Origin of the sequence: Pedobacter riviphilus (genome assembly GCF_014692875.1) — a bacterium.
GTDB classification, from domain to species: Bacteria; Bacteroidota; Bacteroidia; order Sphingobacteriales; family Sphingobacteriaceae; genus Pedobacter; species Pedobacter riviphilus.
In genome coordinates, this window is the sequence record NZ_CP061171.1 from 4,323,707 (window position 1) to 4,554,392 (window position 230,686).

The window sequence follows — 230,686 nt, forward strand, 5'->3', positions numbered from 1 at the left end:
CTACAAATATTTCAATCCAGAGAACTGGTACGGAGATGAATCTAATGCAAAACTTTATGCTAATCCCTTCATCGAAACGATAAATGACTATCCCAAAAAATATGTAACCGCTAAAGCATCAATTACCAAAAAGGCTTTTGCAGCAGAAATGCTCCGTTTGCAAAAGTTATCCATTAGTGATAAAAAGAATGCAGCACTTTATTATTATAAAATGGCCAATGCGGTTTATCAAACAGGTTATTTTGGCAACAGCTGGTTCCTGATCAGCTACGATTGGTCATCGTACGACAATAGCAGCCCAGCAAAATATGTATATGATGGTGACTATAAAAAAGCACAAACAGCAAAAGCCTGGTATTTAAAAGCCAGAGCATTAAGTACCAATGCCGACTTTAAGGCAAAATGTACTTTTATGCTGGCTAAATGTTTGCAGAAACAGATCATCATGAATGCTAACCCACTATCATTTTATTATTACGATAAAAAAGATGTGAAATGGAGAAACTTCATCAAGGCCAATTACAACAATCCTTATCTTAAAGAATTAAGGTTTAGCTATGCCAAAACACCTTTTTATGCCGTTGCAGCGGGTGAATGTAGTTATCTAGGAGATTTTATTAAGCCAAAAGTACAAAACTAGTTATTCGTGACCATTAAGGAATTAAGGTAGTTAAGAAAAGCCTAATGAAGCCCTTAATGTCTTTAATTCCTTAATGGTCTAATCATATAAAATCGTCATCTCCCTTTGGAATATATCGCTTAACTATTTATTTAGATAGATTTTTTCGACTTCGCTACGCTCGACGAACTTATCGTATTGAGTTAACCTTTTTATCCCAACTTACTTGGCTATTTTCCCTAAACCCTAAACCTACCACCTAATCAGCGCACTGGCCCAGGTAAAGCCAGATCCGAATGCGGCGAGGCAAACCAGATCGCCGTCTTTAATTTTGCCCGCCTCCCAAGCTTCACATAAAGCAATAGGAACAGAAGCGGCCGTAGTATTGCCATATTTTTGGATATTATTAAAAACCTGGTCATCATTTAGTCCCAACAATTGTTGCACATACTGGCTGATACGCAAATTGGCCTGATGTGGCACCAGCATATCAATATCTTTCTCGGTTAAATTATTTGCAGCTAAAGCTTCTTTAATTACTTCAGGAAATTTTACAACTGCCTTTTTAAAAACTGCGGGTCCATCCATATATGGCAAAGCTGCGCCACTTTCTAAAATTTCGGGTGTCATAAACAAGCCACCCAATTCCTGCTCAGGATAGGCTGGTTTATCTTTCAACCACTTATTGGCATGAGAACCCGGATAGTACATGGCCAGAATTTCGGCATCGGCGCCATCGCTATGTAAATGTGTACTTAAAATCCCTTTCCCGGGTTCATCCGTAGGCTGCAATACAACAGCACCGGCGCCATCGCCAAAAATGACCGATACATTACGGCTGCGGGTTTCAAAATCCATCGCGAAAGAATGTTTCTCGCTCCCCACTACCAGTACATTTTTATACATGCCTGTTTTTACAAACTGATCGGCCACAGAAAGTGCGTATACAAAACCAGAACATTGGTTGCGAATATCTAAAGCACCAATTTCACCCATGCCCATTTCTCGCTGTAGCAATACACCACATCCAGGGAAATAATAATCAGGGCTGAGCGTGGCAAAAACAATAAAATCGACATCCTTAGCGGTAATCCCTGCCCTCTCTATCGCAATTTTAGCGGCCTCGATACCCATTGTAGTGGTAGTTTCTTCGTTCCGGTCGGCAAAACGGCGTTCCTTAATACCAGTGCGCTCCTGAATCCATGCATCGTTGGTATCCATAAAACGGCTTAAATCATCATTGGTATATATATTTTTCGGAACGTAGTAACCTATTCCGGCTATTTTAGACTGGTGCATACTCGCTGTTTATTATAATTTGGTTAAACAAAGTTAGTTAATTAAAAAAAGATATGGGCGGTGCAATTTGAGACATAGAGATTTCATCGCAATATCCTAAAATCTAATATCTCTGGTTTAATAGGTCAAATCTTCTAAATTATTGTTTATTTTTGCACCATGTCTACAGAAACCAAAGAAGAGACCTTTACGCTCGAAGAAATTTTAACTTCCTTAAAAACCGTACATCGCCTTATTTTGTGGAATGATGATATCAATACTTTCGATCATGTAATATACTGCATGATGAAATATCTGGATTATAACGAATCGCAGGCTGAAAAAATTGCCTGGAAAGTACATAATGATGGAAAATGCCCTGTTTTAGAAGGATCATTTACCGAGATGGAAGTTTACCGCAAAATTTTACAGCAGGAAGGATTAACTGTTTCTGTTGATTAAACCAGAGCAGTTTTTATTTTGTCGTAACGTCATGCTGAATTCATTTCAGCATCTATTTAAGAAGACCCTGAAATAAATTACCTTTAGTGAGCTCGCTTAAGGCTCGGTTTACTGCGTAGTTTTCCGCTGTACTACAGGTCAGGGTGACGACTGCCTAAAATGAACTATAAGATTATAACTCCAAGCCTTTTAAAAGTTCATTTAACCCGGCTTGCGTGGTCTGCGTTTTATCTTTAGCGTACCAGCCATGAAGTTTTTCTGCCAAAATTGGCATATCAGTAATTTCTTTTCTCCACTCTTTTAAAAGCTCCTGCAAAATTTGTGGTCTTGGCCCCCAGGTTCCTAAAACTTGGTCTGCTGATTCATTTAACACAATTAAAACCGGAATAGCCCTTCCGCCATTGGTTAAATGCGCATCAATTAATGGTAGATTTTTATCTCTAAGTACAAATTTCAGATCAATTTTACCTAGTGAAGCCGTTGCGATTTTATTGAATATTGGAACAATCTGTGCAGCATCGCCACACCAGCCTTCGGTAATCACTAAAAACTTATAATTTTCCTTAAGATGACCAATGGTTGAAGTCAACTCATCATTTAAGCTGATCGTCTTATCCACGCGATTCATCCTTTGCACATTCATTTTAGTATAGTGCAAATCGTAAGTTACGTCACCAGTAGCCTTTCCCTCTAACAGAAGTTGATCAATCAATGCACGATAGGTTTGATAATCCATTCCTTGTTCGCTGAAAATTTCGCTGTAATTAACCATGATGTTTAAAATTATGTCGCAAAGGAAAGGAGAAATTAGCTTAAAATAATCATGATTTTGCAAGAAAAAGCATGCGTACGATTGCGCAGATTTTGATATTGCGTGGCTTTACGGCCAATAACAAATTGGCAAATTCACCAATCTATCACCCTAAAACTTGCATTGTTTCCCGTTAATTAAACCCGATTGGAATGTAAAGCCCGTAAACGAGGTACGAGTGCGGACTTGGAATGAAAAGCGGGGCTAAAGGAACCGAAGACAACAGAAACCTGCTTTCCATATCTAGAAATTAAGTACAAGCCCAAATGGAATATTAGCTAAGCTCCCATTAACTTACTCACATGCTGTGTTAAAGCCACAAAATCTGCAACAGTTAGCTGCTCGGCACGCTTCTCAAAATAAATATGATCGTCCATTTTATCTTTAGGCATCACCGCAGAAACAGCATTACGCAAAGTTTTTCTCCGCTGGTTAAAACCTGCCTTAACCACCCGCCAAAATAATTTTTCATCGCAATCTAAAGTTTCCACTTCATTTCTGGTTAAACGGATCACTGCTGAGTGCACTTTTGGTGGTGGGTTAAATGTACCCGGTTTAACCGTAAACAGGTATTCAATTTTATAATAGGCCTGAAGAAACACACTCAAAATACCATACTCTTTGTTACCTGCTGGGGCTGCGCAACGTTGGGCAACTTCTTTCTGAAACATACCCACCATTTCTACAACCTTGTGGCGGTTATCTAAAATCTTAAATAAAATCTGTGATGAGATATTGTATGGAAAATTACCAATAATGGCAAATTGTCCTGGAAAAATGGCGTCGAAATCGAGTTTTAAAAAATCGCCATTAATTAACCGATCGCCAAGCTGCGGGTATTTTTCATTTAAAAAATGGAAAGACTCAGTATCAATATCGACAAGATAAGTTTCTAAGTCTTTGCGCTGCAGCAAAAAATCAGATAAGATTCCCATCCCTGGCCCTACCTCTAAAACCTGATTATATTTATCGGTATTCACCAAAGCCTCAACAATGCGGTTAGCTATGCCTTTATCGGTTAAAAAATGTTGCCCTAAATGTTTTTTCGCTTTTACTAAACTCATAACCCCAAACCCCTAACTGGGGCTTTTAAAAATTAAAATTGTTAGCAAAGATAGGCTTATTATTTCTTTGCAAATCACTTTCAATACTTTGCGGTTTCATTTTTTTTAAAGGGTTTAAACGAAAATCAGTAATTTGCGCTAAAATTTTCAGGTAATTATGAGCAATAAACTTAAAATTGGCATCAGTATAGGCGACGTAAACGGCATAGGTTTAGAGGTAATTATTAAAACATTATCTAATCCTGCCATTTTAAATTATTGCACTCCAATTGTTTATGGCCATACCAAGGTTTCATCTTTTCATAGAAAAGCGAATAACCTGGGCGATTTCAGTTTTAATGTAGTTAGCCATGCTAACCAGGCACAGCCCAAAAAGGCAAACATGATCAATTGCTGGGAAGAAGATGTAAAAATCGAATTGGGTCAGGTTACGGCAACGGGAGGAAAGTATGCTCTTTTATCACTAGAGCGTGCAACAGCCGATCTGGTAAACGGCGATATCGACGCCCTGGTTACTGCTCCGATTAACAAACATAACATTCAATCAGAAACCTTTGCTTTTCCTGGTCATACCGAGTATCTACAGGAAAAAAGTGGAAGTAAAGATGTACTGATGTTTTTGATCAGCGAAAATTTACGCGTAGGTGTTGTAACAGGTCACATTCCTGTGAAAGACGTTCCAACGGCGATTACCAAAGAAAAAATTACCAGCAAATTAAAACTGATTAACGAAAGTTTAAAAAAAGACTTTTGGATCGAAAAACCAAAAATTGCTGTTCTAGGCTTAAACCCACACGCTAGCGATAATGGTTTATTAGGCACCGAAGAGGCTGAAATTATTACGCCTGCTATCCAAGAGGCCTACGATAAAGGTATCATTTGCTTTGGCCCATACCCTGCTGATGGCTTTTTCGGCAACGGCAGTTACAAACAATTCGATGCAGTTTTGGCGATGTACCACGACCAGGGTTTGATTCCTTTTAAAACTTTAGCTTTCCATAATGGCGTAAACTATACAGCTGGCTTAAACTTCGTTCGCACTTCTCCCGATCATGGCACAGGTTACGATATTGCGGGTAAAGATTTAGCTGATCCGACTTCATTTACCGAAGCTTTGTTTTCGGCCATCCACATTGTAAAAAACCGCCGTGAGCAAGAAGAAATGCTGGGCAACCAATTGCGTTCAGGCGGAAAAGTGGTTGAAACGCAGTTTGATATCAAGGATGATGCTTCTTAGGAGAGCAGAAAGACTAAAGCTGAAAGACCAAAGGTGTATTAAACTTAGATGTATTTAGGTGTCTTAGGTAGTCGATTTTTTTTTTGCAAAGCAAGGCCTGTTTTTCATCGGTTCCGAAAGCCCTGCTTTCCCTACAAGCCCAATGAAGAATTGGGGCTTTTCGTCCAATCAGGTTTATTTTAGTTAAAATTGTGCACCAAACTAAAAATGAACAGCACTAAAAAAACCAGTTACATATTACCTATAATTGTCATTGCGCAGTTTCTTTGTACATCACTGTGGTTTGCAGGCAATGCCGTATTACCCGATATTGTTAAAAACTTCCCGGCCGAAACCAACTTATTGGCCAACCTTACCAGCATGGTGCAGTTTGGCTTTATCAGCGGCACTTTAGTTTTCGCCTTTTTTGCCATTTCTGATATTTTTTCACCCTCGAAAGTGTTCTTTATCTGTGGCATTGCAGCTGCGTTGTTTAATCTGGGCATCTGTTTACAGTTACCCGATGTCCGTTTATTGTTGCTTTTTCGTTTTTTAACTGGTTTTATGCTGGCTGGAATCTATCCTGTTGGCATGAAAATAGCCTCCGACTACTTTAAAGATGGATTAGGGAAATCCTTAGGTTTTTTAGTTGGCGCTTTGGTTTTTGGCACCGCATTTCCTCATTTATTAAAAAACTTTACTACAGATTTCGCCTGGCAATATGTAATTTTTGGCACATCTGCTTTATCGCTGACCGGTGCGTTTGCTATTTTGTTGCTGGTTCCAAACGGTCCATTTAGAACTGCAGGGCAAAAATTCAATTTCCGTTCTTGTTTTAATGGCTTCAAAAATCCGCATTTTCGATCTGCCGCTTTCGGTTATTTCGGGCACATGTGGGAACTTTATACTTTTTGGGCCTTTCTGCCCGGAATGTTATTGCTTTTTAACAACAAACACCCAAACTCAACTTTAAATATCCCATTATTTTCGTTTTTGGTTATTGCATCAGGCGGAATATCGTGTATGATCGGCGGGCTGTTATCGCAAAGATTGGGTGCAAAAAGAATAGCAACTATCGCATTAGCCATTTCAGGTTCATGCTGCCTGTTCTCTCCTATTTTTCTCTTCAGCGGTTCAACTTACCTCTTTCTTATTTTTTTATTTTGCTGGGGTTTATCCGGCACAGCCGATTCGCCTTTGTTTTCTTCTTTGATTGCCAAAAATGCACCCGAAAGTTTAAGGGGAACATCATTAACACTGGTAAATTGCATCGGTTTTGCCATCACCATTATCAGTATTCAGGTGATTAATCTGTTAGCTAAAGAAATGAATTCGCATTATCTTTATATGGTATTAGCTATTGGTCCGGTTTTGGGATTATGGGCCTTGGTTGACAAAAAAACAGATTAGGCCAGATTTTTCAAAATCTCTTATATTGCAAAAGCTTTGAGCAAAAACAGTATTAGATTATGGAAAATAAATTATCACCGATCATAAAACCCGAGGAATTAACCTGGCTAAACCAGGACGAAGAAATTGTAATTATCGATGCGAGCGCTGGCTCAAAAGCCAGGTATGATGAGCGGCATTTAGCGGGTGCGCTTTTCGCAGATGTAAATAACGATTTAGCCAACATAGGCGATTTTGCCATTGGCGGGAGGCATCCTTTACCTACTTTCGAGCAATTTTCAATTGTTTTACAGAAATTCGGTATCACAAAAGACAGCCATGCACTTATTTACGACGATAAAAATGGTGGTAACGCAGCTGCAAGGTTTTGGTGGATGTTGAAAGCCATTGGTCATGAAAAAGTACAGGTAATTGATGGAGGTTTTCAGGCGGCTGTTAAAGCAGGCTTCCCAACTACAGATAAAGTGGGAATTCCAAAATCTGTTGAAAAATACGAAATTACTGCATGGAACTTGCCATTATCTGACATCAATGAAGTAGAAAAAGTTGCCAAAACCGACGATTACATTGTGATTGATGTACGCGATGCCAACCGTTTTGCTGGCCTCACCGAGCCTATCGATTTAATTGCAGGGCATATTCCAGGAGCGGCAAACATCCCCTATACCGAAAATTTAGATGCTACGGGCGCTTTCTTGGCCCCAGAAATATTAAAAGAAAAATATGCTGAGGCCTTGGCACATGTTAAACCCGAAAATGTAATTGTACATTGTGGCTCGGGCATTACCGCCTGCCATACCTTATTGGCTATGGATTATGCTGGCCTACCTATTCCAAAACTTTATGTAGGCTCATGGAGCGAATGGAGTAGGAATAACAAAGAAATGGTATTGGCCGATTCATAATTTTCGTTAGTCGAGATTTGAAATCTCGACTCGATGGACAGTGGATTTACAATCCACATAATGAGTAAAAATCCTTTATTCTAAGTCGGGATTACAAATCCCGACTAACAAGAAAACTAAAAGGTCTTGCAGTATTTCAATTAACATTCTGAAAACCTGTCCGATTAACATCAACAATTTTTAAAAAACATTTTTAATCTAATTATTTTATCCCTACATTTGCAGGCTAAAATTTTACAGTACTTTGAACCCACTAAAACAATTTTCATTACCGTTTACCGGATTAAAATTGGGAACTCATCAGTTTGATTATGAGCTTGATGATCGCTTTTTTAACGCATTTGAGTATTCGTTAATTAAAAGCGGGAATTTAAAAGTAGACCTGGAACTTGAGAAACAAGAGACCATGTTGCTTTTAAAATTCAAAGTTATAGGTACAGTTAATTTAGATTGCGATAAATGTTTATCTGAGTTTCCGCTACCTATAAATCTTTATGAAAGGCAGATTGTAAAATTTGCTGAAGATGAACTGGAGAGCGATGATGAAGAAATTATTTCGCTAAGCCGTAAAGACACCGAGATTGATATATCTGGTCCTTTATACGAAATGATTAACGTAGCGGTACCTTATATCAAAAACTGCGAGCAGGCAGATAAAGATTGCGATCAGGAGATGATTGACCGTTTAAATCAGTTATCGATCGAAAAGCAGGCTGAAGAAAATGAACAAACAAGCGACCCACGTTGGGAAGCCCTTAATAAGTTAAAAAAATAATTAGATTATACACCAATGGCACATCCAAAACGGAAAATCTCGAAACAGAGAAAAAATAAAAGAAGAACACACTATAAAGCTGTTACTCCTTCTTTAGCAACATGCTCGGCAACAGGTGCTATTCACGTACCTCACCGTGCTTACAACGTTGATGGTAACTTATACTACAACGGCAAACTGGTTATCGAAAATACTCAGATAGGGTAATTTTCTTAAAAAATTGTTTGTGTTTTCAGCGGCTTTAGTCATACCTTAGTCAACTGAAAAATTCAGGATTACACCTGACTTAACACAAACAGATTTTTTCTATGAAAATAGGCCTCGACATAATGGGCGGAGACTATGCTCCCAAAGCAATTGTTTTGGGAGCAATAGCTGCTCATCAATCGCTTAACGCTGGAGAGCATTTAGTTCTTATTGGCGATACCGAACAGATTAAACCCATTCTTGCAGAAGAAGGTTTTAATCCAGATCATTTTGAATACGTTCATACTGATGAAGTAATTGGTATGGGCGAACATCCCACTAAAGCAATCGTTCAGAAACCAAATTCGAGCATAGCAGTTGGTTTCAACCTTTTAAAAGAAGGTAAAATCGATTCTTTCGCAAGTGCTGGTAACTCTGGGGCCATGTTGGTTGGCGCAGTCTTTAGCGTTAAAACCATCCCGGGCATTATCCGCCCTTGTTTATGTACAATTCTTCCAAAAATTAAAGGCGGTACTGGCTTACTGTTAGATGTAGGTGCAAATGCCGACTGTAAACCTGATATTTTATTACAATTTGGCGTTTTAGGCAGTTTATCTGCAAAAAATCTTTTGCAGATAAACGATCCGAAAGTTGCCCTGATGAATATTGGCGAGGAAGATGAGAAAGGAAATATGCTAAGCATGGCTACTTTCCCGTTAATGAAAGAAACCAGCCTCTTCAACTTTGTTGGAAATGTGGAAGGAAGAGATTTGTTTAACGATAAAGCTGATGTAATTGTGTGTGATGGTTTTACCGGAAATGTAATGCTAAAATTAGCAGAATCGTTTTACGTGCTTACCATCAAAAAGGGACTTAAAGATGAGTTCTTCGATCGTTTTAATTACGAACAATACGGCGGAAGTCCGGTTCTAGGTGTTAACGCCCCTGTTGTTATCGGGCATGGAATTTCTAGTCCGCTGGCTGTTAAAAATATGGTTCTACAATCCAGAGAAATGATCACTACGGGATTGGTAGAAAAAATTAGAATGGCATTTAAATAATTTATTAAAATTCTTAAAATGAGTAAAATTCACGCTGCTATTACAGCAGTAAATGGTTACGTTCCCGACTATGTGCTTACAAACGCAGAGTTAGAAACCATGGTTGATACTTCGGATGAATGGATTACCAGCAGAACGGGAATTAAAGAACGTAGAATTTTAAAGGGTGAAGGTTTAGGTACTTCTGATATGGCTGTTCATGCTGTAAACGGTTTACTTAAAAAGAGAGGAATTGATGCAAAAGAAATTGAACTGATTATCTTTTGCACCACTACACCAGATTTCACTTTCCCTGCAACTGCAAACGTTTTAGCCGATAAAATTGGCGCTACAAATGCCTGGGGTTACGATTTACAGGCCGCTTGTTCGGGCTTTATTTTCGGACTTTCTACTGGAGCATCATTCATTGAATCAGGAAGGCATAAAAAAGTTTTAGTGGTTGGTGGCGATAAAATGTCGTCGATTATCAACTACGAAGACCGTACAACCTGTATCATTTTTGGTGATGGTTGTGGCTGTGCCTTATTAGAGCCAAATGAAGAAGGTTTTGGTATTCAGGATTCTATCTTAAGAACAGATGGTTCAGGTAGAGATTTCTTAGGAATGAAAGCCGGAGGTTCAGTTAAACCTGCAACCCACGAAACCATTGATGCCAGAGAGCATTTTGCGCACCAAGAGGGGCCAACGGTATTTAAATTTGCCGTAACCAATATGGCAGATGTTGCTGCCGAAATTATGGAACGCAACAGCTTAACAGCTGATGATGTTGCATGGTTGGTTCCACACCAGGCTAACAAACGCATCATCGATGCCACAGCAAACCGCATGGGGGTTACAACCGATAAGGTAATGATCAACATTGAACGTTACGGAAATACAACCAACGGAACCATTCCTTTATGTTTATGGGAGTGGGAAAGCAGGTTGAAAAAAGGCGATAACATCGTTTTAGCTGCATTCGGTGGCGGTTTTACCTGGGGTTCGGTATACCTTAAATGGGCTTACGACTCTGAATAATTGAGTTGAGCGCCTGGAGTTGGGAGTTAATCAGTTGTGCAATAAAACATCATAGCCATTAACTATCAACCATTAAACCATCAACCTTAAGCGGTTGCAAAGAAAAATAAAACAAAAAAAGTATAACTTAGTTAATTCAATAAACACTATTTTTTACATAAAAGCCTAAAAAATGGATATCAAACAAATACAGGAACTGATTAAATTTGTTTCTCGTTCTGGAGTAAATGAAGTTGCTATTGAGCAAGAAAATTTCAAAATCACGATCAAAACAAACCAAGCACCAACAGTTGTGCATGCTACAGTACCTCAAGCTCCGCTTGTACAGGCTGCTGCCCCTGTTGCCACAGCTCCTACTGCTCCAAATGCAGCAACACCTGCTGTACCAGTTGCAGAAGACACTTCAAAATACATTACTATTAAATCGCCAATGATCGGTACTTTCTATCGTTCAGCTAGTCCAGAAAAACCAATGTTTGTTAATGTTGGCGATGAGATCAGTACAGGTAAAGTAGTTTGTATTATTGAGGCAATGAAACTTTTCAACGAGATTGAAAGTGAAGTTTCAGGCCGTATCGTTAAAATATTGGTTGATAATGCATCACCTGTAGAATACGATCAACCGTTATTTTTAGTAGAACCTATTTAAAGATTGACGTCACCCTGACCTGTAGCGCAGCGAAAAGCTACGAAGTAAATTTATTTCAGGGTCTTCTTTTTAAATGGATGCTGAAATGAATTCAGCATGACGATTATTTTAGAACAGAGACGAAACGTAAAAAATTATGTTTAAAAAAATACTAATTGCCAACAGGGGTGAAATCGCTTTGCGTATTATCCGTACCTGTAAGGAAATGGGCATCAAAACGGTTGCTGTTTACTCTACTGCAGATCGCGAGAGTTTACACGTACGTTTTGCTGATGAGGCTGTTTGTATTGGCCCCCGCCTAGTAAAGATTCTTATTTAAATATCCCAAATATTATCTCGGCTGCAGAATTAACTAACGCCGATGCCATACACCCAGGTTATGGTTTCTTATCAGAAAATGCTAAGTTTTCTAACATTTGCCGTGAGTATAACATCAAATTTATTGGTGCTACCCCAGAGCAGATTAATGGCATGGGCGATAAAGCTTCTGCAAAAGAGACCATGAAAATTGCCGGTGTTCCAACCATCCCAGGATCTGAAGGCTTGCTTACCAGCGTTAAAGAAGGTATTGCAATTGCCAATGAAATGGGCTACCCGGTTATCTTAAAAGCTACTGCCGGCGGCGGTGGCCGTGGTATGCGTGTGGTTTGGAAAGATGAAGATTTCGAAAATGCCTGGGACAGTGCACGTCAGGAATCTGGTGCAGCATTTGGTAACGATGGTTTATATTTAGAAAAATACATTGAAGATCCACGTCACATTGAAATCCAGATTATCGGAGATCAGTTTGGCAAAGCCTGCCACTTATCAGAACGCGATTGTTCAATCCAGCGCCGTCACCAGAAATTGGTAGAAGAATCTCCTTCTCCTTTCATGACTGACGAACTCCGCCAGAGAATGGGTGAAGCAGCAATTAAAGGAGCAATGGCTGTAAATTATGAAGGAGCAGGTACAATCGAATTTTTGGTTGATAAACACCGTAACTTCTACTTTATGGAAATGAACACCCGTATCCAGGTAGAGCACCCAGTTACCGAAGAGGTGATTAATTTCGATTTAATTAAAGAACAGATTAAAGTGGCTGCCGGAATTCCGATTTCAGGTAAAAACTATACCCCTGAAATGCACGCTATTGAGTGCCGTATCAACGCAGAAGATCCGGCAAATAACTTCCGTCCTTCTCCAGGTAAAATCACGAATTTCCATTCGCCAGGTGGCCATGGTGTTCGTGTTGATACGCACGTTTATGCTGGTTATTCAATTCCTTCGAATTATGATTCGATGATTGCAAAATTAATCTGCGTGGCCCAAACCCGCGAAGAGGCCATTTGTACCATGGAGCGTGCGCTTAGCGAATTTGTAATTGAAGGGATTAAAACGACCATTCCTTTTCATTTACAGTTGATGAAAGATCCTAACTTCAGGGCAGGTAATTTCACTACGAAATTTATGGAAACATTTGAATTTTCGGAATAATATAAACTATTTCTATATTTAACACGTAAATACCATTCTATTCAAATAGAATGGTATTTTTGTTTTCAACATGAGCGACACTAAAAAAACTTCACTTACAAAAGCTATCGGGCAAAGGAGCACCACTTTAGAGGCAGAAATGTCTTTTTTCGATCACCTGGATGTTCTCCGTAAACATTTAATCAGAGCCGTAATTGCCATTGCCGTTTTTACGGGTATCGCTTTTTACTTCAATGAAGAGATTCTTGATAAAATAATTTTTGGCCCGAAAAAACCAGATTTCTGGACATATCGCATGATGTGTAAGCTGGTAGAACACTTCCCGTCATTAGGCAAGGATATGTGTATCACCAAAATTAATGGCGAAATTATCAATACTGAGATGGCTGGTCAATTTAACCTTCAGTTAAATGTTTGTGTAATGTGCGGTATTGTGGTTGGCTTTCCTTATTTATTGTGGGAAATCTGGCGTTTTATTAAACCGGCATTACATGAAAACGAACGTAAATCGGCCAGTGGTTTTGTATTCTTCGCATCGGTACTTTTCATTATTGGTATCTTTTTCGGATACTTTGTGGTATGCCCGCTATCAGTTAACTTTTTAACAGGTTATACGGTAAGTGCCGAAATTAAAAATACATTCACAGTTGATTCGTATCTGTCATCTGTTGCAACTTTAACTTTAGGCACAGGGATTATCTTCGAACTTCCAGTTATTATTTTCATTTTGTCTAAACTTGGGTTGATGACACCAAAACTGATGAGATCGAGCAGAAGGTATGCCGCAGTTATTATCTTAATCATTGCCGCTATCGTTACGCCAACACCTGATATTATGACAATGCTAATTGTAGCTACGCCATTGTTCTTGCTTTATGAGCTGAGTATTTTTGTATCAGCCTACATAGAAAAAAAGAAGAAAAAGGCTGATGCTGCTTTCTACGCTAACTAACAAAAACATTACGAATAGATTTTATAATTCTCTATAAATTTGACAATGTCTGATACAAAAATTAAAATTGCTATTGGAGCGGATCACGCTGGGTTTGAATACAAAGAAATATTAAAAGATTTTTTACAGAATTACGAAGTAAAAGATTTTGGTACTTACTCAGAAAATTCTGTTGATTACCCAGATTTCGCCCATCCGGTTGCTACTGCTGTAGAAAATGGAGAATTTACCTATGGGATTTTACTTTGCGGATCGGCAAACGGTGTAGCCATCACCGCGAACAAACATCAGCACATCAGAGCAGGTTTATGTTGGGAGAATGAAGTTGCTTCTTTAGTCCGCAAGCACAACAACGCAAACGTTTTGTGTATACCTGCCAGATTTGTTTCGGAAGAACTGGCTAAAGAGATTACCACAACTTTTTTAACTACTGAATTTGAGGGTGGTCGTCACCAAAACAGAGTTGAAAAGATTTCGTGTTAACAAGAAACTTAACTAACTATTATCATAATGAACAAAAAGTTTTTAACCCTTGGCTTGGTATCGCTTGTTACCGCAAGTTGCTTCAGCCAAATTAAGCCGCTTAAACCTAATCCTGATGCGATAAGGTTTAGCAAGGCCATTAACTCAGAGAACGCTTACAAACATCTTTCTGTTTTAGCTTCTGATGAATATGAAGGCCGCGAAACAGGTACAAAAGGTGCCTGGATGGCTGCTGATTATATCCGTGATTATTTTCAATCGCTGGGATTAAAAGCACCGGTAAATGGTAGCTATTTCCAAAAAATAGATTTAATCAATTATACTGTTAACGAAAGTGTACTTACGATTAATGGACAGCCAAAACAAGTTAATAAGGATTTTCTAATTCCAATCACCTCGGTTGGTCCTAATGGCTTTATATTTAATACAGATGAAATCGTTTTTGCAGGTTATGGAATTAACAGGGAGGATTATAATGATTTTGAAGGTCTGAATCTTGAAGGAAAGGTTGTAATGATCTTTTCGGCCTCACCGCTTACCGCTGGCACCGAAAAACCAACTCCCCGTAGCCTAGCCATGGCAAGGCAGAAAAAAATATCATATCTGGCACAGAATAAAGCAAAAGCAGTGATCTTAATCGACACGGATTTCGATAAATTGGCTGATTATTCTAAAACTACTGCAATAACCGGTAGGTTAATGCTAAAAAACAAAGAAACCGAAATTGCTTTGCAGAAACAGAATCCATTTAATGTTATCACCATTTCTGAGGCAACAGCTAATGATATTTTTAAGGCTGCAGGTACGTCTGTACAGGATATAGCAAAAAAAATATTAGAAAGTAAAAAACCGGCTTCTCAAACAATAAATATTTCACTATCGGCAAGTTCACGTAAAAAAGAAAATGAAGTGCGTGGGGAGAATGTCCTGGGTTTCTTAGAAGGATCTGATCCAAAATTAAAGAAAGAGATTCTAATCATTACAGGTCACTATGACCACATTGGTATCACTCCGGATGCTGTAGGTACAGATAAAATAAACAACGGTGCAGATGATGATGGATCGGGCACCACTGGTGTTTTACTAATGGCAAAAGCATTTGTAAATGCAAAAAAAGCTGGAAAAGGCCCCAAAAGGAGCATTTTATTTATGACCGTAGTTGGTGAAGAAAAAGGACTTTTTGGATCTGAGTGGTACTCAGAGCACCCGGTTTTCCCTGTTGAAAATACCATTGCAGATTTAAATACCGATATGATCGGCCGTACAGGTGAAGAGTATCTGGGCAAACCCGATTCGGCCAATTACATCTATTCGGTTGGTTCGAATATGTTAAGTAGCGAATTGGGCAAATTAAGCGAACAGGTAAATGCAACCTATACCAAAATGAAGCTTGATTATAAATACGATGATCCAAAAGATCCGGAACGGATATATTACCGGTCTGACCACTATAATTTCGCTAAACTAGGTATTCCGATCATCTTCTACTATGATGGCATGTTACAGCAGGACTACCACAGACCTGGTGATGAAGTAAGCAAAATTAACTTTCCACTTTTATCCAAAAGGGCAAAATTAACCTACTTTACCGCATGGGAACTGGCTAACAGACCTAAACGTCCAGCAGTGGATATGGATGGAAAAGGTAATCTGAAAAAATAATTTCCATAGTTTATTTTTTTTACTACATTGTTCTTATCATTTTAACCTTTTAAAATCTTTAAAATTTATGAAAAAACTTAGTAGAAATGAAATGAAAGTTGTTAATGGGGGGTTGCTGCTGTTGCTTATGAATGCTGTGTGTACACAGATACAGAAACAGGAGGTTTTTACAGACGTTGTGGTCTTACTGAACAAGCAGCGCAAGATCTTGTGGATGATGGTGGTGCCGATCCTAATATGAATTCATATTATGAATGTGGTGGGACATATCATTTTCCAGGGGAGTGGTAATAAATTTAAAAATTATGTCCCGGGTCAATCTCGGGACTTTTTTATGCACATTACTTTTGGTGCCTACATAAATTCCTATCTTTGGTTTTTAACGAAGTAGCGCCAAACTAAAAGTAGCTATTCTTCGTTACCCCTATAATAATATTGCCATTGATGAAAACTGCCGAGGAATTTTTAGAGAAATCTGATGAGAAAGCTTTCGATTTACCGCACCGCAAAACCATAAATTATAATATTGGTAAATACAATGCAGCTGTTGAACGGGGTTTATCAAAATTCGAAAATTTAGAGGCATCCAAAAAAAAGGCACACGTAATTAAATGGCGTGTAATGGAAAACCTTGATAAATTCTTACCGGAGTTTGAATCAAATTTCCAACGTCGGGGCGGTAAGGTAATCTGGGCCAATAATGCTGAAGAAGCCCAACAGGAAATTCTCAACATCATCAAAAGAAACAACGGCAAAACAGTTATCAAATCAAAATCGATGACCACCGAGGAAATCCACTTAAACGATTTTCTGGAAAAAAACGATATCGAATCTTTAGAAAGTGATTTGGGCGAATATATCGTTCAATTGCTTGGTCAGGCTCCATACCATATTGTTACTCCCGCCATGCACTTAAGTGCAACAGATATTGCACAGTTATTTCACGATAAATTTGGCACACCTATCGATGCCACTCCCCCTCAGCTGGTGCAAAAAGCAAGGGAATTACTCCGCGATAAATACTTAAATGCTGATATCGGTATTAGCGGTGGCAATTTTTTAATAGCCGATACCGGAAGTATTGCCTTGACGGAGAATGAAGGTAATGCGCGTTTAAGTACCACTTTCCCAAAAATCCATATTGCCATAGTAGGCATCGAAAAGGTAATTCCTTCTATAGCAGACCTTGATCTTTTCTGGCCTTTACTGGCATCACATGGAACCGGTCAGAACTTAACGGTTTACAATACCATTTTAAGTGGTCCACGCCAACCTAATGAAACAGACGGGCCAGAAGAAATGTATGTGATTTTGCTGGATAATGGCCGAACCAATTTATTGGCACAAAAAGATCAAAGACAAGGCTTGTATTGCATCCGTTGCGGTGCGTGTTTAAATGCTTGTCCGGTTTATAAAAATATCGGTGGTCACACTTATAACACAACCTATAGCGGGCCTATCGGTTCGGTAATCACCCCTCATTTAAAGGGCATGGAAGAATTTAAACATTTAAGTTATGCTTCTAGTCTTTGCGGTAAATGTTCTGAGGTATGCCCGGTAAAAATCGACATCCACAAAATGCTCCTGCTAAACCGAAGGGATGCCGCCTCAGGGCATGAAAACGGCAAAAAAGAGGAAATTGGTTGGAGCATGTTTAGCAGAATGATGCAAAAACGCAAGTGGATGGATTTCTTTGGTGGGAAATTTAAAAATTTTATGCTTAGCACTTTCTTTAAAAAGAGTTGGGGCAAATACCGCGAAATGCCAAAAGTTGCCGATAAATCTTTTGCTAAACAATGGGAAGAATTGAAAAAAAATAAGGAGTCTTAAATCAGGACTCATTAGTCAAAATAACCAGATATGCAATTTAACAGAGGAGATAAAGACAACGAGTTCCTACTGAACTTATATAGAAGATTGCTTTACCCTCGGATGGTTGAAGAAAAAATGCTCAAGCTTTTGCGCCAGGGCAGAATTGGCAAGTGGTTTTCGGGTATTGGCCAAGAAGCAATAGCGGTTGGCAGCACCCTAGCCATGCAAAGCGATGAGTACATTTTACCCATGCACCGTAATTTGGGCGTTTTTACTTCACGCGATATTCCTTTAAAAAAACTAATGGCCCAATGGCAAGGCAAAATTACCGGCTTCACCAAAGGCCGCGACCGCTCTTTTCATTTCGGCACACAAGAATATAAAATTATTGGGATGATATCCCACCTTGGCCCCCAAATGGCCTTAGCCGATGGTATCGCACTGGCAGATGTTTTACGCAATCAGCCTCACGCTACTTTGGTTTATACCGGAGAAGGGGCAACCAGCGAAGGCGATTTTCATGAGGCAGTAAATGTTGCCGCAGTTTGGAACCTTCCCGTTATTTTTCTGATCGAAAATAATGGATATGGCCTGTCTACTCCAAAATCAGAACAGTTTAGGTGCAAAAACCTGGTGGATAAAGCCATTGGTTATGGCGTAGAAGGCATTCAGATAGATGGAAATAATATTCTGGAAGTTTATAATACCATTAATCAACTGGCCATGGAAATCCGGAAAGATCCAAGGCCTGTTTTAGTAGAGTGCTTAACTTTCAGAATGCGCGGACATGAAGAAGCATCTGGTACCAAATATGTCCCACAAGAACTTTTTGATGAATGGGGCAAGAAAGATCCGTTGAGTAATTACGAAACCTATTTAATTGAGCAGGGTGTTTTAACATCGGATTCAATTATCGACATCAAAATCCAGGTTAAAAGAGATATTGAGCTGGAAGTTGAAGAAGCTTTTAACGAGGATGAGCCTATTGCTAATGCCAATCAGGAAGAGGTCGACATGTATTTCCCTTACACACAACAGGTTATCCAGCCTAATCCATCTTCTATTGAAAAAAGATATCTGGATGCGATAACCGATGGTTTGGATCTGGCTATGCAGAAATACCCTAATCTGGTTTTAATGGGACAGGACATTGCCGATTATGGTGGGGCTTTCAAAATTACAGATGGTTTTACTGCTAAATATGGAAAAGACAGAGTGCGTAATACCCCTATTTGCGAATCAGCCATCGTAGGTGCAGGTTTGGGTCTATCCATAAATGGTTATAAAGCAGTTGTAGAAATGCAATTTGCCGATTTTGTGACTGTAGGCTTTAATCAGATCGTGAATAATCTGGCCAAAACGCATTATCGTTGGGGCGAAAAGGCCGATGTAGTGGTACGCATGCCCACAGGTGCCGGAACAGGTGCTGGGCCATTTCACTCACAGAGCAATGAGGCCTGGTTTACCAAAACACCAGGATTGAAAGTTGTTTACCCTGCTTTCCCCGAAGATGCAAAAGGTTTGCTATTGGCAGCGATTGAAGATCCAAACCCAGTGCTTTACTTTGAACATAAATACCTCTATAGAAGTTTAATTGCTCCAGTTCCTGATGGCTATTATACTACAGAGATTGGTAAAGCAGTTAAGCTTGCCGAAGGAAATAAATTCGCAATCATTACCTATGGGCTAGGTGTACATTGGGCTTTAGATTACTTAAAACAGTATCCTGAAAGCGGTGCTACATTAATTGATCTACGTACATTACAGCCCTGGGATAAAGAAGCTGTATGGGCCGCTGTTAAAGCAACCGGAAGAGTTTTAATTTTGCACGAAGACACCTTAACAAATGGTTTTGGTGCTGAATTATCGGCCTGGATCGGAGAACATTGTTTCTCTTACCTCGATGCACCAGTAATGCGCTGTGCGAGCTTAGATACTGCAATTCCTATGAGCAAAGTACTAGAAGAAGATTTTTTAGCTAAAGCAAGATTAGCAGAAACGATTAATAAATTATTGAAATATTGAGAGCGGTTTAGAACGCAATCGTCATGTTGAATTTATTTCAGCATCTTTAAAAAACAAAAAATACATGGGCACTTTCAAAGTCAAAGGGAATATCATCAACATCACCAAGCGAAATATTTTTTTTGGCGAAGTAGCAGTTGAAGGTGGAAAAATAAAATCAATCACCAAAATTTCTGAACAGAAAGAAGGTGCTCATTTTATCTCACCAGGCTTTATCGATAGCCACGTGCACATCGAAAGCAGTATGCTAATCCCAAGTGAATTTGCGCGATTGGCGGTTGTTCATGGAACAGTATCAACCATTAGTGACCCACACGAAATTGCCAATGTTTGTGGAATGGAAGGCGTAGAGTTTATGATTGAAAATGGCAATACCGTGCCTTTTAAATTTAACTTCGGTGCACCTAGTTGTGTTCCAGCTACCATTTTTGAGACGGCTGGAGCTGAATTGGATCATGATGATGTAAAGTCACTTCTAGAACGTTCGGAAATAAAATATCTGAGCGAAATGATGAATTTCCCTGGTGTGCTTTACAAAGATGAAGAAGTTTTAAAAAAGATCGCGGCTGCACACCACCTAGGTAAACCTGTTGATGGACATGCCCCGGGTTTACGTGGCGACGCTGTTCAACAATATATCAACGCCGGAATTTCTACCGATCATGAATGTTTTACCGCCGAAGAAGCATTGGATAAATTACAGCGCGGTATGAAAATACTAATCCGCGAAGGAAGTGCAGCCAAAAATTTTGAGGCGTTGATTGATCTACTAAACGATTGGCCGGAAATGATGATGTTCTGTAGCGACGATAAACATCCGGACAGTTTAGTCGAAAATCATATTAATCAACTCTGTACAAGAGCAGTAGAAAAGGGAATTGATATTTTTAATGTATTGCAGGCAGCCTGTATCAATCCTATTCTTCACTACAAATTAGATGTTGGCTCACTCCAGATCAATGATGATGCAGATTTTATTATAATAGAAGATTTAAAAACATTCAAGGTTAAACAAACCTATATCAATGGCTTATTGCTAGCCGAAAATGGAAAAACAGTTGGCAATTGGGTAAAACATGTAGAAGATCGCGAATCGGTAAACCATTTCGATTGCAGCTTGAAAAAGGAAGAAGATTTTATTTATCCATTTACCGGACAAAAAGAAATTCCAGTTATTGAAGCATTAGACGGGCAATTGATTACCAACAAAATATCTGCTAAACCGAAAGTTTTAAATCAAAATGTCATTAGTGATCTGGAGAATGATGTTTTGAAAATGGTGGTCGTAAACCGCTATCACGATGCGCCTATTGCAATATCATTCGTAAAAAAACTTTGGCTTAAAACAGGGTGCCATAGCCTCAAGTGTTGCACACGATAGTCATAATATTTATTGCGGTTGGAGCCGATGATAAAAAGCATCTGCGAAGCTGTAAATTTAGTGATCAAAGAAACCGGAGGTGTGGTGGCACTGGGAAATGGGAAAGAAGAAGTTTTGGCTTTACCAGTTGCCGGGTTAATGAGCAATCAAAATGGCTACAAAGTGGCAGAAAGTTATACTTCAATAGATCAGTTTGCGAAAGATTTAGGCTCTACTTTGCTTGCCCCTTTTATGACGCTTTCTTTTATGGCCTTATTGGTAATTCCACATTTAAAGCTTAGCGATAAAGGTTTATTTGATGGGGATGAGTTTAAGTTTGTGTAAGGCGTTCGTCACCCTGACCTGTAGCGCAGCGAAAAGCTACGAAGTAAATTTATTTCAGGGTCTTATTTGTTAACCAAAAGATGCTGACCATCAAGTAGCTACAAGGCAATTGAAAAACACTATTTCCACTTGTACAACAAGTTCAGCTGGACGGTCGCGAAAAAATTATTCCACTACAAAAACCTCGGCCAAAGGGTTAAACAGGTAAACCCGTTTGTCATCTAAACAAATACATCGGTACCGCTTCCTAATCCGTTCGCCTTTGGTAAAACGCCTGCCATCTTTAATTTTAAAAGTGGTATTAATCGGCAATTGCTCTAAATGCAAGGTCTCAGATTTATTGTTGTCGTATTTTTTTAAAGCACGTGATAAATGCAGGTCAGAACAACTGGATGCCGCAGGATTCGACATATAATTATCAATTGCTTTGTGGATATCGGCTGGAAAGATATTCATATCAAAAAAGGGAATCATCATCCGCTGGAAGTTCTTTTTCCATTCTGTTCCATGCGGTTTTACTTTATTCTTGAAATCGTTCCAGGTGAGCAAATGCGCAAACTCATGTACTGTGGTAACCAGAAAAGCATAATGATTGAGATTGAAATTCACCGAAATACGATGGCCTTTGCCTTGATAAGGATGGCGGTAATCGCCCAGTTTTGTAGAACGGGTTTTGGCTATCTTAAATTCACATTGAAAATAATCAATCCACTTTGCAATTAACGGTGCCGCTGGTTCGGGCATGTACTGTGCTAAAACTTTAACCTTTTCCATTTAACCGCAAAGTTCGCAAAGTTTTCCGCAATGAAACAAAGAAAAATTATAAGCCATTCACTACACGTTTTAATCCATCCTTTAACCTAATTACGTTAAAATTCATCAAAAGACCTAATTTGTAATTACCTAACTTCATATAAGTTAATGTTTGAGCCAAATGAATCTCGTTAAATGCTTCTATACTTTTCAATTCTAAAACCAATTTGTGTTCTACTAAAATATCAATTCGATATCCACAGTCTAGTTTTACCTCATCGAAAATTAAAGGCATTATCTTTTCCTTTTCAACAAATAATCCTGCCTTGAGAATTTTATAATACAGACATTCTTTATAGGCGCTTTCCAACAGACCAGGACCTAAAGCACTATGAACTTCTATTGCTAATCCGATTACAATTCTTGATAATTCATTCTCATCCATGTCCTTGAGTTTGCTTTTGCGCCCTTTGCGTTTTTGTCCTTAGCGATCTTTGCGGTTAAACCTAAGGTTATTCCTCTGATGGAAACAACGATGCCAGCACGAGCTTGATCTCACCGAAAGAATAATCTTTACCTAAAAATTCCCTTATCGTAGCCATCGATTTTGTTTTTTGGCTCTCCACCGCATCGCTGATGTTTCTGATTTTATTGGCCTTTACCAGTTTGGTCACATCCAATTGTTGCGTAGAAACGTAATAAGCCAAATGCCCCTCAATGGTACCGGCAGAAAAGCCACGTTCCTTTGCAATTTCGTCGATGGTTTTCCCTTGCTCATAAAGCTCGAAGCTCACTAACTTGGTATCAATCTTTGGCTCTTTTTTCTTTTTCTCTGCTGCAGATTTTACTTTGAGCGTTTCTCCTTTTAACTGGATCGCTTTTTGGAGCTGATTGTTTCTTTCTACCGTATTCAACAGTGCATCCGTATCGGCTTTGCTAAACTCTTTACCTTCGATAAGCGCTTGCAACAATGCTTTGCTTTTATGCATTTTTTTTAGTTGCTCATATACCAAAATTTCGAGTTCCAACAGTTCTGTAACGTAGGTTTTAATTTGTTTTTCTTCTTTTATCACTTCAATTTGAGCCAGAAAACGGTCTGAAATCTCTTTTACCAGCGGATTAAAATATTTTAAGGCAGCCTCTACCCTTTTCGATACATTAAATAAAGTGTGTTCAGTTTGCTGTGCAAACAGGTTTTTCAGCTGATTTACAAATGTATCGGCCGTAGCCGTTATTTTTTGAAAGTCGGTATAAATGGTATCGGTCCAATCTTCATGCCTTTGCTTGGCCGATTTTTCACTTTTATCAAATGTCTGACGGTGTTCTTTTAAGTAATAGCGGATCAGATTCAGATCGAATGCCGCAAGCAAATAGCTGCGGATAAAAGTATAACTCTCTATACTGATCTGCTCGTTGAGTACCTCTGAGGGCTGTTTTGTTTTAGAGAAATAATGCACATTCTGATCCTGTTGCAAACCACTATCGCGTAGGTGAGAAGTCAAAACCAAACCCTTTAACGAACGTAAGCGCGATAAGGCTACATAGGCCTGACCAGGCGCAAAGGCATCCCCGACATCAATAATGGCCTTATCAAAGGTTAAACCCTGACTTTTATGTACGGTTATTGCCCAGGCCAGTTTTATGGGGTATTGAATAAACGAACCAGCTACATTTTCCTTAATCTCATTGGTCGCTTCATCCAGTTTATACTTAACGTTCTCCCAGGTATAACGAGAAATCTCAATAACTGTCCTATCCTCAGGAAGTTCAATTTCGATTATATCTTTCTCAATATGGTGCACTACCCCTATTTTGCCATTGTAATACCTTTTCTCGGCAGTCATATCATTTTTAATGAACATGACCTGTGCGCCAACCTTTAACTCTAAACTTTTATCATTCGGGTAAGCATATTCATTAAATTCGCCTTGAATTTTTGCCTCAAAAAAGTAAGATTTGGTCTTTAACTGGGCCAACCTTTCGCGGTTTATACTATCGGCCTTATTGTTGTGTGTAGTTAAAGTGATGTAATTTTCATCGGCCGCAGGTTTAAAATCCTGTTTGAAATGCTGTCTGAGTAATGCTGTATCTTCTGCGGTGATTTTATTGTTCCGCAGGTTATTGAGCAGATCAATAAAAACAGTGTCATCCTGACGATAAATTTTATCCAGTTCGATATAAACCGGTGGATTATCCTGCAATGCTAGTGCATCGAAGAAATAAATGCTTTTATAAAATTTGGCCATAATGCGCCATTCATCATTTTTTACTACTGGCGGCAATTGGTGCAGATCGCCGATAAACAAGAGTTGTACTCCTCCAAAAGGAACATTTCTGTTCCGGCGGACATACCGCAAAGCAAAATCGATCGCATCGAGCATATCTGCGCGCAGCATACTTACCTCATCAATCACCAATAACTCTAATTCCTGCAACATGCGGCGTTTATTGCCCTGCATGTTTAAATGTTTTACTAAAGTTTTAGGCGTATTAAAGTTGAAGTTGATATTTTCATTGATCAAGCTTCCGGCTGCATCTGGGAAGAAAGCCCCAAAAGGGAGCTGAAAAAGCGAGTGAATGGTTACCCCAGCTGCATTGATTGCAGCAATACCTGTTGGTGCTACAATTAAGGCTTTTTATGCGTAAGTTTAATCAGTTTCCGTAAAAAGGTTGTTTTACCCGTACCTGCTTTTCCGGTCAAAAAAACATGTTTTGAGGTATAATTAACAAATTTAGCCGCAATTTCTGCAGGCATAGAAGTTTCTTCTAAAGTGGGCATCGGCAGTAAAATTTTAGTTTACAATAAACGGAGGGATGAATAAAGCTAAACATTTTAGCACAAAAATAAACAATGATCGGGGAGAAATTTTAAATTTTATTGGATAATTTTCGGTTTAAGCCCTGTTTAGCCGATAAAGTTTTTAATCAACGGAAATAAAACCCTCAATAGAATGACTAAAGAAGCAACCTAAACCTGACACGAATGGCAGCCTCCATCCCGATTTACATCGGGATTCAATCGGGACTATAGTGTATGACAGGGCTGCAATAACAAAAGAACTATTGCCACTGCTTTTCAAAAACAATAAACATGCAACCTATTTTCAATTAAACAATTAACCTATTCAAACTTTAAGCAAATTCCTTATCTTTGCGGCCTGATGAAACAACAATATTCAAATCTTATCGCTGTTAAATTCCTTTAACAAGGTTTCATCATCTTTTATATCCAAAATTTTATTATGCTTAACCCTGAAATAGAAAAACGTAAAACCTTTGCCATTATTAGTCACCCAGATGCGGGCAAAACCACACTGACAGAAAAATTTCTGCTTTTTGGTGGTGCTATTAATACTGCTGGTGCGGTAAAAAGGAACAAAGCGAACCAAAGTAATACCTCCGATTTTATGGAAATCGAAAAGCAGCGGGGTATCTCAGTTGCAACTTCGGTAATGGGTTTCGAATACAGTGGCAAACGCATCAATATTCTGGATACGCCTGGTCACAAGGATTTTGCTGAAGATACTTACAGAACTTTATCGGCGGTGGATAGTGTTATTTTGGTGGTAGACTGTGTAAAGGGTGTAGAGGAACAGACTGAGAAACTAATGTCGGTTTGCCGTATGCGTAATACACCAGTAATTATCTTCATTAACAAAATGGACCGTGAAGGTAAAGAGGCTTACGATTTATTGGATGAAATTGAAGAGAAACTAAACATCAGCCTTTGTCCACTTTCGTGGCCTATCGGCCAGGGGCATACCTTTAAAGGCGTGTATAGCATTTACAACAAACATTTAAATTTATTTAATTCTGATAAAACCAAAGTAACCGATTCGGTTGTCGCAGCGAGTGATTTAAATGATCCTTCTTTATTAAATTACCTTAAAGAAAACGAAATCAATACGTTGAAAGATGATGTTGAATTGGTTGACGGTATTTATGGTAAAATTGATAAGGATTTATATACCGATGGTTTGGTTGCACCTGTATTTTTTGGCAGTGCGATTAATAATTTCGGGATCAAGGAGCTTTTGGATACCTTTATCGATATCGCACCAAGTCCGAAACACCGGGAAGCTGAAGAGCGTGATGTACTGGTTGAAGAGAAAAATTTCAGTGGTTTTGTATTTAAGATCCACGCTAACTTAGATCCTAAACACCGTGATAGGATTGCCTTTTTAAGGATCTGTTCTGGCAAGTTTGAACGCAATAAATTCTATTACCATACCCGCCAGGATAAGAAACTGAAATTCTCTAACCCGATGGATTTTATGGCGAACGAAAAAAGTATTGTTGAGGAGGCCTGGCCAGGCGATGTGGTAGGTTTATATGATAGTGGCAACTTTAAAATCGGCGATACTTTAACCGAAGGTGAAAAACTGCAGTTCAAAGGAATTCCTAGTTTCTCTCCCTCTATTTTTAAAGAGGTTGAAAATATGGACCCAATGCGTACCAAACAATTGGAAAAAGGTATTGAACAGTTAACCGATGAAGGTGTTGCACAGTTATTCGTAATGCAACCTGGAAACAGGAAAGTAATCGGTGCGGTTGGTGAGCTCCAGTTCGAGGTAATCAATTTCAGGTTAGAGCACGAATATGGTGCAAAATGCCGTTTTCGTACCTTAAGTTATACCCGTTCGAGCTGGGTAACTTCTACGGACAGAAAGAAATTGGATGAATTTGTGAAACGTAAGCAACAGCACATCGGTTTCGATAAAGAAGCCAATCCAGTTTATTTGGCTGATAGTGAATATATGATTAATTTAACCAAACAGGATTATCCAGATATCGAATTCCATAAAACCAGCGAATTTAAAAGTTAACTTTTGAATAATTGAGTGATTGAATGAGAGAATGTTGGCAACAGCGCTAATAAATTCATTAATTCAATCACTCAAATTCGATCATTTTCGTTTACTCATATCCCAAACTTTTAGGCTATTTAAAACCGCTTTACCTCCTGTGGAAAAGGCAGCTAAGCCTGTGGCTTTTTCATCAGGAAAAATCATGCTGGTAATTACCTTTTCTCCTTCATTCGCGAAAACTTCAAGCGATGATTTATCAATCAGAATCTGAATTTTCAATTTAGAACCCACAGCATTCAACTTAGCAGTTTGAATAATATTCTTATCGTTCTTCACACCTTTTTCTGAGCGCGAGCAATCTACATACAGCTCATTTTTATCGGCCAGGTATCCCACTTCAATTTCTTTGATCACCTTTCCTTCGCCGTCTTTTAATTGTACTAATTTGATACCTGCACTTTTCGAATTACTTAAATCAAATTCGGCTTCAATCCAATTTGCATTGCTAATATCATCCAGTTTCAGTTCACCATCAACAAGCAGATGCTGTTTGGAAACTACCCGGTTTTGGGCAATTTTTTTTAGGTTACCTGCAATAACCGAACTCGGCTGTTGAAACAACCTTACACCATCAGGCGTAGTTTTTAAAGCTAAATCTCTGGGGATAGACATCTGTCCTTTCCATGGGAAGGTTTCTTTACCACCCGGCTGCAACCAACCCAAAAGAATGCGTTTATCGTTTGGTGCATTGTTCCATGGAATCGCGGCATAAAACGAATCGCCATCATCTACCAGCAAAGTTAACTGGCCATCATTGTCATTCTTAAAAGTTTTACCATCAAAATTGCCTACAAAATATTGCATGGTTGGCCCTTTTGGCCCAAATAACGAAATCATTAGTACCCATTTCGTGTTATCCCTATTTCCATCCACTGCCAGTGGAATCATAAAAGGGCATTCCCAGCCACTACCCTGATTACCTTGTTTACCGAAATCACTCAGCATGGTCCAATCTTTCAAGTTTTTTGAGCCATAAAACCTTACCTGATGTTCATCAACCATTGCGACAGTCATAATCCATTGCTGAGACGCTTCATGCCACCATACATTAGGATCTCTGAAATCTTTTTTGTTTAAATCGATAATGGGATTTTTAGCATAATTGGTAAAAGTTAGCCCACCATCATTACTATAGGCCATGTATTGAGATTCATTCCGTTGTTTGGGTAGATCTGCGGTATAAAAAGCTACAACGGGTGCCTGTCCTTTCCCCAATCCACTTACATTATATTTATCCAGTACAGCCGAACCTGAAAAAATCATGGTGGTGGTATCATTTGTAATTTTTTCCGGAATAGCAACCGGAAGATGCTTCCAGTTTATCAGATCTTTACTGGTGGCATGGCCCCAGCTCATGTGCCCCCATTTATTTTCGAACGGATTGTACTGATAATAAAGATGATATTCCCCATTCAGATAAATTAACCCGTTTGGATCGTTTAACCAATTTGATGGTGCAGTGAAATGATAATTTGGCCTCCATTGAGGCGTAGGCTGTTGAGCGAAAGCACTTATCGAACAGCACATTAGAAAAGCTAGGATATATTTGGTCTTGAACATAATTAAATTCAAATTACACATAAGAATTCAATTACTAAAACGTTTAACTAGTTTCTTGAGGACTTTATAAAAACTTTTTCTTCATCAGCGCTTTCGTATTGCTCATAAGTTTGGGCCAATCTCTTTTTGATTTTAGCGATCAACAATCGTGGCGATAGCACTTTAACGCATTCTCCAAAACCTAAAATTTCGCGCTCCAGTTCGTAATTTAATACCACATCAATCCTGAAAACGGTCGTTTTATCATTTTTCGCTAGTATAATCTGCGAGGTATGCAAAGGTTTGGTAATCACGTAAGGTGCATGGTCGTTGGTAAATTCGAGGATTACTTTTTGTGCACGGTCCCGCTCATTTTTTGTTACACCGATCAGATCTTCGTAATAACGGTCAAAATCTACTCCCTGGTAAGCAAAAAATTCTTCGTTGGGCAGCTCCTGAAATTCGACGATCCTATCTAAGGCTAAATTTAATATTCCAGGTCGCTTTTTTGCCTTACAGATCAAAAACCAACGGTTTCTATATTCTTTTAGGAGATATGGATAATAAATCCCCTGTTGCGACTGCTGTGCTTTAAAAGATTTATATTCGATCAAGAGCGATTGTTTATTTAAAACTGCCTGGTATAAAGGAGGAATACATTCCAACCCCTTAACGAGCTTATTACTTTCCAATTGGATATTATTGCCACTCTGCTTGGTCGATTTATAGAGGTTGTTCTCCAAACGGGCAATCATATCGCTCATCTCGTCGAAATAATTGAAGGCATTAAACTGTTTCAGTACACCTACAATTTCTTTCATCTTATCTACATCTGCATTATTGATTGGTGCTTTGGTTATACTGAAACTAGAATCTTCGTAGGCATAAAAGCGTTTATCCTTCACCACAATTGGTGCATTGTAACCCAGCTTGTCACTCCGCATTAATTGAATATCTGCCTGAATGGTTCGCTTGCTTACACCTGTTGTAATCCCTTCCAGTTCGTAAAGGGTTTCTGATACCTTTTCAATAAGATCTTCCAATGTCCATTTTCGGAAACGGTTTTTCAAACAATCGTCGATGGTTTTATACCTGATGAGCGCTAATTTATTTACGGCCATTTTAGAGCAGTTTTAGGTTTCTGTTAAAAATCTAGTGATTTCGTTAATCTAAATATACGAAAGTGCTTCACATCTACGCAACACAATTGCGCAGATCACGATAAAAAGAAACATTTTACGGGAAAAATAAAATTTATTTATCTAATTATCAGAAACTTAAATATAAACATAAAGAATATTTTTATCTACGCAAATCAGCCGCGCAGTGGTAGTGGCATCTTTGTAATGTCGCCAGTCGATAAAGTTCTTTGATAAATATTAATAACAACAATCTGATTGATAAGAAACAGTTTTACTGTTCTAAATGATACGCGCTCTCGTTTATGCTGCTCCAGTTTTAACAGGATCAGCATTCACTATCATGAAACCCCTGTTCGGGATACGCCGGAAAGGGTTACGTTAGTAGTGGTTATCATAATCAGATTGATATAAAGAAATCCCGAAAGGGATGGCAATACTAAATAAAAGTTATCCAATGTTGTGGGTTTCAGAATAGCCCCAAAGTATTCGGGCAAATTGCTTGGAATATACTGATAAGGATTATGATAGACTGTCTAAACACGTTGTGTGTCGTGGGTTCGAATCCCACTTCCGATATATCGGAATAACTCAGGGGTTAGAGTAACAACCACCAATGCAGGTTCGAATCCTGCTTCCAAATATCACTTGGAATAGCAAAATGGTAATGCAATGGACTTAGGATCCATCTTAAAAGAAGGGCAACTTTTCAAACCGCTCACCAGAATCAGCGTTGTGCAACTGCATTTGGCTTCAGGATTTTTCGGAATCCAGCAAGCAAATCTGTGTTTTGCTCAGTAAGGATCAGTGCAGCAGGAAAAGATTTAAAAATCAAATGAGTTAAACCGAAAGGCAAATTGCTTCATGAGCTTAAGCCTGAGTAGAAAAACAAAGTTTCATTTTTAAACAAACTTGACAAACTTTTACTTCCGCAGAAAACAGATAAATGTTCTTCCGCAACGCTTTTAAAAGAATAAAATAAATTAACAATACTCATTTAAGTCTTCCCTTTTAGGGGAGGATTTAGGTGGGGCTAACTCCAGAAAACATGAAAAGAGTAACAATTAACACCAATTATGTTGGATTGGTGTTTAAAAAAGGAAAATTAAAAAACGTTTTAACAGCTGGAACTTACTGGTTGGGTTTCGGTGAAGACATGACTTTGTACGATATGGCAAAAGAGTACTATTACACGGTTGCCGAATTAGATATCTTGTTGGAAAATACAGATTTTGTGAATTTGATTCACTTGGTAAGTGTTGCCGACAACGAATTGGCTTTGGTTTATCAAAACAAAAATTTCAAGAACGTTTTAACAGCCGGCAGACACGCCATCTGGAAAGGTTTATCAGAATATAACTTTGTTAATGTAGATATTAAAAACATTAATATTGACGAAGCAATTGATAAAAACTTATTGGAAAAAGCGCCCTTATTGAATTACATCAGGGCTTATAAAGTAGAATCGTTCGAAAAAGCTTTATTGTTTATCGATGGTAAATTTGAAAACGTATTGGAAGCCGGAAACTATATTTACTGGAAAAACAGTACTACTGTTCAAGTTTTAAAAACCGATATGAGACAATTGAATATGGAGATTATCGGTCAAGAAATCTTAACAAAAGATAAAGCACAATTGAGGGTAAACTTCAGCATTCAATATAAAGTTGATGACATCATCAAAGCGTTATTGGAGAACAAAGAATTTGAAAAACAATTGTACATCACCATGCAATTGGCATTAAGAGAATGCATTGGCTTAATGACTTTTGACGAATTGATGGAAAGCAAGGAAAAAATTGCTGAAATGGTAATGGCCATCACCTTGGATAAGGTTGAAAATTTGGGCGTAAAATTAACCAACTGCGGTGTTAAAGACATCGTTTTACCAGGTGATGTTAAGGAAATTATGAATCAGGTTTTAATCGCTGAAAAAAGAGCACAAGCCAATATCATTACCAGGAGAGAAGAAACTGCATCGACCAGAAGTTTGTTGAATACGGCCAAATTGATGGAAGACAACGCTATGTTGTATAAGTTGAAAGAGATGGAGTATGTAGAGAAAATTGCAGAAAAAATCAACAACATCAGCTTATCGGGCAGTGGACAAATTGTGGATCAATTGAAACAAATCTTCGTAAAATAAATTAAATTTAGAAACCCCTCGGCCAGGTGAGTATTACCTGCCGAGGATTGAACAAGAAATAAAATGCACAACAACATAACAGGTAATAACCTAATCGAAATAGGCTATTCCGAAGGGAAAATAGTAGGTCTGGCTTTGGATATCCTGAAAACAAACTTTGCAGATACGGAAGAAAAAGAATTATTGGTCTTATTTAAAAAAGTAAAAGAATATCCAGAAAGTTTTTTGGATGACGAGGTATTAAGTGTATTGGCAAAAGCCGTGATTGAGGAAGCCAATCCAAAATCAGACGGAACCATTGAACTGATTAATAACGCGAAAGAGTATTCAATTTTCGGTGTCGATTATATTGAAGAAGGTGCCAGAAATCAAATGGATATCGCAATGAAGCTACCGGTTTCGGTAGCCGGGGCATTAATGCCCGATGCGCACCAAGGATATGGTTTGCCGATTGGCGGTGTTTTAGCGACCAAAAATGCAATTATCCCTTACGGTGTAGGTGTAGATATCGGTTGCCGAATGGCTTTAAGCATTTTCGATATCCCAGAGAAACATTATTTCGGGAAAGATGCAATGTATAAACGAGAGTTGATTGCTTTTACCAAATTTGGTGCAGGTCAAAACTTCAAAGGCAATGAAAAAGCAGACCATGATGTGCTAGAAAACGAGGCTTTCTACTCCACATCTTTTCTTAAAAATTTACACGGAAAGGCCTGGGCACAATTGGGTACTTCGGGCGGTGGTAACCACTTTGTAGAATGGGGGATTATTGATTTTGCCGAACGCGACGAGGTTTTAAATATCGATAAAGGCCGTTATGTGGCTTTGTTAACCCACTCAGGTTCGCGTGGCTTAGGTGCTACCATTGCCGGTCATTACACCAAACTGGCTAAAGAGATCTGTAAGCTGCCTAAAGAAGCCGCAAACCTGGCTTATTTAGACCTTAATACAGCAGAAGGACAAGAATATTGGATTGCCATGAATTTAGCCGGCGATTATGCTTCTGCTTGTCATGAGGTGATCCATACAAGGTTGACTAAAGCCATCGGTGCAAAAGTTTTAGCCAAGGTAGAAAACCATCATAATTTTGCCTGGAAAGAAATACTTGATGGTGAAGAAGTAATTGTTCACCGAAAAGGCGCTACACCTGCAGGTAAGGGCGTGATGGGAATTATCCCAGGAAGTATGACTGCTCCAGGATTTTTGGTGAGAGGAAAAGGTGAAACCAGTGCAATCAATTCGGCTTCGCATGGAGCGGGTAGACAAATGAGCAGGACCAAAGCGATTCAATCGATCACTAAATCGGAGATGAAAGCGATTTTGAAAGACCACAACGTCACCTTAATTGGTGCGGGTTTAGACGAAGCCCCAATGGCTTATAAAGACATCCATAAAGTAATGTCCGCGCAAACCGAACTGGTTGACGTGGTGGCTAAATTTGAACCTAAAATGGTGCGAATGGCCGATGATGGAAGCCGCGAAGACTAGTCCTAAGTCGAAAGTCTATAACAGAATCGTCACCCTGAATTTATTTCAGGGTCTATCTTACAAGAAAGATGCTGATCCCGAAGCTTCGGGACAACATGACGATCGAGCGGACAATGGATCAAAGTGCTTCCTATTTAAAACAAAAAACCTCTTCAAAATTAACTGAAGAGGTTCTCTTTATATTTATAAATCTATTTCAACTTACTCAATGCCACTTTAATCCTTGGTAACATATCTTTAATATCTTGCAGTGTACAAGCACCAACCGATGCCCTGAACCAAGGCATGCTATCTTCATTTCCGAAAGCAGAGAATGGTACTAATGCTGCTCCTGCTTCTTTGATCAAGTAGAAATTTACATCTGCACTGTCTTTTAAAAGCTGCCCATCTTCAGTAGTTTTACCGATATAATCGATTTTAATGGTTAAATAAATGGCCCCATAGGCTCAACGGCATCAACATTAAAACCTTCGTTCTTTAATTCGTGAAAACCGTTATAAAGCGCATTTAAACTATCCTGGATCTGCGCTTTGAAGCTGGCTAAGAAAGTATCAACCTGTGTTTTATCGTTAAAATAATTAGACATAGCCACTTGCTCGGCTTTTGGCGCCCAAGCCCCCATGTGGCCAACCAGTGCTTTCATTCTATTGATAATATCTTCAGGACCGAAACCCCATCCTACACGCACGCCGGTTGCCGCCAGACATTTCGAACTGCCATCCACAAAAATAGTAAAGGGTCTCATCGCTGGACGTAAAGAAACTGGATTTACGTGCTCCTTACCAAAAGTTAAAAGCGAATAAATCTGATCGTACATCATGTACAATGGTTTTTCATCTGCACCACGAGAGGCATTTTCTTCTAAAACCGCATCACAGATTTCAGCTAAGGAATCAGCATCGAACATCGTTCCGGTTGGGTTTAATGGCGAACATAAAGCCAATAAAGTTGCCCCTTTTAAATGCGGTTTTAATTGCGCTGCCGTTGGCATAAAATTATGCGCGGCATCGGTTTCTACCGCAATTGTTTTTGCAGATGTTAAATGAGAGTAGTGGTTGTTGTTCCAGGATGGAGCGGGGAAAACCACGGTATCTCCTGGATCGATCAACGCCAGGTAAGTAGCATAAATTAACGGACGTGAACCACCAGAAACTAAAATGCTGTTGGTGTTGTATTCCAACCCAAATCTATCCTTTAATAATTCAGAAACCGTTTCTCTTAAAGGCAAAACACCATCAGCAGGTGGATAATTGGTTTGATTGGCATTGTACGCCTCCACAATTCCAGCTTTTAATTCGGTTGGGATTGGGTAAATGTTTGCGTCAAAATCGCCTATGGTTAAGTTAGCAATCGAAGCACCTTTACGCTTCATTTCGTTAACTTCGTTACCGATTTTTATAATTTCTGAGCCAATTAATGAATTGGCTAATATTGAAACTTTCATATTATGCTATTAAATCTTCTATTGCTTTATTCACTTTTCCGAAACCAAACTGAGATAAAACATTGTGCATTGCTGCAGAAATTTGCTCGTTACAAAGGTTGCCGATGCTTCCTTCGTGTGTATGATGTATTTGGCCAGACGGTGCAAAAGTACCATTTTCTATCTGTTCGCCAACAATTTTATAAGCCTCTCTAAATGGAACACCTTGAAGTGCTAAATCGTTCACAACCTCAACGCTAAACAGATAATCATATTTTTTATCTTTCAGAATATCATCTTTTATGGTAATGTTCTGAAACATAAAAGTGGCGATCTCCAAACATTCGTTTAATGATGTGATTGCCGGGAAAAGGTTTTCTTTTAACAATTGTAAATCGCGGTGGTAACCTGACGGTAAATTGGTAATCATCATGGCAATTTCGTTTGGTAAAGCCTGAATTTTATTGCAGCGAGAACGGATCAGCTCGAAAACATCAGGGTTTTTTTTGTGTGGCATAATACTCGAACCTGTAGTCAGTTCTGCCGGAAAACTGATAAATCCAAAATTCTGATTAATAAACAAGCAAACATCCATCGCCATTTTAGCTAAAGTTGCAGCAACTGCGCTCATGGCCTGCGCCAAAATTCTTTCTGTTTTACCACGCCCCATCTGCGCATAAACCACATTATGGTTTAAGCTTTCAAAACCCAATAATTCAGTCGTTAAAGTTCTGTTTAAGGGGAACGATGAACCATAACCAGCGGCAGAACCTAATGGGTTTTTATTGCAGATTTTCCATGCAGCCAGCATCAGCTCCATATCATCTGCCAGGCTTTCGGCATAGGCGCCAAACCATAAACCAAAAGACGATGGCATGGCAATCTGCAAATGCGTATAACCTGGCATTAATTTATCTTTATGCTTATTGCTCAGGTCAATTAGCTGATTAAACAAAGTTGAGGTTTGGCCAACCATATCTTCTATGCAGGCCCTGAAAAACAATTTTAAATCAACCAACACCTGATCGTTACGCGACCGGCCACTATGGATTTTCTTACCCGCTTCGCCAATGCGCTGGGTAAGCAACCACTCTACCTGCGAGTGCACGTCTTCTACACTATCTTCGATGGTGAAATTTCCGGCTTCAATTTCGGAGTAAATATTTTTCAATTCTTGCTGAACCGTTTTCAGTTCTTCAGCTGTTAGCAAATTAATGGTCTCTAACATTTGGGTATGTGCCAAAGAGCCCAATACATCAAATTTCGCCATCTGCAGATCCAGTTCACGGTCTTTACCAACTGTGAAACGCTCTACAAACTGATTTACATCTATATTTTTTTGCCAGATTTTCATGCTTATGATTGCTCTATTTTATACCTGCACAAAGGCAGTCGAAATACCCGCAAAAGTACAATAAATAGATTAGAAATCAGGAATGAGATTGATCTGTAATGCACATTTAAAGGTCAATAAACTCAATTTTATGTGGCCTCTCCTAATTCTTGGTTTAAAAGCTTATTTTCGTATAAACTTAAACTTATTATGAAATCCCTAAAACTGTTCTCCACCGTTTTTTTCATGCTTGTTATACATCAGCTACAGGCACAGGAAAAACCAGCATTAGGCTGGAAAGATGTTTCTAAATGGACTTTTAACAGACCTGCTACTTTATCGCCTAACGGTGAATGGATTGCCCTAGCCAGCGGACCGGTTGAGGGAGATCTAAAGATGACGATTAGAAAAACCAATGATACTTTAAGCCGCAATTACCCAATTGGAGCAACGGCCAATAGCATCTCATTTTCAAACGATTCAAAATTTGCTGCTTTTAAAGTTACACTTAAGGATAGCGAAGCTAAAGCGGCAAAGAAAACAAACAAACCAGTTTATGATAAACTCTTGCTGGTTTCATTGAGTGATAATAAACAGACGGCTTTCGAAAAGGTAAAAAGTTTTAGCTTTTCTGAGAAATCACCTGAGTGGATTGCCATCCAGTTTGCGCCTGCAGAAAATGCTTCGAAAGAGAAAGATGCACCGAAGGGTACCGACGTACTGCTTTATAACCTTATCTCAAAAAAAAGTTACAACCTTGGTAATGTTTCAGAATTTGCCTTCAACAAAACAGGAAGCCAGTTTGCTTATGTTATCGATGCTGCCGGGCAAAATGGAAACGGTATTTTTTTACGTGATATGAAAACAGGCATTACCACAGCGCTTGATAATGATAAAGCCGTTTATCAAAAACTTGGGTGGAATGAACAGGGAACTGCATTTGCCTTGCTTAAAGCTAATAAAAACGATAAATACAAAGATGATGTATACAGCATGCTTGGTTTTAACAAAATCAATGGAGATTTAACAAACAAGGTAATATATAATGGTATTGACGACAAAATATTCCCGGCTAATATGGGTATCAACACCAACGCCACTCCATTCTGGTCTGACGATCAAACGGTTTTGTTCCTTGGCGTTAATACATTGACCAAAAAAGAAGAAAAGAAAGAGGAAAAAAAGGAAGATAAGAAATCAGACACTTTAGCTAAGGCCAAACCAGAAGTTAAGAAAGATGATATCGAGAAACCTGATATGATTATCTGGAATTGGCAGGATAAGAGACTACAGTCAGCACAACAAACGCAAGAAATGCGTGATAAAAACTTTAGTTATCTAAGTGCTTACCGTATTGCGGATAAAAAATTCATCCAACTTGCAGATAGCAACATGCGCTCAGTTAGTGTAAACCCAAAAAGTTTATACGCGATTGGCTACGATAATTCAAAGTATGAGCTGATGGGAAATTTAGATGGGCAAAGTTATGTGGACGTTTATCTGATCAATCTTAAAACCTTTGGCAAGAAATTACTATTTGAAAAAATGTATGCCTCTAACGGAGGAAGACTTGTGGTTGCCCCAAACGGAACTTTAGCCAGTTATTATGTTGACGGTGTATTTTATAGTATTAATTTAGAAAACGGAAAAACAGCGAACCTTACGGGCAAGATTAAATCTTCTTTTGTTGATGAACTAGATGACCATAACGTAATAAAACCCGCAACGCAAAATTTGGGCTGGTCGGCCGATTCTAAGTACGCATTAATTAAAGACAATTACGATTTATGGAAAATCTCTGCTGACGGAAATAGTGCTACTGCATTATCTGATAATTGGAAAAGCAAAAAAACCGAAGTAGCCACCCGTTTCCGCGTTGATGCTGATGAGAAAGGTGTTGATTTAAGCAAAGACCAGTATTTTGCGGTATTTAACACCAAAAACAAGAAAAACGGTATCGGGATTTTACCTGCAGGTAAATCTAAGATCAACATTTTATTCCTAGACGACAATGCTTACCAAAGTTTTGCAAAAGCAGAACAAGCTAAAATTTTTACTTATACCAAAAGTAATTTTCAGCAATCTCCAGATTATTATGTAAGTACAACTGGTAATTTAAGTGCTGCCAAGAAAGTAACCACAAATACTCCAGATCAGGCTAAATATGCATGGTCTTCTGGTGTTAAGTTGATCGACTATGTAAGTGCAAATGGCGATAGCCTGCAAGCGGCCATTTATTTACCGGCCAATTATGTTCCCGGAAAAGCTTATCCTACTATTACATACATTTATGAAAGGTTAACTGATGACCTGAATACCTATACCATGCCTACGTTTCCTGGCGGAGGTTTCAACAAAGCGATGTACACCAGTAATGGATACGCTGTTTTAATGCCAGATATTAAATACAAGTTGAATGATCCGGGCATGTCGGCCGTTGCCTGTGTAGTGCCTGCGGTAAAGGCAGCAATTGCTACCGGAATTGTTGACGAAAAAAATGTGGCCATACATGGTCACTCCTGGGGAGGTTACCAAACTTCATTTTTAATTACCCAAACCAATATTTTTAAAGCTGCCGCAGCTGGAGCACCTTTAACCAACATGATCAGCATGTATAGCCTAATTTACTGGAATAGCGGTGGCACCAACCAGGCTATTTTCGAAGCCAGTCAAGGCAGGTTAACGCCTGGTTACTGGGATAACTGGGATGCTTTCGCCCGCAATTCTCCGGTGTATCACATCAAAAAAGTACAAACACCGCTATTGCTTTTACACAATGATAAAGATGGAGCTGTAGATTTTACTCAAGGCATTGAATATTACAATGGTTTAAGAAGGTTGAACAAACCTGTGGTGATGATTACCTATCGTGGAGAAAACCATGGTATTGCAAAAATGCCAAACCGTAAAGATTATGCCGTACGGATGATGGAATACTTTGACTATATGCTTAAAGGGAAACCTGCTCCTGAATGGTGGAGCAAAGGGGTAAACCGATTAGATATGGAAAAACACTTAGAGGCGAGGGCCTTTGATGGAGGCGAAGAGAATTAACTATTTTGAGAAAGCCTCAGATCTAATGGATCTGAGGCTTTCTTACTATTTACCGTTGATTACCGGTTTTAACATATTAACATATCCTTCAACACCCTCAGCTACTTCTCTAACATATAAAAATTCATCGGCCATGTGCGAACGGCCAGAAAAACCCGGACCACATTTTACCGATGGAATATCTAATAGTGCCTGATCAGAAGTAGTAGGAGAGCCATAAGTAGTTTTTCCAAGGGCAACACCAGCCTGAACAACCGGGTGGTTTTTATCAATCGATGATGGTTTTAAACGGATAGAGCGTGGGGTAACATCACAATCAACATTTGCCCTGATAATCTCTAAAACCTCTTCGTTGGTGTAGGCATCTGTTACACGAACATCAACCGTAAAAGTACAATTTGCCGGAACCACATTGTGCTGCGAACCCGCATTGATGATGGTAACCGTCATTTTTAATGGGCCGAAAACCTCCGATACTTTAGGGAACTGATAATTTCTAAACCACTCAATATCTTTTAGGGCTTTGTAAATGGCATTCTCTCCCTCTTCACGGGCAGCATGACCGGCTTTTCCATGAGACACACAATCTAATACCAACAAGCCTCGTTCAGCAATAGCTAAATTCATTTCTGTAGGCTCGCCAACGATACCAAACTCCAGTTCGCCCAAATCTGGAAGAACCAATTCTAAGCCATTATTGCCCGAAATTTCTTCCTCGGCAGTTGCTGCCAAACAGATATTGTATTTTAAATCTTCCTGCTCGTAATAATATAAAAACGTTCCGATCAGCGAAACTAAACAACCACCGGCATCGTTACTGCCCAAACCAAACAGTTTATCACCTTCAATTGCTGCATCATAAGGGTCGCGCGTATAACCAGAATTTGGCTTAACCGTGTCGTGGTGCGAGTTTAGCAACAAGGTTGGCTTATTAGCATCAAAATGTTTGTTGTAAGCCCAAACGTTGTTCATTTTACGCTGGTTCTTAATCCCTCTCTCTTCCAAAAACTGGGCAATTAAATTCGCAGTTCTGTCTTCTTTTTTACTAAAAGACTGGATACGGATTAACTGCCGCAATAAATCCAGACTTTCTTTTTGTATATTTTCTAGTAACATAGTATCAAGTAATTAGTAGTAAGTATCAAGAATAAACACATCTTTAAACTTTCTACTTTTTATTTTGCTTTCGGCTTATTCTTTTGATGCCGTAATTAAGACCTTAAGCCTTACACCTCTAGCCCTCTTTAGTATATAAATTTCCGGCTTTTAAGGCCGAAAGTTTAATACCTTTTATCAGCGATGAGCTAAAACCGTTATGCTCCATTTCATTTAAGCCAGCAATAGTGCAACCTTTCGGCGAAGTTACCTTATCTATCTCTGATTCTGGGTGTGTTCCGTGTAATAAAAGCAAATCGGCCGCTCCTTTAGCCGTTTGAACAGCCATTTTTAAAGCTTCATCAGCATGAAAACCGATTTCTACCCCACCTTGCGAGGCTGCCCTTATTGCCCTCAGGAAAAATGCAATACCACAAGCACAAAGTGCTGTTGCAGAAGTCATTAAATCTTCATTTATTTTCACAACAGACCCTACGGTTTCGAACATTTTGGTTACATCAGCAATGTTTTCTGCTGATGCGTTATCGCTGGCTATGCAGGTCATAGATTGACCAATGGCGATTGCCGTATTTGGCATTACACGAACCACTTCAACTTTATCACCTAACTTTTCTCTAACAGCAGCACAACTCACACCCGAAATTACCGAAATAACCAGATGTTTAGCCTGAACGATTGAAGTTTGGATTTCGTCTAAAACAGTATTTAATTGTTGGGGCAGAACGCCCAAAATTACAATATCAGCATCAGCTACAGCCTGTTTATTGTTATTGCTAATGTTAAAACCAACTTCAGCAAAAGATTTTAAGTGGTCGGTGTTTCTACGGGTAAGCGTAATGTCGGCAGCTTGGGCAAAGTTGGCTTTCACCAAACCTTTGGCTAAAGATAAACCGATATTTCCACTACCAATGATAGCTATTTTTTTTGACATGATTCCTAATTTTCCTTCCTGCGGCTTGATTACACAGATTATTTGATTACAGATTTATATTTTTTTCTACGGTTTTTGAAAAGCAATTTCAGTAATTCTATTGATATTTCAGTCCCGCTATCCATTACAAGTCCCGATGAAAAATCGGGAGCTTTTCATTACTATCAGGTTTAGTTTGCAAAAGCAGTGGTTAATCGGTTTCTTTTTCCCCTCTAAATGCCTACAAAATCTACATTCAGAAAGCTAACACAAGAAAGAATTACAAATGTAAATCGATGCTTTTGTATCTTGGTGGTTAAAATTTTTAGTGCTGAGTTTATGTACATCGCCAAAACTTTCTTCAACCATTCTGCCTTCTACCTCATTTCAACATCTTTGTTCCAAAAGTTCCCTCAGCAAGTTCAGCCAACTCATCGGCTTTACCGATATACACCGCTGATACTCCCTTTTTAATCGCTTCAAAGGCATTATGCAATTTGGGGATCATTCCACCTTGTACTGTTCCATCTGCTTTTAAATCTTCAAATTCATCCGCTTTGATTTCTCTTACCACAGAACCATCATCGTTCACATCTTTAAGTACCCCCTTTTTCTCAAAGCAATATACCAAACGTGTTTCGTATAAAGCCGACATCGCCACCGCAACTGAAGAAGCGATAGTATCGGCATTGGTATTGAGTAACTGCGAATTCCCATCGTGGGTAATAGCACAAAATACCGGAACCAAGCCTGCCTTCAGCAAGCTGTCTAAAGTATTTGAAGACACAGAGTTTTCATCTAAATCGCCAACATAACCATAATCGATTACCGCACCCGCCAACGGTCCGGGAGCAGCGCCGTATGTTACCGTTTTTAGCGGACGCTTTGTTGCTTTGATCACATTTCCATCTGCACCGCTCAAACCTATGGCATTGCTGCCTTTTGCCTGTAGTTGTGCAACCATATTTTTATTGATCAAACCTGCATAAACCATGGTTACAATCCGCAGGGTTTCGATATCGGTAATCCGTCGGCCTTCAATCATTTTAGCCTCAATACCTAGCGATTCGCCCAATTCGGTTGCAATTTTACCCCCCCATGAACCAGTATCTTATCTCCGGGCAAAGCCGTAAAATCCAATAAAAACTGATGTAGGTTTTCTGAATTATCGATTACGTTTCCGCCGATTTTTATGATAGTAAGTTGTTTCATAATCTATTTTAATAGTTAACCACTGATGTGCACAGATAAACACAGATTAGAAATGTAAAAAGCATCTGTGTTCATCCTTTTTATCTGTAGCTATGGGGTAACAGTTGTCATTTTAGTTCTTCCAACATCGCTTTAATTACCGCTTGTGCGGCCCATAAACGGTTTCCGGCTTCGTGAATAACCAATGAATTTGGTCCATCCAAAATCTCAGATGATAATTCCAGATCGCGGCGTACAGGCAAGCAATGCATAACTTTAGCATCGTTTGTAAATTTTAATTTCTCATTATTCATCATCCAGCCGTCAGGATAAGTTAATACTTTTCCGTACTCTTTATAACTACTCCAGTTCTTCACATACACATAATCGGCACCGGCTAAAGCTTCTTCCAAATTATACTGAATATCGGCATTAGGTGTAAAATCTTCCGAAAGTTCGTAACCTTCTGGCTGAGCGATTGTAAAATCGATCATACCTTCTGCCTGAGCTTTGCACATCCACTCTGCAAAAGAATTCGGCACAGCTTGAGGTAATGCCTTAACATGAGGTGCCCAGGCTAAAACTACTTTTGGCTTGCGGCCATCTGGTTTCTTTGTCCAGGTTTCATGAATGGTAATAATATCGGCAAAGCTTTGTAAAGGGTGACGTGTTGCACTCTCTAAACTTACTACCGGTACAGCACAATATTTCACAAACTTATTGAAAAAATCTTCGCTATAATCTTCCTCACGGTTATTCAGTTTTGGGAAAGAACGCAGGCCTAAAATATCGCAATATTGCCCCATTACAGCTGCAGCCTCACGGATATGTTCAACGGTCGAACCATTCATTACTACGCCATCCTGAGTTTCTAAAGCCCAACCTTCTTTATCCATATTCATCACCATTACGTTCATACCCAAATTTAAGGCCGCTTTTTGCGTACTTAACCGGGTACGTAAGCTCGGATTCATAAAAACCAGCCCCAAGGTTTTGTTTTTACCTAAATCCTGGTGTGCATAAGGATTTGCCTTTAATGCAAGTGCATCATTTACAAATTGTTTGATGCTTGGAACATCGTGTACGGAAGTGAAAAGTTTCATTTTTTAATCTAAATTAATTTATCCCGATCCGTCACCCTGAACTTATTTCAAGGCCTCAAGCAGGAGATACTGAAATAAATTCAGCATGATGATCGACCTATTACACAATATCTATTTTACTAATTTACCAAAAGCTGCCAAAAACTCATCAGCATGTACTTTCGTTAAATTTAATGCTGGCAATAAACGGATTACATTCGGTTTTGCCTCGCCGGTAAAAATATGGTGTGTAAACAATAATTCTTTTTTAACATGTGCCAGCTCGGCAGGTAGCTCAATACCAATCATTAACCCACGACCACGCACTTCTACTACCTGGTCAAATTTCTTCAGTTCGGCTATCAAGTAATTTCCAACTTCTTCGGCATTTTTGATGAGGTTATCTTTTTCCATTACTTCCAAAACAGCTAAAGCCGCAGCACAAGCTAAATGGTTACCACCGAAAGTTGTACCCAACTCTCCATGCCAAGGTTTAAATTTGGGTGCAATAGAGATTCCAGCTACCGGAAATCCATTACCCATTCCTTTTGCCATGCTGTACACATCTGCTTCAACACCTGAATAGTCGTGCGAGTAAAACGACCCTGTACGCCCGTAACCACATTGTACACTATCGGCAATGTAAACGGCATTATATTCATCGCAAAGTGAGCGGATTTTCTGCAAGAAACTTTTCGACGCTTCTTTAATCCCGCCAACACCTTGGATACCTTCAATAATAACAGCCGAAATTTCATTGCCTTGTGCTTTAAAAGTTTCTTCTAAAGCAACCTCGTTATTAAAAGGCAAAAAGATTACATTTTCGGTCTGATTAACCGGCGCTACAATTTTAGGGTTATCAGTTACGGCAACAGCCAAAGACGTACGTCCGTGGAAAGCACCCGTAAAAGCAATTACCTTTTTTCTTCCGTTATAAAACGAAGCTAACTTTAAAGCATTTTCATTTGCCTCAGCTCCAGAATTACACAAAAATAATTGGAAATCTTTTTTGCCAGAAACTTCACCAAGTTTCGCTGCAAGCTGAACCTGTAAAGGAATTTTAACTGAATTAGAGTAAAAGCCAACTTTATTTAATTGATCGGTTAAACGGTTTACATAATGTGGATTAGTATGCCCGATTGAAATTACAGCATGACCGCCATATAAATCTAAATATTGTTGTCCGTTAGCAGCCCAAACATTGCTGCCTGCCGCTTTTGTTATTTCTATATCGTTAAGTGGGTAAACGTCGAATAAGTTCATTTTGAATAAGTTTAAAGACTAAAGACCAAAGACCAAAGCTTCCTGTAACATTTCATATAGCAGCAAGCCCAATCCGATAGTATTTAATCTTGGTTATTGTCGAAGGTGTTTAATTAAGCCAATTAACATTGCTTTAACTTCACCGGCCATTTTATAAATTTCTAAATATTTGCTTTCTTCTAGATATTCTAAATCCTTCGCTAGAAAACAAGCATATTCCATTTCTTGTACTGAGCCCAACGCATTATCGAGAAACTGGGCAAAATCTTTTTCGGTCCGCCGTCCTGCTCCCTCAACAATATTTAGTGGGACAGAATATGCCGCTCTTTTAACCTGACTTTGCAAATCGTATTTCTCATGAGGAGGAAAAGCAGGCAAAATAACTTTATACACATGTAAAACCATTAGATGTGATTTTTTCCAAACTTCTAATTTTTGATAGTCTCTCATTTTCTAAGCTTAAAGGTAAAAGCAAAAAGACTAAAGCTAATTGCAAATTTAAATTATCACTTACTTTTTACTAGTACCGTCCTTACTTTAGTCTTTGGTCTTTCAGCTTTGGTCTTAATTAAAAATTAGCGGCTTTTAAGCGCAAACCCGCTGTTTCATCCAAGCCGAACATTAAATTCATATTCTGAACCGCTTGTCCGCTGGCACCTTTTAACAGGTTATCAATGATACTGATGATAAATAATTTACCACCATGTTTTTCTATATGTACCAGTGCCTTATTTGTGTTCACAACCTGTTTTAAATCGATGTTTTTCCGACTTACATGCGTAAAAGGATGAGCACTGTAATATGCTTCGTAGATGTTTTGTGCTTCTTCCAAACTTAAATCACTTTCCAGGTACATGGCTGCTAAAATACCTCTGGTAAATGCCCCGCGTTGTGGGATAAAACTTAAAGCTTCGGAAAGCGAAGGCTGCAATTGCAACAAACTCTCGCTAATCTCGTTCAGATGCTGGTGTTCAAATGCTTTATAAATAGAAAGGTTATTATTTCTCCAACTGAAATGAGAAGTAGCAGATAAACCCTGTCCTGCACCTGTTGACCCCGTAGTTGCATTAATATGAACCTCATTCTTGATCAAGCCTTTAGCGGCCAATGGCAACAAGCCCAATTGAATACAAGTTGCGAAACAACCAGGGTTAGCAATATTTTTAGCCGATTTAATTTTATCACGGTTTAACTCAGGGAGTCCGTAAACGAATTCTCGCTTCTCGAATGTAGATTTTTCATGCAACCTGAAATCCTGAGACAAATCGATGATTTTAATGTTATCGCTAATCGGATTAGCAGCTAAAAACTTTTTCGCATCACCATGGCCAACACACAAAAACAATACATCGATATCTTGAGAAATATCACTCACGAATTTTAAATCAGTATCACCAATCAGATCGGTGTGTACATCAGAAATTAAGTTTCCAGCGTTACTTGTGCTATTTACGAAAGCAATTTCAACATTTGGGTGGTTAATCAAAATACGTAGCATTTCGCCTCCGGTATAACCTGCGCCGCCAATTATTCCTGCTTTAATTTTCATATTTAAAAAGGTTTAGGATTTGAGGCCTAAGGGCTTAAGGTTTAAATGCTAATGCAGCCTTAAACCTTAAACCATCTGTCATCTGCCTTTGAGACTATGCCTCGTTATTTACTTTATGCCAGATCATTACCTGGTTACCGAATATTTTAGAGAACCCTTTAACGTCCTCTCCGCTCCAGGCATTGTTCATTTCGCCGTAACTACCAAATTTATTGCTCATTAAATCGTGGTCAGATTCAATTCCGATAATCTGGAAACGGTAGGGCAATAGTTCTACAAACACTTTGCCGCTCACAAATTTTTGTGTATCAGTTAAAAAAGCCTCAATATTCCGCATAATTGGATCGTGGAACTGACCTTCGTGTAACCAATTACCATAGAAAGATGAAAGTTGTTCTTTCCAGCTTAACTGCCATTTGGTTAAGGTGTGTTTTTCCAAAGTATGGTGTGCCTTGATAATGATAATGGGACCAGCAGCCTCAAAACCTACACGGCCTTTAATACCAATAATGGTATCACCCACGTGGATATCTCTACCAATACCGAAAGGTTGAGCAATTGCCTGTAATTTTTGGATTGCCCTAACAGGTGCTAATTTTTCACCATCAATAGCAACCAGTTCGCCTTTTTCGAAGGTTAATTCTACCTTACGCGATTCTGTTTCCGAAACCTGTGTAGGCCAGGCGCTTTCTGGCAAGGTTTCGTGAGAAGTTAAAGTTTCCTTTCCACCTACTGAAGTTCCCCATAAACCTTTGTTGATCGAATATCTTGCTTTTTCGGCACTATACTCAATACCATGACCTGCCAAATATTCGATTTCTGCCTCGCGTGATAATTTTAAATCTCTAATTGGCGTAATGATTTCAACTTCTGGGATAAGGATATTGAAGATCATATCGAAACGTACCTGATCGTTACCTGCACCGGTACTTCCATGAGCTACATAGTCTGCACCAATTTTTTTCACATAGTTAGCAATAGCAGTTGCCTGACTAACACGTTCTGCACTTACCGATAGTGGATAAGTAGCATTTTTTAATACGTTACCAAAAACCAGGTACTTAATGCATCCTTCATAGTAACTTTCAGTTTCATCTACAACAGCATGCGATTTTACACCTAAAGCATATGCTCTTTTCTCGATTTCCTGTAATTCTTCATCAGAAAAACCACCAGTATTTACAATTACTGAGTGAACTTCCAATCCACGGTCTTGTGCCAGGTAAATACAACAAAATGAGGTATCTAAGCCTCCGCTAAATGCTAAAACAACTTTTTTCATGCTATTTAAATAAAAAGGTAAATAAAAATAAAAGGGCTTTTAAGCCATTTTTTGGTTTAGGTTTAACAACTAAACGCTGTTTAATGCGCATAAAACGCTCGTATAATTTGGGTTTCTTTTGCAGTTCTTCGGCAAATTGCTTGGCTACTTCGTGTTTTTTTTCAGCCGGATCGTAAAGCATAGCCGTACACATACAGTTTTTGCGTTCCTTCATTTTTAAAATTTCGAAGTTTACGCAGCTCTGGCAGCCTTTCCAAAATTCTTCATCCTGGGTAAGTTCGCTGTAAGTTACAGGCTCATAGCCTAGGTCTGAATTTATTTTCATCACCGCTAAGCCAGTTGTTAAACCAAAAATTTTTGCCTTGGGGTACAACCTTCTCGATAAACCGAAAATTTCATTCTTAATGGCTTTTGCCAATCCCGCTTTGCGGTATTTGGGGCTTACTACCAAACCACTATTGGCCACAAACTGTCCGTGGCTCCAGGTTTCTATATAGCAAAATCCTGCCCAAGAGCCATCCTTATGGAAAGCAATAACCGATTTGCCCTCTTGCATTTTATTAGAAATATATTCTGGTGAACGCTTGGCAATGCCTGTTCCACGAGCTTTTGCCGATTCTGCCATTTCGGTTACTATTTCTTCTGCAAATACACGATGTTCAGGAAGTGCAACCTGCACTATAAATTCGTTAATATCCATTCGTTTTCTAACGAAAAATTATAAGTATTCTTGTTAATTGGGTTTTTAGAGAGGATCAATTCCTCGTTACGTTTAGTGCGGGTACTAAATACGTGGAGTGAAATTTTGCCGGCTTGTGGGATAATAAAATACGGGTTGAAAATGATTAATAAACAAACCTTTCCCAGACACATTTTGTGCTGTGGAAATTGAAAGTTTATATAAAATTTGTTTAATCATTTCTTGCGTATTAAAACGGCTTTAACTCTATTGAGGTGCAAAGGTTTAAATAAAAATCGAGTTACACAATAATATCTCGTTTTTTTTATGTTAAGCTTTTCATTTTATTGGATTAACCTGACTTAAACAAGTATTATAGGCTACTTATAAATTTAAAAAATTTTGAGTATTGTACATATTGGCTATAGGTTCTATTGACAATTTTAACATTGTTAAAAAAAGGAGGTAAACTTTAACACCTGCTTAACATCATTTAACATCCTGCAATACTGCTTAAACCCAATATTTGTATGTCTGTAGCGAATGCGATCTGACTACCGTTTTATGGGTACCCCTTAAATATTAAATCAAATTTTAACCGTATGAAGAATTTTACGTCATTTCATTTCAAATCGATCACTTTATTTGCTCTAATTGCTTTTACAGCATTCACTTCATGTAAAAAAACCGAAACTACTGATCCTAATATATCTTATTTAAGAGTAATCAATACATCACCTTCTTTGGCTACTTACAACGCTTACTTTAATGGCAACATGGTTAATTCGGCCGCCTTACCATTTGGGGGCTCTGCTGCTTATCTTTCTTCTACCTCGGGCACTTACAGTTTAAAATTTACGACAGCCAGCAGTACAGAGAGTTTGTTAACCAAAACCATTACTTTAAATACAAGTACCTATTATTCTGTTTATTTAATTAATAAGCCGGCTGCATTAGATATTTATACCATTAGTGATGATCTTTCAATTCCGTCAACCGATAAAGCCTACATCCGTTTTATCAATTTATCGCCTGATGCTCCTGCTTTAGACCTGGCAAAAACCGGTTCAACTTCCATACTAGCTACCAATAAGGCCTATAAGAACGCGAGTAGCTTCATTGCTGTAGATGCAGGGACCTATACATTGGATGCAAAAGAAACTTCATCAGGAACAGTTAAGGCTACCTCCGCCAGCACCAGTTTTACAGCGGGTTATCATTATGACATTATTTGTGGCGGTTTGGTAACACCTGCAAATGAAACTGAACGCCCATTAAGTTTACAGGTTATATTGATCAAATAAAAAGAAGCTTTTGTGCTAGCCCTTTATAAAAAACGGCAATTTTCAATATGAAAATTGCCGTTTTTGCTTTGTATTAAAAAAAGAAAGTATCTTCCTGTTAAGGAAATGGCATTCTTTTCTATTTTTTTGTCACATCAGGGAATTTTATCTGGATTACATAAGTTCCCTCAAGCTTCAATTGCCATGACCATCTTGGGTTTACAGAAAAACCTGGTGATGTCGGAAAGCCATCTATTGACTTAATAAAGGTACTCGGTATTCTGTAATACATTAAGAAACCCCAATCGGTAGTTGGTGTAACATATCTTGTTAAAGGAAACGGTGCTACCTCAAAATCGCAGATCATAGCGGTATCGGTCTGAATCACCGGGTTAAATTTTGCATAATTTTCAAAAATTGGCCTATCTCCCCTTGCTATAATTTCTCCTGCTTTAGGATTAAAAACCTTACCGTTTTTATCAACCATCTTTAAAATGGCCCTCGCACCATTGTTAGATATTTTGGTACAGGTAATGATTGGGTTTTTCATTGGGGTTACTGCACCCGTAACATCATTAAATCCGTTGGCAACATTATCTGTAATAACGAATAAGTCTTCAATGCTTGGATCTACAACGTTGATCGTAGCCAGTTTCGGAAAAAGCTTTGTGCCGGTACGATTCGTCATTTCCACATCAAAAACGTATCTGCCCAATGGTAAATTGGCTGATGCCTTGTTAAAGGTAAGTTGACCGCTGTTCTCGTTAAAATACATGGGTAATCTCTTCACCAATTCTCTTTTTTTATCCAGTTGCTCACGCGTAACATCTGTTTCTGGATCAAAATTCATCCCTGTTTTAAACACTAAAATTTCGTATTCTTTTGAAAATTCTGCAGGCGCCGGAGAACCATCTTCTTTTCGCAAGTTTAACATTTTAAAGGTATAAGGCGGGGTAGATCCATCGGCATTAATCCTATCTGATTGAACAATGATTAAGCCCCTTTTCGCAAAAATATCATTATCTTTATAGCGAATGGCGTTACTTTGAAAACCATTCTCAATTTTCGAGCAGGCATAAATACTAATCAAAAATAGTATGCCCAAAATATATTTAATTTTCATGATTGAAATATTTATGGTTTAATTCCCTAAAGATTGTCCATTAAAGAATAATCGATGATTTCCGTTTAAAACATGAACAATTCCAGTTCTCGTAATAATACCTGAGGTTTGCACGTCTACTGCTTTATCTTTCTGATCAGCTGGTATCGCATTTACATCAGGTTCTTTATCATCGCGTGTACCAATCACTTTGGTATAGGTAACATAATCTACATAATTTAGGTATTGAGTATACTCGTAAGACCGACGGAACTTTATCAAATATTGAACATTTGGAATGGGACCCAATAAGCTGTTGTAAAGTTTACCGCTCAATGTAATCTGATCCCTGTTTATCTTACCTACAAATAGATAGGTTTTCAACGAATCACTAAGCTCTTGGGCAGGAATATCTTTAATTCCGAAGTCAAAATTTTCGTCCCCAGTCTGTAAACTTTTCTGGTATTTTTTAGCTTTTACATAATCAGCTATACCATAATTAGTAGTTGCAAATAAGGTAACGTCTCCATTTACAACATCTTTTAAACCAGCTTTATCAATCACCTTCACCAACGAATCAAAATTCCTGTTGGATTTTAAGTAATCGTATGTGGTCATATCTACATAGGGGTTACTCGCCCCCCATCTCTCTTATAGTCATCTTTTTTACATGCAGATAAGGCCAGTAAAACTATTGCTATATATATTAGAATGTTATTTTTCATGTTTTTTTAATCTAAGGATTAATTTATTTACACTTTACCCAACCAATAGGTAGTTTGTTTTAAGAGCGGATTGTTCCTAAACAAGGCAGGATCTACTGGCCAATAAAAACCTTCTTTTCTGAACCTACTTTCAGGAAGCCAGTCTACAATAAATCCATACCTTCGGGTTCTCAATAAATCGTAAAACAGGTGCCCTTCCAAAAACATTTCTTTTCCCCGCTCTATTATATACTCATCCATTACTTCATCTACTGTTAAACCAGCATCTACCAAAATAGGCTCAGGATCGTTTCTTTTCCTAAATGTATTAATAATAGTAGTTGCGGTAGCCGCATCTCCTTTATATAATGCAATTTCGGCCTTTAACAACCTCATATCGCCTAAACGGAATATAATGATGTTGTTGCTCAGATAAGGATTTAATTTTTGCCCTGGGTTTCGATAGGTTACATTACTGTATTTTATGCACATCGGTTTTTGCGGCGTGGTTAAATCAAAGCCTTTTTTGTATCTGATATCCGTAGTGCTTTCAAAATGATCATTCAAATACCTCGGCACTACAAAGTATCTTGGGTTATTGCCATTACCTTTAATGTAAGATTCATTTAAGAAAGATGCACCTACTGAACTACTTGAGCCTTCTAGTGTATTTTCACTTACATTAATCTCAAAAATACCTTCAGAAGAACGCCCAATAAAAGTATTTTTATAATTAGCCGTATCGGTTAAGGTATAACCTCCTTTATTGATCAATGTATTGATTGTAGTATCGGCATTATTTACATCAACCAGATTTGGCGCATCTGTTGCCACATTGGCCATGGTAGCCCTCCATAAAAATAAATGGGCTAAAAGTGCATAAACAGACCCTTTATTTGCCGTTACTTTTGCATCGCCGGTATTGGCATATGTCCAGCCTAATAAATTAATGGCTTTGTGGCAATCATCTTCAATGAGTTTCATCACTTCCATTTTTGGGGTTCGGGTAGCTGAGGTGCATTGATCGGATCTTCATAGGCTTCGGTAACAACGGGCACATCACCCCATACCCGTACCATCATAAAGTAACTCAAAGCTCTTAAAAAATAAGCCTGTCCTAGCGTGTTTTTTCTAAATTCAATAGGATCATCCTCCGTAGATAGCTGGGAATCAGTCATATTTCCCACTTTTTGCAATATAAGATTAGACATGGCGATGCTTTTATAATAAAGCGTATAGTTTGCCAACGTATTTAAGTTGTACTGAAAGGTAAAATCACCATTTTGTATTCCTTCCAACCCATCGCCTGTGTACTGGATGGTAAAGTAGTTTTTAGCAATAGCATCTCCGTACATATAATATCGGTTGCTTTTATTGGTAATGGCAGCACGAAATAAGGCATAGTTACCTGCCATGGCACTTCTTACATCTTTTGAATTTCGCCAAAATGTTTGTTCGTAAGGCGCATCCTTTGGTTCTTCATAAAGTAGTTTTTTACAGGCACTGGTTGTTACTACAATGATTATACTACTTAATATGCTGAGTTTTGTAATTATATTTTTCATTATTAATGATATTAAAATTGAACTTGTACACCTAGCGTATATTTTCTAGGAATAGGATAACCTGTTCCATTATACTCACCATATCCATTTACATTTTCCGCATCTGGCAATTTTTTTGATTGTTGGAACATCCATACGTTATCAGCAATCGCATATAATTTCAACTGGCTTAAACCTAATTTTTTAACGACCCGAGGACTAAAATCATAACCCAGACTGATGCTTCTGATCCTTGCATAGCCACCTTTTTCGAGGAAAAAGGTTTGAGCACTTGTGTAATAATAACGATAAGTACCTAAATCGAATTTTGCGTATTCAGCCTGGTCACCAGGATTCCTCCAGATGTTGAGGCGGTCTAAATCCGGTGTAGAAAAACTGGCAAAATTATATACGGCATTAGCATCCTGAGAATTTGCAAAACGGTCTGAATCAAATAGATTTAGCACATCACGTTTGAAAGTGAAGGATACAAAAATTCCTAAAGAGAAATTTTTGTAAGAAAAGTTATTGATAAAACCACCAGTAAAACGTGGGTTGGGATCGCCAATTGGCGCTTTATCCGGATTGATGCCATCATTAAATATATCTACGAAATAATCTCCATCCAAATCTGCCAAATAAAAATCACCTGGATTAAATGTACCATTACTGTTTCTATATCTTTCTCCTGTGTAAGGATTCTGAGGAATATCTGCTGAAGTAGAAAATACACCTTTTGTACGGTATAAATAAAAAGCATTGATCGGACTACCTACAGAAAGCACATGGGTTTTATCAAATCGATCTCCACTTAAAATAATGTCACGGCCACCGTTCGGTAAACTCATGATCTGGTTTTTATTGTAGGAAATATTAAAAGAGCTAGACCATTTGAATTCCTTGCGGATAGGATTTGCTGTTAAAGTCAATTCCATACCCGCATTACGTACTGAAAAAGCATTGGTATAGGCATTGTCATAACCTGAAGTAACCGGCAAATCAACATTGAAAAGTTTTTGTTTTACTTCTTTATTATACGCATCGAACGAAATGGCATATTTACCGTTTTCAATTTCAATATCGGCACCAATATTCCATTGTGTAGATTTCTCCCAGCTTAAATCCTTTTGGGCCACACCATTTACAAAATTAGGCGTGATAGCGGTAACACCGTTGTAAGAAGTAGCTCCCGTAATACCGTAGAGCACACCGTTAGCAGAGCCATTCCCCTCAAATCCGCCATTATTAACCAGGTATTTGTTGTATTGTACATAAGCATTTCTTTTATCTTCGTTACCTGTAGCTCCATAACTTCCTCTAATTTTAATTAGCGTAAAAGGATTATTGGATATATTTTTCATAAAGTTTTCTTCCGAAAGAATCCAGCCAGCTGAAATAGAAGGGAATACCCCATATTTATTATTTTCACCAAAACCAGATGAACCATCCGTTCGTATTGTTCCGGATAAAAGGTATTTGCCATCATAATCATAGTTAAAACGACCATAATAAGCTACAAGTCCGTGTGCTATGTAATTTGAATAGGCAAAAATATTCTCCTGTTTAAAACCGGTAACAGTCTGAATATTATCTGATGCACCACCATAACCAGAAGCCTGGGTAGTTTGAAACAAACTATACTCAATGTCCTGACCGGCTACCGCACTAAAAGAATGTTTTTTGATAGAACCATTATAAGCGAGGTAGTTCGATGTTCTTAAGCCCATAGCACTTGAAGAGAAACTGGAAGAGCTGTTGCCAAAGCCGTTGTTCAGCAAATCACTCATACTCACATCCCTTCGGGTATTATCGCTAGTGTACGAAGATTGTGAATTTAAGGTAAAATGTTTATTAAATTCATAGGATAAATTAAGGTTTCCGCCAAACTGGTTCACCACATTCCGGTTTAGGTTTTCACCATCTTTACTTACAAAATAATCCAATTTTTCAGGAGATATATTCAATAGCGAGGAAGGTAAATTTCCAGAACCAATTTTGGTAGGCTTGGAAGGATCATTCGGGTCTTCATTTCCTCTACCCCTACTAGAACTTGAATAATAAAATATGGGATTAATCATCAATTTTTTATTCATTGCTCTTGAGGTGAGGTTTAAACGTGTGGTGTAACGTTTATAGCCTGTTCCTTTTACAATACCGTCTTCATCATAATAACCTCCACTAAAGCGATAAGTTGTTCCATTATCACTACCGCCGGTTATACTCAAGTTATTATCGTTTATTTTACCCGTCTGAAAAAATAGATCCTGCCAATCGGTATGACCATTGAACGCTGGATTTAAGCTATCTGTGAGTATATAAGGCAACTGTACACGCTGACTATAATCAAGCTGCCGTTGAAGCACTTCCATTTTTTGCCTACGTTCTGTGGTACCCATGGTAGCCTGCCTTAAGTTAGGACGCTGTACCATACCGTAATAGGAGTTAAAGCTTACTTTCGTATCACCACCAGTACCTTTCTTTGTTACAATTAAGATCACGCCATTAGCCGCTCTTGAACCATAAATGGCAGCTGCCGAAGCATCTTTTAATACATCGATAGATTCAATATCATTCGGATTGAGTCCGGCCATGTAATTGGTCCCTGTACCAGTTCCTGGCGGAACATACTCATCGGATGATTGAGGAACACCATCTACAACATAAAGCGGTGATCTAATTACGTTAACCTGATCATAACTTGTACTACCTGTAGAGTTACCCCTTACGGATACTGTAGGTGCTACACCTGGCTGGCCAGTAAAGTTTTGAACGTTTACTCCAGATAAACGACCTTGCAACAACTGATCAAAACTTGCCGCAGGTAAGTTAGCCAGTTCTTTACCTGAAATACTGGAAATCGCAGCTGTATTTTTCTTTCTGGTAATTTTTTGATAACCGATAGTAACCACCTCATCCAGTGTATTATTATCCTCTTCCAAAGAAAAGTTTAATGTGCCGCTTGCTGAAACCGTTTTCTCCGCAGAACGATAGCCCACTATTCTGGCCACAATAATTGCATCTTCTTTTTGAACTGTTAAGCTGAATTTTCCGTCGGCGTTTGTAGCGGTACCATTCTTAGTACCTTTTTCGATAATCGAAACCCCTGGTATGGGTTTGTTAGTTTCATCTACAACTGTTCCCTTAATGGTTTTCTGGGCAAAAGCCAGCCAGGGAATCAGTAAATAAAAGAATGTAGCCGTTAAAAATTTCACATAGGAATGTCTTGTAGAATTTTTTTCCATTGATGATTAGTTAGTTAGGTTTGATTTTGAACTAAAGTATCAACTTTTTTACCTGCCATTTAACTGCTTTTTAGCTAAATGAAACCATATTTTAACCGAAAAATTTAACATTATTTAACATTTGCCACTTCGACACCTAACTTTTAAAAGCCAGAACATGTCACTATTGCGCGCAAATGGCACTTTTAGTACAAATAAGTCATATTTTGCATCATTTTTTTGAACAGATCAAGCTCATTAATCAGCGAATAGATTTTTATAAGAAAAATCAGGGAAATCTAGTTATGGCAGCAGCTAAAACGTTAAACTAATCTTTTAGTACATTAGCAAATCTTAAATTAAAAATTTCGATAAATAAGCATTATTTCAGTCTATTTAGAATAATTCAAAATAATTTGGATAATACAATTCTGTAACGTTATTTTGCATCTGTTTAGAATTAATCCAAATAAAAATACAATAATGTTTAAAACCAGACTTTTTATTTTAACAACACTCCTGTCTTTTATAGGTTTATTTTCCTTTGCCCAACAGTTTTCAATCATAAGCGGTACAGTAACCACCTCTGATGGTAAACCAGCCGCATACATTTCGGTGGGTTTAAAAGGAAAAGGCTTAGGAAATGTAACCAACGAAAAGGGTGTTTTCGAAATCCAAAGAATTAAACCAGGCGCTTATATCTTAAGGGTGTCAGCCGTTGGTATTCAAAATATAGAAAAACCAGTAGTTATTTCAGCTGGCGAAAACAAAACTGTGGATTTTGTAATCAACCAAAATTCAAATCAGCTCAACGAAGTAAATATTAACCAGGGTGTAAATAAATATATTGCTAAGAAAAGTGAATTTGTTTCGAAAATGCCACTTAACAACTTAGAAAATCCACAGGTATATACTACAATTACAAAAGAAACAATGGCAGACCAGTTGGTGTTTTCGGTTGATGATGCTGCCCGTAATGCTACTGGTGTTCAAAAAATGTGGGAAGCAACCTCTCGTGGAGGTGATGGTGGTGCTTATTACGCATCAAGAGGTTTTATTGTACAGGCTAAACTGAGAAACGGAATTGCCGGTAACGTAACTGGCCGTAACGATGCTGCAAACTTAGAAAATGTAGAGTTTATTAAAGGCCCATCTGCTACCTTGTTCGGTAGTACATTAACCTCCTATGGTGGCTTAATTAACCGCATAACCAAAAAACCTTTTGAAGGAATAGGAGGCGCTGTAAGCTTTTCGACGGGTAGCTACGATTTTAACCGGGTGAGTACTGATTTCAATCTTCCTGTTGATAAAGACAACCACATTTACGCCCGATTAAATACTTCTTACAATTACAAAGGTTCTTTCCAGGAGAATGTTTACGATAAAGGTTTCTTCATTGCCCCTAGCTTATCATATAAAGTAAACGATAAATTAGACTTTGTTTTCGATGCCGAAATTTCCAATGGAAATAGTACGCTAAAACCTTTCGTTTTCTTCTATTTCCCTGTAAAAGACCTTGGTTTTGATAGGGCCGATCAGTCTGGAATAGCTTACGACAAATCATTTACCGGAGATGCTATGAAACAGAAATACAATAGCTCAAATTTCTCCGGACAGGCTAATTACAAGTTTAACGATAATTGGTCATCACATACCAGCTTTTCAAGCAACTATAGTTTCTCTAACGGCCGTGGTACTTATTTGTTCTTAGTTCCAAACAACTATCCTCCATTGGGTAATCCAACGGCTGCACCAGGTGCCGATTTGATATCAAGAGCAGATCAATCAACCGATAATAGTAAAATCTTTACCTACGAAGTACAACAAAATTTTAACGGGGCATTTAATTTAGGCTCAATTAAGAACAGAATGGTTTTAGGATTAGATTATTTACGCCAGAACTCAGATCAACTGTTTTATTCGATCGATACTTTTGATCTGACCAAAAAAGACGGAACCGGTGCCAACTACAATAATTTTACCGAAGCCAATTTAGCGGCATTTTATGCAGCACTTCCTAGTGTTCCTAAATATCCATATAACTTCAAAACCAATACATACAGTGCTTATGTTTCTGATGTAATTAACTTAACAGACAGATTAATTGCCTTAGCCGCTTTAAGAGTAGACAGGTTTGATAACAAAGGCAATTCTGACCGTGCAGGTTCAGCTCCAAAAGGTGCTTACAAACAAACTGTTTTCTCACCAAAATTCGGCTTGGTATTTCAGCCAATTAAAGATCAGCTATCATTATTTGCCAACTACCAGAATGGCTTTAATAACATTAATGGTATAGATTATAAAGGTGATCCTTTTAAAGCAGAACAGGCGAACCAAATTGAGGGTGGTGTTAAAACCAACATCCTTAACGGCAAGCTAACAGGATCTATATCATATTACTACATTAAGGTTAAGGATATTGTTAGGGGTTATAATCAAGATGCGAGCAATCCTAATGCACGAATCCAGGATGGTAATAAAATTAGCAAGGGTATCGAAGCCGAAATCGTGGCAAATCCTGCTAAAGGTTTAAATATCATTGCAGGTTTCGCTTATAACGATAACCGCATGGTAAATGCTTCGCCTGATGTAGAAGGAAGAAGAGATGCTTATTCAGCAGCACCCTACTCTGCAAACTTATGGATCAGCTATAAATTTATTGATGGTTCACTTAAAGGTTTTGGTTTAGGTGCAGGTGGTAATTATGCCAGCGACAATAAAATTGTAAATAGTGTTAGCCAAGGCGTATTTATATTACCTGCTTATGAGGTTTTCAATGCCTCTGTATTTTACGATCATTCAAGATTCAGGATTGGAGTAAAAGCTGACAACTTTACCAATCAAAAATACTGGACTGGTTATAGCACCATGAACCCTCAGGACCTGAGAACCTTTACTGGAAGTGTTACTTATAAATTTTAATTAAATCAATCAGGGGAAGCTGGGTCAGATCAGTCTCTCCTGGTTTTAAACTTCAACCCAGAAACATGAAAACTAAAATTTCATTACTATTTTTCTTTCTAGTCTTTAGCATTTCGAGTGTATTTGCACATGCTTTATGGATAGAAACAGCCTCAACAGGCAAAAAAGGACAAGCACAGGAAGTAAAAATTTTCTTCGGCGAATACGAAAGCAACGAACCCGACTCTGCTGCCAAGTGGTTTAGCAACTTAAAGGATTTTAAATTGATCTTAACTGCTCCAAATGGTACAACAAAGGTTTTAACAAGTACACCAGACATACATTTCTTTAAAGCTAATTTTACACCAGCTGAGGGAGGTTTTTACAGATTATCTATTGTTCATGAAGTTGCAGCAATTTACGAGCACGCAAAAATCGAATATTATACGTATGCTAATGTTTTTGTAACCGATGGTGAGGTTATTGGAGATGGACCAAAATATTCGCCACTATTCCCGGCAAATGCTTTATTTACGGTGCATTTAGATTCGGCACCTGAGTTCGGCAAATTGGCTTCGCCAGAATTTGTATTTCATAAATCAGCATTTGCAAATCAAAGCGTAAGTATTATCGATCCCGGCCGAAAAAAACAGGAGCTTAAAACAGATGAATCAGGGAAATGTAACTTTAAGGTCGAAAAAAATGGGCAGATATTTTATAGAAGCTTTTAAAGAAGATAAAACACCGGGAAAATTAAACGGAAAAAACTACGATAAAGTTTGGCATTTAGTAACCTACACTACTGAAGTTAAATAATCGAAAATTTATAAAATTTAAAGCCAATTAGCTCTTTTAAGGCTAATTGGTTCTTTTATTCATACAGCTTGCTAATGGCACCAACAAAACCATCAATAAAATCAAAAAATAAAAAATCGCGCCTGCGACGGATCAGTGACTGGCTGCACCTATGGTTGGGCATCGCATCAGGGTTAATCGTATTTATGTTGGGCATTACAGGATGCATTTATGTTTTTCAAAAAGAAATTACCCAGTTCATTCACCGTAAGGAGATTTTTATCGAAGTTCCATCAAACCCTAAAACCCTACCATTAAGCGTATTACAAGCCAATGCAGAAAAAGCACTGGGAAATAAAAAGAAAATCAATTTTATATCTGCTTATAACGCACCGGAAAGGGCATGGGAACTTGGTGTTTTTAAACCGGGCAACCCAAAAGCATTCTGGTATTTCGATTCTATAGATTATTATGATGTTGTGCTGATTAATCCTTATACGGGAAAAGTAACTTTGGTTGCCGATTATAAATATGAGTTTTTTGGTGTAGTTAAAATGATCCATTGGAGTTTACTGATCAATCACCCTATTGGTCAACAGATTATCGGATGGTCTACCTTCATTTTTGTGTTCCTGCTCATTTCGGGCATGGTGATGTGGTGGCCTAAAAACCTCAAAAAATCGAACTTCGATAAGAGTTTTAAAGTAAAATGGAAGGCCAAATTTAAACGCATTAATTACGACTTGCACAATGTACTGGGCTTTTATGCAATGTTAATCTGCTTAATGTTGGCTTTAACGGGCTTAGTTTGGGCATTCCAATGGTTCCAGGCAACAGTTTATGTAGTGTCGTCGGGAACCACAACACGCCCAAAAATGGTAGAAGTTAAATCAGATTCAACCAAAACCATTGCTTCAATTCCTTTTGATATTGCTTTTGAGCAAGCAAAAAAAATATTTAAAAATGAAGATCGCATTGCCATGTCGCCCGCGGGAGGCGGTACAGCAACCATTTATGCCACAGGATACCGAGGCAAAGAAACGTTTTGGAATTACGACGTACTTCAGTTCGATCAGTATTCGGGCAAGTTATTACATCGCACAAACCACTCAGAAAAAAACGGTGGTGAAACTGTAATTGGCATGAACTACGATATCCATGTGGGCGCCATTTTAGGATTAACCGGAAAAATTATAGCTTTTTTTGCCAGTTTAATTGCAGCAAGCTTACCCATAACCGGATTTATTATCTGGTGGGGAAAGAGAAAAAAGAAAAAAAAAACCGCGGTGGCGGAAAACTAAGCACCCTCTAATTGATCATAAAAATGAAATTTTTAAACCTAATTTTAGTATTAACCGGTATGATTACCCTTAATGCTAATGCACAAACAAAAGTTGATTCGCCGGAAGAAAAACTGGAAAAGGATAGAAAGGCAATAAAATCTTTAGCTGGTTTTTATGAAGTTAATTTTAACTACGGGGAAGTTACCGCTCCGGATCCAAACTACAAATTCAGTAAACCTTATGAAAGCCATGGTAACGAATGGGCAGAGATTATTGTAGATGAACCAAAAAGAATTGTAATTCAACACATGCTGGCCATTAACGATACCACGGTTATCAAACACTGGCGCCAAGACTGGACTTATGAAGATACCGACATGATGCTTTACACCGAAGGGAATGCATGGAAAAAAGGTAATTTAACACCAGCCGATGTAAAAGGAAAATGGACGCAAAAAGTTTATCAGGTTGACGATAGTCCACGTTATCAAGGCTACGGAACCTGGAGCCACGTTGGTGGTCACGATTCTTGGTCGAGCGAAACCGACTCGCCATTGCCAAGAAGGGAATCTACTGTGCGTAAAGATTACAATGTATTAAACCGTGGCAGCAGAATTACCATTACTAAAAATGGTTGGATGTTTGAGCAAGACAATAAAAAAATTGTGCGTTCTGCTAGTGGCGATAAACTTTTAGCTGTTGAAAAAGGTTATGAAGAATTTACGAAAATAGATCCTAAAACTTTTGCATATGCGCAAAAATGGTGGGCCAGCCAACATACTTATTGGGCAGATGTACGTAGCGTTTGGGCTGATATTATTGGTTCGCAAAACACATTCAAAGTACAAACTATGGCAAATGGCAAATTGCTTTACGAAACACTTTTTAACCTGGGCGATCAATCTATTACAGAAAAATGGACAGCAAGCCAGAACAAAGAAAAAATTAAAACAGCTTTACAGCCTTATTTAGTAAAGTAAAACAATTGTTTTTATAGTGAATGGTTGATGGTTAATGGCGATGGTCCGTTAATTGTCAACCATTTTTATGTTAAACGATGCCCTATCACTTGAGTGTGTAGGTAATATTATTATGAAATCAAAGTCTGGCGCACTTCGGCTGCTAAAGTCCTGCTATCGCTGCAAGTCCTCACTCGTGCCTCGTTCCGGGCTTTACGCTTTATCAGGTTTATTTAACTTGGGTCTGTAGTTCTTTGGATTAAAGACCAAACGTAATGTTAGTCGAGATTTGCAATTTCGGCTTGATGAATTGTGGATTTGTAATCCACCTAAGAGATTAAAAATCCTTAACTCCAATATCGGGATTACAAATCCCGACCAACAACTACATTATTTTACTAAATTTCGGGATGAAAAAATTTGGCTTCATCATCTTTTTATTTTTGGCTGTTAGCAGTTTCGCTCAGGATTCTACTTATACCAGAAATATAATAAATACCCTTACCTCAAAAGAATTTTGGGGCAGAGGTTATACCAAAGATGGGATGAAAAAATCTGCAGCTTACCTGGCAACTGCCTATCAAAAAATTGGTTTGTTACCAATGGGTACTGCATATAAACAGGCTTTTAACTTCCCTGTAAATACTTTTCCAGGAAAAATGCGGGTAGCCATTAATGGCCAAAAACTCATTCCTGGTAAAGATTTCATAGTGAACAATGAAAGTCCAGGTATTAAACAAACGGCAGGTTTAACACCAATTGATAGCCTTAACTATCACGCTTCATCATCGTTACAAGTTTTATTAAAAGATAAATTAACCTGGTCTGTAGCTACTGACGTTGGAGATGTAACCACCATTCAGCTCAATAAAAAGAGCTTTCGCGCAATACCGAAAGAAATCAGCGTTGATATCGAAAACAAATTTATCCCCGATTTCCAGGCTGCCAATATTTGCGGTCTGGTTAAAGGAACTAAATACCCTGATTCACTTTTAGTCATTACCGCGCATTACGATCATTTAGGCGGTATGGGTGCTGACACCTATTTCCCTGGTGCAAACGACAACGCAGCTGGTGTAGCCACTTTATTGAGTCTTGCCAAATATTATGCTGCCAATCCCCAGCCCTACCCCATTGGCTTTATCTGTTTTGCTGGCGAAGAAGCCGGATTATTGGGATCGAGATTTTTTGTAGAAAACCCTTTAATTCCCTTAAGTAAAATAAAATTTCTAATCAATTTAGATTTAGTTGGCACGGGCGAAGCCGGGATGACGGTTGTTAATGCATCTGTTTACCCTAAAGCATTTGCTTTGCTCAACGCAATCAACAACCAAAATCATTATATCTCGAAAATAAACTCCAGAGGTAAAGCAGCCAACAGCGATCACTATTTCTTTACCGAAAAAGGTGTTCCGGCGTTCTTCATTTATACCCAAGGAGGCCCATCTGCCTATCATGATATATTCGATAAACCTGAAACATTACCACTTACCGAGTATAAAGACCTGTTTAAACTGATCGTCGGATTTAACCAAAAACTGATGGAATAAGTTCATTTCTATGACGAAAGCCTTAAATCACGATGCAAACCGTTAATTCTCAATTTCTCCGATTGGGATAATATAATAAGGCGTTGGGATAATTAAATATAGCAGCCAATTGTGTATGCTCATCTTTGAATCACCAAAACGAAAACAAGATTCATTATGAAAGCTGTACAAAAACTTAGTCTCGCATTATTAATGTTAATGGTATTTGCCATTAAATCTAATGCCCAGAACCAAATCGAAATTGTTATAGTAGGCTCTGCCCACAACAATTCTAAATCGACACAAAACTTCCAGGCGATCATTGATAAACTTAAAAACTTTAAGCCCGATATGGTTTTTGGCGAATACCTGCCCCAGGGCGATTACGCTAAACTAGAAGAAAGCAACTGGGCAAAAGAATTGTTCAAAAAAGAACGCGATTATCTGGAAAAATTAAATCCTGAATCACCTAAAAATATTAATGCACAAATTAAAAAAGATCAAAAAGCGCTCGCAAAATTCGCCTATTACCATAAAACGAGGATGGATTTAGCCGTTAATTATGCAAAAAACTGGGATAGAGGAAATGCTGATTACCAAATTTTTGTACTTGAAAATTATATGAAACAGAGCTTCGGCAAAGAAGAACAAGTAATCTACACTAAGATGTTCGGTGGTATAGATTCGTTAAAAAAGATAGGTTTTTATAGGCCAGGAAGCGAATATGTTAAAATCTATTTTCCATTGATTTATCAGTTAAAACAAGATCGAATTTACAACATGGATTGCCAAACCTATGATAAACCGTGGAGCATAGCCTGGGCAAAAACAGATTCTTTATACAAAATTTTAATCAACAAAGCGAAAGCCGATAGCACCTCGCAGGAAGCAGCTACCGTTAAAGCCATAGAAAAATATTGGGCTTACAATGAAGATGAAGCGAAGGTTTTCAATGCCGATCCTTATGCTGGTATGAATACCGTAAAATATGGCGTTCTAGATGAAGCCTGGAACTTTTATGGCGGCCCTCATTTTTATGGTTATGCGGGTTTCCCTACTGAAACGGTAAAAGAGATGATTGCACAGTGGACCTTAAGAAACGAGGGTATGTGTAAAAACATCGTCGAGCAGGCAAAGGCGAAAAAAGCAAAAAGGGTTTTGGTTGGTGTTGGTGCGTCACACCGCAAATGGATGGAAGAAATTTTAGCCAAAAACCCAGCAGTTAAAATCATCAATTATAACGATTTGCACTAAACTAATGATATGCGCTTTCTCAGCCCCATTGCATAAGCTTGGGGCTTTTTCATTTTAGCCCTATGTAATTTTTTCGTTTACTATTTGCAAAAACACCTTAAGGCGATTACTTTTACCTAAAAGATTAGTTGTTTTCAGCTAGGTGCAACGTTTAATCAGCTTGTACGTCTATTAAAGAACTAAGCCAGGTTTTTAGTCTGTCACATTTTTTATACCGTTCGTCACATTTATCTATACTATAAAAACAGAGCACCTAATTTTAGTTTGCTTATTTAAAATATACATGAAGAAACTCTTACTTTCAATCGGCCTTAGCTTAGCTATTTTTAATTTATTTGCACAAAAAAACGGGAGCATTACCGGAATTTTAGCCGATAGTGCCAATCACAAGACCACTTTAAATTATTCAACAGTTTCAGTATACAAAGTTGGCGATAGTATATTAAGCAGTTATAAATTATCGGATGACAAAGGCGTTTTTAAAATCAATGGCTTAACCATAGGTGTAAAATACCGCTTAGTGGTAACCGCATGGCAATATGGAACATACCGAAAAGAGGTAGAACTAACGACAGCCAATCCTGCATTAAATTTGGGCACTCTTTATCTTTCTGTTAAGGCAAATAACCTAAGTGAAGTTGTAATTTCAGGAGAAAGACCACCCGTAATTGTACGGAAAGATACCATCGAATTTAATGCAGAATCTTTTAAAACCTTGCCATCAGCTGTAGTAGAAGATCTGCTAAAAAAACTTCCGGGCGTTGCCATTGCAGCCGATGGTTCTATACAGGTTAATGGCAAAACAGTTAGTAAAATTTTAGTAGACGGAAAAGAGTTTTTTGGTGGTGATCAGCAGATTGCGACTAAAAACCTGCCGGCTAATATTATAGACAAGGTGCAGGTGGTTGATGATAAACAGGCCAAAAGGCGTGATCCGGATTTAACGGCAGCAGAAATACCCCAAATTATCAATTTAAAACTAAAAAAAGCGATTAAAAAAGGAGCTTTTGGTAAATTATATGCTGGCGGAGGTTTAAAAGACCTCTATCAGGCAGGTGGATTAATGAACTTCTTTAGAGACACCACACAGGTAAGTATATTAGCTTACGGCAACAATATCAACCAGCCAGGCTTTAACCCCAATGATGTGCAACGTATAGGTGGCTTTAACAGAAGCGGTGTAAACTCTATGATGATGACCTCCGGAGGTTATTTCGAGTTCAATGGCATTAGTTTTGGAGGAAGTTATAATGGTGTTCAGACTTCATCCGGAGGCGGTTTTAATTTTAACACTTTAACCAAAAAAGGAATCAAAATTAATACCCAATATTTCTTTGGCCGATCTGATAATCTTCTGGAGAAACTCACCAACACCAACCAAACACTGGGTACCGACAGGCTGATTACCAACGCCAATGAAAACACCAATTCTCTTATTCTAAAACACAATATCGGTGGAAAATTAGACTGGCAAATCGATTCCTTAACGCAACTGACCATCGAACCGGCAATCGTGCTCAGCTCCAACAATTCAGTAAGCAAAGTTTCTTCAAGCAATAATAATGCGAATAATCAGCTCATCAACACACTCGAAAGTTTGAATGACCTGAATACTTCGAGCAACCAATATCAGTTAAGAGCCGATTTTAGTAAGGATTTTAAAAAGGCAGGAAGATCTTTCAATATTGGTACCGATATTTCTGCAACCCCGAATCCTGTTATCAATTACAACAGGAGCACCAGTGTTTTTTATATCACACCATCTACTTCAGAGATCGACCAGTTAAGGAACAATACCATTGATAACTTTAGGTCTTACCTCTATAGCAACTATACCGAACCAATCAGCAAAAAACTGAATTTTAAAGCAGATATAAGCGGCAACCTCATCAATAACGAAAACGCATTAAGCACTTTTTACCGCAATCCGGCTAACCAGCTATACGATATTGTAATTCCGAATTTGTCGCAAACAGTTAAACAGGCTGGCTTCAAAACCAACACAAATATCAGCCTTGGGTACAAAGTAACAAAAGATCTCTACCTTCAACCAGGATTGGTGCACAACTACATTTCGTTAAACAACCGCTTTACCAATAGCGCTAGCATCGATCAGCGTTATAACTTCGTATGGCCAACATTTCAATTGAAATACAAAATATTCCGTTTTAACTATTCTGCCAGATTTACAGAGCCTAATGTAAGTTATCTTCAGCCAGTGGCCGACAATACCAATGCATTTTACATCAGAAATGGAAACCCAAATCTACTGCCAGCCCGAATGCAGAGCTTAAGCATGAATATGTACAAATATGACCCTAAAAGCCTGATCAATTACAACTTATATGGTTACGGTAATTTCACAAAAAATGGCATTGTTAATTCAATTACCATAAAAGACGGCGTACAAACGGTTAATCCTGTTAACAAAAGCGGTATATATAATTTTAGTGGCGGGGCCAATATTTCGAAAGATTTCAAAAAAGATAAAACAAGTTTAAAAGTGGGTTTAGGTTTCTGGGCCAATTTTGATCATAGTCCTGTTATTGTGAACAACATTGAGAGTAATGCTAATGTATTTTATGTAGGACCAAATGGAAGTGTGAGGTTAAACCTGAACGATAAGGTTGAGATTAACCAGTCGTATTCGGTAAACCTAAACAGAAGTAGATACGATGATAGTTTTTACACCAATATCAGCTACAATACCCACAGAAGTACATCTGAACTGATTATCCGTTATCCTAAAAAACTGGTTTTCGAAACCAGCTATTCTTTAACCATTAATGACCAAAAAATTGCGGGATATAACAACAATATCAAATTCTGGAATGCCGCCCTTACATACCTATTCATGAAAAACGACAGGGCGCAATTAAAGTTCTCTGTTAATGATATTTTGCAGAGTAATGTACGTAGGAACATCGAGATTACGGGTAACCGCGTTATTGATACACAGAGTAATAACCTCGGTAGATATGGTATGCTTACCCTTACTTATAATATCCAAAACTTTGGACAAAAAGTTGGCGGCCGACAAACGTTTTTTAATTTTTAAAGTGCGCTGTCGTCCTGAACGTTAAACTCCAAGGCCTGTGTCTCCGTAGGCCTCTGCAAAAATTCTTCTTTTCAAACTTTTTATAAGGGTCTGTGGAGACACAGACCATAGAATACTTCATTAAAACATCTCCGCCAGCAACTCATAAGATTTTATCCGATCTTCAAAATGTTCGGTAATAGTAACCGCCATTAGTTCATCCACATCATAATCAGCAGCCAGTTTGGAAAGCCGCTCTTTTATTACTGTTGGCGTGCCATAAATCATCCGCGGTTTATTGGCCTTAATCCGTTCCTGCTCTGCAGCGTTATAACTGATGTCTTTAATATCGTTCCAACCTACAGAAGTTAAGCCACCGCCCTTTTCAAGCTGGAGAAAACGATAAGCCATTAAAGCTTCCTGTTGTTTTACCTTTTCTTCATCTTCTGAGCAGAAAACAAAAAGCGCCACGTTTTCGACTGGTTTTGCCAAATCAACCGAAGGTTTGAAATGTTCCCGGTAGTATTGAACAGCCTGTGGGCCTCCATGCGGATTAATAAAATGTGCAAAAGAAAAGCCCATTCCAAAGTGGGCCGAAAATAGGGCACTTTGTCCGCTGCTGCTTAAAAGCCATTGTTGAGGAACGGTTTCTGCAATGGGAATGGCTTTTATTTTGGCCTGGATACCTCCATCAGAGGTATCATGCAAGTAATGTTGCAGCTCGCGCAGTTGTTCTACAAAATCCTGCTCACTCCAATTGTTTGAGGGGTTAAGCATCGAAGCCGTAATGCGGTCGGTACCAGGTGCCCGGCCCATCCCCAGATCGATCCGGTTAGGATGCATCACTTCCAGCAAACGAAAACTTTCTGCAACTTTTAATGCACTATGGTTAGGCAGCATAATACCACCAGAACCAATCCTTAATGTTTTGGTATGATTGGCCAAATGGGCAATTAAGATCTCGGGCGTTGAACCCGCTAAACTGGTGGTATTGTGATGTTCTGAAACCCAAAAACGGTGGTACCCTAACCTTTCGGTTTCTTGTGCAAGAATAGTGGTTTCTTCAATGGCACGACGGGCAGTAACACCCTTGCGAACCGGTGATTGATCTAAGACACTTAGCTTTATTTTTGTATTGCTCATAATTCGTATATAACAAATGTATGAGCCAACTAATTTAAAATATGGGCATGAAAAGCTTTATGACTTTAAGATTATTGCGCTAAAGTCAATTTGACCAAATACTGATCTTCGCCATCATCAAAAATCAATTCAGCATCCCATCCCGTTTCTTTCGCAACCTGTTTAATGGTTTCTTCATCTATATAAATCCAATTAAACCAGTTGCCTTTTTCGCCTTTATATTCGTACTGGTAAGATACCTCTCCATAATATTTATTTAACGGTTTAGGTAGATCTTCATATAAATAAGCAATATCAGAAGAATCGAAAATCACTTGTCCGTTAGGATTGATGAGCTCTTTTAATTTGATCAGAAAATCTTTGAACCCGGGCAAAGTTCCTGTTAAACCTATACCGTTCATGAGCATAATAATGGTATCAAATTTCTCCTGATAGGTAAAAATATCCTGTATGAATGCTTTTTTTACACCACGATCTTTCATGATATTCACCGCTGCTTCCGAAATATCAATAGCCGTAACATCGATATTAAAGGCCTGTAAAAGTAAAGCATGGCTTCCAACACCGGCACCAATGTCCAATACCCTGCCATTGCACATGTGTAATGCCTGAAGCTCTAGAACGGGCATATCTTCATCATCCCTGAAAAAGAATTCTAAAGGCATTTCTTCAGGCTCTCCGTACGAATTGTGTAACCAAAGCGTATCAGCCTCACCTGTTCTGTAAATATCAGTTAACGCTTTACCAAAAACATCCATGTGGCAAAGATAGGGAGGAAAGCTGAAAGACTAAAGCTTAAAGAAAATGAGCAATAAAAAAACACCATAACAACAAATAAGTTATAAGTTAGTCAACAATTTTACTCCAACTCAAATACCTGATGGTATTCAGGAATAGCAACATGTTCAAAGCCTGCATCTTTCAATTTGCTGGCAAAATGTTGTTGTACTTCGTATTCTCCATGTACTAAAAACAGCTGTTTAACTTTAGTAGGATCCTGGCCCGATAAAAAATGTAATAAATCTTCGTAATCGCCATGTGCACTCATCGATTTTATCGATTGTACTTCAGCTTTAACTTCATATTCGTCACGGAAAATCTCAACTACTTTTTGTCCGGCAATTAACTTGCCACCAAGCGAATTTGGTTCACAGTAACCCACCATTAAAATCGTATTTTTGGGATTACCGATATTATTACGGATATGATGCTTTACCCGGCCAGCCTCTGCCATACCTGATGCAGAAATAATTACACAAGGCCTTGGATCGGCATTTAAAGCTTTCGATTCTTCTACACTTTCAATAAAACGCAGGCCTTTAAAAGCAAATACATCATGATCAATTTTTAAAGTTTCCTTAACGCCATTATTATATACTTCAGGGTGGTTTTTAAGAATTTGGGTTGCTTTCGAAGATAAAGGACTATCTACGTAATATGGAACATCAGGCAATTTACCCTTTAGTTCAAGCCCATTTAACGCATAAAGTAATTCCTGAGTACGGCCAACGGCAAAAGCTGGAATAATTACTTTGCCTTTTTTAATTTTGCAGGTATTGTTAATGATCTCAAAAAGCATGTTTTCTATCGGATCGAGGTCTTTATGTAATGAATCGCCATAGGTTGATTCCATTAAAATATAATCGGCCTGTTCAAACTGTTGCGGACTTTTCAAAAGCAGGTCGCCATAACGGCCAACATCGCCAGAAAAGGTAATCCGCGTAGATTTTCCATCTTCTGTAATGGTAAGATGTACCGCAGCACTGCCTAAAATATGCCCTGCATCAGTAAACTTTAACCGAATTCCCGCCTCAATCTCGAAATCCTCTTCATAATCTACTATCTTCATCTGGCTCACCGTTTTGGTAACATCTTCTTCTGTATAAAGTGCTTCTTCCATTTCTTCGCCATGACGGAGGTGACGGTTGGCATATTCAGCATCCTGCATCTGGATTTTGGCAGAATCCATCATTAAAATGCGGGCCAGATCCATAGTTGCCGAAGTACAAAAAATCTCACCTTTAAATCCTTCAGCAACCAATTTAGGCAATAAGCCACAATGGTCTATATGTGCGTGTGATAAAACCATGTAAGTAACTTTTTTGGCATCGAAACCAAAAAAGTCATTTAATTTATCCGTAATGCGGCCCATCCCCTGGAATAAACCACAATCTAATAAAATCTGAGTACCGTTTTTTAAGATAATAAGGTGCTTACTCCCCGTAACCGTACGGGCGGCACCATGAAAAGCAATGTTCATCAAGATGGTGGTTAGAATATATATAGCATAAAAATGCCGGATATTTCCGGCACTTCCAATTCTTTACGCATTTATTTCTGCTATTTTATCTTTTACCTTATCGGCTACACCGCTCGCTTTATCGGCCAAACCTGCCAATTTACCTTTTGAGGTATCTAAAATATCAGCTAACCAGTCTGATACTTTACCTTTTAAATCGTTACCAGAATCTGAAGATAATGCCAACGCGATTGTTGCGCCAAGTGCAGCTCCAGCTAATACGCCTACAATAATTTTTGTCTCTTTTTTCATGTTCTTAGTGATTTACTTATTAAACATATTTAACCCACAGGTGTTTTTATTTTTTTCATCTCGCAAAAACCAAACCACAATGAAGCGTATATTTTTTATAGCCCTAGATAATACCATTTATTTTACCAATGTAACGTCAGGTTTCCTAAAACAGCAAACCTCAAAAGTAAAGATGTTGGGCCTTGTTAATGATTTTGAAGCCGTATATGTTGTAGATGTTTCGACGGCCAACAAAAAGGAAGCTTTTAAACTGTTGATTGATAAATACGCCTTAAACACGGATGATATTCCAATTATAGGTGATGATGCAGAATCGGAAATTAAATTTGGCCTAGAACTAGTAATAGCTATTTTTTTACTGGATCCCGAAAACCTGCATCCAAATGCCGAAAGCACTTTTAGTGGAACTGATTTAAGCAAGCTTCATGCGGCGGCGGGACAATAATCTAAACCATATTTTTCTTGTTGTGTCGCCCTGGGCGTAGTCGAAGAGCAAACCGATGAGATCAAGTGGATACCAGGACTGTTGCCTCCGAAGCAATACTGAATGTTCATTTTAGGTAAAGATTATAAACCATTAGGAGAGGAGTTTCCTGCAGCTATTTTAGTTCCCTCCTGTTTTCCGTTTTATCCCGATGAAGGATCACTGTTGTCCGGAGAAAATATTTTATAATTTTTAACCGGACAGCCAAATTAACTAAGAATTTTAAAAATCATCAAAATAAGAGTGCTTAACTTTTAAGAACGTTATAAAAACAGCTTTTTCAGCTTTAATTCAAGGATTTTATGGGTAAACTGGAGTTTAACCGGACAACAGTGATGAAGGATCGGGATGTTCACTCCAATCAGGTCTAGGTGGCTTGTTAAGTGGTGCTATGTTTGGCTAGGTATTTAGCTGCACAGTTCTTTGTTTCTAAACCCAGTAGTAGCGGTGGAGGTAGTAATTCTTTTGCCATCCCTTGCTCCCTATGCAAAATTAGATACTTTTGCAAACTTTGTTTTTGTTCTAGATCAATATGGATTATCTAAGTTATAAGCTTAAATTAATTTATTCCCGTTATCTCATCATTGCGATAGGCTCAATTGTCGGTTTTTCATTATTAAATATATGCTTCTTTCAAACACAGCTTATACCCATTGAAGACTTTTTTTACGAGTTTTTAATACCCATGCTCCTACCTATACTCCCATTAATTTTTTGGTTGAGACCACGACTAAAACTTTTAAGACTAGAAAGGAAAAATGGAAAAGATTTATTTGATTTTTACCTAATGGCTGCATGGTTTGCCATCATATGCCCTTCTATTTTTGCTCAAAAATATATAACGAGCGCAGTGGGCCAACTCACCACATTAAAAACAATTAGTAGCATAGATCAAAGACACCTCACCAAGTTTTATAAGGTTCACAAGCTGTATCTGGATAAGAAACATTGTGCTGTACAGGTTGAAGCAAAAGTGACTGGTAAACACAACGAAAATTTAAACTTTACAGTTTATGCTGCTATTCCAATTTACAATGAAGCAACACCACCATTATGGGGTTCTTCATCAATAACAAGATCACCTCAAGACAAAGTAAAATCATCAAACACAACCCACCTGGATTATATACGACCAAAAGTATGGCTGGGATGGCAAAAAACAAAGAGAATAAGTAATAAACTAACAAAGGAAGCAAAAGATTCTATTTACAGAATATTTATTGAGGATTCATATCAGAGTTTCCTCCGTGAAAAAATTTACGATTTTGATTATATACAGAAAATAGGCATCAGCCAGGATTATAAAAATTTCAAAAAAGGTATTGCCAGAGCTGATCCCGGTTCGCCTGCAAATCCAATTTTATTAATACCAAAATACACTCCATTTGAAAAAAAGGGTAGCCATCAATTATTTTTGACACTTCTATCATTTTTTATTGGCTCAACAATCTGGTTAATAATGTTAATCCTTCCAAGATTAAAAAAAAACAAATTGCCAACGTCTATTGGCATTATTTAAAAACATAGGCAATATAAAACGCATAAAAAGTCCCGATTTTCATCGGGACTTTTTCAATTTATCCTCTACCACCTCTTGAAGGTCTTCCACTTTCACCGCCACCTCTTTGTTGTGGCGCTTCCGATCTTCTTTGTTCTTGTCTCTGCTGCTGTTCCTGAGCTCTTTGTTGTTGAGCTTGAGCATCACGTTGTGCCCTTTCTTGCTGTTGTTGTTGGGCTTGTTGCGCACGTTGCTGTTGCATTTGCTCATTGCGCTGTTGTTGCATCTGTGCATTACGTTGAGCCCTTTCTTGTTGCTGAGCCTGAGCCTGTTGTGCACGTTGTTGCTGCATTTGCTCATTGCGTTGTTGTTGCATCTGTGCATCGCGCTGAGCCCTTTCTTGTTGTTGAGCCTGAGCCTGTTGTGCACGCTGCTGTTGCATCTGCTCATTACGTTGTTGCTGTACCTGAGCATCGCGTTGTGTGCGTTGTTGTTGCAATTGCTCGTTACGCTGTGCTCTTTGTTGCTCCATTTGGGCTGCACGTTGTTGCTGATCTATCTGACCACGTTGTTGTGTCTGCATATCGCGCTGTGCACGTTGCTGATCTTGACTCATACGGTCTTGTTGCATACGTTGTTGCCTCATCTGCTCAAAACGTTGCTGATCTTGACCACGATTTACGTTTTCTTGTCCGTTTCTTCCGTCAACTCCGTTGGCATTGCCACGGCTCGCACGTCCATTAGCATCTCTGTTATAAACTTCTCCCCTGTTACCAGACTGATTATTATCTCTGCTTATGGTACCGTTATTCCTATCAGGTTGTGCATTACGGTTATCTCCTCTCGATCCAAAACGGTTATCGTTGTTACTACCGTCTCTTTGATCGCGATTGGTATAACCTTCATTCCTTCCACCTCTGCTAATACCGGCATTACCTTGTTCAAATCTTCTTGGCGCCGCATTACGGTTATCTACTGAATTACGTTCAGGCCTTGGTCTGTAGATAGAAACTTCTCTACCACCAACCCTGCTTGCGCCAGGTCTTGAACTTTGGGCATAACGATAAACAGTTACGTCTCTATTGGTTGCACGTCTGATATCTTCAACCCTTGGCCCACCATAATATGTTCTTCTATTATAAACGTAAGTATTATTGATGATGGTGGTGTTTCGGATATATACATTGTTGCGACCATAATCGTACCTTGGGAAGGTATTGATATAAATATTACGCTGTGGAATAAAGTTCCAGCAAAATTCTGGTACCACATAACGGCGGCCAAAACTTAAATTGATACTAATGCTTGGCGCCATTGGTGCCCATCCGTAGTAACCGTCACCGCTTCTCCAATCTACCCATGCTGGTCCCCAATTGGTATCTGGCAACCAGATCCATTGCCTGTAACTGTTAATTACCCAACGGCCGTAGTGGAAAGGTGCCCAGCCCCAATCGTAATTGGAAACCCAAGTATTACCGTATTCGGTCATTGCCCAACGTCCATTTGTATAATATGGGCGAAATTCGCTTTGATCTACATCAGGGCGCCAAACATATCCATATTGTGGGTCTTGTATCCAGGTGCCATAAGGCGAAAGTTCATCGTAAAAAGTCTGTAAAGAAATATTGCCAGTGCTGTAACCATCATCCTGGTAATCATTTTGGTAGTCTTGTGCCCTGACAAGGGTTGTGGTTCCGGCAAGGAGCGCAAATAGCCCCAGCACAAGTGCCGTAGATTTCAGTGTTTTCATTTGTGTGTTTATTTTAATAACCTAATCTGTATGTATCAATTAGAGAACCAAAATTATCGAGGGTTTAATATGCAAGCATAGTTTTTGCATTTTCCCTCAAATATTGCCATACAAGGCATATTTAACTAATATTTAACGTTTTAAGCCAAGTTTAATTGTGCAGAAAATAAGTCAGTCAGAAATAAAATTTGCTACACCTTTGCTTACAAAAGAGATTATATTGCCAGTTCTATCAACTTTAGAACTTAAATTCTATTTATTGTGAGTATTTTTGTAACATGCAAAAAGGCACTTTATACCTTATTCCCGTACCATTGGCTGAAGAGGTAGCACACAAAACTTTTACCCCTTATTTGGTTGATACCATTAACCAGATTGATACCTACATTGTAGAAAATAGTAAAACAGCCCGTCGCTTTTTAAAAGAGGCAGGTTTAAAAACACCGCAGAAAGATTTAATTGTGCACGATTATGGTAAACATAACCGGACAGATTTGGGTCAGTTTTTTGTTGAGCTTGCTGCCGGAAAAGACGTAGGCTTAATGAGCGAAGCTGGTTGCCCTGGTATTGCCGATCCTGGTGCAGATATTGTTGCCGAAGCACATAAACGTGGTATTAAAGTAGTGCCACTGGTAGGGCCAAGCTCGATTTTACTGGCCCTTATGGCCTCAGGTTTTAACGGACAGAGTTTCGCTTTTTGGGGTTATTTACCAATAGATAAAGAACAACGTACCAAGCGGATTAAAGATTTAGATTTATCGGCAAGCCGTTACAAACAAACACAGATATTTATCGAAACACCTTTTCGCAATAACCAGCTTTTTGAAGAAGTGCTAAAAAGCTGCAAGCCCAATACACAGGTTTGCGTAGCCAGCAACCTCACCGCAGAGGATGAATTTATTAAAACCCAAAGCGTTTACAATTGGCGCAAAGAAGAAATAGACCTGCATAAGCAACCAACTATATTTTTGTTGTACTAGGTTTACTTAGTCGAGCGTCATTCCCTCGAAGGAGGAATCTTAAAGCTTATTGCATTACGATTATTCATAAGCTTTCTTCTCTTCAAAGGCATTCATGAGCACTACGTGGTTCCCAATCAAGTTGGGAATGACGGACTACGCCATGAGAAATATTAGAATTTCAAAAAATCAAAACATATCCAATCCCACATTGGTTGTTATTATAGCGCTCTGCAATTTATTCACTAAATCTTTGCGTTATGAAAAATACGATCACACCAAAAAACAATCCAACGGTTCAAGGTAGTTCAATAGCCGATCGGGCTAACCACGATGTTAAAACGGATAAAAAAATTCAGGGAATAACCAATGGTGGCGGCCAACGGTCAGATCAAACTTCCAACAAGGACAATCAAAGAAAATACGACAATAAAAAATAATAGTAGGTAGCCTAATATACCAAAACGGCTTGTCGGAAGATCCATATTGAATAAGATTTTCCAACAAGCCATTATTTAACGAATGGTATTTTATTTTGCCATTACATTATAGAAATTATAATCCGTCATAGGAGCACCTGTTATTCCTAAATTATGGCAAATGGTAATGATCTGGCCACGGTGGTAGGTGCTGTGGTTAAAAACATGTAACACATATTCAAAATTCTGAAAATCTGAAGTAAACCAAGGACTTTGAATTTCAGTTTTCTCGTTAAATCTATCTTCACTGATTGCAGTAATATAAACGGCTAAGTTTTCTGACTGTTTCAACAGCGCATGAAAAATATCATTCAAGCTTCCATATTCGCGAAATTCGAATTCGGTTTTAGTGAGAATTGAATACCAATACTCCTGTGCCTGTAAAATATGGGCGAGCGTTAACTTTACACTTTTAAAACTTGATAATACTTCCTGCTCCAATAATTCTTCCGGATGATTTTTTAACCAATTTACCAAGGTTAAATTTGCCCAGAAATTATAGTTAGCATAATTTTTCATTAAATACACAAGGGAAGTTTCTTCCATTGTTTCTGCGAATAATTGTTCCTGTACCATGTCTTTTTGTTTTAGTTAAACAAAGTAAATACAAGCCACTGACAACCCTATGGCAGTGTAAAATCAGAACAGAAATTATTTTTTTATCAGACTTAATATTTGATATTACTATGATTTAAAATTTATTTATCGCAGCAAAAACACATAACAATTTCTATATATCTAAAATATTACCTATAAAAACAGATTGTTCGTGTAAATTTTTAAATACAATAACAGCTTTAAACAGCCACACTAAATGCCAGTTAAGTTTTCGTGTAAAATTCGCGGCTTGCTTAAAATTCATGTAACACGTTCTGTTACATTTGTTTCATCAGCTCTTAAGGATTAACTAACCTCTTTACCAATGAAAAAAAACCTAAAAAAAATCGCAATCGTAGCGATGGTTGCAGTTGCAGTTGTAATTGCTGCATGTAAAAAAAACCAAGAAACATCAACAACAGAACCACAAGAAACTGTAAAAAATGCCGATAAGGTTTTACAGCACATTAAAAATCTAGGATTCCCCGAATCGAGTATTGTAGATAATGGAAACGAATATATCGTTGAAGAAGATATTATATTTCCTAAAAACATGGTAATTACGACTAATGGCGCTGGGCCAAAAACAGAGCAGTATTATACCGGAAGTATTGTAAACAGCACTAATAAGCTAAATATCAGAGTTTTTGTAGACCCATCTATGACTTCAATGAGCAGCGAAATTAATAATGCCATTGCACAATGGAATGGTGTATCTGGTTCTACACTACGCCTTAATATTGTAACCTCGGCACCTTATGACATCCTGATCAAAGATGAAAATTTAGGTTCGGGTGTTTGTGGCCAGGGGCAGTTCCCATCGGGCGGAAGCGCAGGTGCTTTAATCAAAATCAATAAAAGTTACATTGCGGGTAATTCATTTGCTCAACGTGCCAGAACCATTTGTCATGAATTTGGTCACTGCATCTCATTCAGACATACCAACTGGGCAGCCCAAGGCGAGTCAACTGCAACAAATGTTCCTGGTGTTACCGGAACAGATTCCCAGTCGCTCATGAACGGTGGCCAATGCGGCTCGGGTGCAACCGTATTATCTCAAAAAGATAAAGACGCAACCGCTGTTTTATATTAACCCCAAAATAATCAATTAACCTAAACTAAATCCTTAAACCTGCTGAAGATGAGCTCGGGTACCTAAGCGGTACCTGAGCTTATTCTTTAGCTAAAGCAATGATGTCTTTGCCCTCCAAAATCCGCCTTTCACCATTATGGCTCAAGGTATTGATCATCGCCTGTGCCAGTTCGGCCATGGTACAGAAACCACTTGGGTAAATAGCCCTTCCAATAGGAAATAACCAATTGATATAAGCATAAAATTTATGAGCGTATTTCTGTCCTAGCAACGGTTTAATAAAACCCGGGCGAAAATTAAACACCTGAGCGAAAGGTAATCTCATCAGATCGTTTTCAGTTTTCCCCTTTACCTGGGCCCATTTTAAACGGCCATTTTCATTCGTTCCACCTCCAGAAACATAACAAAAAGTCATATCAGCATTCAGCTTGCTTAACGTTTCGGCAACATGCATGGTTAGGGTATAAGTCATTTTATAATAAGTATCGGCATCAACACCTACTGAGGTAATTCCCAAACAAAAAAAACAGGCATTGTAACCCGAAAGCTGATTTTCAATCTGCGAAAAATCGAAAAAATCGGGATGGATGATCTCCTTAAGCTTTGGATGGCTATAACCACACGGTTTGCGGTTAATCACTAAAACAGTATCAATCTTAGGGCTGTTTAGGCATTGCATTAATACCCCTTCACCTACCATTCCTGTAGCACCTGTGATGATAACATTATTCTGACCTTTGGTTTTTCCCATAATATGATTTGCTTAATTAACAAAAGCTTGAAAAAAGGTGCTTTGTTTTATCGATAGGTAATATAAATAAAAAAGAGGCTGTTTCATAAATATAGAATTGTCATCCTGAGCCTGTCGAAGGACCTGTTTAAATATCTCGAAAGGCGTTTCGACAAGCTCAACGTGACAAATTCTAATAGAATTACAAATATGATACAGCCTCTTAAAGTTATTTTGTATTAGCTTTCATTTGATAATCTTTAGGTGGCTCTGCTCCTAAAAGATGTTGTACAAAGTAATCCCAACGGCGACGCGTCATATAAGGTGAGTAATCACCATAACCGTGTGCACTATTTGGAAAAATCACCAGATCGAAAGATTTGTTTGCTTTTTCTAATGCCTCAACTACTAATAATGTATTGTAAGGTGGTACATTGTCGTCCATCATACCATGTACCAACATCAGTTTTCCTTTTAGGTTTTTGGCGTAGTTTTGGTTGGCCTGTGCTTCGTAATCCGAATTTTCTACCAAGCCATTATAACGTTCGCCCCAATCGTCCTCATAGTTTCTGTTGTCGTGATTACCTGATTCAGAAATTCCTACTTTAAAGAAATCCGGATAGCGGAACATGGCCGCAGCAGTGGCAAAGCCTCCGCCTGAGTGTCCCCAGATACCTACTTTAGTTGTATCAATAGGATAATTGGCAGAAAGCTGTCTGATGGCTGCAATCTGATCAGGCAAGGTATTCTCGGCCATATTGCCATAGCTCATATCATGGAAGCTTTTAGAGCGGTCGGGATTACTGGTTCCTTCTATTACGACTACAATAAAGCCCAGCTCGGCTAAAGCCTGATTATCTCCACGTGAAGCCGCAAAAGACCAACTGCCTACACTACCACCCTGAGGGCCCGGATAAATATAATCGATAACCGGATATTTCTGCCCGGCATCCATTTTGGTTGGTGTAAAAACCAGTCCATAGATATCTGTTTTACCATCTTTGGCCTTAACAGTAACCGGAATAGGTGCTTTCCAACCTGCGGCGGCCAACCTCGATACATCTGTTTTCTCTAAGGTATTGATTAGTTTACCGTTGATACTTCTTAAAACGGTAACGCCAGGTACATCAGGCTGCGAGTAACTATCTACAAAATATTCGAAAGATGGAGAAAATACGACCTGGTGATTACCAGCTTCTGGCGTTAAAAGGGTTAAATTTTTCCCATCGAAACCAATTTTATACAGGTAACTGAAATAAGGATTACCTTTTTCGCGACCGTTAGCCATGAAATAAAGCGTACGTGTTTTTTCGTCTACTTTAACCAAACGTGAAACCACAAAATCGCCTTTGGTAATCTGGTTTTTTAGTTTGCCGTTGCTTGAATCATATAAATACAGATGTCCCCAGTTATCCCTTTCAGAATACCAGATAATTTCATTAGAGGCAGGAAGATAACGCCAGTTGATAGCGCCCTGGCCAGATTCGTACTGTGTTTTTACGGTTTCTTCGAAAACTTCGCGAACAGCACCTGTTGTGGCATTGGCAATGCGGAATTTTTCATTTTTATGATCGCGGGAAGTAGACAGAAATGCTACTTCAGTGCCATCGGCTTTCCAATCGATATCATCAAAGGTACCACTGCTCGAAATATCATCGCTTAAGGTAGCGCGGTGTTGATCTGCAGGAATGTTAAGCGAAATTATCTTTGGATTTTCAACATCAATAATTACCCTTCTGATGGTCGCGATCTGTTTATCACCAGGCAAAGGATATTTCCAGGCTTTTAACGTTGGGGCTCCAACATTAGTAGTTACCAGGTACATATCTTTCGAATTACGCTGATCTTGCTGAAAAGTGGCTATCTTTTTCGAATCAGGCGACCAGCGCAAAATTGGTCCATCACTATGTTTCCATCCCGCATTATCGGTAGCATAACCATAATCTTTAATACCGTCAGTAGTTAGTTGGGTTAATTTCCCTGTAGCTACATCTTTAACAAAGAGGTTATAATCTTTGATTAAAATGGCTTTTTTTCTATCGGGAGATAAAACTTCATTGCGGCCAGCCCCACCACGTGATGGTGTTGCACTGCTTTTATAATCGGTAGTTAGCGTTTTGGTTTTCTTTACCGGATCTACCAAAAAAGTTTGTTCAGCACCATTCGCTTTAGTAGTATACCAAAATTTATCACCTTCAAGCCAGTTAGGTTGCACAGTGGAATGGTCGATGTACTTCGCTGTATTGTAGCTCATAAAACTTTCCGCTCTTTCGTAATCTTTAACGGTTAAAGCTTTCTGCTGAGCATTTGCTGTAATGGCCAAAGTACAAGCCATTACGGTAAGCCAATATCTATTCATCATGTTAGTTAATCTTGCGCTAAAAATAAGACTGTTTTAGGAAATGATGGGTATCAATCTTGATATAAATTCATGCGACGTATCCTTTATTAACTACAAAGGGCATATAGGGAAGGCATAGAGTGCACAAATTTGTGGGCTATTTATTTACAACTTAACTTCTGACATCGGGCTTTTGACTATATAACATTTTTATTATCTTTATCTCAAACAATAGATATGAACAAAAAGAGCATTATTTCGCCACCAAAATTTTAATAAATAGTGTAGTTGTATGCAATAGTCAAGCTGTCGGGTTATTTTATTGGCAGTTGATATTGCGTTTATTTATTAATTTTTAATTCTTGTCCTTTTCAGGACGGCAGATAACTCTTTATGAAAAAATCATATTTGGTATTACACTTTGCTGTAATACTTGCAGGCTTTACCGGCATATTCGGTAAGCTTATATCCCTCAATGAAGGTCTTTTAGTTTGGTACAGGGTCCTTTTCTCCGCAATTATTTTATGGTTGGTTTTAAAACTATTTAAGGTAAAAACCGACATTAAACTAAACGAGAAATTTAACATTTCAAAAATAGGGATGTTTATTACGGTGCACTGGGTGTTTTTCTATGCCAGCATTAAGTATTCGAATATCTCAGTCGGAGTGGTATGCTACTGTTTAACCAGCTTTTTCACGGCAATTTTTGCGCCCCTTATTAACCGATATCGGTTTAATCTGTCAGAAATATTGTTAAGCTTGCTTACCTTGTTCGGCATCGCTTTGATTTTCCACTTCGATTCGTCCTATCAGCTGGGCATTGGTTTAGGTGTAATCTCTTCTGCTTTTGCCGCACTTCATACCATTTATAACGAAAGATTGGTAAAAATTTACGACAGTAGGCTTATCAACTATTATCAGATGTTTGGCGGAACAGTAGGCTTGGGCATTTTACTTCCTATGTATCTACATTTCTTTCCTGTCGAAACCATAATCCCAAGCATGAAAGATACAGGCTACCTCATTTTACTGGCCTCTTTTTGTACTGTTGGCCTGTATGTCTTGTTTGCCGAATCTTTAAAGCGTATTTCTGCTTTTACGGTAAACCTCAGCTTTAACCTGGAACCTGTTTATGCAATAATACTTGCCTTTATGTTTTTTAACGAGGGTAAAGAATTGAACCTGTCATTTTATATCGGTTTGGCTTTCGTAATGACTTCAGTCATTTTACAAACAGTGATTTCGATGAGGAAATAAATTGAGATTATCAATGCAAATAGGCCGTTATATATGATGGCCTATTTGTTTAATTTTTTAATATTTCCACATACCCATCCGTTCCGTTCAACCTAATACGCTGCCCGTCTTTAATCAGTTTGGTGGCATTTTCTACACCAACCACAGCTGGCAGGCCATATTCTCTTGCAATTACAGCACCATGCGTCATTAATCCACCAACTTCTGTAATCAGACCTTTTATTGAAACGAACAATGGAGTCCAGCTGGGATCTGTAAATGGGGTGACCAGTATATCTCCATCTTCCAGGTCAGCATCTTCCATGTTTAGGATTACCCGTGCCCGCCCCTCAATCATTCCTGAAGAGACCGCTAAACCTACAATGGCCTCTGCCGGAAGGTTCTTGCGATTGTACTTACCCATAATAACTTCGCCATCAGAGGTAATTACCCGTGGAGGCGTAAGTTTCTCGTATTTGCTGTGCTCTTCTTTTCGCTCAACAATAAGCTGGTAATCAATTTGATGCATGCGTACCGCTTCACGAAGTTCTTCAAAAGTGAGGTAATAGCTATCTTCCTTTTCATGAAAAACATGAGCATCTACGAGTTTTTCGACTTCTTTTAGTAAAGCCTGCTTATAAACAAAAAAGCGGTTAACAATACCGTATTTTGGATATTCACGATAACCGGCAAAATTTCGGAGCAAACTGATCATTTGTTTTGTTTCCAGGGCTTTTTGTTCACCATCTGGTAAATGAGTCAATCTACCTAATAATTCATTTTCCTTTTTTAAAGCTTCCTGTTTCCCCTGCTCAAATTTCCGCTTACCAGCATTGGGCTCAAAGTTTTTGATATTGCTGAGGATTAAGGGAATTAATATGGATGGTTTTTCGCGCCAGCGTGTGTTCGTAATATCAATTTCTCCCGCACACCGCATTCCGTATTTTTCGAGATATGCATAGATTGCATTCCGGGTTTCCTTTCCACCATCAAATTGAATCAGATCATCTAAAAAATCATTCTTTTTTGTCTCTTGTAAATAATTAATTAGCTCTGGATAAGGACGGATTACATCTGCAACATCCAATAGTGCCAAGCCCATTTCTGAAGTAATATTGTTGGGTGCCGACTGAGACAGTGTGTCAGCTGGATTTTTTTCACCCAACCATTCTTCCATCTTTTCATTGATCCAGGATGAAGCATTCATTGCGGCGATAATCACCCCCATATGTTGAGAATCAAATATCATCTTCTTTGATTGCTCGATGTCTTCCAGGATAAAATCAAATAGATCCTGTCCTGATTTCGTTTGGATATTTTGTTTTAATGTTTCTACTGATGCCGCATTAGTTTTAATCAGACCAGCAACGATAGCAGGGTCGTTTCCTATTTGCGCTAAAATATCGGCAGCCGACAGGCCCTTAGTACTCTTGACCAGCACGGGTCCTTTTCCATCATCTGGTAGTTGTTTTATAAAGTCTCCTCTTTCTGTGATGGTAATCAATGCATCTTTGATGAGCGGATCATGTTGCCCCATCGCATCTAATAGATTCTCCCTCCCAGCTGGGGTAGACAAACTATCTGTTACATCAACAAACAACCTCGCTCCGGCACTAAACATTGGTCTGGCAGCTCTTAACTGCCACAATGATAACCCTAGTGGTTTCATGGCATCAGTCATCATTTGTTGATGGCCTACAGATATATACACATGATTTTCAGTATCGTTTGTTTCTGGAATGGGATATAAAGTAGTAATTGGCCTACTTTGAACGATATAAAAGATATCGTCGAGCAAACACCATTCAATATCCTGGGGACTACCAAAATGTGCTTCGATCTTCCGCCCCAACTGCTCAAGCTGCAAAATCTGTTCATCGGTAAGCACTTGCTTATTTTGCTCTTCCGCTGAAAGTGCATGAGATTTTGTACCACCATCCTTTAAGGCATAAATAGCCAGCTTCTTGGTTAATATTTTTTTATTGATAATACGCCCATTGCTCACCTGATAATTATCGGCATTTACCAGGCCCGAAACCAGTGCTTCACCCAGCCCAAAGCTGGCATCAATGGATAACATTTTCCGATTCCCGGAAACCGGGTCAGCAGTAAACAAAATCCCCGCCGCTTGCGGAAAGACCATTTGCTGCACCACTACACACAATTGCACCTTACGGTGATCGAAACCGTTTTGAATACGATAAATTACCGCCCTATCGGTAAATAATGATGCCCAGCACTTGCTGATATGTTTTTGGACAGCTGCTTCTCCGATAACGTTCAGGTAGGTGTCCTGCTGACCGGCAAAAGATGCTGATGGAAGGTCTTCAGCGGTAGCACTAGACCGCACAGCAAAGGCTTCATATCTGTGAAAATTGGCAAGATGCTTTCCGATCTCTTGGGCAATATCATCCGGAATGGATATGTTTTCAATAAGTGTCCTGATTTTGGCGCTGGTTTTACTAACGGCATGCAGATCTGCTGCTTTAAGCTGGCTTAATTCGTCCAACAAATCGTTAAACTGCTTATTGTTTGCCGTTATTTTTTCATAGGCCCTGGTTGTAATGCAAAAGCCATCGGGCACTTTTATCCCTTCAATTTTGGATAGCTCACCAAGGTTGGCGCCTTTGCCGCCTGCTTCTAAAATTTCAGACCTGCCGATTTCGTAAAAACCAATTACATAATTACCCATATTCTTACTGTTTTAATTTGGTAGAAATTTTGCACCTTTTAATCACATTTTTAAGGAACAAGCTCAAAAATATAGGCTATAACACATGAAAACAACGTTTTTTAACTATATTTTTCCAAGCGCAATAATGGTGCAAGTATTGGCGTTATCCTTACAGCAAAGCGACAATAATTAAGGTAAAATTACCTGGATTTTCTCTCAAATAAGGCGCTTTAGCTTCCCCCCTTTCAAAAAAAACAGCTGTCATTTAGACTACAAGCAAACTCAATTTGGCTACATCAGCATCTGCGCTTTGCCGCAACTTTGTATTGTTAATTTAAAACAATAGAAAATGCAAAAGACAATTTTTATTACAGGAGCTTCTACAGGTTTGGGAAATGCTGCTGCCAAATTATTTCAGCGCAAAGGTTGGAATGTAATTGCTACCATGCGCAACCCTGAAAAAGATACAGAATTAAGTGCATTAAGCAACGTTACCGTACTTCCTTTGGATGTGACCAACCTTGCTCAGATTCAATCAACTACAAAAAAAGCAATTGAACAAGGTGTAGATGTAGTATTTAACAATGCTGGTTATGGTTTAATTGGGCCATTAGAAGCACTGAGCGACGAACAGATCGTAAAACAGCTTAACACAAATCTGTTAGGTGTAATCCGTGTTACGCAGGCATTCATCCCTTATTTCAGAGCAAAGAAAGAAGGTTTGTTTATCGCAACAACTTCTATCGGCGGATTAATCGCTTTCCCGCTAGGCTCAACCTATCATGCTACAAAATGGGCATTGGAAGGCTGGAGCGAAAGCATGGCTTTTGAGCTGAACACTTTTGGTGTAAACATCAAAACCGTATCGCCAGGAGGAATTGCAACAGATTTTTCGGGCCGTTCTTTAGAACTGGCAAGCAACGAAGATTATGATCCGATGGTACAATCAATGATGGCAGGTTTTGGTTCAATGATGGAAACGGCTTCTTCTCCTGAGCAAATTGCTGCAGTTGTATACGAAGCGGCTACAGATGGCAAAAACAAACTGCGTTATGTAGCTGGTGAAGATGCCAAGGCCTTATATGCACAGCGACTGGCACAGGGTGATGAAGCTTTCAGAGCCGATTTTGCCAAGGTATTTTTAGGTAATTAATTACCGAGGGCAATGCAAACCCAATATTTTGTGTTGCCCTAATATTTGTACTTTTATATTATGGAAAAGAAAGCCCCTTTACGCATTTCAACAATCTCTGAAATACATGCGTTGCTGCAGGTTCCTAGACCCACGCATCCGTTGATCAGTTTGGTCGATAATTCGCTGATGGCCACCAATACAGAAATGTTAGACCGTCCGTTTTTTTTCAACTTTTATAAGATTTCCTATAAATATTCAACAACAGGCCGAATGGGCTATGGGCAGGGTTATTACGACTTTAACGAGGGCGGTATGATGTTTACCTCACCAAACCAGTTGATTTATGCAGATAATGAAGCTAAATATTATGGGGCTACACTTCTGTTCCACCCCGACCTCATCCGGAACTATCCGCTAGGATCGACCATAAAGAAATATGGTTTCTTCTCTTACGAAACCAATGAAGCGTTATTTCTGTCAGACAAGGAGAAGAAAATAATTTTAGGACTATTCGATAATATTAATGAAGAACTGAACACTTCTATAGATGAAATTAGCCAGGATGTGCTGGTGTCTTACATCGAAGTGTTGCTCAATTATAGCAACCGTTTTTACAAACGTCAGTTTATTACCAGAAAGGTGGTAAATAATGATGTATTAACTAAAATAGAACACTTATTGGAGAATTATTTTACTGATGAAAAATCTTTGGTTAGCGGATTGCCAACAGTTGAATACCTAGCCGCAGAGGCAAACCTTTCGCCACGTTATTTAAGCGATATGCTCAGGGCTTTGACTGGACAGAATACCCAGCAACTTATTCACGAAAAGTTAGTTGAAAAAGCAAAAGAAAAACTTTCGACGACTGAATTATCAGTAAGTGAAATTGCCTACCAGCTGGGTTTTGAGCATCCACAATCATTTAGTAAGTTCTTTAAAACAAAAACGCATTTATCTCCCTTGGAGTTTAGGCATTCTTTTAATTAGAACTTGGGATAGATCTAAAGCGGAGAGGGCGGGATTCGAACCCGCGGTACCTTGCAGTACACACGCTTTCCAAGCGTGCTCGATCGACCACTCTGACACCTCTCCGGTTATATGATTTTATTTTGTTTCAAATAAATGTAGCCATTTACAGACTTATAATATTGTTCTCTTCTAAAAGCTTCACTTCTTGAATTAAATTCTTCAAAAAAGTGAATGATGAAAGGGCGCCTAGCTTTCGTCGATTTTACATCTCCCCTATTATGCTTGATTAATCTTATTTCCAGGTTTTCAATACTCCCATAATAGTACTTCCCATCTTTCTCGCTTTTCAAAATATAACTATAAAACATAATTATCTTTTATTGCACAAAGATTAATTTATTAGTCACTACTTTCCAAGCGTGCTCGATCAACACTCCCCATAGGGGTCCTTCGGACTGACACCTCTCCGTGCTGGATTGCAAAAGTATATTTTTTATTGATAAAAAAAATGCTCCCGATCAAAATCAGGAGCATTTTATAAATATGATATCAGAAATTAATCTATAACCGTAATTTTTAACATATTGGTTTTACCTTTTGCTTCTATTGGGATAGCGGCAGTATTGATAATGATATCACCTTGTTTAACCAGTTTCTTGCTTTTTAAGAACTCGTTTACCTCAATGATAGTGTTATCTGTACTTTCCCACTTATCGTAATAGAAACCTCTTACACCCCAAAGTAAACTTACTGCATTTAATAATGCCCTGTTGCTGGTAAAAATAAAGGTTAAAGCTTCCGGACGGTGACTTGAGATTTCGAAAGCAGTGTAACCGCTTAAAGTCATCGATACAATACCTACGGCGTTAGTTTGTTTCGCTAAGAAACAAGCTGAATCGCAAATCGCATCACTTAAGAAAGATGGCGATTTTGGTTTTAAAAACTTATCAGGATTGAAAGGATAATTGTTCTGCTCAATGTTCTGGATAATTTTTTGCATGGTTTCGATTACAATGAGTGGAAATTCTCCAACTGAAGTTTCGCCGCTTAACATCACTGCATCAGCACCATCTAAAACAGAGTTGGCCACATCATTTACCTCTGCACGTGTTGGGCGAGGGGTAGTGATCATGCTCTCTAACATTTGTGTAGCTACAATTACAGGTTTAGAAGCTGCTCTACATTTAGCAACAATCATTTTCTGTAACAATGGAACCTCTTCCATCGGACATTCAACACCCAAATCGCCACGGGCAACCATAATACCATCTGTTGCAGCAATAATTTCGTCGATGTTCGCAATAGCCTCTGGTTTTTCTATTTTAGCAATTACACGTGCTGTTTTACCACGCTCAGCAATAATCTTTTTAAGTTCGATAATATCTTCTGCCTTACGCACAAAAGATAAACCGATCCATTCTACATCGTTTTCTAAAACAAATTCTAAGTTTTCGCGGTCTTCTGGTGTTAATGAAGGAATAGAAACTTTAGTATTTGGAAGGTTTACACCTTTTCTTGAAGTTAAAATACCACCGTGAACAACCTCACAAACTACTTCATCTTTTAAATTGGTAGAAATCACTTTCATCTGAAGCTTTCCATCATCCAAAAGAATAATTTCGCCAGCCTGAACATCCTGAGGGAAGTTTTGGTAAGTAATGTAAATACGTTCTTCGTTACCAATGCATTCGGTAGTTGTAATTACGGTAGTTTTACCATTGATCAGGTTAATGCCACCTTCTTTCACTAAACCGATACGGATTTTAGGACCTTGTAAATCGGCAAGGATACCTACATTATAATCGTATTTCTGGTTTAAATCGCGGATGGTATCCAAAACCGCCTGGTGATCTGCTTGTGATCCGTGTGAAAAATTTAACCGGCAAACATCTAAACCTGCGTTAAACATACTATATAATACATCTGGTTTTGCTGATGCAGGCCCAAGCGTGGCAACAATTTTAGTTCTCGAATGAAAAGGTTTCATTTAATTAATTGATTTTAGCAATGCAGTTTAAGAAAGCATTAATTATTATCTAAAATAATCAAACTGCATTAAAATTTATATATTTTGTTTTTTTGTTCTTTGTTTGTAACCGTCAAATATAGTGTATTTAATACACCAAGTATATAATTTTTATATTACCAAATTCTCACGGCTCTTTAACTTGGTCGGATCTATCTTTGCAGCCACCTGTATATCAGGCAGTTTATTTAAACCATTGATTAAATAATCCAAATCTTCCTTATCAATAAATTCTTTAATAATAATAAAAAAATCTACTTTGTTCATCTCCGGAATTAGAAAACCATCGCTGCTTTTATTGCAAATTAAGTAGTATTCTACCTCACCTTGCTCTACAAAAAAGTAATATTTGGAGAAAGACCAGGCTGGTTCGTCGATATTAAAAAATATTTCATGGTCTTCTATTTTTTCAAATTGTGTATTTAGCCGGGTATTAATTTTGTGGCAAAGTACATAGTCTTTTAAGGGTGCTGTGATCGCAATTAGTATAAAATCAAGGTCTAAGGTAAGTTTTAGGTAAGTCTTATTCAAAGCGAAATAAATTATTTACAGAACGAAATTAAAAAACTAATTCTATATTCGCTGTGTTATTGAGATACCAAAATTACGTATCGAAATAAAAACATTTGAAAATTGTAAGAATTTATTTTTCTTTGCACAGAATTATTTAACCATTAAATTATAAAATTATGTCTGATATTGCTTCAAGAGTTAAGGCTATTATCGTAGAAAAACTAGGTGTTGACGAAAGCGAAGTTACGCCAGAGGCTTCATTCACCAACGATTTAGGTGCAGATTCTTTAGATACCGTAGAATTGATTATGGAATTTGAAAAAGAATTCAATGTAGCTATTCCTGATGATCAGGCTGAAACCATCGGTACAGTTGGCCAAGCGATTGCTTATTTGGAAAAAAACGTTAAATAGAATTACGCTTTTTCAGTATAAATGGAATTAAAAAGAGTAGTAGTAACAGGGTTGGGTGCGCTCACTCCTATAGGCAATAATGTTCCTGATTTTTGGGAAGGATTGACTAACGGGGTGAGTGGCGCTGCTCCTATTAAGGGTTTTGACACTGAAAAGTTCAAGACCAAATTCGCATGCGAGGTTAAAAATTTTAATCCTGAAGACTTTTTGGAGAAAAAAGAAGCCCGCAAGCTAGATCCGTTTGTACAATATGCTCTTGTAGCAACAGATGAGGCTGTTAAGGATGGTGGTTTTGATTTTGAAAAATTAGATACCAACCGGATCGGAGTAATCTGGGGTGCGGGCATAGGTGGATTGAAAACTTTCCTGGATGAAATTTCTAATTTCGCTAAAGGAGATGGTACACCAAGATACAATCCATTTTTTATCCCTAAAATGATCGTGGATATCGCTCCAGGGCATATCTCTATCAGATACGGCCTGCGTGGGCCAAATTTTGCAACTGTTTCGGCATGTGCTTCTTCAACAAACGCCATGATTGATGCATTTAACTATATCCGTTTGGGTATGGCTGATGTAATTATTAGTGGCGGTTCAGAAGCCATCATCAATGAGGCAGGTATGGGTGGTTTTAATGCCATGCATGCATTATCAACACGTAACGAAGATCCGGCAACAGCATCACGTCCTTTTGATAAGGATCGCGATGGCTTCGTAGCTGGAGAAGGTGCAGGGACAATTATTTTAGAAGAACTCGAACATGCAAAAGCAAGAGGTGCAAAAATTTATGCAGAGCTTGTGGGCGGTGGAATGAGTGCCGATGCCAATCACATCACGGCACCGCATCCAGAAGGTTTGGGCGCTAGAATGGTAATGACCAACGCACTTAAAGATGCTGGTTTAACAACTGCTGATATAGATTATATCAATGTACACGGTACTTCTACACCACTCGGTGATATTAGCGAAACCAAAGCCATTGGTACATTATTTGGTGAAGATGCTTATCGATTAAACATCAGCTCAACCAAATCGATGACTGGCCACCTTTTGGGTGCTGCCGGAGCTATTGAGGCTATTGCAGCAATTCTTTCTGTTAAAAATGATATTGTTCCTCCAACAATCAATCACTTTACTGATGATCCAGCATTTGACCCTAAATTGAATTTTACTTTTAACAAGGCGCAAAAACGTACTGTTAGAGCCGCTTTAAGTAATACATTCGGTTTTGGTGGCCATAATGCTTCTGTTATTTTTAAAAAATACGAGGATTAATTTAAGACAGCCTGCTATATAATTTTGTATGCTAATTAAAAATAGATAACTTAGTTAAATATGCTAATTAGCCGTTAATTGTGTTATTTATTTAATGCCGATATTAAAATTATATAAACTTTATCTCTCTCCCGAAAAGGAGTTTGTTAAAAAGCTGAAAAACATCTTAGGCTTTGTTCCAGGCAATGTTACGCTCTATAAAATGGCGTTCAGACATCGATCTGTAGCAAAGGTGCTAAAAAATGGAAGCAGGAGCAGCAACGAACGCTTAGAATTTTTAGGCGATGCTGTTCTGGGTTCGGTAATAGCAGAGCTACTTTTTAAACATTATCCCTACAAAGAAGAAGGTTTTTTAACCGAAATGCGCTCGAAGATTGTAAACCGGGCTAATTTAAACCAATTGGCAAAAAAAATTGGTTTTGATAAGCTTATTCAGTTCGATCAGCGTTCGGTTAGCATACAAACCAAACACAATTCGATGCTGGGCGATGCTTTTGAAGCCATTGTCGGTGCCATTTATATGGATAAAGGATACAATTTTACCAAAGAGTTTTTGTTGCGTAGAATTGTAAAACCGCATATCGATATTCATACCCTGGAACTTACAGAAACCAATTTTAAAAGTAAATTGATCGAGTGGTGCCAACGCCATGGCAAAGACGTAATGTTCGAACTGGCAGAGAATAGTGAAGGTGAAAGTGCCAAGTTATTTACCATCAGTGCGATTGTTGAGGGCGAAAAATATGGAACCGGTAGGGATTACAATAAGAAAAACGCCGAAAAATTAGCAGCTGAAAAAGCGTGCGAAGCGTTGAGTATATAAAAAGTACACTGGTTCAATAGTTTTTGGTTCATTGGACAGGAGCGTTACTGCTTAATTGTATAAACTGTTTAATCAATTAACTGCCCGAATGAGTTAGCGTTTCGGACCTCCGACGTCGGACTACGGACTCCTGACTAAAAGCTACTTCCCCTTCCCCAACGTATCTGTAAATTTCTTTGAAGATTCTTTAATGTATTTAATGTAATCGTAACTGTTCCAGTACTGTGCTTTATCAAATTCAGGACGGCAGTTCAGCATGTATTTCTCCAAGGTATCACCTCTCAATTCGGTATTGTTTTTAATAATGCTCTGATTAAAATATACATCAATCTGCGATTGTTTAATTTCATTGTCGGCATACCGACCAAATCTCCGCGCATTTTTAGGATCTGTGCCGATGAGGTTATATAGTGCATTTAAGGGACTAAATATGGCCGATAAGAATGTCGTCTTACCCCATTGTATACCCCCTTGTTTTTAAATTCGCGCTTAATTTCGTCTAAATCCTCTTTTTTTGTATTTCCTCTGATGGTTACATCGGCAAGTGTAGTACTTCCCCTAACCAGGTAAATTACGAGATCCTTTTCGCTGTTTACCACAACACGCTGATCAATCAGATCCCTTTTAATTACCAGTAGTGTATCGCCCATTCTGGCTTTTAACTGAAACATACCAATATCATTACTCCCCACACCAATTCCAGTACGTAGGTTAGTAATCTCTGATAATGCAATCCTGATATTTGAGCCTTTCTCAATTACCACCCCTTTCACTATAAAATCCTGTGCCTTTGCAAAAAAGCTGATTGAGGTAAAAACGAAGAGTATAAAGACAAATTTAAAGTTTCTCATGGCGTGTTAATTTGTGTGCTTCAAAGTATCAGTGTATTTTTTAGCCGATTCTTTGATGTATTTAACAGCATCGTAATTGCTCCAATTAATGGTCATGCTGCGTGTCGGGTAATAATCGAGCAGAAATTTATCAAGATCTTTCCCTGTTAATGTAGTATTGTTCGAGACTAAACTCTTATTAAAAAATTTATCTACCTCGATCAAACTTAGCTCCTTTTTATAATAACGGTTAAAATTACGTGCTCTTGCTGGTGTTTTCCCAAAAAGCTCATAAAAAAAAGTTATCGGACTTCCTCCAAATGGGTTTAACAGAATTAACGGCGGTTTGCCAGCATAAAACGAACCATTTCTTTTCAGATCTCTTTTTATACTTTCCATTTCCTGCTTTTTGGTTTGTCCTTTAACCGTAACCTCCTCTAACATTGTACTCCCTCTAACTAAATAAACAAGTAGGTCGTCATCTGTTTTAACCACCACTTTTTGCTCATTCAGGTTTCTTTTTTGAATGAGCAGCGTATCGCCAATTCTGGCTTTTAACTGAAACATACCAATATCGTTGCTGGTTGTGCCCATTTTACTACGTATATTGATAATGCCAGCCAAAGCAACCCGCACATTTGAGCCTTTTTCAATCACTACACCCTTAAGTACAAAATCCTGGGCATTTATTTTTAAGCCCTGTATTAAAATGATCAGTAAAAGAATAATTTTCAAATGCTTCATTGCGTTAAAATGGCAAGTTAAATTATCTGATAGCGCTGATTAGGTTTCTATTTTAACAGCAGATTGGTTTTCTTGTTTGTTTTCTGCCTTAATTGTTACATCTTGAAAGGGAAACCATTTATCTCCCGTAATAAAAAAGGATTAAAAATACTTTCCTGTCTATCAATATTTTTGTAAAATTAACATTTGTTAACCTTGCAAACTGTTAAATAAACGTTAATAATCATGAGAAAACTACTGGGAGGGTTTTATTTACTCTATTCGGCAATTGTATTTTTTATACTCATGCTTATTGTTTGCCCCTTTATTCTCTTCAGTACTGGTATTTTTAAAGAGAAAACAGGAAGAAAAATTTCATTCTATTTTTTAAAATTCTGGGCATGGAGCTTTAGTCTTATCACTTTTCTATGGTTTTCAGCCAACGGAGAAAGAATTGACACTTCTCGGGCTTATATTTACGTAGGTAACCATAGTTCGTTTTTAGATGCGGTTGCCATTGTAATCTGTATTCCACAGGCTTTCAGTCCGCTGGGAAAGATAGAAATGCTTAAAATACCGGTATTTGGCTGGATTTACAAACGTTTGGTGGTGATGATTGATCGAAGTAGCCGAGAAAGCCGCGACCATTCTGTAGCCGAGCTGCGGAAAGACCTGGCCGACGGGCAATCGATTTTGATTTTTCCCGAAGGCACGATGAATAAATCCGATCAACCTTTAAATCCATTTTATGATGGGGCATTTCGTTTAGCCATAGAAACGCAGACACCCGTTTTACCTTTTGCCATATTGAACAGTAGGGCACATTTACCGCGTACAGCCCCACTTATGCTAAATCCCGGATTGATTAAAACTGTATTTGGCGAAGCTATCGAGGTAAAAGGTTTAGTAGCTGAGGATTTGGAAGAATTGAAAGCAAAAACTTTTAAGGCTATATTAAGCATGTTGGAAAAGTAACCTCATTTATTATCAGGAAATGAATGCTCCGGTACTTTTGGCTGAATCAGTCCTGCCGTCCGTTTTATTCCGATGAAGGATCGGAATGTTCACTTCCATCAGATTTAGGAATAGAGGTTCTGCATCATGTAGGCAACAGCCCCTGCCAAAAACTACTCCACTTTGTACATAAACCCGATTGCAGCGGGCACGTAGTATAACGAAGTAGAGCGTAAAGCGGGACTGCAATCCCCGAAGAAATACTGAACGCTGATTTTCTAAATGTAAAAGTATTTTATCAGCTAGTCTATAGCTATGACTCCTTACCCATTATTATTTCTCCTTTCGGCTTAAAACCCTATCTTTGCGCATGATAAAATCCATGACAGGATACGGCTTAGCAACAGCCGATTATGCAAATGCAAAGTATAGTGTCGAAATCAAATCGCTCAACAGTAAATTCCTGGAGCTGAATTTAAAATACCCTAAAGCTTTTTCTGATAAAGAGCTGATTCTGCGTAACATCTGCAGTAAAGACATTGAAAGGGGAAAAGTAAGTTTAAGCATCAATGTAGAGCGCACCAATGGCGAAGTTACTGGTGCCACCATTAATACTGCTTTATTAAGCCACTACTACAAACAACTTATTGCCGTTAATGACGAATTAGGTGCCGACAGCAGCAACTTGTTGCAAACTGCTTTAACTTTTCCGGATGTGATCAGCTATAAAGAGGAAAGTGTGAGTGAAGATGAGTGGAACCATTTATTCCAGATTTTCAATTCGGCTTTAGCCAATTTCAATAAATTCAGAGAAGATGAAGGCGCTGTTTTAAAGGCAGATTTAGAGCTGAGAATTAAAAACATTCTTTCTTATTTTAAATCTGTTGAGGAGTTAGAGCCTAAAAGAATTACTGCAATCCGTGATAAATTTGCCCAGTTTTTGGATGATGCAGTAGGCAAAGTAAATATTGATCAGAACCGTTTCGAACAGGAGTTGATTTATTATATCGATAAAATTGATATTACTGAAGAAAAAACACGGTTAAAAAGCCATTGTGATTATTTCTTGCAAACTTTAGCAAGCAAAGAAGCAAATGGAAAAAAAATGGGTTTCATTTCTCAGGAAATAGGAAGAGAAATCAATACCATGGGTGCTAAAGCAAATGATGCCCAGATGCAACAATTTGTTGTAGGTATGAAAGAAGAATTAGAAAAGATAAAAGAACAATTACTGAATGTGTTGTAACGTTAGGCGGCAAGCAATAAGCGCTTAACGCCAGACGCCAATCGCAAAATTTTTAAAAATGCAAGGCAAATTAATCATATTTTCGGCACCATCAGGAGCAGGTAAAACCACTATAGTACATCATTTGTTAACGAAATTTCCTGAGCTGAGCTTTTCTATTTCTGCAACTACCCGCGAATTGAGAGGCGCTGAAACACACGAAAACGATTACTATTTTATTAGCAAAGAAGAGTTTTTACACAAAGTTGCCCGCCAGGAATTTGTAGAATTCGAAGAGGTTTATAACGGAACCTTTTACGGCACCTTGCGTTCAGAAATAGAACGTATCTGGAACGAAGGCAAACATGTAATTTTCGATATTGATGTAGAGGGCGGTTTACGTTTAAAAAGAAAATACGAAGACGATGCGTTGGCGATTTTTGTTCAGCCACCATCATTGGAAGTATTGAAAGAACGTTTAAGCGGCCGTGGAACAGATAGCCCTGAAAAATTGCAGGAACGTTTTATCAAAGCCGAAAAAGAGCTGCTTTATGCTGACAAATTCGATGTGGTCTTAAAAAATTTCGATCTTAATACAGCCTGTGCAGAAGCAGAACAATTGGTAGGGGATTTCTTGAAGAAATAATTCTATTAAGAGCGCAGAAATTTTTATATTTGATTGATGACTGATATTCAATTATATAGCCAAATATCCTCATTGCCTTCAGATCTGAAGAAGCAAGTGTCTGATTTTGTCTCATCCCTAAAGAAAAAGTCGAAAGCCAGTAAAAAATTGAAAGAAAGACAATTTGGCTATGCCAAAGATTTCTTTAAAATGGCTGCTGATTTTGATGAACCATTAGAAGACTTTAAAGATTATATGTAATGCAGCTTCTGTTGGACACGCATACATTTATCTGGTTTATAAATGGAGATTCATCCTTGCCAAAGAAGGTAGTTAATGAAATTAAAAACCTCAATAATCAATGTTTTATTAGCATTGCTAGTATTTGGGAAATTGCAATTAAATCTAAATTAAACAAACTTTCTTTAAGCGCAGATTTCGAAAAAATTTTAGATTTTCTGGATCAAAATCAAATAGAAATATTGCCAATTTCGTTCGATCATATTATTACGCTGAATGAATTAGATTTTCATCATCGCGATCCATTTGATCGGATTTTAATTGCTCAGGGCATCTCTGAAAACTTAACGATTTTAACAAAAGACCAAAATTTTAGCTTTTATAAGGTTAAAGCGCTTTGGTAAATCACAAACATGAAAACGGGTCTTTTCTTCGGTTCATACAACCCCATCCATACGGGGCATTTAATTATTGCTAATTATATGGCTAACCATACCGAGCTTGATGAAGTATGGTTAGTTGTGTCGCCACATAATCCTTTAAAGGATAAAAGTGGTTTGACCAATATGTACGATCGTTTGGAAATGGCCAAATTGGCTACCGAAAATGCAGAACATATCCGCGTCAGTGATATCGAGTTTGCATTGCCGCAACCATCTTACACCATCGATACCTTAACCTATCTTCATGAGAAATATCCTGAAAAGGAATTTGTGCTAATTATGGGGCTGATAATCTGGTTTCATTCAAAAAATGGAAAAACTACGAGGTACTTTTAAGAAACTATCAGATTTATGTTTATCCACGCCCTGAAGCGAATGTGAGCGAATGGGAAAATCATCCTTCCATCACTTTTACCAAAACCCCTTTAATGGAAATTTCCTCAACTTTTATCCGCAAAGCCATTAAAGAGAAAAAGAATGTTCAGTTTTTTCTGCCCGATAAAGTGATCGATTTCATTGAAGGCAAGGGAATGTATAAATAGGAGCTCAATATTTCTAACCTATACCGCAACTAAAAAAGAACAGGCTTACAACACATTGTATTAAATCGATTACTTGGATTGGTTTTTGTTTAATTCGGCTTTTGATTACTAATTTAGCGGCAGCAGATACGACAAAACACGTGAAAAAAAACTTATTTATACTCATTGCCCTTTGTGGCGCTGCATTTTCGACAAGCGCACAACAGAAAACCTATTTAGAATTATTGGCGAATCAACCTAAATGGGTCGATTCGGTTTTTAATAAACTTAATCGTAGAGAGCGTATTGCACAGATGTTCTTTGTTAGGGCGCATACCAATCTGGGTAAAAAATATACCGATTCAGTTGGTCAGGTAATTAAAAAGGAACAATTGGGTGGGGTTATCTTTTTTCAGGGAGGCCCCGGCCGACAGGTTTTAGCCACCAATGCCTATCAGAAATTAAGCCGAGTGCCTCTTATTGTAGCAAATGATGGAGAATGGGGCCTGGGCATGCGTTTGGATAGTACCGTTTCTTATCCTTACCAAATGACTTTAGGCGCCATTCAAAACAAAGAACTTTTGTATAAAATGGGCCTGGAAATAGCTAAAGATTACAAACGTATGGGCATGCAAATGAATTTAGCTCCTGATGCCGATATTAATAACAACCCCAAAAACCCAGTTATCAATTACCGTTCTTTTGGCGAAAACAAATACAATGTAGCCAGTAAAGTTGCCGCTTATATGAAAGGCATGCAAGATGGCGGCTTATTAACCACATTGAAGCACTTTCCTGGTCATGGCGATACTGATGTAGATTCGCATTACGATTTGCCTCAGCTTACTTTTTCGGCCACACGTTTGGATACTTTAGAAATGTATCCATTCAAAGAACTGATTAAACAAGGGGCCTCCGGAGTGATGATTGCGCACATGAACATTCCCTCTTTAGATAATACTCCAAATTTGCCTTCTACACTTTCCAAGCCGATTGTTACGGGCATTTTAAAGCAGAAATTAGGCTTTAAAGGGCTGATTATTTCGGATGCAATGGACATGAAGGGTGTGGTAAAATACTTTAAAGATGGAGAAGCTGATTTGATGGGGATCATTGCCGGAAACGATATTATTGAGCTATCTGAAAACAGCGATAGGGCCATCAAATTGGTGCGTAAAGCAGTAAGACAAGATCGTGTAAGCATGGCCGAAATAGATCAGAGTGTGCGCAAAATATTGACTGCCAAATACTGGGCTGGCCTGGCCAGGCGCGATACCATTGTAACCCAGGGCATTGTTTCCGGGGTTAACCGAAATGCGAGCAATGCTTTAGTACAAGAGCTGGCCAATGCATCGGTAACTTTGTTAAAAGGTAAAGATTATATAAAACGTCTTATTCCAATCAGAAGAACAGCCATTATCAGTATTGGTGTACCTTCGGTAACCACTTTCCAAAAAGAGATTTCAAAAGGTTACTATAACTCTGTTTATTATGTATTGGATAAAGATGCAAGCGCTACGCAGATTTCGAACATTGCCCGCGAAATCGGTGCATTTGATCAGGTGATTGTTGGTATTCACGATAGCCGCGCAAGACCTGCAAACAATATACCGCTAAATGCAGGAGTAAAGAACTTTATTAAAGAATTATCAGCCAAAAATGCGGTTTTCGCTTTGTTTGCAAACCCATATAATCTGGCTGGCTTATCGGGCTTAGAAAACAGTAAAGGTTTGGTGGTAGCCTATCAAAAAGAAGATTATATGCAGATTTCAGCTGCTGCGGTAATTAATAACAGATTGATGCCAACGGGCAAATTACCCGTTAGTATCGCTCCGTTTTATAAATTCGGGGAAGGATTGTAATTGTTGACCACAAAGAAACGAAGAATAGGTATTTTAGCCACAGAAACGCAGATTTGTAAGGATTAGTATCCTTCATTAGCTTCACTCATGCCGTCACCCTGAATTTATTTCAGGGTCTATAATGTTATCTTTGCTCTTTTAGCTTTAGTCTTTTAGCTTTCCTTAAAACAATTTCATGCTCAAAACGATTATCTAATATAAAACCTTAATGTTATGATAGATCCAGAAGATGACAATTATTCGAACGATCCGAACGATGCCTTACGGAGTGAGGATGATGTAGAAAATATCAACGAAATTAATGGCGACGACACCAGCATTGAGCACGATAAAGATCTGCTGCAACAAGCCGATGAAGCATCAAGAGCCTCTTATGAGTTAAACCTCAATGATGAGGATGATGATTTGGATGACTAAAAAGAAAGCCGTCTCAATTTTTACTTTTGGACGGCTTTTAATATGCTATGCTAGGTTTAACATAAACCTTACGTCTTAAACTTCTATCTGGCCTTCGGCTTATAAGTTTCAGGATTAACCGCAGTGGTTGTCCATCCCTTTAAAAACGAGGTAATTTTTTTAACATCATGTCCAACTTTCTTTTTACCATTGGCAGCAACTTCATCTGTTTCTAAATAAGAAGAATTTTCGATGTGTAATACTTTGCCTTTGCCATCAAGGATTAAAAATACCGGAAAGCCGAAGCGTTGAGGATATCCTAAACTGGCCAAAACACTTTCGTTTTTATTTTCGGGGCTGTAATTAACCAGAACGGTTTCAAAATTATCATTAATGTATTTTTTTAATGTTGCTGTGCTGTCAACCAAATTATGGAATGCAATACACCAGCTACACCAGTTACCACCAACCTGTAACAAAACATGTTTATTCTCTTTGGCCGCTTTTGCAACTGCTGAAGCAATTTCTGCTTTGGCATCTGCCTGTGGATTATAGATATGAACGCCTTCTTTTTTTGCCTGGCTAAAAGCTGAGGTCGAAATTAATACAGCCGCAAATAAAATGACTAATCTTTTCATATTTTTTTTGAATAATAATGAGGCAAATTTAATAAAGTATAGTGTTACAATGGATTATTCGCAAATTCTTTACAGAATGAAAACATTGGACATTAATGGGCCCCTCTTAACAAGAGAAGCTTAATTCAAGATGTTTCTTCTATTTTCCATCTTCCTCCCTCATCTTCCATTTTTACCTATCTTTGCCCTGCGATGGATTTTTTAGACATACATACCCACAAAGTTGCTACCCAACCTGGTGTAATCAGTATTCAAAGTTTATCGTTAACCAGCGATATCTTTTTAGCAATGCCTAAAACCAAGCCAATTTCCGTTGGACTGCATCCCTGGTTTGCTAAAATTGATCAACTCGAACTGCAGATGAAATATCTAAGCGTTGTAGCCAATCAAACAAACGTAAAACAGATTGGAGAGTGCGGATTAGATAGGTTAAGGGGCGAAAATTTAGAAAATCAGATCATAATCTTGAAAAATCAGATCGAATTGGCAGAAAAGATCAATAAACCTTTGATTTTGCATTGCGTTAAATGTTTCGCTGAATTAATTGCTATTAAAGACCGGTTGAAAGTTAAAGTACCCATGGTTATTCATGGTTTTAATAAAAACGAAGAACTTGGCGAACAATTATTGGATAAAGGATTTCTACTTTCTTTTGGTTTAACCGCCTTGAAGGAAAACTCAGGAGCGGCAAAACTGATTCAAAGTACCAATAATTTTTTCCTGGAAACAGATGATGCTGATATTTCCATTGAGGAAATTTACCGGGCAGCAGCCATTTTAAAAAAATGTACTGTAGATGAACTCAAAGCTCGTATTTTTACCGACTGGAATAAATTGAATTTAAAAAACTAGCCACGGAGACACAGAAAACAAGGAAAGTTTTACTTCTTAGCTAAAGCAAGATAAAAACGAATCATGGAGTTATAACATTAACTAAATCTGTGTCCATCCTTTTCATCTGTGGTTAAATACAAAAATTGATATGTCTGACGTTAGCTGGCTTTCGCGCTCTGCCCTACTTGTTGGGAATGATGGAATAGATAAACTCCAATCGAAACATGTTTTAGTGATCGGTTTAGGTGGTGTAGGCTCTTTTGCCGCCGAATTTATTTGCCGCTCAGGAATTGGAGAAATGACCATTGTTGATGGTGATGTAGTGGACCCAACCAACCGGAACAGGCAGTTACCCGCTTTAGCAACCAATCATGGTGTGAGCAAGGCTGCAATTATGCAAGAACGTTTATTGTCTATTAATCCCGAATTAAAACTCCACGTGGTAAATACTTTCCTCACACCAGAGAAATGTCGGGAAATTTTAGAGGCCGATTTCGATTACATTATGGATTGTATTGATAGTGTAATGCCAAAAATCACTTTGTTAGGAACAGCATTGGAAAAGAATATTCCTATTGTAAGTTCAATGGGTGCTGGCGGTAAAATGGATCCCACACGCTTAAGGATTACGATGCTCCCTGATACTTATCAATGTGTTTTTGCCAGTTATGTACGCAAAAGATTAAATAAACTTGCCAATGCGGCAAAAATAAAAGCTGTTTTCTCCACAGAAGAAATGGATAAAAAATCTATGATCATGACTGATGGAAGCAATTTCAAACGCTCTGCTTATGGTACAGTTTCTTACCTGCCCGCAGCATTTGGTGGTGCTTGTGCATCGGTGGTAATCCGCGATTTGCTTGGCCTTCCCATCGAAATGGCCGAACGTCCAGCAAGGATAAGCCATAAAACACTCAATAAACGAAAAAGTAAAAAAGCCTGATCCTGATGAATTGTTGATATCATGATTTCCGGAAAATTTTAAATTGTTGTAAGTTTAAATTTCCGAGAGATATCAAATTATGCCCCAGCCCCTCAAAATTCTTCAAGCCTCTGCAGGTTCCGGTAAAACGTTCAGTTTAACTGCACATTACCTTACATTGCTATTTAGTGGCGATAATAAATATCGCGAAATTTTAGCAGTAACCTTTACCAATAAGGCTACCGAAGAAATGAAAACCAGGATCCTCGAAGTATTACTTGGGCTGGCAAAAGGTAATCCATCAAAAAAAATCGACGACTATCGGAAGCTTATTCTACTCGCCTATCCGATATTAAGCCCACAGGAATTACAATTTAAAGCAGATAAGATATACCGTAAGATCCTGCATGACTATAGTCGTTTTTCTGTAAGTACCATTGATGGCTTTGTTCAAAAAGTAATTCGTGGTTTTGCTTTTGAACTTGGCCTAAATGCCGATTATAATTTAGAAATGAATTATGATAAGGTGAAAGATGATCTCGTAAATAAACTGGATGAAGCTTTAGACCATAACAAACAGCTTTTGCAATGGATTATCGACCTGGCCATCGAACGCATCAGCGACAATAAAAGCTGGAACTATAAATTCGAACTCTATAACCTCATCGGAGAAATATTTTCTGAACGTTTCCAGATTTTTGAAGATGCGGTTAGTGTTTTAGGTTTAGAAAACATTGATGAATTATTTAAAAAATACATTAGTGTTACCAAAGCCGAAATCAAAAACTTTGAAGAAGAACTGATTTCGCTGGCTACCGAAGCGAACGAAGCTTTGAATGTGATCGGGGTAGAAACCGAACACCTCAAAGGGAAATCGAGAAGCCCGCTGGCTAAAGTTATCCTGGTCGCCAGAGGCGATTTTTCGAAGATTGAACCACTTTTCAGTTTAATCAACGAGCCAGATGAGTGGTTTCAGAAGAATACAAATTTCCCAGAAGCTTATGATACGGTAAATCCGATACTACTAAAGTTAAAAGCGCATTATTTAGCGCATTTGCCAAACTACAGTCTGGCTATTGCCTTTAATAAAAACCTTTATTATTTAAGGTTAATGCAGGAAATTGCAGTGCTTTTGAAAGAATACAGGGCCGAAAACGATAACTTGCTCATCAGCGATGCTCAAAAACTGATTTCGGGAATTACAGAAGATGCCGGCGACAACCCTTCGTTTATCTGGGAAAAGGTGGGCAACAGGTATCGCAATTTTTTATTCGACGAATTTCAGGATACTTCCACTAGTCAATGGGGAAGTTTTAAATCATTGTTGACCAATGCTATGGCCACGCCAAGTCAGGATTTGATTGACCACCTGATTGTTGGCGATACTAAACAGTCTATTTACCGCTGGCGCAATGGCGATTGGAACATTCTGCATAAACAGGCCAAGCTTGATGTTGGTGCAGAAAATGTACTCGAAGAAAGTTTAGAAGAAAATTACCGCAGTGCAGAAAACATCATTACTTTTAATAATTTCCTTTATAAAGCTATTCCGCTTACTTTACAAAATGAGCTGAATGAAAATCTGGCTACCAAACCTGAAAGTATTTCCAAATGGTGGCAAGAACAGCACTATCAACAGATTATTACAGATATTTATAGTGGATCGACCCAAAATTTCGCCACCAATACGTTAAAAGGAGGAACTATAAAAATCAAAAAATTCGGTAAAGATCATGCACCAAATGAAGCGCGCTTTACTGAAACTGTTTTTAGGGATATTGCCCTGGATGATGTCGTTGAAGAAATAAACTACCTCAAAAATGAGCAGAAATATGCACTAAAAGATATCGCCATTTTGGTACGTTCGAACAGCGAAGCTTTATTAGCTGTTAAAAAATTAATGGAGCACAAGCTGCCTGTTTTATCGGGCGATGCCTTACTCATTTCGAATAACTCAGCCATTCAACTCATCATTAATACCTTAAAAGTGCTGATCGGTTTAGAAGCTCAAACGGCCCTTTATAAGGCCAATTGTATTGCTCTTTATCATTCTTTGCACGATAAAGAGATTGATGCCAATTATTACCTCAACCTCACCAATAAACCTTTAAGCACGCTTACCGCCGTTTTACCCGTTGCTTTGTGCGAGAACTGGCAAAGCTGGCTGCAACTTCCACTGCCCGAGCTGGTAGAGATATTAATTGAAAGTTATGGATTAAAAAATCTCACCAACAATTTACCTTACCTACTCGCTTTTAGAGACTTGACGGGCTCTGCTGCAAAACTAGGTGAAAAAGGTATTATTTCATTTTTAACCTGGTGGGAAGAAGACGGTATTAAAAAATCATTGCCTTCACCAGAGGGTGCCGATGCCATACAGATCATTACCATCCACAAATCAAAAGGTTTAGCATTTAGGGCCGTTTTTGTACCTTTTTGCAATTGGGAAATTAAAGGTAAACCCAATGGCACTTTCTGGGTTTCATCAGAAGAAACGGTTTATAAGGAATTAAAAGGTATTCCTTTAAAATATAATGAGGCATTGGCCGATTCGGCAATTGCAAAGGCATATTACGAAGAGCTGCTTTATAATAATATGGACGCCCTTAACATGCTTTATGTAGCCACCACACGTTCTAAAGATTACCTCTACATTGCTACAATGGCTAAAAAGGAATTGAAATTATCCAATATGGGCGATGTAATCAATTTCACTTTCGATGAGCAATTTGATGAAAATGGCGTGTACGAAATCGTTGATCATGTAATGGTTGAAAGTAAAACTGAAGAATCGAAGTTCATTAGTTTAAATAGTTATCCAACCACTACGCGCTTATCAGAGCTTTATATCCCTTCTGAAGACAAACATTTAAAACACCTGGTTAATATTGAGAAATCAGGTAGAAAAGGTTCCTTATTACACGATATCCTGGCCAGTGCCAGTAATACAAAAGAAGTAGAAGATTATACCATAAACCTGGTTTTGCAGGGCATTATCAAAGAAGAAGAAAAGCAGAAATTAATCGATTCGGCATTGGAAGTATTAAACAATCCCGAACTTCAGGTCATTTTGGGTAAAGCGAGCGAAAGTATAGTAGAAAAAAATATTATTGATGCCAATGGAAAACTGCATCGCCCTGACCGCGTTTTGATTAACGCCGACGAGGTAATCATCCTTGACTATAAATTTACCCTCGAAGAAAGCGATAAACACATCGAACAGGTAAATAATTACAGAATCTTACTTACTGAAATGGGTTATCAGAATATCAAAACCTATCTTTTCTACGCTGTTAAAGGCAAATTGAAATTAGTATAATATGCAGATGAAACCATTTTTACAGGAAGTTGCCGAAGATCTAGTTGCCCGATTTGGAAATCAGCTGCAAAACTGTGCCATCGTTTTTAACAACAAACGTCCATCTGCATATTTGCAGAAACACTTTGCTGATATTATTGGGAAACCTTTTTTTAGTCCCGCATTTTTTACCATACAAGAATTCTTTGCCAGTTCTACCAGTTATAAAATAGCCGATTTTTACCTGCAGTTTTTCACCCTTCATAAAATTTATAACCAACTGCTTGCAGAAGAGAAGCTGGAAAATATATCAAGCCACAAGTTTTTTCCTTTAGCAAAGATCATCTTAAGCGATTTTAACCAGATTGATGCTGATCTGGTAGATGCAGAAAAATTATACCGCGACCTGGAAGATATTTCGATGATCAATAAAGATTTCGATTATTTAAGTCCAGAGCAATACGAGTTTCTTGCACAGTTCTGGACTTCCTATTCTGAAGGAAAACATAAAAAACAGCAGGAACTCTTCATCAAGATGTGGCGCCGGATGCCCAAGCTTTACCATAAATATCACACTACGCTTAAAGAGCAGGGTTATTTAACAAATGGTTCGGTTTACCGTTATCTGGCGGATGATATTACCAACCATCAGGAGTTTATCTCCAATTTTGATAAAGGGAAGATTATTTTCGTTGGTTTTAATGCGTTGAGCAGTGCCGAGGCTAAAATATTTACACAGTTACAGGAAGCCGGCAAAGCATTGTTTTATTTTGATGCCGACACGTATTATTTAGATGATGTTTCGCAGGAGGCAGGTTTGTTTTTGCGTAAAAACATCAACCAGCTTGGATTGAAAAATGAATTTGCAGGGCAAGAAAGCTTAATGAAATCAGCACAGCACCATGTAAATGTTTTTAAGGTTCAGGGACAATCGGCACAGGCCAAAATCCTAAACAATATTTTAGCAGAAGATTATACCGCAGCCGAAACCGTTGGAAAAACAGTGGTGGTTTTAGCAGATGAGAGCCTGTTGATCCCAACTTTACAGACGATTCCAGCTACATTTAACGGAAAAGAAATCGACCTCAACGTAACCATGGGCTTTGCGCTATCAACCTCGAGTATTTTTGGGCTGGTTGATTTATGGTTAAGTAGTCAGCTGGAAATTTTACAGCGGGATAAAGTAAGTTATAAAAATGTAGAAGCTTTTTTAACCCACCCCTTAACAGGCCTTACCCAAAAAATGCGGGATAAAATCTTAACCGCATTATTGGAAGAAAACAAAGTAGAGATCGATCATAAACGATTATTGCGCCAAAGTGGGCTGTTTGAAACTTTTTATAAAAAAATCGATGATCCGCAACATGTGGTCACCAATCTTTTGGATGTACTCGATTATGTGCTCATGCGTTTATCGAACGCTAAAACACTAAAAAAGATAGACGCTGAACTCTTTGTAAAAACCATACAGGAATTAAACCGGTTACACGATACCTTTAGCAACCATATCGGTAAAGAAGAAATTCCTTTTGTAATTTACCTCGTTCAAAAATCGTTGCAGGCCATTGCAGTACCACTTTCCGGCGATCCGCTCAACGGTATACAGATAATGGGCTTACTCGAAACCCGGAACCTAAATTTCGATAAAGTAGTGATTTTGGGTTTTAACGAGGGTATTATTCCAAAATCATCCATTGGCAATAGCTTCATTCCTGATTCTATCCGCCGTGTTTATGGACTTCCGGTTCTTGAAAATCTCGATGCTATTTCCTCTTACATGGTATACCGTCTATTACAACGGGCAAAGAATATCAATTTTGTCTATAATAGCTTAACAGATGAATCTACCTCTGGCGAGGCTAGCAGGATTTTAAAGCAGCTTGAGTACGAAAGCGGCTTTGAATTCACCTACAACGAGCTTAACCTGGAGGTAAAAACCGAGCCATTTAAAGAAGTAAAGATCGAGAAAACCAATAATGCCTTTATCCAGGAAACACTTCAAAAATACCTCGATAAAAAAAAGGTGCTTTCGCCCTCGGCACTTACTCAATACATTTCCAATCCGATAGATTTCTTTTTCAATTACATTGCAGGCATTAAAGAGCCTAAAGAGATCAGTGCAGTGGTAGAAGCCAACGAAATCGGTTCGATTTTGCACAAAGTGATGGAGTATTTTTACGAGGATTTAAGGTCGGCTGAAATTACTGCAGCGCGGATTAAAGAGAAACGGAAACAGATTCCCACGCTGATACAAAAGGGTTTTAATGCCGTGATGTTTAAAAATCCCGATACAGTGATGGAATATAAGGGGATGCAAAAGGTAATTTTATCAATTGTTGATGCCTATGTAAACATCATTTTAAATCAGGATGAAGCACAAACGCCATTCAATATCATTAGTCTCGAACAAAAAGTAGAAGCCGAAATCAGTTTCTCGCTTAAAGGAAGAGAGGCCAGCGTTAAGATATTTGGTTTTATAGATCGTGTTGATGTAAAAGACGGGGTAACTAAAATTATTGATTATAAAACCGGTAGTGACAAGTTAACTTTTAAAGATATTCCAGAGCTATTTAATTCTGATGGCAAGTACATTAACAAAGCGCTGGTCCAAACCTTATTATACACTTATGCCTATGAACAATTTTCGGGAAAGAGCTTTGTAGAACCGAATCTATATGTAGTAAAAACCATGAGCATAGATGGTGTTTGGTTTAAATCGGGCAGGCAAAATCTATCTGGCGCCTATTTAGAAGAAATTAAACCGGAATTCCTTACCGAATTAAGAAAAAAACTGACCGAGCTTTTCGAGGCCCCCTATTTTGTAACCAGCGCTGTTGAGGATAACTACAAATATTCTATTTACAAAACTTTGTTTGGGAAATAGTTTCAACCGCAAAGAAATAAAGTAAATCGCAAAGAGCGCCAAGTGCTTAGTAAAATAAACACAGAGCACACAAAGTAAGCCACAGAGTACTCGGAGCCGGATTGAAAAATATCAGCTTCGTGTCCTGCGTGAAAATCTCCGTGTGCTCTGTGGTAAAACAAAACTTTGTGTTCTTTGCGAAAAACTTTGCGTGCTTTGCGGTTAATCTCTTAAATTTAAAAATGCTAACCTTAAATTTCACAAAATTTCCTGTACTGGAAACCGAACGCTTAATCCTTCGAGAACACGATCTTGCTGATGCCGAAACACTTTTTGCCATGCGTACCAATGAAACGGTAATGAAATATATTGACAGAGAAAGGCCCAAAGATATTTTTGAGATCAAAGATTTTATCTCACGTTTTAGAAATGGTTACGAAAATGGCGATAATCTGGCTTGGGTAATTGCCTTAAAAGAAAATCCTAAACAAATGATCGGATCCGTAGGATATTGGCGGACAGATTTTGCTAACCATAGGGCCGAAATTGGTTACATGCTCCATCCCGATTATTGGAGAAAAGGAATTATTTCCGAGGCGCTGAAAAAATCAATTGCTTTTGGCTTCGAAGAAGTTAACCTACACACCATCAGTGCCAATATTAACGTAGAAAATGATGCATCAAGGCAAATGCTGATCAAACATGGCTTTGTAAAAGAAGCACATTTTAAACAAGATTATTATTTTAGGGGTCAGTTTCTTGACAGTGAGATTTATGGATTATTGAACCCAAACCATTAAATTGATATAATAGCTTAGGTAAAATGCTTAAAACCGCTACACCAATTCTCGCTTCCCTAAATGCCGAAGAAACCATAAAATTTTATACGGAAAAATTGGGTTTTACTTTCCATGACAACTGGGATGGTTACGTTATTTTTAGTAAGGACGATATCAGCATCCACCTGTGGCCAACCGATGATGAAAGCATCCCTAAAAACACGGGCTGTTATATTTACGTTACTGCTGTTGATGAGCTTTATGCTGCCTATACCAAGCAGGGCGTAGTTCATCCAAATGGGAAATTAAAAAATATGCCTTGGGGCATGAGGCAGTTTTCCATTCTGGACAACAGCGGCAATATCATCCATTTTGGAGAAGATATTTCGGAAAAAGCGTAAGCTTTAATACAAAAAGCTTAATAAAAACACAATTACCCAATAATATTTCCCCTTTAAACGGATAAGCAAAAAATATAGTCGAAAAAGTGCGAAATAATGAATCAAAACATCCATAATTATTACAAAACATAGGCATTTTAGCCTTTGGTTTCAAAGCGATTAATAATTATATTTGCCACCGTTATTAAAATTTACAATGAGAGAAATCCAATTTAGAGAAGCACTACGCGAAGCCATGAGCGAAGAAATGCGTAAAGATGACCGCGTTTTTTTATTAGGTGAAGAAGTAGCAGAATATAACGGTGCGTACAAAGTAAGTCAGGGTATGCTTGATGAATTTGGTGCAAAACGCATTATCGATACCCCGATTGCCGAATTAGGTTTCGCAGGTATTGCAACTGGTGCCGCAACAGCAGGCCTTATTCCAATTGTGGAATTTATGACCTTTAACTTCTCATTAGTAGCTATCGATCAGATTATCAATGGTGCTGCTAAAATTTTATCAATGAGCGGTGGTCAGTTCTCATGTCCTATGGTTTTCCGTGGCCCAACAGGTAACGCAGGTCAATTAGGCGCACAACACTCTCAAAATTTCGAAAACTGGTTTGCAAATACGCCTGGATTAAAGGTGGTAGTTCCGGCTACACCTTATGATGCAAAAGGTTTATTAAAACAATCAATCCTTGATCCTGATCCAGTTATTTTCATGGAATCGGAGGTAATGTATGGCGATAAAGGCGACGTTCCTGCAGAAGAATATTATATTGAACTAGGAAAAGCAAACGTAACCAAGCAAGGTACTGATGTAACCATTGTTACTTTCGGTAAAATGTTAACCCGTGTTGTAAATCCAGCCGTAGAAGAATTAACTAAAGAAGGAATCAATGTTGAAGTGATCGATTTACGTACCGTACGCCCTATTGATTACGATACTATTATTGCTTCTGTTAAAAAAACAAACCGTTTGGTTGTTGTAGAAGAGGCATGGCCTTTGGCATCTCTTTCTGGCGAAATTGCTTTCATGGTACAAAAACATGCATTCGATTATTTAGATGCACCAGTTTTACGTATCACTTGTGCCGACGTTCCACTTCCATATTCACCAACTTTAATCGCCGCAAGCTTACCAAATGCTGAGCGTGTGATTAAAGCAGTAAAAGAAGTAATGTACGTTAAAAAGTAATTACAAATTGTTAGTCTGAGCCTGGGCAAAGACCAAAAGATATAAATCCTCCAAAGCAATTTGGGGGATTTTTTTATTCCCATTTCTATGCCTTCTGTGCTTCCGTGGCAAATATTTGAAAACTTATGTTCAGTAATTCTTCGTTTTCATCAGCCCCGCCATTCATTGCAATCTTTTTGGACCATTACCTACTCTAATTATCGTCATTGCTGGGGAGGAAGGACGAAGCAATCTATTTTCGTAAAAGCATCAAAAAGTATTTCCATTTCTGTCTGGTTTAGTTAACCATGGTCTGTACAAGAAACACAATTCAGTTCCTTACCTAAGCGCAAAACTGCGCCCATAATTTGATTTAATTAATCTCAAAGTTGGTGGCCGACATAATTTTCTATAATTTAATATCAGAATGTGGGAAAAGTTAAAGGACATTATTACGATTATCATTTTGGTCTCGATCGGATTGGTTCTATTATTAATCTGTTCACCAATGATTATTATCTCAATGATCAGCGATCATATTGAAAAGAAAAAAAATGATAAATTATATCTCGAGTATCTTTTAGAAATTGACGGACATAAACTCTTTTGTTATAATAACAGAAGAGATTGCCAAGAATTTATCGAGAAATACATTATCCCAACCTTACCAAGCGAGGTAAAATTGATTTTCCTTGATGGAAGATCTCCAAAATCAGACTATTCGCAAAGGTTTGCTTCAACTGTATTATATAAAATTGAAAATCAGGTAGGCTTCCCTTATCTTTTGAAAGTTCAAAACGGTATTGTTCTGGAAAAATCAGTCAATAACGAACTTTACAATAGTTTAAATCAAGGACATGATATTCAAGTTTTATTTAATGTGATGAATAAATTTTATCAAGAAGAACATGACACTCAAATTCCTTAGCTGCGATTTTTCCAGTCATCAGGATCAGCGAATAGCTTTTAAGAAATTTTGTAAATTCAGCTTACAAAACCACCGACCATGGAACAGCCCAAACCAGAAAACATCGATCAATACATTGCAAATTTCCCAATAGAAACGCAAAAGCTATTACAGCAAATCCGTGAAACTATACACAAAGCCGTACCAAAAGCCAACGAAGTAATCAGTTATGGTATGCCGGCCTTTAAACAAAACTCGGTGCTGGTTTATTTTGCTGGCTATGCTAAACACATTGGCTTTTATCCAACCGGTTCAGGAATTGAAGCATTTAAAGAAGAATTTACCCAGTATAAATGGAGCAAAGGAGCTGTACAGTTTCCCTTAAATAAACCTTTGCCTTTAGATCTGATTACCAGAATCACCAAATTTAAAGCAGAAAGGGACTCAGAGAAAGTTAAAAAGAAGAAATCATAATATCCCTAGTTTCCTATCTGGGTATAAATTATGGAAAATAGTTCTAAAAAGCATCTGTTTAGTAAAAACTTACTAAAGCGACGCTAACCAGATGAAAAAATTACTTTTACTCCTAGTCATCTTTATCTCTACCAAATCATTTTGCCAGAAAGCAACAGTTGTAGAAATTGAAACACTTTCGAAACCTGAAAAACTTATCCCCGTTGTTCCTACCCAGGAAATACTTAAAGTATTGAAAGCAGATGTTGAAAAAAACGTCGATAATTTACCAGATAGTTTAGTCTATTATGGTGAACATCCATTTTTAACAGGCATTTTAAATTCCTACATCAATCATAGGCCGTTTACCATCTCTCCGGACATCTTCTGGTTACTCATCAGTCAGGGTTTTGCCCGGCATATCACTCAAAATGCTGAAGAACTCAGGTCGCAGATGGTCGACTTTGAGGGCAGGAAAACCTTAACCGTAGTTTCAGATAAAATTGCGATCGGTAATCCCAAATCAGATTGGACATCCATTTTCCCGCAGTTTAACGAACAGATTAACGATTATACCGGTAAAAAATTGGTGGGCATTTTAACTTCCGATTTTAGCACCACCACACCTACCTCGAAGATTGTAAGCCAGGTTACGATAATGGAAACCGTGAAATCTTATTTCGAATTTAAGGTGATTATGATTGGTTGTGGCATCCCGAAAATCACTATCGAGGGAACTACTCAGGATTGGAAAAAATTACTGGAGAAAACAAAATATCTCTCTCAGTATAAATTAGAATGGTGGACAAAGGAGCTCATCCCAATTATAGAAGAAATTATAGCGGCGAAAAAAGGAAAAGCGAATAAAGATTTCTGGATGAATATGGTAAAATACCATACCGAGAAGAAATGTGGCACGGTAAATACAATCGACGGTTGGATCGTAAAGTTCTTCCCTTATACCAAGGAAGGAAATAAAACAGACTTAAAACCCATTACCAGTGTAAATAATCTGGCTTCAGAAATTGTAAAAGTTCCTTTTATCCTCGAAGACGCACAGGCTCACACAAAACATAACATGGAAATCTGGGCAGGATTTATCGGCTTATCCCAAAACAGCAGAGATTTTACTGTAAAACCTGAAATGAGCTGGGCTATTGTAAATAAAGACCGTGCACCATCCGAAGCTTCCGTTTTTGGCAATAAAACCAACACCGATGATCTTTCAATGAGCAACATTAACGAAATTCCAAAAGAGCTCTATGCTTTAAAAAGCATCGGCACACTGCGGATCAAATTCACTAAAAACATTAATGTCCCTGATGATCTGGGTAAAATTGAAATCAGGAGATTAGAACTTACTGGGCAGATTACAGCGGCTGAAAAGCAAAGACTTGTAAAACTGTTCCCCAACAGCTGGCTGATCATAAATGGGAAAATGATCGAACGCTGATTGCTTTTTTCAAAAACTTACTCACAAATTTCGGTGGAAAACTTCATTCTAAAAATCCTTAAATCCCGCAAATCCTGATTAGCTTTGCTTCTTTAATTTTTACCTTTAGGATATGTTAACCCACCATAAAATAATTGCAACCGAATTAAAAGTTGCAGAAAAACAAGTAATCGCAACCGTAAACCTATTAGATGAAGGTGCAACTGTACCCTTTATTTCACGCTATCGCAAAGAAGCAACAGGCAGCTTAGATGAGGTTGAGGTAGCAGCAATCCGCGATCGGGTTTTGCAGCTACGCGATTTAGACAAGCGCCGAGAAGCGATTTTGAAATCGATGACTGAGCTTGACAAGTTAACACCCGAACTGGAAAAAAAGATTAATGAGGCCGAAACCATTTCGCTTTTAGAAGACATTTACCTGCCATTTAAACCTAAGCGTAAAACACGTGCATCAGTTGCAAAAGAAAAAGGATTAGAGCCCTTGGCTTTGCAGATATTTGAGCAGAATGCTTTTGATTTAGATGCATCAGCAGAGAAATTTATTGATGCAGAGAAAGGTGTTAATTCGCTTGATGAGGCTTTAGCTGGTGCAAGGGATATTATTGCTGAAATGATTTCTGAAAATGCCGAAGCCCGCACAAAAATGCGCACTTATTTTCAGGAAAAAGCTGTCTTTAAATCAGAAGTGATCAAAGGAAAAGAAGAAGAGGGCATTAAATACAAAGATTACTTTGAATGGAACGAGCCGGTTAAAACGGCTGCATCGCACCGTGTTTTGGCCATGCGCCGTGGTGAGAAAGAACTGATTTTAAGATTAGATGTACTTCCTCCTGCAGAAGATGCCATTACCATTCTAGAGAACCAGTTTATTTTAGGCAATAACGCAGCTTCAAAACAGGTACAACAAGCCTTGGAAGATGGTTATAAACGTTTGCTGGAGCCGGCAATGGAAACCGAACTCCGTGTATTTACCAAACAAAAAGCAGATGAAGAAGCCATTCGGGTTTTTGCCGAAAATGCGCGTCAATTGTTATTGGCAGCGCCAATGGGGCAAAAAAATGTATTGGCGATCGACCCTGGTTTCCGTACTGGCTGTAAAGTGGTTTGTTTAGATAAACAGGGTCAGTTATTAGAAAATACAGCGATTTATCCGCATACTGGACAAGGCAATGTAAAAAATGCAGAATTCACCATCCAACAGCTTTGTGAAAAGTATGATATTGAAGCTATTGCCATTGGTAATGGTACCGCAGGAAGAGAAACCGAAACTTTTGTTCGAGCTTTAAACTTGCCGCACATCACTATAGTAATGGTTAACGAAAGTGGCGCTTCGATTTATTCGGCATCAGAAGTAGCCAGAGAGGAATTCCCTACACAGGATATTACCGTACGCGGAGCCGTTTCAATCGGTCGCCGTTTAATGGATCCATTGGCTGAACTGGTAAAAATTGACCCAAAATCTATTGGTGTTGGTCAATATCAGCACGATGTTGATCAAAATAAATTACAGGCAAGTTTAGATGATACCGTAATCAGTGCAGTTAACGCTGTTGGTGTAGAATTAAACACTGCCTCAAAGCAGATTTTAGCCTATGTTTCTGGCTTAGGGCCAACTTTAGCACAGAATATTGTTGATTACAGAAATACACATGGTGCTTTTAAAAACCGCGAAAGCTTAAAAAAAGTTCCTCGCTTAGGCGACAAAGCTTACGAACAGGCAGCGGGTTTCTTGCGTATCCGCAATGCAGAAAATATATTGGATACCAGTGGCGTACACCCGGAGCGCTATGCCGTTGTCGATCAAATGGCTAAAGACCTGGGCACCACTGTTTCAGCCCTGATGAAAGATACCCAGTTGCAAAAACAGATTAAACCACAGCAATATGTTACGGATGAAATTGGTTTACCTACCCTTAACGACATTCTAAAAGAGCTAGCCAAACCAGGCCGCGATCCGCGTGAGCAGTTTGAAGCTTTTAGCTTTACAGAAGGGGTTAATGAAATTGCAGATTTAAGAACAGGCATGAAATTGCCAGGCATTGTAACCAATATTACCAACTTTGGCGCCTTTGTTGATATCGGTGTGCACCAGGATGGATTGGTACACACCAGTCAGCTGGCAAACCGCTTTGTGGCCAATCCTAATGATGTGGTAAAAGTGCATCAAAAGGTAGAGGTTACAGTGATGGAGGTGGATGTAGCCCGCAAAAGGATTTCGTTGTCAATGAAAACTGAAGCTAGTCCGAAGTCGGAAGTCCGCAATCGGGAATCCAGAGAGCAAAAGCCTAAGCATGACTTTAAAAACCACAATAAGCAAAACTTTAAGCCACGCAATGAGCCAAAAAATGCTGATGGCGATTTACAAGAAAAATTAGCCAAGCTTAAAGGCATGTTTAAATAATCTCATTTAAACGGGGCCGTCATTTCCTGGAATACAGCGAAATGACGGCCTATCTATTCTCTAATCTCCAGTATTTTCTTCTGTAAGCTTCGATATCATCTTTGCATGATATGAAAATCATTGGCTACAAATAAATTATATACATTAGTATTTTGTAGATTTTCCAAAAAGAAAAAGATGGATTTTTTCGATGCCCATAGTATATTTTTCACGGTTCTTGGCTATAAAATGAGCTATTTAGAATTCTTTGCTGTAATTACCGGGATTATTTCCGTTATACTTTCAGCAAAAGCTAGTGTTTGGAGCTGGCCCATGGGTATTGTTAATGTATTTTTATCTGCTTTTTTATATTATCAAAGCCAGCTTTACCCGGATATGTTTTTAATGGTTTTCTTTTTTGTAACCAACATGATGGGTTGGTGGCGATGGACAAATCCAAAACCAGGGGAAGAAGATAAAAATAAGGAGCTTAAAATCAGTTTTATGCCGCTAAGACAATTTCTAGTCCTACTGGCCATTGGCATTGTTGGCACGTTATTAATGGGCACTTTGGCCAGTCAACTCCACAACTGGCTACCACTATTGTTTAATTTACCCAGCGCTTACCCCTTTATTGATTCATTTATTTTTGTAATGAGTGTGATTACCACTTTTTTAATGATCCAGAAAAGAGTGGAATGTTGGATTATCTGGTTGATTATCGATGTTGTAGCCACTTACCTTTATTTTCTAAAAGGAATTAAATTTATGGGAGTCGAATATTTTATTTTCACCATTATTGCTGGTTTTGCGTTGTGGAACTGGATTAAAGAATATAGGAGCTACGCTAGAACTGTATAAGTGAATTAAAATATTGTAGCCCCAATGTAGGTGTAAATAAATCTATTTTTGTATCTTCAATTTAAATCCAAAAATGATATGACAGCGAAAACACTGCTTCCTATCATCCCTGATAATATTGTAGTTAATAAAATTTACGAGCTGAGAGGCCTCAAAGTGATGCTAGATAGTGATCTGGCAGAGCTGTATGGTGTAGAGACTAAGCGACTCAATGAGCAAGTGGGGAGAAACCCTGATCGATTTCCTAAAGACTTCATGTTTCAGCTTACTGATGACGAATGGTTAAACTTGAAGTCGCAATTTGCGACTTCAAGTTGGGGTGGTAGAAGAAAACTTCCTTATGTTTTTACTGAACATGGCATACTAATGCTTTCGAGTGTATTAAACAGCAAACAAGCTATTCAGGTAAATATCCAGATTGTTAGAATTTTCTCTCGTATCCGTCAATTTATTATTGATAATGGCGAGCTCAAACTGGAAATCGAAGAGATTAAAAAGACGCTGAATAATCATGATAAAAACATCGAGTTGGTTTTTACCTATCTGGATAGGCTCATCGATAAGAAAATTGGGCCAAGGAAAAGGATTGGCTATATGCCTGATGATTTGTAATATCCGTAAGCAAATTTACGTTTTGAAGGTGTGATGATTTGCTATTAACCATTAATAGCGATAGCACCTAGCCCAAAAGGAGTCGAAATGACGCCCGATTTTTGAAATTTATTATTGATAGGTACGACAGCAGCATTTAAAAGTTTTAGCTTAAAGCTCAACTGGAACAACCCGAAGAAAGAAGAGTGTCATTTTCCAGATACTTAAAACCTACAGAATTTAGATACTGAAATAAATTCAGCATGACGATCGCAAGTTAAAACGCAAAACTTTTTTCAATCAACTATTTGATAATAAAAGTTTTCTACCTATCTTTGCAGTCCCAAATTTAATGGGAATAATAAATTGTTTAATAAATTAAATACAAGCAAGTGAATACGTTAAGTTACAAAACTGTCTCGGCCAATGCGAAAACTGTTAACAAACAGTGGATTGTTGTTGATGCGCAAGGCGAGATTTTGGGGCGCTTGTCATCGAAGATCGCTATGATCATCCGTGGTAAAAACAAGCCTGAGTACACCCCACACGTAGACTGCGGTGATAATGTTATCGTTATCAATGCAGACAAGGTTAAATTGACAGGAAACAAATTCAGCGAAAAGCAATATGTTTCTTATACTGGTTATCCAGGTGGTCAACGTTTTATTTCTCCTAAGGAGTTAATGGCGAAACACCCTCAACGTGTAATCGAGAAAGCGGTACGTGGTATGTTACCGAAAACTAAATTGGGTAAAAAACTTTACACCAATCTTTTTGTGTATGCTGGTGAAACTCATCCTCATGCAGCTCAATCTCCAAAAACCATTAAACTTTAAGAAATGTCAGTTACTAACACTTCAGGAAGAAGAAAAACAGCTGTTGCACGTATCTACTTAAAAGATGGTGCTGGCGCAATTACCGTTAACGGTAAAGATCACAAAGTATATTTCCCAACTTTACCTTTGCAATATATCGTAAACCAAAGTTTAGAAGTTTCTGAACTTGTAGGTCGTTATGATATCACTGTAAATGTACAAGGTGGTGGAATAAAAGGACAAGCAGAAGCTGTTCGTTTAGCTATTGCTAAAGCGATTGTTGAACTAGATGCGGAGAAAAAACCTGCATTACGTGCTAAAGGCCTAATGACGCGTGATATGCGTATGGTTGAGCGTAAAAAACCAGGACGTGCTAAAGCTCGTAAGAAATTCCAATTCAGTAAACGTTAATCACAGGAGGCAAAGACAATGGCAAGAACAACTTATCAAGACTTATTGGATGCAGGTGTACACTTTGGTCACCTTACCCGTAAATGGAATCCAAAAATGGCTCCTTACATTTTCATGGAGCGTAATGGAATTCACATTATAGATTTAAATAAAACTTTAACTAAAACTGAAGAAGCTGCGGCTGCGATTAAACAAATCGTAAAATCAGGACGTAAAGTATTATTTGTTTCAACAAAAAAACAAGCAAAAGGAATCGTAGCTGAACAAGCTAAAAAAGTAAACATGCCTTTCGTAACCGAGCGTTGGTTAGGTGGTATGTTAACTAACTTTGCTACTGTTCGCAAGTCAATCAAAAAGATGTCTAACATCGATAAAATGACTAAAGACGGTACTTATTCGATCTTATCTAAAAAAGAGCGTTTAATGATTCAGCGTGAGCGTATTAAATTAGAATCACTTTTAGGTGGTATTGCTGATTTAAACCGTTTACCTGCAGCTTTATTCTTAATTGATGTTAAGAAAGAACACATTGCAGTTACTGAAGCGTTAAAATTAAACATCCCTACTTTTGCGATGGTTGATACTAACTCTGATCCTTCTAACATCGATTTTCCTATCCCGGCGAATGATGATGCTACAAAATCAATCTCTTTAATTACTGATGTAATTATCAAAGCTATTGAAGAAGGTTTAGATGAGCGTAAACGCGAAAAAGATGATGAGGCTGAAAAAGAAGCAGTAGCTGCTAAAGCTGCCGCTGATGCTCCGGAAGCAAAAGAGCCAAGACGTAAAAAAGCTGCTGAGGCAGAAGTTGAAGCGTCAGCATCAGAAGAAACTAAAACAGAAGAATAGTAATATTTTTTAATTGCAGGTTACTGGTTTCAGGTTTTAAGTTGGCTTAACATGAGTTTAACTTGGCGCTTGTAACTTGTAACCTGTAATTGTTATAACAAGATTGTAAAATTTAAAAAAGGAAATAAAATGTCTACAGTACAAATTACTGCCGCAGATGTAAATAAACTACGCCAACAAACTGGTGCTGGTATGATGGATTGCAAAAAAGCATTATTAGAAGCTAATGGCGATTTCGAAGCTGCTGTTGATTTATTGCGCAAAAAAGGTCAAAAAGTATCTGCTGCTCGTTCTGGCAATGCAACTTCTGAAGGTCTGGTATCTATCAATGTTTCAGCTGATGGCACAAATGGTAAATTAGTTGCTTTAGCTTGTGAAACTGAGCCAGTTTCTAAAGTTGAAGATTTCCGTAACCTTGCTCAGGCTGTTTTAGCTGCAGCAGTTGCCAACAATCCTGCTACTACTGAAGAATTATCAGCAATTACTTTGGAAGATGGCCGTACAGTTGCCGAAACCATCACTGAATTAACCGGTAAAATCGGTGAAAAAATCGTTATCCAGGAGTATGTAAATATCTCTGGTGAAAAAATCGTTTCATATATCCACTCAAATGGTAAAATGGGCGTTTTAGTGGTATTTGAAGGCGCTAATGGTGTAGATATTACTGAAGCTGGTAAAGATGTTGCTATGCAGATTGCAGCAATGAACCCAGTTGCTGTTGATAAAGACGGTGTTGATCCTGCGACTATTGAGCGTGAAATCGAGATTGCGAAAGACGTTATCCGTCAAGAAGGTAAACCAGAAGAAATGGTTGAAAAAATCGCTGCTGGTAAATTGAACAAATTCTACAAAGACAGCACTTTATTAAACCAGGAGTTTGTTAAAGATAGTTCGGTAGATGTTCGTAAATTTTTAGATAACACAGCTAAAGGTTTAACTGTAACTGCTTTCAAACGCGTACAATTAGGTGCATAAGCATCTATAAATGATAAAAAAAAGTCCCGATGAAAATCGGGACTTTTTTTTATCATTTATATTTCAAGGAACAGCCGTCATCGACTGAAGCACAGCAAAATGGAGAGATCTTTAGATAGATTTCTCGACTGCATGTGGCTTGTCTACTTTCTCAATGCAGTATAAGCACCAACTTCTTTTCCCGAATCATCAAGCATACTCGCCACTAATTTATTTCCATCTGCTTTTATCTTGGTAATGGTTCTCGTTCCTGTCCTTGGTCCGCCACCAATAATTAAAGGATAATGATTTAGTGTTTTATCAGGTTGGTGCACCATGTACTTATGGGTATGGCCACTCAAAACCAAATCTACTTTCCCCTGATTCAACAATGGTTCAAATAACTCAGTACAATGTTTTGGCCCATGTGCATCGCCCGAAAAGCGAGGCGGGATGTGCATCAATACTACTCTAAACGGCGCTTTTTTAAATTCCTTTGAATTTATTTCTTTTTTAAACCATTCGGCCTGCTGAACTCTGTAATCGTCAAAATCTACGATACCTGCGTACACCGGATGCGCATCTTCTTTATCTTCACCAGTATCTAAAATTACAAAGCGAACAGGGCCCAATGTAAAAGCAGCATGGCCAACATGCATATAATATTGTGGAAATTCGCGCGCAAATTTACCACGTGTTTCATGATTACCCCTTACGTAGATAAAAGGTGTATGCTTTGCGAAATTTTCTACACAAGGCTGGAGCATGTGTTCAATTATCTGTTTTTCATCAGTTTGATAATCAAATATATCACCATTAAAGAAAATAAAATCTTGCTTTTTATCTGGAACAAACCCTAACAATTGAGAGATTGATTCTGGGCGATCGTGTATATCATTCATCATTAAGAACGAAACCTCTTCCTTAGCCACATCGGCATTCACAAATTCTTCAACAGCACTACTTACCGTTACACCGTAGGTTAGTTTGTAGGGTTGGAAATCTTTAATTTCCTTCGAAACGATTTTATAATAATATTTTGTTCCTGGTTTTAAATTTTTTAACGTTACTGCATTCAGCTTGCTATTGGCTTGCATTAAACCTAATTCAGCTTTTCCATAAGCTTTTTGATTCAGCTGATCTGCCTGTTCGCCATACTCTACCCAACCTGCAGCAGTTTTATTGGTTAACCAAAGAATGGTCATCGAGTTATTAAAGTTGGTTTGTAAATAAGGTCCAACTGCAATCTTAAATTCATCTTCACTAAGGGGTACGCTTGCAATGGTTGCAGATGGCGCTACTAAAGTAGCAGCGCTTAAAGTTAGGCTGGCCTTTAAAAAACTCCTCCTATTTGACTGATTTTCATTCATTTGGTTATTTTATCTTATTACCCAAATATATAGCCACAATATTTAACTTTGACCATGTAAGATTAAATTTACTCAAACGTTTGATATGCCTAAAGTAATTTCCAATACCTCCTATTTTCAGGGCAACGATTTAAAAAAGAATCAGAATATCTCAATCGACGGTGTTATCATTTCAGATATTATCGAAAGCAGCAACAGAGAAAACGGCCGGTCGCTTGTTGTGCCAGGCTTTATAGACTTACAGATTTATGGTGCAGGTGGCCGATTATTTTCTGCCGACCCAACTGTCGAATCATTAACCATAATGGAAGATGATCTGCTTAAAAAAGGCACCACAGGCTTTTTGGCTTGTATGGCCACAAATTCTCCGGAAGTTTTTAACGAATGTATCAAAGTAGCTAAAGAACATCGCTCAGCGGCCAAGAATTGCCTGGGTTTGCATCTAGAAGGACCATATTTAAACCCTAAACGCCTCGGCGCGCATGTACCTGCTTTTGTACGTAAGGCTTCTTTAGATGAGGTTAAAAAACTGATCGATTTTGGTGACGGCGTAATTAAAATGATGACCATTGCCCCAGAACTTCAGGATGAAGGGGTAATTGAATACCTATTGGATAACGGTGTGGTTATTTCATTAGGCCATAGCAATGCCACTTTTGAGGAAGCTACTGCGGCCTATAACAAAGGCATCCAAACCACCACACATCTCTTTAATGCCATGAGCCCTATCCATCATCGCGAGCCTGGTATACCAACGGCGGTTTTTAATCATAACAAGGCTATGGCCAGTATTATTGCCGATGGGCAGCATGTAGATTTCGAAGTGATTAAATTTGCGCAGAAAATATTAAAAGAACGTTTGTTTCTCATCACTGATGCAGTTACGGCCTGTTCCACAGGGCCATATCAACATATTGAAAAAGGAAACAAATTTGTTATGCCCGATGGTACACTATCTGGTTCATCGCTTACTATGGTAGAAGCCGTTAAAAACTGTGTATTACATTGCGGTATTGCCCTAAATGATGCGATTAAAATGGGAACCCTGTATCCTGCAAAATTAATTGGGATTGAAAACCTGACAGCGAGTATAGAAATTGGTCACCAGGCAAATTTATTGATTATTGATGATAACTTAAATTTAAAAGAGGTCGTATTTAAAGGCGAAACGATATAACTCATTCAACATGTTAAAAAAAATATTTTCCGCTCTATTGCTATTGTCCCTTTGTGCCATTCATTCTTCGGGACAGGGAATAAATACCGCGTTTAAAATAATACCGCTTGGCGTAAAAGGCGGCGATGACGAGAGTAATTTATCTTCTTATATGATTGCACCGAAGGGCAGCGAAAAATATGTCTGTCTTGATGCTGGTACAATAAATGCAGGTATCCAAAGAGCGATTGATCATCAATCGCTAAAAGGAATAAGTGAAGAAATTCAACGTAAACAGATTAAAGGATATTTGCTTTCACATGCGCATTTAGATCATGTAGCAGGTTTAATAATCAACTCGCCAGCCGATACGGCAAAAAACATCTATGGTATGCCTTCCGTGCTCAACACGTTAAGGGATAAATATTTTACATGGGATGCCTGGGCCAATTTTGCCAATGAAGGCGAAAAACCTCAACTTAAAAAATATACTTATTTCCCATTGATTGGAGGCAATACTTATCCGTTAGAGGGCACAGAAATGAAGGTAAAAGCTTTTGAACTAAGCCACGGAAATCCTTTTAAAAGCACTGCTTTTCTGATCAGCCATGGTGAAAGTTATGTATTGTACCTCGGAGATACCGGCGCAGATGAAATTGAAAAATCAGATAAACTCGCCAACCTGTGGCAAAATATAGCACCACTCATTAATTCAGGGCAGTTAAAAGCCATATTAATGGAGGTATCTTTCCCAAATGAACAGCCAGAGAAACAATTATTTGGACACCTTACACCAAAACTTTTTTACAGTGAACTCTCCAAACTACAAAGTTTAACCAATGAAAAAGCTTTAAAGAAAATTTCTCTTATTGTAACCCATATTAAACCTCCCCAACATAATGCAGAAAAAATAAAACAACAACTGCTCTTAGGAAATATACTTAATTTAAACTTAATATTTCCTGAACAAGGGAAACTGTTAACGATTAATTAATATAAACAAAACATTAGCTACAGCAAGTCAGAGTATTTTTGTTAAAAAATTACTCATGAAAAAAACCTTACTATTGTTTACAACATTTTTATTTTTAATTCTCTTAAAAATTGATGCTGTAGCACAAAATGAAACAACAGCCTCTATAAATGGTATGGTGGCCGATAGCAAAGGCCCAATTAGCGGGGCTACTGTTATTGCTATACACGAACCATCCGGTTCAAGATATGCTACATCTACCAGAACAGACGGTCGTTACAATTTACCTGCTATGCGTATTGGTGGCCCTTACTCCATTACGGTCTCTTTTATTGGTTTTAAAAATCAAACACAACGAATTGAAAAATTAGCGCTTGGCCAAAGTTCTACTTTAAATGTAACGCTAAGTGAAGATGCCAGCAATTTATCGGAAGTTACGGTATCAGGAAAACAAAGCAAAGTTTTTAACTCAGGCAGAACAGGTGCATCGCAGAATATCTCGAGAACTGCAATCCAAAATTTACCCACTTTAAACAGAAGTTTTACCGATTTTGTTAAGCTAACGCCACAGTTTTCGTTACAGTTCGGAAGTCCAAGTATTGCAGGAAGAAGTAACCTGGCCAACAATTTTACTGTAGATGGAGCTTTGTTTAATAATGCATTCGGCCTGCAAGGCACCATAGGTAGCCAAACGAGCTCGCAACCGATTAATATGGATGCCTTCGAAGAAATTACTGTAAATATTGCACCTTACGATATTCGTCAAAGTGGTTTTACAGGTGCAGCAATAAACGCAGTAACCAGAAGTGGTACAAACGAGTTTCAAGGTTCATTAAATACTTACTACAGAAATCAGGATTTGGTAAGTGATTACAATTATGCTGGATTAAAAGCACCAGTAACCAATTTTAGCCTTAAAGGTTATGGTTTTACCTTAGGTGGACCAATCATTAAAAACAAATTATTCTTTTTTGCCAGTGGAGAATTAGAAAGAAGATCGGATCCAGGAACCGGATTTGTAGCTTCAAGGGGCGGAAGTACCGGCCCAAATATTTCTCAAGCAAAAGGAGAAGATTTAGATAAATTAAGTTCATTCTTGCAAACGCTTGGTTACAATCCAGGTGCTTATGAGAACTATGCTTTAAAAACAAGAAGTGACAAATTATCGGCTAAATTAGATTACAACATTGATGATAAAAACACTTTAAGTTTAAAATATTTCTATTTCAGATCTTACAAAGATATTTTACCAAGCAATAGCGGGGCACCAAAAAATAACCGCCAGCCATCGCAGCTAGGCCTTCCATTCCAATCAGCCGGATATGGTATCAACAACAATATGGATAACGTTAACCTGGAATTCAGAACCCGTTTTAACAATAAATTCTCTAATCAGTTAACAGTTGGCTACAACAACATGAACGATTTCAGAGAGTCTAAGGGTAACAAACCGTTTCCTCTTGTTGATATTATGAATCCTGACGGAAGTTCGTACACTGCTTTTGGTTACGAACCCTTTACAGCATTTAACTCTCTAAAAACTAAAGTTTATCAAGTTACCGATAACTTTAATATCTATGCAGGTCGCCACGAAATAACATTGGGCGCTAATTATGAAGGTTATAGAACGCTTAATGGCTTTGCCCCAAACTATTATGGAGCCTATACTTTTAACAGTCTTGCCGATTTCTATAATAGTGCAAATAATGGTGTATCGAATGCAACAAAATATCAGATTCAATATTCGGTTTTGCCTGATGGATCATTCCCTTATGCAGAAATACATTCAAATATGTACGGCCTGTATGTACAGGATGCCTTTACAGTGAGCGATCAATTAAAATTAACAGCAGGATTACGTGCAGATTTAACTGATGTTTCTTCGCCAGCATCATTAAGCAATCCAAATGTAGAAAAGTTAACCTTCGAAAATGGAGAAAAAATTGATGTGAGCAGGTTCCCTAAAAGTGCTATTTTATGGTCACCACGTTTAGGTTTTAACTGGGATGTAAACCACGAAGGAAAAACACAGGTACGAGGCGGTACAGGATTATTCACCGGAAGACCTCCGCTAGTTTGGGTTTCTAACCAAGCCAGCAATAACGGTGTTCAATTTGGTTCAGAATCCATTACCAATCCAACGAACAGACCATTTAGTCCGAATGTTGATGCCTACAGAAACGTAAATAAAGCTACTGCAGCAAATAATACAGCCTATAACCTTGCCGTTACTCAACAGGATTTTAAATTCATGCAGGTTTGGCGTTCTAACTTAGCTGTCGATCAGAAATTGCCTGGTGGCATTACCGGAACTATCGAAGCATTGTATTCAAAAGATATCAATTCTGTTTATTTCCGCAATGTGAACTTAAATACTTCTGCGTATACACTTTTAAAAGGTGCTGATAACCGTCCGAGATATACTGGTTCAAGAATTTACGGATCATCAACCCCTACCCCTGCAAACCCGAATATTTCTGATGCAATTGTAATGACCAACACCGATAAAGGTCATAGCTTATCCATTACAGGAACATTATCAAAAGAATTTGCAGGCGGCCTTTTTGCAACTGCTGGTTATACTTATACAGATTCAAGATCAGTTAATGATGGTGGTTCTATCGCTCAGTCTATGTGGAGAGATCGTCAGGTTTCAGGTAGCCCGAATACCGATGCGCTTTCATACTCAAGCTACATGGTTAAAAACCGCTTTATTGCATCTGTTGTTTACAGAAAAGAATACATTAACCATTTAGGAACAACATTCTCCATGTTTTACCAGTTACAAGATGGTTTCAGATACTCTTACACTTATGGAAACGATTTAAATAACGACGGTTTAAGTGGTAATGATCTGATTTTTGTTCCGGCAAATAAATCTGATATTGTTCTGGTACCAGAAAATGCTGCAGATACCCGTACACCTGATCAACTTTGGGCTCAACTAAACAGCTACATCAGTCAGGATAGTTATTTGACCAAAAGAAGAGGTCAGTATGCAGAGCGAAATGGCCTTGTTGGTAATGTAATCGGCACGCTTGATATTCGTCTTGCACAAGATTTGTTCGCAAACCTTAAAGGCAAAAAACATTCTCTTCAACTAACTTTTGATATTTTCAATTTTGGAAATATGATTAATAAAACCTGGGGAGTTCCAAAATTTGCTAATAGAGCTAATGGACTACTTAACTTTAAAGGAATTGATGCTGCAACAGGAAATCCTACGTTTTCTTTCCCTTACTTAAATGCAGAGAACAACGTACCTCTTGTTAATACCTTTTCAAACAGTATTGATGAAACCGCACGCTGGAGAATCCAGCTTGGGTTAAGATATAGATTTAATCAATAATCTTTTTAAACTATATAAACAATTAAAAAATGGCCTGATTGATTAATCAATCAGGCTATTTTTTTAATCAAAACGAATAATCTAAAATGTAATAAGAGCGCAACAATTGCTTAACATAATTAAGGTAGGTTTAAAACACTATATATCTTCAATCTATTAATTATTATGAAAAAACAATTAAAATTAACTGGCATTGCTGTTATTGCACTTGCAACACTACTAAGCTTTAATAGCTGTAAGAAACAAGAAACTGAAAACAGTCAAACCGCATTACTTAAAACAAAACCGTTAGGCCTTGCTGCTTCAAACGCTGCACTTACCGTACAAACTTTAGAAAATTTTGAGGTGGGTTCTACCAGCCCTAAAACTGCTTACGATGTTTCGCCTGCAGGCTCTGCAAGTGGAGATAACATTACACTCAATGGAAAATCGTGGAATTTATTTGATGCTTTAATCGGAAATCTCGCTGCAGATAAAAGAAATGGCTCATGGTCTGCCCGCATCCGTAATTCGGGGAAAATTACCATGCAGTTTGACATTACAACAGGCATTAAAACAGTAAGCATCCAGCATGCTATTTACGGCAGCGATACAGCTAGTCAGTGGGGTTTATGGTACTCAACCAACGGCGGCAGCACCTGGTCGCAATCAGGTTCCGATGTAACCAGTACATCAGCCCTTCAAACGCAATCATTCACACTAAATGTTACAGGAAACGTCCGTTTAGAAATTAGAAAACTTACAGGTGCATCCAACAGAATTAATATTGATGATATCACAATCAATAGTGATGGAGGTACTGACCCCAACCCAGGTACTGTATTAACCGGAAAGAAATTTCTGTTTGATGCATCTAAGTTTGAAAATGCAGGCAGCGCAGACTGGCAAATAGATGCTGATGGAACAGAAAGTGTTCCTATGTATACTGGAGGCACAACCGTTGAGCTAAAGGCACAAAGATTTCCAACCCCATCGTACACAGGCATAACAGCTTCTACTCCAGAAACATATTGGAAAGGCGCAATGTCTGCGTGGGCTGTAGAATTGGTAAAACGTGGTGAATTGGTAGAAACTTTACCTGCTGGTACAGCAATTACCTATGGAGATACTTCTAACCCACAGGATTTAAAAAACTACGATGTGTATGTGGTAATTGAACCGAATAAATTATTTACAGCATCAGAAAAAACAGCTATCATGAATTTTGTGGCCAACGGCGGCGGTTTAATGATGGTTGCAGATCATACCGCAGCAACTACTGCCGGAACAGATGCAAATGGCTACAACCCTTCTGATAGAGATGGCGATGGTTACGATTCGCCGAGGGTATGGAACGATTTAATGAGCAACAATGGCATCAACAACAACAAACCATTCGGCTTTAATATAGATTATGTAGATATTAGTGAAAAACCAACAACTAAAGTTTATACTGGCACCAGTACTGATGCAAATATCGTATTAAACGGCGCAGCAGGCAATGCTACTAAACTTGCCTTTTACAATGGTACAACAGCTACATTATTTCCATCACAAAATACTAATGTACAAGGCTTATTTTGGAGAATGAGCAGCACATTAGGGGGCAATAACGGCGTAATGGCATTAATTTCTACTTACGGAAGCGGAAGAGTAGCCTTTGTTGGCGATAGTTCTCCTTCTGACGACGGAACTGGCGATACAAACGATAATTTATTTAATGGTTGGTCTGGCGATGCACCATCTGGTTATACCTCACACCCGGCATTACACTTAAATGCATCTTTATGGCTTGCTAAAGCACAATAAAAATAACAAAGCAAAAGGAGCAATATTTTAAACAATTGCTCCTTTTGCTTTAAATAAGTATTTCTATTTAAATATTTACATCAATTATTAAAAAGCATAGCTTGGTATTAAAAAAATGTTAATATTTTTGAGGTCATGAAATATAAACGCATCCTACTTAAGCTTAGTGGAGAATCGCTAATGGGCGAAAAACAATACGGTATTGATAATGAACGCGTTAAACAATACGCTGAAGACATTAAAGCGGTACACGATAAAGGCTTAGAAATCGCAATCGTAATTGGAGGAGGAAATATTTTTAGAGGCTTGAGTGCCGAAAAAAGTGGGATGGACAGAGCACAAGCCGATTACATGGGCATGTTGGCTACGGTAATCAACTCCATGGCCCTGCAAGATGCTTTAGAAAAAGTTGGTATTAAAACACGTTTACTTACTGCAATTAAAATGGAACAGATCTGCGAACCGTTTATCCGCAGAAGAGCTGTTCGACATTTAGAAAAAGGCCGTGTAGTTATTTTTGGTGCAGGAACCGGTAACCCGTACTTTACAACCGATTCTGCAGCAGCTTTACGTGCTATCGAAATTAAAGCCGATGTTGTTTTAAAAGGAACACGTGTTGATGGAATTTATACCGCAGATCCTGAAAAAGATCCATTGGCCACTAAATATGAAGAAATTTCTTTTAGAGAAGTTTATGATAAAGGCCTTAATGTAATGGATATGACAGCCTTTACCCTTTGCGAAGAAAACCAAGTGCCGATTATTGTGTTTGATATGAACAAACACGGCAATTTCATGAAAATCGCTAGCGGCGAACCTATTGGAACCCTGGTTAAATAAGGAATAAAAATTATTATTTTTGTAGAAATCACACAATTATGAACGACCTCATACAATTACAATTAATGGATACTCAATCTGCAATGGAAAGAGCTATCGATCATTGTGAATCTGAATTAACTAAAATCAGAGCTGGTAAAGCATCAGCTGGAATGTTGGATGGTATTTTCGTGGATTATTATGGCGCAGCTACAGCATTATCGCAAGTAGCCAGTATTAATACGCCCGATGCCAGAACAATCGTAATCCAACCTTGGGAAAAATCACTTTTAACTGCAATCGAAAAAGCTATTCAAGTAGCTAATATTGGTATCAATCCACAAAATGATGGTATTGTTATCCGCCTGGTTGTGCCGCCTTTAACAGAAGAACGTAGAAAAGACTTGGTCAAAAAGGTTAAGGAAGAAGCCGAAAGAGGCCGCATTACCGTTCGTAATATCCGTAAGGATGCCAATACCAAAATTCAAAAATTAAAAGGCGAAGGTGTTTCTGATGATGAAATTAAAACAGGCGAAGGCGAAGTACAAAAATTAACCGATGCTTATATCATTAAGGTTGACAAACATGCTGAAGCGAAAGAAAAAGATGTAATGACAGTTTAATCTGCATAAAATACAATTGGAACGGGAATGGACATAAATCTATTCCCTTTTTTATTGCCTTATTTCTTTGCGCTTGAGCCTCTAATGTGTAAGATGGTAGGTAACGATACCTGCGTGTTTTCGATAGCCTTTCCGGCCTTTTTAAGCTTGTTTAATAAAATTTTCATCACGTTTTCTGCAATGGCTTCAAGAGGTTGTGCAATAGCCGTAACCGGAGGCTCACAAAATTCTAAGATTTCGAAATCATCAAATGAAACAACAGCTATATCCTTATGGATCTGAATACCTAGTTTTCTAAAAGTTCTCAAGCCATCTAAACAAATATAGTTGGCTGCAAAAACTACCGCATCTAGCTGTTTCTCTGCTTTAAAAAACTTGATCATCTCCTCAATCGATTCGGCAGAGTTCACATATTTTATCTTCTTTACAATTGCCGGCAAGTTATATTTTTCTACAGCACTTTCATAACCGGCCAGGCGGTCTACCATCTGTTGCTGTGCTGTATCGATGGTTACAAAACCTATTCTTTTATAATTATTTTTAATGAGGTGTTCAGTGGCTGCGTAGGTACTGCTCTGATTATCGATTATTACATAATCTGTTTTAACATCCTGTACATACCGATCAAACAGTACCACAGGAGCATCTGTTTGGATCAATTTTTTAACTTCTTCTTCCAAGCCCTCTGGTAAGGCCATAATGTAGCCATCAACATGCCTGTCTTTAAAAATCTGCAACAGTTCTATTGCTTTTTCGGTATCGTTTCTGGTGCTGCTAAAAAGGATTTTATAACCAAGGCTCGAAGCAATTTCATCAATTCGGCGTGCTATACCAGAGAAAAAAGGCTCAGAAATATCATCAACTAAAAAACCTATAATTTTTGTTTTACCTGTTCTTAAACTTGTAGCAAGGGTATTAGGCTGGTAATTTAATTCAGCTACAAGGTCTAAAACCTTTTTAGTAAGCGATTCGCTAATGTTTTTTTCTCTTGCTTTTCCATTAATTACAAACGATACGGTTGTAATGGAAATATCTAATTGTTTAGCGATATCTTTAATTGAAACACGTTTCTTCATCACGGGCATTGAACGGATAAAATTTAATTGGTAATATAACAATATATCTATAAATATAGGATGGATATGAAAAAAACTAGCCTAAAAAAGAAAAAGAGCAACCTATCCAGGATTGCTCGATTAACTAACTTATTATTCATAAAAAATGCTGTTGGGGAAGGAGTCGAACCTTCAAGGGGTAGTTAGCTACAGTTCAAAAAATTAATTTGTGGTCAACCCAATAAACTGCGTTTGTCCCATTATTCCCCACCACCGAGACAAGGAGGCGTGTCTGCCAATTTCACCACCCAACAATTTTAGTCATTAGTCCAAAGCCTGCAGTCGCAAGTCTACTAAAGACCATGGACTCTTGACTTAGGACTAAAACCGCTGTAGGGGAAGGAATCGAACCTTCAAGGAGTGGTTAGTACCGAAACCGGTATATTCCCATTATTCTCCGCCACCGAGACAAGGAGGTGTGTCTGCCTGTTTCACCACCCTACATTATGTTATGCAATTCTGAAAGAACGTTTCCTTTTTGTTAATTGCTTGATACAAATGTAAAGGAACAACCAATACCTTGCAAATATTTTAAACATTTAATTTTATTTTTATAATATTGATAAATATTTGTAAATTCGCTTATCATAATTCAAAAATATGCTTAAAAAAGACAATTCCAATTTAGAAATTGACAACCTCGACATCGATATATTGAAGCAATTGATGCAGGATGCCACCAAACCTTATACAGAAATCGCTAAAGATCTGATTGTTTCGGGTGGAACGATACACGTTAGGATGAAGAAACTGCAAGAAATGGGCATTATAAAGGGCTCTCATCTCATCATTGATCCGCAAAAGGCCGGATATGATATCTGCGCCTTTTTAGGTATTTACCTGGAGAAAGGAATCCAGTACAAAGATGCGGTTGCGCAGTTGAGCAAAATTAAAGAAGTGGTAGAATTGCATTACACTACAGGAGCATACAGTATGTTTGCCAAAATTATTTGTAGAGACACCAATCATTTACGCCATGTTTTAAACGAAGAAATACAGGCCGTGAACGGCATTCAGCGTACAGAGACTTTAATCTCGTTAGAAGAGAGCATTAAGCGTCAGATTGAACTAGGATAGAGCAGAAAGACTGAAGGGGTGAAAGACTAAAGTCAATATCGCTTTGTAACATCTTATATGATAAAATGCTTTTAGTTATTCTTAATATTATTAGGAAATGAATGTTCAGTGGGATTTCGGGAACAGCAGTCCCGTTATCCGCTATAACCCTGAATTGCAATCGGGGGCTGCCGCTTCTACCGGGTTTAGAAACAAAAGTCTGTGCAATCAATAGCAAATTGCCTAATTGTGCTCCCTTCGACTCCATTCAGAGTGGCAAATGCATGCTCCCAACCAAAAATAGCAGTATTGTATTGACCTCTTAGACCCGATTGAAGTGAACACGAAGCCGTAGGCGAAGTAAAACAGAAAGCGGGAGAGAACATCAATAGTTGTACAGGCACTGCTCTCCTAACCTTAATAATTACATTTTAAATGAGCTCCCTTGAGTACGCCCTGGGCGGACAGCTGAGAAAAGATTAAGCTATTTCAACAGCTGGTAAGCAACCAGCGCAGCAACATAAGCCATGGCCGTCATATATGCCAATTGGATTACCGGCCATTTCCAGCCCTTGGTTTCGCGGTAAACTATAGCAACCGTACTCATACATTGCATGGCAAAGGCATAAAAAAGCATTAATGAAATACCTGTAGCAAAAGTGTAAACAGGCAAGCCAGTGCGGTTATTAACCGAGGCTGACATGCGTTCTCTAATGGTAGTAGTATCTTCATCACCACCATCAACGCTATAAATAGTGGCCATTGTGCCAACAAAAGCTTCTCGGGCAGCAAATGAAGTAATTAAACCAATACCAATCTTCCAATCGTAACCCAAAGGGCTGATTGCCGGCTCGATCCAATGACCAAGAATGCCCACATATGAATTTTCTAACTTCTCGGTAGCCACCAGCGTTTTAATATGATCGGTATTTTTTGTCGTATCAGCCAGAGCAGACTCGTATTTTTTATCGATGTTTTCAAATCGGTTTCCCGGTCCGAATGAAGCCATCACCCAAAGGATGATGGAAATGGCGATGATTACTTTACCGGCTTCGAACACAAAGGTTTTCGATTTCTCGTACATGGTGTAGAACACGTTTTTCCACCTTGGCATGCGGTAAACCGGTAACTCCATGATAAAATAAGACCTTTCTTTAGTTTTGATAATAAATTTCATTACCCATGCTACCAATACCGCAGCAATAATACCCACCAGGTACATCACCATTAATGCCAGTCCCTGCAGGTTAAAAACACCTAGAACGGTTTTAGAAGGAATAATTAACGAAATAATCAAAATATATACGGGAAGTCTTGCCGAACAGCTTACCAATGGAGTAACCATAATCGTAATCATTCTATCCTTCCAGTTTTCGATATTTCGGGCAGCCATAATAGATGGAACAGCACAGGCCAAACCGCCAATCATCGGTACTACCGATTTACCGTTAAGCCCAACTTTACTCATAACTTTATCCATCATAAAGGTAACACGGGCCATATAACCCGTATCTTCTAAAATGGATATGAATGCGAAAAGAATTGCAATCTGTGGAATAAAAACAAAAATACCTCCTAAACCTGCAATTACACCATCCAACAACAGATCACTAAGCATACCTGCGGGCAAATATTTATGCCCAATGCTGGTAATAAAACCAAAACCAGTCTCAATCCAGTCCATCGGATAGGATGACCAGGCAAATATAGCATTGAAAATTACAAAAAGGATAAGCAAGAAAATGGCAAATCCCCATACTTTATGGGTTAAAATAGCATCTAATTTATCGCTGAAAGAAAATTTCTTTTCGGTTCCTTTGTCAATAACTACATCAGATAAAATCGTACTGAGATGTTTATATCTCGCAATAGTTTCTGCAGCCTGAATTTTAGAAGATTCGAAATGGTGAGATTGTTCTATATGCTCAATTTCTTCCTGCTCTTTTTCGGTAAAGAAAGTTAAATGTTCATGCTGATGCAGCACCTGGAGTGCATAATAATCGTTGTCGGAATTGAGTTTCGATTTTATAGCATTAATTGCTTCCGGAGCCAGGAAATTCACGTCTACATCCTGATATTGTGTGGCAATTTTATTGGTATTGGCAATGGCTTGTTTCAGTTTATCAATTCCGATATTATTCCTTGCCGAAATGGAAACCACCTGAATACCCAACTTTTCTGCCAGTTTATCCAGATTAATCTCAATCCCCTGCTTGGCAGAAAGGTCGATCATATTAAGGGCCAAAATAATCGGGATACCTAAATCTGCCACCTGCGAATACAAAAGCATATTACGCTTTAAATTCGAAGCATCGGCAATGAGTACAATAACATCAGGATGGCTATCGTTTTCTTTATCGGCAAGCACTTGAAAAACGATGCTTTCATCAGCACTTTTCGGATATAAGCTATACGTTCCCGGTAAATCGATGATCTCGGCTTCTTTACCGCTGGCAAGTTTTGTAAAACCTGTTTTCTTATCGACAGTAATGCCTGGAAAATTTCCGATTTTTTGATTTAACCCTGTTAAACGATTAAATAAAGTAGATTTACCTGTATTGGGATTACCAACTAATGCAACTTTAATATCCAAACCCAGCTCTTTTATTGAATAATGATAACATCAGCTTCACTTTTACGCAAACAAAGCTGATAGCCAGCAACACGGATAGCCATAGGGTCGCCCAGAGGCGCAAAACGCTCTACCTCTATCTCCTCACCCGGCAAGCAGCCCATCTCCATTAACTTTACAGACATATCTAAATCTGTAAAAGCTACAATTGTTCCCTTTTCTCCAACTTTTAGGTGCGACAGTTTCATTTGCTAAATTTGGCGCAAGTTAACCTTTCTTTAGATTTATTCCAAATAAGATAATATGGTATGGGATATAAATTACATAGCTTTACCCTAAAATGATCTAGTTTCGTTGCCTGCCCCCGCCAAAGCCGCTACCAGCGTTACCGCCACGTCCCCTGCCACCTTCTTCGCCTCCTCTGATGCGGTTTTTACCACCCATACGATTTAACGAATAGGTAAATGAAAACATAAAATAACGCCGCAATACATTGTAGCTTTCGTCACGGATAGTATTGTTGTTGGCCGTACGGCTTACGCCCTGGTTTTCGTTCAGCAAATCGTTTACTGCGGCTTTAAAAGTGCCCCGGTTTTTAAAAAACTGTTTGCTAAGGTACGAGTTCACCAGAGTAAAGTGGGTATCGAAATTCTCTCCTCTGCCTGTATTCTGGTTATAATCGGCATCAACCGACCAGCGGATATCGCCAGGAAACATATAACTGATGCTGATATTGGGACTAAAAGTGTAATAACGCGTGTTGGAATTGGGCTGAACGGAATAGGTAGCCCTATTAATTGAACCATTAACGCCGGCTGTTAAATCGAGTTTATCTAAATTGGAAACCAGACGGTAACCATTGCTAATCGACCAGCTGTTGGTGATATTTTTTAAGGTATTGGTAAAGTTTACATCGCGATCGTAGTTGCCGCCTATATTGATGTGGAAATTAAGCTTATTTTCTGCCATAATGGGCAAACTCAATGAAGAGGATAATGAACCTGAGTAAACACCATTTACGTTTACAGGCAGTACTGCAAATTTACCCTGGTTAACACCTTTTTCTATTAAACTGCTGCTATTGGCAATTTTATTGGAAGTTTGGGTTAGGTTTACATTCACAAATAACGATCTGTTTTTTCCGACTGTAAAAGTGTTGTAGGCAATGCGTAGGGTATTATTAAACTCGGGCTTTAAATCGGGGTTCCCCAGCGGGATGCTTTGTGTGTTGGTATTGTTAGGAATAGGCTGCAACTGTTGTATGGTAGGCTGATTGGTGCTGCCACGGTAATTGAAGACCAAGCGCTTGTTATTACTAAAATTGTACCTGAACATGGCAGAAGGTGTATAGTTAAATACGTTTTGTTTTAATATAAATCCACGGGTAATGTTATTATTTTTACGATCGGTATTTTGAACGGCCATCCCCACATTCCAGTTGTATTTTTTAGCCATTTTATTAAAACTGAAACCAGCTGTATTGGTTAAAATGGTGTTTTCGTAAACGTTACTTAATGAATCATTCAGCAAATCGTAGTTTAGTGTAACCGGATTAAAGTCGTAAGTAAAACGATCAGAAGTATTATGGTTATAGCCATTCTGGTAGTTAAACTCCAGGCTCAGGGTTTTATCTAAAGGTTCAGTATAAACCAGTCGGGTATTCTGACTGATAGATTCGCTTTCCTGATCATTGAGCTGGTTAATAATCTTTTCTGTTTTAACATTATCTTTTTCACGCGTTTCGGGATTGTAATTATAATTATCGGCGTCGTTATTGTTAATGTTGGTATTAAAATTCAGCGACAATGTTCTTCCACGGCGCATAAACTTTTTGCGCAACAAAATATTATTACTGATAGATGGGGCAGTATTATGATTGGTTAATCGCTGGGAGCCGCTTGTATTATAGGTGCCAAAATCGCGGGTGTAAATACTGTTGTTTACGCTTTCGTTGTTGGTATAACTTAAATTCGGCTGGATGCGCAATGAGGTAAGCGAATCTAGCTTGGTATCGACCATAAAGTTTAAACGGTGGTTTAGGCGATCGGAAGTATTGGTCTGGTTATTATTGAAAACCGTAGTCACATTGCCCAAAAGGTTTTGGGTAACGCTGTTTCTTAAAATCAGGTTATCAGATTTATTAACGAAATAGCTGAAATTAATTTCGGTTTGATCGGCATACATATCAGAGAAGTTAAATCCACCAGCTTTAGTATCGGTAATCCCGCCCCGGCCACCATTACTGCCGCCATTTCCTCCTCCCAGGCCGCCGCCAAAATTTTGTTTGTTTACATTATTGAATTGGGCAATTACACTCAATCGCTTGTCCTGATTAAAATGGTTAATGTTCGCATTTACATCGTAACGGTCGTTAGAACCATAACCGCCCGTGCTATTTCCGAAGTAGCCGTTTTTCTTTTCTTTTCTGGTGGTGATATTAATGATCTTGGTTCTTGAGCCATCGTCAATTCCGGTAAACTGTGCCTGGTCTGATAGTTCATCGATAATCTGAATTTTATCGATCATATCGGCCGGAAGGTTTTTAGTGGCCAATAAAGGATCATTTCCAAAAAACTCTTTTCCATCTACCTTAACTTTGGTAATGGTTTCGCCCTGGGCTTTTACTGTTCCGGCTTTATCTACCTCTACTCCTGGCAATTTCTTTAACAAATCTTCCACTACAGCATTCTCTACCACCTTAAACGAGCTTGCATTAAACTCAAGGGTATCTTTTTTTACCACAATTGGCGGAATTTCTGCTTTGATATCAACCGTCTGAAGATCGATTGCACCGCCTTCTAAAACAATATCTGCTAAGGTTATATCTGCTTTATCCACAGTAATAGTAAAATCTTTTGTGGCGTTCTTTAAACCTAAAAACGCTGCATATAACCTGTAGGTACCAGGCTTTAGATTTTTAAAAACGAACTTCCCATCTTCTGTAGTGCTTACCGCACCTACCATGCTCGAATCTGTGAGGTTTTTAACAGCCAAAGAAGCATAGTCAATTGGCTTTTTATCTTTTGATTGAATAACCCGTCCGCTAACTGAACCTGTTTTCTGGGCGTAAACATAAAAAGATGATAAAATTAGAAGGAGCGTAAAAATTCGTTTCATTCGGTTAGTTTGGTTTATAGCATAGAGACTGCAGGCTTTTATAAAGGTTTATTTTACTTAGGTAACATTTGAAATACATAAATGTCAACAATACATTTAATCATAAAACAGGGTGGATATAAAACAAAAAAAGTCCCGGTTAAAACCGAGACTTTCTTTATTTTAATCTAAACGTTTTACATTCTTATACGGCGACCGCCATCACCTCCCTGACCAGGCATTTGCATATCTCCACTCATATTTCTTCCTCCAATGCGAGTTAGAGAATAAGTGAAAGAGAACATGTAATAACGTTTTAACACATTATAGTTTAAATCTGTAATTGAAGTACCTGATGTCGTTCTCGAAATACCTGTATTTTGATTCAATGCATCATTTACAGAAAATTTAAAGGTAGCCCGGTTTTTAAAAAACTGACGGCTGATATAAGGGTTAATAATGGTATATTCCTGGTTATACAAATCGCCACCACCAAAATTTCTGAAATAATCGATATCCATAGCCAGCCTGATGTTTGCCGGAAATACGTAGCTCACATTAAAGCTCGGGTTAATGGTGTAATACTGGGTATTTGCCGATTGCTGTGCCGAAAACGTAGAGTTAGTATAACTACCGGTTATACCACCGGTTAAATCAAATTTATCAACGTTGGTAACCAGTTTATAACCATTAGATATGGTATAACTATTGGTCACATTTTTCACCAGTTGAGTGCTCGCGTTAGGCGCAATAAAGTTTACGTTTCTGCTATACGAACCATTACCCGAAATATTTAAGGTAAGCTTCCGCTCAGCCATTAAAGGTAAAGACCAGGTAGCATTGGCATTACCAGCATAAACGCCATTAACATTAATGTAACTAACCTGCTGAAGGCCGCCACCTATTGGAACAACCGTATTTCCAATACTGTTAAATGTCTGCGTAAGGTTTAATCCAGCAAAGAAGAAACGACCACTTTCGATATTGAAATTATTGAAGTTAATCCTCAACTGGTTATTAAATGAAGGTTTCAAGTCCGGGTTACCTACGTAACGGGTTTGCGAATTTGTATTATCTGGGATAGGCTGAATCTGATCGATGCTTGGCTGCGTAGTTGAACCGCGGTAATTGATAAATAATCGTTTACGGTTACTGAAATTATATCTGAACTGCGCAGATGGCGTAATGTTAATGAAGTTCTGTGTACGTTTTAAACCTGTAGTTAAATTGGTATTCACCCTATTGGTCTGCTGTGCGGCTACACCAATGTTCCAGTTGTATTTTTTCTCTGTTGTAGTAAAACTAAAACCAGCCGCATTGGTTAAAGTACGGTTATTATAAATATTCGAAAAGGTATTATCTACTAAATCGAATTGCAACGTAAGGGGATTATAGTTAAACACGTCTCTCTGCGAATCGCTGTTTGAGTAACCGTTCTGATAATTAAACTCTACGCTTAAGGTTTTATTTAAAGGCTCAGTATATACCACTCTTGTGGTATTGCTTATCGCATGGCTATTGGTGTTGTTTAACTGATTGGTTAGCGAATCTCTTTTTACTCCGTTTTCTGTAATATGATCTAAACGGTAATTTTGATTGGTCCCGTCGTTATCATTTATGCTGGTGTTTACATTTAATGATAGTGTGCGGCCCCTACGCTTAAAACTTTTACGCACCAATAAATTATTGCTAATGGTAGGTGTAGCAGCAGTCGTGGTGTTGCGTTGTTCACCTATAGTGGAGCCGTCACTAAGTATTCTGGTATAACTATTAAAGTTATTTCCATCTGTTTCGGTATAGGCCAGGTTTGGCTGTATTTTAATAGATAATGAAGGATTGATCTTCGTATCCACCATAAAGTTGAAACGGTGGTTGGTACGGTCGGTTGTATTGTTTAAATTCTGCGTAACATCAGTCGTACTACCCCCAAAAAGATTTTGGATATGTGAGTCCTGAATGATATCAGCAGTCGATTTATTGAAGAAATAACTGGCCTGAAACTGTGTGCCATCTTTGTAAGTATCGGCAAAGTTTAAACCCGCAGCATTGGTTGTAGTGATACCACCTCCGCCACCGCCGGAGTTACCTCCACCGCCGCCGCCAAAACCGCCACGGCCGCCACCACCACCACCAAATCCGTTTCCTACGCCACCACCCTGGCCAAAGTTTTGTTTATTTACGTTATTAAACTGACCGATGAAGCTGATCTGACGGTCATCATCAAACTTGTTTACATTTAAACTGGCATCGTAACGGTCGTTAGAACCATAGCCTACAGTACTGTTACCGAAATAACCGTGTTTCATGCCGTTTTTAGTGGTAATGTTCAGGATTTTATTTCTGGTTCCATCATCAATACCGGTAAATTGTGCCTGTTCAGAAAGCTCATCAATTACCTGTATTTTATCAACCATATCTGCTGGTAAGTTTTTGGTTGCCAGTAAAGGATCGTTACCAAAAAACTCTTTTCCATCTACCTTTACTTTGGTAACGGTTTCACCCTGTGCTTTGATACTCCCATCTTTAGCGACCTCAATTCCAGGCACTTTCTGCAACAAGTCTTCAACTACTGCATTTTCGCGTACTTTTATCGATTTGGCATCAAACTCTACTGTATCCTTTTTCACCACAATCGGAATTGTAGCGGTAACATTTACGGTTTTTAAATCAACGCCGTCGTCGCTCATGGCAATTTCGCCGGCATTTACTGCTGCTTTAGCCACTTCTATATCTTTAGTAGCTGTTTTTAAACCTAAAAAGGCAGAATAAATCCTATACTTACCCGGAGCTATGGCCTTAAAGCTAAAACTTCCATCAGGATTGGTTTGACCGGATGCCACAACACTCGAATCTTTTAAACTCTTAACTGCTATTGTAGCAAAATCAACCGGCTTTTTATCTTTCGCGTTAATTACTTTTCCACTTATCGAACCAGTATTTTGAGCCTGAGCAATATATCCACAAAATAGGAGCACAATGAATATTGCGCTCTGAACGTTTCTTTTCATCAAAAAAAATTAGATATTAAATGTAAAACTAAGCTATCAGACTGTAGAAAAGTCGAAAGGTTTGTTAAGGTGTGTTAAAAGCTTGGTAACATTTTAAATACAGCCAAAAGAAGGTAGTCAGATCGAAAAGGAAGATCGATCAGTAAAAGGGGGATTATTTTTGTGGTGAGGGATAACTTTTGTAATATACTTTTGGGCAGTTACAGTTCTTTTTAAAGATACTGCATCCACTTAAACATATGGCCACAATTACACAAATGATGCTAACTTTTGTTTTCATTGATTTTATTTTATTTCAATTGCAATGAAGCCATTTAGAATACACTAACTGTTTTTGGTAAGTGTGGTATTCGCCATAGTTTCATTGAAGTTTAATTTATGGAGCAACACATAACTAAAAACAGCCATTGATGCACCTAACATATCGCAACCAAAATCCCACCATTCTGCAGATCGGTAGGTAAAAACTTTCCATTGCAACAATTCAATTCCGCCACCAATGATCGCATTGATGAGCAATATTTTAAAAATGGTTAATGTTCTGAAAGCAAAAGTATGCTGGTATCTGATTTTACCGTAGAAGAGCAGCACCGATAAAACAAAGAAAAAACCCATATGGGTCATTTTATCAAAGCCTTTAAAGAAAAAACCGCTGTTACCAACAGAATCGGAAATTTTCATATTACAAAGCACTAAAACCACAACGGTCCATAATACGGCCCATTTTTGATGTTTTAGTGCTTTGTACAAAATATAATAATTAAGCGCCTACCAATTCCTGGTAAGCTTCTGCAGTTAATAAACCTTCTACTTCAGCTAAATCAGCTAAAGAAACTTTTACCATCCAGCCTTTTCCGTAAGGATCAGCGTTAACCAATTCCGGGTTATCGTTTAATTCAGCATTCACTTCCAATACCGTTCCGGTAACTGGCATGTATAAATCAGACACGGTTTTAACAGCTTCAACAGTACCAAAAACTTCTTCTTTAGCTACCTCACTACCTACAGTATTGATATCAACATAAACGATATCGCCCAATTCGCGCTGCGCGAAATCAGTTACGCCAATATAAGCTTCGTTACCTTCAACTCTAACCCACTCGTGGTCTTTAGTGTATTTTAATTCTGATGGAAAATTCATGGTTTGTATTTATTGAATATAAGTTATATTAATTTTCTTGTTTTATTAAAGCTTGTATAGATTAAACGTTTGCTAGCGTTTACCCGCCAAAAATACAATTTAGTTTAACATATCGCAATGCCTGGCAAATTAACTTATTAGAAATGCGCTAATTTAATCAGTTGATGCTTCCGCCCAGAAATATGAAATCATTATACTCAACAAACAGATTCAGAAAAAATATTTATATTCACTTCACAATTAACGCTCAAATGAAATCTGCACTATTTTATACTTTAAAAGTGTGCCTGGCGACCTTGCTCACATCTGCACCTGTAACCATGGCCATTGGATTTGCTTACATCGGATTGATTACGCTCATCAAACCACTGAATTACATTTTTAACTTTCACCTCCTCTTCAGTCATATATTTTTATTTGTCGCTATACTTGCAGCACTGATCATGTTAAATAGATATCTGATCGCAAAAGTGGGTTATAAAAGATTTATAAATGACAGGCCGGTAGCACATTCAATTGTTATCTTTCTGCTCTATCTGGTTATCAGTGGCTCCGTGCGTTTCATCAGTTTTGATTATCTCCTATTCAGTTATGCTCCTATGTTCTTAACTGCATATGTATTTAGCAGAATATTCTCTGAAACAGCTAAGAAGGAATTTTGGAATCTGCTGAATGAACGGCATGATGATGGCTTAAAACCTTTAAGTGATCAATAGTTTTTCAATGTCGATGACTGATCTGATCAGTTTTTTCAATCTTATCAAACCCAAAAAAGAGGCCGTATTATATCTATAGAATTGTTATCCTACCTTGTCGAAAGACCCACCATACCTTCGTCTAAACCGCTTGGATACTTTGTCAAGCTCCCTACAGGCTGAGCTCAACGCGGCAAAATTTAGAGAAGCCTTTTATGATAGTCTCTTTTCTATGTAACGGAAATCGATTAATTCAGCGTAAACCTTAAGCTGAACCCAAAATTACTGAAAGAAGTATTAAAGGTTTGCGAAGTATATGGCTTAGTAATATTCGAATCGTAAAACAATTTGATGTTAAATTTCTGATTCAACACATAATCTACACTTGGCCTTAAGGTAATATTCTTCGCTCCGGAAGATACTTCTGCCTCTGTCACATCAGCCCGGTAAATAACAGTTTTATTATCACGGATCGCTACATCTAACTTGAAATCCATGTTGTTATCCATTTTCAAGCTTTTAAACCACCCGAATGGGAAACGGAACTTATTGGTACGGTAACCCAATCCTAAAACCATATTGTTTTCTGATAGCTGTGCCAACTGACTGTTAGATAAACTTAATCCCAATAAACGCGACCGGTTTAATTCGAATGAAGCAGTCAGGTTATTTTTAAACCTGGTATCAACACCAACCAATGGAGAAAAATATTCTGAAATGGTTACCTGAGCAAATTGGTATTCTGGTAAAAAGTTATTATTTACATCTCTACTGCTCACCGCACCATTTGTTTCCTGGTAACGCAGTAATGAGTTAAAGCCATTAATATTATAGGCTGAACGATAGCCATGACGGATATCTACAGATGAAAACTTATCGGCGATAAAAGGAATGCGTGTTAACCCGCTATAGGTTAAACTCCAGTTTGGAAGCGGAATTTTAGGGAAGGCATTCATTTTTGTTTTCCCTGCATCTTTGCCCGAATAGGCAGCCATAAAGGCCGATATAATTACATCCTGACTTTCTTTACTGTAACCATCAGCATAACCGCCATTTACCCCCGCTGAATTTGGATTCTGAGCGCCCAATCTTCTCGATACAATGGTCCTATTGGCCATAAACTGGTTAAACAGGCCCGAAATTACAGTTGAGTTATTTTCTTTGAAAGCTGTACCTAAGGCAATATATGATACGCTATAATCGCCCGTAGTAATGGCGCTTAAATTTTCAAAGGATGATACACTGGCCACGTATCTAAAATTGGTAGAAAAGTTTCTTGTTTGCGCCTTATTGGCTTTTAACGTAATCCGTAAATCTTTAAATGGCTCTATCTGCCCGGTAAGCTGAAAATCTTCCCTGAGTGTGTTTACATACAGCTGATTCTGTAAGGTATCGGTAGTTAGCCATCCATTGTTTAATGCCATTTCACGAATATCACGCTGACTTCCAAAAACAAAACCTAAACCCGGTGCCCCAGTTGCATTATCGATACCAAAATACTTGGTAGTTGGCAGATAACCTGGCAAGAAAATACCTTTGGTTTGTACATAGCTGGCATTAACATTTTTTACACTCGTTAATAAATTAATAAAAAATTTCTTAGCGCCGCTTCCTTCCTGGTCATTGCTTGCATTTCTGATAAAACCGAACTTATTGTATAAAGTAGTTAGGTTTAAGGTTGGATTTACCTGCACCGTTCTGCTATTCTGTATCGTATTACCCAAATTAATATTCGGATCGCGTAAGGTAGAAAGCGGCTCGGTTTGCCAGTTAAAATTGGTACCGTAGCGGGTTTTTACGGTAATCCAGTTTAGTCCGGGTATTTTATCAATGGGCAGGTTATAGGTAACGTTTAAATTATGGTTATAATCGGTTGTACGTCCTAAGCGTTTTAAGTTTTGCCAAACGGTATCACGTTTTAAACCATCAATTCTTCCATCCGGCTCATCAATGATCGAATAATTTGTGGCATTAAAATCTAGCTGTAGCGAACGGGTAAGGTTCCAGGCAATACCATAAATCCGGCTCATGGTAAAGTTTTTGTTAAAGGTGGTACCGTAGCCACTCGGGTAAACACCAATGGTATTATTCGGATCGTTATTCCGCAACGTATTTTCTGAATATAAACGGTCTACATCAATCCTGAAATTAATGGCACTTGGAAAAATACTGAAGTTAAAATCTTTCAATAAAGCCAGCATGTTAGATTTTATAATTTTTTCAAAAGGTGCTATCGTTTTGGCTTCTTTAGAATAACTGTACTGTAGCGAAGCCCTATAGGTATTCTGAATACTGTTCTGATTAATAAAATCGCGATGATTATATTGGGTATAAGCATAACTTGCTGCAAAATTCTCTATATCCCAAAGATGAACAGGTTTACTGTTATTGGTCCGTTCTTTTCTAACATTGGTAAAGTTTATGCCTCTTCTAACGGTATAATCCTGTGCAAAATTTAAAATCGAATCTTTTTGTTGTTTTGTCGATTGCTCTAAAGCATTTTTGAGTTCAATATCTGGCGTTCTAGGATTGTACTGTGGGGTAGAAACCTGTTTAGAGTAACTCACAAACATCGGAATTTTCACTCCCGATTTTTGCGGCAGAAACTTGCCTAATTCCATGGCAGAAGAAACATCAAGCAACACATTGTCTGCACGGTTCCGCTCGCTCACTTTCGAATCGATAGATCCGAAACCGATGGTAGATTTACTTCCAGAAATATTTACATCTGCAAAATCGGCCAATTTTAAGTTCAATCTTCCGGTAGCTGCCCAACCGCCTTTTTCGTCAAATTCAGTTAATCTTAATTCGTTAAACCAAACCACTGCATTTTTATCAAGGCCATCATCTTTGCGATCATCATTAGCAGCACGGAGCGGATTTTTAACACCCACCATATATACTCTAACCTTGCTCATATCAGGTTGCCCTTTAACTACAATGGTTCTGGTTCCATCGGTATAGGTAAATGGAACATTTGTAGGCCATGGTTGGCCGTTGGCTTGTTTAGCTACGTTACGGGCCAGTTTGGCATTTTGAAAAAGTGTTAAATCGATATCCATTCTATTGGCTTCTGGCCAAATGGCATCAGGATCGCTTGTACCCGGATTGGTAACCTTTAATGGGATTACATATTCATAATAATTATCCTGGTTATCCGTCCCAATCCGCAAGAATGCCGAAACATCATTATCATTTAAAATTTGATTATTAACAGCCTCGGCATGAATAAACATTTCTAAATGTTTATAAGATCTGAAATCGCTGTAGGCTGTTTTAAATGCCCCTCTCCCGTAGCCATCTCTTAACGATTTTACGATAACCGATAGCGATTGCTCATTTAAACGCGTATCGCCACGATAGTTGCTATAGTCGCGCTCGCGAAGAATACCAGGAGGGGTAACGTACGGAATTGGTAAACGTTTTCCATTTTCTTCAATGTTTACCGTCGAAACTTCAATGGTAGAATTATCAGGAGTAAGTGCAGGCAACGATGGATCGACGATTACTTGTGCAGCTTGGTTCGAGGCATTATATTCTCTCCATTCCCCACGGATCAATTGTAACTTCGCGAAGCGCATTACGGCCGTATCAGCGAAATTGGTCATAAACATCCTGAAAAAACGGATCGATTTAAAATCCTGGATCCCGCCTACTTTCTCCTGGTACTGACCAATTGGGATTCTGAATTGATACCATGAAACAGCCTGGGTATTTCCGTTGGCCAATTTTACCTGCGAGGTAACCTTATCGGTAATAAAATTCTGACCAACATTTAAATCGCCCGGGCGCATCGAAACTTTATACTGAAAATACTCATCACTTTGCGTCATGTTATTATCGCGGTTGATGTCTTCCCCATCCGGCAGAGAAGTGGAAGCGGAGTTTTCAAGTCCTAATTCTTCTTGCGACTGCTGTGAGGTTTTAGAGTTCCCTTCAGTTCCGTTATATTTTTCGTAGCGTTTAAGAATACCTGCATTGATCTGATCTAGCGCCGGTCCCCTGAAATAAGTATAATTATCTGATGATGGGTCGGCATCAATTGCGGCAGAAGCAGTGGCATTTAATTGCGATTTAATCTGCGTAATTGCCGCGGCAAATTTTACTTTTTCGTCTGCATCCGATAGTCCGTCCAAACCCACATCCTGCACCCTACGCGAATTGGCATTGTTATCGAAAGCCTGTATAACAGGTTGCAATTTAGGTACACGCCCCCATACGGTTTCATCGTATTTGCCTGGGTCGTTTGTAACTGGCAAACCATTTTCTAACGATTTTCTACCATCTTTAAGAATATCTTCCGAAATATTCCCCAAGTTGAAATAAATATCTCCACCTGCCGAGTTTGGTTTATAAATAAATGGGTCCATTAGCCAAAACTCGATAAAGCCCACATTTAAAGCTTCAAAATCGTTGGTTTCGATTTTTCGCTGAAAACCTCCCCAATTATTTTTAGGCTGCAATAAAGATCCATCTGGCTTAAAGTTGGTTGTACGGAAATTATAAGGTCCCCTAACAGTTGGGTAATAGGCCACATCAAAAGTGGTAATGTTCAAAGCCTGTCCGGTAGCCGTTTCTTTAAACGGAAAAACCTCCTGCTCAATTACCTCTCTTACGTAGTGATTGGAAAGTTCTGACCGGTTGCCTCTGATATTGGCCGGAGTGGTAGAAGCCGCCGAATTATAAAAAGTAGGATCGATGTTGTAAAAGGCAATTCTTGCCCGGTTATAACCATATGATAAATCGTTAGACTTATCATATTCGGCGAAAAGTTGAGGAGTACCAGATAACTGCCAGGCAATGGCACTCTTTAAATCGATTACCGATCTCGAGGCCTCGAAATCATCTAAATAACTTACCCCATTTTTACTACCGGCAAAATTCAGTGCCCTCGGGTGGCCAGGAATCAGTTGAGCAAATTCGCCGTAAAATGTTACACTCGATGGTGCTTTAGTTGAAATGAATGGAAGTTTATCAACCAGTTTTGTTAAAAACCGTGATGGCGAACTATAGTTAATGTCTGCTCCCCAAATGGTATTCGAGATGGGTTCTTCGCCGATGTTTACCTTTTGAGTTAAAGGTTTTTCGGTCAGGTTCATGATGGTACCCCCAAGATTTAGTTTATTGTTTACACGATAATCTAAACGGGTTCCAAAAAGTGAGCGTTGCTGCAAACCAAAGGTTTCGCTGTTTTCTGTGGTAATCCTAATGGGTTGACCGGATACCAAAAGTGCCTGGTTAATGATACTCACACGGCCGCCCTGGTAATCGACCGTAAAATCTACTCCTTCGGTCAGCGGCATTGTTCCTGCAAAAACCTTTACCGATCCTTCTGGAACATTAATGGCATTTAAGCTAAATTCAGAAGAGATATCAGACTGGTAATTTACCTTAATGGTATACCTGTTCTGGTTTTGAAATAACTGCTTGGCGATGGTTTGTGTTGAATCGTAAAGCGCTGTAAAAGTATATTTATTGATCAATGCCTGTTCGCTTGGCAAAAACTTTGCCGCCAGATCTTTACCAAATGGTTCAATTACAGGAAAAATAATCCTTCCATTTGCCGGATCGATAGTGATATAACCCGAATTGGTATTGGTAACCAACGAAGTTTGCCCATTGCTGCCAACACCGAACATACTGGCCTGATTGGCATTGCTTGCCGTAGAATAAGATCCAAACGCATTGTTTGCAGCCACAAAATCGAAAATCCCATCGGGTTTCCGCTCATTTTGCTGGTTCAATCGATCGAATTCGGTCAGGGCAATCCACTGCTTATTAGCAGTATTCTGACCTTCGGTCATTACGGGATTATCCACCCCGGTTTCGTTATCAATACGGTAAATATCCAGTTTAAAATTCTGACTGCTGATCTGGTACCCGCCAATAGAGTAAATATTTTTCATCATCAGATCCCACGTTGGCAGCTGGATCTTAGTGGTTTCGTTCTTTAATAATTTGGCATATAGCACTTTTGGGTTAGCAGCATCAAAAGAAACATCGGTAGAAAATTCACCCACCTGATACTCCACGCCGTTATAGGTATAACGGTATGCTACTGCTAAAACCTCGTCGGCATTTAGCGGGTTGTTTAACGATAAATAACCCAGTTGCGGCTGAAAAGTAAATTCGCGGTCTGTTAACTTCCTGGCATAAACCAATTTAGCAAAATTATCGGTATTACTGCTATTAGCTGGCGTTGTTTGGAAGAAAGAAAGAACGGCATTAGAATTTGTCTGTCTTATGGCACCACCCTGATAAGCGTTTAACTGCGAGATCAGGTTGTTTGATTGCTGTGGGAAACCTGTAGCGGTAGTTCCTGCCGGCAGGCCTGAAGTTCCACCGGTAATTAAATTATTGTTAAAAGGAATGTTTTCACCCAAATCCATCAAGCCCAGTACATCTCTGGAGTCGGTTGTATTTCCTGCTTTATTGGTAATCCAAACTTCAATTTTGGTAATCTGGATCGGAGAGGTAATGATGGGTGCGTTAGCCAGGTTCTTATTATAGTTATTTCTGAAATACTGCGACAGGAAATAGTGTTTATTTGCTTCGTAGCTATCAACATTCACGGTGGTAGTATTTTGCTGCGCCCCGTTGGTAATTTTAATTTCTCTCGATTGTGATTTTTGTTGGGTATAAACACTCGTTACGTTTAAACGCCCGAATTTTAGTTGCGTTTTTATACCAAAAAGTGCCTGTGTTCCAGTAATCAATGAGGTATTTAAAGGCAAGCTCACGTTACCAGCTTCTATTTTTTGAATAATATCGTCTACGCCACCTGTATAATCCAATTTGATTTGATTTTCAAAATCAAACTGTGCCTCCGTATTGTAATTACTTTTAATTTTTAGCTTGGTACCAATATTTCCAACGAGGTCCATCTGGATCCTTTGGTTAAAATCGAAATTTGTTTGCACCCTTTGCCTTTCGTTAAAAAGCGGGTTTTCATTTTTATTTACACGCCCTAAAAAAGTAAGTTCAGCCTCTCCACGGGGCTGAATGTCGATGGTTGTTCCACCGAATAATTTTTCGAAAGCCTTACTATTTACCTGAATCTGAGGGATTATACCAGTGCTTCTATAATCACTTACCTCTGCATTTGAAATACTGCGCCAGTTGCCTCGTTTTATCTCACTGTTCACCAATCGCTGGTATTCATCGATCGTTAAGTATTGCGTATTTAAAACAAATTTTTCGCCGATCAATTCCTTCACCACATAACGTTTGTTCTTAGCATCGTATTCTACAACACGTTTTAAATTATTGGGTGCCGGATAAAATGGATTAACAGCGGGACTGAGTCCTAAACGTTCTTTCTCGCGTAATCCAAAGTTATTTTTGGGGTAATAGTATCCGCTTTGCTTGGAACAACTTGAGAGAAAGTGTTTTGAGAAGCAATTAAAAAAAGAGGGATGAGAAACAGAAATGTAGATATTCTCTTCAAAGGCGTTAGATCTATAAAGTTTTCAAAGCTTGTTTAATTAAATGCTCTACCGAAAGGTTTCCCTCTGTCACTTTTAAAATCTGGTCTATAGTTTTTTCGGCGGTTTGTTTGGCGAATCCGAGCATTACCAATGCTGATAACGCTTCATCTTTAACAGTATTGTGTTGAGGCATAGAAATTAATGAATCTGCCCCTTCTTTTTTTAATTTATCCTGTAGTTCTAAAACCAGGCGTTGTGCGGTTTTTGCACCCAAACCCTTAATCCGTTGAATGAGCGGCAAATCTGCCTTAACAATTGCAGTTTGAATCTCAATAGGAGTAATGGACGATAAAATCATCCTGCCTGTATTCGGTCCGATACCCGATACCGAAATTAAATGTAAAAATAAACGGCGTTCGCCTTCATCAGCGAAGCCGTATAATGTATGTGCATCTTCTTTTACATGCAGCCAGGTATATAATTTGCACCTTTCTGCATCGCCTAAAGCGCTGTATGTATTTAAAGAAATGTTTATATGATAGCCTATACCTCCGGCTTCAACCACAACGTAAGCTGGGTTTTTGAATGTCAATCTACCATCAATATAGGCGTACATGTAATTCTACTTTTTAGTTGTTTTCCCAAATATACCTTTTCGTTTTGATGTTGCAATTTCTTCTTTTGCTTGCACATCTACAACAGCAATGGTAACCATATTGACGATTTCGCGTACAGAACTGCCTAACTGAACAATATGAACAGGTTTATTTAGTCCTAACAGGATCGGACCAACTGCTTCGGCACCACCAAGCTCTTGTAACAATTTGTATGCAATGTTTCCCGATTCCAGATTTGGGAACACTAAAGTGTTCGCTGGGGCATCAGCCAAAGTGCTAAATGGAAAATTATCTTGCAACAGTTCGTTGTTGATGGCAAAGTTCCCCTGCATTTCTCCATCAACCACAATTTCTGGATGATTTTTATGAAGAAGCCTCACCGTTTCTCTTACCTTATTTGGGGTTACCCCATCATTAGAACCAAAGTTTGAATACGATAATAAGGCAATGCGCGGTTTGATATTAAACTGTTTAACAGATTTATCGATCAACAGTGTGATATCTACCAACTCTTCTGCAGTTGGATCTACGTTTACTGTGGTATCGCCAAAGAAAACAGGGCCTTTTTTGGTCATCATCATGTACATACCTGCAACACGCTTAACGCCTGGCTCTACACCAATTACCTGTAGGGCAGGTTTAATGGTAGCGCCATAATTTTTGGTCAAGCCCGAAATCATGGCATCAGCCTCCCCAAATTCAACCATCGAAGCGCCATAATAGTTACGGTCTCTCAATAGCTTTGTAGCATCACGCATCGAAGAAACCCCCTTACGCTGGCGTTTTTTGAAAAGCGCTTCTGCATATTGCTGGGTTTTTTCAGGATTCTGCATCTGATCGATAATCTCTACACCCTCAAGCTCCAGCGCATGCTCATCAATAATGGCTTGTATCTTCTCTTTATTTCCCAAAAGAATAGGAATGGCAATATTCTCATCTTTTACAATCTGGGCAGCCTTTAAAATTTTATAATTATCAGCCTCTGCAAATACCACACGTTTAGGCTCCATTTTCGCTTTGGTAGTTACCGCCCTCATGATGGCATCATCCAAGCCCAAACGTTTTCTTAATTCTTCATTATAGGCATCCCAATCGGTAATGATTTTTCTGGCTACCCCACTTTCAATTGCAGCTTTTGCTACTGCAGTTGATACTTCGGTAATTAACCTAAAATCAACAGGTTTAGGGATGATATAATCCCGTCCAAATTTTAAGTTACGCGCATTGTAGGCTAGGTTAACTGCTTCGGGAACTGATTTTTTGGCCAGTTCGGCAATCGCCCTAACCGCAGCTATTTTCATGGCTTCGTTGATACTGGTTGCCCGAACATCAAGCGCCCCACGGAAAATATATGGGAAACCCAGTACATTGTTCACCTGATTAGGATAATCAGAACGGCCCGTAGCCATGATCAGATCTTTACGGGTTTTGATTGCCAGTTCATAGGCAATTTCAGGGTTTGGATTCGCCATTGCGAAAACAATTGGATTTTTGGCCATCCCCATTAACATATCTGGAGAAATGACGTTTGCCGCTGAAAGTCCGATAAAAACATCAGCCCCTTTCATTGCTTCTCCAATATTGGAAATCCCTTTTCTGGTGGTTGCAAAGCTCATGCGGATATCATCCAGATCGGTACGGTGGATATCAATTAATCCATTGATATCGAACATCACCAAATTCTCTTTTTTAACCCCTAAGCTCAGGTACATTTTAGAGCAGGAAACTGCAGCAGCACCTGCGCCGCTTACCACAACCTGGATTTTATCTATTTTCTTTTTTTGGATTTCGCAGGCATTCAATAATGCTGCACCAGAAATAATGGCTGTTCCATGCTGATCATCGTGCATCACAGGGATATTCATCTCCTGTTTTAAACGGCGCTCAATCTCGAAACACTCAGGGGCCTTAATATCTTCCAGATTGATCCCTCCGAAAGTTGGCTCCAGAGCTTTAACAATTTTTACAAAATCATCTACATTCTCGGTATCCAGCTCCAGATCGAATACATCGATGTCGGAGAATATTTTAAATAAAAGGCCTTTACCTTCCATTACCGGTTTACCCGCTTCGGGACCGATGTTGCCCAGTCCTAGAACGGCTGTTCCATTACTGATTACTGCAACTAAATTACCTTTGGCGGTATATTTATAAACATCCTCTGTATTGTTTGCTATTTTTAAACAAGGCTCTGCAACTCCTGGAGAGTATGCCAGGGTTAAATCCCTTTGCGATGTTGTTGGTTTAGTAGGTACTACTTGTATCTTTCCGGGGCGGCCTTGCGAGTGGTAATCCAGCGCATCTTGCTTTCTATTCGTATTACTCATTAAGTAACTTATTAGTGACGGCGCAAAGGTACAATTCTTTTTATGAGGCATAAAATAAAAAGCCGTTCAAAAAAGTTAAATATACCTTGGTCAATTTCAGCCCATAAGCATAATGAGTTGTATTTTCATACTGAAATTCAACTTATCATTATTGGTTTGAATAATTTTCAACTATGAAGATATTGAATTGCCTTGGCGACTTAGTATGGACTGACTTATGATTCAGAAATTAAAATTCAATACCTTTCTGGTACCCCTATTAAGAAGAAACTATCCCTTGCTAATCTTCAGCACCATTCCTGCCTGCAAACCTGCTTTTGATAAACGGTTGTCTCTTCTGATACTTTGAACGGTTGCACCGTCAAATTTCTCTGCAATTTCCGAAAGGGTATCGCCTGTTTTTACTTTGTAACTTAAAAACGATGATGGTGCTTTTAATGGCGTATGGGTTTTAGCATAGATCTTTAATCTTTGTCCGGGCACCAGGGTTTTGCTTTTTAGTCCGTTCCAAACCCTCAGATCCTGTACCTCCACACCGTATTTATCAGCCACCGCGGTCAGGTTCTGTCCGGCAGTAACCTTATGGTATACGATTGAGGATGTAGCTACACTTTTAGCTTTTTTCTTTCTTAAATCTCTTACATCATCAGTACTGGCAGCCACCACTTTCATGTTCACATCAACTTCCTGATTGTTTAACACATCGTAAATACCGGCGTAATCGATATCCCTTAACTTGGGCATCACTATACGCTTGGGTTCATCATCTGTACCGTTTACAATCTTTTTCTTATAAGATGGGTTTAGGGCCATTATGGCCTGTTCGTCAATATTAAGTGCTTTGGCCAGGGTAGCTAAGGATACAAAACGGGTAGTTTGAACGGTGTCGGTTTTCAGGAACATATTCGAAGCCTGTGCCGTAATCTGATGTTTGTGGGAATAGTTCATCACATAAACAGCAGCAATAAATGCAGGCACATAATTTCTGGTTTCTTTGGGCAAAAACTGTCTGATTACCCAAAAATCCCTCGATCCCGCTTTATCAATAGCCCGGTTCACATTTCCCTTTCCGCAGTTATAGGCTGCAATGGCCAACAGCCAATCGCCAAGCTCTTCAAAAGCATCTCTAAAATAAGCTGCCGCAGCATAACTGGCCTGGATCGGATCTTTGCGTTCATCCACAAAGTTATCCATCTTTAGTCCATAGGCCTTCCCTGTGCCGAACATAAACTGCCAGATACCTGTTGCACCTACTCTCGAGATAGCATGCGGATTCATCTGCGATTCAACAATAGTTAAATATTTTATTTCCTGCGGAATGTTATAATCCTTTAAGGCCTTATCAAAAATGGGGAAGTAATAGCTCGATAAGCCGATCATTTTACCGAACATATCTTTACGCTTGGCATAAATATCGATATACTGCTGAACGTATTCGTTGTATGGAAGGGGTACCGTTTTAGCGATAGAATCTAGCCTGAGCTTGTAGATAAAGTTCTGCCCCATACTCAATGGGTTCTCAGAAACAACCGGTACAGCAACGGTATCGGTATTGATAAAAATGTTGTTATGAATCTTCGGAAGACTATCCAGTTTGAGTGTTTGTTGCGCGGAAGCGGAAGAAATGTATCCTAAGCAAGCACAAATTGAAGCAAAAAGTATTTTTTTAATCATGGGCTATTGGTTCAAATTTTCATTAACCGTGGTTGATGCACGCATAAACCTTTATACAGATTCCTTTTTCTTTCCATAACAAGGAACAAGAGTAAGAACCTGCGAACCTCCCGGACTACACCTGGGAAACAGTTAATAAAATGCCATTGCTATACTTAACTATGATGCTTTTTTGCATTAAATTGCTTCGTACCCCGCAATGACGATAAAACTATGATAAAAATGCCTGAGAAAAAGCCAAAAGCTTATCTTCCTCAAAATGTTTGGCTGTAAATTGTATACTTAACGGTAATCCTGCTGCATTATTGCCTATTGGCAAAGCAATAGCCGGATTTCCGCTTAAAGAAGGCAACACGGTAAAAATATCGGCCATATACATCACAATTGCATCCTGCACGTTATCGCCGATTTTGAAGGCAGCTGTAGGCGCTACAGGCGATAAAACAAAATCATATTCTTCTAAAAGCTGATCCATTTTTTCACGGATTAAGCGACGAACCTGCTGCGCTTTTTGATAATAAGCATCGTAATATCCGGCACTTAAAACAAAAGTACCCAAAAGGATACGGCGTTTCACCTCTTCGCCAAAACCTTCGGCGCGGGATAATTTATAAAGTTCATTTAACGATTTTGCCTCCAGGTTACGATGTCCGTAATGAACGCCATCATAACGCGAAAGATTTGATGAAGCTTCGGCCGTTGTTAAGATATAATAGGCCGGAACCAGATAATCTAACAGATCAAAAGAAACATACTCAACAGTATGCCCATCGGCCTTGAGCTGCTCGATTGATTTTAAAATAGCAGATTTGATTTCGGGATCGAGGGCTTCGCTCTGAATAGTTTCTTTTAATACCGCTATTTTGTGTTTTTTACGCTCACCTAAATGAGCAGGATAATTGGGCACTGCAACAGGAGAAACCGTAGAATCATAGTCGTCTGCACCAGCCAAAACCTGTAAAAGCAAAGCAGCATCTTCCACCGAAGATGTAATGGGTCCAACCTGGTCGAAAGAGGAAGCATATGCAATAACACCATACCTTGAAATACGTCCATAGGTAGGCTTAAGCCCAATCTGGCCGCAAAATGCAGCTGGCTGTCTTACAGATCCACCGGTATCTGTACCTAGTGCCGACAAACACATATCGGCCTGAACTGCTACAGCTGAGCCTCCCGAAGATCCGCCCGGAACAAGGTCGGGATTTGCGGCATTTTTAGCAACCCCATAGTATGAAGTTTCATTAGAGCCGCCCATAGCAAACTCGTCACAGTTTAAACGGCCGATAATAACGGCATCTTCTTGTAACAAACGTTGCACAACTGTAGAAGAATATGGAGATACGAAGCCTTCGAGCATTTTTGACGATGCAGTAACGATATGGCCTTCATAACAGATATTATCTTTAATACCAATTACCATACCTGCCAGTTTACCCGCAGTACCCGCTTCTATTTTTTGCTGTACCGCTTTCGCTTGAACTTCGGCCGATAAAAAAAACACCTCATTAAATGCATTGAGGTGTTCATTATTTTCAATTTGCTTAAAATAATAAGCTAATAAATCGGGTAAAGTTAATTGCTTTTGCGAAATGAGTGTTTGAATCTCCTTAAGAGAGCTGTATTTCTTCAAAACTAAAAATTATTGCAATTAAACGGTTTTATCACGGTTAGATGGATCTACCTGATCGCCATCAACACCATCTTTACCATCTTTAAATTCTTTAACACCTTTACCTAAACCTCTCATCAGTTCAGGAATTTTTTTACCACCAAATAATAACAATACCACTACCGCAATAATGATAATTTCTGGTGTTCCAAGCATTGCTGCTATTGTTGTATTTAACATAACTTTTTGTTTAAACTTTTTCTTTGTCAGTTATAATTTTTTCGTCAGCAGGCTTACTGGTTTCAGTATGTGCTGCACTTTCAGCTCCCTTTTCATCAACATGCGATTCTTCTGTTGGATGATGGCGCTGGCTATGGTTTACCGCTGTTTCTTCTGCTTCCTCTTTATCTAAATCCATTGCGTTAATATTCCTATGGATTTCACGCTTAACACCGTCAGAGGCATCTTTGAACTCTCTGATCCCCTTCCCTAGCCCTCTTGCAAGTTCGGGTAATTTTTTACCTCCGAACAACAATAGAACCACCACTAAAATGAGCACGATCTCCGATCCACCCATGTTTAAAAACTCTAATAACGTGCCTTGATACATCACTAATATAATTTATACAAATATAGACATTTTAACTTGTCTTAAGTTTATTTACTAATCCAAGCTTCAGGATTTAAAGCCGCTTGTCCTCTTCTGATCTGAAACTTCAGAACAGCATCATCACCAGTATTTGCCACAACCCCAATGGTTTGTTTGGTATCAACATGATCATTTACACTTACACTTACAGATCTTAAGTTCTGGTAAACTGTAAAGTATTCACCGTGATTGATTAAAACTACTGTTCTACCCATCATTACCTGAACAGCTGCAACTTTACCTGCAAATACCGCTCTAACCGCTGCCCCGTCTGTTGTGGTAATATCAACACCATCGTTGGTATAACTTGCCTGATCTATCTTGTGCATACCAAACCTTTCGGTTATTGTTCCTGTTGCTACCGGCCAAGGTAACCTTCCTCTGTTATTTTCAAAGCCTGCCGATAGTCTGGCGGCCTCTGGTGTAGCAGTAAGCAATTCTCCAGTCGATTTTGCTTTGGCAGTTGGTGCAGTAGGTGCGGTTGGTACAGGCTTATTTTCAGCCTTGGCCTTTGCTGCTGCAATCCTTGCCTCTTCAGCGGCTTTCCTTCTTGCCTCTTCGGCGGCCTTTCTTCTCGCTTCTTCAATAGCCCGCTGAATTGCGGCACTAATGGCCCTGTCTATCTGCGCCTGTTGCTTTTTACGGCTGGTAATATCCTGTTTAAACTGTTTTTCGTCCTTGCTCAGCTTGTTTAATTCTACTGATTGTTTACTTTTATCTTTACTTAAACGCTCACGCTCCCTTTCCTGCTCTTTCAACAGATCACTTTTTTCCCTCAACGTTTTATCCAGAACTTTAATCTTTCCGTTCAGGTCCTGCTGTGTATTTTCAATGTATCCAGCCTGTTTTTTACGGTATTGACTAAACTGCTGTAAATACTTTATCCTTTTATATGCCTGGTTAAAGTCCTTCGCCGCAAAAATGAACATCATTTTGTCGTACGAATTTCTGTTGCGCTGGGCAAAGCGGATCATTCCGGCATACTCTTTTTTAAGATCGCCTAACTGACCTTGTAATGTATGTACGGTATTTGTGTTCTGAGAGATTTGGTTATCCAGATTTTTTATTTCAGAGTTGATTGTACCAATTTTATCCTGGCGCAACCTAATCTGGGCATTTATGGTATTAATCTGCTGTATGGTAAGTTTTTTACCGCTGGCAGTTTTATTCAAATTCTTTTGAAGCTGTTCGATTTCGCGTTGTATAGCTTCTTTTTTCCTTCTGAGCTGACTTTCAGTTTGTGCAACCGCCGAAAAGGTTAACACGCTTAAAAAAAGGATAAATAGGAGTTTTTGTAGCTTCATTAAGCCAAAAGTATAAAAATTTTGCAGTAAAAAATATTAAAATCGAGATGCTAAAGTCATAATTGCTTATTACAGAACTGTCTTCACTCAATCTTCATATACAGCCAAGATTGCCAAAGCCTCTGTACCAACCAGTATATACATTTGGCAAATCATTTATAGCATACAATAAGGAAGTTTTTAAGTTTACTTTACAACTGTAAATCTCTTTGGTACATTAAACGGAAAATCAACCGGAACATTGCCATCAATTTTTACAAATTGAAGGTCGATATTTATTTTTTTCGCTTTAGATAGCGTTTTGATCTGCAATGCACTTGGGAATAAAGATTCGTTTAATTTTTGATAATCGGTATATGTAACTTTTAAAGCCTGACCATTTTTAGCGTCATTTAAATTAGTTTCCGATACTTTGAAAAGTGTATTAAAAAGCAGTTTGTAATCTAACTCCGATTTACTTCCAGAAACAACCCAAACGCCATTTTCCTGTTTAACATCAGATTCTGGTGTTAAAAATTCGCCCATGGCATTGCCTGTTAAAATAGCCTGTAGTGTATTAAAGTTAACTTGTTTGTTGGTGAAATTGTAAATATAATTAAACGGTTTTTTCAGGTATTCACTTTTCATCCGGTTCATAATCTTGATGCTATCAGGCGTAATCAAAGCCCTTGCCACCTCTGCCATTCCACCTAAGGCTGTAACGCTTACCCAAATGGTTTCCTTGTCTTTCATTTTGAAATTCATGGTTACATCGTTTGCATCGCCGGCAATATCTAAAGTTGCTTTTGCTTTTAGAGAAAGTGTATTAAATTTAAGTTGTTTGCTATTTAATAAGGTTAAGGCTTCTGCTTTCGAATTATCTGTTTTGGTTTCTGTTTTGGCAGGAGGGGCTACTACAATTTCTTTTTTAGGTTTACATGCTGAAACAAAAATTACAGCTCCTAACAGGAATGCGCTATTTAAAATACTTCTTTTCATTTATCTTTTTAATTAATACTTCTGATCCGTTTCCGGCCTCTTTTGCCTTTTGCCATTGGATTAATGCTGCATCCTTTTCACCTTTCATAAAAAGTATATCGCCATATCGCTCCAAGTAAACACCATTTTTGCTGCTATTGTTTTGCAAAGCCTTTTCGATCCACGTTTTTGCCAGATCGTATTTTTGCTGTTTAAACAGAATAAAGGCATAGGTATCTACAATTGAGGGATTATTGGGCATTGCATTGGCCGCTGTTTCTGCATATTTTGCGGCCTTTGTTAAATCGTCATTTCTTAACGCCAGATAGTAAGCATAATTATTCATGATGAGATAATTATCGGGTTCTATCGAAATGGCTTTTTCGAAAGCTGTTTTAGCCTGTGCAAAATTATTCTGGTTGATGTAGATATCGCCCTGTAGTGCATAAATCTGTGCCTGCAGGCTTTTATTTTCCACATCCAACTGTAACGAGGTTTTTAAATTGTTTTGAGCAGGCTCGTATTTGCCAGTTTTAAACAGGGCATAAGCCATATAATAATATAAACTGGCCTGATTAGGGTAAATGCTTAAAGCCTCATCGCCAACCTTTATGGCTTCCTCATAGTGTCCAAGCAGTGTTTGGATATTAATTACCTGTTCCCAAACCACGTAAACCTGTTCGTTAAGTTTTAAAGCAGCTTGATATTGTACCAATGCCTCTTTTAAATTGTTCTGCTGATAAAGCACATCGCCATAAAGTGCCAATGCTTTTGCTTCAGCCGGATTTTTTTCTGCAACTAATTTACTCAGCTCAGTTACATTTTTGGCAACAACGGGCTGGCTAAGGCTGGGAAAAAGTGCAGCAATAATCTTCACCTTTTCAGCAAGTGGCATTTCATTGCTTTCAAAAGCCAATTTTAAGGAAGAAAATGCAGCTTCATCATTTTTCTGCTTGCGGTAAATATCTGCCAAAGCCAGGTTTACTTCAAAGCTATTCGGTTCTAGTTGCTGTGCTTTGGTTAATACCTTTAATGCTTCCGGATCATTTCCCTTTTGTAAAAGTAAACCCGCAGCATATAAATAGTTCTTTACATCGGCCTGATTGCCTTCCAATAATTTTACAATATCACTTTCAGTGGCACTGCCGTTAGATTGCAATCGCTTTCTGGCATTTACCAGATCCCTGGAATCGCCAAATTTACCCTGAATTTCATCGTAGGTCTTTTTTGCAGCATCTAGCTGATTGCCTAAGAACTGCGCATTGGCTTTATCAAAATAATAGGCATCGTTTTCGGGATCCAGGCGGATCAGCTGGTTAAACACTTCAATCAGCTCGGGCATTTTATTGGTGCGTTTATATACCTCTCCGAGTAAGCGCCAGTACCATAAATTGCCAGCGTTTAATTTAATTGCCTGTTTTATATTCTGTTCAGCTTCGGGGAGCTTGTCTAAACGTAGGTTTGCATTGGCCAGCTCGAAGTAGGCCGCGTGATTATTCGGATCTAAACCAACAATTTTATTGAAATTGGTAGAGGCAACAACATAATTTTCAGACATTTTCTCCCGTAAACCCGCAAAAAACAATTGTTTCACCATATTGCTATCGCGATTGGTACTTGGCGTAACCGTTCCCTGCCCAAAAGCCTGGAAGCCCACCAAAGTAGCGCCGATAAGAAAATGTGCTTTGTATTTCATATCATTTTATCCATCCAAAAATTAACTCAAAACTGAAAACTGCTAACTCCAAACTATTTACCGGTATGCCCGTAGCCACCCGCTCCGCGCGCTGTTTCCCCTAATTGTTCAACAGTTTGCCAGCTAACGGTTTCGTGTTTTGCGACAACCATTTGTGCAATTCTATCACCATCAACGATTTTAAAATCTGTATCTGATAAATTTACCAATAAAACTTTTATTTCACCACGGTAATCGGCATCAATTGTACCAGGTGCGTTTACAATGCTAATACCGTGCTTATAGGCCAATCCGCTTCTCGGTCTGATCTGTGCTTCAAAGCCAATCGGCAATTCAATAAACAAGCCTGTTGGCACCAATAATCTTTGCAAAGGTTTCAATATCATTTCTTCAGTTATTGATGCCCTCAGATCCATACCGGCTGCGTGTGCAGTTTCATATTGTGGAAGCGGATGTGCGGATGTATTGATAATTTTTATTTCCATTTTTTGTGAGATTGGAGATATGAGATTTTAGACAAAAAAAGTCTTAAACCCAAACCTTTTAACCATTTATCTTTTTAGTATTTTCATTAAATCTTCCTTTTCGAAATAAGCGATGCCTGCAACAAAAGCAATTAACATGGCATTACCAATGTAAATGTTTTTATTAAATACAAAAAACGAAGAAAATACAATTATCGTTGAAATAATTAAATAAGATAAAATCTTTTTAAGGTTATAAGGAATTGGATAATATTTCTGTCCAAGAACATAAGATAAAACCATCATTACAAAATAAGCCAGCATACTCACCCAGGCAGACCCCATATAGCTGAATCGCGGAATTAAAACAACATTAAGTACAATTGTAATTACTGCCCCAGCTACAGAAATATAGAGCCCAAAACGAGTCTGATCGGATAGGCGGTACCAGATAGACAAGTTCATATAAACGCCCAGGCACACATAGCCCAACAGCAAATAAGGAACTGCGGGTAAACCTACCCAATATTCTTGCTTACGGATGAAAAATTTCAGCAGTTCGATATTAGCAATAATGGCAATAAAAAGAACAGATAGGGCAATTACAAAATATTTCAAAATTGTAGCATAGGTATCCCTTGCATTTTTCTCTTTTGCATGGCTGAAGAAAAATGGTTCGGCGCCCAGCCTGAAAGCTGTGATAAAAATACTTAAGAAAATTGCTATTTTACATACTGCACCATAAATCCCAACCTCTCCATCGGCTATTTCAGGGGGCAATAGTTTTTGAAGTACTATTTTATCCAGATTCTCATTTACGATAAATGACAGGTTCGCTACTAAAATTGGCCAGCTGTAAGAAAACATATTGCTAAAAAGCTTACCATCGAAACGCAATTGCAATTTCATAAATTCGGGTAACAAATAAATCAGGGTAACAACTGAGGCAATAAGATTAGCTACAAAAACATAACCGATCCATTGATGCCTATACCATGAAGCAAACCATTCTGCACCTAGCCAATTGTATTTTATGTTGGCAGGGATGAGGTAAATGAATATAAGGTTAAAACCAACAAAGCAACCGATATTTAAAAATTTGGCGACACTATATTTAAATGGTCGACCATCAGCTCTCAATTTTGCAAAAGGGATTACACAAATAGCGTCTACAAAAAGTATCCACAAAAAGAAACTTACATACTGTTTATAATCTGCGATTTCGGATGCCTTTGTTGCTAAATAACCCGCAATTGAAGACGAAAAAATTAAGCCTGTAATTAAGAAAAGTGATGAAATAAAAGCAATACACAGAAATGAATTATTATATACCTGCTGCTTTTTATCTTCAAATTTATTTAAATACCTAAAATAGGTACTTTCCATGCCAAAGGCCAAAACTGCATTAATTAACGATGCATTGGCATACATGTTTGTGAAAATACCATAAACCCCTTTTGGGTAAACCCCCGTGTAGATAGGTGTGAGGATAAAATTGAACAATCTGGAAAAAACGGTACTTATACCATAAACCATCGTTTGCCCAAGAAATTTTTTATATACAGACATTTATATTGAGATTTGAGTACTGCGTATTGAGATAAGCTCCTTAACAGAACAATATAGCAATCCAACAATTCAGCAATTTATTTTCTTAAAATTTCAAAATTACGATAGTTTTTTACTTCGGCTTCACTTACCACAACATTTTCTACGCGCGAACGATCGGGACCTTCGTGGCACCAGTTTACAAATTCTTCCAGAAAAATTGCTTCGCCTTCTGCTTCGATATATACTGAGCCGTCTTTTTCGTTTCTCACAAAACCATTTACCATCATCTGGTTGGCAATAATCTTAGTAGTTTCCCTAAAACCAACGCCCTGCACTTTACCCGTTACTATTATATTGAGATGTTTCATTTATTGCCCTAAAGTTGAAATGTTTAAAGCTGCAAAGGTAAATGAATTATCACAATTCTTTAGTACTTGTTAACAACGGCATTGAGCTGATTTAACGAAGCCCTGCACAATTATTTGGTTAAATTGTTCTAAAATTCACCGACATAAGTATAAATTAAAGTCGAAAGTATCTGCTACGCTATTTTACAGACTGGCTTCGTGCTTTATAAAGCAAAATCCTCCTAAAAAACGGCAAAATTACCAGTTAAAGCAAAGTTATAATTAGACTGGTTATCATTAACACTATTTTTTCCTGAATAGACTAACATTTAGGTAATTTGAACTTTAAAACGGAGACGATAATGAGTGTACATATAGGATTGATGATCTGGAAAGAAATGAAGACCAAAGAAATTTCTGTTTCCACATTCGCAGAAAAAATGGCCATTAGCAAAACCAAGGCGCAGGAAATCATCAATAGTTCTACCCTGGATGTTTCCTTACTCGCAACTGTGAGTGAAATACTGGGCTACAATTTTTTCAGCTATTACGAAAAGGGGAAGCTATTTTCTGAGCTCAGTCAAAAAGAAACACAAGCATCAGCAGAAGAGATCAAAAGGCTAAAAAGCCTGTTAAGTGAGAAGAACAAAACCATCGAACTTAAAGATAAAATGATCCAAAACCTCTCACACACCGTCTCTTTACTCGAAAAAGTCCAATACCGCTAATTTGAAGGGTGAAACAAAATCGCCTGTAAAAATAATTTTATCCCACACGTTTTGCGATATTAGTGATAGCACGTCTCAATTATATTAAAAGATTTTTGGTTGTCAATGTTCAAATCGTTCCAATCAATAATTTATCCTCAGATTTCTGATCCTTTTTTAAGCCTTTTGAAATAAATGCACCATAACAGTGTACATTTAAAACGCAAAACAGGAATTGTCCATCGTCTAAGAAAAAAATTAAGATCTTCAGTAGATTTATTTGATTTTTATAAATTTGTGATTGATGCAAGTTGAAAGCGTAAGCGATTTTTATGGCAGGCTTCCCAGCCATGCGCCAACAGAGGTTCCGTTAAACAATGCGGGCATCGGGCATATCAATGTATTCTCGAGGGAGAGCTGTGCTGTGCTGAGCCCCTATAGCCGCCGGGATTTTTATAAGGTGTCTCTAATCATAGGCAGGGGTAAGATCTATTACGCAGATAAATGGATACAGATCGACCGCCCGGCATTACTGTTCTCTAACCCCATTGTACCTTACTCATGGGAGGCAGAATCAGAAGAACAATCGGGCTGGTATTGCCTTTTTACAGAGGAATTCATTCAACATAGCGAACGGGTTTATTACCTGCGCGACTCACCTTTGTTCAAGATTGGCTGTAACCCCATATTTTTTCCTGATGAGGTGCAATTGGCCGAAATTTCGGCTATATTTAAAAAAATGCAGGCAGAAATGTGCTCCGTTTATCCATATAAATACGATGTACTGCGCAGCTTTCTCCACCTGTTGATACATGAGGCCATGAAAAATAATCCGGCCACGAATTTCCATAAGTATGTCAATGCCTCCTCAAGGGTTTCTGATCTGTTTTTTGAATTATTGGAAAGGCAATTTCCCATTGATTCGCCCGCATCTATACTCAAATTCAAAAATCCAACCGATTATGCCACTGCCCTCTCTGTACACATCAATCACCTCAACCGCTCAGTAAAAGAGGTGACTGGAAAAACCACTAGCACCCATATTGCTGCCCGGATTATTAAAGAAGCTAAAGCTTTATTGCAGTATACCGATTGGAACATAGCCGATATTGCCTACAGCCTTGGTTTTGAATATCCTTCTTATTTCACTTTGTTCTTTAAAAAACATACCGGTTTGGCCCCACTCGTTCGCGGCAGGCTGTTTGATTATTATAACGATCTGTTTGATGGTTATAAGTGGTGATTTTATTGCAATATCTACATTTGAGAAAACAAAATATAACAACTATGAAATACAGAAAACTTGGAACAACAGACGAACAGCTCTCTGCACTTGGCCTTGGCTGCATGGGCATGAGCTTTGCCTATGGCCCTACAAATGATAAAGAAAGTTTGGCAACCCTGGAAAAAGCCCTTGACCTTGGCATCAACTTCTGGGATACGGCTGATATGTATGCCAATGGTGCCAATGAAGAATTGATCTCCAAAATACTGGTACCCAACCGCAACAAGGTATTTATCGCAACAAAATTCGGTTTTCGTTTTAAGGATGGTATAGCGGGACCTAGTAGCGCTGTAGGAACATATTTTGATGGCTCTCCGGCCTGGATAAAAATTGCAGTTGAACAGAGCCTGAAACGTCTGAAAATTGACACCATTGATCTTTACTATGCCCATAGGGTTGACCCAAATGTGCCTATTGAAGAAACCGTTGGTGCCATGGCCGATCTGGTAAAAGAAGGCAAGGTGCGCTATCTCGGACTAAGCGAGGCTTCTGCTGCTTCCATCAGAAAGGCTCATGCCGTGCACCCAATTGCGGCTCTGCAAAGTGAATATTCGCTGTTGAGTAGGGATGTTGAAAATGGCATATTGCAAACAACCCGCGAACTTGGCATTTCACTTGTGCCCTACTCTCCATTGGCAAGGGGCCTGGTTACCAATACGCTTGATGTAAATATTCTAGCTGATGACGATTTTAGGAGAACTTTGCCACGTTACCAACAAGAAAATGTAGCGAACAACAATAAATTAATAATGGAATTTGCCGCATTTGCAGAGTCAAAAAGCTGTACACCTGCACAACTTGCGCTAGCCTGGGTTTTGGCACAAGGTGAGGACATCATTCCTATTCCAGGAACCAAGAAAAGAAAATACCTGGAAGAGAATGTGGGTTCGATTGAAGTTGAATTAACCGGCACCGACCTTACAGAAATTAATGGGTTAATTAAAAAATATCCTGTAATAGGTGAGCGGTACAGTGAAGCTGCAATGAAAATGGTTAACCATTAGGTGATAAACCAAAGTAAAATGACTTCTTATAAATCATCATAATTCCGGTTATGAGGGGTCATTTTACTTTGTAAAATTATTTCGGTTGAAAAGATGAGATAAGCCGTTAAATGTATGTTGATTTAGCTATCGAATTCGTTTTGCACTTGAGTAAGGCGGGCAATTTCTACTTTAAATTCCTGCCATATTTCTTCGAGTATAGCCCTTGCAGGTTTAATTTCATTCAGCATTGCCGAAACCTGACCGATTTCGAGTTCGCCTTTTTCCATATCACCTTCAAACATCCCCAGTTTCGCCCGGGCATGTCCTAAAAGTGCTGCCAGCTCGTTCCGGCTTGCTCCTTCAGCTTCAGCATTGGCTATAGCATTGGCAAATTCATTCTTCAGTAACCTTACCGGAACCAATTTTTTCATGGCTAACTTAGTATCGCCTTCAGTGGCCTCAACAATTTTATGTTTAAATGCCTGGTGAGCAGACGATTCTTCGGCCACAGCAAAAGCCGAACCGATTTGAACCGCATCAGCACCCAAGGCAAATGCAGCAAGCATAGCCTTACCACTCCCGATGCCACCAGCAGCAATGACCGGAATTTTAACAACCCCTTTTATCATCGGGATTAAACACATGGTGGTGGTTTCTTCTCTGCCGTTATGCCCACCCGCTTCAAAGCCTTCTGCAACAATGGCATCAACACCAGCATCCTGAGCTTTTATGGCAAATTTTGTATTCGCAATTACGTGAACAACAGTAATACCCTTTTCTTTTAAAAAACTGGTCCATGTTGCAGGATTACCAGCAGAAGAAAATACAATTTTTACCTTTTCTTCAACTACTACATCTATAATTTCCTGAATATTAGGATAGAGCAATGGAATGTTAACGCCAAATGGCAGTTGGGTTGCTAATTTGCATTTTTGAATGTGCGCTCTTAAAACATCAGGATACATCGAACCCGCTCCAATAATACCAAGCCCCCCTGCGTTAGAAACCGCTGAGGCCAATCTCCAGCCACTGCACCAAACCATTCCGGCCTGTATAATAGGATATTTAATATTGAAAAGTTTACAGATGGGATTCATATAATTAAATTAGCCTTTTTACCTGGTCATTTTCAATTTTAAAATCAGCCGACAATTGGATTAAATTCAATCCTGGCTTTTTACCAACTTCTATTGTTCCAATTTGTTGGTCAAGCTCCAAAAATTCTGCTCCGTTTATGGTTGCCCAACTCAACAATCTCTCAAAAGAAACCTGTTTGCATTTTTGTAAGGTAAGCATTTCTGATAGAATATTAAGTTGATGATTGCTGGCCAAACTATCTGTTCCGAGGGTAATCTTTACATTTTCTTCAATTAACAGATCTACATCAGGTAAAGCATTTTCGATATATAAATTGGCCTGCGGGCAAAGGCACCAATACAGGTTGTTGTTGTTTTCCTTCGCAAAGGCTATATCAGCTTTATTCGAAACAGTATTATGCACCAACAAAGTCTTCTGTTCCTTAATATAGGGTAACCAGGTTTGTAGGGATGTTTTTTTTGTGGGAGCAAAAAAAGAAATATCCAGTCCTAAGAATTGATATAGATCTAAAAATCCACCTGTTTTATTTTCAAAGAAAGCATTTTCATCTTCGGTTTCCTGATTGTGAACACTAATAAAAATATTATCTTTTTCTGCTTCCACTTTTATTAATTCGAACAATTCCGGAGATACCGAATAAGGCGCATGTGGTACAATCGAATTGGGCAAAGATCCAAAAGCTTGCTTAATGCCTTTAACGTAATCCATTATTGCATCAGCCCGTTCCGGATTAAAGCCCATGGCTTCTATAAAAGTATGGTAGTATATTTTGCTCTGCTCTTTTACTTCTTTTGAGGAAATTTGATTGGAAATATCGCCAACAGCTACAATCCCGTTTTCAAACATTTTCTTATCGGCAGCGTACATAGCTGCTTTAATCTCTTCTATATCTCCCTGTCTGCTTTTAATAATGTGCTGTACAAATTCTACCAAACCCGTTTGCTCGGGAATTTGGCCCAGTAGGTGTGATAGTTCTAAATGGCAATGGGTATTGATAAAGCCTGGAACGATTGCGCCTTTATACGCTATGATATCCAAATCAAGACTCCCAGCCTCTTCTTTGGTTAACACTTCTTCAATTTCTCCATCTGGATTTACAACTACCACCCCATTTTTAATTGGTGGAGATGAAACAGGAAAGATCCAATCGGCTGAAAAGTATTTTAACATATCGCAAATTAGCGGAATAACCGGATCAAATAAAAATATTTTTCTATACCTGGCTTATTTTGATAGTAAAATGATTTCTGAAATTACTTTTCTAAAGAAATTAGAAAAATGGGGAAGAAAAAGAGCCTCCTATCGGAATCGAACCAATGACCTACTGATTACAAGTCAGTTGCTCTACCAGCTGAGCTAAGGAGGCTTTCAATCGGGCTGCAATGATAGAAAAAAATCTTCTTTTTTAAAAATTGAAAATTATTTTTTTGAAAATATTTCGTGTGCCGTCAGATGTTACCATCTGACGGCACACGAATTTGTTATTAATCATAAAATTTGTAGTCATTCACCCCAAAATGTGGAGTAACTCCACAGCACCAAAATTCTGGCACACACATAAACAGCTATAAAACAACAAATTAAGTATAAAAGTGAATTTGGCATCATTGTGAAACATTAGCAAGTATTGTTACACAAATTAAATTTTTAAATAATACTATGAAAAAGTTCGTTTTAGCAGCTACAGTATTAGCATTAGCAGGATTCTCAACAGTAAAAGCAAGTGAAGCAAAAGATTTTAAAACTACAGCAATTGTTGCAGTTCAAGACAGTGCAGTGAAAACTCCAGTTAAATTGGAAGAGCTTCCTGCTCCAGTTACAACAGCATTAAAATCTGATGCGTATAAAGGATGGACCGCTACTGAAGCTTGGTCAGTAAAAGAAGGTGCCAAAGAGTATTATTTAATCAACGTTAAAAAAGAAGCAGAAACTGGCTCAGTTAAAATCGACAAAGACGGTAAACCGGTTCAATAAATAAAATTCGGTTAGCGCTTCATCATTAACAAGTATTTAACGTAACACGAGTTACAAACCATATTTAAAAACAGATATCATGAAAAAGATCATTTTAGCCGCTACGTTAGCATTCGCAGGATTCACAGCAGTTCAAGCAAGTGAAGTAAATACAATCAAAACCGCTGCAATCGTTGCAGTTCAAGATAGTGCCGTAAAAACTCCAGTTAAATTGGAAGAATTACCAGAACCAGTAACAACCGCATTAAAATCGGATACATACAAAGGCTGGACAGCTACTGAAGCTTTCTCTGTTAAAGAAGGTACTAAAGAATATTACTTAATCAATGTTAAAAAAGAAACAGAAACTGGTTCAGTTAAAATTGATAAAGACGGTAAACCTGTTCAATAATTTCAAATAAATACGCCGTACAGGCATTAATCAATATAAGCGCGGCCTTCGGGCTGCGCATTAAACTAAAAAAAGATACCATGAAAAAATTAATTTTATCAGCTGCGTTCTTAGCTTTTGCAGGATTCTCAGCAGTACAAGCAAGTGAAGTAAATACAATCAAAAATGCGGCAATTGTTGCCGTTCAAGATAGCGCAGTAAAAACTCCAGTTAAATTGGAAGAGCTTCCTGCTCCAGTTACAACAGCATTAAAATCTGATGCTTATAAAGGATGGACCGCTACTGAGGCTTGGTCAGTAAAAGAAGGTACCAAAGAATATTACCTCATCAATGTTAAAAAAGAAGCAGAAACTGGTTCGGTTAAAATTGATAAAGACGGTAAGCCAGTACAATAAAAACCCAAATAATTACATCTACCTATTACAAGAAAGCCGGATTATGTCCGGCTTTTCTTATTTTTGTTATATGGCGAGAATCCTGATTTTAGAAGACGATACCACATTTGCTCAATTACTGGAGGGCTTTTTAACAAAAAATGGTCATGAGATTACTCTTGTAACCCAGGTAAAGCAATCATTTAAGCAAGTTGAAAACAATGAATTCGACTTACTTTTAATCGATTACCGTCTGCCAGATGGGACAGGGCTCGAAGTACTTACCCACATCCGTAATTTGGGGCTGTTTATACCTGTAATCGTAATGACCAGTTTTAACGATGTACGGACTGCAGTTAGATCTATTCAATTGGGTGCTTTTGATTACATTACCAAGCCCGTTAACCCTGACGAGTTATTGATGGTGATCAAAAATTCTTTGGCTAAAAAGGATTTAAAAAGCGTTGAACCAAAAGAAACAAACAGTGACTTTATAAAAGGGAAAAGTGCAATTGCAGATAAACTGTATGAACATATTAATTTGGTAGCCCCAACAGATATGTCGGTAATTATACAAGGCGAGAGTGGCACGGGGAAAGAATTTGCAGCCAGAACGCTGCACCAGCAGAGTAAACGTTCTGATAAACCTTTCGTTGCAATTGATTGCGGTGCATTATCGAAAGATTTAGCCGCCAGCGAGTTATTCGGGCACGTAAAGGGGGCATTTACAGGGGCGGTAAATGATAAAAAAGGCCAGTTTGAGGCTGCCAACGGCGGAACTTTGTTTTTAGATGAGGTGGGTAACCTGAGCTACGAAGTACAGGTTAAATTACTCAGGGCATTACAAGAAAGAGTAATTCAGCCTTTAGGCAGCACCAAACAGATTCCTGTTAATGTTCGCATCATTACGGCTACAAATGATGATCTGGCCAGTAGTATGCAACAAGGTGAGTTTAGAGAAGATTTATATCATCGGTTAAATGAGTTCAAAATCCAGCTTCCGCCATTGAGAGATAGAGGCGGAGATTTAGAACTGTTTATCAACCACTTTATACAACTATCAAACCGCGATTTAGAGCGGAATGTGAAAAGTGTTTCTAATGAGGCAAAAACACTTTTGCTTAATTACGATTGGCCAGGAAATCTGCGCGAGCTTAGCAATGTGATTAAACGCATGGTTCTATTGAGCCCGGGCGATGTTGCACAGATTAGCGCGTTACCTGATGAAATGGTAATTTCTGTCCGCCACCAGTCAGCTCCAGGTAATTCATCCGACCTTAAAGCGGTAAACGAACAGAATGAAAAAGCGTTGATTACTGAAACGCTAATCAAAGTGAGACATAACAAGTCAAAAGCCGCTAAGATTTTAAACATCGACCGTAAAACCCTTTATGCCAAAATGGAGCGTTACGGCATAGAATAATGTCACCCGGCATTGGCGTAGTCGATTTCCTCCATAAAGGCAATTAAGCTATCTAGTTTTCTGATCTGTAATAAAACTTCAGATTTGATATCAGCAGTTAAGCCTTTTTCGGCAATTTCTAATTCCAGGCTGCGGAATGCGCTTGCCAAAGTCTTCGAACCCATCTGCGCCGTGCGTCCTGCAAGGCGGTGAACCAATAACCTGGCCTGATCTGGATCATCATCGATTAAATGTTTTTTCAACGCTGCAGCGTCATCTATAGAATCTTGTTTAAAACGGTTCAATATTTTCTCCAGCATTTGCTGGTCGCCAAAGGTCATTTTCTCAATGGAAGAGAAATCGAATTCAGGCTGCTGGGTTAAAATTTCGGTTCTATCAAATATAGATAGGATATCTACAGCTCTAAACGGTTTCATTATTAGTCCATCAAAGCCCTCGCTCAAAACCATTTCGCGTTCTTCGGGTAAAACCTGTGCAGTAATGGCATAAAATTTAATGTGCGCAGGGAGTTTCTTTTTTAATAAATGACAAAGTTCGAAACCTGTCATTTCGGGCATGCGCATATCAATTAATATGTATTTTAAATCTGGTTCAGGTGCTGCGTGCAGGATATCGGCTACCTGGGTAAAGCTTCTAAACGGGATTTTGTTTTTCTGAAAAATCATTCCACATAAATCCAGAATGAGCTTATCATCATCAATTACCCAAACCGTACCTGGGTTTACAATCGCATAATGTTCTAAATCTAAAGTATCGGTTACACGCTCAGTGGTATTTTCATATTTCATGTAAATATTAAATGTGGTACCAATGCCGGGTTTACTCTTCACATAAATCCTCCCGCCTTGTGTTTCGATCAAAGATTTAACAATAGGTAGCCCTAAACCTGTACCAGCCTGGTTGATAATATATTTTTCAGGAGATTCTATCTGCTCAAATTCATTAAAGATTTTAGGGATATCTTTTTCTTCAAACCCGATTCCGGTATCTTTTATGGTAAAATGAAAATGCAGATCATCACCTTGCTTTTTATACGATACCGAAAGCTTAATTTCACCTTTCAACGTAAATTTTACGGCGTTACCCAATAAGTTAAATAAAATCTGCTTTAACCTAAAAGCATCACCATTTACAAATTCCAAATCGGCAAGATCAAGTGCTGTATTTAACTGAAGTGATTTCTGTTCTGCCAATGGCCGCATTACCGAAACAACTTCATCCAATGCCTTCCGGATATTAAATACTTGGTTATTGAAGCTAAATTCGCCCGAAATAATCCGGTTGTAGTCTAATACCTCGTTAACAATTTGAAGTAAATGAATAGAAGACTGATAAATAGCATCCACATCTTTCTTATCAGGTATATCTTGTTGGGTAATCAGCTCTGCATAGCCTAAAATAGACTGCAGCGGCGTTCTGATCTCATGGCTCATATTGGACAGGAACCTTTGCTTTGCTTTACCATGGTATTCTGCCTCATCTTTAGCAAGTTCCAATGCCCGTCTATACCTGTTGCTTTTTGTAATATCGGCCAAAATTAGATACAGCAGAATAACCGTTAACAGAAAAAAGATAATGATAATGGTTGTAATCTGTGTAATCCCATCGTTAACTACTTCTTTAGCCTGTATACCATTCAAATCTATCTGAGCCACCGCTTCGCCTTCAACCTCTCTTAAAATCTGCAACATCTGGGCCGTTAAAGCATTGCTGGCATTTGATAGATCTGCTTCACGTTTTAAAAACTTCTGGCTTTTCTGACGCTGCTCCAGTTCGATATTTTTTAACGAACCTGTCATACTCTTCATAATGCTGTCTTCAGCCTTTGCATTTAAGGTATCCCGCTTTACTTTAAATTCCTCATTAATAATTTTATACACCTCTGATTTCTTCTTTCCAAAAAGTTTACTCAAAAAACCCCTCGATTTCTGTTCTCCCTCAGGTGCAACTGTAGTGGTTGATGTAGTTGTCTCGGTGGTCAGTATCGCACTGTCCGTCTGTCTGGTACGCGTAGCAACAAGCTCATTTAATTTCTGAACCTCATCAGAGAATGATTTGGTGTTCACCAACGTTTCCCTCACCTTTAAGTAATTGATAAATTGTTTGTCACGGTCGGTTAGCAGATTTTTTATCGACTTTATCCGAGTCAACTGGGCAGAATCACCCCTGTACAATTTACGTAACGTATCTAAACTATTCCTTAACTTACGTGATTCTTTAAGAAAACTATAAGTACCTTGTTTATTGAAGGCTTCATCTCTTTGTAACTGATCTAACCGGGCAATTTTATGCGAAAGGTCATTTACGATCCTTAAGCGATCATTCGGGGCCGAAATTTCTTCAACGGTATCCAGCATCCGAGTAAAAGCAAACTTACTGATGCCCCAGGCCAATAGCAATGCAAAACAGGCAAACAGAAAACCTATAATTACTTTACTTTTTATTGCCCGGAAGAAACGCTTTTGTATAACAGCCATTTAATTCAGATTATGCATGATAAACCCTAGTTATAACGGTTTAACTGTAGAAATGATATGTATTTATCTTTTACAAATAACGTACCACAAGAAAAATTGATTAAAAAACTTTAATTTTAATTGCCTAAAAAAACAAACTATGAACCGTATCGACCGACTTTTCGGAATTTTGACCCTGCTTCAATCCAGAAAATACATTAGCGCAGAAAAAATTGCGGAAAGATTTGATATGAGCATACGCACGGTTTACCGAGACATTAAAGCCTTAGGCGAACAAGGCATACCAGTAAGTTTTGAGCAGCATAAAGGCTATTATCTGGTGCAGGGTTATTTTCTGCCACCGGTTTCTTTTAATATGGATGAAGCCAATGCACTGCTATTGGTTGAAAGTTTAGTAAGTGGATTTGCCGATAACTCTATCCGTAGCCATTATTCTACAGCATTAACTAAAGTAAAGGCGGTATTAAAAACAGGTCAGAAAGAAAAGCTTGAAACCTTAAATCAACATATTAAATTACAGATTCCGGAAAGGTTAAATTTTAATTTCGAATATCTATCACTTATTCAGCACGCCATTGCCGAAAAACACCTCATTGAGCTCAATTACAAAAACAATAAAGAAGAAGTGAGCAAAAGAGAAGTAGAACCAATTGGCTTGATTTTCTATGCCTTTAGCTGGCATTTAATTGCCTGGTGCCACTACCGTAACGAATACCGTGATTTTAACCTCATCCGGATTATCTGCCTTAAAAACTTAGGTATTCCCTTTAAAAAAACACAACACATGCCACTGAGCGAATACATGCATCTGCTTCCTGTAAATTATTAAAAAAAATATTTTTCGCGCTGCCATAGGGTTGTCAGTGGGCGCTATTTTCTTTGTGTAACTAAACATCAAAATCATGAGTATAGCCGATTTATTACTAATGGATTTAAACACTTTAGAAAAAACAAAACAGAAAAATATGGATATTATTAAATTATTATTGAAAGAGCTGGAAGCAGAATTTAATACAACAAAAAAATTCCTGGCCATTGTACCTGCAGATAAATTTGACTGGGCACCACACGAAAAAAGTATGAAAATGAAATCGCTTGCGGTTCATATTGCTGATCTGCCGAGTTGGGTTTCGCTAGCTTTAACTACTGATGGACTGGATTTTGAAACAGCACCTTATGTAGAACAACCTGCAGAAAGTGCCGATGATCTGGTTAAAATTCTAGAGAAAAATTATGCACTCGGAAAAGCAGAATTAGAAAAAGCCACGGAAGAAGACCTAAATGGCCGTTGGGTATTAAGTATGGGCAAACAGGTTTTGGCCGATTATTCTAAATACGAAACCATCCGCCATTCACTTAGCCAAACCACTCACCACAGGGCACAGTTAGGTGTTTACTTAAGATTACTCGATATCCCAATCCCGGGTAGTTATGGTCCAAGTGCAGATGATCAAAACTTTTAGTTGTTAATAAGTTCAGAATAGGCTGTCGAAACCTGGTGCGTTTCGATGGCCCGTTTTGAAATGACCTCGCGATTACCGGCCCACCTTGATATTCCATTTTCGCTTTGCTATTTTTAGCAATGAAAAAAATATTGGCAATCTCGGGAAGCACGAAAGCGCTATCAACCAATGCACTGTACATAACAGCTACCTCTAGGCTTTTAGGTGAAGATTTTGAGGTAACAAGCTTTCCATCCATTGCAGATATTCCACATTTCAACCCTGATTTAGATCAGGAAAATCCGCCAAAGGCCATCGAAGCGCTTCGGTCAAGTATCTGGCAGGCAGATGGTATCATTATTTCTACGCCTGAATATGCTATGGGCTTACCCGGCTCTTTAAAAAACCTACTCGATTGGACCGTAAGTTCAGCATCATTTTCTAAGAAGCCAGTTTTAGCACTGGTTGCCTCAACCCAAGGGGAGAAAGCCTATCAATCTATCATCGATATTTTAACGGTAATTGAAGCGAGGGTGTCGCCCCTACTCATCTCATTTGCAAAAGCTAAAATTACTAGCGAAGCAGTAATCATCGAAAATGAAACTTTAGCTACGCTTAAAAGTGTCGTTCATTCATTTGTTGCCAATATGGAGAATGGATAACACAATTTATTTCCGTAAAATTGCAGCATGAACAATAACTCTGCAACCCGTTTAAATAAATTCATCAGCGAAAGTGGATTATGTTCACGCCGCGAAGCAGATCGTTATATCGAAAAAGGTACAGTTTTTATCAATGGAAAAAGGGCTAAAGTAGGCGATCAGGTTTTTGCAGGAGATAAAGTGATGGTTAACGGCCATAATATCGAACCTAAAGAAGAAAGTAATTTCATCCTATTAGCATTTAACAAGCCTGTTGGTATTACCAGTACGACTGAAGGCAGCGTACGCGATAATATTGTTGATTACGTAAACCATAGTGAAAGAATATTTCCCATTGGCAGATTGGACAAAGATTCGTCAGGTCTGATCTTCCTGACTAACAATGGTGATATCGTGAACAAAATTTTAAGGGCAGGGAATAAGCACGAAAAGGAATACGTAGTTACGGTTAATAAACCTATTACCGAAGATTTTATTTTCGAAATGAGTAATGGTGTTCCTATCTTGGGCGTAAATACACGTAAATGTAAGGTACGCCAAATCAGCACATTTGTATTCAATATTATCTTAATTCAGGGGTTAAATAGACAGATCCGTAGAATGTGTGAGCATTTTGGTTACGAAGTGACTAAACTAGAGCGTACACGTATCATGAATATCAATTTAAAGGGTATTCCGACTGGAGAGTTTAGAGAACTTACCGAAGATGAGATGAAAAGCATCACCAAAAGTGTTGAAAATTCATCTTCTGAAGCTAAATCAAAGCCCAAAAGCACTACTAAGAAAAAAGCAAATGCCTGGGAAGAAATCCCTGAACTTAGGGAAGAACAACCAAAAAAATCATTTAAAGCGAAATCATCAGGCCAAAAATCTTCGGGCAAAAAACAGGTTGGTCACGCAGGCTCAAAACCTACCGGTAAAAGTAACACCGGAAACAGAAATTCCAGACCTGCCAAAGGTAAGGCTATCAGCAAGTCAAACTCAAGAGGCAGAGGAAGATAAGCCAACTAATTGTAAAATTTGGCATCTTACAGGCACCCTCAACTCTCTACCTTTCTGCCTTACACCTTTTTTAAGTACCTTTGCAACAAATGGTAACAGCAAAAAAAACCGATATCCGTGCATTGGATCTACCTCAATTGCAGCAGCACCTTGTAGCAATGCAACAGCCCGCATTTAGGGCTAAGCAGATTTACCAATGGCTTTGGGAGAAATCGGCTACGAGTTTCGAGCAGATGAGTAATCTTTCTAAAGATCTTCGTAAGGTATTGGATGAAACTTTTACCATTAATGCGGTTCAGGTTAACAATTCACAGTTCAGTAACGACCATACCATTAAAAATACTTTTAGGTTAGCAGACGGTAATATTGTAGAGGGGGTTTTAATCCCTTTAGAGGATCGTATGACAGCTTGTGTGAGTTCACAGGTAGGCTGCAGTTTAACCTGTAAATTCTGTGCAACGGGTTACATGGACCGCAAGCGTAATTTAAATGCTGATGAGATTTATGATCAGGTCGTATTAATAGATAAACAAGCGAAGCAGAACTATAACAATCCCCTTACCAATATTGTATATATGGGCATGGGAGAGCCGCTTTTAAACTATGCGAATGTATTGAAGTCTATTGAGCGTATCACTGCTCCAGACGGTTTAAATATGAGCTATAAGCGCATTACAGTTTCTACTGCTGGCATTGCTAAAATGATCAAGAAATTAGGTGATGATGGTGCAAAATTTAATCTGGCACTTTCGCTTCATGCTGCTGATGATAAAAAGCGCAATGAGATCATGCCCATTAATGAGGCCAATTCCCTAAAAGCATTGGCAGATGCGCTTAAATACTATTTTGCTAAAACCAAAAACCCGGTAACTTACGAGTATATCGTTTTTAATCATTTTAACGATGAAATTTCTGATGCTATGGATTTAGCTAAATTCTGTAAACATATTCCTTGTAAGGTAAACCTGATTGAATATAACCCCATTTCTTTCGCAGATTTCACCAATGCAGAAGGAGATAAGATAGACGCTTTTTCCAATTATCTAAAAAGCCAGGGAATCAATACCAATATCCGCCGTAGCCGTGGTAAAGATATTGATGCGGCCTGTGGGCAATTAGCGGTTAAAGAAGAAGCAAATTCTTAGTCCCATCATTTAAATCTTCTTTTCACTTAAGTATAGTCTCCAATCTTTTTTAGGAGCGCAGTGGCAGTAGACTTTAGTTTGGGTCCCGTCCTGCTGTCCGTTCTACTCCGCCAATGAAGGATCGGCTCCGTGCCCACTCCCATCAGGGCTATAGCACTTAGGGCGGAAGTGTAAAGGGAAGATGGATCAAGGTTCTGCGGAGATCAGTGTTACATGCAGGAACAAGCCCCTCTGACTTTTCTTCATCCCTTAATGGTAGAAATAACAGGAGTTTTTGAAGCGCAGTGGCAGTAGCCTTTAGTTTGGGTCCCGTCCTGCTGTCCGTTCTACTCCGCCAATGAAGGATCGGCTCCGTGCCCACTCCCATCAGGGCTATAGTACCCAGGGCGGAAGTGTAAAGGGAAGATGGATCAAGGTTCTGCGGAGATCAGTGTAACCTGCGGGAACAATTCCTTGACTTATCTCCGCTGCTCAATGCTGAAACGGGGACAGGTGCGGCTACAGAAAGGCCTTAAACAAAGAAAACCCTTCCGCATTTCTGCTGAAGGGTTTCTTTTAAGATTTGGCACCGACCTACTCTCCCACGTGTTACCGCAGTACCATCGGCTCTGGTGGGCTTAACTTCTCTGTTCGGAATGGGAAGAGGTGGACACCACCGATATAGGCACCTAAATATTTTTATTTGAGCTGAAAGGATAAAGCTCAAAGCTTAAAGCTGTTTCTATCACGCTTTAGTCTTTAGTCTTTTAGCTTTCCGCTTAAATGACATATTATTGAAAGAAGTTAAGTTTTGAAGAACAAACAACAGTCTGTTTAGCTTTGAAAGCTTCGGATGATTAGTACTACTCGACTGTGCTGTCACCAGCTTTACATCTGTAGCCTATCAACGTAGTAGTCTGCTACGGTCCTATATGGAATTCTCATCTCGTGGCTAGTTTCGCACTTAGATGCTTTCAGCGCTTATCTATTCCCAGCGTAGCTACTCTGCAATGCCCCTGGCGGAACAACAGATTCACTAGAGGCTGGTCCAACCCGGTCCTCTCGTACTAAGGTCAGCCCCACTCAAAATTCCTACGCCCACAACAGATAGGGACCGAACTGTCTCGCGACGTTCTGAACCCAGCTCGCGTGCCACTTTAATCGGCGAACAGCCGAACCCTTGGGACCTTCTCCAGCCCCAGGATGTGACGAGCCGACATCGAGGTGCCAAACCTCCCCGTCGATATGAGCTCTTGGGGGAGATCAGCCTGTTATCCCCAGCGTACCTTTTATCCTTTGAGCGATGGCCCTTCCATGCAGAACCACCGGATCACTATATCCGTCTTTCGACCCTGATCGACCTGTATGTCTCACAGTCAAGCAAGCTTATGCTATTGCACTCCGCGTACGGTTACCAAGCGTACTGAGCTTACCTTTGAAAGCCTCCGTTACCTTTTTGGAGGCGACCACCCCAGTCAAACTACCCATCAAACAATGTCTCCCGCTTGGCGGGATTAGACACCGAATACAGAAAGGGTGGTATTTCAACGTTGGCTCCACGACGCCTAGCGACGCCGCTTCAAAGCCTCCCACCTATCCTACACATCCTGTATCCAATGTCAATGTTAAATTGTAGTGAAGGTGCATGGGGTCTTTCCGTCCCGTTGCGGGTACCCGGCGTCTTCACCGGGACCACAATTTCACCGAGCTCATGGCTGAGACAGCGCCCAGATCGTTACACCATTCGTGCAGGTCGGAACTTACCCGACAAGGAATTTCGCTACCTTAGGACCGTTATAGTTACGGCCGCCGTTTACTGGGGCTTCGATTCAATGCTTCTCTTACGATGACATCCCCTCTTAACCTTCCAGCACCGGGCAGGTGTCAGGCCTTATACCTCATCTTTCGATTTTGCAAAGCCATGTGTTTTTGTTAAACAGTCGCCTGGGCCTTTTCACTGCGGCTTACATTACTGCAAGCGCCCCTTCTCCCGAAGTTACAGGGCCATTTTGCCGAGTTCCTTAGCCATGATTCACTCGAGCACCTTAGAATCCTCTTCCCGGATACCTGTGTCGGTTTGCGGTACGGGTTTTTATAACCTGAAGCTTAGCGGTTTTTCTTGGAAGTCTGATTACCTGCGCTATCAACTCACCCGAAGGCTCGTCGTACTATCAGCTTTCAGCATCGTTGGCGGATTTGCCTACCATCGATATACCTACGGCCTTTAACGATCTATTCCGTCAGATCGCGGCAGTGTCACTACTCCGTCCCCACATCGCAGTTATAAAAAGTACTGGAATATTAACCAGTTGTCCATCGAATTTCCCCTTCGGGTTCTCCTTAGGTCCCGACTGACCCTGATCCGATTAGCGTTGATCAGGAAACCTTATCCTTTCGGTGGGCGGGTTTCTCGCCCGCCTTATCGTTACTTATGCCTACATTTGCTTTTCTATACACTCCAGCACCCATTACCAGATACCTTCACTGTATATAGAATGCTCCCCTACCGATATATTTCAATCCCATAGCTTCGGTGTACAATTTTATGCCCGTTTATTATCCATGCCCGATCGCTCGACTAGTGAGCTGTTACGCACTCTTTAAATGAATGGCTGCTTCCAAGCCAACATCCTAGCTGTCTGTGCAATCGGACCTCGTTAGTTCAACTTAACTGTAACTTGGGGACCTTAGCTGATGGTCTGGGTTCTTTCCCTCTCGGCGCGTGACCTTAGCACCCCGCGCCTCACTGCCGGTTATATTATATAGCATTCGGAGTTTGTCTGGATTTGGTAGGATTTGACTCCCCCGCACCCAATCAGTAGCTCTACCTCTATATAACTCAATACCGACGCTGTTCCTAAAAACATTTCGGGGAGTACGAGCTATTTCCCAGTTTGATTAGCCTTTCACCCCTACCCACAGATCATCCGGAAACTTTTCAACGTTTATCGGTTCGGTCCTCCAGTACGTGTTACCGCACCTTCAACCTGTCCATGGGTAGATCACAAGGTTTCGCGTCTACCTCCTCTGACTATACGCCCTATTCAGACTCGCTTTCGCTTCGGATCCGTGCCTGAAGCACTTAACCTTGCCAGAGAAGAGTAACTCGTAGGCTCATTATGCAAAAGGCACGCCGTCACACCACTTGGATGCTCCGACCGCTTGTAAGTACACGGTTTCAGGTTCTATTTCACTCCCCTGTTCGGGGTTCTTTTCACCTTTCCCTCACGGTACTGGTTCACTATCGGTCTCTCAGGAGTATTTAGCCTTACCGGATGGTGCCGGCTGATTCCCACAAGGCGTCTCCGACCTCGCGGTACTCAGGATACTGCTAGGCTAGCATTCTATACGTGTACTGGGCTATCACCATGTATCGCCGGGCTTCCCATCCCGTTCCACTTCTGTTTGCTAATGCCACGTTGCAGTCCTACAACCCCCACTTTGCCGTAACAAGGTAGGTTTGGGCTCTTTCCCTTTCGCTCGCCACTACTCAGGAAATCATTGTTATTTTCTCTTCCTCTGCTTACTTAGATGTTTCAGTTCGGCAGGTTTGCTCATTATATGTGACATGTCTTCAACATGCCGGGTTGCCCCATTCGGAAATCTTCGGATCAGTTCCTATTTGCAAATACCCGAAGCTTATCGCAGCTTATCACGTCCTTCATCGCCTCTGAGAGCCAAGGCATCCCCCGTGTACTCTTTTTTACTTTCTTCTACGCTTGCGCCTTTTGCGCCGCAAGGTATGCTTTTTTTGCTCTTGTCATGATGTCTCATACTTGTTGGTTGATTGCTCTTCCTTCAAGTGAGCACAAACACAACAGTCGCCTATTGTTGTTTGCTCTTCTTTTTTAACTTCTTCCAATATGTCAAAGAACTTTATTAAGGTATAACCCTTAGGGTATAAAAGTCCGGGTGTCATGTGCCCATCCTTAAGCCTAAGCTTATTCCTTATTAGTAAAAACTGCGGTCTCGAACCGTTTCAGATGTGCTGTTCAGTGCATCTGTGCCCCATGGCGTTTCTTTCTTAATCTTTATGTCAATGTATATTACCGATCCCGGTAATTTCTGTGTTTTTTGAAAGCTTTCCGCTTTGGTCTTTAAGCTTTATGCTCAAATGTGGAGAATAACGGAGTCGAACCGTTGACCTCCTGCGTGCAAGGCAGGCGCTCTAGCCAGCTGAGCTAATCCCCAAAAGTTAGTCTTGAGTTTGCAGTTATCAGTTTGGAGTAACCTAACTCCCAACTATTTTCTCCAAACTCCCAACTTAATGTGTAGTCCCGTCCAGATTTGAACTGGAGACCCCTACATTATCAGTGTAGTGCTCTAACCAGGCTGAGCTACGGGACTATGGTTTTAAGGCAGGCAGCTGTTCGCAGTATATAGTATCTTACCGCTACTGCTTCCTTTGGCTTACCCCATTTCAAGTTCCGTTAAGCTTACCCTTACAGTAGCCCACCGTTGTCTTCTGGGTGTTTCTTGTTTTTCTTTTTTTTTGAAATATCATGTTGCGTGGCGAGTAGGCGGTGCTACTCCAGAAAGGAGGTATTCCAGCCGCACCTTCCGGTACGGCTACCTTGTTACGACTTAGCCCCAGTTACCGGTTTTACCCTAGGACGCTCCTTGCGGTTACATACTTTAGGTACCCCCAGCTTCCATGGCTTGACGGGCGGTGTGTACAAGGCCCGGGAACGTATTCACCGCGTCATTGCTGATACGCGATTACTAGCGAATCCAACTTCATGGGGTCGAGTTGCAGACCCCAATCCGAACTGTGAACGGCTTTATGAGATTCGCATACCGTTGCCGGCTAGCTGCCCTCTGTACCGTCCATTGTAGCACGTGTGTAGCCCCGGACGTAAGGGCCATGATGACTTGACGTCGTCCCCTCCTTCCTCTCTGTTTGCACAGGCAGTCTGTTTAGAGTCCCCACCATTACATGCTGGCAACTAAACATAGGGGTTGCGCTCGTTGCGGGACTTAACCCAACACCTCACGGCACGAGCTGACGACAGCCATGCAGCACCTAGTTTCGTGTGATTGCTCAAGGTACTATCTCTAGTACCGTCACTAACTTTCAAGCCCGGGTAAGGTTCCTCGCGTATCATCGAATTAAACCACATGCTCCTCCGCTTGTGCGGGCCCCCGTCAATTCCTTTGAGTTTCACCCTTGCGGGCGTACTCCCCAGGTGGAACACTTAACGCTTTCGCTTAGCCGCTGACTGTGTATCGCCAACAGCGAGTGTTCATCGTTTAGGGCGTGGACTACCAGGGTATCTAATCCTGTTTGATCCCCACGCTTTCGTGCCTCAGCGTCAATAAGACCATAGTAAGCTGCCTTCGCAATCGGTGTTCTGAGACATATCTATGCATTTCACCGCTACTTGTCTCATTCCGCCTACCTCTAGTCCATTCAAGCCCATCAGTATCAAGGGCACTGCGATAGTTGAGCTACCGTCTTTCACCCCTGACTTAACAGGCCGCCTACGCACCCTTTAAACCCAATAAATCCGGATAACGCTTGGATCCTCCGTATTACCGCGGCTGCTGGCACGGAGTTAGCCGATCCTTATTCTTCCGGTACATTCAGCTTCCTACACGTAGAAAGGTTTATTCCCGGATAAAAGCAGTTTACAACCCATAGGGCAGTCTTCCTGCACGCGGCATGGCTGGTTCAGAGTTGCCTCCATTGACCAATATTCCTTACTGCTGCCTCCCGTAGGAGTCTGGTCCGTGTCTCAGTACCAGTGTGGGGGGCCATCCTCTCAGATCCCCTAGTCATCGTCGCCTTGGTGGGCCGTTACCCCGCCAACTAGCTAATGACACGCATGCCCATCTTTATCCCATAAATGTTTGATCATTGCACTATGCAGTGCTGTGATTTTATGCGGTATTAATCCGGATTTCTCCGGGCTATCCCCTGATAAAGGTAGGTTGCATACGCGTTACGCACCCGTGCGCCACTTTCATGCCCAGCAAGCTGGACAATCTCGTTCGACTTGCATGTATTAGGCCTGCCGCTAGCGTTCATCCTGAGCCAGGATCAAACTCTCCATTGTAAAATGTGTTGTAAGATGCTGACCAGTTTTAACTATTGTTAAAAATAGTCTTCTTTTTTTATGTTGTCTGTTAGACACCACCTTTAAAATAAAGCTACGTAATCATGTACTTTGATCGGTACTCCATTACCTCGCTACGCTACATTGACATCTCTTTTAAGAACTTATCGATCTGCTAAACCTCACGGCCGATCGCTTATATATCTTCGGTTTCAGTTCCGGCCGGTCTTGTTCGTCCTGCCTGTGTTTCAATCCGTTTCAATCTTTTTTTCTATCTTTCCGGCATCCGCCGTTCCGATTTTTTCCCCTTCCCTTTCGGTTGGGAGTGCAAAGGTAAGGATCTTTTTCAAACTTCCAAATAAAATAAATTTTATTTTTTAAGCCTTCTTTTTTTTCCTTTCCCTCTATTTCAATACGCTGGTCTTATCCAGCTCCCCCCTCCTTCCGGACCGGGCTGCAAAGGTAGCAATCTTTTCCTCATCCGCAATATTTATTTTAAAATAAATACCGCTCTATCTATCTCCTGCGCCATCCTTTCATTCAAAACCCTTCCTCCGAAGCGGGATGCAAAAGTAGAAAAAATATCCTTCCTTACAAAGCTTTTTTACCGAATAGCACAGGGATTAGCGTAAGTCTTTGGTTTACAACCCAAAAATAATTAGGAACAGCGTAAAACAATAAGGCAGCCCAGTTGTCTAAAGTTGGTTTTTAGGGGTAAACCCCGCGCTTTTTACCATTAAGCCGTTAAGGGCATTAAGGGCTGAAAGGCTACTTTTATCTTTTTTGGGCGCCATGACAGTGTGCCATGCACTGCCCCTGCAACATAAACCCGATTGCAATGGAAAGCCCGCAGCGCAGCGAGGACTTGAAATGGAAAGCGGGAACAAACCTATATAGTAGTACGAAACCTGATTTTCCTAAAAAACAAAAGCACTACTATATTATATAGTGTAAGAAATAACCTGTGGCCTGAATAGACTTCCGAAATTTTCCAACGCCTATGCTTATTGAAACTTCGGAAGTCAAAAATATTTTATAAATTAGTTAGATGCTTCTGGTTAAACAATGGACTTCCGATTTATTAGGATTGCTATTTCCAAATTTATGCAATGCATGTGGCAATTCTTTGTTTCGCCACGAACAGTTGATCTGTATAAAATGTTTATACGATCTTCCTTTTACCGATTATCATCAATATGCAGATAATAGGGTTGCCAAGCAATTATGGGGGCGCTTACCACTTAATGCTGCCATGGCCATGTTATATTTTAGAAAAGGGGCGAAGGTTCAAAACTTAATACACAACTTAAAATATAACGGCAGAACCGATGTTGGTGTACTATTAGGTAATATGCTGGGAGAACGGTTAAAACCTGCAATTCTTTACCAAGGTATCGATATCGTTATTCCTGTTCCTTTACATCGCAAAAAATTTAAAACCAGGGGATATAACCAAAGTACCTTTATTGCTGATGGGATTGCAGCGCAGATGGGAATCGATATCAATGAAAATCATCTTATCCGGAATACTGCTACCGAAAGCCAAACTAAAAAAAGCAGGTATAATCGTTATGAAAATATGAAAGACGTTTTTCAGGTAAATTCTCCTGAAGATATCATCGGCAAACATATTTTACTGGTTGACGATGTAATTACCACTGGGGCAACGCTTGAAGCCTGTGCCAATGCACTCTTAGCTACTGGGGCAGCAAAAGTAAGCATTGCAGCGCTTGCCTTTGCAGAATAACGACGATTATATGGTTTATTGCTATTGTAAGTAGCCAAACATTTTTCTAAGTTTGATTTATGCGTTTAAATATTGGCTTAGTGCTTTTAATCTTATTCCTCGCGGCTTGTCGGAAAGGGGAACGCATCACCACAGATCCAAATGCTAAGCTAAACATTTCTAATAAAGAGATATTATTTGATACGATTTTTACTTCCGTAGGCTCAATAACTAAAAGAATAAAGATTGCCAACAAAAATAATGATGCAGTAAAAGTTTCCGAAATCAGATTATCAGGTGGCAGCGCTTCGGCTTTTAGTATTAATATTAACGGCGAGCAAACGCAGAACAAAAATGACCTCATCATAAACGGCCAGGATTCTATAAATCTTTTCGTTAAAGTTTCGATCAATCCAAATTCAACCAGCCTACCCTTTCTGGTTCAGGATTCTATCATATTAAATACAAACGGGAATAAACAGGTGATTCAGCTTTTAGCTTACGGGCAGAACGCTGTATTTGTTAATGAATCTACAATTAATACAAATACGACCTGGACAAAAGCTTTGCCCTATATTATTAATGGATCGTTAACCGTTAAGGGTTGGGCTTCATTGACTATCCAGCCTGGGACCAAAATTTATTTCCATAAGGATGCCAATTTAAATATAGAAGGAAACCTGATGGTTAATGGCACCCTTACTGAGCCTGTACTATTTTGTAGTGATAGACTGGAAAAAATATATAGTGATGAACCTGGACAATGGAAAGGGATTTTTCTAAAACGCACCGGATATGGGCTGATTAAAAATGCGATCATTAAAAATGCATCTGTTGGCATTACCTCTGATTCTTTATCCATTAACAACAACCCTAAATTAATTTTAAGCAATAGCATTATTAAAAACATGCAGGTAGCGGCATATATTGGCTACCACTCAGAGCTGCTTGCATTTAATAATATGATGTATAACTGTGGGAATTACTTAATATATGCAGTAGGAGGGGGTAATTACAACTTGAAACAGAATACCTTTGCGGGATATAACTTAAATTTTCCACGTAAAACTGCTTCACTTAGCTTTTCAGATTATTTATCTACAGATGCTTATAATAAACTGCAGATAGATTTAACCAATAATATCATTTGGGGCAGTTTAACCAACGAACTGGATATCCAAAAGAAAACTGCTGCAATAGTGCAACTCAATTTATGGAGTAATTTAATCCGATCTACCAACAGTACTTATAACGGTTACGGCAATATTTTGAATATTGATCCATCCTTCATCGACAAGGAAATGGAAAATTTTGAGCTCTCGGCGAGCAGTCCGGCCAGAAAGAAAGGTGCCGATTTAAGCAACGATCCTTATTTTACGGGTTATCTTAACAAAGATATAAAAGGCAACACAAGAATTTCTCCCTCAACCTTAGGCAGTTACGAGAAATAACAACTTTTTTTTATTTCCCTAAAACAATTTAGCAAAAAATATCGTTTATATATTCGAGAGCGTTAATTTAGATGGTAAGGGTCGATATTTCTTCTAAGAATATCGGCCCTTTACTTTTTAGCAAGATTATAAGATTGCCACTCGATTCTTTTAGGCCATTATCGCCTATTGCCTCTATCACCAACAATATTTATTTTTTTGAAAGTTAGCGTTGGTGCTAATGGCAGCCTGCAGCCCCGCTTTTCCTCCTGCCGTTTTAATTTATCGATAATTAAAAATATAGGTCAAAACGGCATCCGTTCAATCGGGCTTAGTTAACAAAGTCAGTATTTAAATACTCCTATAACAAAAAAAGCAGCTACAAATTAATGCAACTGCTCTATCTATTTGTTTGTTGTAAATTATTCTACTGTTACCGATTTAGCCAGGTTTCTAGGCTGGTCTACGTTACACCCACGCATTACTGCAATATGATACGACAATAACTGAAGCGGGATGGTTGCTATAAGTGGCAAAAAGGCTTCATTGGCATCGGGAATTTCTATACAGTAATCGGCCATTTTCTTAACCTCAGTATCCCCTTCGGTTACAATGGCAATTACCTTTCCTTTTCTGGCTTTTACTTCCTGTATGTTACTAATCACTTTCTCGTACGATGAATTTTGAGTAGCAATAAAAACCACTGGCATTTCTTCATCAATTAAAGCAATAGGCCCATGTTTCATTTCTGCTGCAGGATAACCTTCTGCATGGATATAAGAAATTTCTTTAAGCTTTAAGGCACCTTCTAAGGCCACAGGAAAACCACTACCTCTACCTAAAAACAAGCAGTTAGTAGAATCTTTGATCTTTTCTGCCACTTCTTTGATCAAATCGTTCGATTCTAAAGCAACCTGGATTTTTTCAGGGATATGATCCAGTTCGGTTAAAAGCTCAATCAATTTTGAAGTGGTAATGGTTCCTTTTTGTTGCGCCATATAAAAGGCCATCAAGGTTAAAACCGTTACCTGTGCGGTAAATGCTTTTGTTGAGGCTACACCGATTTCTGGTCCGGCATGGGTATAAACGCCAGCGTGAGTTAAACGTGGGATAGAGGCACCGGCCACATTGCAAATTCCAAAAATAGTTGCACCACGTTCTTTAGCCATTTCTATAGCCGCCATGGTATCAGCCGTTTCCCCAGACTGCGAAATGGCAATTACCACATCTTTTTCAGTAATAATCGGATTTCTGTACCTGAATTCTGAAGCATACTCCACTTCAACAGGAATACGGGCATATTCTTCAATCAGGTATTCGCCAACCAAACCTGCATGCCACGATGTTCCGCAGGCCACAATAATGATCCGGTCTATATTTTTTAATTTCTCTGCAAATTCCTTTATACCGCCAAGCTGAACTTTCCCCTGTTCAGGATAAATACGCCCACGCATACAATCCTTAATCGAACGTGGCTGCTCATAAATCTCTTTCAACATAAAGTGATCAAAGCCACCTTTCTCCAACATCTCTAGCTTTAGCTGTAACTCTTGAATTAAAGGGGTTTGAACGATGTTATCCAATTGCTTAACCAAAAGATCATTTTTGGTAATCAGGGCGATTTCACCATCCTTGAGATAAATTACATTTTTAGTATATTCTATAATGGGTGTAGCATCAGAAGCGATAAAATATTCCCCTACGCCAACGCCAATTACCATCGGACTCCCTTTCCTTGCAGCAATTAAGCGATCAGGGTGTTCTTTATCCATGATCACGATGGCGTAGGCCCCGTTTACCTCCTGCAAAGCCAGACGAACTGCTTCTAAAAGATCAATATTTTCAATTTCCTGGATTTCCTCAATCAGGTGAATTAATACCTCTGTATCGGTATCGCTTTTAAACTCGTGGCCACGACTGGTTAATTCTTCCTTTAAGGTGGCGTAATTTTCTATAATTCCATTGTGTATAATAGATAACTTACCATTATTCGAGGTGTGTGGATGAGAATTTCGATCGGAAGGTACGCCATGAGTTGCCCATCGGGTATGCCCCATACCAATTGTACCAGACCTATCTTTGTCTTCGGCGTATTCTTCTAAAACAGCTACTTTTCCGGCCTTTTTGTAGATGTGCTGACCACTATTATTCATTACCGCAATACCAGCACTGTCATACCCGCGGTACTCCAATCTTTTAAGACCTTTTAATACAATTGGCCAGGCTTCTCTGTAGCCAATATAGCCTACTATTCCACACATAAGTTACATCATTTTATTGGTCAAATATATAAAACAAACGTTTGTTTTACAGCATTAAGGCAAAAAACTTACTTCACAAAAAAAGCAGCTACAAATTAATGTAACTGCTCATTCTATTGCACCCCCAACAGGGTTGGTGTATAATTTTATTTATAAAGTGGGAAAGCGCTTACCAGTTTAATCACTTCAGCTTTTACACTATTTAGGTTAGCTTCATCTTCCGGATTAGTTAAAACCTGATCGATTAAGTCTACAATCTTCTCCATTTCAGTTTCTTTTAAACCGCGTGTCGTAATTGCTGCAGTACCTACGCGGATACCCGAAGTTACAAATGGCGATTTATCATCGAAAGGAACCATATTCTTGTTCACTGTAATTTCTGCTTTCTCTAAAGCATTTTCAGCCACTTTACCTGTAATATTTTTATTCCGAAGATCAATCAGCATCAGGTGGTTATCTGTACCACCAGAAATAATGCCATATCCTTTAGCTACAAATGCTTTGGCCATTGCCTGTGCATTAGCTGCAACTTGTTTAATGTATGTTCCGTACTCCTCGCTTAAAGCTTCGCCAAAAGCAATGGCTTTAGCTGCAATAATATGTTCTAATGGGCCGCCTTGCGTACCAGGGAAAACTGCCATATCAAGCAGGTTACTCATTAAACGGGTTTCGCCTTTAGGCGTTTTCAATCCCCATGGATTTTCGAAATCCTGTCCCATCATAATCATACCCCCACGTGGGCCACGTAAAGTTTTGTGGGTGGTAGTGGTTACAATATGGCAATGCGGAAGTGGGTTGGCCAACAATCCTTTTGCGATTAAACCTGCAGGGTGAGAAATATCAGCTAAAACCAAAGCACCGATTTTATCAGCTACTGCACGGATAAAAGCGTAATCCCACTCGCGGGAATAAGCAGATGCACCGCAGATAATTAATTTAGGTTTTTCGGCTAAAGCAACCTCTTCTAATTTTTTATAGTCAATTAATCCGGTTTCTTTTTCTACCCCATAAAATAAAGGTTGGTATAATTTACCAGAAAAGTTTACTGGAGAACCATGCGTTAAGTGGCCGCCGTGTGAAAGGTCAAATCCTAATATTTTATCACCTGGTTGCAAAACAGCTAACATTACAGCCGCGTTAGCCTGTGCGCCAGAGTGTGGCTGAACGTTTACCCATGCTGCACCGAACAACTCTTTTGCCCTATCAATAGCAATCTGCTCTACTACATCCACTACCTGGCAACCGCCATAGTAACGTTTTCCCGGTAAGCCTTCAGCATATTTATTGGTTAGTACCGATCCGGCAGCTTCCATTACCTGCTTGCTTACAAAGTTTTCTGATGCAATAAGCTCTAAACCATGCTCTTGGCGGTTTAATTCTTTATCGATAAGTTCAAAAATTTGGTTGTCGCGTGTCATTGTATATTTAGGTTTGTATTTTTTTGGCAAAAGTAAGGATTTCAAATTTAATTCAGGCCTGTTTAAGATAATGCTTTCACATTAAAGTTGTTAAAGCCGCTCCCAATGGTTATCTCTACGATTTGTTGCTGCAACATTTCCAAAATAGCCAGGAAATTATAAACGAAATGCACTTTATTCTCCGAGTTTTTAAGCACCAAAGCAAAATCGATCTGTTTATTAATATCAAGCAGATTGGCAATAAAGTGTTTTTGCTGCTCAATAGTATAAGGATATTGAACTACGGTGTGTTTAACCTCTTCGCTCCGCAGCTCATACTTCTGCATCGTCCGGTGGTAAACGGTTAAAAGTTTATAGAGATCCAATGATAAAAGTTCATCCTGGTGACTGGAAGATGCAGCCGCAAGGGTTAAATCATATGCAATATTACCTCGTTGATCTTGTTTAAACCGTTCCTCTTCATAAACCTTCATTTCTTCTGCGGCAGATTTAAACTGTTTATAGGCAATCAGCCGGGCAATAAGGTCCTGCTCCGAATTGATTTCGTTTCCGGCTTCATCAACCTCAATCCTTGGTAAAAGCATTTTAGATTTAATACGCATCAAGGTTGCAGCCACTAAAATAAATTCGCTGGCCACTTCTACATTTAGGGCAAGGAGTTTATGTATGTAGGCCAAAAAGTCGTTGGTGATTTTGGCAATCTCCACATCCTGGATATTAAGTTCATCCCGTTCTATAAAGAACAGCAACAAATCGAAGGGGCCTTCGAATACCGGAAGTTTTATTTCAAAATTCTCTGCCTGCATGTGAAGAGACAAACATAATGAAAATTTTCAGGTCCTGAACAATCTAACCACTAAACCCTGCCCCTTAACCTCCATTCGCTAACCTGCCAAACGCTAAACACTAGCCCACTAAACACTAACCCCTTAAACGGCAAGAATAAACCACTATTTTTCTCTTCTATATTAAAACAAATTTGCCTTACTTTGTATCTTGTTTTTTACCATAAATTTCGAATGCAAGTAAAAGCTGGCCCCCTATTATCTAAAATCAACTATCCCGCTGATTTAAAGCAATATAGCGATTCTGACTTAGAACAAATAAGCCAGGAATTACGACAGTATATCATTGATGTTGTTAGTGTTAACGGTGGCCATTTTGGCGCCAGTTTAGGTGTTGTTGAATTAACGGTAGCCTTACACTATGCATTAAATACCCCTTACGATAAGTTGGTTTGGGATGTAGGCCATCAGGCATACGGACATAAAATACTAACCGGCCGTAGGGATTTATTCCATACCAACCGTGTATACGGTGGCATTAGCGGTTTCCCAAAAATTTCAGAAAGTGAATATGATACCTTTGGTGTAGGGCATTCTTCTACTTCCATTTCGGCTGCTTTGGGTATGGCAGTGGCTTCGCAATTAAAAGGCGAAACCGATCGGCAACATGTTGCCGTTATCGGCGATGGTGCCATGACAGCTGGTTTAGCTTTTGAAGGATTAAACCATGCAGGGATCGAAAACAGTAATGTGCTGGTGATCTTGAATGACAATTGCATGTCTATCGATCCGAATGTGGGGGCGCTTAAAGAATATTTAACCAGCATTACCATCTCAAAATCGTATAATCGTTTCCGTGACGACATTTCTCATGTACTTACTGGGCTCTCTAAACTTGGCCCCAATGCGCATAAGTATGTAAAGAAGATTGAAAAGAGTATTAAAGGAACCTTGCTCAAACAAAGTAATTTATTTGAAGCTTTAAACTTTAGATATTTCGGTCCTGTTGACGGGCACGATGTAAAACGTTTGGCGCAGACCATAAAAGATTTATCTGCTATTCCTGGTCCCAAGCTTTTACATTGCGTTACCGTAAAAGGTAAGGGTTTTGCGCTGGCAGAAAAAGACCAGACCAAGTGGCATGCGCCAGGTCTTTTCGATAAGATTACCGGCGAAATCAAAAAAAGTATTCCAGATAAGCCACAACCACCAAAATACCAGGATGTTTTCGGACATACCATGGTCGAGCTGGCTGAGGCGAATGATAAAATTGTGGGTATTACACCTGCTATGCCATCAGGATCATCGTTAAATATTATGATGAAAGCAATGCCAAAACGTGCATTCGATGTAGGTATCGCAGAGCAACATGCCGTGACTTTCTCGGCTGGTTTGGCGGCACAAGGATTAGTTCCGTTCTGTAACATCTATTCAAGCTTTATGCAAAGGGCCTACGATCAGGTGATTCATGATGTAGCTATTCAAAAGCTAAACGTAGTGTTTTGTTTGGATAGGGCGGGCTTAGCAGGAGCCGATGGTGCAACACACCATGGTGCATATGATATTGCCTACATGCGCTGTATTCCGAACTTAATCGTTTCTTCTCCCATGAACGAAGAAGAATTGCGAAACCTGATGTTTACTGCTCAACAAGAAAATATGGGGCCGTTCGTAATCCGTTACCCTCGCGGTAACGGTGTAATGCCCGATTGGAAACGACCATTCAAAGCATTAGAAATTGGCAAGGGGCGCAAAATCTGCGATGGCGAAGATGTAGCCTTATTAACCATTGGCCACGTAGGTAACTTTGCCGTTGAAGCACGCGCTGAACTGAACAGCGAGGGTTTTTATCCAGCGCATTACGATTTACGTTTTGTGAAGCCCTTAGATGAGGAGTTATTACATGAAGTTTTTGCTAAATACAAACATGTAATTACGGTTGAAGATGGCTCATTACCTGGTGGAGTAGGTTCAGCAGTATTGGAGTTTATGGCCGATCATGGTTATAGCGCAAATGTAATCCGTTTAGGTATTCCAGATCGGTTTATCGAACATGGCGAACAGGCCGAGCTTTGGGCCGAATGTGGTTATGATAAAAATGCTATTATTGAAACGGTTAAGAAATTTGCCGTAAAAAGAACAACTGATAGTATGGCAGGGTAGAGGTACTTTCTATTGCTTATAATGGAAAATGCAAGATGGATAATGGAATTCAATAAATGCTATTCTCAAACATGATAAAGCCTCAGTTAATGAATAACTGAGGCTTTTTATATATAAGTTTTCGCTAAAAATCAGTATACAAATTCCTGAACGAGCTTCGTAAACCGAAGGTAATTAATCCGGTAGTATTCTTACCTAAATTGTTACTTTCTCTCCTAACCACACCACCTAGTTCTAAGCGGAGGTTGTATTTTGGGTTAACTACATAAGCTACTTTCCCTTCAGCATAAAAAAGATCGGTACGGATACCCTGGGTGGTATAATTCCCATTTGCTTTTACCGCATCTGTATACGGTTCGAAAATATTTTTGCCATAATTCTGTCCGGCTTCATCTAAACCATATTTAGCATACATCAATTCCCCGCTAAAATCAAAACGTTTATAAGAGTAATTTAATAAGCCAATAAGTTCTCTAAAATTTGCGCCAAGAGGATGTGCTAGGGGTTCGCCATACTGTGCATAGTTAATAATTGGTTTACGTGATGAAAATGTGTAAGGCTTAGCCGTATTATATTCTAATAAATAATTTAGGCCTTCAACTTTAAAAACATCTGCCCCCCTCAATCCCAATTGCCATGCATATTTATTTCTAGAACTTCCCTCTGAAGAAAAAAATTCTTTTGCCTGAAACTCATCTAAAGAAAATTGACCATAAGCGACCAATTCTTTAGCAAATTTATATTTACTGGTAAATCCAATCAATGCATTGTCTGGTGAACCACTTGAAGCTTCTATGGGCCTTAAGAAGATAATTGGATTAGCATAACCCCAATCAAATCCTCTGCTGTTTCCAGCATCATCAGTTTGTGCCCAAACAATCGAATCAAAGAACCCGATAGATAAGCGGTTATTCACATTCCAATCAAGGTAATGAAATACACCTCCTTTTTTCCTAAATCCAGTTTCGTAAGATAATTGCGGTGCACTAGGATCTTGCATGGCTGCCCACATCACCATATATTGTACATCCCCCAAATTACCCGTTAATTTTAAAAATGGATATGGAGATGCATAATCCGATAGCAATAATGAACGATAACCATCACCAACAAAATTTTTATCATAACCGGCTGTGATGTTTAAATATTTAGATGGCGTATAAGATAGTGTAGCCGTTACATACGACCAATCTGCAGTTAGGGGATTGATATCGGGATTATAACCTTGACCATATTTACCACCGACACGGTTATAAGATTGACCAGGAACAACTCCAGTTTGACTAATATAATTTCTATAATAATTGGCAAACCGACCTTGATTTTCAAACCCACTGGTATAAAAAGAAAATTTCTTCCCTATCGTACCCCCAACCTGGTAACCACGGGTATTTAGATAAGTATTTTTCTTTCCCGAAAAATCACGCCCTATCTGAAAATCTGGTAAAAAGTCTGCATAAACTGTATAATCTTCTTTTTGAATATCAAATAAATGTTCTTGAAACAACTTTCTGGCTGCCCATGATTTTCTCGTCGAGTCTACCCCAACATTCATTAAAAGTGCATTTTTATCCCTCAGCAAGCTATCATCGATAAAGAAAGGCTTTAAAGCACTATGAAAGCGTCTATTGGGATTATAAATCTCGCTACTCAGCTTCTGATAAAACTGATAAGAGTAAGGTTGGTAAACAGCCTGGGCTTTCACTTTGTAAATGGAAACGACTAAAAATAGGAGGAATAAGATTTTCTTCATTTGCTAAATTTTAATACAAACGACAAAGAACGTTATTAATTATGAAATTAACGATGTACTCGAAGTTTCACTAAATGAAAAAGCCCTTTCGGGCTTTTAAAATTCTATTTACTAAAAGGCATTCTCTTCACCTTTAACCATATTAATCACAGTCATAAAAATAATTTTGACATCAAGCATGGCACTCCAATTCTCCAGATACCATATGTCGTGCTCTACCCGCTTTACCATTTTGTAATCTTCTTTAGTTTCACCACGGTAACCGTTTACCTGTGCCCAACCTGTAATACCTGGTTTTAAAAAGTGGCGCACCATAAATTGATCTACAATACCTTTGTATTGTTCGGTATGACTTAACATATGCGGACGGGGGCCAACTACACTCATATGCCCCATAAATACATTAAAAAACTGAGGCAATTCATCCAAACTCGACTTCCTTAAGAACTTCCCTATTGGCGTAATCCGGTCATCGTTTTTGCTCGCTTGTCGTTTATCACTATCAGCGTTCATACGCATGCTCCTAAATTTAAAACACCAAAAAGGTTCGTCATCCCGCCCACTTCTCAATTGTTTAAATAAAACAGGCCCTTTACTTTGCATTTTAATTAACAATGCAATGATCGGATATAACCAGCTTAACACAAACAAAATCACCAAACCACTAAATATAACGTCAATAGCACGTTTTTTAAAGCGATTATGTATTTTCTCCAGGGGCTCAGAACGTAAAGAAATCACAGGGAATTCGTTTCCCAGATAGCTTACCGTATAAGGCGACAATAAGGCGCCGCTAATATCCGGAATAAACTTTAAGCGCACACATTGGCGTTCTGCCTCTTCTGTAAGCAAGGTCATATCGGCCATGCGTTCTGGCGCAATGGTCACATAAATATCTTTAATCCCTTTATCAACAGCCATTTTAAACTGACGTCCCACCACATCCGAAATCTGCCCATTGCGGTCTAGATAATCTTCTGGCACATCGTTAATAAAACCATGAAATTCGATATAGCGCTGTTTTTCGAAATAGCTCGCCAACTGTAAGCCCGTTGCATTATTACCCATGATAGCCACAGACTTAACACCTCGTAAATGATTAAATAATAAGAACTGAAAGGAGGTGCCTATAAAACGGTTCACTAGAAACAAAATGGCCAGCATCCCATAAAAAATAACTAAAAAGGATCTGGAGAAATCATTTTGTTTAGAAAAGAAAAGGTAAATAGAAAATAAAACCGCATGTAAAACCACACTTTTCCAGGTTCCGCGGTAGATCCGCTCTATTCTGCGTGACCCATATTCGCTATAAAGTCCAAAACTGGTGGTACTCACAATCCAGATCAAATTACATACTACAATATAATGCCATTGTAATTCAGAACTTACCGCTTTACCCATATAAGCGGTAAATTCGTAGGCAAAAAAGTACACAATATTGACCATGATTAGGTCAGTTATCGGTAAAATATATTTAAGTATAAATAAGTAACGTGTTTGCATAGGCTTAAAGGGAAAACTTAAACATTTATTTCTTGTTTTTGTTTTGAATGAATCATAATGAACAAAATTGATGCCCAAATTCCGAATTCAAAGTTAAATAATCATTATCAAAATAAAAACCAGTAATAATCACACAATATAAGATTTACAAAAAGCTAAAGAAAGAAGAGTATTTATGTCTCTAATAATAGTCGATAAATCCATCCCTTAGGTAGATACAAAAAAAGTTTACAATTTCTGTAAACTTTGCAAACGATCTTTAATTTCCTTAACTATGAATACTGTATTCCATGTTGAATCACCATATCCTTAGCCACCTGTTTAATCTCTTGTTCATCAGATTTCGGATAAATTAACAATACTTCGCCATCATCTACCACGATATAATTATCTAAGCCCCTAATTACGGCAGCTTTATCATTCGGCAAATGAATAATACAGTTCGAAGTATCTTTTAAATGAATCTTTTCCAAATTGACCATATTATTATCAGCATCTTTTTCTCCTATGGCATGTAACGATGCCCAGGTACCCAAATCAGACCAACCAATATCGGCAGGAATTGTATATACATTATCAGCCTTTTCTAAAATGGCATAATCGATGGAGATATTAGGGCTTAAAGGGTATTTTTCGGAAATAAATCTAGCTTCATCAGGGCTATTATAAAAAGGTAAGCCACTTTCAAACAATGTAGCAATTTCAGGAGCATATTGTTCAAATGCTTTCTTTAAAGAAGCTGCTGACCAGATGAATATTCCTGCATTCCAAACATAATCGCCACTTTTCAGGTATTCCTCTGCCTTAGCAAGAATGGGCTTCTCCATAAAGGCATTTACCTTTTTAATTTCACCTGGTACATCTTGATATTGTATATAACCATAACCAGTGTCTGGCCTTGTAGGAGTAATTCCTAGTGTTAACAACGCATCGTTCTTTGAACTAAAATTCAAGGCCTGCTCCACTTTATTCAAGAATACTTTCTCTTTCAAAATTAAATGATCTGAAGGCGCGACAACAATATTTGCATTAGGATTTAATTGGCCAATTTTATAAGCCGCGTACGCAATGCAAGGGGCCGTATTATTCCGACTCGGTTCCAAAAGAATATTAGGCTTTAACACAGCGGGTAATTGTTCAGCAACCAAATCAGCATAAGTTTCGTTAGTTAGAACAAATATTTGCTCAATTGGGCAAATGTTTAAAAAACGTTCATAAGTAAGCTGTAGTAAAGATTTACCAATGCCTAAAATATCAATAAACTGTTTTGGGAAATGATTTCTACTTTTCGGCCAAAAGCGTGAGCCCACACCTCCAGCCATAATTAATACATATGTATCTTTATTCATGTAATTTTAGATGTTAATAAAGTCCAGTTTTCTCACAATCCTGATACCAGTCTTCTAGTGCCTCTTTTAATGAAAATTGTAATTTATAAGGAGATAGACTAAGCTTTTCTCCAGAGATATTAGTAGAAATCATTAACTTCTTTACGCGATCCGGATGGATACCACTAATATTTTTACCCAATACCCTCGCACCAAAATAGGCTGAACCAGCTGCTGATTTTAATGCCCAGCCAGGCACCAAAAGTTTTGGTGCTTTAGTTTGGGTAGCTTTAGCCATGGTAACACAAATTTCTTCGATAGTAGGTGCAGGGAAATAAGTTAAATTGTAGGTAACATGCCCCGGCTTTTCCTTTTGACCAGCTTCATATAATATCCTGGCCACGTCTTTTACATATACACTAGCCTTTATGGTGTCCTTTCTTCCGGGATAAAAAAAGAACCCTTTTTTTAGCGAATTATATAATCGAGTAAAGTTACCACCCTCTTGCTTACCAAAAACTACTCCCGGCCTAACAATCACAAGTTTTCGGTTTTCAGTATCTTCTGACTGCCAAAGCTTATGGATATATTCTGCCGTTAACTTAGAAATACCATAAGGGGTATTCGGCATGGGTAAAGTTTCTTCCGTTTTATACTCCTCAGACGCACCATAAGGAGCAATTGAGCTGGTAAAAACAATAGTATTAATATCATTATTCCTGGCAAAATCGCAAACATTTTGAGCGCCAAATATATTGGCTTCGAAATATTCGTGATCGGGATGTCCAGGAGTTGTATGTACTGCAGCTAGATTGTAAATAATACTATCACTAACGTTATCTAAATCTAAGAAAATCGGCTTACGGATATCAAGCTCAGTAAATCCATCACTAACCTTTTTACGGATGTCGTAACTAGTTACCTGATCAGACAGCACTAAAGTCTCTGTTATGTACCGTTTTAGGTGTGTACCAATAAAACCCGATCCTCCAAATATTATATGATTCATTTATTTATTTTCTAATTTATCCCAATACTTACTATGCATCGAAAAACTTTTCTTTTGTTTTAATGATAACTTTTCATGCATCATCCCTAATTTGTATCCAATGAATTTAGCTCCAATAGACATGATCATTTTAGGAAAAACCAACGGATTATGCTTAAATACATATTTTAGCTCCGATTTTAGGTATTTAACTCCCTCTCCGCCTGCAGAACCAAATTTCTCTAATAACCACTCATTTGTAGAGTGAAATACACCAATATCAAAATACCTTTTAAATTCTTCTGTTATAGTATAATTATGTGAATGATAAACTTCTGATTCAGCAATATAAGCGATCTTCCATCCTTTAATTAAGATTTGGCCACCAACAATAACATCTTCGGCAAATATTGTCTTACTAGGAAAACCACCTACCTCTTCGAGTGCAGCTCTTCTGTAAGCAGCGAATGAATTTGAGCATGATGCTGTTTTTATACCCAATCGAGCACGGTCCTCAAACGATTTTATAATACTTTTGTCCGGATAATTAAATAATCTAGCGTGCGTTTCCAAAACTTTGGCTCCTTTATGAGGGAGCTGTCGGCCATATGCAATACCAACCTTAGGATCATCGAAAGCGGTAACGAGCTTTTTTAAAGCATTGACTCCCTTTAAAATACAATCCTGGGTTAAATAAATTAATATATCGCAACCATTCGCCGCTTCTGCTAGTAATTGCCTCGCATATCCATGATCAAATTCAGCTTTATTTATCTGTACAATCTCAAAACCGTGTTGCTCCGCTAAGAACACAGTATTATCTGTGGAACCTGAATCAATTATGATCTTTCTCCCTATACCGATCTCTTGAACATCAATACATTTCAAAATATCGTTCCAAATTTCACCTGCATTCAATGTTGGTACTAATATAGCTACTTTCATTTCGTATTTCTGTAAGTTTTCACTTTTATTCACTGTCTATCCAGGAAGAACTGGCACGTTTTTTCTTTTTTATTAATGTTTTAACAAATACTGCGAGATAGCTTTTAGCTAAAGTGCACCAACTTACAAAAGTATTAGAATGACGCTTATTAAATGCATAATTCTGCTTAAAATTATGCAATGATCTATTTGAATTAAGTAGCGGTACCAAATCGCGCAGCTTATTCGCTCCAACTATTCCGGTTGTTTCGGCATTATTATAAACTTTCAGGCATGGAATACCATATGATTTGAATCCAATCTTTTTTGCTCTAAGAAAAAAATCAATATCACCATGATATTGAGGAAAATTGACATCGTCAAAATAGTCTAAGGCCAACATTACCTCTGCGGGGATTAAGGTACCCATTCCTCCAGACCAGTCTACCGGAATGACTTCATCATATACATCATATTGGTTTAGACCGATCAGAACTTTTCTACCTGTCTTTGACTCATAATAGGCTCCAAAATTAAACAAGCGATCTTTATCATGTAGCCAGAATACTTTCGAGACAAGTATTGATTCCAGGTATTTAGAATCTGACAATAAAAGTTTTTCTAAGTTAAAAAAATAATTCTTCTCGCAGACGGTATCATCATTCCACAGCAATATATGAGATGCTTTTAAGTTTTCAATTGCATATTTTGCTCCCAAGTTAATCGATCCACTCCACCACAAATTTCCGGTTCCCGTAAGTACATTTATGCCAGGAATGTGCTCATGTATCCAATTAGCAGTTCCATCAGTAGATCCATCATCAACCACAATGACATCAAAACTAATGCGATTCTTATCACTAACATAAGAACCAATAGCACTATAGATATTGGTGAGCCCAGCTATGGTAACATCTTTTCTATTATAAACAGGTATTACTATTGCAATTTTTATCATAATCTTAATACTTAACAAATCGTTTAACTACATCCATAACAATCCCCTTTACTTTAATAACCACGTTCTGTGTATGAATATCTCTCCACAAATAATATTGAAGAAAAAAATAAACAAATCCACACACTACTACACTCGAAAATAGAAAATATGTCACGTTAATCATATTTGCTCTAAGCAAATAAATTATTGGAACAAATGGCAACGACGATAAAATAGCATAGCCAACTATTTTTATTGGAAATTCTAACCTATACCTTTTTCGCGCATAGTAAATGAACATAAATGAAACTATTAATTCTGTTAAAGAATTCACTATCGCGGCACCAACTTCGTGCATTTTGGGAACCATTAGCACATTCAAACCAATCGATATAAACATACCTAACATGACAGCATACAACATCTGTTTTTCCATCCCTGCAGCAATTAAGACCTGTACACCGAATAAATTCCCTAAACCAATTAACAAAGGTAGAACAGAAAGGATCATCATCGGTTTAACTGCAGGTTCAAACGCTTGTCCAGATACTAGATTGATAAGCTCAGGCGCCAGTAAGAAAAGCCCAAATGTGATAGGAATAGATAAAAGTATAATAAAATTATAAGAACTCTTTAGCAATGCCACGTGTTTCCCATCCTTATCTTGAAAGGATTTGGTAATACTTGGTAGCAGAACGATTCCCATAGAAATAACTAAAGGAATAGCAATTCTCGCAATTTTCGTGCTAGCAGTGTAATAACCTACTGCTTTATCATTTGATAACAAACCAAGTAGAATCGTATCAAGCATATTATACATGGCAGCACTAAGATTTATGCCAAAAATATAGAGTAACGGTGTAAAATGTCTCTTAAGTTGTAAGCTGCTAAATGTTAATGAAACCTTACCACGAAGTATTAAAATATTAATAAAATTATTCCCCAACACCGAGAATATTGTGATATATAGATATGCTAGGGCATCATCTGCTTTTTTGACAAAGACAAACATTAGGGCTAGCGAAATTAGCTTAACGAGTATAGATCTAAGAGCGATGCTTTTGAATTCCTCTAATCCCTGATAAAACCAATCTATAGAACTGAATCCCAATAGAATAACTAATGAACTAGTTAAATAATAACTTGAGTCAATAGAGAATCTCGCAACTGCAAATACTATTGAGATATAGATCAAAGATAAACCCAAACTAGTTGTCAGATATATCACCATTAATTCAGAAAACGTTTTAGATAGTTTATCACTATCTGAACGAACCTTGGCTATTTCTCTAACGCCATAATACGGTATTCCCAATGCCGCAATCAAAGCAAAATATTGTGCAAATGTAACGACAAATTGCACCTTTCCAACCCCGCCAGGTCCCAAAATTCTAGAAATATAGGGAAAGCTCAAGATCGGGAAAATGATATTGAAGACTGTTAACAGGAAGTTGTATATGTAATTTTTTTTCACCAGCGTCTGTCTAAATTTACGTGACTCATCATTCTTTTAAAATCATTTAATTAAATAATATTATTAGTGCATCCAGAAAAATCTTTTGCTAATGTTAATAATGGATTTATCCGATTAGGATGGCTAGTCTGAAATCGATATTCACCCTTTGGCAGCTTCCATTTTTTATATGATGTTTCAAATAAACTATTCGATTTCGGAAAAATAAAAGGTAAGCCATCCTCTGTAACAATCGCGAGATCATACCCCATCTTACTAATCATTCTCGACAATTTCACTTCTCCGAATCTTATCAAGAGTCGTTTATATGAGATATTTTGACCAGGGAAGTTACCACCATTATTTTCGACAACCTTTTTTAATACGTCCAACGATGTCAACAAAAAAAAACTTTGTATGTGTGGAGTGAAATTATTTCTAATCAATGTTTGATAGATTTTTGTTGAATATGAAATTCCAATCATACCAACAGTTGGATTCTGTTCCAAAAAATTTATGTAATCATCCAAGAAATCAACATGCTTAGAATCTATTGAGGAATTCATCAACAAGACATAACAATTATCATGTTCAAAATACTTTCGAACAGTTTGCCCATATCCCTGAAAATCCATCCCAACATTTGAAACTTCTTGAAAGTCTATATCTCTGTATTTATCATAACTATCTTGAGCAGAGCCCGAAATAGTAATATTCATTTTTATCCTCTTGGGGCCCTTGTATTTAGCTAAGCGATCTAACTGATACTTCAATCCACAATCAAACTCAATATCATTAACAACTTTCTTTCTAGTCATCTCATATCCAACCCAATCGTGCAGGCCGGCAATGACAATATCGTTTAGAATTGGCTCCCGATAACTCCTCTTCGGATCAGGAATCGAAATATATCTTGAGAAAAATTCCTTTAAATAAAGGACGGGAGAAAAAACAAGTTCAATAGCCAGTAAAAAAAGGAATTTTATCATTAATTTTCAATATTATCGTTAAAAAAATCACGAGACAACTCTTGTGCTTTGTTGTATCTTAACAAAATTTCTTTCTCTGTTGCTTCGTTTTGATCCATATAAAAAATATAATTTCGATACGGTGTATACGTTAATAACGTAGCTTCGAGGCGCAAGGGTAATATCACTTTTATATTTGAATATAAAACAATACAAATAACATAGACCATTTTTGTATATCTCTTGTAGAAAATCAAACTTCTTGCTACACAATAAACCAAACCAGTAGAAAAGAAATACCCAAAACGGCTTTGAACTTCCCCAACCTCTGCAAACAGTATTGATATTATAATGAAAATTACAAAAAGCACTATAAATTTTGGGTCGAAAGTATTTATCTTTTTATAATTTAGAATCAAAATTGCCAAAAGCCCTAAGCTGAGAAGAGTAACAAAATTTACGTTACTATGAACAGGGTAAAATTCCAGATATAACTTAATTTGATGAAAGAAAAAAGCTGAGGTATCACCAGGAAGTATTGTTTCAAAAATATTTACGATTATAGATAGAACGCCAAATTTGAATATTAGACTGCCTAAAAACATAAAAAAAATAGCAATTAAAACCTTTCGACTAACCCTCCATCTGAAGAAAATATAAGCTGGCACAAATATTAAAGCACTTATATGAAATAGAGAGGCGAGGAAACATATTAAAAGATATTTTAAAAAGTTTTTATTGATGTACTCGTAAGCAAACAATAAAATATAGAATGCTAAAGATTGCCTTAGAATATCGAACTCTCTTAGCATATTTAGGGAAAGGAACAGCACTATAAAAATGCATGCATCACCGCTTAGATATTTACTCACAAATTTATTTAGTGAATATAAATTGAATGTGGTAATCAAAAGTACTAATCCCTGGAATGAGATACCCAAACTCTTCGTAATTGCACAAAGGAGTTTAAAAGCGGGCTCCCAATTATGGTCATAGAAATACGGCGCATTTTTAGCGTTGAAGATAATTGTTCCTAACCCTTCAACATTATTATAATAGCTTAAATACTGAAACCAGTCAGCACCAACTTTATAACGTAAACCAATAAAAACCGTTAAGATTACAAAAGAAAGAGGCTTAAGGTATTTCTTATATTTTACTATTTTCAAATCACTAAATCCAGATGATTGAATAAAAGCAAAAAAACCTACTACACTAATCAATAATATATATGACAACATTAGCTTTGTAATTTAAACCATCGCAACGAGGGTAATTGATAGGGTATTGAATATTTTTAAACACTTCAATTTTTTCGCCAAAAAAATTAAGTCTTTAGCTAAAATAACCAAAACTTTTGAGTTGGTCTTTCAAATCAGCTGCAATATTATCAATAGACAGGGTTTTCTTATAGGCTTGAATGTTATCTATAAACAGCTTGTAACTTTTTAACGACGATTCTCTATTTAGAACGATGCCTTCAATCAAAGTATTCATTTCATTAATATCCTCGCACAAATACCCCATTTCCCCATTTACAACAAACATATCGACAAAAAACCTATTCTTGATCGCAATTATAGGCTTTTCATAAAAAATAGCATCAAAAAAAGCAGCACTACTTCTTAGAAGAAAATCATTTTGTCCATAAAAAAACATTGAATAATCCAAATTAGCGACTTCAGAATCGTATTTTTCTCTACTAAGAGGTGTGTTTATCTGATCATTAACTAAATTCTTTACGTTAGCGTTAAGGTGCCGCTTAATGGAGTCTTCTAATATTCCTACAACCCAGAACTCAATCTTTCCACTTGTAACTAAATCACTATTAATCAATGCAATATCATACAACTTATCCACATTCTTTCTTTTCCCGGCACTGCCAATGTGACCAAATCTAATTGGAGACGAAAGATCACTAGAGCTGATTAATGGTGTGATTTTTTCAAATGTAGGCAACTCCATGGATATTATATCCTGGCTATCTAAAATATTAGCCTCTGTCATTATTTGTTGAGAAATTTTTGTTAGGAAAACAAAATTGATAATCCTAGCCTTGAATTTCAAACAAACCTTATACATTGCACCAATAACTTTCTGACCTAGGCTTTGCGGAAACAAAGTATATTCAATCTCACCGTGCAACATAACCAGTACATACTTATTTCTATAGAATTTTGTAAGGAAATTTAGCAGGATCAAAGAATGTGGATATATATGCGAAACAATTATTACATCATCCGATCCACAATTATCTAATAGTTTTTTAAAAAACAAAAAATCATCGACAGCCTTTTTGAGTAAAGAGATTACTCTGGTAAAAGTGCTTTTTGTAGGTGTTCTATTATCAAATGCCTTAAATTCAATTGTTGAATCATTATTTTCAAAATAAGATTTAACTTTAAGGTTATGGCTTGCAGCAGATAAGAAGCATATTTGTTCACCTGCAAACACTCTTTTGAAGATCCTAATGGTGTTCACATTTGCCAGGACATGCAAATAATCCTCAACATGCATTTCAGTTATATATATCATCTAAGTGTAAAATGGTGGCCTATAACTAATTGTATATTCCAATTTTGACCTTCGAATGCCGATTACCTTTGCGGGGACCCCCCCAACCATTTGCATAGCTTCAACATTCTTAGTTACAAGTGCCCCACACGCAACAACACAACCTTTTCCTAAAACTACTCCGGGCAATATTGTTACCCTGGATGCGACCCAAACATGGTCATTTATAATAACATCTGCATACTTAATGCCGTGATCATCACTATGAGGGTCATGCTGAGCTGTGAATATATAACTATCCCTTGAAATGTCAACATTGTTACCGATTATCACCCTTCCTTTTCTTCCGTCCAATAATACACCAGGATTTATTATGCAATTATTCCCAATCTGAATCTGTGACCTAGTAGGATGAAGATTTAGAATTTTTACATTCATTGAAATAAACGAATTTTTCCCAACAACAATATACCATCTCACAAAAAACATTCTGATAAAATTTATTGGAATCTTCATTATGAAGCTATTTAGTATAAATAGTCGAAAATGAGCGATAAATAATTTTATCTTAAAAAACGTCATATTTTTGTTTATAATTATGCTTTACTACGAACTATTTAACAGAATTTATATAATCCTCAAATGCTACGCTCAATCCTTTCTCAAGACTGATTTGGCTCTTCCAACCTAATTTTGTAAGTTTTGATACATCCATCAATTTTCGAGGTGTTCCGTCAGGTTTTGTTACATCGAAATCAATGCTACCTTCATATCCGACTACTTTTTTTACTTTATAAGCCAACTCCTCGATGCTGATATCCTCTCCACAGCCGACGTTTATCAAATTTTTTTCATTATAATTTTGCATTAGAAAAAAGCATGCATCTGCTAAATCATCAGCAAATAAAAATTCTCTTTTTGGTTTTCCTGTACCCCATATTGTAACCGAGTTACTTCCACTTTCACTTGCCTCATGAAATCGCCTTATAAGAGCCGGTAAAACATGAGAGTTTTCTGGATGATAATTGTCATTTAGTCCATATAGGTTAGTAGGCATAACCGAGATGTAGTTACAGCCGTACTGATCACGATAGGCCTCGCACATTTTAATGCCTGCAATTTTAGCAATAGCATATGGTTCATTGGTCGGCTCTAATTCTCCGGTAAGCAAATAATCTTCTTTTAAAGGCTGTGGTGCTAACTTTGGATAGATACATGATGAGCCTAAAAACATCAATTTCTTTACTTCAACCTTTCTGGCAGATTCAATAATATTACTTTGAATCATTAAATTCTCGTAAATGAAATCGCCACGATAGGTATTATTTGCTACAATCCCACCAACTTTAGCTGCTGCCAAAAAAACATATTCTGGTTTTTCTTCATTAAAGAAATTCTGAACCGCAAGTTGATCTCTTAAATCTAACTCCGAGGAGGTACGAACAATCAGGTTTGAAAATCCTTCTTTTTGGAGTTTTCTATAGATCGCAGAGCCAACCATTCCACGGTGTCCTGCAATATAGATTTTGGCGTTTTTATCCTGCAAATAAAATTCCGTCATTATTCGTATTGATTTTTAATGGTATAACCGTGAGATTTAAGTAACGATTCTTTTTTAAAATGATCTACATCGGCAGCCACCATCTCTTTTACTAAGGCAGCAAGATCATACTTAGGTACCCAACCTAATTTTGTTTTTGATTTAGTTGGGTCACCAATAAGTAAATCTACCTCTGTCGGACGGAAGTAAGTAGGATCAACCCCAACTACCTCAGTACCAATAGCGACTTGAAAATCTGGATTTGAACAAGCGCTTACATATCCTTTTTCATCAACACCCTCACCTTTAAAATCGATAGTGATACCCACTTCTGCAAATGCCATACGTACAAATTCTCTAACACGTGTGGTAACACCTGTAGCAATCACGTAATCTTCAGCCACGTCTTGCTGTAAAATGCGCCACATCGCTTCGACATAATCTTTTGCATGCCCCCAATCGCGTTCTGCATCTAGATTCCCAAGATATAATTTACTTTGTAAGCCCTGAGCTATTTTAGCTACCGCACGGGTAATTTTTCTGGTAACGAATGTTTCTCCTCTTAACGGACTTTCATGATTAAACAAAATACCATTACAAGCAAATATACCATAAGCTTCACGATAGTTTTTAGTAATCCAAAATCCATAAATCTTCGCTACACCGTATGGCGAACGTGGATAAAAAGGTGAATTCTCATCATAAAAACCTTTATCATTTTTATTTTCTGGCATGCCACCATACAATTCAGAAGTCGAGGCCTGATAAACCCTGGTCTTTTTTTCTAAACCTAAGATTTTCACCGCTTCCAGTATCCTTAAAGTTCCAATACCATCTACATTAGCTACATATTCTGGCGAATCAAAAGATACTTTCACATGACTCATAGCGCCTAGATTATAAATCTCATCTGGTTGCACTTCCTGAATAATTCTGATTAAATTGGTTGAATCGGTTAAATCCCCATAATGAAGCTTAAATGTAACATTATCGTCGTGGGGATCCTGGTATAAGTGGTCAATACGGTCAGTATTAAAAAGAGAACTTCTTCTTTTAATACCATGAACCATATATCCTTTTTCTAAAAGGAGTTCGGCAAGATAAGTACCATCTTGTCCTGTAATACCTGTTATTAATGCAACTTTCATTTTAATTCGTTATAATTTATTTAAACCTACTCTGCAATCTAGACAGAAAACCAGGATTTGCATTTTCTCCATAAGTCCCATAACCGTAGCCGTAGCCATAGTATTTACTAATAATGTCGTTAACGACTATACCTAAGTTTTTCATCTTCCCACTGGTATAGAGATCTTCAACAATACTTAGTTGATCCTTTTGAGTTACTTTTTGCCTTACCAAATAGAGCGTTACATCGGCATAGGTTGACAGTAATTGTGCATCAGTAATAATACCTACCGGCGGGGCATCCATTATTATATAGTCAAATTGACTCTTTAAATCTTTAATCAAGGCCGGTAAATGTTCACTCATTAAGGTCTCAGCCGGATTGGGAGGTAATGGCCCAGAGGATATAATGAACATATTTTTGTTAAGACTAAGAGGCTTAATAATATCATTCATCTTTATTGTAGGACTAATCGTATAGTTACTAAATCCAATATCATTATTTATCCCAAGTTTCGCAGATAGTCCTGGTTTTCGAAGGTCTAGCTCCATCAACAACACTTTTTTACCCGCCAAAGCTAAGATATTACCCAAATTGATAGCTGTAAAAGACTTTCCCTCGCCTCCCATGCTTGAGGTCAACAAAATGATTTTTTCATCTTGGTTTTTAAGATAGAAGGATAAGTTAGTTCTTAGTGCTCGAAATTGCTCTGAAATAGCAGAACGACCCTGGTTAGCTACAATTAGATTATCCTCACTAAAGTTATGACTAATTTCACCTATTACAGGGACCCTTGTTAAAGAAAGTATTTCTTCCTTTGTAGCAATTTTAGTATTCAATAAAGTTTGTCCAAAAATTAGGCCAAGTGGTATGAAAAGCCCTATCAATATGCTAGCTACATAGATAATATTTTTTCTTGGACTGATCGGAACAACTTCTGCTTTAGGAGGATCTATAGTTTTTGCTACCGATATATTTGAGCTTTTTGAAATTGCTGTCTCCTCTGCCTTCTGCATCAAAAAAATATACAATTCTTGCTTAATCTGCTGCTTTCGAGCTAATTTTAGATAATTTTTTTCAATCTGAGGCACTCCTGATATTTGACCTTCTGCAGAACTAAGTTGGCTCCGAAGTTTATTTCGAGTAAGAGTATAGGTATTTTTAGTACTTTGAATATTAGAAATGATATCACTTCTAAGTCCGGCAATCTGCTTATCTATATTACGAATGAAAGGGCTTTCCTCCGTGACACTTAAAAGCTGCCTTTCTCGCTCAACCAACAATGCGTTGTATTGACTCATCAAGTTCGAAAAAACTAAATCCTGCGGCAGCAATGAAGAGGGGAAGACTCTCTTATTGCTTTTAGGATCCTGCAGATAATTTTCTAACTCTTTCAAAACGTTTACCTGTGTCTCTGCTTTGGCAAGCTCAGATGCAAACTCACCAGTATTTTGAACAAGAAGTTTGCCTTGTTCTGACATGTCAGCTAACTGATTTTTTTGCTTAAAACTCTCAACATTATTTTCAACATCACCCAACTCAGATGCAATTTTACTTAAACGTTCGTTTATAAATTTATAAGTACTGTCGGCAATAGCATTTTTGTCAACAAGATTAGCAGCTGTATAATTTTCTATTAGAGTTGACAAAATATCCTCTCCTTTTTTTTGAACAGGATATAAAAAAACCAAGTCAATGATGCTAACTTGTTTGTTAGTAACAGCCACCGACAATTGTTTCATTAATTCAGCCACTTTTCCATCTATTGAGCTAACTGATACCGTAAACTCTCCATCACCCAAATCTCGTAGATTATTCGGTTCTAACAACAAGGTTCCAACTTGTTCGATAGTAAATTTTTCCCCCCACGCAACATCTTTCTCAAATGTTTTAGTGGTAACCTTCAATCTATTCGCCGAAATCTTCTTTATTTGAAACTTGGTAGTTTCGATGGTATCAACTCCTTTTAATATACTCAACTTAAATGGGGGCGCATACAACTCACGAGTTACCAAATTAACTTTTTTCGAATAAACAATATTCAATTGCATTTGCCGAACGACCTTCTCCATTAAAAAGCGAGTCCTAAGGATCTCAGCTTCATTATCAACTGAATTTTTTGCTCCAATTAAGCCTCCTAAGTCCATCAGTGCTCCAGACTGCTTTCCAAGACTACTACCTTTTTCATCGTCATTCACCAATATCTTTGCGCTGATCTGGTAAGTGGGTGGAGTGTATCGAGCAAATAGAAAAGCAATAATTAAACAGCCCAAAATGCTAAATGCAAACCAAGTCCATTTATCGAGGAGTTTACTAAAAATTTCTTTTAAATTTATGCTATCTTCTTCTTCAATATGCGTTAGCACATTTCTATCAGGTAGGTTATTCATGGATTTATACGCTATTTAAAATTGGAAATGGCCAAAACAATTACAGAAACAACAGATGCTATTACGCCAATTGTTTGAATTTGTGCAGAATTTGAGGCAGAAACTTTCCGCTTGTTTGGTTCTACATAAATAACATCATTTTGCTTTAAATAGTAAAACGGACTATTAAAGATGGAGCTAGAATTGAGATCCAGTCGGGCAAACTCCTTTTTCCCATTATTATCTCGAATAATAAGCACATTTTCTCTTTTGCCATAAATGGTTAAATCACCTGCTAAACTTAGGGCATCTAAAATACTTACTTTTTCATTAGGTAAAGTATACGCAGATGGAGCATTAACCTCTCCTAATACGCTAACTTTAAAATTAGCAAATCGTAACTGTACATTCGGCTGTTTGTAGAATTCTGATGCTTTATCTCTAATAAGCTCCCTAGCCTGGTATGTGGTCAGGCCAGCTACCTTTAATTTTCCGATCAAAGAAAGTTCAATTTCGCCATTTTTATCAACCAAAAATCCAGTATTCTGTGTAGCGAGGCTACTATTTGTATTACCTCCTAGAGTAGGAGTTGAAGCGGCCTGATTAACTATTGCACCACTTTGTGGATTAAGAGTAAAAACATTTATACTTAAAATATCGTCTGGCTGTATAATTGGTTCCGTAAAAGAAATTGCACTATCTAATTTAGCCTTATTGATAGATTGAATGTCTTGAAAGTAAGCAATTTTCTTATTACTTACACAGGAAGAAGTTAAGGTAATGGCAAATAACAAAATAGCCCATTTTATCCCTTTATTCACTTTGTTTTTTTTATTCATAGGTATTTTCCATTCAAAATGATTGACCATTTTAAATAGCCCGCAAACTTAATCATTTAATTGTAATATCTAAAAATCTTTAAGTACAGAATCTCGAAAAATTAAGTTTGACTTAGAGAGCCTGAGCACTGCAATAAAAATTATGCCCTTAATTATCAGTAAATACAAACTATACATAAATACTAAATACTTCTTGATTTTTAAACTCATAATTACCTATTAAATTGTACAATTTACCACCCTGTACTGCTTCCATTAAGGTACTTAGGTGTTTATCATGATGAAGGTCAGTACCCGCAAAATCGTACATTTTTTCTTTCAGCATAAGTTCTGCTAGCTGCTTAACATCTTTACCATAATAACCTAAAATAGACAATAAATTAAGCTGCATCAAGCAGCCTTTCTCTTTAAATCTCCTTAATCGGCTTCGATCCTTAAAATAAAAAGTGTAACGCTCCGGATGAGCTAGAATAGGCTTATATCCTTTAATTTCTAAATCAAAAATGGTTTGACTAATCCCTGGACTTTCATTTAAATAAGACATCTCAATCAACAGATACTTCTGATCTAAAGTGCATAACGGCCCATCCATTTTAAAATCCTGATCAACCATATACTCTGCACCAGCACTTAATTTCAAAGAAACATTGCCTTTATCCATTTCTTGTTGTAGTAAATCTTTTGCATTAAAGATTGTTTCCTTTGTATTTGGGTACAGTTCTTGATAGATATGCGGTGTAGCAATCAGCTGATCAAAGCCCAGTTCCTGTAATGATTTAACAAAACGTAAGGAAGTAGCCAGATCAGGAGAACCATCATCGATACCAGGCAGGATATGTGAATGAATATCGATGCTTAGCCAGGAAATATCAGTTACCTTATTCTTTTTTGTAAAAAAACTTAACATATTTATAGCAATGGAATATCAAATTAACTCGCCTTATCATAATCGCTCGTTTATAAACGAAATTATCACTGCAATAATATGCGAGTTGAAAGTATTATTTATAAAACAACAAAAGTATTCTAATTAACGAGTTAAACTTAAGGAAATTCGAGCTATTTTCCAATAAAAAGTAGATTAAATCAGACAAATAGTCGAAAATGATGCTTTAAAAAGAATCTACAGCTTAATTTGTGCAAGAAAATTAATAAAAATATAACCTACGCGCTATCAACAGTGCTTCAGAAACGTTATTCAAAATAGTTAAGGGTTTAAAACATCCTTCTTTTAAACATTCATCTTTTTTCATCAAATGAAGATCAAAAATTACCCTATTCTTAACCAAAAGCTGCTTAATCATACTTAGGTTCCCATCCGAATTGTCTTTGATTTCGTTGGATCGCCCAGTAATGCATCGACTTCTATAAGCCTGATGTATTTAAGATCTAACTTAACTATCGTTCTTAAAAAGAGTTTTCCAGCATCTAAGCCGAAACGGCTAAGTATCTCCACATCTAAACCGGTTAATACACCCTTCTCGTTTTCAGCCTTTCACGAAAATTCTAATTCGCCCCCCAATTTGGCAAAACTCATTGGCACAAAATCGCGCACGGTGGTGGTAATACCTATTGCAATTACAAAATCCTCAGATTTTTCCTACTGGCTTAGGTTTGCTGTTTATGAGTAACTTTTTGTCTTACCACATCCTGATTTCCTCGTTTGTAAAAAATAAGAGCGCTCTGTTGCCCATTAATTTTGACTATTCCATTCTGGATAGCCATAATTTTAGTATATTAGGTTAAACAAAAGGATGATCACTCAATTTAATCAGTCTGATTAAAATCCAAAAAAATATTCCGAACCCCACCTTTACGCCACATTTACCCCACGTTTACTCCAGCTTCCGGCCAGGCTTGGCTATGCCTTGCTGTACACCTACTTGCCTATTGCTTCGCACTTGCTTTGGTTGAAACAGCACCACGTTGAAGATCAGCGATGTCAAAGATTTGCATCGCTTTAGGTTGGCAGGTTAACAATAGCTAAATAAAAGGTGAAGGGAAACATAGCCTGGGGTTATTTTGGGCCACAGCTGTGTCGGTATTGGGGTATGGAAAAGGTGGGGTAAGGTAAAACACAAAGCACGATTATATTAGCCGCTTATGACTTAGGTTCCTGCCTGCGCGGGATCTGATAGCTATCGGATGACGACCATAGTATATCTCATAACCACCCCAGCCCCTCCTTGAAAATAAGGAGGGGAGTTCCCCTCAAATTTCAAAAATATATCTCTTCGGATGGCTGTCTCTGCTCCCTGCTCTCCGGCCTAGGAACTGATGGAAGGAGAAAACGTTAAAGCTTTTTCACCTACTTTCAATTACTACTGTCCCGAGGCAGCACGCCCTCCCCGATTTTTCATCGGGGGCTTGTGCTGACGACCAAAAAAGCTTTGACGAATTTATCCGATATCGGATCCAAGCCTTGATCTTTTGTTTCTTTTCTATCAAGAGAAAAGAAAGAGCCCTTCGGCGGCGGCGAGCCGAGGCAAGCCTGAGCCATGGACAAAGATCTCTCCTCCAAAGGAGTTCCTTCAGAACGCTACGGTCGAGACGAATTAGTCGAGGTAGAATGATTTAATCGTAAAAACGCTATTAATGAGATTGCTTCGGCTCGCTCAATTCTGGCTTGCATCCAATAGCTATCGGATTATTGCGATTAAGATTAGCTTTGCTAAGCACTTCGTGGTTCCTGCCTGCGCCTACCATGTAGACACATCTTTTGCTATATCCTCAGCATTGGCCGTCATTGCCAGCTTGACTAGCAATCTTAATACAACAAGAAAGGTTAATGAGCAATATCTGAAGCTTTAAGATTCCCGTTTTCACGGGAATGACGCAAGATAACGGAATTGTATCCATACGATAGGCCTGCGCGGCAATGACGCACGGTGTTAATGATCCTACTCATAGCCAAAATGAGCAGGTTGGAAACGAAGTGCCTATAACCTGGCATCCACCAAATTTCTGTCGATAAAAGATTTGGTATCAAAAATGAGTGCCCCTTTTTCTTTAATACTGCGATAATCAATGTCTAAAAACTGCTGGTGCGCCACAGCAAGGATAACGGCGTCGTAATGTTTAAACTGACCACCATCGATCATTTCGATGCCATACTCCGCTTTCACTTCATCCCTATTAGCCCATGGATCATATACATCAACATCCATACTAAAAGCTTTCAGTTCCTTGTAAATATCAGTTACCCTTGTATTTCGGGTATCAGGACAATTTTCTTTAAAAGCGAAACCTAAGATTAGGGCTTTAGCACCATTGATCACTTTATCTTTGGCCACCAGCATTTTGATCACCTTATTGGCTACAAACATGCCCATATTATCATTTACCCTTCTGCCAGATAGAATCACTTCGGGTTTATAACCCAAAGCCTCCGATTTATGCGCCAAGTAATATGGATCTACACCAATACAATGGCCGCCAACCAGGCCGGGTTTATAGTTTAGAAAATTCCATTTGGTTGCAGCAGCAGCCAATACATCCGCTGTGTCGATTCCCATACGATCGAAAATTAAGGCCAGCTCGTTTACAAAAGAGATATTTACATCCCGCTGCGCATTTTCTATGGCTTTTGAGGCTTCTGCTACTTTAATGCTGGGTGCCAAATGGGTACCTGCGGTAATGATAGATGCATAGAGTTGATCAATTTCAGCAGCAATTGCTGGCGTAGAACCCGAGGTTACCTTTTTTATTTTGGTAAGGGTATTCACTTTATCTCCAGGATTAATCCGTTCCGGTGAATAACCACAAAAGAAATCGATATTATATTTTAAGCCTGAAATTTTTTCTAAAACCGGCACACAATCTTCTTCTGTGCAGCCAGGGTAAACAGTCGATTCATAAATGACAATATCACCTGTTTTTAATACGATACCCAACATTTTACTGGCCGCAAGTAAAGGTTGTAGATCTGGCCGTTTAAGGTGATCTATAGGCGTGGGTACGGTAACAATATAGATGGTGCAGGTGGCCAGGTCGGCTAAATTGGCACTCAGGGTTAATCCCATCTCCGATGCCGCAATTACAGTTTTCAGATCATCTAAATTGGCTTCATTTGTTCGATCCTGTAGTTGATTTAACTCCGCCACCCGCTCTTCATTCGTATCAAAACCAATTACTTTATATTTCTTAGCAAATTCGATAGCCAGCGGTAGTCCAACATAACCTAAACCAATAATGGCAATCTGCTTTTTTGTATTCATTTTTTCTATCGGTAGTTGGGCAAATATAAGATAAATGTAGAAAGCTTAATTTTTTTAACCACAAAGGACACAAAGAGAAAGCGCGAAGTACGCAGCGTTGGATGGAGCGTAATGCTTAAATGAACTTATATCTCTTATGTGGTTAGATTGAGGTTCTGCAAAATATGATCCTTTATTCTATTACTTATTTGACAGTTCCAATACAAGGTTCGTCATTCCCGCGCAGGCGGGAATCTTAAAGCTCAAGCATTACGATTATTCATAAGTTTTCTTTTTATTCATAGGCATTCATGAGCACTCCGTGGTTTCCAATCGAGTGGGAATGACGATACTTCAAGATCATTTATCTCCTTAAATCATCCTTCTGAATGATAAAAAAGAAAATCACCAATCAATACATGGCATTGAATGGTGATTTATTATTTTGAGTGTATTAATTAAAGTAGAACTTCTTATTTAATCTGCTTTAACAGGTAACTACCATAACCGCTTTTAACCAGTGGAGTAGCGATAGCTTTAAGCTGTTCTGCATCAATAAAGCCCATGCGATAAGCAATCTCTTCAATACAACCAATCTTTAAGCCTTGCCTTTCTTCAATAATCTGTACAAATTGCCCGGCCTGCATTAAAGAGGTAAAAGTTCCGGTATCTAACCAGGCTGTTCCACGGCTTAATACGCCTACTTTTAATTTACCCCGCTCTAAGTACACACGATTAACATCAGTAATTTCGTATTCTCCACGTGGTGAAGGTTTAATATTTTTCGCTATCTCTACCACCTCATTATCATAAAAATATAATCCCGGCACTGCATAGTCTGATTTGGGTTGAACAGGTTTTTCTTCAATAGAAATGGCCTTTTTATTTTCATCAAATTCTACCACACCGTAACGTTCAGGATCAGCAACCTGGTAAGCAAATACCACACCTCCATCAGGGTCGGAACTGGCCTGTAATAATTTGGCCATACCATCGCCATGGAAGATATTATCGCCCAATACCAAAGCCACTTTATCTTTGCCAATAAATTCTTCACCAATCACAAAAGCCTGTGCTAAACCATTCGGTTCTGCCTGTACGGCATAACTAAATTTACAGCCCAAAGAAGTGCCATCACCCAATAATTTCTCAAAATTTGGCAGATCGTGTGGGGTAGAGATAATCAGAATTTCTTTTATCCCAGCCAACATCAGCGTAGACAAAGGATAATAGATCATCGGTTTATCGTAAACCGGCATCATCTGTTTACTACAAGCCAAAGTTAAGGGATGCAAACGGGTTCCGCTGCCACCAGCTAAGATTATACCTTTCATATTTTAGTCATTAGTTCATTGGTCATTGGTTCATTGGTCATTACAGACCTAAATGAAATAATGATGCCTATTTATTGTATTTTAATTTGTTTTATACACTCTATCAGACTGTCTCTCCAATAGGGAATTTGAATATTAAACGTTTCTTTAATCTTGGTTTTATCCATGACCGAAAATGCCGGACGGGTAGCTTTAGTCGGATAAGCAGAACCTGGAATAGGATTTACCTTAACAGCTGTTTTACTAATATCAAAAATAGCCTTAGCAAAATCAAACCATGAAGTTACACCTTCATTACTATAATGATATACACCATAAGCGGTAGATGAAGAAGACATGATATCAAAAATAGCATTTGCAAGATCAATAGCATAGGTTGGCGTACCCACCTGATCTGCAATGATATTCAGCTCATCGCGCTCGGCACCAAGTTTAAGCATGGTTTTTACAAAGTTGTTGGCGTACTCGGAGTACAACCAGCTGGTTCGGATAATGAAGTGGGCAGGCAATACAGCAGTAACCGCAAGCTCACCATCTAGTTTAGTTACACCATATACATTGATGGGTTTAGCCTCATCATCTTCTTTCAACAATTTTACTTTGTTGCCTTCAAAAACAAAATCGGTAGAAACATGAATCAAAGTAGCGCCATTTGCCAAGCAGGCCGTAGCCAGATATGCAGCACCGGTTTCATTAATCGCTTTAGCCAGGTCAACCTCATCTTCTGCTTTATCAACCGCGGTATAGGCCGCACAGTTAATTACAAAGAACGGCTTTTCTATAGCTAAAAGCTCGTATAACCTATCTTTATTTAGAATGTTGGCATCCTGCTCTGCTGGAAAAACAATATCGTTAATCCCCCTACGTTCAGCTACTGTTTTTAAACATTGGCCTAACTGTCCACCAGCACCAATTACTAATATTTTACTCATATGTGCTGTAAAACTGAAAAGGGTTTTAAAAGAAGGTCTTTATCTGAAATAGCTTGATCTTCTTCTGGAATTAACCAATCGATGTTCAGGTCCGCATCATTATAAATTACGCCAGTTTCTGAAGCTTTATTGAAAAAATTATCACATTTGTATAAGAATTCTGCGGTTTCGCTCAATACCGAAAAGCCATGTACAAAGCCTCTAGGGATGTATAATTGCAGTTTATTCTCAGCACTTAGGCGTACGGCAATGTGTTTACCATAAGTTGGTGAACTTGGGCGAACATCTACCGCAACATCCAATACCTCACCCTTGGTTACACGGACCAATTTGGCCTGTGCAAATTCACCGGTTTGGGCATGTAGGCCACGGATTACACCATATGAAGAATAAGACTGGTTATCCTGAACAAACCTGCCGGATAAACCTGTTTTTTCTTCAAAGGTATTTTGATTAAAACTTTCAAAAAAATAACCTCTGGGATCTTCAAACACTCTTGGCTTTATAATCAGGCAGTCTTTTAATCCTGTTTGTTCAATTTCCATTATTTACTGCTGTATTGTTGTTCGTAATAAGATTGATAGTTGCCTGAGGTTACATTGTTTAACCAGTCTTCGTTTTGTAAATACCAGTCTACGGTTTTAGCCAAACCTTCTTCAAATTGTAAGCTGGGTACCCAATCCAATTGATTTTGTAATTTACTAGAATCAATGGCATAGCGTAAATCATGCCCTGCGCGGTCGGTTACATAGGTAATCAGTTTAGCCGATTCTCCAGCTTCGCGGCCTAATTTTTGATCCATAATGGTGCAAAGCAAATTGATCAGATCAATATTTTTCCACTCGTTATGTCCGCCAATGTTGTAAGTATCTCCTGTTTTCGAATTGTGGAAAATTACATCGATTGCCCTGGCGTGGTCTTCTACCCATAACCAATCGCGTACGTTTTCGCCTTTACCATATACGGGTACCGGTTTGTTATTTTTAATATTATTAATGGCTAATGGGATCAATTTCTCAGGAAAATGATGAGAACCATAGTTGTTTGAGCAATTAGAAATGACACAATCCATGCCATAAGTATCGTGGTAAGCCCTTACAAAATGATCAGAGCTCGCTTTTGATGCAGAATATGGGCTATGTGGATCATAGGCTGTTGTTTCGGTAAACATGCCTGTTTCGCCTAAAGCGCCATAAACCTCATCGGTACTTACATGGTAAAAACGTTTTTTATCGTAATCACCTTTCCAATATTCGCGGGCCGCATTTAATAAATTTACAGTACCAATTACATTGGTAATGACGAAAGCTGTCGGATCCGAAATAGAACGATCTACATGGCTTTCTGCCGCTAAGTGAATAACTGCATCGAAATTTTCTGTTTTAAACAGATCAAACATCGCGTTAGCATCAGTAATATCTTCCTTAACAAATCTATAATTAGGTTTATTTTCGATATCGGTTAAGTTAGCGAGGTTACCTGCATAAGTAAGTTTATCTAAGTTGACGATCTCGTATTGAGGGTAGTTGTTAACAAAACGGCGAACTACATGAGAGCCAATAAAGCCCGCACCACCAGTGATTAAGATTTTTTTCACAGTTATTAAATGATTTTCAATTCTGCTAAAGTAAGTTAGATTTCGGCAAAAAACAACTTAATTTTGACATTCTTAACATCTGAATGGCTAAGTATCAATTTTATAATGTGAATTCGTAATGATACTGCTCAGCGTTTTATTTATTTTCTGAGTTTTAGTCGATCATCTCATTCGATCAGTAGTATTCATTGTTTTTAATCGCTTTTGATCTCTCCATCAGCATTAATTATTTGCAATTATGCTTTTTAACTTCTTATCTGAATAAAAATGATGAGATTATCTTACAAAGCTTTAAACTGTAATAAACTTATCCCGCACACTTTAGTGCCGCAGATCTTTTTAATATTATGCTTAATGTTTGAAATAAAACCCTGACTTAGTACCCAAGACTACAGTTAGAGCAGCCCCAATTGCTTTCATGCGGTTTTAAACAGGCGATGTGTTTACTAAACTATAAATAGCGAGAGCAATTACTCAAAATAAAAACTATTAAATTAGTTTTCAACAATAAAATAAAATATGTTAGTAATTAACCCGAAATAAATACGTCATCATATACAATTTAAGATAACTTAACGTTATAATTACACTAACCAAATAACTATTTAATATGAGCACATTCCTTTTAATTATCGCGGCATTTTATATTATTTCCTTTGGATTAATGTTGTACTGCTATTTCTCCGCTGAGCAGATTCCCAGCGATGACGAAAAATTTTAACCAGTTTTTTCTGCTTCATCAAAATTAACGTCTCTCCATAAGGTGGTAACGCATTGAGTTTTTCGCGGAAAGCCAATGATTCATATGGTCAAAATCAGCCTTATTATTTTTTGAAATACATCTTTATTTATTGGCAATCCACTTAATTAAGTAGGGTGTAGCTCCTGTATACCATAAAATTGCAGAAATTAAAAATATGGCGATTAAAATCCACAAAATAGGCCATCCTTCGAATTTGTGTTTTGAAACAGGTGTGTAAGACTCTTCCAATTTATTATGGTCACTGTCCATCCTTTTACCCTTTTTCACCGGTTTCGGATCAGAGATATTGCTCATAAAATATTCAGTTAGAAACACAAAGTTAAACTATAAACCTATAAATTGAAAATTAGTTTTAAGAGATTCTTCTTACTCAAGTTTAATAGTACAATACCCCTTCAAAAGAAGGATATAGTAAAAGAATCCAATGAAATATTTGCTTGAATTGAATAGTCAACAAAAGTAATACTTCATTCCAGTATACGCTGGCATATGCGATATATGCTTAGCCTAAGTATAGATCATGCATAGTTAGCATAGATAAAGTATTATTACAAACTTTACCATCACCATACTTACGAAGATTTTGCAAGGAATATTACATCGCAGCCACAGAACTTTCTAGCTCCTTATACCATTCTTCTCCATACTTACGGATCAGTGGTCCCTTTAAAAAGCTATATACTGGAACCTTAAGTTCGCGACCAAAGGTACAGGCATCATGACAGATATGCCAGCGATCGTAATTTAGCACTTCAAATTCTGGATATTTGGTTATCCGGATAGGGTACAAATGGCAGGAAATCGGTTTCTGCCAATCTATGATACCTTGCTCGTATGCTTTTTCAATGGCACACTTGGTAATACCACCTTCAAACAACACATAAGCGCATTCTTTATTTTTATCGACACAGGGGGTGGTTAAATCGCCATCTTCATCAACAACATAAACCCCTTGCTCTTCAATGGCTTTAATACCTTTTTCATTTAACAGGTGTTTAATTTTGGGATAAATCTCCTCCAAAACTGCTTTTTCATCATTATCCAATGGTGCCCCGGAATCACCTTCCACACAGCAGATGCCTTTACACTTGCTTAAATTACAAACAAAGTTTTCCTTCAATACATCTTCGTGCACCAGCACCTGTTCAACTTCTATCATCATTATTCTTTTGCTAAAGCATATTTCAGCCCATCGGCCGATTTTAATTCCATGGTTACCGCACCCACCAATATCTCGACCTGAGCCTTTACCGGCACACGGTTTCCATCATCAGTTACCCAAAGGTATAACCGACTATCTTTTTTAAATATCCTGCCCGGTTTTATCGATGGGCTAAATTTTAAACAACGGATGTTCCCTAATTTACTTTTTATCGTTTCTTTTCCAATATATTCAACTTCCAAAGCCGAGATTTCATCACCCAAGAAATAGTTCAGTTTAAACTTATCGCCAATTTTGATTTTACTGATATCAAGGCTTCTGGCAAAATAATAGGCCGATACCAGATCAAATGTCTGATTGGTTGGTGTAGTAAAAGTTCCCCTGTTTGATACCACTTTCTTTGCATCCTGAGTAAAACGCGCCTTATCCTGTCGCCTGTAACTGGCCTCACGGATATTCTCCTGATAGAAGTAAGGCAAAAGATCTGTTTTATCAATATACGAATCGTAATGGTCTCTTATTTTATAAAATATATCAAAAGTACCCGAAGTCTGCGCATCAACCGTAAGTTTATAGGTAGGTTTGTTATCAAACTTTAAATCGGAATTAGTGACCTTAATAGTGGCTTCTGCCGCCGTAATAAATCCATACCTTAATTTATACTGCAAAACTTCACCTTCCTGAAATACTGCTTCTTTTTTCAGGGGAAGTTCTTGAGCCATTGTGAAAAGACTGCATAGGCCAGCCGCGACGGTTATAAATAATTTCTTCATTGCTTTTGTACTCATTTGTGTGTTGTTGGGAAAGAACTATTTCCTAAAAATGTGGTTAAATTCTTTCTCCTATGAAGATATACAAAAAGCAAACCAAAATTTAATCTTTTCTTTTATATACAGGAACAGTTGAGCAGGGCTCGCCAAACATAATGCTTTTAACTACCGGGGTAAGTAAGTTGGTTACCTCAACATAAGCCGCAACAGGGACATCGATATCTCCACATCCTTTTACCACCACACGCTCGTTGGCATAATCTAACGGATTAATTTTTGCCAGTGCCTTAGTAAATAAAACAGCTTCTAATGTGTTTAGATCTCCGAATACGACTTCATTAGCATAGGGTTTTAGCCTATTGGCCAATAACATATATGCCCAGGTAGGTACAATTGCATCAGCCGAACAGATAATGGCTACATTCTTATCCTGGTATTGTGCCCAATCGTGATTTTTAATAAACTCCCTAAAATCTTTTTCCCTTAGCATTAAACCATGAAATAGATTATCTACAATATCATAAACTACTCTTTCGCCTTTATGATAAAAATCTTCGAGGTTTAAAGTAATTAAACCACTGTTGGCTACTTTATTAACGATGTTTTCTTGAATTTCCATGGCTTTAAATAAAAAAACCGTTCCGACTAATCATCGGAACGGTTACAAAATTACGGAATTTCTAATTAATAGAATTTCACACGATTGTCTTTTATCTTGGCATTTTCCTGTAGAGCCTGGAAAGCCGATCCCAATGAACGCTGTCCTAAACTTAACATCATGCTTTCTTTTTGTTTGAACATATTGGCAATCGGTGCAGGGTTTGTAAACCCATCAACTGAAAATACATAAACACCGCGTTCACCCTGAACAGGAGCAGATACTTTACCTGGCTGTGAACCGAAAACGCTTCCTACCAAAGCATTTTCTTGTGCCACGCCTGGAATTACCGGATTAGCAAATACAACATTCTGAACAGGATTAACCGGACGTGCAACTTTAGCTGCAACCTGATCAATACTTCCCTTACCGGCGTTAGCCAATTTTTCTTTCAATTGTTTTGCTTTAACGGCATTAATTACCATTGGCTCAATTTCTTTCTTCACATCAGCTAATGATAAAATACCTTTCGGGCTGATTGTAGTTAAACGGGCCACAACATAAGCATTGCTCATGGTATAAATTTCTGGCAATACATCACCTTTGTCGGCGGCATAAGCATCCTGGATTAATTTACGTGGATTATCCAATCCAGCTGCAAATCCTTGGGTTGATGCAACCTTATCAGCAACAGCCACTTTTAATCCTTTTTGTGCAGCAAATTTGTTAAAATCGTTACCTTTTACTTCGGTTAAGAAATTACTTGCGGCTTTATAAGCAGCTGCCTGAGTTTTGCTACTGGCTGCCAATGCTTTTTCTACATAAGCCAATTTAGCTACTTTAGAAGAACCGATCTGTTTTTCGATTTTAAGAATATGGTAGCCAAACTGAGATTTTACTATTTTAATATCTCCTGCTTTACCATCAAAAGCAGCATTTTCAAATTCAGGAACCATTGCACCACGTGCGAAAGTACCCAATTCACCACCTTTATCTTTCGAACCATCTACACTGTAGTTTTTAGCCAGTTCGGCAAAATTGCCACCTTTTAAAATTAATCCTTTTAATGAATCTGCCAATTTAACGGCCTTATCATCGCCACCCACTTTAGCAGGGTCGATTAAAATATGGCTTGCTTTTACTGAATCAGGTGAAATACGGGTAGACACTACTTTTACAATTTTGTATGAGTTACCGCTTAATTTAGGACCATAAAAGCTGCCTGCAGGTAAAGAAAATACAGCTGAATCAACCGCAGGATCTAATTTACCTTTTGTGATATAAGTAAAGGGAACTTTTACGTCTGAATTAATGGCTGCAAAAAGCGAATCGTTTTTAGCTACCTGGAAATCAGCAGCAATTTTATCTACCTGAGCTTTGATTGCTAATGAATCCGCTTTGGTTGGGCTGATACTGAAAGTAACGTATTCGAAAGCACGTGTTTCTTGTGGATTGTTGAAACGTGCTTTATTCTGATCATAATATTCCGAATAGTCAGCATCAGTTAATTTAACTGACTTATCAGGAATTGAAGCATAATCCAAACTTACATATTTAAAGTTGGCCAGTTTGTTACGGTTATTATATTCATCTGTAGCTTCTAAAGAGGTTACATAAACCGAGTTACGGATTAAGTTAGAATATTTGGTTTGTAATGCCTGGTTTTTAATTTCTTCCTGTAACATATTAGATTGCTGCAAAGCCTGAGGTTCTTTCGATTTTAGAAAGTTCATCAAGGTAGCACGGTCTAACTGTCCTGTTTGCGGGTTAGAGAAATATTGTTTAATAAGGGGGCTAGGGTTTTGACCTTGTAATAAATCTACCAATTCGTCTTCCGAAACGGTTAAACCTAAACGATCATATTCTTTAGTTAACAAAACTTTTGCCAACTCTGCATTCCATGCCTGATCAACAGCCATAGCAGTCATCTGTGCATTTGCACTACCGCCATATTGTTGTTTCATTTGGTTTACTCCTTGATCAACCTTTGGTCCGAATTCATCAATATTGATATCCTTACCATCAATAGATCCTACAACTTTTTGATTTGCCGACCAAAAAGGTTTACCCACGTTAATTGCATCACCTACTAAAAATGCAACAATTGCAAAACCGATGGCAAAAACTAGAATATAGCCTGCACGGTTACGCAAAAATGTCATTAATCCCATATTGTAATTATAAATTTATTTAGTTCTTTTTTAAGAGGGCGCAAGATACAAATTTGCCTCAAAAAAGAAAACACAAAATTTTATTTATCAAGTGTTTAATTTTTAAGCAAATAGAAGAAGAAACTTTTGGTGCCTAGAATTAAGCTGGCATCAGATTTTTAATGAATTCTGCTATCAAATTGAGACAATATACTTCAAGGGATATTTATTATTTTTTTTATATTATTAGATTAATCCTTTGTATAAGTACCGAGCTAACCAATTGGTTAATAAATATATGAGTATATATAAAAAAGGATTTGCTAATACGGCTTTGCATGACTAATTTAGAATAATCTATTTTTAACTTAAAGCTTTAAAGATGAAAAAATTAACCTTAAAACCAAATGCCTTTAACAAAGGTGAAGTGCTAACACGAGAGCAGCTAAAAAGAGTAATGGGTGGTGGTACATGTCAAGTATTTTTGCCTAATACTCCATCAGGAGGAACTAATTGGGGAGGAACAAGTTGGGGCGGGCCAAACGGCACTCCTTACAGCGGCTCAATTGTACACGGAACTAACGGAACTGTAATCTCAGGCGTTTCGTCTGCCGATGCTCAACGAGCTGTTTCAAATGGCGGACACTGGTGTTGTGATAGCTGTGGTTCAGCTCCTTGGGCATTACCGACCCCGGTTTAATGATCAAATAGAGATTAATTCGAAGGGTAATTATAAACTACCTTTCGAATTAATTTCTCCGCTACCGGGGCCCATCTCATATGTACTAAAATCTTGAGGAGCTTTAAAATCCTTTGCCCTGGTGAAGTCACCGTTGACACTCAAAATATCGACCATTTGGTTGGAATAAAAAATCTTCTTCGATTCGTCCCAAATTAATTCTTGTGATGAAAAAGTATCGCCCTTACTATTTTTTACCACCACGTTTTTCCTGAATTCGGTTTTAAGCTCATTGTCTCTCCTAATGGCGTAATCGCACACCAGGTTTCCATCAATAGTTCCATTCTGGTTATAAAAGTCTATGTTCACCCCTTTAATCATTTCCTGATAAGCACTCCCGTTGCTAGGTGTAACTTTATCCAATATCGGGGCATAGCCTTTAGCCTTAATTCTGGCCGAATCGCTATAGGTAATATCGACACCGATGGTCCGATCTCTGCTTAAAATAACTTTATTAGGTGAAACTGAATTGGCATTTTTTAGATCGTCGTCTCCACAGGAAGCCAGAAAAAAAGGCAACACCAGAAACAGACCATATAAAAATGTCTTTAAATTCATTAGTCTACGCGGTACTTACGGAACCAGGTATCATTCAAGGTAAAGCCTAAGTGGAAGTTGATATATTTCTCTTTAACAAGATTATTGTTTAAAGTTCCTCTTTGTCCGAGTTCTGTTGTAAAATTGATTTTATAAAATGCAGTACCGCCATTAGCAGTAGGTAGCGGGAAGCCGAAACCTAGCGATGCCCCCATTTGTTTGATATTCTGGTTACCGATCTTGATATAGGTTTTATCATAGTTAAAACCTATGCGGTAATCTACACGTTTCATGTAACTGTTGTAAGAAAATGCATCTGGAGTCCACTGGCCACCTAACGAAGCGCCCCAGCTATCTTGCAAACCTTGGTTTACGTTATTGATACTTGTTGCAGACCATTTGCCCATTCTAAAATCAGCGCCGATCATCCACTTATCATTTTGTTGGATGGCGATACCAAAATTGTGGGTTAATGGTAAAGTAAGGTTAGATTTTCCGTTATTCACAATATTTAACGTATCGGCTGCAGTGTTTTCGTTACCACTTTGATCTCTTGTGTATAACGTAGCAAAAGAAGTTTGTGTTGAATTTATCTTTCCAGAGGTACTTCCAGAGTAGCCCAAGGTCATAATTGTTTTCTTGCCGATATTAAAATCGTACTGGATACCATAAGAATAATTGATGCCACCAACGCTGTTTTTATTTTGAAGTTTAGCGTTATAAGCTCCTACAGATTGAAATTCGGTAGCCCTTGTCGTTTGGAGGTTACCAAAAATATATTCTAAGTTACCGCCAATTCTTAAATGATCGCCAAAACGATAGCCATAACCCAAGTAAGCTTTTGACAAACCACCTTCGCCTTCATAAAGCTGGTCCAAAGTGGTTGTATCAACTTTGGTCGTGCTTCTGTAAGAATAACCAAGATCTGAATAAGGTAAAATACCAAAACTCAGGGCTGATCTCCTGGTAACGGGAGCTGCAAATGCCAAATGGCTAAAAGTAGAGTTAAAACTCGTTTCGCTTAAATTATTCCGCGAAAGATTAGTTAAACCTGCACTCATACCCACATCAATAGTAGTTAAAGTTATTCCAGCATAAGAAGCAGGATTTTGCATATTGATATAATTGAACCCTGTTACTTTTCCTACTGCGGTAGAAATCCCACCCATTGCTCTAAGCTGGGGCAACAAAGATCCTTTTATATTTCCAAGTCCATATCTTGAATATGGCGATGAAGTGGTAACCTGTGCCTGAGCACTTAAACCACAAACTAGAACGAGTATGGCTGCAATATAATTTATTCTTTTGTACATTTTAATCTGCAATAGCTTCATTTAATCCTTTTAATACTAAGTAAGGATCTTTTATAATTTGAGGCGCAAAGATGCTGTTTTGTAATTGTTTATACAAAAAATTAGCATCCCCTCCTGTTATAATTACCTTCAGAGCACTTTCTTTTTTATTATTTAGGGCAATAAAGCCTTCAATTTCGTTTATTATTCCCTGCAAAACGCCGTTTTTTATTGCCGATTGTGTATCAGTACCTTCTACAATATCTTCATTTGCATCCCACTCCACCAATGGCAAACGGCCAGTAAATTCATGTACAGCCTTAAAACGCATTTTAATTCCCGGACTTATACTCCCCCCAAAATATTCCTTCGAGCTACTTAAAACATCGTAGGTAATACAGGTACCCGCATCAACTACTAAACTTGCATTTGCTGGATGCAGGCCATTTGCCCCCAAAATAGCAGCCCACCGATCTAATCCCAAAGTAACCGGCGTTTTATATCTATTTTGTACGCCATTCGTTAACATGGTTGAAAAACGGATATATTCGGTATGCTTTTTTAAAAATACTTCTAGTGGCCCAATCTCCTGGTTAACACTACTGATGATAGATTTTGCAGGCGAAAACTTCTCAATCAATTGAGCCAGGTCAAGTATCCCAATTTTATTGAAACGCTGATGATGAACAATTTCTCTATTTGCAAAAACAGCAACCTTAACAGCAGAATTTCCAATATCAATGCTTAACCTACGCATTTAAAATCTCCCGCTGCAAATAATATGTTCTTAGAAATTCCAGTGACTCCATTTTTTATCCATCTTGATTAAAACTAAAAAAGCTTTAATTCTAAAATCATGCACAAAGCTATTAATCTTTGTCAAGTTTCGTTCTAGTTATTTGTTAAAAAAGGTTAAACAAACAGAAAATACTGTATCGAAAGCACAAATAAAACGAACAATGTTTCGTAAAACCAACGTTTTTTGGCATTACTAAAATAGTACGCCAACAGTACCGATCCTGGTGGTACACAGAGCAAAAAATGCCAGGTCCTGAAATCGGGTTTAAGATAAAAACTAGCTGCAGAAACAATAAACATGAAAAACAGCAGCTGAAAACTCTTCC

General features: G+C 38.4%; 188 protein-coding genes, 5 tRNA genes, 3 rRNA genes and 3 pseudogenes (2 of these 199 cut by a window edge). 92 read left to right on the plus strand and 107 right to left on the minus strand.

Going from position 1 to position 230,686, the window contains the following annotated elements; all coding sequences use genetic code 11:
* Positions 1-640: the 3' end of a hypothetical protein gene (locus H9N25_RS17715; RefSeq protein ID WP_190326731.1), read on the plus strand. Its footprint begins 1,817 nt before the window's first position; 640 of the gene's 2,457 nt are visible here — the last part of the coding sequence; its start codon lies beyond the left edge, outside the window; its stop codon occupies positions 638-640.
* Positions 641-871: 231 nt separating this feature from the next.
* On the opposite strand, the gene H9N25_RS17720 is transcribed toward H9N25_RS17715, so the two are convergent.
* Entirely contained in the window at positions 872-1,918 is a 1,047-nt protein-coding gene (locus tag H9N25_RS17720) for a 3-oxoacyl-ACP synthase III family protein (protein ID WP_190326732.1), read from the minus strand.
* Between the two features lie 159 nt (positions 1,919-2,077).
* On the opposite strand from H9N25_RS17720, the gene H9N25_RS17725 reads away from it, so the two are divergent.
* Complete coding sequence (locus tag H9N25_RS17725) at positions 2,078-2,359, plus strand: ATP-dependent Clp protease adaptor ClpS (RefSeq protein WP_029274160.1); 282 nt, start codon at positions 2,078-2,080, stop codon at positions 2,357-2,359.
* Positions 2,360-2,531: 172 nt separating this feature from the next.
* On the opposite strand, the gene H9N25_RS17730 is transcribed toward H9N25_RS17725, so the two are convergent.
* Both H9N25_RS17730 and rsmA read right to left on the minus strand, forming a co-directional pair.
* Complete coding sequence (locus H9N25_RS17730; protein ID WP_167297229.1) at positions 2,532-3,131, minus strand: thioredoxin family protein; 600 nt, start codon at positions 3,129-3,131, stop codon at positions 2,532-2,534.
* A 317-nt stretch (positions 3,132-3,448) separates the two neighbouring features.
* Complete coding sequence (rsmA, locus tag H9N25_RS17735; RefSeq protein ID WP_190326733.1) at positions 3,449-4,234, minus strand: 16S rRNA (adenine(1518)-N(6)/adenine(1519)-N(6))-dimethyltransferase RsmA; 786 nt, start codon at positions 4,232-4,234, stop codon at positions 3,449-3,451.
* Between the two features lie 157 nt (positions 4,235-4,391).
* On the opposite strand from rsmA, the gene pdxA reads away from it, so the two are divergent.
* The 18 genes and pseudogenes from pdxA to H9N25_RS25170 all read left to right on the plus strand — a co-directional run bounded on the left by pdxA (position 4,392) and on the right by H9N25_RS25170 (position 21,568).
* Entirely contained in the window at positions 4,392-5,471 is a 1,080-nt protein-coding gene (gene pdxA / locus H9N25_RS17740; RefSeq protein WP_190326734.1) for a 4-hydroxythreonine-4-phosphate dehydrogenase PdxA, read from the plus strand.
* A gap of 207 nt (positions 5,472-5,678) precedes the next feature.
* A complete protein-coding gene (locus H9N25_RS17745) occupies positions 5,679-6,860 on the plus strand; it encodes an MFS transporter (RefSeq protein ID WP_190326735.1) in 1,182 nt (393 codons plus the stop codon).
* Between the two features lie 59 nt (positions 6,861-6,919).
* A complete protein-coding gene (locus tag H9N25_RS17750; protein WP_190326736.1) occupies positions 6,920-7,765 on the plus strand; it encodes a sulfurtransferase in 846 nt (281 codons plus the stop codon).
* 244 nt (positions 7,766-8,009) lie between these two features.
* The gene (locus H9N25_RS17755) at positions 8,010-8,540 is read left to right on the plus strand and encodes a YceD family protein (protein WP_167297234.1); all 531 of its coding nucleotides are present in this window, start codon (positions 8,010-8,012) and stop codon (positions 8,538-8,540) included.
* Positions 8,541-8,555: 15 nt separating this feature from the next.
* A complete protein-coding gene (gene rpmF / locus H9N25_RS17760) occupies positions 8,556-8,747 on the plus strand; it encodes a 50S ribosomal protein L32 (RefSeq protein WP_025143959.1) in 192 nt (63 codons plus the stop codon).
* A 101-nt stretch (positions 8,748-8,848) separates the two neighbouring features.
* Positions 8,849-9,787 (plus strand): phosphate acyltransferase PlsX, encoded by a 939-nt coding sequence (plsX, locus tag H9N25_RS17765; protein ID WP_190326737.1) that lies wholly within the window; start codon positions 8,849-8,851, stop codon positions 9,785-9,787.
* Positions 9,788-9,805: 18 nt separating this feature from the next.
* Complete coding sequence (locus H9N25_RS17770) at positions 9,806-10,804, plus strand: beta-ketoacyl-ACP synthase III (protein ID WP_167297236.1); 999 nt, start codon at positions 9,806-9,808, stop codon at positions 10,802-10,804.
* A gap of 172 nt (positions 10,805-10,976) precedes the next feature.
* Positions 10,977-11,453: an acetyl-CoA carboxylase biotin carboxyl carrier protein gene (accB, locus tag H9N25_RS17775; RefSeq protein WP_167297237.1), complete on the plus strand. Its 477-nt coding sequence runs from the start codon at positions 10,977-10,979 to the stop codon at positions 11,451-11,453.
* Between the two features lie 136 nt (positions 11,454-11,589).
* Positions 11,590-12,929 (plus strand): annotated as a pseudogene (accC, locus tag H9N25_RS17780) (acetyl-CoA carboxylase biotin carboxylase subunit).
* Positions 12,930-12,999: 70 nt separating this feature from the next.
* Entirely contained in the window at positions 13,000-13,881 is an 882-nt protein-coding gene (tatC, locus tag H9N25_RS17785; protein ID WP_190326738.1) for a twin-arginine translocase subunit TatC, read from the plus strand.
* 45 nt (positions 13,882-13,926) lie between these two features.
* Positions 13,927-14,364: a ribose 5-phosphate isomerase B gene (gene rpiB / locus H9N25_RS17790; protein ID WP_190326739.1), complete on the plus strand. Its 438-nt coding sequence runs from the start codon at positions 13,927-13,929 to the stop codon at positions 14,362-14,364.
* 27 nt (positions 14,365-14,391) lie between these two features.
* On the plus strand, positions 14,392-16,026 hold the full coding sequence (locus tag H9N25_RS17795; protein WP_190326740.1) for a M28 family peptidase: 1,635 nt from the start codon (positions 14,392-14,394) through the stop codon (positions 16,024-16,026).
* A 67-nt stretch (positions 16,027-16,093) separates the two neighbouring features.
* Positions 16,094-16,267, plus strand: coding sequence for a bacteriocin-like protein (locus H9N25_RS25505; RefSeq protein WP_407947439.1), 174 nt, complete (start codon positions 16,094-16,096; stop codon positions 16,265-16,267).
* Between the two features lie 200 nt (positions 16,268-16,467).
* Complete coding sequence (locus H9N25_RS17800; protein WP_190326741.1) at positions 16,468-17,856, plus strand: LutB/LldF family L-lactate oxidation iron-sulfur protein; 1,389 nt, start codon at positions 16,468-16,470, stop codon at positions 17,854-17,856.
* Between the two features lie 30 nt (positions 17,857-17,886).
* Positions 17,887-19,863, plus strand: coding sequence for an alpha-ketoacid dehydrogenase subunit alpha/beta (locus H9N25_RS17805; RefSeq protein WP_190326742.1), 1,977 nt, complete (start codon positions 17,887-17,889; stop codon positions 19,861-19,863).
* Positions 19,864-19,927: 64 nt separating this feature from the next.
* Complete coding sequence (locus H9N25_RS17810) at positions 19,928-21,244, plus strand: amidohydrolase family protein (protein WP_255524487.1); 1,317 nt, start codon at positions 19,928-19,930, stop codon at positions 21,242-21,244.
* Positions 21,219-21,275 (plus strand): hypothetical protein, encoded by a 57-nt coding sequence (locus tag H9N25_RS25165; RefSeq protein ID WP_255524657.1) that lies wholly within the window; start codon positions 21,219-21,221, stop codon positions 21,273-21,275. The genes H9N25_RS17810 and H9N25_RS25165 overlap by 26 nt, the downstream gene beginning before the upstream one ends.
* Positions 21,272-21,568, plus strand: a complete 297-nt coding sequence (locus H9N25_RS25170) for an adenine deaminase C-terminal domain-containing protein (protein ID WP_255524488.1) — start codon at positions 21,272-21,274, stop codon at positions 21,566-21,568. Before H9N25_RS25165 ends, H9N25_RS25170 begins: the two co-directional genes overlap by 4 nt.
* A gap of 165 nt (positions 21,569-21,733) precedes the next feature.
* On the opposite strand, the gene H9N25_RS17815 is transcribed toward H9N25_RS25170, so the two are convergent.
* The 4 genes from H9N25_RS17815 to H9N25_RS24685 form a co-directional block, all read right to left on the minus strand.
* Positions 21,734-22,342, minus strand: coding sequence for a SprT-like domain-containing protein (locus tag H9N25_RS17815; protein ID WP_169502759.1), 609 nt, complete (start codon positions 22,340-22,342; stop codon positions 21,734-21,736).
* A gap of 46 nt (positions 22,343-22,388) precedes the next feature.
* Positions 22,389-22,766: a GxxExxY protein gene (locus H9N25_RS17820; RefSeq protein ID WP_169502758.1), complete on the minus strand. Its 378-nt coding sequence runs from the start codon at positions 22,764-22,766 to the stop codon at positions 22,389-22,391.
* A gap of 67 nt (positions 22,767-22,833) precedes the next feature.
* Positions 22,834-24,948, minus strand: a complete 2,115-nt coding sequence (locus tag H9N25_RS17825; RefSeq protein WP_223833776.1) for a helix-turn-helix domain-containing protein — start codon at positions 24,946-24,948, stop codon at positions 22,834-22,836.
* Positions 24,948-25,100, minus strand: coding sequence for a hypothetical protein (locus H9N25_RS24685; protein ID WP_223833429.1), 153 nt, complete (start codon positions 25,098-25,100; stop codon positions 24,948-24,950). The genes H9N25_RS17825 and H9N25_RS24685 overlap by 1 nt, the downstream gene beginning before the upstream one ends.
* Positions 25,101-25,563: 463 nt before the next feature.
* Here H9N25_RS24685 and H9N25_RS17830 point away from each other — a divergent pair, with 463 nt between their 5' ends.
* On the plus strand, positions 25,564-27,147 hold the full coding sequence (locus tag H9N25_RS17830; RefSeq protein WP_167297248.1) for a peptide chain release factor 3: 1,584 nt from the start codon (positions 25,564-25,566) through the stop codon (positions 27,145-27,147).
* Between the two features lie 81 nt (positions 27,148-27,228).
* On the opposite strand, the gene H9N25_RS17835 is transcribed toward H9N25_RS17830, so the two are convergent.
* Both H9N25_RS17835 and H9N25_RS17840 read right to left on the minus strand, forming a co-directional pair.
* Positions 27,229-28,749 (minus strand): glycoside hydrolase family 32 protein, encoded by a 1,521-nt coding sequence (locus tag H9N25_RS17835; RefSeq protein ID WP_190326743.1) that lies wholly within the window; start codon positions 28,747-28,749, stop codon positions 27,229-27,231.
* Between the two features lie 47 nt (positions 28,750-28,796).
* Entirely contained in the window at positions 28,797-29,849 is a 1,053-nt protein-coding gene (locus tag H9N25_RS17840; RefSeq protein ID WP_190326744.1) for a helix-turn-helix transcriptional regulator, read from the minus strand.
* A gap of 1,066 nt (positions 29,850-30,915) precedes the next feature.
* Between H9N25_RS17840 and H9N25_RS17845 the strand changes: the two genes are divergently transcribed.
* Together H9N25_RS17845 and H9N25_RS17850 are read left to right on the plus strand one after the other, a co-directional pair.
* A complete protein-coding gene (locus H9N25_RS17845) occupies positions 30,916-32,013 on the plus strand; it encodes a slipin family protein (protein WP_190326745.1) in 1,098 nt (365 codons plus the stop codon).
* A gap of 63 nt (positions 32,014-32,076) precedes the next feature.
* The gene (locus H9N25_RS17850) at positions 32,077-33,501 is read left to right on the plus strand and encodes an RtcB family protein (protein ID WP_190326746.1); all 1,425 of its coding nucleotides are present in this window, start codon (positions 32,077-32,079) and stop codon (positions 33,499-33,501) included.
* Positions 33,502-33,692: 191 nt separating this feature from the next.
* On the opposite strand, the gene H9N25_RS25340 is transcribed toward H9N25_RS17850, so the two are convergent.
* From H9N25_RS25340 to argH, 3 genes are all read right to left on the minus strand, one after another.
* Entirely contained in the window at positions 33,693-33,848 is a 156-nt protein-coding gene (locus tag H9N25_RS25340) for a hypothetical protein (protein ID WP_330221050.1), read from the minus strand.
* Positions 33,849-33,925: 77 nt separating this feature from the next.
* On the minus strand, positions 33,926-34,945 hold the full coding sequence (locus tag H9N25_RS17855) for a pyridoxal phosphate-dependent aminotransferase (RefSeq protein WP_330221051.1): 1,020 nt from the start codon (positions 34,943-34,945) through the stop codon (positions 33,926-33,928).
* A 1-nt stretch (position 34,946) separates the two neighbouring features.
* Entirely contained in the window at positions 34,947-36,278 is a 1,332-nt protein-coding gene (argH, locus tag H9N25_RS17860) for an argininosuccinate lyase (RefSeq protein ID WP_190326747.1), read from the minus strand.
* Positions 36,279-36,467: 189 nt separating this feature from the next.
* Here argH and H9N25_RS17865 point away from each other — a divergent pair, with 189 nt between their 5' ends.
* A complete protein-coding gene (locus H9N25_RS17865; RefSeq protein ID WP_190326748.1) occupies positions 36,468-39,311 on the plus strand; it encodes an alpha/beta hydrolase family protein in 2,844 nt (947 codons plus the stop codon).
* Positions 39,312-39,356: 45 nt separating this feature from the next.
* Here H9N25_RS17865 and H9N25_RS17870 read toward each other — a convergent pair whose 3' ends face one another.
* The 9 genes and pseudogenes from H9N25_RS17870 to H9N25_RS17910 all read right to left on the minus strand — a co-directional run bounded on the left by H9N25_RS17870 (position 39,357) and on the right by H9N25_RS17910 (position 48,404).
* Positions 39,357-40,427 carry a M20 family metallo-hydrolase gene (locus H9N25_RS17870; protein WP_190326749.1) on the minus strand — a complete coding sequence of 357 codons (1,071 nt, stop codon included), beginning with the start codon at positions 40,425-40,427 and terminating at the stop codon, positions 39,357-39,359.
* Positions 40,428-40,545: 118 nt separating this feature from the next.
* Positions 40,546-41,358, minus strand: coding sequence for a pyrroline-5-carboxylate reductase (proC, locus tag H9N25_RS17875; RefSeq protein ID WP_190326750.1), 813 nt, complete (start codon positions 41,356-41,358; stop codon positions 40,546-40,548).
* 361 nt (positions 41,359-41,719) lie between these two features.
* Positions 41,720-42,549 (minus strand): annotated as a pseudogene (gene argB, locus H9N25_RS17880) (acetylglutamate kinase).
* A gap of 107 nt (positions 42,550-42,656) precedes the next feature.
* Positions 42,657-43,631, minus strand: a complete 975-nt coding sequence (locus H9N25_RS17885; RefSeq protein ID WP_167297261.1) for a Rossmann-fold NAD(P)-binding domain-containing protein — start codon at positions 43,629-43,631, stop codon at positions 42,657-42,659.
* A 111-nt stretch (positions 43,632-43,742) separates the two neighbouring features.
* The gene (locus tag H9N25_RS17890) at positions 43,743-44,873 is read right to left on the minus strand and encodes an aspartate aminotransferase family protein (protein ID WP_190326751.1); all 1,131 of its coding nucleotides are present in this window, start codon (positions 44,871-44,873) and stop codon (positions 43,743-43,745) included.
* Positions 44,874-44,966: 93 nt separating this feature from the next.
* The gene (locus H9N25_RS17895) at positions 44,967-45,323 is read right to left on the minus strand and encodes a four helix bundle protein (RefSeq protein WP_190326752.1); all 357 of its coding nucleotides are present in this window, start codon (positions 45,321-45,323) and stop codon (positions 44,967-44,969) included.
* Between the two features lie 118 nt (positions 45,324-45,441).
* On the minus strand, positions 45,442-46,422 hold the full coding sequence (gene argC, locus H9N25_RS17900) for an N-acetyl-gamma-glutamyl-phosphate reductase (RefSeq protein ID WP_190326753.1): 981 nt from the start codon (positions 46,420-46,422) through the stop codon (positions 45,442-45,444).
* 94 nt (positions 46,423-46,516) lie between these two features.
* The gene (gene argG / locus H9N25_RS17905; protein WP_169502747.1) at positions 46,517-47,704 is read right to left on the minus strand and encodes an argininosuccinate synthase; all 1,188 of its coding nucleotides are present in this window, start codon (positions 47,702-47,704) and stop codon (positions 46,517-46,519) included.
* 1 nt (position 47,705) lies between these two features.
* The gene (locus H9N25_RS17910; protein WP_167297266.1) at positions 47,706-48,404 is read right to left on the minus strand and encodes a GNAT family N-acetyltransferase; all 699 of its coding nucleotides are present in this window, start codon (positions 48,402-48,404) and stop codon (positions 47,706-47,708) included.
* 581 nt (positions 48,405-48,985) lie between these two features.
* Here H9N25_RS17910 and H9N25_RS17915 point away from each other — a divergent pair.
* A complete protein-coding gene (locus H9N25_RS17915) occupies positions 48,986-49,687 on the plus strand; it encodes a DUF4397 domain-containing protein (RefSeq protein ID WP_190326754.1) in 702 nt (233 codons plus the stop codon).
* Positions 49,688-49,805: 118 nt separating this feature from the next.
* Here the strand turns inward: H9N25_RS17915 and H9N25_RS17920 are convergent, their stop codons facing one another.
* From H9N25_RS17920 to H9N25_RS17940, 5 genes are all read right to left on the minus strand, one after another.
* Positions 49,806-50,789 carry a DUF5007 domain-containing protein gene (locus tag H9N25_RS17920; RefSeq protein WP_190326755.1) on the minus strand — a complete coding sequence of 328 codons (984 nt, stop codon included), beginning with the start codon at positions 50,787-50,789 and terminating at the stop codon, positions 49,806-49,808.
* Between the two features lie 18 nt (positions 50,790-50,807).
* Positions 50,808-51,386 carry a hypothetical protein gene (locus H9N25_RS17925; RefSeq protein ID WP_190326756.1) on the minus strand — a complete coding sequence of 193 codons (579 nt, stop codon included), beginning with the start codon at positions 51,384-51,386 and terminating at the stop codon, positions 50,808-50,810.
* Positions 51,387-51,520: 134 nt separating this feature from the next.
* Positions 51,521-52,456, minus strand: coding sequence for a RagB/SusD family nutrient uptake outer membrane protein (locus tag H9N25_RS17930; RefSeq protein WP_190326757.1), 936 nt, complete (start codon positions 52,454-52,456; stop codon positions 51,521-51,523).
* Complete coding sequence (locus tag H9N25_RS17935; protein ID WP_190326758.1) at positions 52,456-53,037, minus strand: RagB/SusD family nutrient uptake outer membrane protein; 582 nt, start codon at positions 53,035-53,037, stop codon at positions 52,456-52,458. Before H9N25_RS17935 ends, H9N25_RS17930 begins: the two co-directional genes overlap by 1 nt.
* 11 nt (positions 53,038-53,048) lie before the next feature.
* Positions 53,049-56,258 (minus strand): SusC/RagA family TonB-linked outer membrane protein, encoded by a 3,210-nt coding sequence (locus H9N25_RS17940; RefSeq protein WP_190326759.1) that lies wholly within the window; start codon positions 56,256-56,258, stop codon positions 53,049-53,051.
* Between the two features lie 462 nt (positions 56,259-56,720).
* Between H9N25_RS17940 and H9N25_RS17945 the strand changes: the two genes are divergently transcribed.
* From H9N25_RS17945 to H9N25_RS17975, 7 genes are all read left to right on the plus strand, one after another.
* A complete protein-coding gene (locus H9N25_RS17945; protein ID WP_190326760.1) occupies positions 56,721-59,159 on the plus strand; it encodes a TonB-dependent receptor in 2,439 nt (812 codons plus the stop codon).
* Positions 59,160-59,224: 65 nt separating this feature from the next.
* A complete protein-coding gene (locus tag H9N25_RS17950) occupies positions 59,225-59,869 on the plus strand; it encodes a hypothetical protein (RefSeq protein ID WP_190326761.1) in 645 nt (214 codons plus the stop codon).
* 159 nt (positions 59,870-60,028) lie between these two features.
* Positions 60,029-61,234 (plus strand): PepSY-associated TM helix domain-containing protein, encoded by a 1,206-nt coding sequence (locus H9N25_RS17955; protein WP_190326762.1) that lies wholly within the window; start codon positions 60,029-60,031, stop codon positions 61,232-61,234.
* Between the two features lie 23 nt (positions 61,235-61,257).
* Complete coding sequence (locus H9N25_RS17960; protein ID WP_190326763.1) at positions 61,258-62,196, plus strand: DUF6607 family protein; 939 nt, start codon at positions 61,258-61,260, stop codon at positions 62,194-62,196.
* 389 nt (positions 62,197-62,585) lie between these two features.
* Positions 62,586-63,725: a M28 family metallopeptidase gene (locus H9N25_RS17965; RefSeq protein ID WP_190326764.1), complete on the plus strand. Its 1,140-nt coding sequence runs from the start codon at positions 62,586-62,588 to the stop codon at positions 63,723-63,725.
* 156 nt (positions 63,726-63,881) lie between these two features.
* Entirely contained in the window at positions 63,882-64,958 is a 1,077-nt protein-coding gene (locus H9N25_RS17970) for a DUF5694 domain-containing protein (protein WP_190326765.1), read from the plus strand.
* Between the two features lie 283 nt (positions 64,959-65,241).
* A complete protein-coding gene (locus H9N25_RS17975) occupies positions 65,242-68,016 on the plus strand; it encodes an outer membrane beta-barrel protein (protein ID WP_190326766.1) in 2,775 nt (924 codons plus the stop codon).
* 120 nt (positions 68,017-68,136) lie between these two features.
* Here the strand turns inward: H9N25_RS17975 and H9N25_RS17980 are convergent, their stop codons facing one another.
* From H9N25_RS17980 to H9N25_RS17995, 4 genes are all read right to left on the minus strand, one after another.
* Positions 68,137-69,138, minus strand: coding sequence for an LLM class flavin-dependent oxidoreductase (locus H9N25_RS17980; protein ID WP_190326767.1), 1,002 nt, complete (start codon positions 69,136-69,138; stop codon positions 68,137-68,139).
* A gap of 71 nt (positions 69,139-69,209) precedes the next feature.
* A complete protein-coding gene (locus tag H9N25_RS17985; protein ID WP_190326768.1) occupies positions 69,210-69,896 on the minus strand; it encodes a class I SAM-dependent methyltransferase in 687 nt (228 codons plus the stop codon).
* Between the two features lie 101 nt (positions 69,897-69,997).
* On the minus strand, positions 69,998-71,398 hold the full coding sequence (locus H9N25_RS17990; RefSeq protein WP_190326769.1) for an MBL fold metallo-hydrolase RNA specificity domain-containing protein: 1,401 nt from the start codon (positions 71,396-71,398) through the stop codon (positions 69,998-70,000).
* A gap of 63 nt (positions 71,399-71,461) precedes the next feature.
* Complete coding sequence (locus tag H9N25_RS17995) at positions 71,462-71,689, minus strand: YtxH domain-containing protein (protein ID WP_190326770.1); 228 nt, start codon at positions 71,687-71,689, stop codon at positions 71,462-71,464.
* A gap of 79 nt (positions 71,690-71,768) precedes the next feature.
* On the opposite strand from H9N25_RS17995, the gene H9N25_RS18000 reads away from it, so the two are divergent.
* Together H9N25_RS18000 and H9N25_RS18005 are read left to right on the plus strand one after the other, a co-directional pair.
* Positions 71,769-72,134, plus strand: a complete 366-nt coding sequence (locus tag H9N25_RS18000; protein ID WP_190326771.1) for a hypothetical protein — start codon at positions 71,769-71,771, stop codon at positions 72,132-72,134.
* A 571-nt stretch (positions 72,135-72,705) separates the two neighbouring features.
* On the plus strand, positions 72,706-73,692 hold the full coding sequence (locus H9N25_RS18005; protein ID WP_190326772.1) for a hypothetical protein: 987 nt from the start codon (positions 72,706-72,708) through the stop codon (positions 73,690-73,692).
* Positions 73,693-73,750: 58 nt separating this feature from the next.
* Here the strand turns inward: H9N25_RS18005 and H9N25_RS18010 are convergent, their stop codons facing one another.
* Positions 73,751-75,421 (minus strand): DUF6600 domain-containing protein, encoded by a 1,671-nt coding sequence (locus H9N25_RS18010; RefSeq protein ID WP_190326773.1) that lies wholly within the window; start codon positions 75,419-75,421, stop codon positions 73,751-73,753.
* Between the two features lie 278 nt (positions 75,422-75,699).
* On the opposite strand from H9N25_RS18010, the gene H9N25_RS18015 reads away from it, so the two are divergent.
* Both H9N25_RS18015 and H9N25_RS18020 read left to right on the plus strand, forming a co-directional pair.
* Entirely contained in the window at positions 75,700-76,401 is a 702-nt protein-coding gene (locus H9N25_RS18015) for an SAM-dependent methyltransferase (protein ID WP_029274984.1), read from the plus strand.
* A 239-nt stretch (positions 76,402-76,640) separates the two neighbouring features.
* The gene (locus H9N25_RS18020) at positions 76,641-76,820 is read left to right on the plus strand and encodes a hypothetical protein (protein ID WP_086548038.1); all 180 of its coding nucleotides are present in this window, start codon (positions 76,641-76,643) and stop codon (positions 76,818-76,820) included.
* A gap of 90 nt (positions 76,821-76,910) precedes the next feature.
* Here the strand turns inward: H9N25_RS18020 and H9N25_RS18025 are convergent, their stop codons facing one another.
* Positions 76,911-77,435, minus strand: a complete 525-nt coding sequence (locus H9N25_RS18025) for a DinB family protein (protein ID WP_208399027.1) — start codon at positions 77,433-77,435, stop codon at positions 76,911-76,913.
* A 346-nt stretch (positions 77,436-77,781) separates the two neighbouring features.
* On the opposite strand from H9N25_RS18025, the gene H9N25_RS18030 reads away from it, so the two are divergent.
* Positions 77,782-78,549: a M57 family metalloprotease gene (locus H9N25_RS18030; RefSeq protein ID WP_190326774.1), complete on the plus strand. Its 768-nt coding sequence runs from the start codon at positions 77,782-77,784 to the stop codon at positions 78,547-78,549.
* Between the two features lie 79 nt (positions 78,550-78,628).
* On the opposite strand, the gene H9N25_RS18035 is transcribed toward H9N25_RS18030, so the two are convergent.
* Together H9N25_RS18035 and H9N25_RS18040 are read right to left on the minus strand one after the other, a co-directional pair.
* Positions 78,629-79,300: an NAD-dependent epimerase/dehydratase family protein gene (locus tag H9N25_RS18035; protein ID WP_190326775.1), complete on the minus strand. Its 672-nt coding sequence runs from the start codon at positions 79,298-79,300 to the stop codon at positions 78,629-78,631.
* A 208-nt stretch (positions 79,301-79,508) separates the two neighbouring features.
* A complete protein-coding gene (locus tag H9N25_RS18040; protein ID WP_223833430.1) occupies positions 79,509-81,641 on the minus strand; it encodes a S9 family peptidase in 2,133 nt (710 codons plus the stop codon).
* A gap of 372 nt (positions 81,642-82,013) precedes the next feature.
* Between H9N25_RS18040 and H9N25_RS18045 the strand changes: the two genes are divergently transcribed.
* On the plus strand, positions 82,014-82,877 hold the full coding sequence (locus H9N25_RS18045) for a DMT family transporter (protein ID WP_190326776.1): 864 nt from the start codon (positions 82,014-82,016) through the stop codon (positions 82,875-82,877).
* Between the two features lie 49 nt (positions 82,878-82,926).
* Here H9N25_RS18045 and ppsA read toward each other — a convergent pair whose 3' ends face one another.
* Complete coding sequence (ppsA, locus tag H9N25_RS18050) at positions 82,927-85,548, minus strand: phosphoenolpyruvate synthase (RefSeq protein WP_190326777.1); 2,622 nt, start codon at positions 85,546-85,548, stop codon at positions 82,927-82,929.
* 331 nt (positions 85,549-85,879) lie between these two features.
* Between ppsA and H9N25_RS18055 the strand changes: the two genes are divergently transcribed.
* Together H9N25_RS18055 and H9N25_RS18060 are read left to right on the plus strand one after the other, a co-directional pair.
* The gene (locus H9N25_RS18055; protein WP_190326778.1) at positions 85,880-86,683 is read left to right on the plus strand and encodes an SDR family oxidoreductase; all 804 of its coding nucleotides are present in this window, start codon (positions 85,880-85,882) and stop codon (positions 86,681-86,683) included.
* Positions 86,684-86,743: 60 nt separating this feature from the next.
* Positions 86,744-87,652 carry a helix-turn-helix domain-containing protein gene (locus H9N25_RS18060; protein WP_190326779.1) on the plus strand — a complete coding sequence of 303 codons (909 nt, stop codon included), beginning with the start codon at positions 86,744-86,746 and terminating at the stop codon, positions 87,650-87,652.
* A 20-nt stretch (positions 87,653-87,672) separates the two neighbouring features.
* Here H9N25_RS18060 and H9N25_RS18065 read toward each other — a convergent pair.
* From H9N25_RS18065 to H9N25_RS18080, 4 genes are all read right to left on the minus strand, one after another.
* A tRNA-Ser gene (locus H9N25_RS18065) sits at positions 87,673-87,757 on the minus strand.
* Between the two features lie 2 nt (positions 87,758-87,759).
* Positions 87,760-88,002, minus strand: a complete 243-nt coding sequence (locus tag H9N25_RS18070; protein ID WP_190326780.1) for a GIY-YIG nuclease family protein — start codon at positions 88,000-88,002, stop codon at positions 87,760-87,762.
* 188 nt (positions 88,003-88,190) lie between these two features.
* On the minus strand, positions 88,191-89,621 hold the full coding sequence (gene pyk, locus H9N25_RS18075; protein WP_190326781.1) for a pyruvate kinase: 1,431 nt from the start codon (positions 89,619-89,621) through the stop codon (positions 88,191-88,193).
* Between the two features lie 150 nt (positions 89,622-89,771).
* A complete protein-coding gene (locus H9N25_RS18080) occupies positions 89,772-90,191 on the minus strand; it encodes an IPExxxVDY family protein (RefSeq protein ID WP_057931852.1) in 420 nt (139 codons plus the stop codon).
* Between the two features lie 158 nt (positions 90,192-90,349).
* Here H9N25_RS18080 and H9N25_RS18085 point away from each other — a divergent pair, with 158 nt between their 5' ends.
* The 3 genes from H9N25_RS18085 to rnc all read left to right on the plus strand — a co-directional run bounded on the left by H9N25_RS18085 (position 90,350) and on the right by rnc (position 92,684).
* Positions 90,350-90,586, plus strand: a complete 237-nt coding sequence (locus H9N25_RS18085) for an acyl carrier protein (protein ID WP_008508386.1) — start codon at positions 90,350-90,352, stop codon at positions 90,584-90,586.
* A gap of 21 nt (positions 90,587-90,607) precedes the next feature.
* Positions 90,608-91,861, plus strand: a complete 1,254-nt coding sequence (gene fabF, locus H9N25_RS18090; protein WP_167297296.1) for a beta-ketoacyl-ACP synthase II — start codon at positions 90,608-90,610, stop codon at positions 91,859-91,861.
* A 94-nt stretch (positions 91,862-91,955) separates the two neighbouring features.
* Positions 91,956-92,684, plus strand: a complete 729-nt coding sequence (gene rnc, locus H9N25_RS18095) for a ribonuclease III (protein WP_086548051.1) — start codon at positions 91,956-91,958, stop codon at positions 92,682-92,684.
* 141 nt (positions 92,685-92,825) lie between these two features.
* Here the strand turns inward: rnc and H9N25_RS18100 are convergent, their stop codons facing one another.
* The 3 genes from H9N25_RS18100 to H9N25_RS18110 form a co-directional block, all read right to left on the minus strand.
* Positions 92,826-92,969 (minus strand): hypothetical protein, encoded by a 144-nt coding sequence (locus H9N25_RS18100; protein ID WP_190326782.1) that lies wholly within the window; start codon positions 92,967-92,969, stop codon positions 92,826-92,828.
* Between the two features lie 131 nt (positions 92,970-93,100).
* A complete protein-coding gene (locus tag H9N25_RS18105) occupies positions 93,101-93,535 on the minus strand; it encodes a hypothetical protein (protein ID WP_190326783.1) in 435 nt (144 codons plus the stop codon).
* Between the two features lie 6 nt (positions 93,536-93,541).
* Positions 93,542-94,258 (minus strand): hypothetical protein, encoded by a 717-nt coding sequence (locus tag H9N25_RS18110; RefSeq protein WP_190326784.1) that lies wholly within the window; start codon positions 94,256-94,258, stop codon positions 93,542-93,544.
* Positions 94,259-94,483: 225 nt separating this feature from the next.
* Between H9N25_RS18110 and H9N25_RS18115 the strand changes: the two genes are divergently transcribed.
* From H9N25_RS18115 to H9N25_RS18150, 8 genes and pseudogenes are all read left to right on the plus strand, one after another.
* Positions 94,484-95,212 (plus strand): lysophospholipid acyltransferase family protein, encoded by a 729-nt coding sequence (locus H9N25_RS18115; RefSeq protein WP_167297299.1) that lies wholly within the window; start codon positions 94,484-94,486, stop codon positions 95,210-95,212.
* A gap of 361 nt (positions 95,213-95,573) precedes the next feature.
* Positions 95,574-96,437: a YicC/YloC family endoribonuclease gene (locus H9N25_RS18120; RefSeq protein ID WP_190329178.1), complete on the plus strand. Its 864-nt coding sequence runs from the start codon at positions 95,574-95,576 to the stop codon at positions 96,435-96,437.
* Between the two features lie 58 nt (positions 96,438-96,495).
* Complete coding sequence (gene gmk, locus H9N25_RS18125) at positions 96,496-97,062, plus strand: guanylate kinase (RefSeq protein WP_167297300.1); 567 nt, start codon at positions 96,496-96,498, stop codon at positions 97,060-97,062.
* A 36-nt stretch (positions 97,063-97,098) separates the two neighbouring features.
* Positions 97,099-97,302, plus strand: coding sequence for a type II toxin-antitoxin system VapB family antitoxin (gene vapB / locus H9N25_RS18130; RefSeq protein ID WP_167297301.1), 204 nt, complete (start codon positions 97,099-97,101; stop codon positions 97,300-97,302).
* Positions 97,302-97,685, plus strand: a complete 384-nt coding sequence (locus H9N25_RS18135) for a type II toxin-antitoxin system VapC family toxin (RefSeq protein WP_167297302.1) — start codon at positions 97,302-97,304, stop codon at positions 97,683-97,685. The genes vapB and H9N25_RS18135 overlap by 1 nt, the downstream gene beginning before the upstream one ends.
* Before the next feature lie 9 nt (positions 97,686-97,694).
* A pseudogene (gene nadD, locus H9N25_RS18140) lies at positions 97,695-98,266 on the plus strand (nicotinate (nicotinamide) nucleotide adenylyltransferase).
* 140 nt (positions 98,267-98,406) lie between these two features.
* The gene (locus H9N25_RS18145) at positions 98,407-100,107 is read left to right on the plus strand and encodes a glycoside hydrolase family 3 protein (protein ID WP_190326785.1); all 1,701 of its coding nucleotides are present in this window, start codon (positions 98,407-98,409) and stop codon (positions 100,105-100,107) included.
* A gap of 213 nt (positions 100,108-100,320) precedes the next feature.
* Entirely contained in the window at positions 100,321-100,524 is a 204-nt protein-coding gene (locus H9N25_RS18150) for a hypothetical protein (RefSeq protein ID WP_190326786.1), read from the plus strand.
* Between the two features lie 83 nt (positions 100,525-100,607).
* Here the strand turns inward: H9N25_RS18150 and H9N25_RS18155 are convergent, their stop codons facing one another.
* The gene (locus tag H9N25_RS18155) at positions 100,608-101,141 is read right to left on the minus strand and encodes a thioredoxin family protein (RefSeq protein WP_190326787.1); all 534 of its coding nucleotides are present in this window, start codon (positions 101,139-101,141) and stop codon (positions 100,608-100,610) included.
* Between the two features lie 192 nt (positions 101,142-101,333).
* Here H9N25_RS18155 and H9N25_RS18160 point away from each other — a divergent pair, with 192 nt between their 5' ends.
* The 17 genes from H9N25_RS18160 (at position 101,334) to tsf (ending at position 121,098) form a co-directional block, all read left to right on the plus strand.
* Positions 101,334-101,993 carry a TatD family hydrolase gene (locus H9N25_RS18160; protein ID WP_190326788.1) on the plus strand — a complete coding sequence of 220 codons (660 nt, stop codon included), beginning with the start codon at positions 101,334-101,336 and terminating at the stop codon, positions 101,991-101,993.
* A gap of 130 nt (positions 101,994-102,123) precedes the next feature.
* Complete coding sequence (locus tag H9N25_RS18165; protein WP_190326789.1) at positions 102,124-102,918, plus strand: tRNA threonylcarbamoyladenosine dehydratase; 795 nt, start codon at positions 102,124-102,126, stop codon at positions 102,916-102,918.
* Positions 102,919-102,997: 79 nt separating this feature from the next.
* Positions 102,998-106,216 carry a UvrD-helicase domain-containing protein gene (locus H9N25_RS18170; protein WP_190326790.1) on the plus strand — a complete coding sequence of 1,073 codons (3,219 nt, stop codon included), beginning with the start codon at positions 102,998-103,000 and terminating at the stop codon, positions 106,214-106,216.
* A 7-nt stretch (positions 106,217-106,223) separates the two neighbouring features.
* Positions 106,224-109,079 carry a PD-(D/E)XK nuclease family protein gene (locus H9N25_RS18175; RefSeq protein ID WP_167297309.1) on the plus strand — a complete coding sequence of 952 codons (2,856 nt, stop codon included), beginning with the start codon at positions 106,224-106,226 and terminating at the stop codon, positions 109,077-109,079.
* A gap of 221 nt (positions 109,080-109,300) precedes the next feature.
* A complete protein-coding gene (locus H9N25_RS18180) occupies positions 109,301-109,858 on the plus strand; it encodes a GNAT family N-acetyltransferase (protein WP_167297310.1) in 558 nt (185 codons plus the stop codon).
* Positions 109,859-109,881: 23 nt separating this feature from the next.
* Positions 109,882-110,238: a bleomycin resistance protein gene (locus H9N25_RS18185; RefSeq protein WP_167297311.1), complete on the plus strand. Its 357-nt coding sequence runs from the start codon at positions 109,882-109,884 to the stop codon at positions 110,236-110,238.
* Between the two features lie 196 nt (positions 110,239-110,434).
* Positions 110,435-111,421, plus strand: coding sequence for a pyruvate dehydrogenase complex E1 component subunit beta (locus tag H9N25_RS18190; protein ID WP_167297312.1), 987 nt, complete (start codon positions 110,435-110,437; stop codon positions 111,419-111,421).
* 487 nt (positions 111,422-111,908) lie between these two features.
* The gene (locus H9N25_RS18195) at positions 111,909-112,328 is read left to right on the plus strand and encodes a hypothetical protein (protein WP_167297313.1); all 420 of its coding nucleotides are present in this window, start codon (positions 111,909-111,911) and stop codon (positions 112,326-112,328) included.
* A 78-nt stretch (positions 112,329-112,406) separates the two neighbouring features.
* Entirely contained in the window at positions 112,407-112,781 is a 375-nt protein-coding gene (locus H9N25_RS18200; RefSeq protein WP_167297314.1) for an iron chaperone, read from the plus strand.
* A gap of 91 nt (positions 112,782-112,872) precedes the next feature.
* Complete coding sequence (locus H9N25_RS18205) at positions 112,873-114,213, plus strand: DUF4419 domain-containing protein (protein ID WP_167297315.1); 1,341 nt, start codon at positions 112,873-112,875, stop codon at positions 114,211-114,213.
* A 112-nt stretch (positions 114,214-114,325) separates the two neighbouring features.
* Positions 114,326-116,614, plus strand: coding sequence for a Tex family protein (locus H9N25_RS18210; RefSeq protein WP_190326791.1), 2,289 nt, complete (start codon positions 114,326-114,328; stop codon positions 116,612-116,614).
* 228 nt (positions 116,615-116,842) lie between these two features.
* Positions 116,843-117,454, plus strand: a complete 612-nt coding sequence (gene pnuC, locus H9N25_RS18215; protein WP_223833431.1) for a nicotinamide riboside transporter PnuC — start codon at positions 116,843-116,845, stop codon at positions 117,452-117,454.
* Between the two features lie 78 nt (positions 117,455-117,532).
* Positions 117,533-118,066: an ORF6N domain-containing protein gene (locus tag H9N25_RS18220; RefSeq protein ID WP_190326793.1), complete on the plus strand. Its 534-nt coding sequence runs from the start codon at positions 117,533-117,535 to the stop codon at positions 118,064-118,066.
* Between the two features lie 371 nt (positions 118,067-118,437).
* The gene (gene rplM / locus H9N25_RS18225; protein ID WP_010602007.1) at positions 118,438-118,881 is read left to right on the plus strand and encodes a 50S ribosomal protein L13; all 444 of its coding nucleotides are present in this window, start codon (positions 118,438-118,440) and stop codon (positions 118,879-118,881) included.
* Between the two features lie 3 nt (positions 118,882-118,884).
* Positions 118,885-119,271, plus strand: coding sequence for a 30S ribosomal protein S9 (rpsI, locus tag H9N25_RS18230; protein ID WP_167297320.1), 387 nt, complete (start codon positions 118,885-118,887; stop codon positions 119,269-119,271).
* 18 nt (positions 119,272-119,289) lie between these two features.
* Positions 119,290-120,123 (plus strand): 30S ribosomal protein S2, encoded by an 834-nt coding sequence (gene rpsB / locus H9N25_RS18235; protein WP_057931874.1) that lies wholly within the window; start codon positions 119,290-119,292, stop codon positions 120,121-120,123.
* 129 nt (positions 120,124-120,252) lie between these two features.
* Positions 120,253-121,098 carry a translation elongation factor Ts gene (gene tsf / locus H9N25_RS18240; protein WP_167297321.1) on the plus strand — a complete coding sequence of 282 codons (846 nt, stop codon included), beginning with the start codon at positions 120,253-120,255 and terminating at the stop codon, positions 121,096-121,098.
* 143 nt (positions 121,099-121,241) lie between these two features.
* Here tsf and H9N25_RS18245 read toward each other — a convergent pair whose 3' ends face one another.
* Complete coding sequence (locus H9N25_RS18245) at positions 121,242-122,447, minus strand: metallophosphoesterase (RefSeq protein WP_190326794.1); 1,206 nt, start codon at positions 122,445-122,447, stop codon at positions 121,242-121,244.
* Between the two features lie 85 nt (positions 122,448-122,532).
* Here H9N25_RS18245 and nagA point away from each other — a divergent pair, with 85 nt between their 5' ends.
* The 6 genes from nagA (at position 122,533) to frr (ending at position 131,155) form a co-directional block, all read left to right on the plus strand.
* Positions 122,533-123,624, plus strand: coding sequence for an N-acetylglucosamine-6-phosphate deacetylase (nagA, locus tag H9N25_RS18250; RefSeq protein ID WP_190326795.1), 1,092 nt, complete (start codon positions 122,533-122,535; stop codon positions 123,622-123,624).
* A gap of 10 nt (positions 123,625-123,634) precedes the next feature.
* Positions 123,635-124,597 (plus strand): MBL fold metallo-hydrolase, encoded by a 963-nt coding sequence (locus H9N25_RS18255; RefSeq protein ID WP_190326796.1) that lies wholly within the window; start codon positions 123,635-123,637, stop codon positions 124,595-124,597.
* A 55-nt stretch (positions 124,598-124,652) separates the two neighbouring features.
* On the plus strand, positions 124,653-127,925 hold the full coding sequence (locus H9N25_RS18260; RefSeq protein WP_190326797.1) for a TonB-dependent receptor: 3,273 nt from the start codon (positions 124,653-124,655) through the stop codon (positions 127,923-127,925).
* A gap of 165 nt (positions 127,926-128,090) precedes the next feature.
* Complete coding sequence (locus H9N25_RS18265; protein ID WP_223833432.1) at positions 128,091-129,713, plus strand: hypothetical protein; 1,623 nt, start codon at positions 128,091-128,093, stop codon at positions 129,711-129,713.
* A 135-nt stretch (positions 129,714-129,848) separates the two neighbouring features.
* A complete protein-coding gene (gene pyrH, locus H9N25_RS18270; protein ID WP_138818816.1) occupies positions 129,849-130,553 on the plus strand; it encodes a UMP kinase in 705 nt (234 codons plus the stop codon).
* A 38-nt stretch (positions 130,554-130,591) separates the two neighbouring features.
* A complete protein-coding gene (frr, locus tag H9N25_RS18275; RefSeq protein ID WP_167297327.1) occupies positions 130,592-131,155 on the plus strand; it encodes a ribosome recycling factor in 564 nt (187 codons plus the stop codon).
* A 59-nt stretch (positions 131,156-131,214) separates the two neighbouring features.
* Here the strand turns inward: frr and H9N25_RS18280 are convergent, their stop codons facing one another.
* Both H9N25_RS18280 and H9N25_RS18285 read right to left on the minus strand, forming a co-directional pair.
* On the minus strand, positions 131,215-132,231 hold the full coding sequence (locus H9N25_RS18280) for a LacI family DNA-binding transcriptional regulator (protein ID WP_190326798.1): 1,017 nt from the start codon (positions 132,229-132,231) through the stop codon (positions 131,215-131,217).
* A 148-nt stretch (positions 132,232-132,379) separates the two neighbouring features.
* Positions 132,380-132,524: transfer RNA gene (locus tag H9N25_RS18285), tRNA-Asp, on the minus strand.
* 346 nt (positions 132,525-132,870) lie between these two features.
* On the opposite strand from H9N25_RS18285, the gene H9N25_RS18290 reads away from it, so the two are divergent.
* Complete coding sequence (locus tag H9N25_RS18290) at positions 132,871-133,347, plus strand: Lrp/AsnC ligand binding domain-containing protein (protein ID WP_025145395.1); 477 nt, start codon at positions 132,871-132,873, stop codon at positions 133,345-133,347.
* A gap of 463 nt (positions 133,348-133,810) precedes the next feature.
* Here H9N25_RS18290 and feoB read toward each other — a convergent pair whose 3' ends face one another.
* From feoB to gcvH, 6 genes are all read right to left on the minus strand, one after another.
* Complete coding sequence (gene feoB / locus H9N25_RS18295; protein WP_407947440.1) at positions 133,811-135,919, minus strand: ferrous iron transport protein B; 2,109 nt, start codon at positions 135,917-135,919, stop codon at positions 133,811-133,813.
* Between the two features lie 11 nt (positions 135,920-135,930).
* Complete coding sequence (locus H9N25_RS18300) at positions 135,931-136,146, minus strand: FeoA family protein (RefSeq protein ID WP_190326799.1); 216 nt, start codon at positions 136,144-136,146, stop codon at positions 135,931-135,933.
* 97 nt (positions 136,147-136,243) lie between these two features.
* Positions 136,244-139,015, minus strand: a complete 2,772-nt coding sequence (locus tag H9N25_RS18305; protein ID WP_190326800.1) for a TonB-dependent receptor — start codon at positions 139,013-139,015, stop codon at positions 136,244-136,246.
* A 176-nt stretch (positions 139,016-139,191) separates the two neighbouring features.
* The gene (locus tag H9N25_RS18310; protein ID WP_190326801.1) at positions 139,192-142,002 is read right to left on the minus strand and encodes an outer membrane beta-barrel protein; all 2,811 of its coding nucleotides are present in this window, start codon (positions 142,000-142,002) and stop codon (positions 139,192-139,194) included.
* 324 nt (positions 142,003-142,326) lie between these two features.
* Positions 142,327-142,752, minus strand: a complete 426-nt coding sequence (locus tag H9N25_RS18315; protein ID WP_223833433.1) for a VanZ family protein — start codon at positions 142,750-142,752, stop codon at positions 142,327-142,329.
* Between the two features lie 10 nt (positions 142,753-142,762).
* Complete coding sequence (gene gcvH, locus H9N25_RS18320; RefSeq protein WP_190326802.1) at positions 142,763-143,143, minus strand: glycine cleavage system protein GcvH; 381 nt, start codon at positions 143,141-143,143, stop codon at positions 142,763-142,765.
* 251 nt (positions 143,144-143,394) lie between these two features.
* Between gcvH and H9N25_RS18325 the strand changes: the two genes are divergently transcribed.
* Entirely contained in the window at positions 143,395-143,859 is a 465-nt protein-coding gene (locus tag H9N25_RS18325; RefSeq protein ID WP_190326803.1) for a hypothetical protein, read from the plus strand.
* Positions 143,860-144,086: 227 nt separating this feature from the next.
* Here H9N25_RS18325 and sov read toward each other — a convergent pair whose 3' ends face one another.
* From sov to H9N25_RS18390, 13 genes are all read right to left on the minus strand, one after another.
* Entirely contained in the window at positions 144,087-151,055 is a 6,969-nt protein-coding gene (gene sov, locus H9N25_RS18330; RefSeq protein WP_255524489.1) for a T9SS outer membrane translocon Sov/SprA, read from the minus strand.
* 241 nt (positions 151,056-151,296) lie between these two features.
* A complete protein-coding gene (ruvA, locus tag H9N25_RS18335; protein WP_167297336.1) occupies positions 151,297-151,881 on the minus strand; it encodes a Holliday junction branch migration protein RuvA in 585 nt (194 codons plus the stop codon).
* A 6-nt stretch (positions 151,882-151,887) separates the two neighbouring features.
* Entirely contained in the window at positions 151,888-154,209 is a 2,322-nt protein-coding gene (locus tag H9N25_RS18340) for an NADP-dependent malic enzyme (RefSeq protein WP_184469017.1), read from the minus strand.
* Positions 154,210-154,479: 270 nt separating this feature from the next.
* A complete protein-coding gene (locus H9N25_RS18345; RefSeq protein ID WP_190326804.1) occupies positions 154,480-155,883 on the minus strand; it encodes a lytic transglycosylase domain-containing protein in 1,404 nt (467 codons plus the stop codon).
* Positions 155,884-156,094: 211 nt separating this feature from the next.
* On the minus strand, positions 156,095-157,513 hold the full coding sequence (gene gatA / locus H9N25_RS18350) for an Asp-tRNA(Asn)/Glu-tRNA(Gln) amidotransferase subunit GatA (protein WP_190326805.1): 1,419 nt from the start codon (positions 157,511-157,513) through the stop codon (positions 156,095-156,097).
* Positions 157,514-157,531: 18 nt separating this feature from the next.
* Positions 157,532-157,732, minus strand: coding sequence for a Sec-independent protein translocase subunit TatA/TatB (locus H9N25_RS18355; protein ID WP_029986031.1), 201 nt, complete (start codon positions 157,730-157,732; stop codon positions 157,532-157,534).
* Between the two features lie 10 nt (positions 157,733-157,742).
* Positions 157,743-158,102, minus strand: a complete 360-nt coding sequence (locus tag H9N25_RS18360) for a Sec-independent protein translocase subunit TatA/TatB (RefSeq protein ID WP_190329181.1) — start codon at positions 158,100-158,102, stop codon at positions 157,743-157,745.
* Positions 158,103-158,149: 47 nt separating this feature from the next.
* Positions 158,150-159,445, minus strand: a complete 1,296-nt coding sequence (locus tag H9N25_RS18365) for a murein hydrolase activator EnvC family protein (RefSeq protein ID WP_190326806.1) — start codon at positions 159,443-159,445, stop codon at positions 158,150-158,152.
* A 186-nt stretch (positions 159,446-159,631) separates the two neighbouring features.
* On the minus strand, positions 159,632-160,423 hold the full coding sequence (locus H9N25_RS18370) for a DUF4292 domain-containing protein (RefSeq protein WP_190326807.1): 792 nt from the start codon (positions 160,421-160,423) through the stop codon (positions 159,632-159,634).
* Complete coding sequence (locus tag H9N25_RS18375; protein ID WP_190326808.1) at positions 160,401-162,098, minus strand: tetratricopeptide repeat protein; 1,698 nt, start codon at positions 162,096-162,098, stop codon at positions 160,401-160,403. Before H9N25_RS18375 ends, H9N25_RS18370 begins: the two co-directional genes overlap by 23 nt.
* Positions 162,099-162,151: 53 nt before the next feature.
* Positions 162,152-162,583, minus strand: coding sequence for a dUTP diphosphatase (gene dut, locus H9N25_RS18380; RefSeq protein ID WP_167297343.1), 432 nt, complete (start codon positions 162,581-162,583; stop codon positions 162,152-162,154).
* A 66-nt stretch (positions 162,584-162,649) separates the two neighbouring features.
* Complete coding sequence (locus H9N25_RS18385) at positions 162,650-164,131, minus strand: oligosaccharide flippase family protein (protein WP_190326809.1); 1,482 nt, start codon at positions 164,129-164,131, stop codon at positions 162,650-162,652.
* A 77-nt stretch (positions 164,132-164,208) separates the two neighbouring features.
* The gene (locus tag H9N25_RS18390) at positions 164,209-164,481 is read right to left on the minus strand and encodes an acylphosphatase (protein ID WP_167297345.1); all 273 of its coding nucleotides are present in this window, start codon (positions 164,479-164,481) and stop codon (positions 164,209-164,211) included.
* A gap of 341 nt (positions 164,482-164,822) precedes the next feature.
* Here H9N25_RS18390 and H9N25_RS18395 point away from each other — a divergent pair, with 341 nt between their 5' ends.
* From H9N25_RS18395 to H9N25_RS18405, 3 genes are all read left to right on the plus strand, one after another.
* Entirely contained in the window at positions 164,823-165,188 is a 366-nt protein-coding gene (locus H9N25_RS18395; RefSeq protein ID WP_167297346.1) for a hypothetical protein, read from the plus strand.
* Between the two features lie 283 nt (positions 165,189-165,471).
* Positions 165,472-166,410, plus strand: a complete 939-nt coding sequence (locus H9N25_RS18400) for a helix-turn-helix domain-containing protein (RefSeq protein ID WP_190326810.1) — start codon at positions 165,472-165,474, stop codon at positions 166,408-166,410.
* 44 nt (positions 166,411-166,454) lie between these two features.
* Entirely contained in the window at positions 166,455-167,456 is a 1,002-nt protein-coding gene (locus H9N25_RS18405; RefSeq protein ID WP_190326811.1) for an aldo/keto reductase, read from the plus strand.
* A 122-nt stretch (positions 167,457-167,578) separates the two neighbouring features.
* Here H9N25_RS18405 and H9N25_RS18410 read toward each other — a convergent pair whose 3' ends face one another.
* The 3 genes from H9N25_RS18410 to H9N25_RS18420 all read right to left on the minus strand — a co-directional run bounded on the left by H9N25_RS18410 (position 167,579) and on the right by H9N25_RS18420 (position 169,902).
* Positions 167,579-168,535: an NAD(P)H-dependent flavin oxidoreductase gene (locus tag H9N25_RS18410; protein ID WP_190326812.1), complete on the minus strand. Its 957-nt coding sequence runs from the start codon at positions 168,533-168,535 to the stop codon at positions 167,579-167,581.
* Between the two features lie 4 nt (positions 168,536-168,539).
* Positions 168,540-169,706, minus strand: a complete 1,167-nt coding sequence (locus H9N25_RS18415) for an amidohydrolase family protein (RefSeq protein ID WP_190326813.1) — start codon at positions 169,704-169,706, stop codon at positions 168,540-168,542.
* A 123-nt stretch (positions 169,707-169,829) separates the two neighbouring features.
* Positions 169,830-169,902 (minus strand) — tRNA-Thr (locus H9N25_RS18420).
* A 293-nt stretch (positions 169,903-170,195) separates the two neighbouring features.
* Here H9N25_RS18420 and H9N25_RS18425 point away from each other — a divergent pair.
* The 4 genes from H9N25_RS18425 (at position 170,196) to H9N25_RS18440 (ending at position 172,698) form a co-directional block, all read left to right on the plus strand.
* Positions 170,196-170,510, plus strand: coding sequence for a hypothetical protein (locus H9N25_RS18425; protein ID WP_167297351.1), 315 nt, complete (start codon positions 170,196-170,198; stop codon positions 170,508-170,510).
* A 79-nt stretch (positions 170,511-170,589) separates the two neighbouring features.
* Positions 170,590-170,901 carry a hypothetical protein gene (locus H9N25_RS18430; RefSeq protein ID WP_167297352.1) on the plus strand — a complete coding sequence of 104 codons (312 nt, stop codon included), beginning with the start codon at positions 170,590-170,592 and terminating at the stop codon, positions 170,899-170,901.
* An 80-nt stretch (positions 170,902-170,981) separates the two neighbouring features.
* Entirely contained in the window at positions 170,982-171,296 is a 315-nt protein-coding gene (locus H9N25_RS18435; protein WP_057931901.1) for a hypothetical protein, read from the plus strand.
* A 70-nt stretch (positions 171,297-171,366) separates the two neighbouring features.
* Positions 171,367-172,698, plus strand: a complete 1,332-nt coding sequence (locus H9N25_RS18440; protein ID WP_190326814.1) for a sigma-54-dependent transcriptional regulator — start codon at positions 171,367-171,369, stop codon at positions 172,696-172,698.
* A 2-nt stretch (positions 172,699-172,700) separates the two neighbouring features.
* Here the strand turns inward: H9N25_RS18440 and H9N25_RS18445 are convergent, their stop codons facing one another.
* Entirely contained in the window at positions 172,701-175,175 is a 2,475-nt protein-coding gene (locus H9N25_RS18445) for a hybrid sensor histidine kinase/response regulator (RefSeq protein ID WP_190326815.1), read from the minus strand.
* A 139-nt stretch (positions 175,176-175,314) separates the two neighbouring features.
* Here H9N25_RS18445 and H9N25_RS18450 point away from each other — a divergent pair, with 139 nt between their 5' ends.
* The 5 genes from H9N25_RS18450 to rlmN all read left to right on the plus strand — a co-directional run bounded on the left by H9N25_RS18450 (position 175,315) and on the right by rlmN (position 179,426).
* On the plus strand, positions 175,315-176,004 hold the full coding sequence (locus H9N25_RS18450) for a helix-turn-helix transcriptional regulator (protein ID WP_190326816.1): 690 nt from the start codon (positions 175,315-175,317) through the stop codon (positions 176,002-176,004).
* Between the two features lie 73 nt (positions 176,005-176,077).
* Entirely contained in the window at positions 176,078-176,638 is a 561-nt protein-coding gene (locus tag H9N25_RS18455; RefSeq protein WP_223833434.1) for a DinB family protein, read from the plus strand.
* Positions 176,639-176,757: 119 nt separating this feature from the next.
* Positions 176,758-177,279 carry an NADPH-dependent FMN reductase gene (locus tag H9N25_RS18460; protein ID WP_190326817.1) on the plus strand — a complete coding sequence of 174 codons (522 nt, stop codon included), beginning with the start codon at positions 176,758-176,760 and terminating at the stop codon, positions 177,277-177,279.
* A 27-nt stretch (positions 177,280-177,306) separates the two neighbouring features.
* Positions 177,307-178,281, plus strand: a complete 975-nt coding sequence (gene rluF, locus H9N25_RS18465; protein WP_167297357.1) for a 23S rRNA pseudouridine(2604) synthase RluF — start codon at positions 177,307-177,309, stop codon at positions 178,279-178,281.
* A gap of 89 nt (positions 178,282-178,370) precedes the next feature.
* A complete protein-coding gene (rlmN, locus tag H9N25_RS18470) occupies positions 178,371-179,426 on the plus strand; it encodes a 23S rRNA (adenine(2503)-C(2))-methyltransferase RlmN (RefSeq protein WP_167297358.1) in 1,056 nt (351 codons plus the stop codon).
* Positions 179,427-179,986: 560 nt separating this feature from the next.
* Here the strand turns inward: rlmN and rrf are convergent.
* From rrf to H9N25_RS18495, 5 genes are all read right to left on the minus strand, one after another.
* Positions 179,987-180,098 (minus strand): 5S ribosomal RNA (rrf, locus tag H9N25_RS18475).
* 145 nt (positions 180,099-180,243) lie between these two features.
* Positions 180,244-183,118, minus strand: a 23S ribosomal RNA gene (locus tag H9N25_RS18480).
* Between the two features lie 404 nt (positions 183,119-183,522).
* Positions 183,523-183,595: transfer RNA gene (locus H9N25_RS18485), tRNA-Ala, on the minus strand.
* Between the two features lie 82 nt (positions 183,596-183,677).
* Positions 183,678-183,752 (minus strand) — tRNA-Ile (locus tag H9N25_RS18490).
* 188 nt (positions 183,753-183,940) lie between these two features.
* Positions 183,941-185,461: ribosomal RNA gene (locus H9N25_RS18495) — 16S ribosomal RNA — on the minus strand.
* The 16S, 23S and 5S rRNA genes sit together here with 2 tRNA genes alongside, the layout of an rRNA operon.
* 1,048 nt (positions 185,462-186,509) lie before the next feature.
* Between H9N25_RS18495 and H9N25_RS18500 the strand changes: the two genes are divergently transcribed.
* Positions 186,510-187,208 carry a ComF family protein gene (locus H9N25_RS18500; RefSeq protein ID WP_190326818.1) on the plus strand — a complete coding sequence of 233 codons (699 nt, stop codon included), beginning with the start codon at positions 186,510-186,512 and terminating at the stop codon, positions 187,206-187,208.
* 59 nt (positions 187,209-187,267) lie between these two features.
* The gene (locus H9N25_RS18505; RefSeq protein ID WP_190326819.1) at positions 187,268-188,638 is read left to right on the plus strand and encodes a hypothetical protein; all 1,371 of its coding nucleotides are present in this window, start codon (positions 187,268-187,270) and stop codon (positions 188,636-188,638) included.
* A 401-nt stretch (positions 188,639-189,039) separates the two neighbouring features.
* On the opposite strand, the gene glmS is transcribed toward H9N25_RS18505, so the two are convergent.
* The 3 genes from glmS to H9N25_RS18520 form a co-directional block, all read right to left on the minus strand.
* Positions 189,040-190,878, minus strand: a complete 1,839-nt coding sequence (glmS, locus tag H9N25_RS18510; protein WP_190326820.1) for a glutamine--fructose-6-phosphate transaminase (isomerizing) — start codon at positions 190,876-190,878, stop codon at positions 189,040-189,042.
* Positions 190,879-191,024: 146 nt separating this feature from the next.
* Positions 191,025-192,296: a serine hydroxymethyltransferase gene (gene glyA / locus H9N25_RS18515; RefSeq protein WP_190326821.1), complete on the minus strand. Its 1,272-nt coding sequence runs from the start codon at positions 192,294-192,296 to the stop codon at positions 191,025-191,027.
* A 62-nt stretch (positions 192,297-192,358) separates the two neighbouring features.
* Positions 192,359-193,102, minus strand: a complete 744-nt coding sequence (locus H9N25_RS18520; protein WP_190326822.1) for a segregation and condensation protein A — start codon at positions 193,100-193,102, stop codon at positions 192,359-192,361.
* A gap of 213 nt (positions 193,103-193,315) precedes the next feature.
* Here H9N25_RS18520 and dxs point away from each other — a divergent pair, with 213 nt between their 5' ends.
* Complete coding sequence (gene dxs, locus H9N25_RS18525; RefSeq protein ID WP_190326823.1) at positions 193,316-195,244, plus strand: 1-deoxy-D-xylulose-5-phosphate synthase; 1,929 nt, start codon at positions 193,316-193,318, stop codon at positions 195,242-195,244.
* Positions 195,245-195,368: 124 nt separating this feature from the next.
* Here the strand turns inward: dxs and H9N25_RS18530 are convergent, their stop codons facing one another.
* The 26 genes from H9N25_RS18530 to H9N25_RS18655 form a co-directional block, all read right to left on the minus strand.
* On the minus strand, positions 195,369-196,997 hold the full coding sequence (locus H9N25_RS18530; RefSeq protein ID WP_190326824.1) for a gliding motility protein RemB: 1,629 nt from the start codon (positions 196,995-196,997) through the stop codon (positions 195,369-195,371).
* A gap of 111 nt (positions 196,998-197,108) precedes the next feature.
* Positions 197,109-198,443, minus strand: a complete 1,335-nt coding sequence (locus tag H9N25_RS18535; protein WP_255524491.1) for an undecaprenyl-phosphate glucose phosphotransferase — start codon at positions 198,441-198,443, stop codon at positions 197,109-197,111.
* Positions 198,444-198,772: 329 nt separating this feature from the next.
* Positions 198,773-199,849, minus strand: coding sequence for a mannose-1-phosphate guanylyltransferase (locus H9N25_RS18540; protein WP_190326826.1), 1,077 nt, complete (start codon positions 199,847-199,849; stop codon positions 198,773-198,775).
* A 13-nt stretch (positions 199,850-199,862) separates the two neighbouring features.
* On the minus strand, positions 199,863-200,837 hold the full coding sequence (locus H9N25_RS18545; protein WP_190326827.1) for an NAD-dependent epimerase/dehydratase family protein: 975 nt from the start codon (positions 200,835-200,837) through the stop codon (positions 199,863-199,865).
* Positions 200,838-201,761, minus strand: coding sequence for a glycosyltransferase (locus tag H9N25_RS18550; RefSeq protein ID WP_190326828.1), 924 nt, complete (start codon positions 201,759-201,761; stop codon positions 200,838-200,840). It abuts the gene before it with no gap.
* Between the two features lie 25 nt (positions 201,762-201,786).
* Positions 201,787-202,698 (minus strand): glycosyltransferase family 2 protein, encoded by a 912-nt coding sequence (locus tag H9N25_RS18555; RefSeq protein ID WP_190326829.1) that lies wholly within the window; start codon positions 202,696-202,698, stop codon positions 201,787-201,789.
* Positions 202,699-202,702: 4 nt separating this feature from the next.
* On the minus strand, positions 202,703-204,154 hold the full coding sequence (locus tag H9N25_RS18560; protein WP_190326830.1) for a flippase: 1,452 nt from the start codon (positions 204,152-204,154) through the stop codon (positions 202,703-202,705).
* Positions 204,155-204,204: 50 nt separating this feature from the next.
* On the minus strand, positions 204,205-205,122 hold the full coding sequence (locus tag H9N25_RS18565) for a hypothetical protein (RefSeq protein WP_190326831.1): 918 nt from the start codon (positions 205,120-205,122) through the stop codon (positions 204,205-204,207).
* Entirely contained in the window at positions 205,122-206,342 is a 1,221-nt protein-coding gene (locus tag H9N25_RS18570; RefSeq protein WP_190326832.1) for an EpsG family protein, read from the minus strand. Before H9N25_RS18570 ends, H9N25_RS18565 begins: the two co-directional genes overlap by 1 nt.
* Positions 206,343-206,436: 94 nt before the next feature.
* Entirely contained in the window at positions 206,437-207,636 is a 1,200-nt protein-coding gene (locus tag H9N25_RS18575; RefSeq protein WP_190326833.1) for a glycosyltransferase, read from the minus strand.
* Entirely contained in the window at positions 207,637-208,131 is a 495-nt protein-coding gene (locus tag H9N25_RS18580; protein ID WP_223833435.1) for an acyltransferase, read from the minus strand.
* Positions 208,132-208,228: 97 nt separating this feature from the next.
* Entirely contained in the window at positions 208,229-209,176 is a 948-nt protein-coding gene (gene fcl / locus H9N25_RS18585) for a GDP-L-fucose synthase (RefSeq protein WP_190326835.1), read from the minus strand.
* On the minus strand, positions 209,176-210,303 hold the full coding sequence (gmd, locus tag H9N25_RS18590; RefSeq protein ID WP_190326836.1) for a GDP-mannose 4,6-dehydratase: 1,128 nt from the start codon (positions 210,301-210,303) through the stop codon (positions 209,176-209,178). The genes fcl and gmd overlap by 1 nt, the downstream gene beginning before the upstream one ends.
* Before the next feature lie 16 nt (positions 210,304-210,319).
* Positions 210,320-212,674 carry a GumC family protein gene (locus H9N25_RS18595; RefSeq protein ID WP_190326837.1) on the minus strand — a complete coding sequence of 785 codons (2,355 nt, stop codon included), beginning with the start codon at positions 212,672-212,674 and terminating at the stop codon, positions 210,320-210,322.
* 11 nt (positions 212,675-212,685) lie between these two features.
* The gene (locus tag H9N25_RS18600) at positions 212,686-213,492 is read right to left on the minus strand and encodes a polysaccharide biosynthesis/export family protein (RefSeq protein WP_190326838.1); all 807 of its coding nucleotides are present in this window, start codon (positions 213,490-213,492) and stop codon (positions 212,686-212,688) included.
* Positions 213,493-213,661: 169 nt separating this feature from the next.
* Positions 213,662-214,399, minus strand: coding sequence for a tyrosine-protein phosphatase (locus H9N25_RS18605; protein ID WP_190326839.1), 738 nt, complete (start codon positions 214,397-214,399; stop codon positions 213,662-213,664).
* Between the two features lie 2,032 nt (positions 214,400-216,431).
* Positions 216,432-217,709, minus strand: a complete 1,278-nt coding sequence (locus tag H9N25_RS18610; RefSeq protein ID WP_190326840.1) for a nucleotide sugar dehydrogenase — start codon at positions 217,707-217,709, stop codon at positions 216,432-216,434.
* A 452-nt stretch (positions 217,710-218,161) separates the two neighbouring features.
* Complete coding sequence (gene rfbA, locus H9N25_RS18615) at positions 218,162-219,022, minus strand: glucose-1-phosphate thymidylyltransferase RfbA (RefSeq protein WP_190326841.1); 861 nt, start codon at positions 219,020-219,022, stop codon at positions 218,162-218,164.
* A 71-nt stretch (positions 219,023-219,093) separates the two neighbouring features.
* Positions 219,094-219,954 carry a dTDP-4-dehydrorhamnose reductase gene (rfbD, locus tag H9N25_RS18620; RefSeq protein WP_190326842.1) on the minus strand — a complete coding sequence of 287 codons (861 nt, stop codon included), beginning with the start codon at positions 219,952-219,954 and terminating at the stop codon, positions 219,094-219,096.
* Positions 219,951-220,499 (minus strand): dTDP-4-dehydrorhamnose 3,5-epimerase, encoded by a 549-nt coding sequence (gene rfbC / locus H9N25_RS18625; protein WP_057930683.1) that lies wholly within the window; start codon positions 220,497-220,499, stop codon positions 219,951-219,953. Before rfbC ends, rfbD begins: the two co-directional genes overlap by 4 nt.
* Positions 220,499-221,551 (minus strand): dTDP-glucose 4,6-dehydratase, encoded by a 1,053-nt coding sequence (gene rfbB / locus H9N25_RS18630; RefSeq protein WP_190326843.1) that lies wholly within the window; start codon positions 221,549-221,551, stop codon positions 220,499-220,501. Before rfbB ends, rfbC begins: the two co-directional genes overlap by 1 nt.
* 844 nt (positions 221,552-222,395) lie before the next feature.
* The gene (locus H9N25_RS18635; RefSeq protein ID WP_167295625.1) at positions 222,396-222,608 is read right to left on the minus strand and encodes a hypothetical protein; all 213 of its coding nucleotides are present in this window, start codon (positions 222,606-222,608) and stop codon (positions 222,396-222,398) included.
* Positions 222,609-222,909: 301 nt separating this feature from the next.
* On the minus strand, positions 222,910-223,473 hold the full coding sequence (locus H9N25_RS18640; protein WP_190329182.1) for a DUF3109 family protein: 564 nt from the start codon (positions 223,471-223,473) through the stop codon (positions 222,910-222,912).
* Positions 223,474-223,475: 2 nt separating this feature from the next.
* On the minus strand, positions 223,476-224,249 hold the full coding sequence (locus tag H9N25_RS18645) for a DUF3108 domain-containing protein (protein ID WP_190329183.1): 774 nt from the start codon (positions 224,247-224,249) through the stop codon (positions 223,476-223,478).
* A gap of 100 nt (positions 224,250-224,349) precedes the next feature.
* The gene (locus tag H9N25_RS18650) at positions 224,350-224,865 is read right to left on the minus strand and encodes a DUF2480 family protein (protein ID WP_190326844.1); all 516 of its coding nucleotides are present in this window, start codon (positions 224,863-224,865) and stop codon (positions 224,350-224,352) included.
* 65 nt (positions 224,866-224,930) lie between these two features.
* Complete coding sequence (locus H9N25_RS18655; RefSeq protein ID WP_190326845.1) at positions 224,931-227,015, minus strand: peptidylprolyl isomerase; 2,085 nt, start codon at positions 227,013-227,015, stop codon at positions 224,931-224,933.
* Between the two features lie 361 nt (positions 227,016-227,376).
* On the opposite strand from H9N25_RS18655, the gene H9N25_RS18660 reads away from it, so the two are divergent.
* Positions 227,377-227,694 carry a hypothetical protein gene (locus H9N25_RS18660; RefSeq protein WP_190326846.1) on the plus strand — a complete coding sequence of 106 codons (318 nt, stop codon included), beginning with the start codon at positions 227,377-227,379 and terminating at the stop codon, positions 227,692-227,694.
* Between the two features lie 30 nt (positions 227,695-227,724).
* Here H9N25_RS18660 and H9N25_RS18665 read toward each other — a convergent pair whose 3' ends face one another.
* The 4 genes from H9N25_RS18665 to H9N25_RS18680 all read right to left on the minus strand — a co-directional run.
* Positions 227,725-228,291: an LptA/OstA family protein gene (locus H9N25_RS18665; RefSeq protein WP_190326847.1), complete on the minus strand. Its 567-nt coding sequence runs from the start codon at positions 228,289-228,291 to the stop codon at positions 227,725-227,727.
* Positions 228,291-229,604 (minus strand): porin family protein, encoded by a 1,314-nt coding sequence (locus H9N25_RS18670; RefSeq protein ID WP_190326848.1) that lies wholly within the window; start codon positions 229,602-229,604, stop codon positions 228,291-228,293. The genes H9N25_RS18665 and H9N25_RS18670 overlap by 1 nt, the downstream gene beginning before the upstream one ends.
* Positions 229,585-230,319, minus strand: a complete 735-nt coding sequence (locus H9N25_RS18675) for a type III pantothenate kinase (RefSeq protein WP_190326849.1) — start codon at positions 230,317-230,319, stop codon at positions 229,585-229,587. The genes H9N25_RS18670 and H9N25_RS18675 overlap by 20 nt, the downstream gene beginning before the upstream one ends.
* Positions 230,320-230,474: 155 nt before the next feature.
* Positions 230,475-230,686: the end of a DUF6427 family protein gene (locus H9N25_RS18680; RefSeq protein ID WP_167295631.1), read on the minus strand. The gene runs 769 nt beyond the window's last position; the window shows 212 of its 981 coding nt (coding positions 770-981); its start codon lies off the right edge, out of view; the stop codon is at positions 230,475-230,477.

Coding starts and splice junctions, on each gene's coding strand:
- ruvA (WP_167297336.1), bottom strand. CDS start 151,881: ATGTACGCCTATATTGATGGTAGATTGACATTCAAAAACCCAGCTTAC.
- argH (WP_190326747.1), bottom strand. CDS start 36,278: ATGAAAATCTGGCAAAAAAATATAGATGTAAATCAGTTTGTAGAGCGT.
- H9N25_RS17885 (WP_167297261.1), bottom strand. CDS start 43,631: ATGAAACTTTTCACTTCCGTACACGATGTTCCAAGCATCAAACAATTT.
- H9N25_RS18030 (WP_190326774.1), top strand. CDS start 77,782: ATGAAAAAAAACCTAAAAAAAATCGCAATCGTAGCGATGGTTGCAGTT.
- gmk (WP_167297300.1), top strand. CDS start 96,496: ATGCAAGGCAAATTAATCATATTTTCGGCACCATCAGGAGCAGGTAAA.
- dxs (WP_190326823.1), top strand. CDS start 193,316: ATGCAAGTAAAAGCTGGCCCCCTATTATCTAAAATCAACTATCCCGCT.
- H9N25_RS17960 (WP_190326763.1), top strand. CDS start 61,258: ATGAAATTTTTAAACCTAATTTTAGTATTAACCGGTATGATTACCCTT.
- H9N25_RS17855 (WP_330221051.1), bottom strand. CDS start 34,945: ATGAAAGTTTCAATATTAGCCAATTCATTAATTGGCTCAGAAATTATA.
- H9N25_RS18635 (WP_167295625.1), bottom strand. CDS start 222,608: ATGAGCAATATCTCTGATCCGAAACCGGTGAAAAAGGGTAAAAGGATG.
- H9N25_RS18605 (WP_190326839.1), bottom strand. CDS start 214,399: ATGTTAAGTTTTTTTACAAAAAAGAATAAGGTAACTGATATTTCCTGG.
- rpiB (WP_190326739.1), top strand. CDS start 13,927: ATGTCTGATACAAAAATTAAAATTGCTATTGGAGCGGATCACGCTGGG.
- H9N25_RS18060 (WP_190326779.1), top strand. CDS start 86,744: ATGGAAAAGAAAGCCCCTTTACGCATTTCAACAATCTCTGAAATACAT.
- H9N25_RS18120 (WP_190329178.1), top strand. CDS start 95,574: ATGACAGGATACGGCTTAGCAACAGCCGATTATGCAAATGCAAAGTAT.
- H9N25_RS18020 (WP_086548038.1), top strand. CDS start 76,641: ATGAAAAATACGATCACACCAAAAAACAATCCAACGGTTCAAGGTAGT.
- H9N25_RS17955 (WP_190326762.1), top strand. CDS start 60,029: ATGGCACCAACAAAACCATCAATAAAATCAAAAAATAAAAAATCGCGC.
- H9N25_RS18535 (WP_255524491.1), bottom strand. CDS start 198,443: ATGGTCAATATTGTGTACTTTTTTGCCTACGAATTTACCGCTTATATG.
- H9N25_RS17930 (WP_190326757.1), bottom strand. CDS start 52,456: ATGAAACTCATTGAAGATGATTGCCACAAAGCCATTAATTTATTAGGC.
- H9N25_RS17845 (WP_190326745.1), top strand. CDS start 30,916: ATGAAAAGAGTAACAATTAACACCAATTATGTTGGATTGGTGTTTAAA.
- H9N25_RS18500 (WP_190326818.1), top strand. CDS start 186,510: ATGCTTCTGGTTAAACAATGGACTTCCGATTTATTAGGATTGCTATTT.
- fabF (WP_167297296.1), top strand. CDS start 90,608: ATGGAATTAAAAAGAGTAGTAGTAACAGGGTTGGGTGCGCTCACTCCT.
- H9N25_RS18370 (WP_190326807.1), bottom strand. CDS start 160,423: ATGAAAAGAAGTATTTTAAATAGCGCATTCCTGTTAGGAGCTGTAATT.
- H9N25_RS17995 (WP_190326770.1), bottom strand. CDS start 71,689: ATGAAAAAAGAGACAAAAATTATTGTAGGCGTATTAGCTGGAGCTGCA.
- H9N25_RS18460 (WP_190326817.1), top strand. CDS start 176,758: ATGAAAAAAATATTGGCAATCTCGGGAAGCACGAAAGCGCTATCAACC.
- H9N25_RS18290 (WP_025145395.1), top strand. CDS start 132,871: ATGCTTAAAAAAGACAATTCCAATTTAGAAATTGACAACCTCGACATC.
- H9N25_RS18345 (WP_190326804.1), bottom strand. CDS start 155,883: ATGATTAAAAAAATACTTTTTGCTTCAATTTGTGCTTGCTTAGGATAC.
- H9N25_RS18645 (WP_190329183.1), bottom strand. CDS start 224,249: ATGAAGAAATTATTTATAACCGTCGCGGCTGGCCTATGCAGTCTTTTC.
- rfbD (WP_190326842.1), bottom strand. CDS start 219,954: ATGAGTAAAATATTAGTAATTGGTGCTGGTGGACAGTTAGGCCAATGT.
- plsX (WP_190326737.1), top strand. CDS start 8,849: ATGAAAATAGGCCTCGACATAATGGGCGGAGACTATGCTCCCAAAGCA.
- H9N25_RS18265 (WP_223833432.1), top strand. CDS start 128,091: ATGAAAAAACAATTAAAATTAACTGGCATTGCTGTTATTGCACTTGCA.
- pyk (WP_190326781.1), bottom strand. CDS start 89,621: ATGAAACCTTTTCATTCGAGAACTAAAATTGTTGCCACGCTTGGGCCT.
- H9N25_RS18195 (WP_167297313.1), top strand. CDS start 111,909: ATGATTATTATCTCAATGATCAGCGATCATATTGAAAAGAAAAAAAAT.
- dut (WP_167297343.1), bottom strand. CDS start 162,583: ATGGAAATAAAAATTATCAATACATCCGCACATCCGCTTCCACAATAT.
- H9N25_RS17720 (WP_190326732.1), bottom strand. CDS start 1,918: ATGCACCAGTCTAAAATAGCCGGAATAGGTTACTACGTTCCGAAAAAT.
- H9N25_RS18540 (WP_190326826.1), bottom strand. CDS start 199,849: ATGAATAAAGATACATATGTATTAATTATGGCTGGAGGTGTGGGCTCA.
- H9N25_RS17745 (WP_190326735.1), top strand. CDS start 5,679: ATGAACAGCACTAAAAAAACCAGTTACATATTACCTATAATTGTCATT.
- ppsA (WP_190326777.1), bottom strand. CDS start 85,548: ATGGGTAATTATGTAATTGGTTTTTACGAAATCGGCAGGTCTGAAATT.
- H9N25_RS17950 (WP_190326761.1), top strand. CDS start 59,225: ATGAAAACTAAAATTTCATTACTATTTTTCTTTCTAGTCTTTAGCATT.
- H9N25_RS18455 (WP_223833434.1), top strand. CDS start 176,078: ATGAGTATAGCCGATTTATTACTAATGGATTTAAACACTTTAGAAAAA.
- H9N25_RS18445 (WP_190326815.1), bottom strand. CDS start 175,175: ATGGCTGTTATACAAAAGCGTTTCTTCCGGGCAATAAAAAGTAAAGTA.
- nagA (WP_190326795.1), top strand. CDS start 122,533: ATGCCTAAAGTAATTTCCAATACCTCCTATTTTCAGGGCAACGATTTA.
- rluF (WP_167297357.1), top strand. CDS start 177,307: ATGAACAATAACTCTGCAACCCGTTTAAATAAATTCATCAGCGAAAGT.
- H9N25_RS18305 (WP_190326800.1), bottom strand. CDS start 139,015: ATGAAACGAATTTTTACGCTCCTTCTAATTTTATCATCTTTTTATGTT.
- H9N25_RS17770 (WP_167297236.1), top strand. CDS start 9,806: ATGAGTAAAATTCACGCTGCTATTACAGCAGTAAATGGTTACGTTCCC.
- H9N25_RS18070 (WP_190326780.1), bottom strand. CDS start 88,002: ATGTTTTATAGTTATATTTTGAAAAGCGAGAAAGATGGGAAGTACTAT.
- accB (WP_167297237.1), top strand. CDS start 10,977: ATGGATATCAAACAAATACAGGAACTGATTAAATTTGTTTCTCGTTCT.
- H9N25_RS18505 (WP_190326819.1), top strand. CDS start 187,268: ATGCGTTTAAATATTGGCTTAGTGCTTTTAATCTTATTCCTCGCGGCT.
- pnuC (WP_223833431.1), top strand. CDS start 116,843: ATGAGCTATTTAGAATTCTTTGCTGTAATTACCGGGATTATTTCCGTT.
- H9N25_RS18035 (WP_190326775.1), bottom strand. CDS start 79,300: ATGGGAAAAACCAAAGGTCAGAATAATGTTATCATCACAGGTGCTACA.
- H9N25_RS17975 (WP_190326766.1), top strand. CDS start 65,242: ATGAAGAAACTCTTACTTTCAATCGGCCTTAGCTTAGCTATTTTTAAT.
- proC (WP_190326750.1), bottom strand. CDS start 41,358: ATGTCAAAAAAAATAGCTATCATTGGTAGTGGAAATATCGGTTTATCT.
- H9N25_RS18255 (WP_190326796.1), top strand. CDS start 123,635: ATGTTAAAAAAAATATTTTCCGCTCTATTGCTATTGTCCCTTTGTGCC.
- H9N25_RS18010 (WP_190326773.1), bottom strand. CDS start 75,421: ATGAAAACACTGAAATCTACGGCACTTGTGCTGGGGCTATTTGCGCTC.
- H9N25_RS18155 (WP_190326787.1), bottom strand. CDS start 101,141: ATGAAAAGATTAGTCATTTTATTTGCGGCTGTATTAATTTCGACCTCA.
- H9N25_RS17895 (WP_190326752.1), bottom strand. CDS start 45,323: ATGAGAGACTATCAAAAATTAGAAGTTTGGAAAAAATCACATCTAATG.
- H9N25_RS18220 (WP_190326793.1), top strand. CDS start 117,533: ATGACAGCGAAAACACTGCTTCCTATCATCCCTGATAATATTGTAGTT.
- H9N25_RS17865 (WP_190326748.1), top strand. CDS start 36,468: ATGAAATCCCTAAAACTGTTCTCCACCGTTTTTTTCATGCTTGTTATA.
- H9N25_RS18405 (WP_190326811.1), top strand. CDS start 166,455: ATGAAATACAGAAAACTTGGAACAACAGACGAACAGCTCTCTGCACTT.
- H9N25_RS18550 (WP_190326828.1), bottom strand. CDS start 201,761: ATGAAAGTAGCTATATTAGTACCAACATTGAATGCAGGTGAAATTTGG.
- rlmN (WP_167297358.1), top strand. CDS start 178,371: ATGGTAACAGCAAAAAAAACCGATATCCGTGCATTGGATCTACCTCAA.
- H9N25_RS25505 (WP_407947439.1), top strand. CDS start 16,094: ATGAAAAAACTTAGTAGAAATGAAATGAAAGTTGTTAATGGGGGGTTG.
- H9N25_RS17730 (WP_167297229.1), bottom strand. CDS start 3,131: ATGGTTAATTACAGCGAAATTTTCAGCGAACAAGGAATGGATTATCAA.
- H9N25_RS18340 (WP_184469017.1), bottom strand. CDS start 154,209: ATGAGTAATACGAATAGAAAGCAAGATGCGCTGGATTACCACTCGCAA.
- vapB (WP_167297301.1), top strand. CDS start 97,099: ATGACTGATATTCAATTATATAGCCAAATATCCTCATTGCCTTCAGAT.
- H9N25_RS17810 (WP_255524487.1), top strand. CDS start 19,928: ATGGGCACTTTCAAAGTCAAAGGGAATATCATCAACATCACCAAGCGA.
- H9N25_RS18610 (WP_190326840.1), bottom strand. CDS start 217,709: ATGAATACAAAAAAGCAGATTGCCATTATTGGTTTAGGTTATGTTGGA.
- H9N25_RS18000 (WP_190326771.1), top strand. CDS start 71,769: ATGAAGCGTATATTTTTTATAGCCCTAGATAATACCATTTATTTTACC.
- H9N25_RS18385 (WP_190326809.1), bottom strand. CDS start 164,131: ATGTCTGTATATAAAAAATTTCTTGGGCAAACGATGGTTTATGGTATA.
- H9N25_RS18150 (WP_190326786.1), top strand. CDS start 100,321: ATGATAGATCCAGAAGATGACAATTATTCGAACGATCCGAACGATGCC.
- H9N25_RS18660 (WP_190326846.1), top strand. CDS start 227,377: ATGAAAAAATTAACCTTAAAACCAAATGCCTTTAACAAAGGTGAAGTG.
- H9N25_RS17795 (WP_190326740.1), top strand. CDS start 14,392: ATGAACAAAAAGTTTTTAACCCTTGGCTTGGTATCGCTTGTTACCGCA.
- pdxA (WP_190326734.1), top strand. CDS start 4,392: ATGAGCAATAAACTTAAAATTGGCATCAGTATAGGCGACGTAAACGGC.
- H9N25_RS17725 (WP_029274160.1), top strand. CDS start 2,078: ATGTCTACAGAAACCAAAGAAGAGACCTTTACGCTCGAAGAAATTTTA.
- glyA (WP_190326821.1), bottom strand. CDS start 192,296: ATGACACGCGACAACCAAATTTTTGAACTTATCGATAAAGAATTAAAC.
- H9N25_RS18165 (WP_190326789.1), top strand. CDS start 102,124: ATGTCTGACGTTAGCTGGCTTTCGCGCTCTGCCCTACTTGTTGGGAAT.
- H9N25_RS18135 (WP_167297302.1), top strand. CDS start 97,302: ATGCAGCTTCTGTTGGACACGCATACATTTATCTGGTTTATAAATGGA.
- glmS (WP_190326820.1), bottom strand. CDS start 190,878: ATGTGTGGAATAGTAGGCTATATTGGCTACAGAGAAGCCTGGCCAATT.
- pyrH (WP_138818816.1), top strand. CDS start 129,849: ATGAAATATAAACGCATCCTACTTAAGCTTAGTGGAGAATCGCTAATG.
- H9N25_RS18415 (WP_190326813.1), bottom strand. CDS start 169,706: ATGTTAAAATACTTTTCAGCCGATTGGATCTTTCCTGTTTCATCTCCA.
- rpsB (WP_057931874.1), top strand. CDS start 119,290: ATGGCAAGAACAACTTATCAAGACTTATTGGATGCAGGTGTACACTTT.
- H9N25_RS18160 (WP_190326788.1), top strand. CDS start 101,334: ATGGATTTTTTAGACATACATACCCACAAAGTTGCTACCCAACCTGGT.
- H9N25_RS17915 (WP_190326754.1), top strand. CDS start 48,986: ATGAAGAATTTTACGTCATTTCATTTCAAATCGATCACTTTATTTGCT.
- H9N25_RS18040 (WP_223833430.1), bottom strand. CDS start 81,641: ATGATGAATAGATATTGGCTTACCGTAATGGCTTGTACTTTGGCCATT.
- H9N25_RS17835 (WP_190326743.1), bottom strand. CDS start 28,749: ATGTTCAAGACCAAATATATCCTAGCTTTTCTAATGTGCTGTTCGATA.
- H9N25_RS18300 (WP_190326799.1), bottom strand. CDS start 136,146: ATGAAACTGTCGCACCTAAAAGTTGGAGAAAAGGGAACAATTGTAGCT.
- gcvH (WP_190326802.1), bottom strand. CDS start 143,143: ATGAATTTTCCATCAGAATTAAAATACACTAAAGACCACGAGTGGGTT.
- H9N25_RS18105 (WP_190326783.1), bottom strand. CDS start 93,535: ATGAGAAACTTTAAATTTGTCTTTATACTCTTCGTTTTTACCTCAATC.
- H9N25_RS17940 (WP_190326759.1), bottom strand. CDS start 56,258: ATGGAAAAAAATTCTACAAGACATTCCTATGTGAAATTTTTAACGGCT.
- H9N25_RS18395 (WP_167297346.1), top strand. CDS start 164,823: ATGAGTGTACATATAGGATTGATGATCTGGAAAGAAATGAAGACCAAA.
- H9N25_RS18190 (WP_167297312.1), top strand. CDS start 110,435: ATGAGAGAAATCCAATTTAGAGAAGCACTACGCGAAGCCATGAGCGAA.
- H9N25_RS18310 (WP_190326801.1), bottom strand. CDS start 142,002: ATGAAAAGAAACGTTCAGAGCGCAATATTCATTGTGCTCCTATTTTGT.
- H9N25_RS17820 (WP_169502758.1), bottom strand. CDS start 22,766: ATGGATGAGAATGAATTATCAAGAATTGTAATCGGATTAGCAATAGAA.
- H9N25_RS18015 (WP_029274984.1), top strand. CDS start 75,700: ATGCAAAAAGGCACTTTATACCTTATTCCCGTACCATTGGCTGAAGAG.
- frr (WP_167297327.1), top strand. CDS start 130,592: ATGAACGACCTCATACAATTACAATTAATGGATACTCAATCTGCAATG.
- H9N25_RS17805 (WP_190326742.1), top strand. CDS start 17,887: ATGCAATTTAACAGAGGAGATAAAGACAACGAGTTCCTACTGAACTTA.
- H9N25_RS17985 (WP_190326768.1), bottom strand. CDS start 69,896: ATGGATGTTTTTGGTAAAGCGTTAACTGATATTTACAGAACAGGTGAG.
- H9N25_RS17870 (WP_190326749.1), bottom strand. CDS start 40,427: ATGTTACTAGAAAATATACAAAAAGAAAGTCTGGATTTATTGCGGCAG.
- H9N25_RS18430 (WP_167297352.1), top strand. CDS start 170,590: ATGAAAAAGATCATTTTAGCCGCTACGTTAGCATTCGCAGGATTCACA.
- H9N25_RS18570 (WP_190326832.1), bottom strand. CDS start 206,342: ATGTTGTCATATATATTATTGATTAGTGTAGTAGGTTTTTTTGCTTTT.
- H9N25_RS18375 (WP_190326808.1), bottom strand. CDS start 162,098: ATGAAATACAAAGCACATTTTCTTATCGGCGCTACTTTGGTGGGCTTC.
- H9N25_RS18245 (WP_190326794.1), bottom strand. CDS start 122,447: ATGAATGAAAATCAGTCAAATAGGAGGAGTTTTTTAAAGGCCAGCCTA.
- rpsI (WP_167297320.1), top strand. CDS start 118,885: ATGTCAGTTACTAACACTTCAGGAAGAAGAAAAACAGCTGTTGCACGT.
- H9N25_RS18425 (WP_167297351.1), top strand. CDS start 170,196: ATGAAAAAGTTCGTTTTAGCAGCTACAGTATTAGCATTAGCAGGATTC.
- H9N25_RS17965 (WP_190326764.1), top strand. CDS start 62,586: ATGAAAAAATTTGGCTTCATCATCTTTTTATTTTTGGCTGTTAGCAGT.
- gmd (WP_190326836.1), bottom strand. CDS start 210,303: ATGAAAGTTGCATTAATAACAGGTATTACAGGACAAGATGGTACTTAT.
- H9N25_RS18545 (WP_190326827.1), bottom strand. CDS start 200,837: ATGAATCATATAATATTTGGAGGATCGGGTTTTATTGGTACACACCTA.
- H9N25_RS18440 (WP_190326814.1), top strand. CDS start 171,367: ATGGCGAGAATCCTGATTTTAGAAGACGATACCACATTTGCTCAATTA.
- H9N25_RS18655 (WP_190326845.1), bottom strand. CDS start 227,015: ATGGGATTAATGACATTTTTGCGTAACCGTGCAGGCTATATTCTAGTT.
- H9N25_RS18180 (WP_167297310.1), top strand. CDS start 109,301: ATGCTAACCTTAAATTTCACAAAATTTCCTGTACTGGAAACCGAACGC.
- H9N25_RS18280 (WP_190326798.1), bottom strand. CDS start 132,231: ATGAAGAAACGTGTTTCAATTAAAGATATCGCTAAACAATTAGATATT.
- H9N25_RS18530 (WP_190326824.1), bottom strand. CDS start 196,997: ATGAAGAAAATCTTATTCCTCCTATTTTTAGTCGTTTCCATTTACAAA.
- H9N25_RS17890 (WP_190326751.1), bottom strand. CDS start 44,873: ATGAACTTATTCGACGTTTACCCACTTAACGATATAGAAATAACAAAA.
- tatC (WP_190326738.1), top strand. CDS start 13,000: ATGAGCGACACTAAAAAAACTTCACTTACAAAAGCTATCGGGCAAAGG.
- H9N25_RS18185 (WP_167297311.1), top strand. CDS start 109,882: ATGCTTAAAACCGCTACACCAATTCTCGCTTCCCTAAATGCCGAAGAA.
- H9N25_RS25170 (WP_255524488.1), top strand. CDS start 21,272: ATGATAAAAAGCATCTGCGAAGCTGTAAATTTAGTGATCAAAGAAACC.
- H9N25_RS17910 (WP_167297266.1), bottom strand. CDS start 48,404: ATGGATATTAACGAATTTATAGTGCAGGTTGCACTTCCTGAACATCGT.
- H9N25_RS18520 (WP_190326822.1), bottom strand. CDS start 193,102: ATGCAGGCAGAGAATTTTGAAATAAAACTTCCGGTATTCGAAGGCCCC.
- H9N25_RS17815 (WP_169502759.1), bottom strand. CDS start 22,342: ATGGAAAAGGTTAAAGTTTTAGCACAGTACATGCCCGAACCAGCGGCA.
- H9N25_RS17990 (WP_190326769.1), bottom strand. CDS start 71,398: ATGAACATTGCTTTTCATGGTGCCGCCCGTACGGTTACGGGGAGTAAG.
- H9N25_RS24685 (WP_223833429.1), bottom strand. CDS start 25,100: ATGCCCACTTTAGAAGAAACTTCTATGCCTGCAGAAATTGCGGCTAAA.
- H9N25_RS17840 (WP_190326744.1), bottom strand. CDS start 29,849: ATGGCCGTAAATAAATTAGCGCTCATCAGGTATAAAACCATCGACGAT.
- H9N25_RS18025 (WP_208399027.1), bottom strand. CDS start 77,435: ATGGTACAGGAACAATTATTCGCAGAAACAATGGAAGAAACTTCCCTT.
- H9N25_RS18200 (WP_167297314.1), top strand. CDS start 112,407: ATGGAACAGCCCAAACCAGAAAACATCGATCAATACATTGCAAATTTC.
- H9N25_RS18565 (WP_190326831.1), bottom strand. CDS start 205,122: ATGATAAAATTCCTTTTTTTACTGGCTATTGAACTTGTTTTTTCTCCC.
- H9N25_RS18555 (WP_190326829.1), bottom strand. CDS start 202,698: ATGATAAAAATTGCAATAGTAATACCTGTTTATAATAGAAAAGATGTT.
- H9N25_RS18665 (WP_190326847.1), bottom strand. CDS start 228,291: ATGAATTTAAAGACATTTTTATATGGTCTGTTTCTGGTGTTGCCTTTT.
- H9N25_RS17980 (WP_190326767.1), bottom strand. CDS start 69,138: ATGAGCAATACAAAAATAAAGCTAAGTGTCTTAGATCAATCACCGGTT.
- H9N25_RS18580 (WP_223833435.1), bottom strand. CDS start 208,131: ATGAAGATTCCAATAAATTTTATCAGAATGTTTTTTGTGAGATGGTAT.
- H9N25_RS18410 (WP_190326812.1), bottom strand. CDS start 168,535: ATGAATCCCATCTGTAAACTTTTCAATATTAAATATCCTATTATACAG.
- argG (WP_169502747.1), bottom strand. CDS start 47,704: ATGAAAAAAGTTGTTTTAGCATTTAGCGGAGGCTTAGATACCTCATTT.
- H9N25_RS18205 (WP_167297315.1), top strand. CDS start 112,873: ATGAAAAAATTACTTTTACTCCTAGTCATCTTTATCTCTACCAAATCA.
- H9N25_RS18260 (WP_190326797.1), top strand. CDS start 124,653: ATGAAAAAAACCTTACTATTGTTTACAACATTTTTATTTTTAATTCTC.
- H9N25_RS18175 (WP_167297309.1), top strand. CDS start 106,224: ATGAAACCATTTTTACAGGAAGTTGCCGAAGATCTAGTTGCCCGATTT.
- H9N25_RS18365 (WP_190326806.1), bottom strand. CDS start 159,445: ATGAAGCTACAAAAACTCCTATTTATCCTTTTTTTAAGCGTGTTAACC.
- H9N25_RS17850 (WP_190326746.1), top strand. CDS start 32,077: ATGCACAACAACATAACAGGTAATAACCTAATCGAAATAGGCTATTCC.
- H9N25_RS18390 (WP_167297345.1), bottom strand. CDS start 164,481: ATGAAACATCTCAATATAATAGTAACGGGTAAAGTGCAGGGCGTTGGT.
- H9N25_RS18670 (WP_190326848.1), bottom strand. CDS start 229,604: ATGAAGCTATTGCAGATTAAAATGTACAAAAGAATAAATTATATTGCA.
- rpmF (WP_025143959.1), top strand. CDS start 8,556: ATGGCACATCCAAAACGGAAAATCTCGAAACAGAGAAAAAATAAAAGA.
- H9N25_RS18355 (WP_029986031.1), bottom strand. CDS start 157,732: ATGTTAAATACAACAATAGCAGCAATGCTTGGAACACCAGAAATTATC.
- rnc (WP_086548051.1), top strand. CDS start 91,956: ATGCCGATATTAAAATTATATAAACTTTATCTCTCTCCCGAAAAGGAG.
- H9N25_RS17830 (WP_167297248.1), top strand. CDS start 25,564: ATGCTTAACCCTGAAATAGAAAAACGTAAAACCTTTGCCATTATTAGT.
- H9N25_RS18575 (WP_190326833.1), bottom strand. CDS start 207,636: ATGATATATATAACTGAAATGCATGTTGAGGATTATTTGCATGTCCTG.
- H9N25_RS17920 (WP_190326755.1), bottom strand. CDS start 50,789: ATGAAAATTAAATATATTTTGGGCATACTATTTTTGATTAGTATTTAT.
- H9N25_RS18325 (WP_190326803.1), top strand. CDS start 143,395: ATGAAATCTGCACTATTTTATACTTTAAAAGTGTGCCTGGCGACCTTG.
- H9N25_RS18600 (WP_190326838.1), bottom strand. CDS start 213,492: ATGAATAAAAAAAACAAAGTGAATAAAGGGATAAAATGGGCTATTTTG.
- H9N25_RS18650 (WP_190326844.1), bottom strand. CDS start 224,865: ATGGAAATTCAAGAAAACATCGTTAATAAAGTAGCCAACAGTGGTTTA.
- H9N25_RS17935 (WP_190326758.1), bottom strand. CDS start 53,037: ATGAAAAATATAATTACAAAACTCAGCATATTAAGTAGTATAATCATT.
- H9N25_RS18170 (WP_190326790.1), top strand. CDS start 102,998: ATGCCCCAGCCCCTCAAAATTCTTCAAGCCTCTGCAGGTTCCGGTAAA.
- H9N25_RS18675 (WP_190326849.1), bottom strand. CDS start 230,319: ATGCGTAGGTTAAGCATTGATATTGGAAATTCTGCTGTTAAGGTTGCT.
- H9N25_RS18450 (WP_190326816.1), top strand. CDS start 175,315: ATGAACCGTATCGACCGACTTTTCGGAATTTTGACCCTGCTTCAATCC.
- H9N25_RS18085 (WP_008508386.1), top strand. CDS start 90,350: ATGTCTGATATTGCTTCAAGAGTTAAGGCTATTATCGTAGAAAAACTA.
- H9N25_RS17925 (WP_190326756.1), bottom strand. CDS start 51,386: ATGACCACATACGATTACTTAAAATCCAACAGGAATTTTGATTCGTTG.
- H9N25_RS18110 (WP_190326784.1), bottom strand. CDS start 94,258: ATGAAGCATTTGAAAATTATTCTTTTACTGATCATTTTAATACAGGGC.
- H9N25_RS17945 (WP_190326760.1), top strand. CDS start 56,721: ATGTTTAAAACCAGACTTTTTATTTTAACAACACTCCTGTCTTTTATA.
- tsf (WP_167297321.1), top strand. CDS start 120,253: ATGTCTACAGTACAAATTACTGCCGCAGATGTAAATAAACTACGCCAA.
- H9N25_RS18055 (WP_190326778.1), top strand. CDS start 85,880: ATGCAAAAGACAATTTTTATTACAGGAGCTTCTACAGGTTTGGGAAAT.
- rfbA (WP_190326841.1), bottom strand. CDS start 219,022: ATGAAAGGTATAATCTTAGCTGGTGGCAGCGGAACCCGTTTGCATCCC.
- H9N25_RS17750 (WP_190326736.1), top strand. CDS start 6,920: ATGGAAAATAAATTATCACCGATCATAAAACCCGAGGAATTAACCTGG.
- H9N25_RS18210 (WP_190326791.1), top strand. CDS start 114,326: ATGTTAACCCACCATAAAATAATTGCAACCGAATTAAAAGTTGCAGAA.
- rfbC (WP_057930683.1), bottom strand. CDS start 220,499: ATGGAAATTGAACAAACAGGATTAAAAGACTGCCTGATTATAAAGCCA.
- H9N25_RS18360 (WP_190329181.1), bottom strand. CDS start 158,102: ATGTATCAAGGCACGTTATTAGAGTTTTTAAACATGGGTGGATCGGAG.
- fcl (WP_190326835.1), bottom strand. CDS start 209,176: ATGACGGAATTTTATTTGCAGGATAAAAACGCCAAAATCTATATTGCA.
- H9N25_RS18640 (WP_190329182.1), bottom strand. CDS start 223,473: ATGATAGAAGTTGAACAGGTGCTGGTGCACGAAGATGTATTGAAGGAA.
- rsmA (WP_190326733.1), bottom strand. CDS start 4,234: ATGAGTTTAGTAAAAGCGAAAAAACATTTAGGGCAACATTTTTTAACC.
- H9N25_RS18005 (WP_190326772.1), top strand. CDS start 72,706: ATGGATTATCTAAGTTATAAGCTTAAATTAATTTATTCCCGTTATCTC.
- H9N25_RS18045 (WP_190326776.1), top strand. CDS start 82,014: ATGAAAAAATCATATTTGGTATTACACTTTGCTGTAATACTTGCAGGC.
- H9N25_RS17970 (WP_190326765.1), top strand. CDS start 63,882: ATGAAAGCTGTACAAAAACTTAGTCTCGCATTATTAATGTTAATGGTA.
- argC (WP_190326753.1), bottom strand. CDS start 46,422: ATGAAAATTAAAGCAGGAATAATTGGCGGCGCAGGTTATACCGGAGGC.
- H9N25_RS18435 (WP_057931901.1), top strand. CDS start 170,982: ATGAAAAAATTAATTTTATCAGCTGCGTTCTTAGCTTTTGCAGGATTC.
- H9N25_RS18115 (WP_167297299.1), top strand. CDS start 94,484: ATGAGAAAACTACTGGGAGGGTTTTATTTACTCTATTCGGCAATTGTA.
- H9N25_RS18400 (WP_190326810.1), top strand. CDS start 165,472: ATGCAAGTTGAAAGCGTAAGCGATTTTTATGGCAGGCTTCCCAGCCAT.
- H9N25_RS18595 (WP_190326837.1), bottom strand. CDS start 212,674: ATGAATAACCTACCTGATAGAAATGTGCTAACGCATATTGAAGAAGAA.